Consider the following 230,686-nt stretch of genomic DNA (forward strand, 5'->3'; position numbering starts at 1 on the left):
GAGCGCCGCCGCAGACCTCACAGGCCACGTACACGTCGGGAAGGAAGTTCATCTCGATCTTGATGGTGCCGTCGCCCGCGCAGTTCTCGCAGCGACCGCCCTTGACGTTGAAGCTGAATCGGCCCGGCAGGTAGCCGCGAGCCTTCGCCTCGACCGTCTCGGCGAAGAGATTGCGGATGCGGTCGAAGACGCCGGTGTAGGTGGCCGGGTTCGAGCGCGGTGTCCGCCCGATGGGGGCCTGGTCGACATGAACGACCTTGTCGAGGTTCTCGAGGCCGGTGACGCGGGTGTGCTTGCCGGGGATCTGGCGAGCGCCGTTGAGCTGGTTGGCCATGACCTTGTAGAGGATGTCGTTGACAAGCGACGACTTGCCGGACCCGGAGACTCCGGTGACGGCCACGAAGGTGCCGAGGGGGAAGTCGACCGTCACGTTGTCGAGGTTGTTGGCTCGCGCGCCGACGACCGAGATCATGCGGCTCTTGTCGATCTTGCGGCGCTTCTTCGGCGTCTCGATCGAGCGGCGCCCGGCGAGGTAGTCGCCGGTGAAGGACGAGGTGTTGGCCAGGAGCTCCTCGTAGCCGCCCGAGTGGACTACGCGGCCCCCGTTGACTCCGGCGCCAGGACCGATGTCGACGATCCAGTCGGCCGTGCGGATGGTGTCTTCGTCGTGTTCGACGACGATGAGCGTGTTGCCGAGGTTCTTCAGTTTGACGAGGGTGTCGATCAGGCGGCGGTTGTCGCGCTGGTGGAGCCCGATCGATGGCTCGTCGAGTACGTACAGGACACCCGTCAGACCGGATCCGATCTGCGTGGCGAGCCGGATCCGCTGAGCCTCGCCGCCCGAGAGGGAACCGGCCGATCGCGCCAGCGAGAGGTAGTTGAGGCCGACCTCGAGGAGGAACTCGAGACGCACCCGGATCTCGCGAAGGACCTGCGCGGCGATCCTGGCCTCTCGGACCGAGAGGTCGACGGTGTTCATGAAGGAGAAAGCGTCGGAGAGGCTCAGCTCGGACACGTCGGCGATGCTGTGCCCGGCGACGAGAACGGCGAGGACCTCCGGCTTGAGGCGCTTGCCCTTGCACACGACGCACGGGATCTCGCGCAGATAGGACGCATAGCGTTGACGCTGGGTGTCGGACTCGGCCTCGGCGTACTTGCGCTCGATGTAGGGCATGACGCCTTCGAAGCCCGTGGTGTACTTCATCTCGCGGCCGAAGCGGTTGCGATAGCGCACGGTGACCTCGAAGTCGTTCCCTTCGAGTACCGCTCGTCGCACCTCGGGGCTGAGGTCTTTCCAGGGAGTCTTGAGCGTGAAGTCGAGGTCGCTCGCGAGACCTTCGAGCAGCTTCTGGAAGTAGTTGTAGAGGCCCTTGCCGGAGTTGGTCCAGGGCAGGATGACGCCCTCGGCGAGACTGAGCTCGTCGTCGCCGAGAAGGAGGTCGGAGTCGACGGACATCTTGGTGCCGAGGCCGGAGCACTCGGGGCAGGCGCCGAACGGCGCGTTGAACGAGAAGGTGCGCGGCTCGATCTCGGTGAGCTGGAGCGGGTGGTTGTTCGGGCAGGAGAGCTTCTCGGAGAACGTGCGGAAGGCCCCGGGCCCGGTCTCGTCGACGAAGTTGATCGTCACGAGGCCGTCCGTGAGGCGCAGCGCCGTCTCGAGCGAGTCGGTGAGTCGAGACAGGAGATCGTCGGACGCGACCAGCCGGTCGATGACGACCGAGATGTCGTGCTTGATCTGCTTCTTCAGCACGGGTGGCGAGCTGAGCTGGATCGCCTCGCCATCCACGATCGCCCGCGAGTAGCCGGACGACGCGAGTTCTTTGAAGAGGTCGACGAATTCGCCCTTCTTCTGCGACACCACCGGGCTGAGCACCTGGTAGCGCCGGCCGGTCTCGAGAGTCATCAACTGATCGGCGATCTGCTGGACGGTCTGCTTGCTGATCTTCTCGCCGCAGATGGGGCAGTGCGGCACCCCGATGCGCGCCCAGAGAAGTCGCATGTAGTCGTAGATCTCGGTGATCGTGCCGACGGTCGACCGCGGGTTGCGGTTGGTCGACTTCTGATCGATCGAGACCGCGGGGCTGAGCCCCTCGATGAAGTCGACGTCGGGGCGGTCGACCTGCCCGAGGAACTGGCGGGCGTAGGCCGAGAGCGACTCGACGTAGCGGCGCTGACCCTCGGCGAAGATCGTGTCGAACGCCAGAGAGGACTTGCCCGATCCGCTCAGGCCCGTGAAAACGACGAGGGAATCGCGCGGGATCTCGATGTCGACGTTCTGCAGGTTGTGCACGCGGGCACCGCGGACGCTGAGCTTCGACACGTCACCCGGGTCGGACACGCTGGCGTGCAGCAGCTCGGCCGGATCGGAGGAAGCGGGGTTGGCGGGTGAAATCGACACTCTGTCCATTCTAGGGAGGAGAAATGCGGTGGGTCTGGGCGGCGCTGGCTCGTGGTCGCGAGACACGCGCCGGATTTACTCGAGCACGGGCTGCAGGCGGGTGAGGCGGGCGGAGAGGTTCCAGAGGCGAGCCGCAGCCTTGCGGTTGCTGGCGTGTTTCTTGGCCTTGACGAGCGCCGGCGCACCGGTGAGTTGGAACCAGCCGTCGGGGCCCCAGTATTCCCCGCCCTGGACGTCAGCGCCCACGGCCGCATAGCTCAGAGGTCGGGCCCCCTGGTCTTTGCCCTGGCACACGGTGCGCATGAGCCCGACGATCGGGGCCGGAAGCCACCGCCTGGTGACGATGCCAGGCCGCTTCTCGGTGAGATTCTCGAGAGCGAAGCCGGGGTGCGCCACCACGCTGCGGACGGATGATCCGGCTGCCCGGAGCCGTCGGTCGAGTTCGAAGCCGAAGGTCATCACGGCGAGCTTCGAGCGCGAGTACGCCGTGTAGCTGCGATACCGACTCACCAGCATGGGATCGTCGAGGTCGAGCCTCGCCCAGCGGTGGCTGATGCTGCCGAGGTGGACGATCCTGCCTGCTTCGGCCTGGGTCAGGGCGGGAAGGAGGTGCGCTATCAACGCGAAGTGGCCCAGATGGTTCGTGCCGAACTGCAGCTCGAAGCCGTCGGCGGTCGTCTGCCGCTTCTTCGAGCCGACCACGCCGGCGTTGGCCACAAGGGTGTCGACCGGGCCGCCCGCGATGATGCGAGCTGCTGCGGCTCGGATCGACGACAGGTCGGCAAGGTCGGTGACCACGATCTCGAGGTCGGCGTCGGGGATGCGCCTCCGCATGCTCTCTGCCGCGCGCGAGGCCCGACCCTCGTCTCGGCAGGCGAGCACGACGCGTGCGCCGGTCGCGGCGACCTGTTCGGCGACGAAGTAGCCGAGACCGGCATTCGCGCCGGTGACCACCACTCGCGGCCTGAGCGGTGTGCGCTCAGCGGACATGGCCTGCGGCTTCCATTCCGCGAAGGTCTTTCTTCAGCTCGGCGACCTCGTCTCGCAGCCGACCCGCGAGCTCGAACTTGAGCTCGGCCGCCGCTTGCAGCATCTGGTCGTTGAGGTCGGCGATGATCGACTCGATGCTGCCCGCGGCGCTGGCCGCCTTGCCTTCTCGGCGGAGATCGGGTGTGGGCGCCCGCTTCGAGCCCTGACGACCGGCCAGGAGTTCGGCCGTGTCGGCACCCTCGCGGGCGAGGACCTCGGTGATGTCGGCGATCTTCTTGCGCAGCGGGGTGGGATCGATGCCGTGCTCGAGGTTGTAGGCGACCTGTTTCTCGCGCCGGCGGTCGGTCTCTTCGAGTGCCTGCTTCATCGAGTCGGTCATCTTGTCGGCGTACATGTGCACCTCGCCCGAGACGTTGCGGGCGGCACGCCCGATGGTCTGGATGAGGGACGTCGACGACCTCAGGAAACCTTCTTTGTCGGCGTCGAGGATGGCGACCAGCGACACCTCGGGCAGATCGAGACCCTCGCGAAGCAGGTTGATGCCGACCAGCACGTCGTAGACACCCTGCCTCAGCTCGGTCAGGAGCTCGACGCGCCGCAGCGTGTCGACGTCGGAGTGCAGGTAGCGCACGCGCACGCCGGCTTCGGTGAGGAAGTCGGTCAGCTCTTCGGCCATCTTCTTGGTGAGCGTCGTGACGAGCACACGCTCGTCGCGATCGACACGCAGGTTGATCTCTTCGAGGAGATCGTCGATCTGACCTTCGGACGGCTTGACGACGATCGCCGGGTCGATGAGGCCCGTCGGGCGGATGATCTGCTCGACGACGCTGTCGGTGATGCCGAGTTCGTACTTGCCCGGAGTCGCCGAGAGGTAGATCTTCTGCCCGACGCGGTCGAGGAATTCTTCGAACTTGAGCGGCCGGTTGTCGAGGGCGCTCGGCAGACGGAAACCGTGGTCGACCAAGGTGCGCTTGCGCGAGGCATCGCCCTCGTACATGGCCCCGATCTGCGGCACCGTGACGTGGGACTCGTCGATCACGACCAGGAAGTCGTCGGGGAAGTAGTCGAGCAGACAGTGGGGCGCCTCGCCTGGCGCTCGGCCGTCGATGTGCGCCGAGTAGTTCTCGATGCCGTTGCAGAAGCCGATCTGCTCCATCATCTCGAGGTCGAAGGTGGTGCGCATGCGCAGCCGCTGCGACTCGAGGAGCTTGCCCTGTTTGTCGAGTTCTTCGAGGCGTACGGCCAGCTCTTCTTTGATGGTGCCGATCGCGCGGTGCATGACGTCGGTGCCGGCGACGTAATGCGAGCCGGGGAAGATCGAGACGGCGTCCATGCTGCGCACCACGTCGCCCGTCAGCGGGTGGAGGTAGTAGAGGGCCTCGATCTCGTCGCCGAACATCTCGATTCGGACAGCGAGCTCTTCGTACATCGGGATGATCTCGATGGTGTCGCCGCGAACGCGGAAGTTGCCTCGCGAGAAGTCGATGTCATTGCGCTGATACTGCATGGCGACGAAGCGCCGGACGAGCTGGTCGCGCGGGATCTGCATGCCGACCTGGAGAGCGATCATCGCCTCCATGTAGCCCTCAGGGGTGCCGAGGCCGTAGATGCACGAGACCGTCGAGACAACGACGACGTCGCGGCGGCTCAGCAGAGAGTTGGTCGTCGAGTGCCGCAGGCGCTCGACCTCGGCGTTGATCGAGGAGTCTTTCTCGATGAAGGTGTCTGTCTGAGGCACGTACGCCTCGGGCTGGTAGTAGTCGTAATACGAGACGAAGTACTCGACCGCGTTGTTGGGGAAGAGCTCGCGGAACTCGTTCGCCAGTTGAGCCGCGAGGGTCTTGTTGTGAGCCAGAACCAGAGTGGGACGGTTGACCGCCTCGACGAGCCAGGCGGTGGTCGCCGACTTGCCGGTACCGGTGGCGCCGAGGAGCACCACGTCGGTTTCGCCCGCGTTGACACGGCCGGCGAGTTCAGCGATGGCGGCAGGCTGATCGCCGCTCGGCTGGTACTCGCTGACCACTTCGAAGGGGCGGACGCTGCGAGTCGGTTCCATAGAACAAGTCTACGAGTGACCACTGACACTGGGCCGACCGCGGGGCGGCGCCGGGGCTGCTGGCAGCGAACAGGGCGGGCGGGATCCTGCGCCCTGGAGGTTTTCGGCGTCAGCCGGCCGCCTTGGCGGCTGCCAACGCGACCAGGCGCTTGTAGAGGGCGTCGGTCTGCTTGATGGTCGACTCGAGGCTGGCGGACGAGTCGATGACGTCGTCGGCCACGGCGAGACGTTCGTCGTCGCTGGCCTGGGCGTCGATCCGGCGGACCGCGTCGACTTCGTCCATGCCGCGAAGGGTCACCATCCGGGCCACGCGCATGCCGCGCGGGGCGTGCACCACGACGACGCGGTCGAACTCGCCGGCGCCACGGGACTCGACGAGGAGCGGGACGTCGTACACGACGACACGCGCAGGATCGGAGGCGGTCGCCTCGGTCATGCGCTCGTGGCTCAATTCGCGGACGGCGGGATGCGTGATCGCCTCGAGGTCTTTTCGGGCCGACGGGTCGGAGAAGACGACGGCCCCGAGGGCCGGCCGGTCGAGGCTCCCGTCGGGAAGCAGGATCGCCTCGCCGAAGCGCTCGACGATGGCCGCCAACCCCGGGGTGCCGGGGCCGACCACCTCGCGGGCGAGCTGGTCGGCGTCGATGTGCGCGGCGCCCTTCTCGGCCAGCCGCGAAGCGACGATCGTCTTGCCTGCCGCGATCCCGCCGGTCAACCCCACTACGAACACGGCTCCACCCTAGCGCGCGACCTCTGCGACACGTGTGGTCCGCCGCCCCCTGCGCCTGGCCCCCGTCGCCGCCCGGGTCTTTCGGCCGCCCGAAATCGAAGGGGAATTTCGGTGCGCGGCGAAAATGAGGCGGATCGAAAGGGTGCCGAGGGAAAATCCCCTTCGATTTCGGGAGGACGGGAGGACGGGAGGGAGGGAGGGACGCAAAGGAGGGCGGGGTAACGCCGCAACGGCGGCCACCCCGAAGGGCGACCGCCGTTGCGGATGGAACCGGTGTGACTAGTTGTTGTTCGACAGCTTCTCGCGGAGAGCAGCGAGCGACTCGTCGTCGGCGAGGGTGCCGGCGCCAGAGGCGGCCTCGGTGTTCGAGAACGAGGAGCCCGACGGAACGTCGAACGCCGTGGCCTCTTCGACGAGCGAAGCGGCGACCTGCTTCTTGTGAGCCTCCCAGCGAGCCTGGGCGGCAGCGTAGTCCTGCTCCCACTTCTCGCGCTGGGACTCGAAGCCCTCGCGCCACTCGTTCGTCTCCGGGTCGAAGCCCTCGGGGTACTTGTAGTTGCCCTGGTCGTCGTACTCGGTGAGCATGCCGTAGAGCGCCGGGTCGAACTCGGTGCCCTCGGGGTCGACGCCCTCGTTGGCCTGCTTGAGGCTCAGCGAGATGCGGCGACGCTCGAGGTCGATGTCGATGACCTTGACGAACACCTCGTCGCCGACCGACACGACCTGCTCGGCGAGCTCGACGTGCTTGGCGGACAGCTCGGAGATGTGGACGAGGCCCTCGATGCCGTCGGCGACGCGAACGAACGCACCGAACGGGACCAGCTTCGTGACCTTGCCGGGCGCGACCTGACCGATGGCGTGCGTGCGGGCGAAGACCTGCCACGGGTCTTCCTGGGTTGCCTTGAGCGAAAGCGACACGCGCTCGCGCTCGAGGTCGACCTCGAGGATCTCGACCGTGACTTCCTGGCCCACCTCGACGACCTCGGAGGCGTGCTCGATGTGCTTCCAGGAGAGCTCGGAGACGTGGACGAGGCCGTCGACGCCGCCCAGGTCGACGAACGCACCGAAGTTGACGATCGACGACACGACGCCCTTGCGGACCTGGCCCTTGTGGAGGTTGTTGAGGAACGACGTGCGGCTCTCGGACTGCGTCTGCTCGAGGAGAGCGCGACGCGAGAGGACGACGTTGTTGCGGTTCTTGTCGAGCTCGAGGATCTTGGCCTCGATCTCCTGGCCCAGGTAGGGCGTGAGGTCGCGGACACGACGCAGCTCGATGAGCGAGGCGGGAAGGAAGCCGCGGAGCCCGATGTCGACGATGAGGCCACCCTTGACGACCTCGATGACCGTACCGGTGACGACGCCGTCGGCGTCTTTGATCTTCTCGACGTCGCCCCAGGCACGCTCGTACTGAGCGCGCTTCTTGGACAGGATGAGACGGCCTTCTTTGTCTTCCTTCTGGAGGACGAGGGCCTCGACCGTGTCGCCGACGTTGACGACCTCGGTGGGGTCGACGTCGTGCTTGATCGAAAGTTCGCGCGAGGGGATGACACCCTCGGTCTTGTACCCGACGTCGAGGAGGACCTCGTCGCGGTCGATCTTGACGACGGTGCCCTCGATGAGGTCTCCGTCGTTGAAGAACTTGAGAGTCTTTTCGACCGCGGCAAGGAAGTCTTCAGCAGATCCGATGTCGTTGACGGCGACCTGCTTGGGTGCCTTGGTCGTTACGATTGTCATGTAGTGGTTGCTCCAGCTGGGCATTTCTCGGGCCACAACCCCTGCCGCCCGCGAATGAGATCGTGGGTGGAGTTTCGTGGGGATGCGGCAAAGCGGATAGTTCGACGCAGTTTGCGCCAAGCAATTCTAACGGTACGAAGCTGGTGCGATCAACCCGCGATCATGCCCCGCCCCAGCGCCGCACAAGCATCGTCAGGCGAGGAGAGCCCGGCGGAGAGTGTCGAGGCCGACTCCTCCGAGTGCCAGCGCCTCGGAATGGAACCGGCGGACGTCGAACGACTCGCCATCGCGGCGAGCCCTTTCGGCCCGCAGGTCTTCCCAGATCCGCTGTCCGACCTTGTAGGACGGAGCTTGCCCGGGCCAGCCGAGGTAGCGGTCGACCTCGAACCGGATGAACGATTCGTCCATGTTGACGTTGTCGGTCATATAAGCGAAGGCCTTCTCGTAATCCCAGAGGCCGCCGGCCGGCACCGAGGCGCAGCCGGGGAATTCTTTACCCAGGTGGACGCCGATGTCGATCACCACGCGGGCGGCTCGCATTCGCTGGCCGTCGAGCATCCCGAGGCGGTCGCCCGGGTCTTCGAGGTATCCGAGCTCGTCCATCAGGCGTTCCGCGTACAGCGCCCAGCCTTCGGCGTGGCCGGACGTGCCGGCGAGGGAGCGCCGGTAGGTGTTGAGCGTCGCCCGGTTGTAGACGGCCTGGCCGAGTTGGAGGTGATGCCCCGGTACGCCCTCGTGGTAGACCGTGGTCGTCTCGCGCCAGGTGGTGAAGCGGGTCACGCCGAGCGGAACCGACCACCACATGCGACCCGGCCGGGCGAAATCGTCGCTCGGTGCCGTGTAGTAGATACCGCCGTCGTGAGTCGGGGCGATCATGCACTCGAGAGTGCGGATGGACTCGGGGATGTCGAAGTGGGTGGCGCCGAGCTCGGCCACGGCGCGATCGCTCAGGGCCTGCATCCAGCGCCGGAGAGCCTCAGGACCGTCGAGCTGGCGAGCAGGATCGGCGTCGAGCAACTCGATGGCGCGGGCGACGGTCGCGCCCTCTTCGATCTGCCCGGCGATGGCCTCCTGCTCGGCGGCCATCCGTGCGACCTCGTCGAGGCCCCACGCGTAGGTCTCGTCGGGGTCGACGGTGGCGCCGAGGAAACGGCGCGAGTGGAGCGCGTACGCCTCGCGCCCGACCGCGTCGTCGACGACGGCCGCAGCCAGCAATTCGCCTCGCAGGAAGGCTTCGAGCCCCAGGTAGGCCTCGCGCGACGCCGCGGAGTTCGTGCGGAGCCTGGTCAGGAGGTCGGCCGACAGCTCGTCACCCGAACCGGGTGCCGGATCGGCGACGAGTTCGGCGAAGAACCCCTCCGGCCCGGCGTTTCTGGCGCACTGCTCGGCGACGGCCGACACCTGGCGTTTGGCCGGGACGACGCCGCGTTCGATACCGAGCCGCAGCGTGCTGATGTAGCCGTCGATGGCCGCCGGGAGGTTGCCGAGTCGCGAGGCGATGTCGGCCCAGTCGTCTTCGGTCTCGGTCGGCATCAGGTCGAAGACGTCGCGCAGACCCTGCGCTGGCGACGCGATCACGTTCAGGTCGCGGAGGTGGAGCTGCTGCGCGTCGTACTCGAGGTCGAGGGCGAGTGACGACTCGAGGTCGTCTTTGGTGACCTGGTCGACCGAGTCGACCGCTGCGGTGGCGTGCAGTTCTTCGAGCGTGGAAGTAGCTGCGGCCACGTAGGCCGCTTGGCCGGCGGGCGACGTGTCGCCGTACTCGCCGGTTCGCCCCGTGCGACCGAGCCAGGTCGCCCAGAGCGGATCGAGTTCGACGAGCGTGTCGACCCAGCGCTCGGCGATGGCGTCGACGGGAGTGGTCTGGCGGGTGGCGGGGACATCATCGTGACTCATGGGAACGAGCCTATCCACGGCCACCGACACCGGTTCAGACCTCGATGCTGGTGCCGTTCTGGATCGCCTCGACGACGCGTGCCACGGCAGGATCGCCCATGAAGAGCTGGAACGGGATGACCGGCGTTCCTTCGCCGGCGGCCTCTCGAGCGCGGGCCGCGAGATTGTTCTGCGTGACCACCACGTCGGCGTCGGCGGGGATCTCGTGGACAGCGGAGTGCTCGACCGTGACGCCACTGTTCTTGAGCTGCTTCTTGAGCGTGGTGGCGAGCATGATGCTCGAGCCCATGCCCGCGTCGCAGGCGACGATCAGCTTCTTGACGTTGGCTCCGTCGATGGTGACCATGGGGTTCTCCTTCGGTTGCCGTGGTGTCGTCGTTCTCTCACCTGCCATCATGCTCTGCAGCGCCCCGATTGGTCGGGCAGGCGAGCAGGATCAGTGGGCGGCGGCGTCCCAGCTCTCACCCGTGCCGACCGAGACGTCGAGTGGCACCCGCAGATCGGCCGCCGAGCCCATCCGGTGACGCACGATCTCTTCGACCTGATCGATCTCGCCGCGGGCAACCTCGACGATCAGTTCGTCGTGCACCTGCAGGAGGACCCTCGACTGGAGTTCTCGCTCGTCGAGGTCGTGGCGCACACCGAGCATCGCGATCTTCATGATGTCTGCCGCCGACCCCTGGATCGGTGCGTTCAGCGCCGCGCGCTCGGCGTTCTCGCGCAGGACGCGATTGGACGATTTCAGGTCGGCGAACGGGCGGCGACGGCCGAAGATCGTCTCGGTGTAGCCGTCTTCGCGCGCCTGCTCGACGACGTTCCGGAGGTAGTCGCGGACAGCGCCGAAACGGGCGAAGTAGTCGGTCATCAGCTGCTTGGCCTCGGCCGTCTCGATCCGAAGCTGTTTGGACAGCCCGAAGGCGCTCAACCCGTAGGCCAGGCCGTAGGACATCGCCTTGACCTTCGTGCGCATCGTCGGGGAGACCTCGGACGGTTCGACACCGAAGATGCGGGCCCCGACGAAGCGGTGGAGGTCTTCGCCCTCGGTGAACGCGGTGATGAGGCCCTCGTCGCCCGAGAGATGCGCCATGATGCGCATCTCGATCTGCGAGTAGTCGGCCGTGAGGAGCGTCTCGTAGTCGGGCCCGTGCTGGAAGGCGGCGCGGATCTCATGACCGACCTCGGTCTTGACCGGGATGTTCTGCAGGTTCGGGTCGATCGACGAGATGCGGCCGGTGGTCGTGCCGGTCTGGTCGTAGGTCGTGTGGATACGTCCGCCCTCGTCGACCGCCTTGTCGAGGGTCTCGATGATCTGTCGCAGCTTCGTCGCGTCGCGGTGCTTCAGCAGCAGGCCGAGGAACGGGTGCGGATGCTTGTCTTGCAGGTCGGCCAGTGAACCCGCGTCGGTGGAGTAACCGGTCTTCATCGACCGGGTCTTCGGCATGTCGAGCTGCTCGAACAGCACTTCTTGGAGCTGCTTGGGCGACCCGAGGTTGACCTCGCGACCGATCACTTCGAACGCCTCGGCGGCCAGAGTCGCCGCCGTGTCGGCGAGGCGAGCCGACAGCTCGCGGAGGGCCGGACGGTCGGTGGCGACGCCGGTGAGCTCCATGTCGCCGAGGACGGCGACGAGCGGGAGCTCGATATCGCGCAGCACGCCGCGCGACCCTCGTCGAGGAGTGCGTCGAGCTCGTCGGAGACGCGGAGCGCGTACCAGGCCTCGAGAGCTACTCCCCGGCGTCGTCGGCCGGCACGAGCTGGTTGGGATCGGCCTCCGGCATACGCTCGGCCAGGTGCTCGTAGACGAGGTCGCCGAGCGCGAACGAGGTGCGGCCCGGACGGAGCAGCCACGCGGCGATCCGAGGGTCGCCGCGGAGACCGGTGAGGGTGAGCCCGGCGCGCTTGAGCGCCTTGTAGGCACGCTTGGCGTCGTGGACCACTTTGGGAGAGTCGGCGTCGAGCCATTCTTCGAGAGCGACGTAGTCGCCCCGGCCAGCGGCCCAGGGCACGTGCACGGTGTCGCCGGCGGCGGCGATACCGAGGCCGAGGACCGTGTTGTCGGGCCCGTATTCGACCGACAGACCGACCGGCGGCTTGTCGGCCGAGGCGTGCGTGCGGAGCCAGTGGGCCAGCTCTTCGTCGATGAGGGTTCGGACCACCGGGACGGTCGGCCCCGTCGGCGCGCTGGGCTCAGTGCTCGCAGCCGACGTGCCCGTCGCCGCGCCGCCCTCGGCCAGAGCCGTGACGCGGTCGAGCAAGGTTCGGAACTGCAGCCGGTCGAAGACCTCGCGCACGGCGGGGACGTCGATGGGGCGCCGCTCGAGATCGTCGGGGCCCACGGGCAGGTCGACGTCGGTGACGAGGCGATTGAGCTTGCGGTTGCGGACGGCGCGGTCGTACTGCTCGCGGAGTTTGTCGCCGACGACGCCCTTGATCTCGTCGCGGTGCTCGATCACCTCGTCGAGAGAGCCGAACTGCGTGATCCACTTGACGGCTGTCTTCTCGCCGACCTTGTCGACGCCGATGAGGTTGTCGCTCGTCTCGCCGACCAGTGCGGCGATCTCGGGGTACTGGTGGGGTTCGATGCCGTAGCGCTCGAACACCTTGTCGCGGTCGTAGCGGGTCAGGTCGGTGACGCCGCGCGCCGACGGGTAGAGCAGCGTGACGTCGTCGTTGACCATCTGGATCGCGTCGCGGTCGCCGGAGACGACGTAGACGGTGTACCCGGCGGCGGAGCCGCGGGCGGCGAGCGTCGCCAGGATGTCGTCGGCCTCGAAGTCTTCTTTGGTGATGGTGGTGATGCCCATCGCGTGCAGCGCCTCTTCGAGCAGCGGGATCTGCCCCACGAACTCGGGCGGCGTCTCGGAGCGGGTGCCCTTGTACTCGGGGTATTCGCGAGTGCGGAACGAGTAGCGCGAGATGTCGAAAGCGACGGCTAGGTGAGTCGGCTTCTCGTTCTTGAGCAGGTTGAGCAGCATCGAGATGAACCCGTGGATGGCATTCGTGTGCTGCCCTTCACGATTGACGAAACTATCGATCGGAAGGGCGTAGAAGGCCCGGAATGCGAGGGAATGACCGTCGATTACAAGGAGGGTAGGCTTTGCTTCGTCCGACACCCCGTCAGCCTAGCGGCCACCTCCGACACTCGTCCCGGCTCGCACTGCCGACGGCCGATCTTCTGAGAGAACCCCTGTGACTGAGCCGACCTCCCCCTCGTTCAGTGCCGAAGCCCTCGACTTCCTCGATCGCCGAGGGGCAGGTGAACTGGCCGACAAGATGGGCATTGAGATCGTCGAGCTCAGCGCCGAACGAGCCGTCGCGACAATGCCCGTCGAGGGAAATCGGCAGCCGGTCGGGATCTTGCACGGCGGGGCCCACGTTGTCCTGGCGGAATCGCTCGGATCGATGGCCGCGAGCGTTCACGCCGGACCGGGGCGGATCGCCATGGGCATCGAATTGAACGCTTCGCACAGCCGGGCCGCGACTTCGGGAGTCGTCACCGGTACCTGCACCGCCCTTCACCTGGGGCGCACGCTGACGACGCACGAGATCGTGATGACCGATGAGCAGGGCCGTCGACTCTCGACCGTGCGGATCACCAACATCTTGCGCGACGCGTAGTCGTTCCCCTCAGCGGAGGGGCAGGAGGAACGCGCGGAGGTCGTCGGCGAGGAGCTCGGGCTCTTCGTACGGCGCGAAGTGACCGCCACGATCGAAGACCGTGAAGCGCCGGACGTCGTAGGTACGCTCGGCCCAGCTTCGCGGCGCGTGGCCGATGTCGCCCGGGAAGAGCGCGACCGCCGTGGGCACGTCGACGCGGCCGACCTGTGGCGTGATGCCCGCACCCGACTCGTAGTAGGGCCGGAACGACGTCGAGATCGTATTGGTGAACCAGTAGAGCGATGCCTGGGTCAGCAGGAAATCGTCGCCGAAGCGGGACGACACGTCGCCGTTCGAATCGCTCCACGAGCGGTACTTCTCGAGGATCCAGGCGAGGAGGCCGACGGGTGAGTCGCTGAGACCGTAGGACAGGCTCAGCGGTTTGGTGCGCTGCTGGTGGTTGTACGCTCCTCGGCAGCTGACCAGCCCGTCATCGCGTCGAGATAGGCCTGCTCGTCAGCGGTCACGGTCGCAGGATCGAAGGCAGCCGGCTGAGCGACGGCCATCAGGTGGATCCCGGCCAGGGCTTCGGGATGCGCCGAGCCCAGCCGTGACGTGATGCCGGCGCCCAGATCGCCACCGTGCGCCGCGTATCGCTCGAAGCCGAGATGTTCGTGCATCAGCAGATGCCAGAGCTCGTGGGTGTGCACGGGGTCGATCAGCGACGGCTGCTGCGCCGACAGCGTGTAGCCGGGGATGGACGGCACGATGACGGTGAACGAGTCTTCGGGCCGGCCGCCGAACCGTGACGGTGCGGACAGACGCTCGGCGAGCGGAACGAGCTCGAAGAACGTGCTCGGCCAGCCGTTCGTCAGAACGATCGGCAAGCCGCCGGGCGCTTCGGCGTCGAAGCGGAGGTAGTGGAGCGCGGACCCTCCGACATCGGCGACGAACGATGGAAGCGCATTGAGCGCGGCCTCCTGCGCCCGCCAGTCGAAACCGTCCGCCCAGTAGTCGGCGAGTCGATGCAGGATGCCGGGCTCGGTGCCCGCCTCCCAGCCTTCTGTCGGCCACGGCCTCGGCCAGCGCGTGTGGCGCAGGCGGGCCCGGAGGTCGTCGAGGTCGGCGTCGGAGACATCGCAGAGTGCTGGCGTCGTCATGCCATGACCGTAGCGACCAGCACCGACATCGGCCCAGCGTCGACCCGTGGGAGGAAAGACTATTTCTTGACGCTGAGTTGCTCGATGATGGCCTGAGCCACGTCGTGCATGGTGAGACGGCGATCCATCGACGCCTTCTGGATCCAGCGGAAGGCCTCGGGCTCGGTGAGCCCCATCTTCTCGTTGAGCAGACCCTTCGCTCGGTCGACGAGCTTGCGGGTTTCGAACCGCTCGACGAGGTCGGCGACCTCGGCCTCGAGCGTGATGATCTGCGTGTAGCGCGAAAGAGCGATCTCGATCGCGGGGAGCAGATCGTTCGGCGTGAAGGGCTTGACGACGTAGGCCAGAGCGCCCGCCTCGCTGGCTCGCTCGACGAGCTCCTTCTGGCTGAACGCCGTGAGGAGGACGACAGGGGCGATGTGGTTCTTGGACAGCGTCTCAGCCGCGGAGATGCCGTCGAGCTTGGGCATCTTGACGTCCATGATCACGAGATCGGGGCGCAGCTCGGTTGCAAGAGCCACGGCGGTCTCGCCGTCGCCGGCCTCACCGACGACCTCGAAGCCGTTGTCGCGAAGGATCTCGACGATGTCGAGACGGATGAGGACTCATCCTCTGCGACGACGACGCGACGGGGTGCTGCTGGTGTTGCCTCTTGATCACTCACGTGTTTCAGCCTACCGGTCTTTGCTTAAGAGGGTTTTCGATGGTGTTCCGGTGCGCCTCGAGCCCCGACGAATTCGGTGCGAATGGCGGGACTCGAACCCGCAAGCCGTGAGGCAGAGCATTTTGAGTGCCCCGTGTATGCCAATTCCACCACATTCGCGCGACGAACAGCATACCGGTCCAGCCCCGTGGAGACGGATCGCCCGCGACGATCGAAGATGACCATCGGCGACATCTTTCGGCCCTTTCCGCCATCTCGGGGCCGTCCTGGGATAGGGTGAGCCGCACTGGTTGTTGTGTTACGCATTTGTACTTCGCGATGAGGCATCATTTCGTCTCATCGTTCTTAGAGGGAGCGGACAAAAAAGCACCGCGACGAGAGATCTCGACAGACGAGATCGGACACCTCTGATTGAAGGAAAAGAAAAATGGCAACAGGCACCGTGAAGTGGTTCAACTCCGAAAAGGGCTTCGGCTTCATCACCCCCGACGACGGATCCACTGACGTGTTCGCGCACTTCTCCGCGATCGCCGGCGACGGATACCGCAACCTCGAGGAGAACCAGAAGGTCGAATTCGAGACCGCTCAGGGCAACAAGGGTCTTCAGGCGGAGAACATCCGCGTCATCTGATCCATTGGGGCTGTGGCGCTTTCGGCGCCGCAGCCCCACTGCAGAACGACCCCGACAGTTTCCTGGCGGGGTCGTTCTGATTGTTGGGGGTGCGCGTGACTTCGGCGTTCCAGCCCCCACTGCAGAACGGCCCCGCCAGGGTACTGTCGGGGCCGTTCTGCGTGCGGCGTCCCCGAGGGCCGGCTCGGCGGGGAGCAGCGTTACCGGGGCAGCGACAGGCCGAGCAGCTCGGCGACGGGCTCGAAGTCGTGGCGGGCGGTGACGTAGGTGAGTTCGGCCATCGCCTGGGTGGCGGCGGGCGTCAGCGTCGCGCTGTGCGATCCGCTGGCGACAGTGCCTTGATCGTGCTCGAGAGGGAGCTTCTCGAACGGGAGAGAGTCCACGGCGACCTTGGCCGCCCGGAACCGTCTCGTGATGACGCTCCAGAGCACCAGCTCATCGGCGGTGGCGTCGTCGGGCGCGGCCAGAGCGACGTCGCCGGGGACCTCGATGGCCGGAAGCCGCACCACATTGGGCTCCGGCGGCCTGCCGACAAGCGCCTCGCGGATCCCGATGGCTGTGGCGAAGCCGACGACGCCGCCGAGGGCGAACATCATCGCGAGGGCGACCCAGTCGGTGACTTTCGACGTGTGCCAGGCGGACAGGTCGATGAACCCGCCGCCGACGACACCGCCGACGAAGGCGCTCCAGTGCACGCGAACCCGGCCGCGCCGGCGCACGGCGGCCGCGTCGACGTAGGAGGAGCGCGTCTCGTCGACGGTGAACGTCGAGTCGGACGGCACCGCGTACAGCCGGGAGGCGTGGACGAAGCACCCCTCGTGAGACCCGTCGACCGTCATGGGGTCGATCCTAGATTTCCCGGGTGGGCAGGATCCTGGAATCTCAGCAGGATCACGGCTGGGCTCTCGGCGATCCGCGCCGGGCCGACGACGAAGGCCGGCCCCTCCCGAAGGAGAGACCGGCCCGAATCACTCGACCTGAGGGTGCTACGCCTTGACGTAGGCCGGAGCGGCCTCGTTGTGCGCGTCGCCGACGCGGTGCACGCGCAGGTCGTTCGTCGAGCCGGCGATCCCGGGAGGGGAACCCGAGATGACGATGACCTTCTCGCCGTGCTCGGCCAGGTCGTTGCCGAGCAGGACGTCGTCGACCTCGCCGAACATCTCGTCGGTGTGGGTGACGGGATCGACGAGGTACGACTGGACGCCCCAGCTCATGGCCATCCGACGGCGGATGGCCTCGTCGGTCGTGAAGGCGATGATCGGAATCGCGTGGCGGAGCCGCGACATACGACGGACGGAGTCGCCGCCCTCGGTGAAGACGCAGACGTACTTCGCCTGGACGAACTCTCCGACGTCGGCGGCGGCCAGAGTGATGGCTCCGCCCAGCGTGCGGGGCTTGGTGCCGAGGGCGGGGATGCGCTCGAGACCGTGCTCTTCGGTGGACTGCACGATGCGCGCCATGGTGGCGACCGTGACGACGGGGTACTCGCCGACGCTGGTCTCGCCGCTCAGCATGACGGCGTCTGTTCCGTCGAGGACGGCGTTCGCGACGTCGGACGTCTCGGCACGGGTCGGGATCGGGCTGGAGATCATCGACTCGAGCATCTGCGTGGCGACGATGACCGGCTTGGCCATGCGGCGGGACAACTCGATGGCGTGCTTCTGGACGATCGGGACGGCTTCGAGCGGGAGCTCCACGCCGAGGTCGCCGCGGGCGACCATGATGCCGTCGAAGGCATCGATGATGGCCTCGAGGTTGTCGACGGCCTGCGGCTTCTCGATCTTGGCGTAGACGGGGACCTTCCGGCCCTCCTCCCCCATGATCTCGTGCACGCGGTCGATGTCGTCGGCGTTGCGGACGAAGGAGAGCGCGATGAAGTCGGCGCCCAACTGAAGACCCCAGCGGAGGTCGGCCTCGTCTTTGTCGGACAGGGCCGGCACGTTGACGGCCACGCCGGGCAGGTTGATGCCCTTGTTGTTGGAGACGGTGCCCGCGACGACGACCTCGGTCGTGACCACGGTGCCGTCGGTCTCGAGGACGCGCAGCTTGACGCGGCCGTCGTCGATCAGGAGCGGGTCGCCGGCCTTGACGTCGTCCGGGAGGCCCTTGAACGTGGTGCCGCAGATCTCTTTGGTGCCGAGGATGTCTTCGGTCGTGATCTTGAAGACGTCGCCGACCTCGAGGTCGTGCGGGCCGTCGGAGAACTTGCCGAGACGGATCTTGGGGCCCTGAAGGTCGACCAGGACGGCGACGGCTCGACCGGAGTCTGCGGCGGCCTTCCGCACGTTCTCGTAGACGCCCTGGTGGACGTCGTACGTTCCGTGGCTGAGGTTCATCCGCGCCACGTCGACGCCCGCGTCGATGATTGCGCGGATGTCTTCATAGCTCGACGTCGCGGGCCCGAGGGTCGCGACGATCTTTGCACGTCTCATTTGTTCCTTCATTGGGGGTGATTTCGCGGGTGGACGCGACGGACGCGTCACTCCACCCTATTCCCAGCGACGGGGTGATCTCTCAACGGCACCCGACGCTCGGGTGAACTAGACGGAGATCGAGCGGTCGGTCGGACGCACCGGGAAGGGCAGCGACGTCGAGCCCTCGAGGTACTTGTCGACCGCGGATGCGGTGGCGCGTCCCTCGGCGATGGCCCAGACGATCAGCGACTGGCCACGGCCGGCGTCGCCGGTCACGAACACGCCGGGCTGGCTCGTCTCGTACTGCGCGTCGCGCTCGATCTGGCTGCGCTCGTCGAACGGGACCTTCAACTGGGCCTCGAGCGCCTCGCGCTCGGGGCCGGTGAAGCCGAGGGCGAGCAGGACCAGGTCGGCCGGGATCTCGCGCTCGGTGCCGGACTTGGGCACGCGGCGCCCGTCGACGAACTCGGTCTCGGCCACGCGGATCGCGCGGACCTCCCCGACCTCGTTCGAGAGGAACTCGACCGTCGAAGCCAGGTAGACCCGCTCGCCGCCCTCCTCGTGCGCACTCGACACCTCGAACAGGGTCGGCTGCATGGGCCACGGCTGGTGCTCGGGCCGCTCGGCCGGCGGCTGCTGGCCGATGGCGAGGTTCGTCACACTGAGGGCGCCCTGGCGGTGTGCCGTACCGATGCAGTCGGCGCCGGTGTCGCCGCCGCCCAGGACGACGACGTGCTTGCCCTCGGCCGTGATCTGGTCGGCGATCTTGTCGCCGGCTCCGACGCGGTTCTGCTCGACGAGGTACTCCATGGCGAAGTGGACGCCGGACAGGTCGCGACCGGGGATCGGGAGGTCGCGGGGAACGGTCGCGCCGGTCGCGACGATGACGGCGTCGTATCGCGCGCGCAGGTCGTCCCACGCGATGTCCTTGCCGATCTCGACGCCGGCGCGGAAGCGGGTGCCCTCGGCCTGCATCTGAGCGAGCCGCTGCTCGATCTGCTTCTTCTCCATCTTGAAGTCCGGGATGCCGTAGCGGAGGAGACCGCCGATCCGGTCGTCGCGCTCGTACACCGCGACGGTGTGGCCGGCGCGCGTGAGCTGCTGCGCGGCGGCGAGGCCGGCGGGCCCGGAGCCGACGACGGCGACGGTCTTGCCGGTCAGGCGCTCGGGCGGGTGCGGGGTGACCCAGCCGTTGGCGAAGGCCTGGTCGATGATCGAGACCTCGACCTGCTTGATGGTCACCGGTGGCTGGTTGATGCCGAGCACGCAGGAGGCCTCGCACGGAGCGGGGCACAAGCGACCGGTGAACTCCGGGAAGTTGTTGGTCGCGTGCAGACGCTCGCTGGCCTGGCGGCCCTCACCGCGCCACATGAGGTCGTTCCACTCCGGGATCAGGTTGCCGAGAGGGCAGCCGTGGTGGCAGAACGCGACGCCGCAGTCCATGCAGCGGCCGGCCTGCCGGCGGAGCTCGCCGCTCTCCTGCTGCTCGTAGACCTCTTTCCAGTCCATGAGCCGGACGGAGACAGGGCGGCGCTTGGGCAGCTCGCGCTTCTGTACCTTCAAGAAACCTTTGGGGTCAGCCACCGGTCACCTCCATGATTCGAGTCCACACTTCGTCGCCGTCGGGGTCGAGACCCTCGTCGGCTGCTGTCTTTCGCGTTTCGAGGACGGCCGCGTAGTCGCGCGGCAGAACCTTCACGAACTCCGCGGCGGCGGCTTCGACGTCGGCCAGCAGGCCTTCTGCGACGGTCGACCCCGTTTCGCGGTGGTGCTGTTCGAGCAGGTCGCGCAGGATCTCGACGTCCGCGCTTCCGAGAGGCTGCAGGAGGAGTTCTCCCGTGGCCAGCGAGTCGTCGTTGACGTTCTCGCGCTCGAGGCCGCGAACGTAGGCCGTGCCGCCGCTCATGCCCGCGCCGAGGTTGCGCCCGGTGGGGCCGAGGATGACGGCGAGCCCGCCCGTCATGTACTCGAGCGCGTGGTCGCCCACGCCCTCGACGACCGCGCTGGCACCCGAGTTGCGGACCAGGAAGCGCTCCCCCACGATTCCGCGGATGAACATGCTGCCCTGCGTGGCGCCGTAACCGATGACGTTGCCGGCGATGACGTTGTCCTCGGCCGCGAACGTGGCGTCGGCCGGCGGTCGCACGACGATCGTGCCTCCGGAGAGGCCCTTGCCGACGTAGTCGTTGCTGTCGCCGACCAGGCGCAGCGTGATGCCGGCGGGCATGAACGCGCCGAGCGACTGACCGGCGGAACCCGTGAGGGTGATGTCGATGCTGCCGGCGGGAAGGCCGTGCTCACCTTTGCGGACGGTGACCTCGTGGCCGAGCATCGTTCCGACGGCGCGCTCGGTGTTGCGGATGGGAAGGCTGAGCGCGATCGTGCCGCCATGCTCGACGACGTCGGCGGTGGCTGCGATGAGCTGGTTGTCGAAGTGCTTCTCGAGCTCGTGGTCTTGCGGGACGCGGTTGCGGCGCGGCTCGTCGTCGTCGAACTCGGGGCCGACGAGGACGGGCTCCAGGTCGAGACCGGAGGCCTTCCAGTGCTCGACGGCACGGTCGACGCCGAGGAGCTCGTTGTGGCCGATCGCCTCCTCGAGCGAGTGGAAGCCGAGCTCGGACAGGTACTCGCGAACCTCCTGCGCCAGGAACTCGAAGAAGTTGACGACGTACTCGGCCTTGCCCGAGAAGCGCGCGCGCAACTCGGGGTTCTGAGTGGCGACGCCGACCGGGCAGGTGTCGAGGTGGCAGACGCGCATCAGGATGCAGCCCGACACGACCAGGGGCGCGGTCGCGAAACCGAACTCCTCGCCTCCGAGGAGCGCCGCGACGATCACGTCACGCCCCGTCTTCATCTGTCCGTCGACCTGCACGACGACGCGGTCGCGCATGCCGTTGAGCATGAGCGTCTGCTGGGTCTCGGCCAGGCCGATCTCCCACGGCGTGCCGGCGTGCTTCAGCGAGTTGAGCGGGCTCGCGCCGGTACCGCCGTCGTGGCCCGAGACCAGGACGACGTCGGCCAGGGCCTTCGTGACGCCCGCGGCGACAGCACCGATCCCCGACTGGCTGACCAGCTTGACGTGCACGCGGGCCGTGGGGTTCGCGCGCTTGACGTCGAAGATGAGCTGCTTGAGGTCTTCGATCGAGTAGATGTCGTGGTGCGGCGGTGGCGAGATGAGGCCGACGCCGGGCGTCGAGTGGCGGGTGCGCGCAACCCACGGGTAGACCTTCGAGGCGGCGAGCTGGCCGCCCTCGCCGGGCTTGGCGCCCTGCGCCATCTTGAGCTGAATGTCGGTGGCGTGCGTGAGGTACATGCTCGTCACGCCGAAGCGGCCCGAGGCGACCTGTTTCACGGCGCTCCGGCGTTCGGGGTCGAGGAGACGGTCGACGTCTTCTCCGCCCTCGCCGGTGTTGGACTTGCCGCCGAGCCGGTTCATGGCGATCGCCAGCGTCTCGTGCGCCTCCTTGGAGATGGAGCCGTAGCTCATCGCGCCGGTGGAGAAGCGCTTGACGATGGACTCGACCGACTCGACCTCGTCGATCGGCACGACCGGGCGTGTCCCCGTGCGCAGCGTGAAGAGCCCGCGGAGGGTCATCAGGTTCTCGGCCTGGTCGTCGACCATCTTCGTGTACTCGCGGAAGATGTCGTACCTGCGGGTCCGGGTGGCGTGCTGGAGGCGGAAGACCGTCTCGGGGTTGAAGAGGTGCGGCGGTCCCTCGCGGCGCCACTGGTACTCCCCGCCGGTCTGCAGGCGCTCGTGAGCGCTCGACGCACCGGCGGCGTGGTACGCGCTGAGGTGGCGTTCGGCGTTCTCCGTCGCGACGACGTCGATGCCGACGCCGCCGAGACGCGTCGACGTGCCCGTGAAGTACGTGTCGATGAACTCGTGGCTCAGGCCGACGGCTTCGAATGCCTGCGCGGCGGCGTAGCTGGACACCGTGGAGATGCCCATCTTGGACATGATCTTGAGCACGCCCTTGCCGAGCGCCTTGATGACGTTCTTGACCGCCTGCTCGGGCGAGATGCCGGTGATCATGCCGCTGCGGACGAGGTTCTCGCACGTCTCCATCGCGAGGTACGGGTTGATCGCCGAGGCGCCGTACCCGATCAGCGTGGCCACGTGATGGACCTCGCGGACGTCGCCGGCCTCGACGATCAGGCCGACCTTCATGCGGTTCTCGGTGCGGATGAGGTGGTGGTGCACAGCCGCGATCATCAGCAGCGACGGGATGGGGGCCAGGTCGGCGGTCGAGTCGCGGTCGGAGAGCACGATGAACTGCGAGCCCCCTCGATCGCCTCGTCGACCTCCTTGCAGAGCGCGTTGATGCGCTTCTCCATGGCCCGTGGGCCCTTGTCGACGCGGTACAGGCCCTTGAGGGTCGTGGTGAGGCTCGAGCCGGGACGCGGGTCGATGTGCTGGATCTTGGCCAGCTCGTCGTTGTCGATGACCGGGAAGTCGAGGATGACCTGGCGCGCGTGCTCCGGCGTGGCGGCCAGGAGGTTGCGCTCCGGCCCCAGTCCGAGCTTGAGCGACGTGACCACGGCTTCTCGGATGGAGTCGAGCGGGGGTTGGTCACCTGGGCGAACTGCTGCGTGAAGTAGTCGAACAGCAGCCGCGGCCGCTGGCTGAGGACGGCGATGGGCGTGTCGCTGCCCATCGCACCGAGCGGCTCGGCACCGTTCTTGGCCATCGGCGTGAGCAGGATCCTGACCTCTTCTTCGGTGTAGCCGAAGGTGCGCTGGCGACGGGTCACCGAGGCAGGCGTGTGCACGATGTGCTCGCGCTCGGGAAGGTCTTTGAGGTGGATGCGGCCCATCTCGAGCCACTCGCCGTACTCTTCCGACGACGCGAGCTCGTTCTTGATCTCGTCGTCTTCGATGATCCGGCCCGCCTCGGTGTCGACGAGGAACATCTTGCCGGGGCGCAGACGGCCCTTGCGGACGATCTTCGACTGCGGGATGTCGGGGAGCACGCCGATCTCGCTGGCCAGGACGACCAGCCCGTCGTCGGTGACGAGGTACCGACCGGGGCGCAGACCGTTGCGGTCGAGCGTCGCGCCGACGAGCGAGCCGTCGGTGAAGGTGATGGCGGCGGGGCCGTCCCACGCCTCCATGAGCATCGAGTGGTACTCGTAGAAGTTGCGGAGGACGGGGTCGATGCCGACCTGGTTCTCCCACGCCTCGGGCACCATCATCATGATGGCGTGCGGCAGCGAGCGGCCGGTCAGGCTGAGGAGCTCCACGACCTCGTCGAACGAGGCCGAGTCGCTGTTGCCGGGGCTCACGATCGGGAGCAGTGGCTGGATGTCGCCGATCAGCTCGGATTCGAGTTGCGACTGACGGGCGCGCATCCAGTTTCGGTTGCCGCGCACCGTGTTGATCTCGCCGTTGTGCGCGATCATCCGGAACGGCTGGGCGAGCGGCCAGGACGGGAACGTGTTGGTCGAGTAGCGCGAGTGGACGATCGCGAGCTTCGACGCCACGCGCTCGTCGGAGAGGTCGGGGTAGAACGGCTCGAGCTGCAGCGTCGTGACCATACCCTTGTAGACCATGGTGCGGCTGGACAGCGACGTGAAGTACGAACCCAGTTCACGCTCGGCCCGCTTGCGGAGCCGGAACGCGAGACGGTCGAGGTCGACGCCGGAGGTGTGGTCGTCGCCGTGCGCGGCGGCCACGAACAGCTGCTCGAACGCCGGCATGGCCTTGCGCGCCAGGGCGCCCAGCTCGTCGGGACGCACGGGGACGTCGCGCCACCCGACAACGCGGAGCGACTCCTCCTCGGCGATGGCCTGGAGAGCGGTCTTCATGGTGGAGCGCTCGTCGTCGTCGACCGGCAGGAAGCCGATGCCGACGGCGTAGTGGCCCGCGGCGGGCAACTCGAACTCGACGACCTCGCGGAAGAAGGCGTCGGGCACCTGCATGAGGATGCCCGCGCCGTCTCCGGTGCCGGCGTCGGAGCCGACCGCGCCTCGGTGCTCGAGGTTGCGGAGGGCACCGAGCGCGGCATCGATGATGTCGTGACCGGGGGTGCCGCGGAGAGTGGCGACCATGGCGAGGCCACAGGCGTCTTTCTCCTGGTCGGGGTCGTAGAGACCCTGTGCCGCGGGGATGCTGCTGAAGGTCTGGTGCGCTGGCGTGAGAGCCATGTCGATCCGTCCTCACGAGTGTGGACTATCCAGGATTGTGAACGAGCACCTGGACTAGTACGTGAAAGATAACGCAGGGCGGGGCTTCGCTGGCCCGGTTCGCGACCTCTCGGCAGGAAACCGAGGGGGTGTGGCAGGCGCCGTCAGGCTCGGGGTCGTGGCCGGACGGGCGTCGTTGCTTCTCGAGGGTCTTAGTGCGGACTCGCGAGGTGGTGCTTCTCCGGTGGCCTGATCAGGCCCGGCCGGAGCGGGTGGTGCGGGAACGTGTGATGCGGGTGGTGCTCAGGCGGTGGTCTTTGCTGTGGCACCGACTGCGGAGTGGTCGTCGTCTTCGTCAGCCGACTCTGCGATGGAGTCTACCTCAGGGTGATCGACCTCTCCGGTGATGACGGGAGCGAACCCGGCTTCGTTCGGGCCTTTGCCCGGAACGTACGCGCTGGGCACCAGGCCGGTGTGTCGGCGACTCTGCACGTAGAAGATGAAGACACCGAGGCCGACGGCCAGGAAGGCGACCCACACGTTCACGCGGACGCCGAGGAACAGCTCGCTGTAGTCGGTGCGAATGGACTCGAACCACATGCGGCCCGTGCCGTACCAGAGGAGGTAGAGCGCGAAGGTCTTGCCCCACTCGAGCTTGACGTTGCGATTGATGAGCAGGATCACGGCCATGCCGAAGAGATTCCAGAGGATCTCGTACGCGAACGTCGGGTGGAACAGGGTGCCGGCCGGCAGGCCCACCGGGTAGGCGGCGTTGGTCGACTCGATCTTGAGGCCCCACGGGAGCGTGGTGGGCGTGCCGAAGAGCTCGTGGTTGAAGTAGTTACCGAGCCGGCCGAAGGCCTGGGCGAGCATCAGGCCGGGAGCGAGGGCGTCGACGAAGACCGACAGGCGGATGCCGGTCTGCCAGCAGCCGAGGATGGCACCGATCGCGCCGAACGCCAGGGCGCCGAAGATCGCGAGCCCGCCCTCCCAGACGTAGAAGACCGTGAGGATGTTCTTACCCGCGCCGAAGTAGTCGTCGGGGTGTGAGACGACGTGGAAGAAGCGACCGCCCACGATGCCGAAGGGCACGCACCAGATGGCGAGGTCGATGATGACCCAGCGTTCGGCCCCGCGGCGATTCAGGCGCGCGTTCGTCACGAGCACGGCCGCCACGATGCCCAGCAGGATGCAGACGGCGTAGGCGTGGATCTTCAAGGTGAACGGCAGAGAGATGCCGAACGCGCTGTCGAGCCACCCCGTGAAGTCGAAGAACTGCCAGGAGGCAGAGGGGCTCGGGATGCTCAAGGGCAACAACGTTCAGGTGCCTTTCGTGAAACGTACTTCTGGAAGGAACTGTGTGAAGCGGTGTGTTCGTGTCGAACCGCCGCGGCGTCGGCCGCCTCGGCGGCACGGTTCGCTAGGAGACTCTACTGCCCGAAGCCATGTCGCTCGCGACGGCGGCCAGGTGTTCGAGGCCTCCTTCGGCGAGTGCTCGGACGAAGGCGGACCCGATGATCGCTCCGTCGGCGTAGGCGAGGACCTCGCGCACCTGCTGGGCGGTGCTGATGCCCAGACCCACGCAGGCGTTCTCGACGCCGACCTCGCGGAGGCGGGCGACGAGCGTGGCCGCTGCCGCGTCGACGTCGCTGCGCGCACCGGTGATTCCCATGGTCGAGACGGTGTAGACGAAGCCGCGGCTCGCCTCGACGGCTTGCCGCAGCCGGGCGTCGCTGGACGACGGGGCGGCCAGGAAGACTCGGTCGAGGTCGGCGCGGTCGGCGGCGGCGATCCATTCGGCCGCCTCGTCGGGGATGAGGTCGGGCGTGATCAGCCCTGCCCCGCCCGCGGCCGAGAGGTCGTCGGCGAAACGCTGTGCGCCGTACTGCGACACGGGGTTCCAGTAGGTCATGACGACGATCGGTACGTCGGTCTGGGAGACGATCTCGCGCACGGCCGGGAATAGCTCGCGGACACGGAAGCCCTCGGCGAGGGCGCGCTGCGTGGCGGCCTGGATGACGGGGCCGTCCATGACCGGGTCGGAGTAGGGCAGACCCAGCTCGAGGACGTCGATGCCGTTGGTCGCCAGAGTCACGGCAGCGTCGATGCTGGTCTGGAGCGTCGGGAACCCCACCGGCAGGTAGCCGATGACCGCTCCCGATCCGGCGTCTTTCCGCGCGGTGATGGCGCGGGAGACCTTACTGGTACTGGAGTCGATCACAGCTGCTGCCCCTCCTCGTCGAGGATTCCGAAGTAGCGGCTGGCGCTGGCCACGTCTTTGTCGCCCCGGCCCGACAGAGAGACGAGGATGGTCGTTCCTGGGCCCCGGTCGCGGCCGAGGCGGAGCGCGCCGGCCAGGGCGTGCGACGACTCGATGGCCGGGATGATGCCCTCCGTGCGGCAGAGCAGCCGGAACGCCTCCATGGCGTCTTTGTCGGTGACGGGCTCGTAGTGGACCCTGCCGATCTTGGCGAGCCAGGCGTGCTCCGGCCCGACGGCAGGATAGTCGAGCCCCGCGGAGATCGAGTGGCTCTCGATGGTCTGGCCGTCTTCGTCTTGCATGAGGTAGGACTTGGCGCCCTGCAGGACGCCGGTGCGGCCGAGGGTGATGGACGCGGCGTGTCGACCGGACTCGATGCCATCGCCCCCGCCTCGAAGCCGTACAGCTCGACCGAGGCGTCGTCCAGGAACGCGTCGAAGATGCCGATGGCGTTCGAGCCGCCGCCGATGCACGCCGTCACGATGTCGGGCAGGGCGCCGGTGAGGTCGAGGACCTGCTGCCTGGCCTCTTCGCCGATGATCTTGTGGAAGTCGCGCACCATGGTCGGGAAGGGGTGCGGGCCGGCGACCGTGCCGAGCACGTAGTGGGTGGTCTCGACGCTGGACACCCAGTCGCGGAGAGCGTCGTTGATGGCGTCTTTGAGCGTGCGCGAGCCCGTGGCGACCGGGATCACTTCGGCGCCGAGGAGCCTCATCCGCGCGACGTTGAGGGCCTGGCGCTCGGTGTCGACCTCGCCCATGTACACGACGCACTCCATGCCGAACAGCGCCGCCGCGGTCGCGGTGGCGACGCCGTGCTGGCCGGCGCCCGTCTCGGCGATCAGGCGGGTCTTGCCGAGCTTCCGGGCGAGGAGAGCCTGGCCGAGCACGTTGTTGATCTTGTGCGAGCCGGTGTGATTGAGGTCTTCGCGCTTGAGGATGATGCGCGCGCCACCCGCGTGCTCGGCGAAGCGGGGCACCTCGGTGATGATCGAGGGACGGCCGGTGTAGGTCTTGTGGAGCGCCGCCAGCTCGGCCTGGAACTCGGGGTCGACGGCCGCGGCACGGTACGCCTCGTCGAGTTCGTCGAGGGCGGCGACGAGGGACTCGGGGACGAAACGTCCGCCGAACTCGCCGAAGTACGGACCGACTGCGTCGCGCAGAGTGGTCATCAGACCTCCAGGAAGGTGTTGAGTGCGTCGACCGGGTCGCCGTGGACCACGAGGGCCTCGCCCACCAGGACCACGTCGGCCCCGGCGCGCCGGTAGTGCGCGACGTCGGCGGGGGCCTTGACGGCCGACTCGGCGACGCGGACGACGCCGGAGGGAATGCTGTCGGCGAGTGTTCCGAACAGGTCTTGGTCGAGCTCGAACGTGCTGAGATTTCGGGCGTTGACGCCGAGGACCGTTGCTCCGGCGTCGAGGCCGCGCACGACCTCGTCGGCCGAGTGGGTCTCGACGAGAGCCGTCATGCCGAGCTCGAGCACCAGCTCGTGCAGGTCGACGAGCGTCTTCTGGTCGAGCCCTGCGACGATCAGGAGGGCGAGGTCGGCGCCCGCGGCCCGCGCCTCGAACACCTGGTACGGAGTCGCGATGAAGTCTTTGCGCAGGACCGGCACGGTGACGACCTCGCGAACGGCTTCGAGGTCGGCGAGGCTGCCCTTGAACTTTCGGCCTTCGGTCAGGACGCTGATGGCGCTCGCCCCACCGGTCTCGTAGGAGAGAGCGAGAGAAGCCGGATCGGCGATGTCGGACAGCGGACCGCGCGAGGGGCTCGCCCGCTTGACCTCGGCGATGATCTTGACGCGATCCGCCGGCTGGAGTGCGGCACGCGCGTCGAGCGCGGGCGTGCGGGCCAGGGCGTCGCGTTCGACGTCGCTGAGAGGACGCAGGGCTTGGCGAGCCGAAGCATCGGCCAACGCACCCGCGTAGAGGTCGTCGAGCACTTAGCTATGCGCCTTCGGCACGTAGCGGTGACCGCCCACGCCATAGCCCATGCGCTTGAGGATCTGGCCGACGATGAGGCCGATGACCTCGAACCCCGCGGCGATCCAGACCACGACGGGCAGGTCGAAGCAGAACGCGGCGGTGCCCACGGCGAATGCGACGAGCATGATGATCACAGCGGTCCACGCGGCGATCGAGTTGCCCTCGGCGTCGTGCTCCTCGTGTTGCGTGTCGGCGATCGCCTTGCTCGTGGTGTCGGTGCTCACGGTGCTCCTTGAAATGCTTGGGGATTCGCGCCCCACTCTATCGGTTGTCGTCAGGCTCTCGGGCCTCGGCCGCGCGGGACAGGCCCTGATCCGCCTCGGTGGGAACGTCGTCGGGGCTCGCGCCGCCGCGCTCGGTCGCCCGCGTGGGCTCGGGATCGACCTCGGTCGGGTCGATGCCGGTGGTGAGGGTGTCCCAGGTGGCCACGGGGTCGGCCGGCGCGTTCGGATCGACGACTCGGATGGCCTGGTACCGCCGGGTCGACGCCGGCCAACGCTTCGACGTGACGATGACGAAGACGCCGAGCACGGCCAGGGCGACTCCGGCGACGAGCGAGACCCAGGGCCACGCGGTGAGCGAGTGGGTCAGCACGATGCCTTTGACCGACTCCTTGCCGTCGACGCCGGTCACCTTCGTGATGGCGGTGGCCGAGGAGCCGATCGGGTCGGAGACCGCGAGCACCGCCGAGAGGACGATGGAGCCGCCGAGGACGAACGCCAGGGCCCCCAGGATCACGCGGAACACCGGCCCGGCGATCGTGATCGCCCCGAACAGCGCCAGGCCCGCGAACGACAGAGCCGAGAGGGCCGGGGCAGCCTGGCTGCCCGCTGCGGCAACGGAGACGGTTCCGCCCTGGGGCGACGACGCGTGAATCTGGATCCAGGTCTGCGTGTACGTGAGCAGGCCGATTCCGGCGAGGGCGAGACCACCCAGGATCGAGAGGAGCTTGATCGCTCGAGGTGACATCAGTGCAGCTCTCTCATCGCGTTGGCAACCGCGACGGCTCGAAGCGGGGCGGCGGCCTTGTTGCGGGCCTCCAGGTTTTCGGCAGCGGGGTCGGAGTCGGCGACGAGGCCGGCACCGGCCTGCACCCGGGCGATGCCCGGTTGAAGCAGGACGGTGCGGATCGCGATGGCGACATCGGCCGAGCCTGCGAAGTCGAAGTACCCCACCACTCCCCCGTAGACACCGCGGTTGGCGGGCTCGAGAGCGTCGATGATCTCGAGGGCCCGTGGTTTGGGCGCGCCGGACAGCGTGCCGGCGGGGAAGGTGGCGCGGAACGCGTCGATGGCGTTCTTGCCGGGCGCGAGGTCGCCTTCGACGCTCGAGACGAGGTGCATGATGTGGCTGAAGCGCTCGACGTGCATGAACTCGGTCACCTCGACGCTGCCCGGGAGACAGACCTTGAGGAGGTCGTTTCGCGCGAGGTCGACGAGCATCAGGTGCTCGGCGCGCTCCTTGGCGTCGTGCTCGAGGCTGGTGGCGAGGGCGAGGTCTTCTTCGGGCGTGGCGCCTCGCGGCTTCGATCCTGCGATCGGATGGGAGTAGACGCGGGTGCCGTCGACCTTGACCAGCGCCTCGGGGCTGGAGCCCACGATCTGGTAGGGCGAGCCCGCGGTGTCTTCGAGGCTCACCAGGTACATGTACGGGCTCGGGTTGAGCGTGCGCAGAACCCGGTAGACGTCGATGGCCGGAGCCGTCAGCTCGTGGTCGAAGCGCTGCGAGATGACGACCTGGAAGACGTCGCCGTCGTGGATGTGTTGCTTGGAGCGCAGGATCGCGTCGGCATACTCCTGATCGGTCGTGCGGCGCACCGGCGCGGGCTCGAGCGAGAGGTCGACCTCGGCGAGGAAGGCCTCGCTCGGCTGCGCGAGACGCGACTGCAGCGCGTCGAGTTGAGCCTGCGCGCGCTCCCACAGGGCGTCGGCCTCGTCGGTGCCGTCGTTCAGCGCCGTCGCCACGAGAAGCGCGGAGCCGTTGCGGTGGTCGAGGACCACGAGCTCGGACACGAAGCTGAGGGCCTGACCCGGCACGTCGAACTCGACCGCAGGCGCGGCAGGAAGGTGCTCGAGCTCTCGGACGGCGTCCCAGCCGATGAAGCCGACGAGGCCGCCGGTGAGCGGCGGATAGCCCGGGATGGTCGGGGTCTTCCAGCGGGTGTGGAGAGCGGAGAGGACGTCGAGCGGAGCGCCCTGCGCGTCGCCGAACGCGCGCTCGGCACCGATGCCGTAGTCGATCCAGGCGGTCTCGCGGGAGGATCCTGCGCCCGTCGTCGTGAGCACTCCGAAGGAGGAGACGCCGACGAACGAGTAGCGCGACCAGATGCCGCCCTGCTCGGCGGACTCGAGCAGGAAGGTGCCGGGGCGACCGTCGGCCAGCTTCCGGTAGATGCCGACCGGCGTCTCGCCGTCGGCGTACAGACTGCGGATCACGGGAACGACGCGGTGGCCGTCGAGGAGGGCGTCGAACTCGGCGCGCGTGGTCGTCGAGGGCTCGCCCGACGTCGCGGAGGCCTTCGTGGCCGTGTCAGTCATGGGACGACCCGATCGCGGGCAGCAGCGGGTCGACGTCGAAGCAGGCGTGGGCGCCGGTGTGGCAGGCCGCGCCGATCTGCTCGACGGTGACGAGGAGGGTGTCGGCATCGCAGTCGAAGGCAGCGCCTCGAACGTACTGGCGGTGGCCGGAGGTGTCGCCCTTGCGCCAGTACTCGTGCCGCGACCGCGACCAGAACGTGACGCGGCCCTCGGTGAGGGTGCGGCGGAGCGCCTCGGCGTCCATCCATCCCATCATCAGGACGTCTTTGGTCGACTCCTCCTGGATGATCGCGGGAAGGAGTCCTTTCGCGTCGAACGCCGCGCGCTCGACGACCGACTCGACGTTGTCGCGGGTGAGCTGCTCGGTCATGGGAGTCCTCCTGGTCAGCGGACCGTGGCGCCGGATTCGGCGAGAGCCCGTTTGACGTCGCCGATGGTCAGCTCTCCATTGTGGAACACCGATGCTGCGAGCACAGCATCCGCGCCCGCCGCGATGGCCGGAGCGAAGTGATCGACGGCTCCCGCACCGCCCGAGGCGATCACCGGGACGCTGCTGTTCTCGCGCATGAGCGCCACGAGCTCGAGGTCGAAACCCTGCTTCGTGCCGTCGGCGTCGATCGAGTTGACGAGCAGCTCTCCTGCGCCGCGCTCGATGGCCTCGCGCGCCCAGGCGACGGCGTCGAGGTCGGTCTCGGTGCGGCCGCCGTGAGTGGTGACCACGAAGCCGGACGGGGTCGCGGCAGAACGCTTGACGTCGAGGCTGAGCACCAGGGCCTGCGCGCCGAAGCGATCGGCGATCTCGCCGAGGAGCTCGGGTCGCGCGATGGCCGCCGAATTGACGCCGATCTTGTCGGCACCCGCGGCTTGGAGCCGGGCGACGTCGTCGGTCGAACGGACGCCGCCGCCGACCGTCAGCGGGATGAACACCTGCTCGGCCGTAGCGCGGACGACGTCGTACATCGTCGCGCGGCCTTCGACCGTGGCGGTGACGTCGAGGAACGTGACCTCGTCGGCGCCCTGCTCGTAATAGGTGCGGGCCAGCTCGACCGGGTCGCCGGCGTCGCGGAGATTCAAGAAGTTGACGCCCTTGACGACGCGGCCGGCGGCGACGTCCAGGCACGGGATGACGCGGACGGCGAGGTGGGAGTCGTGTGCCCGCGCACCCGCTCCCTCTGCTGCATCAAGTGCTTTGCTCATGTCTCAGAGCCGCGCGGCGTGGATGGGCGTGACGATGATCGCCCGCGCGCCGAGCTCGTACAGGCTGTCCATGATCTGGTTCGTGTCGTGACGCGACACCATGACCCGGATGGCGGCCCACTCGGGGTCGTGCAGCGGCGAGACGGTGGGCGATTCGAAACCCGGCGCGATCCTGGTCGCCTCGTCGAGGAGCCTGACGGGCAGGTCGTAGTCCATCAGCACGTACTGGCGGGCGACGAGCACCCCTGCAGGCGGCGCTGCAGCACGTCGAGCCCGGCCGGTTCGCCGTTCGACGAGATGAGCACAGCCGTGGAGCGCAGGATCACGGGGCCGAAGATCTCGAGCCCGGCCGCCCTCAGCGTGGTGCCGGTCTCGACCACGTCGGCGATGGCGTCGGCGACGCCGAGTTGCACCGCGCTCTCGACGGCGCCGTCGAGCGACACGAGATCGGCGTGGACACCGTGCTCTTCGAGGAATGCCCCGACCAGACCGGCGTAGCTGGTGGCCACGCGCACGCCCTCGAGGTCACGGAGGTCGGCGTACTTTCCGGCTGGGCCGGCGAAGCGGAAGGTCGACGAACCGAAGTCGAGCGGGGCGACCTCGACGGCGCTGGAGCCCGAGTCGAGCAGGAGGTCACGACCCGTGATGCCGACGTCGAGGGCGCCGGAGCCGACGTACGTGGCGATATCGCGCGGGCGGAGGTAGAAGAACTCGACGTCGTTGCGCTCGTCGGCGAGGTAGAGCGACTTGGGGTCGCGACGGCCGGTGTAGCCGGCCTCGAGGAGCATCTGGCCGGCGGTCTCGCTGAGGGAGCCCTTGTTGGGCACTGCGACGCGGAGCATGAGGGGTTACCGATTCTGTTGGGTCTCGCTCTGACGGGAAACGGAGGGTTTCAGAGTCACAGATGTCGGTAGATGTCAGCCGGGGTCAGACCCTTGGCGATCATCATGACCTGCAGGTGGTAGAGCAGCTGGGAGATCTCTTCGGCGGTGGCGACGTCGCCCTCGTACTCGGCGGCCATCCAGACCTCGGCGGCCTCCTCGACGATCTTCTTGCCGATCTGGTGGACGCCGGCGTCGAGCTCCTTCACCGTGCCGGAGCCCTCGGGGCGCGACGCGGCCTTGGCCGAGAGCTCTACGAACAGGTCGTCGAAGGATTTCACGGTGACTAGGCTACCCGGCTCGCAGCGGCCCGAAGTGCCGCGATCCGGTCGACGGGTTCGGGGTGCCGCCCTTGCCGTACACGGAGGAGCCCGCGACGATCGTGTCTGCGCCGTTCTCGACGGCGGTGACGATGGTCTCGAGGGTGATACCGCCGTCGACCTCGAGCCAGACGTCGCGGCCGGAGGCGTCGATGGCCTCGCGAGCGGCGCGCAGTTTCGGCATGGTGTCTTCGATGAAGGACTGACCGCCGAAGCCCGGTTCGACGGTCATCACCAGGATCATGTCGATCTCGTCGAGCAGGTCGAGCCAGGGTTCGATCGCCGTGTCGGGTTTGACGGCCACGGCAGCACGGGATCCTGCGCCCCTGATCGCGCGCGCGAGGGTCGTCGGGTCGCCCGCCGCCTCACCGGAGAACGTCACAGAGAACGCTCCCGTCTCGGCGTAGAGGGGAGCCCAGCGGTCGGGGTCGTCGATCATCAGGTGGACGTCGAGCGGCAGCGGGCTGACCTCTTGGATGCGCTGCACGATCGGGAGGCCCAGGGTCAGGTTGGGGACGAAGTGGTTGTCCATCACGTCGACGTGTACGAGGTCGGCCGTGTCGATACGGTGGAGGTCGCGCTCGAGGTTGACGAAGTCGGCCGAGAGGATGCTGGGGCTGATGCGAACGGGCACCGTGCAAGCCTAGCGGGGTCGCCGGAAGCGCTGACGATCCTCGGGTTCACCGTCGATCCGCGTGCGCGCCTGGATCGGCGCTGCGTGACCGGATCGTCAGGGGCGCTTGCGGAGGAGCGAGATGAACATCGCGTCGGTGCCGTGCCGATGCGGCCAGAGCTGCGCGAACGGGCCCGGCCCGAGGTCGAGGGGCGCCGTCGAGATGGCTTCGAGCGTGGAGGGAGCGTCGAGGACGTCGATGTCGGCCCCGCCGTCGCGCGCCCAGCGCTTGAGGCCCGACTCGACGATGGCGCGGGTCTCGGCGGTGTGCGGTGAGCAGGTCACGTAGGCCAGGGTCCCGCCGGGGGCGAGGGCTTCGAGGGCCGCTGCGAACAGGGTCGCCTGCAGGCCGGTGAGCTGCGCCACGTCGCGGGGCTGCTTGCGCCAGCGTGCCTCCGGTCGGCGACGCAGTGCGCCGAGGCCGGTGCAGGGGGCGTCGAGGAGGATGCGGTCGTACGCTTCGGGCTCGGACGCGCCGATCAGCGTGGCGTCGCCCTGGCGCACGGTCACGCCGTCGGCCACGGCCGTCAGCGCCTTCTGCACGAGACCGACGCGCGCGGGCACGAGCTCGTTGGCCACCAGCGTCGCGCCGCCCGCAGCCGCCTCGGCGGCGAGCAGCGCAGCCTTTCCGCCCGGTCCGGCGCACATGTCGAGCCAGCGCTCCCCCGCCCGGATCGGCGCGACTCGCGACAGCGCCAGAGCAGCCAGCTGCGAACCTTCATCTTGAACTCGAACCTTAGACTCAGCGACCAGAGGCAGCGAAGCGGGGTCACCGCTCGGGGCGGTGATCGCGACGGGCGAGAAGCGACCAGGATCGGCCGAGGGGAGGTCGGAGGGGTCGGCCAACCCGGGCAGCGCCACGAGGCTCACCCTCGGTGGCTCGTTGTCGGCGGCCAGCAGTGCGTCGAGCTCGTCGGCACGGCCCTCCACGGCGAGGGCACCGCGGAAGGCGCGGATCACCCACTCCGGGTGGGAGTACTCGGCGGCGAGACGATCGTCGGCGCTGGTCGTGCCGTCGAGGACCCGGGCGCGCCACTCGTCGGGCGTCGAGCGCGAGATGGTGCGGAGGACGCCGTTCACGAACCCGGTGCCGGAGCGGCTGCCGACCTCGCGCGCCTGCGAGACCGACTCGTCGACGGCGGCGTGCGCGGCGACCCGTGTGGCGAGGAGCTGGTGACTGGCGAGGCGGAGGACGTCTAGCAGGGCTGGGTCGATCTGGGTGACCGGACGCCGGGCGGCCAGGGCGATGACGCGGTCGTAGTAACCGGACAGGCGGAGGGTGCCGTAGGTGAGCTCGGTGGCGAGGCCGGCGTCTTGCGGGCTGAGACGCGCGCGGACGATGCGCTGTGGGAGCAGCAGGTTGGCGTAGGCGTCGTCGTGCTCGACGGCCCGGAGGACGTCGAGGGCGACGCGCCGCGCCGGCTGGACGCCGCTCACGACGCGGCCCCGGCGACGTCCACGGTCAGCCCCTCTCGGTCGGGGATCCCCCGCAGCCAGTCGCCGGCTGCCATGGGCGTCTTGCCGGCCGGCTGCACCGTCACGACCTCGAGCGGAGTCGTCGCCGTGCCGATCAGCACGCGCTTGCCGTCGAGCACGATGCGCCCGGCCGGCAGAGCATCGGACCCCGTGTCGGGGCGCCGCAGCTCGAGGAGCTTGAGACGGGCGCCGGCGACGCTGGTGAACGCGCCGGGCTCGGGGGTGACGCCGCGGTAGCGGTTGTACGCCGCGGGAGCCGGCCCGCTGAAGTCGAGAAGGCCGTCGTCGAGCGTGAGCTTCGGGGCCAGGGTGACGTCGCCGTCCTGCGGGCGGGCCGTCGCTTCGCCCGCGGCGAGCTGGTCGACGACGCGCGACAGCAGCAGGGCCCCCGAGATCGCGAGCTCGCCGAGCAGGAAGCCCGAGGTCTCGTCGCCCTGCAGCGGCTTGGTGATCTGCCCGAAGACGTCGCCGGCGTCGAGCTCGGGCACGAGCTGGAAGACCGCGGCGCCCGTCTCCTGGTCACCGGCGATGAGCGCGCTCTGAACGGGCGCTGCGCCGCGCCAGCGCGGGAGCAGGGAGAAGTGGAGGTTGATCCATCCGAGGCGCGGCGAGGAGAGGAGAGGCTCGCGCAGGAGGGCTCCGTACGCGACGATGACTCCGAGATCGGCGCCGCTCTCGGCGATGACCCGGGTGACCCGGTCGTCGATCCTGCGCGTCTTGATCACGGGGAGGCCCAGCTCGTCGGCGGCGACCGCGACCGGGGTCGGAGTCAGCACGCGCTTGCGGCCCTGCGGCGTGTCGTCGCGTGTGAGCACGCTGACGATCTCGTGCTCGCTCGCGGCGAGGGCACGGAGGGACGGGACAGCGGCAGCGGGGCTGCCGGCGAAGACGAGACGCACAGGCGGGGGCTTTCGGATCAGTCGGCGAACGGTTCGACGTCGTCGAACCGCACCTTGAGTGTAGGGACGGCGCGTCGCTGATTCGAACCGCGAGGATCGCCCGGGATGCGCCGACGGTCGGTTGCGGCGCGGATGACGCGGCCCCGCAGCGTGGCCGCCACGTCGTGGCCGGCGGCGTAGTCGAAGCGGACGATGGCGCGCACCGTGCCGTCGTCGGTGTCGACCGGCCCCAAGGTCTCTGATCGGATCTCGTCGGGAAGGTCGTCGAGCGCCTTCACGACGGTGTCGGTCTTACCCGTGACAGTGGCCACACGGATCGCCGGCGGGAAGCGCAGGTGGCGGCGGTCGGCGAGCTCGGCCCCGGCGAAGCGGGCGAGATTCCAGGTGGCCAACGCCGAGGCGAGGGCGCCACCCACGCCGACCAGGAACACGGGAGCACGGTGCGCGGCGAGAGCGGTGGCGTTCGCCCACCACCGAAGGCAGTCTTCGGCGACGCGGAGGCTCTCGCGGGCGAGCATGCGCTCGCCGTCGAGCAGCAGGACGGCGCGGTACCCGCCCGGTGCTATCGGCTCGGCACCGCGCGTGGCCACGACGATCGCCGACTCGCCGTCGACGTGCAGGATCGGGCGCGACCCGTCGGACACGACCACCTTCACGCCCGGGAAGGCCCGGCCCAGCTCGTCGGCCGTGCGGCCCGCGCCGGTGCCGACGGTCCGCATCATCGTGTTCTCGCAGGTGGTGCAGTGCCAGCCGACGGCCAACGCTCCGCACCAGGCGCAGGCGGGCGTCGCGGCCGCGTTCTTCTTCTGCAGCGGCCCGGAGCAGCGCAGACAGCGCGCCGTGTCGCCGCACTCGGTGCAGGCGAGCCTCGGCGCGTAGCCCGGATGCGCGACCTGGACCAGCACGGGCCCGAACTCGACGGCGGCCTTCGCCTCGGTCCAGGCGCTCGACGGGATGCGCGCGTTCGCCGCGAAGCCCTCGCGCGACCCCTGCTGAGTCGTCGGGATGACCCGCGGCTGATAGCGAGGGTCGGGCGAGACCTCGGTCAGCCAGCCGATCTCGACGAGGCGCTGCACGTCGGTGCTGCGGGCGTGGCCCGCGAAGACCAGTGCCGGCTTCTGCTGCTCGTAGCGGAGCAGTGCGGTGTCGCGGGCGTGCACGTACGGGCTGAGAGGTTCGGAGAAGAGGGGATCGCCGTCGTCCCAGACCGCGATCAGACCGAGCCTGGTCGAGGGCGCGAGAAGGACCGATCGGTTGCCGACGAGGACGAGCGGCTCGTCTCCCCGCGCCCGCAGCAGTGCGCGGTAGCGGTCGGGGTTCGACTGCCTCGAGTCGAGCCGCAGGATCTGGCGTGCGTCGACGACAGCTTCGAGCGCGGCCACGAGCTGCTCCTGATCGCGGTAGTCGGGGACGGCCAGGATCGCGTTGGTGCCGTCGGCCAGGGCGACGGCGGCGAGTTCGGCGAGGGTGACGGCCCACTGGCCGACCCAGCGCCTCTCGGCCTCGGCAGCGGCGTCGGGGGAATCGGGCAGCTCGACGACGAGCGGCAGCGCATCGAGGGCGAGGCGCGCCCGGGCGCGGACGGCGCCGGCGAGATCGTGCGAGCGGTAACCCGCGACCGGACCGACCGCCGCGTGTCGCGGTGACGGTGCGTCCCCGTGGGCCGTGGCCTCGCCGTCGGAATCGGCTTCTCGCGCCGCCAGCCACGCCTTCTCGACCCGGACCTGGCGCGTGGGGACGGCCAGACGGAGCACGTCGCTCGCCGAACCCCCGGCGCGGTCGGCCAGAGCCCTGGCCAGTCGCCAGACCTCGGGGGCGAGCACAGGGACGGTCGAGAGGAGGTCTTCGATCTCGCTGAGGGAGCCTTCGTGCTCGCTCGCGTCGACGACCTCGATCACGAAGCCGTCGGTCATCCGGCCGGCGGAGCGCAGCGGAACCTTGACGCGCATGCCCGGACCGACGAGCCCGCGCAGCCGCTCGGGCACGGCGTAGTCGAACAGCCGGTCGAGCTGCGGCAGAGGTGTGTCGACCAACACCCTCGCGACGGCAAGGGGCATGGGGCTGCTACAGCCCGGCAGCCGCGCGGAGAGCGTCGACCCGGTCGAGCTTCTCCCAGGTGAAGTCGGGGAGGTCGCGGCCGAAGTGACCGTAGGTCGAGGTCTGACCGTAGATCGGGCGCAGGAGGTCGAGGTCGCGGATGATGGCGGCCGGGCGGAGGTCGAAGACGGCCGTGACCGCATCGATGATGACCTCGTCGGCGACGTGGCCGGTGCCGAAGGTCTCGACGTACAGCCCGACGGGGGCGGAGCGGCCGATCGCGTAGGCGATCTGAAGCTCGAGGCGCTCGGCGAAACCGGCGGCGACGGCGTTCTTGGCGACCCAGCGCATGGCGTAGGCGGCCGAGCGGTCGACCTTCGAGGGGTCCTTGCCCGAGAAGGCGCCGCCGCCATGGCGCGAGGCACCGCCGTAGGTGTCGACGATGATCTTCCGGCCGGTGAGCCCCGCGTCGCCCTGCGGCCCGCCGATCTCGAAGCGGCCGGTGGGGTTGATGATGAACTTCGTCTCGGAGAAGTCGAGGTCGAGCCCCGCCGCCTCTTCGCGGAGCACAGGCGTGATGATGTGTTCGACGACCTCGCGCTCGAGCTGTTCCATCGACACGCTCGGCGAGTGCTGCGTGGACAGGACGACGGTGTCGACGGTCTTCGGGGTGTACCCGTCGTAGCCGACCGTGACCTGGGTCTTGCCGTCAGGCCGCAGGTACGAGAGCACGCCCTCTTTGCGCACGGCGGTGAGGCGCTCGGCGAGGCGGTGCGCTAACCACACCGGGAGCGGCATGAGCTGAGGAGTCTCTGTGGTGGCGAAGCCGAACATGATGCCCTGGTCGCCGGCGCCCTGGCGGTCGAGGACGTCGTCGGCGCTCTGACCGGTGCGCGCCTCGAGCGCCACGTCGACGCCCTGGGCGATATCGGGAGACTGCGAGCCGATGGACACCTCGACACCGCAGGTGCGGCCGTCGAAGCTCACCGAGGAGTCGTTGTAGCCGATGCCGGTGATGAGGTCGCGGACGATGGTGGGGATGTCGACGTAGCCGGTGGTGGTGACTTCTCCGGCGACGTGGACGAGGCCCGTGGTGACCAGGGTCTCGACCGCGACGCGGCTGTGCGGGTCGACGGTCAGGAGGGCGTCGAGGATGCGGTCGGAGATCTGGTCGCAGATCTTGTCGGGGTGCCCCTCGGTCACGGATTCGGACGTGAAGAGGCGGAGGCCGCTGGAAGAAGTCACAGAGTTCCTAGGGGAGAGAGTCATGCAGTGGGGCGCCGCTGACTGGTGCGAAAAGCGGCCTCATCACTCTAGCGCCGGACCACCGACACTCCCCGGACTGCCGTAATACGGGGACAGCCGCCCGCTAGCGTCGACCTGTGGAGACCGTGAACCTCGCGACCGACCGGCTGCTGCTCCGGCCGCCGATCGATGGCGACGTCGATGCCGTCTATCTCGCCTGCCAGGACCTCGAGCTGCAGCGGCGCGTGCCGGTGCCCGTGCCGTACACGCGGGAAGCCGCCGCGTCGTTCGTGCACGACCACGCGCGGCGGGGATGGGAGAGCGGCACGGTCGTGACCTGGGCGCTCGAGCGCGACGGGGTGTTCGCGGGCGTGGTCGCTCTGGACGTGCACGCGGGCCGACGCGGGAGCATCGGCTTCTGGCTCGCGCCGGAGCACCGCGGTGTCGGCCTCGTGCTCGAGGCGTCGAGGGCGGCGATCGACTTCGCATTCGCTCCGCAGCCGAACGGGCTGGGGCTCGTGCGCGTCGAGTGGCGCGCCTTCTCTGGCAACTTCGCCTCGGCGCGCGTCGCGCAGCGCCTGGGATTCCGGTTCGAGGGGATCGCACGGCTCGGAGCCGTGGGGCGCGCCGGTCTCGAAGACGATTGGATCGCCGGTCGACTCGCCACGGACGATCCTGCGCCTCGGCCCTGGCCGGTCCTGCCCGCCTGACCGGGAGAACACCGCCGGACGCGGGAATGCCGGCCACGGAAACGCCGGCGACGGAAACGCCGGACGTGGAAACACGGTCGCACACGAAAACAGCGCTCGACCACGTCGTGACGTGGTCGAGCGCTGAAGAAGCGGTCGGGGACCTACTCGGGGACGACCTCGAGAGGCTTGGCCGTCAGCTTGTCTTCGTTGATCTCGTGCATGGCGACCGAGAGGGGCTTGTCGTCGATCGTCGAGTCGACCAGGGGGCCGACGTTGTCGAACAGCGAACCCTCGTGGAGGTCGGCGTAGTAGTCGTTGATCTGGCGGGCCCGCTTGGACGCGAAGATCACGAGCGCGTACTTGGATTCGACCTTCGAGAGAAGATCGTCGATGGGCGGGTCGATGATGCCCTTGGTTCTGTCGGCCATAGTGCCTCCTAAAGTCGTTGCCGCCGCGCAGCAGGCTGCGAAGCGGGCATTGTCATCAAGTCTACGACCTCTTGGGCCGCTTCGCTGACGTCGTTGTTGACGACCTTGACGTCGAACTCGTCCTGGGCGGCGAGTTCGACCTTCGCGGTCTCGAGCCGACGCTGCTGCTCGGTCTTGTCTTCGGTGCCGCGGCCGATGAGCCGGCGCACGAGTTCTTCCCAGGTGGGGGAAGCAGGAAGACGAGCACGGCCTCCGGCATGACTGCGCGGACCTGCCTGGCGCCCTGGAGATCGATCTCGAGCAGGACGGAGCGCCCCTTGTCGAGCGCGGCGTCGATGGGCGGCCGGGGGTTCCGTAGCGATACGAGTTGTGGACGACGGCCCACTCGAGCAGGTCGTGCTCCCGGATCATCTTGTCGAACTCGTCGTCGTCGACGAAGTAGTAGTGGACCCCGTCGATCTCGCCCGGGCGCGGCTTGCGCGTGGTGGCGGAGATCGAGAGGTGGACGTCGGGGTAGTTCTCGCGGATGTAGCTCGAGACCGTGCCCTTCCCGACTGCGGTCGGGCCGGCCAGCACGACGAGGCGCGACTTCAGACGCCCCTTGGCCTCGCGCTGCGACAGCCAGTCGCCGAGGACGACGCGCTGCCGGACGCCGAGGCCGCCGACCCGTTTGGACTCGGCGATGCCGAGTGTCTCCATGATGCGGGTGACGCGGGTCGGGCCGATGCCCGGGATGCTCGTGAGGAGCTCGCGTACCCGCAGCGTGGCCTCCGGGGCGGCCGCCTCGGTCGCCTCGGCGACCCAGCCGGTCTCGGCCACGTCGAGGGCGGTGCGCTTTCGCTCGGCCACATCGCGCTTGACCTCGGCGCGTGCGCGGCGCGCGGCGACGGCGGCCTTGGCCGCGGCCGCTCGGTCGACGGGGGCGGTGTCATGCGAGGCATGCGGTCACCTCGCCCGAGGCCCGGCGGATCGACTCGGCGACGCCGGACGGTCCGGCCGACAGGATCGATCGCGAGGCCGACACGAGGACGCTGCCGGAGGCGGCGCCGAACAGCCGCCGGATGTCGGAGAACTGCGCTCCCTGAGCGCCGAAACCGGGTGCCAGGATCGGCGTCGACCGGAGGGTTCCGACGTCGATGCCGTGGTCGGCCAGGTCGACCGTCGCCCCCAGGACGAGGCCGACGGAGCCCATCCCCTGGTCGGAAGGGGAATTGTCGGCGAGCACGCCTTCGACGATACCCGCGGCCACGGTCGATCCGGTCTGGAGAATCGCGGTCTGGGTGAGGCGCGCCTCGCGGTTCGACGTCGCAGCGAGCACGAACACGCCTCGACCGGCGGCCCGGGCGGTCGCGATGAAACCCGCGTCGGCCCCGAGCCCCTGGTAGGCGACGGCCGTGGCGGCGTCGACCCGCAGCGGCGAGTCGTCGGAGAACCAGGCGTCGCCGTAGCTGTCCATCGTCGTGCCGATGTCGCCGCGCTTGGCGTCACCGAGAACGAGGAGGTCGGTCTCGCGAGCCGCCGCCAGGACGTCCTCGAGCGCCGCGAAACCGGCGGAGCCGTAGCGCTCGTAGAAGGCGACCTGCGGCTTGACGATCGGTGCATGACCCGTCGCCGCCTCGACGACGCGCAGCCCGAAGTCGCGGGCGCCGGCGGCCGTCGCGGGCAGGCCCCACTCCCCCAGCAGGTAGGGGTGCGGGTCGATACCGACGCACAGCTGGCCGTACCGCGAGAACGCGGCTTCCAGACGGGTTCCGAACGCTGCGGTCACCGCTTCGCTTCTCGCTCGAGCGCATAGTCTTGTAGGCTCGTCACGTCGTAGCCGGTGTGGATGACCTCGATCGACGCCACGGCCGCGGCGAGCTGCGCCATCGTGGTGAACAGCGCCTTGTCGGCGGCGACGGTCGCGGCACGGATCTCGTACCCGTCGGCACGACCCGACGACCCGGACGGAGTGTTGATCACGATGTCGACCTCGTCGCGGTTGATCAGGTCGACGACGGATTCGCCGCCCTCGGAGAACTTGCCGACGATCCTGGTCGTGATGCCGTTGCGGATCAGCACCGTCGCGGTTCCCGAGGTCGCGATGATCTCGAAGCCGAGTTGCTGGAGGCGCAGGACCGGCAGGACGATAGCGCGCTTGTCGCGGTCGGCGACGCTCACGAAGACCACGCCCGAGAGGAAGCCCGCCGTACGCCGCGGTCTGACTCTTGGCGAAGGCCCGCGGGAAGTCGCGGTCGATGCCCATCACCTCGCCGGTCGAGCGCATCTCGGGGCTGAGCACGCTGTCGACGACCTGGCCCTCCTTGGTGCGGAAGCGCTTGAAGGGCAGGACGGCCTCCTTGACGGAGATCGGAGAGTCGAGCGGGACGTCGGAGCCGTCGAGCTCGGGTAGGAGGCCCTCGGCGACGAGGTCGCGCACGGTCGCGCCGACCATGATGCGCGAGGCGGCCTTGGCGAGCGGGATGCCGAGCGCCTTCGACACGAAGGGTACTGTGCGGCTGGCGCGCGGGTTGGCCTCGAGGACGTAGAGGACCCCGGCGGCGATGGCGAACTGCACGTTGAGCAGACCGCGCACGCCGATGCCCTCGGCGATGGCGAGTGTCGCCTCGCGGACCCGGTCGATCTCGCCCTTGCCGAGGCTGACCGGCGGCAGCGTGCAGCTGGAGTCGCCGGAGTGGATTCCGGCCTCTTCGATGTGCTCCATGATGCCGCCGACGTAGAGCTCGGTGCCGTCGTACAGGGCGTCGACGTCGATCTCGACGGCGTCGTCCAGGAACCTGTCGACCAGCAGGGGCTGGCCAGGGCCGATGATGGCCTGGTCGCGGACCCGGTCGAAGTAGTCGGCGAGGAGCTCGGACGAGTAGACGATCTCCATGCCCCGGCCGCCCAGCACGTACGACGGGCGGACCAGCACCGGGTAGCCGATCTCTTCGGCGACCGCGACGGCCGACGCGTAGTCGGTTCCGGTGCCGTTCCGCGGGGCGAGGAGGCCGCCCTGCTCGAGGATCTTCGAGAAGAGACCGCGCTCCTCGGCCGAGTCGATGGCGTCGGGGGTGGTGCCGAGGATCGGCACGCCTGCCGCCTCGAGCCCCTTGGCCAGGCCCAGGGCGGTCTGGCCGCCGAGCTGCACGACGACGCCGACGAGCTCGCCCGAGGCGCTCTCGGCGTGGACCACCTCGAGGACGTCCTCGAGGGTCAGCGGCTCGAAGTAGAGGCGATCGCTGGTGTCGTAGTCGGTCGAGACCGTCTCGGGATTGCAGTTGATCATGATCGTCTCGAAGCCCGCGTCGGAGAGGGCGAACGACGCGTGGACGCAGGAGTAGTCGAACTCGACGCCCTGCCCGATGCGGTTCGGACCGGAGCCCAGGATGATCACCTTCCGGCGATCCGAGGGTGCCACCTCGGTCTCGAAGTCGTACGACGAGTAGTGGTACGGCGTCTGCGCCGGGAACTCGCCCGCGCAGGTGTCGACGGTCTTGTAGACCGGACGGAGGCCGAGGTAATGGCGGTGGTCGCGGATGTCGTGCTCGAGCCGACCGCGGAGCTGAGCGATCTGGGCGTCGCTGAACCCGTGGTCCTTCGCCTCCTGCATGATCTCGAAGGAGAGCTCGTCGGCGTTCTTGACGGTGTCGGCGACCTCGTTGATCAGAACGATCTGGTCGATGTACCAGGGGTCGATCTTGGTGGCCTCGAACACCTGCTCGGCCGTGGCGCCGGCGCGAAGCGCCTGCTGCACCGTCACGATCCTGCCGTCCGTCGGGATCGCCGACAGGGCGAGCAGCTCGTCGACGTCGCCGGGCCGTCCTTCCCAGTGGAAGCTCGAGCCGCGCTTCTCGAGCGACCGGAGCGACTTCTGCAGGGCCTGCGTGAAGTTGCGGCCGATGGCCATCGCCTCGCCGACGCTCTTCATCGTGGTGGTGAGGGTGGTGTCGGCCGCCGGGAACTTCTCGAACGCGAAGCGCGGAACCTTCACGACGACGTAGTCGAGGGTCGGCTCGAACGACGCCGGCGTCACCTTCGTGATGTCGTTCTTGATCTCGTCGAGGCGATAGCCGATGGCCAGCTTCGCGGCGATCTTCGCGATCGGGAAGCCGGTCGCCTTGGAGGCGAGCGCGCTGGATCGGGAGACGCGCGGGTTCATCTCGATGACGATGATCCTGCCGTCTGCCGGGTCGATCGCGAACTGGATGTTGCAGCCGCCCGTGTCGACGCCGACGCGGCGGATGATGTCGATGCCGATGTCGCGGAGCTTCTGGTACTCGCGGTCGGTGAGGGTCAAAGCCGGCGCCACGGTGATCGAGTCGCCCGTGTGGACCCCGACCGGATCGAAGTTCTCGATGGAGCAGATGACGACGGTGTTGTCGGCCGTGTCGCGCATCAGCTCGAGCTCGTACTCTTTCCAGCCGGTGATGCTCTCTTCGAGCAGGACCTCGCTGGTCGGGCTGGAGTGCAGGCCGTCGCCGACCATGCGCAGGAGCTCTTCTGGCGTGTGCGCGAAGCCGGAGCCGAGGCCGCCCATGGTGAACGAGGGGCGGACGACGAGCGGGTAGCCGAGGTCGTCGGCGAATGCCAGCGCTTCGTCGAGGTGGTGGGCGATGTGCGACCGGGCGACGTCGGCGCCCGACTCGATCACCAGCTCTTTGAACATCTGGCGGTCTTCGCCGCGCTGGATGGCCTCGACCTTCGCGCCGATCAGCTCGACGCCGTGCTTCGCGAGGATGCCGGCCTCGTCGAGCGCGATCGCCGCGTTGAGAGCGGTCTGACCGCCGAGCGTCGGCAGGACGGCGTCGGGTCGCTCTTTGACGATGATCGACTCGAGCACCTCGGAGGTGATCGGCTCGATGTAGGTCGCGTCGGCGAAGTCGGGGTCGGTCATGATCGTGGCCGGGTTCGGGTTCACCAGGATCACGCGCACCCTCTTCGCGGAGGACTCGGCAGGCCTGCGTGCCGGAGTAGTCGAACTCGGCCGCCTGGCCGATGACGATCGGCCCGGAGCCGATGACGAGGACGGAGTTGATGTCTTGACGCTTGGGCATTACGCGGAGGCTCCGTTGCGGCTGATGACGAGTTCTCTGAACCGGTCGAAGAGGTGTTTGCTGTCGTGTGGTCCGGCGGCCGCCTCGGGGTGGTACTGCACCGAGAAGGCCGGGATGTCGAGGGCGCGGAGCCCCTCCACGACGTTGTCGTTCAGGGAGAAGTGGCTCACTTCGACGCGTCCGAAGCCGGCCGGGGAGTCGAGCACGCCGTCGACGGGCGCGTCGACCGCGAAGCCGTGGTTCTGGCTCGTGATCTCGACGGTGCCGGTGGTTTTGTCCCACACCGGCTGGTTGATGCCGCGGTGGCCGAACGGCAGCTTGTAGGTGCCGAAGCCGAGCGCCCGCCCGAGGAGCTGGTTGCCGAAGCAGATGCCGAAGAACGGCGTGCCTTCGCGCAGGGCGCCCTGGAGCAGTTCGACCTGGGCGTCGGACGCCGCAGGATCGCCGGGCCCGTTCGAGTAGAAGAGGGCGTCGGCTCCGATCGCGCGCAGCTCGTCCGCCGAGATCGACTGCGGCACGACGATGACGTCGAAGCCCCGCTGGGCCAGGTAGCGCAGGGTCGACGTCTTCACGCCGAGATCGAGGACGACGACGGATCCGATCCGCTCCCCTCGGCCGGGAGGTCGTAGCGCTCGAGGGTCGAGACCTCGCTGGAGAGGTTGCGGCCGCGCATGTCGGGGCCGGCCTTGACGGCGTCGAGCAGCTCGTCGTCGGGGAGCAGCGCGGCGGCGCCGGAGAAGATGCCGGCGCGCATGGAGCCGGTGTCGCGGAGACGCCGGGTGATGGCACGGGTGTCGACGCCACGGATGCCGACGACGCCGTCGCGGGTCAGTTGGTCGTCGAGGCTGCCCTGCGCGCGGAAGTTGGACACGATGCGGCTGGCGTCGCGGACGACGTAGCCGGCGACCCAGATGCGGCTCGACTCGGGGTCTTCGTCGTTGACGCCGGTGTTGCCGATGTGCGGCGCCGTCATGACGACGATCTGGCCGGCGTAGGACGGGTCGGTGAGGGTCTCCTGGTAGCCGGTCATCCCGGTTGCGAAGACGGCCTCGCCGAGGGTGCGGCCGGTTGCGCCGTACGGGCGACCGACGAAACGGCTTCCGTCTTCGAGAACCAGGACGGCTCTGTTCACGGGGGTGCGTCTGTCACGGGGTCTTCTCTCCTGTGGGGGTGATCATGTCGCGGATCGCGGCGACGAGGGCGCGAGGATCGTCGCTGTCGCGGAGGTAGGTGTCGACGTCGAGGTCGCCGAGCCGCCAGCCGAGCTGGACCAGTCCGTCTTGCTCGACGGCTCGGTCGATGGTCCAGGTGGCGCGACCGACCTCTCGGAGGTGCTCGCGGTCGATCAGGATCGGCTTCAGGCCGGCGATGTCGAGGACGACGCCCTCCGGGTGCACGCTGACGGTGGCTCGGGCACGGAAGCCGAGGCCTCCGACGACGATTCGATCGAGGCGGTCGTCGGCCTTCGTCGTCGAGACGTAGAACAGGTCGCGTTCGGCGAGGGCCTCACCGAGATCGGCCGGAGCCGTCGTGGGAAGGGCGATGCCGGCCTGTCGTCGGCCGCGGCTGCGCCATCCGGCGCGCATGACGAAGAACAGGGCCACGGCCACGACGAGGAATCCGGCGAGGATCAGAGGGATGCTCACCGAGAAGCCACCGCCAGGGCGTGCTCGGCGACGAGGCTCTCGTCGACCAGCCGGCCGCCGAGGACCGTCGCGTAGCCGCCGTGGAACGTCGCCTCGACGCGCCCCGGCAGCTCGCGCTCGAGATAGGGCGAGTTGATACTCTTGCCGGCGAGGTCGCCGACGTCGAAACTCCTGGTCACACTTCGATCGTAGAGCGTGATCTCGGCCGGCGATCCCACGCCGATCACCTGACCCTGCCCCTCGACCCGGCCGATCGCCGCGGGCTTCAGCGAGAGGACCCGCTCGACGTCCTGCCAGCCGAGGAGCCCGGTGTCGACCATGGTCTTCTGGACGACGCTCAGCGCCGACTCGAGACCGACCATGCCGTTGGCGGCGTTGTCCCACTCGCACGATTTGGCTTCGGCCGTGTGCGGCGCGTGGTCGGTGGCGACGATGTCGATCGTGCCGTCGGCCAGGGCCGCGCGGAGTGCCTCGACGTCTTCGCTGCGCCGCAGGGGCGGGTTGACCTTGTACCGGGCGTCGTAGGTCGACACGAGGTCTTCGGTGAGCAGCAGGTGGTGCGGAGTGACCTCGGCCGTCACGTCGAAGCCGCGCGACTTGGCCCAGCGGATCACTTCGACGCTGCCGGCGGTCGAGACGTGGCACACGTGCAGTCGCGCGCCGACGTGGTGCGCCAGGAGGACGTCCCGGGCGATGATCGCCTCTTCGGCGACCGCGGGCCATCCTGCGAGCCCGAGGGTCGCGCTCAGCTCGCCCTCGTTCATCTGGGCTCCGATGGTCAGCCGTGGCTCCTGGGCGTGCTGCGCCAGAACGCCGCCGAAGCCTTTGATGTACTCGAGGGCGCGCCGCATGAGCAGCGGGTCGGCGACGCACGAGCCGTCGTCCGAGAAGACCCGCACGCGGGCGCGTGAGGTGGCCATGGCGCCGATCTCCGAGAGGTGGGTCCCTGCGAGCCCTTGCGAGACGGCCCCGATCGGGCGGACCGTGACGTAGCCGGCCCGGTCGCCGAGGGCCTGGACCTGCTCGACGACCCCCGCGGTGTCGGCGACCGGCGACGAGTTCGCCATGGCGTTGACGGCGGTGAACCCGCCCTTGGCCGCGGCGCGCGAACCGGTGAGCACGGTTTCGCTGCCCTCGAAGCCCGGCTCGCGAAGATGCGTGTGCAGGTCGACCAGCCCGGGGAGCGCGAGCAGGCCGGAGGCGTCGATCTCGGTCGCCGCGACCTCCGAGAGATTGCTGCCCAGGGCCTTCACGACTCCCCCGCCGATCAGGATGTCGGTGGTGCGGTCGTCGCTGAGGGTCGCGCCCTTGATGAGGTAGTCGGTCATAGCGCTCCTTGGTTTGCGGCGGCGAGGGTCAGGTACAGGACGGCCATGCGGACGGCCACGCCGTTCGTCACCTGTTCGAGGACGGTCGACTGAGGCGAGTCGGCGGCTTCGTCGCTGATCTCGAGGCCGCGGTTCATCGGACCGGGGTGCATCACCAGCGTCTTCTCGCCGAGCCCGCGGAAGCGCTCCGCGCTGAGACCCCAGGATCTCGCGTACTCGCGGCCGTTCGGGAAGAACGCCGCGTTCATGCGCTCCTGCTGGATGCGCAGCATCATCACGACGTCGGGTCTCACCGCGGCGAGAGCCTCGTCGAGGTCGTAGTGGACGTCGACTCCGAACGCGGCGACGCCGTTGGGGATGAGCGTCGGCGGAGCCACGAAGGCGACCTCGGCGCCGAGCGTCTTCAGCAGCCAGGCGTTCGACCGGGCGACGCGGGAGTGCAGGATGTCGCCGACGATCAGGACTCGGACGCCGTCGAGATCCTGCCCTCGGCTCGCGAGCCCGTGCAGGCGGCGCCGCATCGTGAACGCGTCGAGCAGAGCCTGCGTGGGGTGCTCGTGGGTGCCGTCGCCGGCGTTGACCACCCCGGCGTCGACCCAGCCGCTCTCGGCCAGGACCCGGGGGCGCCTGAGGCGGGGTGCCGGATCACGATGCCGTCGGCCCCCATCGCGGCCAGCGTCTGCGCCGTGTCTTTGAGCGACTCGCCCTTCGAGACGCTCGACCCCTTGGCCGAGAAGTTGATCACGTCGGCGCTCAACCGCTTCGCGGCGGCCTCGAACGAGATGCGCGTGCGGGTCGAGTCCTCGAAGAAGAGGTTGACGACGGTGATCCCCCGGAGCGTCGGCAGCTTCTTGACCTCGCGGGTCGAGACGTCGGCCATGTCTTCGGCGATGTCGAGGATCTGGAGGGCGTCGACGCGAGAGAGATCGGCGGTGCTCAGGAGGTGCTTCACGAGACGCCTCCTCGATGGCGACGGAGTCGTCGTCGTCGGTCTCGACCAGCCGGACGAAGATCCGCTCGGCGAGAGAGGTCGGGAGGTTCTTGCCGACGTAGTCGGCGCGGATCGGCAGCTCGCGGTGGCCGCGGTCGACCAGGACGGCCAAGCGCACGACGCGCGGGCGACCGAGAGCGCTCAGGGCGTCGAGCGCGGCGCGGATGGTGCGGCCGGAGTAGAGCACGTCGTCGACCAGGACGACGGTCTTGCCGTCGATGCCACCGGCCGGAAGCGACGTGGGGCGGGGCGACCTGGTGGGTTGCCGCCGGAGGTCGTCGCGGTAGAGCGTCACGTCGACGGAGCCGACGGGAACGGGTTCGCCACTGATCGACTCGAGTGCGCGACCCAGACGATCGGCGAGATGGACGCCGCGAGTGGGGATGCCCAGGACGACGAGATCGTCTGCCCCGCGATTGCCCTCGAGGATCTCGTGGGCGATGCGTGTCAGAGCACGCGTGATGTCAGCCTGACTCAGCACTTCTCTGGTGCTCAATCGGACCCCCTTCCCCGCCTCTCGGGACGGAACTTAAAGGACGTCGGTGTGGAACGACCTCCACTCTAGCGGCTCCGACTCGGCGTATCGTCCGACCGATGAGCTCTTCGCGCGTCGACGCCCCCTGGTTCGAGTTCGACCGTTCCGCGTGGCGGTCCCTGCTCGCCCGGCAGGGCAGGCTCATCGTGGTCTTCCTCGTGCTCGCCAGCCCGCTGATCGTCTTCGACCCTCGCGCGGGGTTCGATCCGGATGCCTGGAGGCCGATTCCGATCGGGTGGGCGCTGGTGATCTCCGCCCTGCTCATGGGCGGCTTCGGAGTGGGACTCGTCGCGATCCTTCGAGCCGCCGACAGACGGGTGGCCATCGACCTCGCTGGCAGGCGTCTCCGGGTGGGGCGAACCGTCGTGCCGTTCGACGAGGTCGACACGGCGAACGTCGTCTACCCGACGCGGGACGGGAGTCAGGCCCTGTCGATCCGCTTCGGGCACCGGCACAACCCGCATCGCCGAGCGACGGTGATGCTCCTTCGCGGGACCGAGGAAGTCCTGGCCGACGACGCGAAGAAGGTCCTGCTCGAGGCCCTCGCCGAGTGCCCGATCGTCAGGCCGTCGAGCCCGTACGACCCGGCCGGTGAGTTCGCGTCGGCGAACTTCCCGGGCACGCTCGACCAGGCGGGGGCGCTCGCCGTCGTGCGGCATCCGCCGCGTGCGGGAGAGCCGCTCCCCTGACCTGCCTCACTTCTGCGGGTGTTCTCCCTGCCAGAGCGTGTCGACGTCCTGGAACTCCCGCGGGTAGCACCGCGTATCGAACGCGGTGGCCCCGTCGCCGGGGACCGTGTACCCGTAGTGCTCGTCCGCGAACGGCACGACGGCCTCCGGGAAGCCCGCTTCGGCCATGCACGCCTGCAGCCGGTTGAACGCGTTCGTGTACTCCTCGAAGGTGACCTTCCCATCGGCGGTCTCGGCCGCCTGCTGGGCGGAGGGCTCGGCGAGCACCGCCGCTTTCATCCAGGAGACCCACACGGCGTAGCGGGCGTCGCCGGGTGCCTCGACGGTCACCGTCTGCGTACCGCCCGCGGCCGGCTGGTAGATGTTCGTCCACGGGTTCTTCGTCGACGGCGTCACGTTCGACTCGGTACCGCACCGCACCGGAGTGGACACGACGGCGCCATCCAGTCTCTGCGCGTAGGTGGCGGGATCGAGGCACTGGAAGGAGACCACCAGCCGGTTCGCCCCGGGAGGTGCCGCGCTCACCCGGATGTCGCTGGTGCCCTGAAAGGTCTCGAAGCGCGGTTCGCCGAGCAGCCGCCCGTGGTTCATCGCTTCGACGTCGTAGCGAGCGGTCGTGGCCATCAGCGACTCGACCGACGACTGGTCGCCTGAGCCGGCAGCGGCCGCTGCGGTCAGCCCGCCCGTCAGGGCGCCACCGACCACGAAGGCCGCCACCACCGCGATGACGCCTCCGCGAGACGGCCGGCGTCGCCGCCTCGGCGACGTCCCGTCGACCGTGTCGACGAGAGCGTCTCGCATCCTGCTCAGGCGGGGGTGATGTCGTCGTCGTGCGTGTTCACGGGGTGCCTCCGATGGGTTCGGTCGTCGCCTGGTACTGCCGGTGGAGTCGGGCCTTCGCCCGGTGGAGCCTCGATTTGACGGTGCCGGGCGCCACGCCGAGGACCGCTGCGGCCTCGCGTTCGCCGAGACCTTCGATGACGCAGAGGGTCAGGATCCGCTGGTCGTTCAGCGGAAGCCCCTTGAGGGCGGCCACGGCCTGTCCGTCCGAGAAGACCTCCGCAGGATCCGGCGCAGGATCGTCGACCGGGAATCTCCGGAGGAACGCCCGGTACCGCCTCGCCGAACGGCTGAGGGTGTGCGCCGAGTTCGTCGCGGTCACGAGGAGCCACGGCAGCAGTGACCCGTCGACGAAGCGCACCCGGTCGCGGTTGCGCCACGCTTCGAGGAAGACGACGGCGACCACGTCGTCGGCGTCGTCGGCCGTGGGCACCAGCGCCCACGCGTGGCGCCGCAGCCGCGCGGCGTGTCTGTCGAACACGCGCGCGAACGCCCGACCGTCACCTTCGACGGCCAGGGCCCAGTCGGCGTGATCCCCCGTGATCTGGTTCATGCTGTGGAGTGTCCGGCCACGCCCAAAGGTTCCCACCTGCTCGCCCGCCCGCGCCCGCGCCCGCCGGCGCAGCGTCGAAAGGGCCGAAATGCCCGCTCCCGTGCGGGAAAGCGTGCATTCCGGCCCTCTCGAGTCGCGGAGCGAGGGGAATCAGCTCTCGAAGGTCGCGTCGAGGGTGATCTCGACGCCGGTGAGGGCCTTCGACACCGGGCAGGTCGCCTTGGCGTCGGCGGCGGCCTTCTCGAAGGTGGCGGCGTCGATGCCCGAGACCTCGCCCGAGACGGTCAGGTGGATGCCGGTCAGCTTGAAGCCGCCGTCGGAGGAGTCGGCGCCGAGCGAGACGTCGGCCTTGACGTCGAGTGCCTCGATCGTGCCGCCGGCAGCCCCGAGGATCGCCGAGAACTGCATGGCGTAGCAGGCCGAGTGCGCCGCGGCGAGGAGCTCTTCGGGGCTGGTGAAACCGTTCGCCTCTTCGGCGGCGCGCTTCGGGAACGAGACGTCGTAGGTGCCGATCTTCGAGCTGGAGAGCTCGACCTGGCCGGAGCCCTCTTCGAGGCTGCCGTTCCAGGCGGTGCGTGCGGTGCGAGTGGGCATGGTGTCTCTTTTCGTTGGGTGTTCTGCGGACATCGGGTGAGTCAGAGGGTGGCGCGCACGTGCGCCGCGACCGTGGCGATCTGCTGTTGCAGAGCGACGAGGGCCGCAGGATCGAGACCGGTCGCCTCGCACACGCCGGCCGGGATCGAGGCGGTCGCCTCGCGCAGTGCATCGCCGCTCGGGGTCAGCGACACCTCGACGACCCGTTCGTCGTCGGCGGTGCGCGCCCGGGTGAGGTGCCCCGCCGACTCGAGGCGCCGCAGGAGCGGCGACAGCGTGCCCGAGTCGAGATGGAGGCGCTCGCCGAGGTGAGAGACCGTCGACGGCCCCTCCTCCCAGAGCACGAGCAGCACGAGGTACTGCGGGTAGGTGACGCCGAGCGGCTCGAGCAGCTCGCGGTAGCGGGCCGTCAGCGCCCGCGACGCGCTGTAGAGCGCGAAGCAGATCTGCTCGTCGAGCAGGGGCGCGGTCGTCGTCATGCCTGCGACACTAGCACATTGCGCACAACTAGATTGCACGCAACTTACTGGAGCTATAAAGAACGAGTGGGCCGAAATGCACGTTCGGGCGGCTGCCGGCGTGCATTTCGGCCCACTCGGGCGGACCTACGCGGTGGTCGTGGCGATACGGCCGAGGAGGCCGTTGACGAAGCTGCCGGAGTCGTCGGTCGACAGGCTCTGCGCCAGCTCGACGGCCTCCGAGATCGCCACGGCGTCGGGGATGTCGTCGTTGTGCGTCAGCTCCCAGATGCCGATACGCAGGATCGCGCGGTCGATCGTGGGCATGCGGGCCAGCGACCAGCCCTGCGAGTACGTCTCGATGAGCTCGTCGATCTCGGGCCGGTTCTCGATGACGCCCTGCACGATGTCGCGCGCGTAGCCCCAGCTGGAGTTCCGCTCGGGGGTGGCAATCGCGCGCTGCGTCTCCTGAACGAGGGCGTCGTCGATCGAGATCTGACGGATGTCGGCGACGTACAGGACGTCGAGCGCCCGCTTGCGTGCTTTGGTTCGTGCACTCATTGAAAGAAGCGCTGCCTAGTCGTTGACGCGACCGAGGTAGCTGCCGTCGCGCGTGTCGACCTTGACCTTGGTGCCGTTCTCGAGGAACAGCGGAACCTGGATCTCGTAGCCGGTCTCGACGGTCGCGTTCTTGGTGCCGCCGGTCGAGCGGTCGCCCTGGAGGCCGGGCTCGGTGTAGGTCACCAGGAGGACGACGGAGGCGGGAAGCTCGATGTACAGCGGGTCGCCGTCGTGCAGGGCGACCTGGACGTTCTGGTTCTCGAGCATGAAGTTCTTGGCGTCGCCGACGACCGTCGCGGGGATGTTGATCTGGTCGTAGTCGGTGGTGTCCATGAACACATAGCCGTCGGCCTCGGCGTAGAGGTAGGTGTATTCGCGGCGGTCGACGTTGGCGAAGTCGATCTTGGTGCCGGCGTTGAAGGTGCGGTCGACGACCTTGCCGCTCATCACGTTCTTCATCTTCGTGCGGACGAACGCGCCACCCTTGCCCGGCTTGACGTGCTGGAACTCGATCACGTTCCAGAGCTGGCCGTCGATGTTGAGAACGGCGCCGTTCTTGATGTCGTTGGTAGTCGCCATGCGCTGGATGTCCTTTTACGTGTGATGAGTTGTGAAGTGGTCTGGTGCTCTGCGACCCGAAAGCGCGGCACGGTGGCCACGAAGGCCACAGACAAGTGTAGCCGCAACTCTAGGCGGACCTTCGGAGACGGCCGATCTCGCGCCGGGTGAGGCCCGCTGCGATGGCGACGATCGGGCCGTAGACGAAGGCGATCGAGACAACGTAGGTCGTGGCGAACGTGTCGGGTCCGGCGAGGGCGAGGACGACGGCGAGCACGACGACGACAACGGCGGCGAGGAGCACTCGTGTGGCGATGCGCCGGGCCCTCGCAGGATCGCGTTCGGCCAGCCTCAGCACAGACGATCTGAGGCGGGGAGCGAAGGGCCAGAGCGCGAACAGCGTCGTGGACGCGAGGAACGTGTTGTCGGTGAGGATCCCGGTCACGAGTAGGACGACCGCCACGCTCAGGAAGGCGACCCCGGTGGCGCGGCCGTAGCGGCGCGCGGCATCTTCGCTGACGTCGAGGTAGGCGCGCCGGCCGAACGGCGCCATGACGAGTGCGGCCGCCGTGCCGGCGACGGCAGCGACACGCCACCCCAGGTCGAGGCGGTGAGCCGCAACCGTGGACGTGTGGCCGCGGGCGGCCAGGAGGACGACGACCGCGAGAGCGACGACCAGCACCGGCGGGAGCAACCACTCGCGGCGAGTGACGGGCAGCCAGCGCAGCAGAGCCGGATCGATCTCGGCTTCGTCGGGATCCTGCGCCTCGTCATTCACGCGCGCGGCCTCGCCGCCGGCCGTCCCACAGCCGTTGCAGCCGCGGGTACAGCACCTCGAGATCGCGGGGCAGCGCCGCCTTCGTCTCGCGGCTCTCGTCGTCGGCCAGGATCTCCTCGGCGCCGGACTCCACACCGTCGAGCACCTGGGCGACGACGTCGGCCGGGCTGATCTTCGGGGCCTTGACCCGGGTGACCATCTCCGTGTCGATGAACCCCGCGTGCACGGCGACGACGAGCGTGCCCTGCTCGCGGAGCTCGACACGGGCCGCGTTCGTCAGGGCCCAGGCGGCCGACTTCGACGCCCCGTACCCACCGCTGGCCGGAGGCGCGACCCAGCTCGCCACGGACAGGACGTCGACGATGGCTCCTCCGCCGTTGGCCGCCAGCACCGGCGCGAACGCACGGCACATCGCGAGGGTGCCGAAGAAGTTGACCTCCAGCTCGTCTCTCGCCGCGCTGTCGTCGTCGGACCCGATCAAAGGGGTGAGCCGCATGATGCCGGCGTTGTTCACGAGCAGATCGACGTCCCGACAGCGCTCGGCGGCGGATCGAACCTGGACCGGATCGGTCACATCGAGCTCGATCGGGACCACGCGGTCGTCGTCCCAGGAGTTCGGCACGCGCGATCCTGCGTAGACCTTCGCCGCGCCGCGGCCGAGCAGCCCGTCGACGAAGGAGCGTCCGAGACCGCGGCCCGCCCCGGTCACGAGAGCCCTGCTGCCCTCGATCGGGACGGAGAGACTCACGACGCCGCCGGAGCGAGGCGCTCGGTCAGGAAGGCGACGGTCCGCTCGCGGGCACCGAGCGCAGGGTGACCGGGCAGGTCGCGGACCTCGTGCGTCAGCACGGCGTGCGCGCCGCGCGAGAATCCCCACTCGTTGTCGGGCGAGGAGTCGAGTTCGATGATCTCGAACGCGTCGCCGAGCTTCCTCTTGATCGAGTCGAAGCGGGCCCGGGGTGCGGTCGCGTCGTTTGAGAAGCGGAGTCCGAGCGCGCAGACGTCGCCCGCGGACGCGCGCGCGGCGACGCGGTCGAACTCCCTCGGGGACATACCGGGATCCTGCTGTCTCGGCTTTCCGAGCGGGAAGGGCACGGCCGGCTGGCTGAGCACCGAGGCCGCCACGGAGTCGTCGACGGCCACCGCCAGCGCGAAGCCGCCGGTGAAGCACATGCCGATCACGCCGACCCCGGGGCCCGGGGTACGCGAAGCCAGGTCGGCAGCGACCGCACGGAGGAAGTCGGTGATCGGGCGGTGGGCACCCGTGGCGAAGGCGCGGAACTCCGCTGCGACACAGAGCCGCGAGAGGACCCGGAGCGTGTAGCCGATCGTGGCGGGCCTGACCGGCTCTCCGAAGGGTGACGGCACGACGACCGTGAAGCCGCGGTCGACCAGGTGATCGGCGAGACCGAGGACCTCGGGGGTGATGCCCGGCACCTCCGGGATCAGGACGACGCCGGGGCCCGAACCCTTCTCGAAGACGTCGTACGTCAGGCCGCCGCCGGTGAACGGCGAGCGGACCCAACCGGTGAGGTCGGACTCGGGGGCTGACGGCGACATGGGCGTCCTTCATTCGGGAGCTTCATCGTACGATCGCGGTCCGTTCCGCTCGAATGTTTCGGTGGCGTGGCGTTTTCGACTGAGGGTAGACAAGGCCGAATTCCGTGGCCGACAATATGCCCGAGGGCCTCGCCGGGGCCACCCGACTCATTGGCACTGATCATGCAGACTTCCGTTCGCCCTGTCCCCAAGCGATTCCGACCCGACATCCAGGGGCTTCGAATGCTGGCGGTCGTGGCCGTCATCCTCGACCACCTGCTCGCGTGGCCCTCCGGCGGCTTCGTCGGGGTCGACGTCTTCTTCGTCCTGTCGGGATTCCTCATCACCGGCCTGCTCTACCGGGAGCACCAGAAGACCGGCAGGATCTCGTTCGCAGGCTTCTATCGGCGCCGAGCCCGTCGCATCCTGCCGATCTCGGCCCTCGTCCTCGCCGTCACGGTCGCGACCTCGTTCGCGATCTTCCTGCCCGCCCGCGCGAAGACGATCACCGTCGACGCGCTCTGGTCGCTCCTCTTCGCCGGGAACTGGCACTTCGCAGCGGTCGGCACGAACTACTTCGCTTCGGACGGCACCACGTCGCCGCTGCAGCACTACTGGTCGCTCGCCGTCGAGGAGCAGTTCTATCTCGTCTGGCCCTGGATCCTGGTGATCGTCTTCGCGATCGCGGCGCGGCGATCCTGGTCGCGCCAGAAGGGCGTGCGTGCAGTCGTCGTCGTGATGGTCGTCCTCTCGGTGGCCTCGCTCGTCTGGGCGATCCTGCAGTCGGTCACCGACCCGGGGTTCGCGTACTTCTCGACGCTCGCGCGGGCGTGGGAACTCGGCGTCGGTGCGCTGCTCGCGATCGGGGTGCCGATTCTGGGCAGGATCCCCGACCGGCTCCGCCCGATCCTCGCCTGGGTCGGCCTCGCCGGCATCGTGCTGAGCGTGTTCGTCACGTCGGGTGGGTCGGGATTCCCCGCGCCGGGTGCCCTGCTGCCCGTCCTCTCCACGGCCCTCGTCGTGGCCGCGGGCACCGGTGGCGAGCAGCGGTACCTCGCGCCGCTCACCAATCGGGTCTCGAACTACGTGGGCGACATCTCGTACTCGCTCTACCTCTGGCACTTCCCCGTGATCATCCTGCTCGGCGCGATCCTCAAGCCCGGCGTCCTCTACTACGTCATCTGCCTCGTGGGCATGGCGGTGCTGTCGATGCTCTCGTACCACCTGGTCGAGGATCCGATCCGCAATTCCACCTGGCTCGACCGCCGCGCTCGCCAGGAGCGTCGGCAGCACCCCGAGCTCCGGCGTCGGCGTGAGCTTCCGGAGATCCTCTGGAACGTTCGCGCGGGAGACGCCGTGATCTTCGGCACCGCGATCATCGCCGGCCTCGTCTTCGTCACGTATTCGGCCATCTCTGCGCCGCCCCCGCCTCCCGCCGTGGCGGCGATCGCTCCGAACGCGATCCCTTCCTCCGCGAGCGTGACGAAGGCCGACACGGTCACCGGCGCGTCGGGCGGCCCGCAGACGACCGCCGAGAAACAGCTCTCTGCCAAGATCTCGACTGCTCTCACGGCGACCTCGTTCCCCGCCTTCGATCCGCCGATCGACTCGCTCGGAACGACGAAGTGGGTCCACGCCGCCGCCACCAGCGGCTGCGCCGACATCTCGGCGGACAACGCGACCCGGTGCGAGACCGGACCGGCGAACGCCACCAAGCAGGCCGTGGTCCTCGGCGACTCGTTCGCGATCGCCTGGATGCCGGGGCTGCGGACGGCGCTGGCTGATGCCGGCTACCGTGTTCACACGCTGACCTCCGGGCAGTGCCCCGCGGCCGACGTCGTCGTCGACAAGGAGGGCGGTGCTCCGTTCCCCGAGTGCACGGCGCACCGGGCATGGGCGCTCCAGCAGATCGCGGCGATCAAGCCGGACCTGGTCGTGCTCGCCGACTCGGCCGGGACCATCGACCGGCTGGCGACCAAGACCGACCTCACCGGTGGCAGCCAGGCCATCGCGAATGGTCTGCAGAAGACGATCCAAGCGATCAAGCCTCATGCGAAGCGAATCGCCGTGCTGTCGGATCCGCCGGCCGGAGTGGCACTGCAGGAGTGCGTGACCCGTGTGTCGACTCCGAGCGACTGCGTCCGAGAGATCTCCCCGACGTGGTCGGCGATCCAGGCCGACGATCAGGACGTCATCAAGGCGACGGGCGCCACCTACGTCGACACGCACCTGTGGTTCTGCGACGACCAGGGGCGGTGCCCCTCGTTCATCGGAAACACACCCGTGCGAGCGGACGCCGGACACATGACGGTGCAGTATTCGGAGTCGCTCGAGCCGTTGCTCGCGGCGGCGCTGAAGCTCTGACTCCGGCTAGGCGGTGGGGCTCGCCGCGCGGACGGCCGCGCGCACCGCGGCCCGGTCGGCTGCGGCCCGGACCGCGAACCGGTAGGAGTCGAACCCGAGTCCCGTGATCAAGCCCGTCGACACCGCGGAGACCACGCTCGCGCGACGGAAGTCGTCGCGCGATGTGGGGTTGGTGAGGTGAACCTCGATCAGCGGCAGTCCGGCCTCGGTCACGAGAGCGGCGGCATCGCGGAGCGCGTACGAGTAGTGCGTGAAAGCGGCCGGATTCAACACGACTCCCCAGCCGGCCTCGACCGCCTCGAAGAGCCACGAGATGAGCTCGGCCTCGTCGTCGGTCTGGCGGAACAGCACCGTGATCGCCGGATCGAGAGACTCCAGGGCGACACGGAGCTCGCCGGCGGGGTCGCCGGCTCCCGTCGTCGGCCCGCGGCCGCCCGGACGCCCGTGATCGCGCCCGGACGCCACCAGGACGATCGTCACGAACCGATCTCCTGGTAGGCCGCGAAGAGCAGGCTCTGGTCGGGCGCCTCGAGCACGGTCGGACGCGCGAGGTCGTCGAGCACGATGAAGCGCAGCATTCCCGCGCGGCTCTTCTTGTCGCGCTGCATCGTGGCCAGGAGGGTGTTCCAGCGGCCGACCGGGTACTGGATCGGGAGGCCGAGGGAGGTGAGGATGCTGCGGTGCCGGTCGGCGACCTCGTCGGAGAGGCGCCCGGCAAGGCGCGACAGCTCGGCGGCGAAGACCATTCCGACCGAGACGGCCGCGCCGTGCCGCCACTGGTACCGCTCGGCGTGCTCGATGGCGTGCCCGAGCGTGTGACCGTAGTTCAGGATCTCGCGGAGACCGGCCTCCTTGAAGTCGTGGCCGACCACGCGCGCCTTGAGGGCGATCGCGAGCTCGACCACTCGGCGGAACTCGGGTGTAGACGGGTCGACGACTCGGTCGACATCGGCCTCGACGATGTCGAGGATCTCGGGCTCGGCGATGAACCCGGCCTTCACGATCTCGGCGAAACCGGCCAGGATCTCGTTCCGGGCCAGCCCGTCGAGCATGTCGAAGTCGACGAGGACGCCGACCGGCGCGTAGAACGAGCCGACGAGGTTCTTGCCCTCGGCCGTGTTGATTCCCGTCTTGCCGCCGACGCTGGCGTCGACCATGCCCAGGACCGTCGTGGGCACCTGCACCAGCTGGACGCCGCGCAGCCAGGTCGCGGCCACGAAGCCGGCCAGGTCGGTCGTGGCTCCGCCTCCCAGCCCGACGATCGCGTCGGTGCGGGTGAAGTCGGCCTGGCCGAGGATCTGCCAGCAGAACGCTGCGACCTCGACCCGCTTGCCGGCCTCCGCGTCGGGCACCTCGGCGATCATCGCCTCGTAGCCGTCTGCGATCAGCTGCTGGCGCAGCGCCTCGGCCTTCACGCCCAGCGGCGGAGCGTGGACGATGAGGATCTTCTTGGTCTGGGGACCGAGCAGGGTCGCCAGCTCTCGGACGACGCCCCGCCCGACGAGCACGTCGTAGGGCGACGTGCCGTTCACCGGAATGACCGTGGTCGGGACGCCCGCCGTCTTCTCGTCGGTCTCGTCGGCGCCGGTGACCTGCTCGGTCGGTGTGCTGTCGCTCATGGGAGGTCCGTTCCGACCCACTCGACGATGTCGTCGACGACGTGCGAGAGGGGTCTGTGGGAGGTGTCGAGGGTGAGATCGGCCAGCGCCGCGTAGATCGGGGCGCGCTCTTCGGCGATGGCCATCCAGGCGCCGAGGCCGTCGTGGTGGAGCAGCGGGCGGTCGGAGCCGGCGATGCGCGACTCGACCGCCTCGGGGGTGACGGTCAGCAGGATCACGCGCGACGACTCGAGCAGGGACCGTGTCGACGGGTCGAGCACGGCGCCTCCTCCCAGCGAGACGACCACGGGCTGGGCGACCGCCCGGGCCACGGCGTCGCGCTCGAGAGCACGGAAGCCCGGCTCGCCGAGACTCTCGAACAGGGCGGGGATCGGCCCGTGGTCGCGCGCGATGGCCCGGTCGGTGTCGATGAACGGCACACCGAGCGCTTTCGCGACCCGCTTGCCGACGCTCGTCTTGCCGGCGCCCATGGGGCCGATCAGCACGACCGCCTTGGCGAGCGCGGTCATCGGCGGATCACAGCTGGGCTGCGGGGACGCCAGGCTCGGAGGTCGTCGTGAGGAGCTCCGGGATGGCGGCCAGGAACGCGTCGAGGTTGCGGCTGGTCTCGTCGATCGAGTCGCCCCCGAACTTCTCGAGCACGGCGTTCGCGAGCACGAGGGCGACCATCGCTTCGGCGACGACGCCGGCGGCCGGCACGGCGCAGACGTCGGAACGCTGGTGGTGGGCGCTGGCCGTCTCGCCGGTGGCGACGTCGACCGTGGGCAGGGCGTGCGGGACGGTCGCGATCGGCTTCATGCCGGCGCGGACGCGCAGCACGGTGCCCGTGGACATGCCGCCCTCCGTGCCTCCGGCCCGGTCGGTCTCTCGCGCGATGCCCTGATCGGTCTGGAAGAGGGCGTCGTGGGCCTCGGAGCCGCGACGGGTCGTCGTGAGGAAGCCGTCGCCGATCTCGACCCCCTTGATCGCCTGGATGCTCATGAGAGCTTCGGCGAGCTTGGCGTCGAGCTTTCTGTCCCACTGGACGTGGGACCCGAGCCCGGGCGGGACGTTGTAGGCAAGCACCTCGACGACGCCGCCGAGGGTGTCGCCCGCCTTCTTGGCGTCGTCGACCTCGGCCACCATCAGAGCGGAGGTCTCGGCGTCGAAGCACCGCAACGGATCGGCGTCGAGAGCCTCGACGTCTTCGAGGCGAGGCAGCGGACGGCCCTCGGGCACGCGCACGGGCCCGATCGACAGCGTGTGGCTGACCAGCTCGATGCCGAGCTCTGCAAGAAAGGACTTGGCCACGGCGCCGAGGGCGACACGAGCCGCCGTCTCGCGCGCGCTGGCGCGCTCGAGGATGGGGCGGGCCGAGTCGAAGCCGTACTTCTGCATGCCGACGAGGTCGGCGTGCCCGGGCCGCGGGCGGGTGAGCGCGGCGCTGCGGCCCCGGGAGGCCTCGCTGATCTCGACGGGAGAGGCGTTCATGACCTCTTCCCATTTCGGCCACTCGGTGTTGCCGACGCGGATGGCGATCGGGCTGCCGATGGAGCGGCCGTGGATGACCCCGCCGGAGATGTGCAGTTCGTCCTGTTCGAACTTCATCCGCGAGCCGCGGCCGTAGCCGAGCTTGCGGCGGGCCAGGTCGGCCTGGAGGTCATCGAGAAGGACGGGCACGCCCGCGGGCAGGCCCTCCAGAACGGCAATGAGTTCGGGGCCATGAGACTCACCCGCGGTCAACCAACGAAGCATGGGGTCGATTCTTCCACACCCCGTGGTCGGAGCCGCGCGGGGACTGCTTGCAGACCGGCGGTCTACTTGTCGTAGTCGGGGTGGGCGCGCAGCCAGGTCTGGAATTGCGTCACGGCCTTCTGGTGCTCCGCGTACGTGTTCGAGAACGCCGTCTGCCCCGTCTCGAGATTCACCGTGACGAAGTAGAGCCAGTCGCCGGACGCGGGATGCGTCGCCGCGTTCAGGGCCAGGTCACCGGGATTCGAGATGGGACCTACGGGGAGGCCCTTGTGCACGTAGGTGTTGTACTTGTTGCCCGCGTCGGCCCGCTCGGCGTCGGTCGTCGTGACACGACCCGTCGTGCCCGCGCCGTAGGCCACTGTCGCATCCGACTGCAGGAGCATGCCCTGGTCGATGCGATTCTGGAAGACCCGCGCGACCTTCGGGTAGTCGGCGGCGAGGCCCGCCTCCTTCTGGATCAGCGAGGCGAAGATGATCGTGTGCTCGTAGTCGGCCGGCGCCACGCCGGCTGTCGCCAGGTGTTTCTTCATGGTGTCGACCATGGTCTGGAAGTACTGCTTGGCCGTATTGCCCGGCTGCAGGTCGTAGGTCGCCGGGAAGAGGTAGCCCTCGAGACTCGTGGCGTTGGCCGGCAGGCCGTAGGCCTTGTAGTCGGCGGCGGCCGCGCTCACCTGCGCTGCCGGGATCTTCGTCGCGGTCGTCATCAGGGAGACGATGCCCTTGAGGGTCGTGCCCTCGGGGATGACCAGCTTCGTCGTGATCCTGGCCGAGCTGCTCTGCAGCCGGTTGATCGCCGACTCGGCGCTCATGTGCTCGTACATCGTGTACGTGCCCGGCATGAACTGGACCGTCGTGTCGGCGAGCAGCAGTTTGTAGGGCGCGTCGGACGTCTTGGTGATGTCGGCCTTGGCGAGCTTGGTGGCGATCGTCGAACCGATGTCGCCGGAGACGATCGTGAACTCGACCTTCTTGCCGTTGCCGGAGCCGGCGTAGTCGTCGCTCGGCTTCGCCCCGAAGAGAGAGGCCACGCCGGGAGCGTACTGGTTGTAGAGGGACGCGACGACAGCGCTTCCGCCGCCCAGGACGACGACCAGGACCGCGATCAGGACCCAGGTGCCGCGGCGGGGGCCGCGCCCGCGGCCCGAGCGCTTCTCGCGCGGAGGCTTGGGTGGTCGACGGGACGTCTGGGCGCGGGACTCGGGGGCTCCGGAGCCCGCTGAACGCTGCCGGGTGTCGCCGACGCCGGGAGACGGCTGTTGAGCGTTCACCGTCTCGGGATCGGCCTGCGCGACGGCGTTGGCGAGGGCGAAGAGATCGCTGGAGGCGGGTGCCTCGGGTGCCGCTGCGGGTGCCGGTGTCTGCGCGGCGGCAGTCGGGACCGGCGGAGCCGGAGCCGGCGGCTCGGGCTCGGTGGCCGCGGGTGCCGCGGGAGTCGGCGTCGACTCCTCGGCCTCCCTGGCCGCCGCGCGCTCGCGCTCGCGCAGTTCGCGCCGCGAGAGAGGTGCCGCCTGATCGTGCTGCTGCCCGGTGGGGCGAGGTGCCGAGTGACCGGCGAAGATCTCGTCCCAGGAGGGTTCGTCTGCCACGTGTCATCGTCCTTCGTCGGGTGTCGCCTCACTCGGCACGAGGGAACCCGGGGGCGTCCGCTCGATCGCTCGAGGTCGATGGCGTGTTGCAGAATTATAACGGCGGCAACCTGGTCGACGACGGAACGCTGCTTCTTGGCCGACCGACCGGCCGCTCGGAGGGCGCCCTGAGCCGTCACCGTCGAGAGGCGTTCGTCGACCAGGCGCACGGGCACCGAGGCCCCGCGTGCCAGCCGTTCGGCGAAGCCGCGGGCGTCGGCGGTGGACGGCGTGTCGGCTCCGGAGAGCGAGAGCGGCAGCCCGACGATGATCTCGACAGCCGCCAATTCGTCGGCGTGTCCGAGGATCGTCTTCACGTCGGCTCCGGAGTCTCCGGACCGCGCCACGGTCTCGATCGGCGTCGCGAGGAGGACATCGGGATCGGTTCGCGCGACGCCGATCCGGACCTTGCCCACGTCGACGCCGATCCGAACGCCGCGACGGCGTTCCGTCGCGGAATCGTGGCCCTGCGGGAAATCACTCACCGGCACGGAGGCGATCAGCGTCGCAGAGCGTCGGCGATGGCCGAGAGCGCCGTGGGGATCGCGGACACGTCGGAGCCGCCACCCTGGGCGAGGTCGTCTTTTCCGCCGCCGCCGCCGCCGAGGACGCCCGCCGCCGTGCGAGCGAGAACACCGGCCTTGACGCCGCTCTCGCGGGCACCGGCGGTGGTCGCCACGATCACGGCCGGCTTGCCGCCGACATCGGCTGCCAGCGCCACGACGGAACTCGACGACGAGCCGAGGCGTTCGCGGACGGTGGTGGCGAGCGTGCGCAGTTCGTCGGACGACTTGACCTGGCCGACGGACTCGATCACGACGGTGAGCGAACCCAGAGCGGTGGCGGCAGCGACGAGCGACGGGACGCGCGTGGCGAGAGCCGCCGCCTCGAACTCGGCGATGCGCTTCTCCGCCGCCTTCAGGTCGGACGCGAGCGTCGCGATGCGCTCGGGCAACTGCTCGCGCGGTGCCTTGAGCGACGACGTGAGCTGACCGACGATTGCCCGCTCGGCGGCGAAGTCGCGGAACGCATCGACGCCCACGAGCGACTCGACACGGCGGTTGGTCGAGCCGATCGACGACTCGCCGACGAGATTGATGAGGCCGATCTGCGACGAGTTCGACACGTGCGTGCCGGCGCAGAGCTCGCGCGACCAGGGGCCGCCGATGTCGACCATGCGAACCTCGTCGCCGTACTTCTCACCGAACAGAGCCATGGCGCCGGCGGCTCGCGCCTCGTCGAGGGGCAGGATGCGCGTGGTCACCTCGAGATCGTCGCGGATCTTCTGGTTGGCGATGTCTTCGATCTCGGTGCGCGTCGCGGCCGACAGCGGGTTCGACCAGTTGAAGTCGAGACGCATGTAGCCCGCCTTGTTGTAGGAGCCCGCCTGGTGCGCCTCGGGCCCGAGCACCTGGCGGAGGGCGGCGTGGATGAGGTGGGTCGCCGAGTGGGCCTGCGTCGCACCGCGACGATAGACCGGGTCGACGACGGTGGTCGCGGCCGCGCCGACGCCGACCTCGCCGGAGCGGACCTGCACCCGGTGGCTGATGAGCCCCTTCACGGGCTTCTGGACGTCGAGGACCTCGAGGTCGAATCCGTTGCCGACGATGCTGCCGGCATCCGCCTCCTGTCCGCCCGACTCGGCGTAGAGCGACGTCTCGGCGAGGATGACCTCGGCGATGTCGCCCGCGACCGCCTTGTCGACCGAACGGCCGTCGACGATGATGCCGAGGATGGTCGACTCGGTGTCGAGGAACTCGTAGCCGGTGAAGACCGTCTCGCCGGCGGCGCGGAACGCCGAGTACACGCTGAGGTCGGCCAGCGCGGTCTTCCGCGACTTCGCGTCGGCCTTTGCGCGAGAGCGCTGCTCGGCCATGAGCGAGTCGAACGCCGTTCGGTCGACCGACAGCCCCGCCTCCTCGGCGATCTCGAGGGTGAGGTCGATCGGGAAGCCGAAGGTGTCGTGCAGGAGGAACGCGGTGTCGCCCTTGAGCTCGGACTTCTGTGCCTTCTTGGTCTCGTCGACCGCCACGTCGAGGATGCTCGTGCCGGCGGTGAGGGTGCGCAGGAAGGTCTCCTCTTCGGCGAACGCGAGCCGCGAGATGCGGTCGTAGTCGGTCTCGACCTCGGGGTACGCCGCCTTCATCGCGTCACGGGACGCCGCGAACAGCTCGGGGAAGGTGGCCTCCTCGACGCCCAGGAGACGGATCGAGCGCACGCTGCGCCGCATCAGACGGCGCAGGATGTACCCGCGACCCTCGTTGGACGGAGTCACGCCGTCGCTCATCAGCATGAGCGACGAACGGACGTGATCCGCGATGATGCGCATTCGGACGTCGTCTTCGTGGTCGGCGCCGTAGCGGCGACCGGAGAGGTCGGCGGCGCGATCGAGGACGGGACGCACCTGGTCGATCTCGTACATGTTGTCGACGCCCTGCTTGAGGAAGGCGACGCGCTCGAGACCCATGCCGGTGTCGATGTTCTTGTTGGGGAGCTCGCGGACGATGTCGAAGTCGACCTTCGAACGCACGTTCTCGACCTGGTACTGCATGAACACGAGGTTCCAGATCTCGACGTAGCGGTCGTCGTCGGTGGCCGGGCCGCCGTCGATGCCGAACGCCGGGCCGCGGTCGAAGAAGATCTCGGAGCAGGGCCCCGCCGGCCCCGGCTGGCCCGTCGACCAGTAGTTGGTGTCTTTGTCGAGGCGCTGGATCCGCTCGTCGGGCAGACCGGCGATCTGCTTCCAGAGGCGGATCGCCTCGTCGTCGTCTTTGTAGACGGTGACCCAGAGGTCTTTCGGGTCGAACTCGTAGCCGCCGTCGGCTGCGGACGACGTCAGGAGCTCCCACGCGTAGGTGATGGCCTGCTCTTTGAAGTAGTCGCCGAACGAGAAGTTGCCGTTCATCTGGAAGAACGTGCCGTGGCGCGGCGTCTTGCCGACCTCTTCGATGTCGTTCGTGCGGATGCACTTCTGCACGCTGGTGGCTCGCGGGTACGGAGCAGGCACCAGCCCGGACAGGTAGGGGATGAACGGCACCATGCCGGCGACGGTGAAGAGAAGGCTCGGGTCGTCGCTCACGAGCGACGCGGAGGGCACGACGGTGTGCCCGCGGTCGCCGAAGAACTCGAGCCAGCGGTTGCGGATGTCAGCGGTCAGCATGGTGATCTCTCAGATCGAGGAAGGACGTCTGGAAAGGAAGAACGGTCTCAGGCCTGCTCGCGCAGCTCGGCCTCGCGACTGCGGTAGCCGTCGGCCACGGCCGTCTGGAACTGCTTGAGTCGACCGTCGAGGCTGGTGAAGAACTCTTGGCCCCCTGGCGTCTGGTTCACGCGGTGGGCCACGTAGAAACCCAGGGCGGTGCCGACGGCGAGGACGAGGACGTACTTCAACGGACAGCGGCTTTCACGGATGGTTCTCCTTCGAATGGACTGTCGTCAAGCTTAGTTCGTCGCCTGCTGAGCCTGGGGTGAACGACGAAGGGAGCAGCCACCGTGGGTGACTGCTCCCTTCGGAGAGGAACGGGTGAGGCTAGCGGGCGGCGTAGTACTCGACGACCAGCTGGACCTCACAGGTCACGGGAACCTCGGCGCGCTTCGGGCGACGAACGAGCTTCGCCTGCAGCTTGTCGATCTCGACCTCGAGGTACGCCGGCACCTTGGGGAGGACGTCGACGTGGCCACCGGCGGCGGCGACCTGGAAGGGCTCCATGGCCTCGGACTTCGGCTTGACGTGGATCATCTGACCGGGCTTCACGCGGAAGGACGGACGGTCGACGAGCTTGCCGTCGACGAGGATGTGACGGTGCACGACCATCTGGCGAGCCTGAGCCGTGGTGCGAGCGAAGCCGGCGCGCAGCACGAGGGCGTCGAGACGCTCCTCGAGCAGCTCGACCAGGTTCTCACCGGTCAGGCCGCGCGACTTGCGGGCCTCTTCGAAGACGATCTTGAGCTGGGCTTCGCGGATGCCGTACTGGGCGCGCAAGCGCTGCTTCTCGCGGAGACGGACGGCGTAGTCGCTGTCGGTCTTGCGCTTGGTGCGGCCGTGCTCACCCGGAGCGTAAGGACGCTTCTCGAGGTAGCGGGCGGCCTTCGGGGTCAGCGCGATGCCGAGGGCACGCGACAGACGCGTCTTGCTGCGAGTACGTGACTTGGTAGACACAGGGATTCCTATCGATCTTGTCGGTTGACTGATGGTCTGCCAGGCGCGCGAGCGCCGACAGGCGTAACAAGAGGGGTTTCGTCGCCGGCTAAAGGCAACCGTGCAAGCTTACATGAAGACTGCAGGATCGCGGTCACTCGCCCCGGACGATCCGGCGCAGCTTCTCGAGACGCGCGGCGACGTCGCGCTCGTTGCCGTTCGCCGTGGGGTCGTAGTACGTCGATCCGAGCAGCGTGTCGGGAAGGTACTGCTGCTCGACGACGCCGAACTCGGAGTCGTGGGCGTACTTGTAGCCCTTGCCGTGACCGAGGCGCTTGGCGCCCGGATAGTGCGCGTCGCGCAGGTGTTTCGGCACGCGGCCCGCCTTACCCGCCCGGACATCCGCGATGGCCTGGTCGAGAGCGAGGTAGGAGCGGTTGGACTTGGGAGCGGTCGCGAGGTACACGACCGCTTCGGCGAGCGGGATCCGGCCCTCGGGCATGCCGATCATCTGCACGGCGTCGGCTGCGGCCATCGCGATGACGAGCGCCTGCGGGTCGGCCATGCCGATGTCTTCGGAGGCCGAGATGATGACTCGCCGGGCGATGAAACGTGGGTCTTCGCCGGCCTCGATCATGCGGGCCAGGTAGTGGAGCGCCGCGTCGACGTCGGAACCCCGCACGCTCTTGATGAAGGCGCTGATGACGTCGTAGTGCTCGTCACCGTTGCGGTCGTAGCGGAGGAGAGCGCGGTCGACGGATTGCGCGACCAACTCGGCGGTGACGGTGGGGACCCCGGAGCCGCCAGGTGATCCTGCGCCCTCGAGCTCTTCGTCGTCTTCGTCGTCGACCGGGCCCGCTTGGTCGACCAGGGCCCAGGCCGACTGAGCCGACGCCTCGAGAGCGGTGAGCGCGCGCCGGGCGTCGCCCGAGGCGAGGCGGACGATCATCGCGAGTGCCTCGTCGTCGACCTCGACCGCGTCGGCAAGACCGCGGGAGTCGTGGACGGCGCGGACGACGAGCTCGCGGAGATCGTCGTCGCTGAGCTGCTCGAGCGTGAGGAGGAGGGAGCGGGAGAGGAGAGGCGTGATGACCGAGAAGGACGGGTTCTCGGTGGTGGCGGCGATCAGGATGATCCAGCCGTTCTCGACCCCGGGCAGGAGCGCGTCTTGCTGGGCCTTGGTGAACCGGTGGATCTCGTCGAGGAACAGGACGGTCGTGGTGCCGTAGAGGTCGCGATTGGACAGCGCCTTCTCCATCACGGCGCGAACGTCTTTGACGCCGGCGGTGACGGCGGAGAGTTCGACGAACTGACGACCGGACGAGTGGGCGACGGCCTGCGCGAGCGTCGTCTTACCGGTGCCGGGTGGGCCCCAGAGGATGACCGAGACGGCGCCGGTCTCGCCCGTCGTGTCGGAGGCGAGCTGGACGAGTGGCGAACCAGGACGCAGAAGGTGCTTCTGCCCGGCGACCTCGTCGAGGCTCGTCGGTCGCATGCGGACGGCGAGCGGGGTGGAGCTCTGAAGCGAGCGGGGACGGCCTTCGACGGCGCGTGACTCCCCTGTGCTCATAGAACGCCATGGTAGACCTGGCCACCGACAGTCTGCGGCGGCTCAGTGGCCCGCCTCCCCGGCCGATCGCGGCTCTCCGTTACAGTGCAGGCTGGACCATCGCCCATGGAGGATCAGTGACACCGAGCAAGAACCAGGACCGCGAATCGCGCGAGAGGCTCCGCCGGTACACGGCCAGGCAGAAGGTGCACACCCATCAGGTGAAGCGTCGGCTGCGCGACAATGTGGCCGCCATCGTCGCCGTCGTCGTGATCGGAGCCCTGGGAACGGGGTCTCAGATCTTCTACGCGAACGGCGGCTTCAACCCGAAGAAGCCGAGTGCGTCCGCGTCCGCGTCGGCCTCCGGCACCGCCACCCCGTCGGCCACGGCGACGGCAGGCACCACGACCGGCGACGTCCCCGCGAAGTCCGTCGCAGAAGACCGCTCCTGGACGGGCACCCTCGACCTGAACAAGAACGTCACCCTCGGTATCGAGCTCGACGGCAAGAAGGCCCCGCAGGCGACAGCCGCTCTGGTGACACTGATCAAGAAGAACTTCTACGACGGCACGCACTGCTGGCGGATGAGCAATGCCTCGACGGCCAAGTTCTTGCAGTGCGGTGCGACCAAGGCCGACGGCACGGGCGACGACGGCTTCCAGTTCGGCCCCTCGAGAACGTCCCGAGCGACAACGACTACACCACCGGCGTCATCGCCATGGCGCGCGCTTCGTCGCCGAACTCGCAGGCCACGCAATTCTTCATCGTCTACGGCGACACGGTGCTCGACGGCAGCACGGGCGGGTACACCGTGGTCGGCAAGGTCACGTCGGGCCTGCCGAGCCTGGAGAAGAACATCACCGACAAGGGGCTCACCGCCGTCAGCGGCGCGAACGACGGCTCCCCCAAGGTCGCGACGACGATCACCAGCGCCACCATCAAGTAGCCGGGGTCCCCGTCCGGATGACGGGCCTCTGCGGCGAACGCACAGGCTCGGCGCTTGTGCAATAGGCTGAACACCCATCGCGAGGGAGCCGTGTGCCCGAGCGACGAGACGTGCTAACGCAGAAGATCATCCAGCAAGGTGGAATTGTGGCTACGAACGATCAGGCGCCCTGGGGCCGAGTCGCCGACGACGGGACGGTCTACGTCCGCGAAGCCGACGGTGAGCGTGCCGTCGGTCAGTATCCCGACGCGACACCCGAAGAAGCGCTCGCCTACTACGAACGCAAGTACACCGAGCTCGCGGGGCAGGTGACACTGCTCGAGCAGCGCGTCAAGCGCGGCGCCTCCGCAGCCGACGTCTCGAAGGCCGTGGCGCACCTGCGGGAGGCCCTGACCGAGCCGAGCGCCGTCGGCGACGTCGAGGCGCTGCGCACCCGAGTCGCGGCACTCGACACCACGGTCGTCGAGCTGACGCAGCAGCAGAGCGCGGAGGCCCAGGCGGCCCAGGCGGAGGCCATCGAGTACCGCACGACTCTGGTGGTCGAGGCGGAGGAGCTCGCGGCGCAGGATCCCGCGCGGGTCCAGTGGAAGCAGGTCACCGCCGCCATCGACGACATCTTCGCCCGCTGGCAGAAGCACCAGCAGGAGGGGCCGCGGATCCCCAAGGGCGAGGGCAACGAGCTCTGGAAGCGATTCCGCGCCGCCCGCTCGACCATCGACGCCCACCGCAAGGCCTTCTACGCCGAGCTCGACTCCGTCCATCGCGACGCGCGCCAGCGCAAGCAGGCTCTCGTCGAGCAGGCGGAAGGCCTCGCGCCGAAGGCGGCCGACGGCATCCCCGCGTACCGCGGTCTCCTCGAAGACTGGAAACGCGCCGGCCGCGCCGGCAAGAAGTACGACGACGCACTCTGGGCGCGCTTCAAGGCGGCCGGTGACGTGCTCTACTCGGCCAAGAGCGCGATCGTCGCGCACGACGAAGCCGAGTACGAAGGCAACCTCGAGGCCAAGCTCGCCCTGCTCGACGAGGCCGAGTCGATCCTGACCATGACCGACCGCACCCAGGCGCGCGACGCCCTCATCTCGGCTCAGCAGCGTTTCGACGACATCGGGCGGGTCCCGCGCGAGCAGGTCCGACCCGTCGAAGACCGCCTCCGCAAGATCGAGAACCACGTCCGCAAGCTCGACGACGACTTCTGGCAGAAGAACAACCCCGAGCGGAAGGCACGTTCGGAGGGGCTGGCCGGTCAGCTGCAGGACGCCATCGCCAAGCTCGAGCTCGAACTCGACGCTGCGCAGGCTTCCGGCGACAAGCGCGCGATCAAAGACGCCCAGGAGGCGCTCGACGCCCGCCGCGTCTGGCTGGACGCCCTGGGCTCGTAGACGGCTCTTCACAGTCACCCCGCCGGCGGCGAGTTCTCCACACCGAGGAGGATTCGCCGCCGATGTCGTGAGTCGAGCGTCAGGCTTTCCGCATGACCTCCTCACTCCCCCGGCTCCTGACCACCCGCGACCTGCCGCACGCCGAGCTGCAGGCCGCCGCGCTCGACGGTGACGTCTTTCGCGTCGACCGAGCATTCTGTTCGGTCGCCGAGTTCGACGTGCCTTGGCGTCGGGCGTCGGCGCTCGAGATCCCGGAGTCGCTCGTGCTGGCGGGGCGGTCGGCGGCGTGGGTGTGGGGCGCGCAAGAACTGGCGCCGATTCAGCACGAGGCGTTGCGGGTCGGGCCCGGCAGACACGTCGGCGCCACGGCGGGCTACCGCGTGAGCGCCGCCGTGGTCGACCCGGGCGACATCGTCGACTTCGGTCCGGTGCGGGTGACCGGCCCCACACGCACGGTCGTCGATCTCTGCCGAGCCGACGGCTACGACGACGAGGTTGTCGACGTCGTCAGGCGACTCGTCTCAGAGCACCGGGTCGGCAGGGCAGGATGCTCCGCGGTGCTCGAGCGGGCGCGCCCGCTCCCCCACAGCCGCAGAACGCGCGCTCGGCTCGAAGCCCTCCATCTCGGCTGACGGCGCGGACGTGCACGGGATCCGGGGGCCGAGCGAGGGCTCGTCAGACCGCGGCGGCCTGGTTGATGCGGATCGTGTTGCCGGAGGGGTCGCGGAAGGCGCAGTCGCGGGGCCCCCAGGGCTGGTCGATGGGCTCCTGGAGAACCTCGGCGCCGGCGGCCTGGGCACGCTCGAAGGCCGCGTCGACGTCACTCGACGTGAACACGAGGATCGGCAGGGCGCCCTTGGCGAGCAGCGCCTCCATGGCGTCGCCGTCGGCTTTCGAGCGGCCGGCGTGAGGCTCGGAGAGGACGAGCTGCGCGGAGCCCGCGGCGGGGTCGCCGAGCGTGACCCAGCGGAACTCCCCCGAGGCCACGTCGTTGCTCACCTCGAAGCCGAGGGCGTCGCGGTAGAACGCGATCGACTCGTCGGGATCGGAGACGGTCACCTGGCAGTACTGCAGTGCGATTGTCATGACTCCACGGTAGGGCCGTTGCCCAGCCGGGGCTTCTCCGATCCTGCTCGATGGCCGGGGTGCCGTCGGCGAGATCGCCCCGGTCAGCCCGCAGAGACCCCGGGGCGAGCGGCGGCGCCGAGGTAGGGCGGTCGCGTGACGAGTCGCGCGATGCAGCCGGGCATGGCCTCGACCGCGGCGTGATCACGAGCCCGATAGGCCGACGGCGTCTCGCCGGTGAGCTGCGTGAAACGCGAACTGAAGCTGCCGAGCGACGTGCTGCCGACGGCGAAGCAGGCGTCGGTGACCGAGGTGCCGGCGCGCAGGAGAGCCATGGCCCTCTCGATCCTGCGCGTCATGAGATAGCCGTACGGCGTCTCGCCGTACGCGTCGCGGAAGATGCGCGAGAAGTGGGCCGGCGACATGAACGCCTCCGCCGCCATCGTCGGGACGTCGAGCGGCGAGGCGTACTCGCGGTCGATGAGATCGCGAGCACGCCGGACGGCCACCAGGCGGGCGACGTACTCGGGATCGGACACGGCGGCGGAGGCGCGGGCCGGGTCAGCCGCCGCTGACGCGGTAGACGTCGTACACCGCGTCGATGCGGCGAACCGCATTGAGGACGCGGTCGAGGTGGGTGGTGTCGCCCATCTCGAAGACGAACCGGCTCAGGGCGAGCCGCTCGGACGACGTCGAGACCGTGGCCGACAGGATGTTGACGTGGTGCTCGGACAGGACGCGGGTGACGTCGGAGAGCAGCCCCGACCGATCGAGGGCTTCGATCTGGATCTGCACCAGGAACACGCTCTTCGACGACGGAGCCCAGGAGACGTCGATCATCCGCTCGGGTTCGTTCATCAGGCTCTGCACGTTGTGACAGGTCGCCTGGTGGACGCTGACGCCCTGGCCGCGAGTGATGAAGCCGACGATCTGGTCGCCGGGCACCGGAGTGCAGCACTTGGCGAGCTTGACGAGGATGTCGGGTGCGCCGCGGACGAGCACGCCGGAGTCGCTGTTGCGGATCGGGCGCTGTCGACCCTTCGAGGGGAACTCGAGGTCGAGGTCGGTGTCGTCGTCGGTCTGGGTCTGGACGGCCGCGAGGATCTTCTCGATCACCGACTGCGTCGAGATGTGCCCCTCGCCCACCGCGGCGTAGAGGGCCGTGATGTCGTCATAGCGCATTGCTGCAGCCACCTCGGCGATGGAGTCTTGGCTCATCAGCTTCTGCAGCGGGAGGTTCTGCTTGCGCATGGCCCGCGCGATCGCGTCTTTGCCCTGCTCGACGGCCTCGTCGCGGCGCTCTTTCGTGAACCACTGGCGGATCTTGTTGCGCGCCCGCGGACTCTTGACGAACGCCAGCCAGTCTTGGGACGGGCCGGAGTCGGGATTCTTCGACGTGAAGACCTCGACGACGTCGCCGGAGGTGAGCGTCGACTCGAGTGGCACGAGGCGGCCGTTGACCTTGGCGCCCATCGTGCGGTGGCCGACCTCGGTGTGGACGGCGTAGGCGAAATCGACGGGCGTGGCCCCGTTCGGAAGGCCGATGACCTTGCCCTGCGGCGTGAAGACGTAGACCTCTTTGGCGCCGATCTCGAACCGCAGGCTGTCGAGGAACTCGCCCGGGTCGGCGGTTTCGGCCTGCCAGTCGGAGATGTGCGCCAGCCACGCCATGTCGGTCTCGGTCTTGGGGTCGTTCTGGGAGTCGCGGCCCCCGTTCATCCGCTGCTTGTACTTCCAGTGCGCGGCGACACCGAACTCGGCACGCTGATGCATCTCGTGCGTGCGGATCTGGATCTCGACCGGACGACCCTTGGGGCCGATCACGGTGGTGTGCAGCGACTGGTAGAGGTTGAACTTCGGGGTCGCAATATAGTCTTTGAACCGGCCGGGGATGGGGTTCCAGCGGGCGTGGATCGAGCCCAGCACGGCGTAGCAGTCGCGCAGGCTGTTCACGAGCACGCGGATGCCGACGAGGTCGTAGATCTCGTCGAACTCACGACCGCGGACGATCATCTTCTGATAGATCGAGTAGTACTGCTTAGGGCGGCCGACCACGTCGCCCCGGATCTTCGACGACTTGAGGTCGCTCTTGACGACGTTGATGACGTTCTGCACGAACTGCTCGCGCTGCGGCGTGCGCTGCTTGACCAGGCTGTCGATCTCGACGTAGAGCTTCGGGTGGAGCACCGCGAACGAGAGGTCTTCGAGCTCCCACTTGATCGTCTGGATCCCGAGCCGATGCGCCAGCGGAGCGTAGATCTCGAGCGTCTCGGTCGCCTTCCGCGTCGCCGACTCGGACTCGACGAAGCCCCAGGTGCGGGCGTTGTGGAGTCGGTCGGCGAGCTTGATGACGAGCACTCGGATGTCTTTCGACATGGCGACGACCATCTTGCGGACGGTCTCGGCCTGGGCGCTGTTGCCGTACTTCAGCTTGTCGAGCTTGGTGACTCCGTCGACCAGCATCGCGATCTCGTCGCCGAAGTCGGCCCGGAGCATCTCGAGCGTGTAGTCGGTGTCTTCGACCGTGTCGTGCAGCAGCGCCGCGGCGATGGTCTTGGCGCCGATGCCGAGGTCGGCCAGGATCTGCGCGACCGCGACCGGGTGCGTGATGTACGGTTCGCCGCTCTTGCGGAGCTGACCGGCGTGTGCCTTCTCGGCCGTGACGTAAGCGCGGTCGATGATCGAGAGGTCGACCTTGGGATGGTGCATGCGCACCGTCTTGATGAGGCGATCGACGGCACCTGCCGGCTGGCTGCGGGAGAACAGACGCGGGAGGAGGGTGCGAAGGGACGCGGCGTTCTGGACGGGGGCCGGAGAGGAGGCTCCGGGCCCGGAACGGACCGGACCGGCCTCGCCGGGCGCAGAGGTGTCTGTCGTGGTGATGTCAGTCGTCATCCGCGCCCACTCTCGTCTCGAGTCGAAACTCCAGGATAGTCGTCCCGGTCAGCCGACAGACGGTGCGGAGCCGTTCTCGCTGGTCAGTTCGCCGTCAGCGTCGTGCCAGGCGACCATGCCGCCGAGCACGTCGACCGCGTCGAAGCCGTTTCGGCGAAGCGCCGCAGTGACCTGCGCGGAGCGACCGCCGAGGTGGCAGACGACGAGCACCTCGCGGTCGTCGGGCACCTCGGCCACGCGCGCGTTCAGCTCGGACATCGGAAGCAGATGCGCGTCGGGCGCGTGACCCGCATCCCATTCGTGCTGCTCCCGCACGTCGAGCAGGTAGGCCCCCTGCGAGACGGCCGAGATCGCCTCCTGTGCGGTGATCGCCTGACGCTCGTCGCTCACGAGGTGACCTCGAGCTTGGACTTGGAGTCGGTCTTCTTGGCGTCGGCCTTCTTGACGAGGGTCTCGTGACCGCGGATCTGCGCGTAGACCGGGGCAGCGATGAAGATCGTCGAGTAGGTACCCACCAGGATGCCGATGAACAGCGAGAGCGAGATGTCGCGCAGGGTGCCGGCGCCGAGGAGCAGAGACCCGATGAAGAGGATCGCGGCGACTGGCAGCAGGGCGACGACCGAGGTGTTGATCGAGCGCACGAGGGTCTGGTTGACGGCGAGGTTCACGGATTCGCCGAAGGTGCGGGCCGAGCCGTTCTTGTCTTCTGCGTTGTTCTCACGGATCTTGTCGAAGACCACGACGGTGTCGTAGAGCGAGTAGCCGAGGATGGTCAGGAAGCCGATCACCGCCGCCGGCGAGACCTGGAACCCGAGGACGCCGTAGACACCGGCGGTGATCACGAGGTCGTGGATCAGGGACACCATGGCCGCGGCCGCCATCTTCCAGGTCCGGAAGTAGATGGTCATGAAGATGGCCGCCAGGATCAGGAAGATCACGAGACCGCGGATGGCCTGCGTCGTGATGTCACCGCCCCAGGTCGCACCGATGAACGAGGTCGCGACGTCTTTGGCGGGAACGTCGTAGGCCTTAGCCAGCTGGTCGCCCAGCGCATCGGTCTGCTTGGTGGTGAGCTGGTTGGTCTGAACGCGCACCGTGTTGCCGGCCACCGTCGATACGAGCGGCGTGGCCGTCGAGTCGAACTTCGTGACGGTGTCGACCGCGATGGTCTGATCGGGGTTCTTCAGCCCGGAGATCTGGAACTCGCTGCCGCCGGTGAAGTCGATGCTGAACTGGAAGCCGCCGCGCGCGAACGGGATGATGACCGAGGCCAGCACCATGAAGATCGCGATCGCATACCAGATCTTCCGTCGGCCGACGATGTTGTACGAGCGTGCCCCGGTGTAAAGGTCGTTTCCGAATTTGGAGAAGCTGGCCATCAGGAATCCTTCTCGGACGTGGTGCCTTGGGTTTTTTCTGACGCAGCCTCTTTCGCCGCTGCAGCTTCGGCTGCGCGCCGCTCGGCGATCGTCTGCCGCTTCTCGACCTCTTTGCCACCGGCCTTCTTGCGGCCTCCCGCCACCACCGGCTCCCGGAACGAGGCGCGACCGCGGTACACGGCGCCGAGCGCGTTCGGGTCGAGGCCGGAGAAGCGGTGCCCGCCGCCGAAGTAGCGGGTGCGGGCGATGAGTCGCAGCATGGGGTGCGTGAACAGGGTCACCACGACGACGTCGATCAGCGTCGTGATGAGCAGGGTCAGAGCGAAGCCCTTCACGTTGCCGACGGCCAGGATGTAGAGCGTGACCGCGGCGAGGAAGTTGACCGTGTCGGAGGCGAGGATCGTGCGGATGGCGCGCTTCCAGCCCGCCTCGACGGCCGATTCGAGAACCCTGCCGTCGCGCAGTTCGTCACGTATTCGTTCGAAGTAGACGATGAAGGAGTCGGCCGTGATGCCGATGGCCACGATCAGACCCGCTACGCCCGCCAACGACAGGCGGTACCCGTCGTGCCAGGAGAGGAAGTCGATGGTGAGGTAGGTGATCACCCCCGAGATCGCAAGCGACAGCACCGTGACGAAGGCCAGGGCGCGGTACTGGATGATCGAGTAGATGATCACCAGGATCAGCCCGATGAGACCGGCGATGAGGCCGGACAGCAGCTGCGTCTTGCCGAGCGTCGCCGAGATGGCCTCGTTGCTCTGCACCTGGAAGTTGATCGGCAGGGCGCCGAACTTGAGCTGGTCGGCGAGCGTCTTGGCAGTGTCGGACGTGAAGGTACCTGTGATCTGCGCCGAGCCGTCGGTGATGGCCGAGTTGGTCGACGGGGCGGTGATGACGAGGCCGTCGAGGACGATGGCGAACTGGTTCCGCGGAGCGGTGAGCGACACCAGGCGGCTGGTGACGTTCTTGAACTCCGTCGTGCCCTTGCCGTTGAAGTTGATGTTGACGGCCCACTGACCGGTGCTGTTGCCCTGCGAGTTGGTCGCCAGGCCGCTGGTCGCGTCGCTGATCGTCGAGCCCTCGACCTCGACCGGGCCGAGGATGAACTTCGACGTGCTGCCGCTGTCGTCGGTGGAGCAGGTGACCAGCGGCTTGTCGTCGGGAGCGTTGGAGACGTCGTCGGGAGCCGCGCAGTTGTAGTTCGTGTAGAGGTCGGCGAGCCGCGCCGAGATCCAGGAGACGTCGCTCGCGTCGGTGGGCTTGGCCGTGGGTTTGGCGTCGAGAGTCTTGCTCGGGACGTAGGGCGTCGCCGAAGCCGACTTGCCGACCGAGCTGGAGGAGACCTGCTCGGTGTAGAGGACGGGGCGGAACGTCAGCCGGGCGGCCGACTCGATCCGGTTCAGCGTGGCGGCGTCGGGCTTGCCGGGGATCGACACGACGATGTTGTTCTTGCCCTGCGTGTTGATCTCGGCCTCGGTCACGCCGTTGGCGTTGATGCGCTGACGGATGATCGAGACGGCCTGGTTGAGCTGGTCGGACGACACTGTCTTACCGCTCTGGAGCTGCGCCTGCAGCGTGACCTGCGTGCCGCCCTGCAGGTCGAGCGCCAGCTCAGGGACGAAGCTCGCGTTGCTCCACCAGCCCGCGGTCGAGTTGGTCGTCTTGTGCAGGATCGTCGCGGCCCCGTTGAGCGCGGTGATCGCGGCGATGATCACCAGCAGCCAGGTCAGGGAACGGAGGGCCTTCTTCGCGGGCGTCGATCGTGCCACGTAGAAACTCAGCTTTCTCATGCGGAGAGCGCCGCGGAACAGCGGCTCTCACCGGGTGGGATCCGACCGGATGGCCGGATGGGTCACAGGGTCAGGACTTGTCGTTGTCCGACTCACGCGACGTGCTCGTGGTCGAGTTGGAGTCGAGCCGTTCGCCGAACTCGGGCGACGGCGACTGGATGGCGTGGTCTTCGTTGAGTGAGTACGACGGAGTGGACTCGGTCGGGTCGACGACGGTCTCGGTGCTGTCGGCGTCGGCGACCGGCTCGACCACGCGGCCGAGCGTCTGACGGTGGACCTTGATGATCGTGCCGGGGGCGATCTCGACCTCGGCGACGTTGTTCTCGTCGTCGATGGAGACGAGCGTGCCGTAGATGCCGAAGGTCAGCATGATCTCGACGCCGGGGACCATCTTGGTCTGCAGGGCGGCCTGGTCGCGCTGACGCTTGCGGCGGTTACGGAAGATGAAGAAGACCAACACGACCAGGAGGACGAGCATGATCGCTGTAGGTGCATCCATGAGAATTTCTACTTTCGCATCGTAACGGTGGTGAGGCGTGGGGGTGCCGCGGAGATGTCAGCCGCGGCTGCTGGGAACTCGAAGGCACAGAAGCCTCCGGCGATTATAGGCCATCGTCGAACAGCCCTCCTGAGCGTCGCTGGAGGCCGAAGTGCCGCCAGGCCTCCGGCGTCGCGATCCTGCCTCGGGGCGTCCGGGTCAGGAGACCGACTCGGACCAGGAACGGCTCGACCACGGATTCGATCGTGTCGGCCTCCTCTCCGACCGAGACGGCGAGCGTGTTGAGACCGACGGGGCCGCCGTCGAAGCGTTTCAGGATCGTCTCGACGACGGAGCGGTCGAGACGGTCGAGCCCGAGGGAGTCGACGTCGTAGAGATCGAGGGCGGCTCGCACGGTCGCGAGGTCGGCGCGCAGCCCGTGGACGAGCGCGTAGTCGCGGACCCGCCGGAGCAGCCGGTTGGCGATTCGCGGTGTTCCGCGGCACCGGCCGGCGATCTCGGCGAGGGCGTCGCGGTCGATGTCGACCTCGATCAGGGCGGCGGCGCGTCGCAGGACCTCCTCGAGTTCGGGCTCGTCGTAGAACTCGAGGTGCGCCGTGAACCCGAAGCGGTCGCGCAGCGGGTTCGGGAGGAGACCCGATCGCGTGGTCGCGCCGACCAGTGTGAACGGCGAGAGTTCGAGCGGGATGCTGGTGGCGCCCGCCCCCTTGCCGACCATGATGTCGATCCGGAAGTCTTCCATCGCCAGGTAGAGCATCTCTTCGGCCGACCGGGCCATCCGGTGGATCTCGTCGATGAAGAGGACCTCGCCGGGAACGAGCGAGGACAGGACGGCCGCGAGGTCGCCGGCGTGCTGGATGGCGGGCCCGGAGGACATCCGAAGCGGTCGATTGCCCTCGTGGGCGACGATCATGGCGAGGGTCGTCTTGCCGAGGCCGGGCGGGCCGGCGAGGAGGACGTGGTCGGGGGTCCGGCCCTGCATGGCTGCCGCGCGGAGGAGCAGCTCGAGCTGCCCGCGCACCTTGGTCTGTCCGACGAACTCGGTCAGCGACTTGGGCCGGAGCGCTCCTTCGAAGGCGAGTTCGGCCTCGGACTCGAGGTCGGGGCGGGTGAGGTCGTCGCTCATCGGGTGGCACCGGAGCGCTGCGGGCCGAGCCGCGTCAGCGTGGCGCGCAGGAGAGCCGGGACGGCCGTGGTGACGGACGCGTCGGCGTCGTCGAGGACGGCGTCGATGGCGACCTGCGCGTCGCGCTCGGACCAGCCGAGGCCGATCAGGGCGATCAGGACGTCGGCCGCGGTGGTGTTCTTCGCCGTGACGCTGGGCGCCTGGATGCGGATGTCGAGTTTGCCCGTGAGCTGGACGACGATCAGCTTGGCGGTCTTGGGGCCGATGCCGGACACGCGGCGGAAGGCGGCGTCGTCTTCTGCCGCAACGGCCGAGGCCACCTGGGACGGGGTGAGGTGGGCGAGGACGCCGAGAGCCGACTTCGGACCGACGCCCGTGACACCGCGCAGGAGGTCGAAGACCTCGAGTTCGTCGGCCGAGGCGAAGCCGAACAGGGAGAGGTCGTCTTCGCGGACGATGAGCGTGGTGAAGAGGTGGGCGGCCGTGCCGACGGGCATCGACAGGGCCAGTTGCGGAGTGACGGACACTTTGAGGCCCACTCCCCCGACCTCGATGACGACCGTGGACCCTGATGCTGCGGCCACGGAACCACGGAGACTCGAGATCATCCGCCCAGCCTAGGAGTGCGCACCGACTTCTCGGCGTCACGCCACGCTCGCTGAGCCGGCGTAAGGCGCGTGCCGGACGCCGAACCGGCCGACGTGGCTGCTGCCGGCACGCCGTCGCGGCGCCAGGCGTGGCAGATGGCCAGCGCGAGGGCGTCGGCCGCGTCGGCGGGCTTGGGCACCTCGTCGAGGCGGAGCAACCGTGCCACCATCTGGCCGACCTGCGCCTTGTCGGCGGAGCCGTACCCGGTGACGGCGGCCTTCACCTCGGACGGGGTGTGCAGAGCCACGGGGATGTCGCGCTCGGCGGCGGCTCGCAGGGCGAGACCGCTCACCTGGGCCGTGCCCATGACCGTGCGGACGTTGTTCTGAGCGAAGACACGCTCGATCGCGATGGCGTCGGGCCGGAACTCGTCGATGAGAGCCTCGAGTCCGCGTGCGATGGCCAGGAGACGCCGTTCGAGCGGGAGGTCGGCGGCCGTCCGGAGCGTGTGCACGGAGACGAGCGTCGGCACCCGCGTGGTCGAGACCTCGATTACGCCGACGCCGCACCGGGTGAGGCCTGGATCGATGCCCAGCACCCGGAGCGCCACCGGATGCTACTCGTCGTCGTCGAGCTCGGCCTGGACCTCGGCGGAGACGTCGACGTTCGAGTAGACGTTCTGGACGTCGTCGTCGTCGTCGAGGGCGTCGATGAGGCGGAAGACCTTGCGCGCGGTCTCGGCGTCGACCTCGATCTTGAGGCCGGGGACGAACTCGATGTCGGCGGCGTCGTAGTCGATGCCGGCGGCCTGGAGCGCGGTGCGGGCGGGCACGAGGTCGCTGGGGTCGGTCTGGATCTCGAAGCCCGCGCCCTGGTCGACGACGTCTTCGGCCCCTGCGTCGAGGACGGCGCCCATGACGTCGTCTTCGGTGAGGGTGTCGGTCTTCATGACCGTGATGACACCCTTGCGGCTGAAGTTGTAGGCGACGCTGCCCGGGTCGGCCATGGTGCCGCCGTTACGCGACATGACCGTGCGGACGTTGGCGGCGGCGCGGTTCTTGTTGTCGGTGAGGCACTCGATCATGAGCGCGACGCCGTTGGCGGCGTAGCCCTCGTAGATGATGGTCTGGTAGTCGACGCTCTCGCCGCTGAGACCGGCGCCGCGTTTGACCGCGCGGTCGATGTTGTCGTTGGGGACCGAGGTCTTCTTGGCCTTCTGGATAGCGTCGACGAGAGTCGGGTTGCCCGAGAGATCGGCGCCGCCCATCTTGGCGGCGACCTCGATGTTCTTGATGAGCTTCGCGAACGACTTGGCTCGGCGACCGTCGATGACGGCCTTCTTGTGCTTGGTCGTGGCCCACTTGGAATGCCCGGACACGGTGCTCCTGTCGTTGCGGCGGTTCTGAATGACTGAGTGCTGAACCCGATAAGTGTAGCCGCGAGAGGGCTCAGGAGGGTGTCACCCGGCGGCGCGGGCCCGTGCTTTGGCGAGGAAGTACTCGTGGAAACGGTAGTCGTGCGTCATCTCGGGGTGGAACGAGGTTCCGAGGAGGTTGCCCTGCTCGACGGCGACGACCCGGCCGTCTCGGAGGGTGCCGAGCGGCGTGGCGGACGGCCCCACGGACTCGACCACGGGCGCGCGGATGAAGACGGCGTGCACCTGCCCGCCGTCGAGGACGGGGACGTCGAGGTCTTCTTCGAACGAGTCGCGCTGCGACCCGAACGCGTTTCGTCTGACCGACACGTCGAGGCCCCCGATGGTCTGCTGGCCGGCCATACCGTCGAGGATCGTGTCGGCGAGCATGATCAGCCCGGCGCAGGTGCCGTAGACCGGCAGGCCGGACGCGACCGCGGCCTTCAGCGGCTCGGCGAGACCGAAGGTGCGCGACAGCTTGTCCATGACGCTCGACTCGCCGCCGGGGATGATCAGCCCGTCGATCGAGGCCAACTCTGCTTCGCGCCGCACCGTGATCGCTTCGGCCCCGAGAGTCGACATGACGGCCAGGTGCTCGCGGAAATCGCCCTGGAGGCCGAGGACTCCGATTCGCAAGTACGCCCTACCAGCCGCGCTCGGCGAGTCGGTGCGGGGCAGCCAGGTCGGAGACGTTGATGCCGACCATTGCCTCGCCGAGGCCGCGGGAGGCGTCGGCGACGACCTGGGCGTCGTCGTAGAACGTCGTCGCCTTGACGATGGCGGCAGCGCGCTGAGCCGGGTTGCCCGACTTGAAGATGCCGGACCCGACGAAGACCCCGTCGGCGCCGAGCTGCATCATCAGGGCTGCGTCGGCGGGAGTCGCGACGCCACCGGCCGTGAACAGGACGACGGGGAGCTTGCCGGTCTCGGCGACCTCCTTCACGACGTCGTAGGGCGCCTGGAGGTCTTTCGCCGCGACGTAGAGCTCGTCGGGCGACAGGTAGCGGAGGGCCGCGATCTCACGGTTGATGGTGCGGATGTGCTTTGTGGCCTCGGACACGTCGCCGGTGCCTGCCTCGCCCTTGGAGCGGATCATGGCCGCGCCCTCGGTGATCCGGCGGAGCGCTTCGCCGAGGTTGGTGGCGCCACAGACGAACGGAACCGTGAACTTCCATTTGTCGATGTGGTTGACGTAGTCGGCGGGGCTCAGGACCTCGGACTCGTCGATGTAGTCGACGCCCAGGGTCTGCAAAATCTGCGCCTCGACGAAGTGGCCGATGCGCGCCTTGGCCATGACCGGGATGTTCACGGCCTTGATGATCTCGTCGATCATGTCGGGATCGGACATGCGAGCGACGCCGCCCTGCGCGCGGATGTCGGCCGGGACGCGCTCGAGGGCCATGACGGCCGTCGCGCCGGCGTCTTCGGCGATCTTCGCCTGCTCGACGTTGACGACGTCCATGATGACGCCGCCCTTCAGCATGTCGGCGAGGCCGCGCTTGACGAGGGAGGAACCGGTGGTGGGGGTGCTGTCGCTCATGATGACCTAGCTTACGGGTTCGGAGACTCCCCGGCGGGCGACGAGGGCCACGCCTCGGCGACGGCGATTCGGACGTCGCCGAGGAGCTGGGTGACGGCTTTCGTCTCGGCGATGATGGGAAAGAAGTTGGAGTCGCCGCCGTAGCGCGGCACGACGTGCTGATGCAGGTGCGCGGCGATCCCCGCGCCTCCGACGGTGCCCTGGTTCATGCCGATGTTGAAGCCCTGCGCGCGCGAGACGTCGGTCAGCACACGCATGCCCGCCTGCGTGAGCGAACCGATCTCCGCGACCTCCTCGGGAGTGGCCCGGTCGTAGCTGGCGACATGCCGGTACGGGCACACGAGCAGGTGACCCGGATTGTAGGGAAACAGGTTCAGCAGGACGTAGGCGTGAACGCCGCGGGCGACGATCAGCGCCTCTTCGTCGGTCTTGTCGGGCGCGGAGCAGAAGGGGCAGTCGTCGTCGTGAGCGCCCTGGCCCTTCTCGATGTAGACGGCGCGATGCGGCGTCCAGAGACGCTGGAAGGCGTCCGGAGCCGCGGCGAAGTCTCTCGAGGACTCGGCCGCGGGCTCCGACACGGTCAGACCTGAGCCTTGGTCTCGATCGCGGTGACGATCTTCTCGATCGCGTCGGCGATCGGGACGCCGTTCTCCTGCGACCCGTCGCGGTAGCGGAAGCTGACCGAACCGGCAGCGCGGTCTTCTTCGCCGGCGATGAGCTGGAAGGGCACCTTCTGCTTCGTGTGCGTGCGGATCTTCTTCGGCATGCGGTCGTTGCCGTGGTCGATCTGGACGCGCACGCCACGGGCGCGCAGCTGGGCGCCGATCTCGTCGAGATAGTCGCCGTACTCGTCGGCGACGGGGATGCCGACGACCTGGACCGGCGCGAGCCAGACCGGGAACGCACCGGCGTAGTGCTCGGTGAGCACGCCGAAGAAGCGCTCGACCGTGCCGAAGAGCGCGCGGTGGATCATGACGGGACGCTGGTGCGTGCCGTCGGCAGCGGTGTACTCGAGCTCGAAGCGCTCGGGCAGGTTGAAGTCGAGCTGCACCGTCGACATCTGCCAGGTTCGGCCGATCGCGTCGCGGGCCTGGACCGAGATCTTCGGGCCGTAGAAGGCTGCGCCGGCAGGATCGGGGACCAGTTCGAGCCCGGTCTCTCGCGCGACCTGCTCGAGGGTCGCAGTGGCTTCCTCCCACGTCGCGTCGTCGCCGACGTACTTCTCGGGATCTTTCGTGGACAGTTCGAGGTAGAAGTCGTCGAGACCGTAGTCTTTCAAGAGGGACAGGACGAACGACAGGGTGTTCTTGAGCTCGGCGGCCATCTGGTCGCGAGCGGTGAAGATGTGGGCGTCGTCCTGGGTCATGCCGCGCACCCGGGTCAGGCCGTGGATCACGCCGGACTTCTCGTTGCGGTACACGGCGCCGAACTCGAACAGGCGCATCGGCAGGTCACGGTAGGACCGGCCCTGCGACCGATACACGAGGATGTGCATCGGGCAGTTCATCGGTTTGAGATAGTAGTCGGCGCCCTGGCGGACGATGTCGCCCTCCTCGTTGCGCGCCTCGTCGAGGTGCATCGCCGGGAACATGCCGTCTTTGTACCACTGGAGGTGGCCAGAGGTCTCGTAGAGGTTCGACTTGGTGATGTGCGGCGTGTAGACGAAGTCGTAGCCCTCGGCTTCGTGGCGCTTGCGCGAATAGTCTTCCATCTCGCGGCGGATGATGCCGCCCTTGGGGTGGAAGACGGCCAGACCGCTGCCCAGCTCGTCGGGGAACGAGAACAGGTCGAGCTCGGCGCCGAGCTTGCGGTGGTCGCGCTTGGCGGCCTCCTCCAGGCGCTCGAGGTGCTCGCGCAGGGCCTCCTTGGTGGCCCAGGCGGTGCCGTAGATGCGCTGGAGCGACGTGTTCTTCTCCGAGCCGCGCCAGTAGGCGGCTGCCGAGCGCTGCAGCTTCCAGCCGTTCTGGATCAGGCGGGTCGAGGGCAGGTGCGGGCCGCGGCAGAGGTCGCGCCAGACGACCTCTCCGGTCTTGGCGTCGACGTTTTCGTAGACGGTGAGCTCGGCGCCGCCCACTTCGACCGCCGAGTCGTCCGACAGGCTCAGCCCGGCGTCGCCGGCGTTCTCCGCCAGCTCGCTGCCGCCCTTGAGGCCGATCAGTTCGAGCTTGTACGGCTCGTTCGCCATCAGCTCGCGAGCCTCGGCCTCGTCGACGACGCGGCGCACGAAGCGCTGGTTCGCCTTGATGATGCGCTCCATGCCCTTCTCGATCGCCTTGAGGCTGTCGGGGGTGAAGGGCTCCTCGACATCGAAGTCGAAGTAGAAGCCGTCGTTGATCGGCGGGCCGATGCCGAGCTTGGCCTCGGGATTGATGGTCTGGACAGCCTGTGCCATGACGTGTGCGGTCGAGTGGCGCAGGATCTCGAGACCCTGCGGCGAGTCGATCAGGACCGGCTCGGCCCAGGTGCCCGGTTCGAAGGTCGCCGCCATGTCGAACAGCGCACCGTCGACGCGAACCGCCACCACGGCGCGGTCCGGGAAGAGCTCGAAGCCCGTCGTGGCCTCGGTGACCTCTCGCGCTTCTGGCGGAGTGGGCACGGGGTTTACGGCGTCTGACACGAGTCGTCCTTTTCGCTAACGGGGGTTTGGATCGAGTTTAGTGGCGGCCCAGGTCAGCGACGTGTCACCTCACGGCAGGAGGACGACCTTGCCGTGCGCGTGGTGCTGCTCGAGAAGCTCGAAGGCGTTGCGGACGCGATCGAGTGGGAAGGTCTCGGCGATGGGCACGGTCACTCTTCCTTCCGCGACGAGAGCGGCGACGGAGGCGAGTGCGTCGGTCGTCGAGGCGTCCGAGCTCCCCTTGGTCTGCGCGCCGATCTCCGACGCTGCCCCGAACGCGATGATCGTCTCGATCCGCGCCGGGTCGAGACCGAGTTCGACGCCGAGGTGCACGTACTCGTCGCCGAAGGTGTCGATCAGTGCGTCGACGCCGTCCGGTGCGAGCTCCCGGATCCTGCCGGCGAGTCCGTCACCGTACGCGACCGGCCGGGCGCCGACGTCGCGGAGCCAGGAGTGGTTGGCCTCCGAGGCGATGCCGACGACGTCGGCACCGCGGAGGACGAGGAGTTGGGTGACGAGGAGCCCACCCCGCCGGCCGCGGACGACACGACGACCGTCTGGGCGGAGACCGGTTCGACGGCGCCGACGGCTGCCGTGGCGGTGGCGGCGACGACGAACAGGGATCCTGCGACTTCCCACGACACGCCCTTCGGCTTCGGGACCAGCTGCGAGTCGGGTGCCGTGACGTACTCGGCCTGACTCGAGCGCGTCTCGACCCAGCCGATGACCTCGTCGCCCGGAGAGAAGCGCGCCGCCGCTCCGGAGGCCACGACCACGCCCGCGAAGTCGGTTCCTTGGCCGGAGGGGAAGGTGGCCGGGAACACGGAGTCGAGGTACCCCTGACGGATCGCCGCCTCACCGGGGTTGGTGCCGGCGGCCTTCACCTGGACGAGCACCTCGCCGGGGCCGGGAGGCGACACGGCGACGTCGACGACCTGGAGCACGTCGCGGTCGCCGTACCGCTCGAAGCGCACGGCGCGGCCGCTGGTCGGGACGAGGCCGTCGAGTTCGGGTGCATCGGTCATGGCGGGAACACTTTCCGTTGGGTGGACAGGACCGTCCCATCGTGCGCCCGGCAGGACACCGCTCTCCCAGGTCGCCCGAAGCGGGTAGCCTCTGGCTCATGGCACGGATCGCGATCGTCGGCGGAAACGGGCTCACCGCCCGGCACCTCATCTCCCGGTTGTCCGGGCGCGGTGACGAGGTCGTCGCCACCATCCGGGACGCCGCGCAGTCGGCGGCCATCGTCGCCCTCGGCGCGAAGCCGGTCGTGCTCGACCTCGAGCGGTCGAGCGTCGAGGACTACGCCGAGGCGTTCCGCGGCTCCGAGGCCGTGGTCTTCGCGGCCGGCGTCGGCGGGTCGGGTGGCGACGTCGACGTCGTCGACCGGCAGGGGTCCGTCAAGTCGGTCGATGCGGCGAAAGCGGCCGGGGTGACCCGGTTCGTCCAGATCTCGGCCATCGGATCCTCGGGAGGCACCCCGCCCTCGCTGACCGGTCCGTTCTGGGAGGCCTACTACGCGGCGAAGCGCGCCGGAGACGCGTACCTGCGCGACTCGGGCCTCCAATGGACGATCCTGGAGCCGGGTGCCCTCACCGAAGAACTCGCCACCGACGGAATCGAGCTCGGCGTCAACGTGTCCAGCGAGCCGATCAGCCGGGCCGACGTCGCCGCGACGGTGGCAGCCGTGCTCGACGAACCGGCCAGCAGCGGGTTCACCTGGGAACTCGTGGGCGGCGAGGCGTCCGTCGTCGATGCCGTCAGACGAGCAGCGGGCCTCTAGGACACGCCCTCGGCCGACTGGGAGGAATGCCAGGGCACTCCGGCGTAGTTTTGTCGGCACATGTTCACCATCACTCTGCCCCCGCTCCTCGAAGACGCCGCAGCCGGGCGAACCCTGGCGAGCACGCTGCCCGATGACGGGGCGGCACACGTCGAGATCGACGCCAAGCTCCTGGCGCTCGCCGACCACGCCTTCGTCGGCGTGCTCATGGACGAGCTGATCGCCCGCGGTCTGGAAGTGCTCGTCGTCGACGGCGCCCCCTCCGACCTGCGCGGCTCGTTCCTCGACGCCGCCGAGCGGCACCAGTTCGACGAGATCTGGTTCGCCACCGACACGGCGGCCTCGGAGTAACGCCCCTCGCCACGGCCTTCGCTAGGCTGCCAGACGACGCGGGGTGCCGATGACATCGAGCCACCGGCTGAGAACACACCCGTCGAACCTGATCTAGCTCGTACTAGCGAAGGGACGTCACCTGTGCACAACAGCGCTCTGACTCCACCTGTCCCCCTGCCCACCGCCTCGGCGCTCGCCGAGATCCTCGACCGGGTGCGCTCTCGCAGCCCGCTCGTCCAGTGCCTGACGAACATCGTGGTCGCGCCCTGGACGGCGAACGTGCTGCTCGCCGCGGGCGCCGCGCCCGCCATGGTCGACAATCCGCACGAGGCGGCGTCGTTCGCGGCCGTCGCCGACGGGATCCTGGTCAATCTCGGCACGCCGACGGAGGAGACAGCGCGCGCAATGCGCCTGACCGTCGCGGAGGCGGCGGAGAGCTCGACGCCCTGGGTCCTCGACCCGGTCGCCGCGGGTGGTCTGGCGTGGCGCACCGCGCTCGCGTTCGACCTCCTGGAGCGGAACGCGCCGGCGATCGTCCGGGGCAACGCCTCGGAGATCCTTGCGCTCTCGGGCGGGCGCGGCGGGCGCGGAGTCGATTCCTCCGACTCCCCCGAAGCGGCCCTGCCCGCGGCTCTCGATCTCGCCCGGCGGTCGGGGACCGTCGTCGCCGTCAGCGGCCCGGTCGACCACCTCACCGGGGGTGGTTCCGTCGTGCGGATCGCGAACGGTCACCCCGTCATGACCCGCGTGACCGGTGTCGGCTGCGCGCTCGGAGCGCTCATGGCGGCTACCAGCGGCGTGACGGAGGACGCGCTCCTCGCCTCAGCAGCAGCGACCGCGATTCTGACGGTGTCGGCGGATCGCGCCGCTCGAACCAGTGCTCTCCCCGGGTCGTTCGCCGTGGCCCTGCTCGACGAACTCGCGCTTCTCACGCCGGAGGGCCTCGAGGCCGAGGTGGCACTCTCTGCCGCGGCCGGGGCGAGCGCCTGATGGCACGCGCGTTCGACCTGTCCCTGTACCTCGTCACCGACACGCGCCTGTGCGGCGAGTTCGGGGTGGAGGCGACCGTCGAGGCGGCGGTGGCGGCTGGTGTCACCCTCGTGCAGCTCCGGGATCGTGCTGCCACCGACCGCGAGCTGGTCCGGCTCGGGCGCCGGGTGGCGGCCGTGCTCCGCGGCACGGGTGTCCCCCTCCTCGTCAACGACCGCGTCGATCTCGTCCGCGCGATCGGTGCGGCCGGCGCGCATGTCGGGCAGGGCGATCTCGGCGTCGCCGAGGCGCGTCGGCTGCTCGGTCCGGGAGCCCTCCTCGGGCTGTCGGCCCAGACCTCGGAGCACGTCGCCTCGGTGGTGGCCGAGCACGGGGGACGGGCGCCCTCGACTATCTCGGCATCGGCCCCGTCTGGGCGCAGAAGACGAAGCCGGACGCCGCTGACCCGTGCGGGCCGGAGGCGCTCGCGCAGATGGTCGCCGCGAGTCCCTGGCCCTGCGTGGCGATCGGCGGCGTCGATGCCGGGCGTCTGGCGATGGTTCGCGCGACCGGCGCGGCCGGTGCCGCGGTCGTGAGCGCGATCTGCGGCCGGGACGACGTCGAAGCCGCCACGCGACTGCTGGTCCGGTCCTGGCGCGGGACGAGGGCGATCGCGTGAACCCGATCCCCAACCTCCTCACGATCGCCGGCAGCGACCCGTCGGGAGGCGCCGGCCTCCAGGCCGATCTCAAGACGTTCAGCGCCCTCGGCGCCTTCGGCCTGTCCGTCGCGACGTCGCTGACCGCTCAGAACACGCTGGGAGTCGCCGGCGTGCATCCGGTGCCGGACGACTTCGTGCGTCTCCAGCTCGTCACGCTGCTCGACGACATCCGGATCGACGCGGTCAAGATCGGCATGCTCGGAACCGCTCGCGCTGTGCGCGCGGTCGGGGCCCTCCTCCCCCGCATGGGCGAGGTCCCGATCGTGCTCGACCCGGTGATGGTCGCGACGAGCGGACACCGCCTCCTCGACGAGGACGCCGTCCGCGCCCTGCGCGAGATCCTCCCGCTCGTGTCGATGATCACCCCCAACGTCGCCGAGGCCGGCGCGCTGCTCGCTGCTCCGCAGGCGACCACCGTCATCGAGATGGAGGAACAGGCGCACCGTCTCGTGGAGTCGGGCTGTCGCCGCGTGCTCGTGAAGGGGGCCACCTCGACGGCGATCGGAGCGTCGACGTGCTCGTGGGCCCCGAGGGCACCAGGCGATTCGACGGGCCCCGGATCGCCACCGCGAACACGCACGGGACCGGCTGCTCGCTCTCGTCGGCCATCGCGGCGAACCGCGCGGCCGGCTCGACGTGGCCGGACGCCGTCGCAGCGGCGAAGTCGTGGCTCTCCGAGGCGCTGCGCACCTCCGACCGGCTCGACGTCGGTGCGGGACACGGTCCGGTCAACCACTTCCACGCCCTCTGGCAGGAGGCCTCGTCGTGAGCACGACCGTGACGACCGGCGGGATCACAGCCGACCTGTGGGCGGCGACCAGCACGATCCGGGCGGCGATCGACGATCTTCCGTTCCTGCGAGAGCTCGAAGCGGGCACCCTCGATCCTGCGCTGTTCCGAGGCTATCTCGCGCAGGACGCGCTCTATCTCGAGGGCTACGCGCGGGTCCTGACCGCGGCTGCGACCCTCGCTCCGACGGCGGACGACTCGCGGTTCTGGGCCCGTCAGGCTCTCGGCACCCTCGAGGTCGAGCGCCGGCTGCACCAGTGGCACCGCGAATCGCATTCGCAGGATCACGAGGTGGTCGCGCTCCGGGCTCCTGACGCGTCGCCCACCTGCACGGCCTACACGTCGTACCTCCTGTCGCTGGTGGCGGTCGGGTCGTACGCCGAGCTCGTCGCCGGGATCCTGCCCTGCTTCTGGGTCTACGACGACGTCGGCAGCCGCCTTCTGGCCAGAGTCGGCGTCACGTCCGGTCACCCCTTCGGCGATTGGATCGACACGTACGGCGACGCCGCGTTCTCGGCGGCCACCCGCGACGCTCGAGAGGTCGTCGACCGAGCAGGTCGCGCTGCCGGTGCCGACGGCAGGACGAGGATGCTGACGGCGTTCGCGGCTGCCGTGCGCTACGAGTGGATGTTCTGGGACGCCGCCTGGCGGGATGAGCGGTGGCCGATCTGAACGATATATCTGCGTTGTATCGCTGGCTGCTGCCGGGGCGCTAGACTCGGCGGGTGTCCACCCTCGTCGGCCTCCCGGTGCGCGTCGCCGTCCTCGGTCCCGTGCTCGTTCTGGGTGCGGCAGGGAACACCCTCGTCGAACCGCCGAGTGCTCGCGGCAAGGCGCTCGTGGCCACGCTGACGCTGGCCGGCGGCGAGAGCGTGTCCGTTCCGCGGCTCATCGACGACCTCTGGGGAGACACTCCGCCGCGCGCAGGCAAGGCCGCGCTGCAGACGCTGATCTCCCGGCTGCGTCAGACCTGCGCCGACGACGTGATCGTGTCGACTGCGGGCGGGTACGCGCTCGGGAACGCGCGGGCGTCCGACCTCGCCCTGGCATCGAGTGCCCTGTTCGACGCTCGCCGCGCCGCCGGAGACGACGCGGCCACCGCCGAGCGGGTCGCCTCCGACGCTCTTCAGCTCTGGCGAGGTGAACCGGGCGCCGATCTGGCAGGCACGGAGCCTGCGACCGAGCTCGCCGGCTCGGCGGAGCGGCTCCGCGCCGATCTGCTGCGCGTTCGCGCGCTGGCGCGCTTCGACACGGGCGATTTCGCGGGGACCCTGGCCGACCTCGACTCGCTGTCGGGGGTCGCCCTCCGCGACGACGACCTGATCGCCCTCCGCCTGCGCGCGCTCGACGGTTCCGGTCGCCGAACCGAGGCCCTCCGCGTGTTCGCGGAGTTCCGCGAACGGCTGGCCGACGAGCTGGGAGCCGACCCGTCGCCCGAGCTCGTGCGCCTCCACACCGAACTGCTGCAGGATCCGGCACCCCGCGCCACCGCCACGCGGCTCACGATCGGTCTCCGCCAGGCTCCGAACGCGCTCATCGGACGGGACGGCGACATCGCCCGCGTCGAAGCGCTCCTCGGCGAGTCCCGACTGGTCACGATTCTCGGCGCGGGCGGCCTGGGCAAGACCCGACTCGCCCAGGAGGTCGGCCGCCGAGCGGCCGCCACCACGCCGGGCGTCGTCGTCGTCGAGCTGGCCGGCGTCCGCGCCGAGGAGGACGTCGCGCTGGCCCTCGCCACGACGCTGGGGATCCGCGAGGCGAAGGTCGGGCGCCTGCGTCTCACCGACCCGGCCGTGCGCGTGGACGTGCGCGAGCTGATCCTGGGCGCCCTCGCCGAACGTCCGACCCTGCTCGTCGTCGACAACTGCGAACACGTCATCGGGGCGGCCGCCACCTGGGTGGCCGACATCCTCGCGTCGACCACCTCGGTGCGCGTGCTGGCCACCAGTCGTGCGCCGCTCTCCATCGGGGCCGAACGAGTGCACCCGCTCCAGCCGCTGGGCAGCGCGGCGGGCGGCTTCGGCGACGACGACGCGGCCGTTCGGCTGTTCCACGAGCGGGCGCGCGCGGCCCGGCCGGGTGTCGTCCTGCCCGGTGAGGCGGTCGCCCGACTGTGCCGGCGGCTGGACGGTCTCCCGCTCGCGATCGAACTCGCTGCCGCGCGCATCCGCTCCATGTCGGTCGACGAGATCGAACGTCGACTCGGCAATCGATTCGCTCTGCTGACCGGCGGGGACCGATCGGCACCGGAACGCCACCGCACTCTGACCGCGGTCATCGACTGGAGCTGGAACCTCCTCGGCGTCGGCGAGCAGACGCTGCTGCGCCGCCTGTCGAGTTTCCCGGACGGCTTCAGCGCGGCAGCGGCCCAGGCCGTCGGAGGCGACTCGGACGACGACGTGACCGACGCCCTCGACGGCCTGGTCACGCAGTCCCTCGTGGCCGTGACCGAGGACGCGCCCTCCGGTGCCCTCCGCTATCGCATGCTCGAAACGGTCCGCGAGTTCGGCGACCGGGAGCTGGTTCTCGCCGACGAGGTCGAGTTGGTCCGAGACGGGATGTTCCGCTGGGCCGAGACGTTCTGCGGCACGACGATGGAGCGTCTCGACGGGTCCCAGCAGCTCGACGCCTTCGCGGCGATGGCCCTCGAACAGGACAATCTCGCGACCGTTCTCCGCCGCGCCCTCGACGAGCAGCGGGCCGACACCTGCGTCACCGTCTTCGCGACGCTGGGCTACTTCTGGTCCCTCCGCGGCAACCAGTCCGACGTGGCGTCGTTCGGCAGTGTGGTCCTGGCCGTGTCCCGACGCTACGAACCGGATGAGGCGCACACGCCGGCGACCGCGCTCACGTTCGCGCTGGCGGGCAGCATCGGCCTGTTCAGCGATCGCCGGGTCGGCTACGTCGCGATCGCCCGCCTCAGGAAGATCCGGGCCGGCGCGGTGATCCTGCCGGAGCGCCTGCGCGCGATGGTCGACATCCTCCTCGCCGCGATCCGGGGAATGGACGCCATGGGCGAGCTCCTTCCGCGCTTCGCGGGATCCCCGGATCCCGTGATCGCGGAGATCGGACTGATCCTGGGGGCGCAGACGTTCGAGAACCGGGGTCGCGTCGCCCGGGCGATCGCCGACACGGAGTCCGCCTATGCCAGCGCCGTCGAGCACGGGCACGTCTGGGCTGCGGCCACTGCGGCGAGCTTCCTGACCCAGCTGTACGCCCAGTCGGGCGATCCCGAGGCCGCCCTCGTCTGGGCGATTCGAGGCCGAGACGGGCTCGAGGCCATCGGCGCCCGATCCGACCTCCAAGAACTCGGCCGCCGGACGGCGGCCGCCGAGGTCTCGCTCGGCCGTTTCGACAGCGCCCGGGCGATCTTCGACGACATCCTCACCGGCGAGGAGGACATCCAGGGGCCCGACCGGGAGGACATCCGCCTGATCGCGAGCACGGGGCTGGCCGAGATCGCACACCGGGAGGGTCGCGGCGCCGAGTCGCTGGCCGGGTACGACGCGGCCGTCGCCGACCTCTGGCAGTCGCCGGGTGGCTGGGACCGGCGCCGGTGGCCGCAGTTGATCCTCTCGAGCGCGGCGGCGCTGGCCGCGCACGCGACCCGCGAGACGGTCGCCTCGACGCCGGCCGAGGTCGACGCACTGGCCACCTCCTCCGCGTGCGCATCATCGCGATGCAACGACTTCGGACGGGGTTCGACGACACACCCGTCACCGGGGCGGGAGCCTTCGCCCTCGGCACCTGGCTGCTCTGGCCCGCTCGCCCGGCACCCGAAGACATCCGTCTCGTCGGGCTCCGTCTCGTGTCCCTGGCGACCGCGCTCAATCCCCGCCAGGAATTCGGATCGCTCGAGACCGAGCCGCTGCTGGCCACCCTCGACGCGCGGTTCGGCAGCGTCGCCTTTCGGGCCGCCAGGGACGAAGCCGAGAACGCCAGCCCGGAGGAGGCCCTCGAGAGGGTGTGCGCGCTGCTCACCGACCGGCGGCTGAGGCGTCCGTTCGACGTCGACTAGCCGGTCTTTGACGATATCGACAACGCCGCCGACGAATCGGGCGGCGGACGTGGTGGTTGGTCCACGACCGATTTCAGGCGGCGCACGCGCAGTCGTACCGTGAGGAGCTCCACCCCGTTCTCGTTCGCACCACCGGAAAGAATCAGCGCTGATGACCCGTCTCGAGGGCTCCACGTCCACCCGCCCCACGTCGTCCCACGACACCGCGTCGTCCCACGACACCGCGCCGGCCGTCGCCGAGCGCATCGATGTAGCCTGGCTCGGCGAACACCTCCTCGGCCGCTGGGCAGACGCCCGACGCCACTCGCGCGACCTGATGCGCGACGACGCCTTCCACCGGCAGGCCGATCTGAGCCTGCCCGAGCAGCGCGAGCGCGTCTTCGGGCAGCTCGGTCTGCTGCTCGATCGGGGCGCGGTTCTGCGCGCCTTCCCGAGCCACCTCGGCGGTCACGACGACCACGGGGGCAACGTCGCCGCGTTCGAAGAGATCGTCACCGCCGACCCGTCCCTCCAGATCAAGGCCGGCGTGCAGTGGGGGCTGTTCGGATCGGCCGTCCTGCACCTCGGCACCGAGTACCACCACGACACCTTCCTGCCGGGGATCATGAGCCTCGAGGTGCCGGGGGCCTTCGCCATGACCGAGACCGGGCACGGCTCCGACGTGGCCTCCATCGGAACGACCGCGACCTACGATCCGGCCACAGAGGAGTTCGTCATCTCGACACCCTTCCGCGCCGCCTGGAAGGACTACCTGGGCAACGCGGCGGTGCACGGCCGCGCCGCCGTGGTCTTCGCCCAGCTGTTCACCCTCGGCGTCGGCCAGGGGTGCACGCGTTCTACGTGCCGATCCGTGACGACGACGGGTTCCTTCCCGGCGTCGGCGGCGAAGACGACGGCCTCAAGGGCGGGCTGAACGGGATCGACAACGGTCGGCTTCACTTCGACGGGGTCCGGATCCCGCGGACCAACCTGCTCAACCGGTACGGCGACGTCGCGGCCGACGGCACCTACTCGTCGCCGATCGCGAGCAAGGGGCGTCGCTTCTTCACGATGATCGGCACCCTCGTGCAGGGGCGCGTGTCCCTCGACGGCTCCGCGGTCGTCGCGTCCAAGCTGGCTCTGAAGATCGCCATCACCTACGGCTCGCAGCGCCGCCAGTTCACCGCAGCCGACCCGAAGCGCGAAGAAGTGATCCTCGACTATCAGCGTCACCAGCGCCGGCTCCTGCCCCGCCTGGCGACGACCTACGCCATGTCGTTCGCGCACGAGACCCTCCTCGCCGCGTTCGACGGCGTCTTCTCGGGTTCGCACGACACCGACGCGGACCGGCAGGATCTCGAGACCCTCGCGGCCGGCTTCAAGGCCCTGAGCACCTGGGCGGCGCTCGACATCCTGCAGGAGTCCCGTGAGGCGTGCGGCGGCGCCGGCTTCCTGGCCGAGAACCGCCTGACGCAGCTCCGCGCCGACCTCGACGTCTACGCCACCTTCGAGGGCGACAACACCGTTCTGCTGCAACTCGTCGCGAAGCGACTCCTCGGCGACTACTCGAAGAAGTTCAAGGGCGCGGACGCCCGAACCGTCGCGGGTCTGGTCGCCGGACAGGTCGGACAGGCCTCGGTCGATCGATCGGGGCTCCGCCGGCTCGCGCAGACCGTCACCGACCTCGGTTCCACCGGACGAGCCGTCGGGCACGTCCGGGACGAGGAGACCCAGCGCACGCTGCTCACCGGCCGGGTCGAGACCATGGTCGCCGAGATCGCGTCCCGGCTTCGCCCCGCGGCTCACGCCTCGGCCGAGGACGCGGCCGCGCTGTTCGACGCGAACCAGAACGACCTGATCGAGGCCGCGCGCGCTCACGCCGAACTGCTGCAGTGGGAGGCGTTCACCGCAGCCCTGGCCGGTGTCCCGGACGCGCCGACGCGTCGGGTGCTCACCTGGTTGCGAGACCTCTTCGGCCTGACCCTCATCGAGAAGCAGCTCGCCTGGTACCTCATCCACGGGCGGCTCTCGGGGCAGCGCGCCGTCGCCATCACCGACTACATCGACGATCGCCTGCTGCCTCGGCTCCGCCCTCACGCGCTCGACCTCGTCGAGTCGTTCGGATTCGCGCCAGAACACGTGCGCGCGCCGATCGCGTCCGGTGCCGAGCAGCAGCGGCAGGAGGAGGCCGCTGCGGCTCGCACAGCCCGGTAGCGCCCTAGGATTCAGGCATGACGACCGTCCTCTGGATCCTGAACATCGTTCTCGCCGTCGCGTTCCTGGCGTCCGGCATCATGAAGGCCACGCAGCCGACCGATGCCCTGGTCGGACGCGGCCTGACCTGGGCGGCCGGGTTCCAGCCGAAGACCGTCAAGGGCATCGGCGTCGTCGAGATCGTCGGAGCGGTGGGCCTGATCCTGCCTCGCCTGACCGGCGTCGCCACGGCGCTGACTCCGCTCGCCGCGGTCGGCCTCTTCGTGACGATGATCTTCGCGATCGTGCTGCACCAGCGCCGCCGCGAGTCGTACACGCCGGCGCTGGTGCTGGCGATCCTGTCGGCCGTGAGCGCCGTGCTGGGATTCATCCTGCTCTTCTGACAGCGCGAAACCCTCGCGGCGAACGTGGTGCTCTCGTCCGCGGACGAGAGCACCACGTCACTCGCGAGGCTAGGCCTTGCGCATGTAGGCGCGAACCGTCAGCGGCGCGAAGATCGCGACGACGACCGCGGCGCCGAGCAGGGCCAGCCACACGTCCGACGTCCACGCCCCGGTGTTGGCCAGGGCCCGGACCCCCGAGACGATGTGCGAGACCGGGTTGACGTCGGCGAACCAGGCCAGCCACGAGGGCAGGCTCTTCGTCGGGACGAAGGCGTTCGAGAGGAACGTCAGCGGGAACAGGATGATGAACGAGATGCCCTGCACGCTCGAGGCACTGCGCGCGACGACCCCGAAGAAGGCGAAGATCCAGCTGAGCGACCACGCGCAGACGATGACGAGCAGGCCTGACACGACCACGAAGCCGAAACCGCCGCCCGGCCGCCAGCCGAGGATGACGCCCATCACCAGGGTGAGCGTGGTCGCGATGGCGTAGCGGATCGTGTCGGCGAGGAGTGCGCCGGCAAGCGGTGCGATCCGTGCGATCGGCAGCGACTTGAATCGGTCGAACACCCCTTGTCCATGTCCTCCCGGAGCTGCACGCCGGTCGTGACCGACCCCGTGATCACCGTCTGGACCAGGATGCCGGGGATGATGACGGGCAGATAGCTCGAGACGCTCCCGGCGATCGCGCCGCCGAAGAGGTAGGTGAACATCAGGGTGAACAGGATCGGCTGGATCGTCACGTCGATCAGCTGCTCCGGAGTGCGACGCACCTTGAGCAGACCTCGGTAGGCCATGGTGAAGGAGTGACGGATCGTCTGCCCGAGGGTGACGTGATTCTTCAGCCGGCGGGTGCTGCCCGCGGCGATGGTTGCGGTGCTCATGCCGAGACCGTCTCTTTCTGTGCGGTGGACGAGGAGTCGGTGTCGACGCCGTGTCCGGTGAGGGTGAGGAAGACCTCGTCGAGCGTCGGCTTCTGGACGCTCATCTCGGTCAGGCGGATACCCGCCTCGCGGAAGGTGATCAGCAGGTCGGTCACCTTGTCGGGGTTGGTCATCGGCGCCGTGATCCTGCCCGCCTCCGGGGAGAGGGCCGCCTCGACGCCCAGGACGTCCTGGATGGCGCGCCGGGCATCCTGCGCGTCGCTCGCATCGGCGAGTCGCAGTTGGAGGGACGACTCCCCCACCGACGCCTTGAGCTCGTCGGCGGTCCCCTCCGCGACGACCCGGCCGGAATCGATGACGGCGACGCGGTCGGCCAGCTGGTCGGCCTCTTCGAGGTACTGGGTGGTCAACAGGACGGTCGAGCCGGACGAGACGAGGCGCCGGATGGTGTCCCACATCTGCGACCGCGTGCGCGGGTCGAGGCCCGTGGTCGGCTCGTCGAGGAAGATCAGCGGCGGCTGCGCGATGAGGCTCGCGGCCAGGTCGAGCCTGCGCCGCATGCCGCCGGAGAACTTCGACAGCGGACGCTTGGCCGCCTCGGTGAGGCCGAACTCCTCGAGGAGCTCGGTGCTCTTTCGCCGCGCGTCGGACCGGGAGAGCCCGAGGAGGCGGGAGAAGATGACGAGGTTCTCGGTCGCCGACAGCTTCTCGTCGACCGACGCGAACTGCGCGGTGACGCCGATCAGCTGGCGGACGACCTGCGCCTCCTTGACGACGTCGTGGCCGAAGACGCGGGCCTCGCCGCCGTCAGGACGCATCAGCGTGGCCAGCATGCTGATGACGGTCGACTTGCCTGCGCCGTTCGGCCCGAGAACCCCGTAGACGGTGCCGGCCCGGACGTTCAGGTCGACACCGTCCACGGCCCGGTTCTCGCCGAAGACCTTGACAAGCCCGTGGGCCTCGACGGCCCAGTCGCTCGAGGTGCTCATGATTTCCTTTCGAAGGTGAGTGACGCACTTGCGGTGCGTGAGATGATCCTGCGGCCGGGCGCTTACACGGCGCTCACGCGGCGCTTACCGGCGCTGTCGCGAGGCAGCGTCGACGTCCTAGGGTTGGCTCGTGCCCCCGCTGACCAACACTCTCGCCTTCGCGCTCGCCGCCTTCGCGATCATCATCATCCCGGGACCGAGCGTGCTCTTCGTGATCGGGCGTTCGATCTCGCTCGGCCGCCGTGGCGGGCTGCTCAGCGTGCTCGGCAACGAGCTCGGCGGGATCCCGCTCATCACGGCGGTGGCCCTCGGCGTCGGAACGATCGTGTCCGAGTCGATCCTGATCTTCTCGATCGTGAAGATCGCGGGCGCCGCCTACCTGGCCTACCTGGGGATCCAGACGATCCGGCACCGGAACGAGGGAACAGCCGTCGCGGCGCCCGCCCCCGCGACCTCGCGACGGATCGTGCTGCAGGGATTCCTGGTCGGGATCACGAACCCCAAGACCATCGTCTTCTTCGTCGCCGTGCTGCCGCAGTTCGTCAGCTACGACCGGGGCATGATCCCGGTGCAGATGCTCGTCCTCGGGCTCGTCTTCACGGTCGTCGCCTTCGCATCGGACGGCACCTGGGCCCTGATCGCCGGGACCGCGCGCACGTGGTTCGCGACGTCGCCGCGTCGCCTCGGTCGAATGAAGGGCATCGGTGGCGGCATGATGATCGGGCTCAGCGGCGTGCTCCTGCTCACGGGCAACAAGCGCTAGTCCGGCAGGATCACGCTCGGTCGCGAGAGCGAGACCCCGCGGGTCGGACGACGAGGGCCACGGCTGCGACAGCAACGGCGAGGCGGCGCCGCCCGCTCGCCGGCCGGAACGCCGTCGCCGGAGGCCGCCGTCTCGAGGTCCCGCCGTCGCCCGTCGTGCCCCGTGGGTCGAAGCGGAGCGGCGTTTTAGTCGCGCAGATCGAGCCAGCGCACCTGCTCGGGGGTGAGATCGATCGAAAGACCGGCCATCGAGGTCCTGGTCTCTTCGAGGCTGCGGGGCCCGAAGAGCGCGAAGGTCGGGAAGGACTGCGCCAGCACGTAGGCGAGAGCGACCGCCGTCGGCGCGACGCCGAGCGAGGAGGCGAGCGAACGCGCTCGATCGAGACGCTCGAAGTTGTCGTCGCTGTAGTAGCAGCGGACCAGCTCGGCGTCGGACAGGTCGGCGGGATCGGCTCGGACGAAGAAGCCTCGCGCCTGGGACGACCACGGCAGCAGCGCCGTGCCGGTGCGCTCGAGCCACTCGCGGTCGGCCGGTGCGGTGACGTGCTCGCAGCCGGCCCACGGCACGTCGAGCGCCCGGGCGAGCCCGAAGTGGTCGCTCAGCGCCGAGAACGCCTGCTTGCCGTTGGCGGCCGCGTAGTCGAGCGCCTCCTGGTAGCGCGCGATGGTCCAGTTCGACCCGCCGAAAGCGCGGATGCGGCCGGCGCGCGCGTGCTCGTCGAGGACGTCGACGAACTCGCCGACCGGGATGGCCGGGTTGTCGCGGTGCATCAGATACAGGTCGAGGTGGTCGGTCTGCAGGCGGTCGAGGGTCTCGCCGAGCTGCCGCGTGATCGACTCGGGATCGCAGTGCGGGGTGTGCGCTCCTTGCCGATGACGACGACGTCGTCGCGGAGACCGCGGTTCGCGATCCAGCGGCCGAGCAGTCGCTCCATCAGGCCGTTGCCGTAGATGTACCCGGTGTCGAACGTGTTGCCGCCGAGTTCGGTGAAGTGGTCGAACATCGCCGTCGCGTGGCCGATGGTCAGCTGGTTGTCGCAGCCCAGCACGAGTCGAGAGACCCGCTTGTCGATCCCGGTGATCGTGCCGTACTTCATGATCGAGTCGCCGCGCACCTTCAGCGGTCGGCCGTCGGCCGTCGGGACGAAGGCGGTCTCGACCTCGAACGGGTAGCGCAGACCGATCGCCTCGCGCCAGCGGTCGAGCACGGCCGCGTTGCCGAGGCTGTCGGCCCAGGTGATCTGCGGGCTCTGACCGGCTCGGACGTTGTGGGCGACCGCGTCGCCTTCGAGACCCCACTGGCGATCCGGCTCGATGTGGATCGTGCGGCCCGGCTCCCCCACGACGTCGACGTCGATGTCGGATCCGTCGGTCTCGCTCGGCACCCACGGGTCGCGGAGCACGAGTCGGCCCTTCGAACCGATCACGGTGACGGTGTTGTCATCTTGCAGGCGGATGCCGGTCCGCACGTTCGCGGTGACGCCGGAGGCGAAGACGAGCGACGCTGCGGCCCAGTCGTCCACTCCCTGCGCGCTGAGGGTCCCCTCGGCCGTCAGTGACACGGGCTCGGCGAACGCGGTGCCGGAGGCGAAGCTCCGGCCCTCTGCGATCCCGGCGACGAGTCGCGCGATCGACACGGGGTAGCCACCGACGTCGAGGATGCCGCCGCCCGCGAGCTGCGGGTCGGCGAGGCGGTGGTCGGGAGCGGGATCGGACGCGAAGGCGAACGATGCGTCGATGTGCTGGATCCGTCCGATGGTCTCGGACTCGAGAAGCTCGGCGAACCGGGCGATCTGCGGGTGGAAGCGGTACATGTAGCCCTCGGCGAGGTAGACGCCGGCCTCGCGCGCGGCCTCGACGAGCCGCATCACTCCGGCGTGATCGATCGACAGCGGCTTCTCGCAGACGACGTGCTTGCCGGCCTCGATGGCGAGCATGGCGAGCCGGACGTGTTCGGTGTGCACGGTCGCGATGTAGACGGCGTCGATCCCAGGATCGGCGAACAGTTCGTCGTACGAGTCGTAGACGACAGCGGGCGCCCCTTCCGGCGAGAACTCGTTCGCGAAGGCTTCGCCCCGTTCGCGCGAGCGGCTCGCCACCGCCGCCAGGCTGCCGACCTCGCTGGTGAGGAGCTGGCCGCCGAACCGGCGAGCGATGCTGCCCGGCCCCGCGATGCCCCAGCGGAGCGTGTCGACGAGCACCGTGCCGGTGGTCGTGGTGGAAGTGTTGACTGCGTCTTTGCCGTGAACGTTCACGAAGACAACGCTAGCGCCTTGGTACCGGCTCGATCAACCCCTGCGTCAGGCCGATTCGCGCAGGAGCAGCGTGTGGCTGACCACGCGGTGCACGGATGGGCCGCTCGTCGGCAGCGCTCCGGTCTGCATGCCGGTCGCCAGCTCGACCGCGATCCTCCCCACCGCGGCGATGTCGAGGTCGAGGCTCGACAGCTCGGGCGTGCTCACGACGCCCATCGCCAGCCCGTCGATCCCGAGCACGGCGCAGCGCCCCGGCACGTCGAGCCCGGCCTTCTGAGCGGCCTTCATGACCGCGAACGCGCGCAGGTCGTTGAAGGTGATCAGCGCGTCGACGTCGGGTGCGAGCTCGAGGGCTTCGGCGATGGCCTCCGTCGTGCGCTCGCCCTTGGCGCCCTCGAACACCACCAGCGGGTCGAGGCCGCGAAGCCCCATCGCAGCCACGTAGGCGCTCGTCCGGGCGGACGGCGTCAGCGGCTCCGCCGCGTCGATCATGACGATCCGTCGGCGCCCGCTGGCGAGAAGGTGGTCGACGGCGGCGACCAGGCCCGGCCCGAAGTCGATCTCGACCACCCCGCGCTGCCCGGGCTCGGCTGATCCTCGAGCTGGACGACCGGGAGGTCGCCGAAGACGTCGTCGAAGTCGACCGCGGGGATGCGCAGGTAGCCGATGATCGCGTCGACCTGAGCGGCGAGATCGCGCAGGAAGCGAACCGGATTGCTCGAATCGTGCGAGCCGTCCGTGACGAGCACGTTCCAGCCCGCCCTGGACGCCGCCTCGACGACGCCGTCGGCCAGCTCGGGGAAGTACGGGTTGGTCAGCCCCTCGATCACGAGGCCGAGGGTGGGACGGTGCCCGACGACGAGGCCGCGCCCGAATCTGCTCGGCCGGTAGTGGAGTTCTTTCGCGGCCTGGAGCACGCGCTCCCGGGTGGTGGAACTGATGCCCACCATGTCGTTCATGGCCCGCGTCACCGTCTGTCGAGACACCCCGGCGACACGGGCGACATCGATGACCGTAGGTCGTTTCGCTCGGTCGCGCTCAGCCTTCATGTCCGCACTGTAGCAACCGGTCGGCGCGAGAGTCGTCGTTGACACCGACGGAAATCGCATGACAGAGTGCAGCCACCGTGATCGTTCACGCACTTTCCGCACAGGGGCGGAAATTCTCAATGAAGAGAGTGGTGGAAACATGGAACAACTGTCTCGACGTGCCTTCTTGGCGGGTTCTGCGGGCGTCGGCGGAGCGGCGGTGGCTCTCGGCCTCGCCGGCTGCGCACCGTCGGCATCGATCTCGTCCGATCCGAAGGTCTTGACGCTGTGGTCCTGGCCGAGAGCCGTCAGCACGAAGCTGCTGAAGACGGCCGGCAACCACATACCGGGTTCGACGCGCCGAATACGAAGCGACCTCATCGGCGGCAACTTCGACGTGAAGCTGCGCACCAGCATGGCCGGGCGCGCCTTCATCCCGGACGTCACGGCCCTCAACTCGAACGTCTCGTCGTACTTCCCGATCGAGGACCAGTTCCTCGACCTGAACGACCTGGGAGCGCAGGATCACAAGGCGGATTACCTCGGCTGGAAGTGGTCCCTCGGGGTCACGCCCACCGATCGGCTCTGCTTCTGGCCGATGGACACGGCGCCCATGGCCTTCTGGTTCCGGCGCGACGTGTTCGCGAAGGCCGGGCTGGCCAGCGATCCCGACGAGGTCTCTGCCACGATCTCGAGTTGGGACCACTGGCTCGAGGCCGGCGCGCAACTGAAGAAGAACGCGCAGGCGTCCATCATCGCCAATTCCAACGTCGCCTTCACAGCCGTCCTGGCCTGCAGCGTCGAGCGGTACTTCTCCCCCGAGGGCAAGGCGCTCTACCAGCGGGACGGGTCCGCGGTTCGCAAGGCCTGGGACATCGCGGTCAAGGCGTCGACGACGGGGATCACGGCGAAAGCGCTCACGGATTCCGAGAAGAACTCCTCGTACAACAACGGCAAGACGCCGGCGAACCTCGAGGAAGCTGGTGGTCGTCGACCCTCAAGGCCATCGCACCCGACGACCCGGGCAAGTGGGGCGCCGCGAAGGTGCCTGGCGGCTACGGCAACAACGGCGGCTCGTTCCTCGCGCTTCCGAAGTCGACCAAGAACCCCCAGGCGGCCTTCGAGTTCCTGACCTGGCTGACGTCCGCCCAGAACCAGGTCACCTCCTACACGGAGCTGCAGATCTTCCCGTCGACGCCTGCGTCGTTCGATTCCCCGTGCTCGCAGCCCGCGATCCGTACTTCGCCAAGCAGGACACCCTGACCCTCTTCTCCGATGCCGCCGCGAAGGTTCCGAAGTCGTTCTTCAGCCCCTACGAGAGCTACGTCTCGACCGGTCTTCTTTCGGAGCTCTACAACGTCGAGACCCAGGGCAAGCACCCGGACAAGGCGTGGGACGACGCGATGGCCCAGGCCACGCGCCAGCTGAACAAGAAGGGAATCGACGCATGACCGTCGCAACCGAACGAGTCGAGGTGCGCCCGCCGGCCACCGGAGATCCTGCGCCGCGCAAGAAGGGGTCCGCGCTCTCGCGGTTCTGGCCCCAGTACCTGGCCATTTCGCCGTTCTATCTCCTGTTCGCCGTCTTCGGGCTCTTCCCCATCCTGTTCTCGTTGTTCATCTCGTTCCACGACTGGGACGGCGTCGGCAAGATGACCTGGGTCGGACTCAGCCAGTACGTCTACCTGGTGGGCGACCCGCGGTTCTGGAACGCCGTCGGCAACACCTTCATCATCTGGTTCCTCTCGACGGTGCCCATGCTCTTCCTCGCCCTTCTGCTGGCGTTCACGCTGCATCAGAACATCCGGTTCAAGGGCCTCTACCGAGTCGCGTTCTTCCTGCCCAACGTGACGTCGATGGTCGCCATGGCGATCGTGTTCGGCTCGGTCTTCTCCGACAGCTTCGGTCTCGTCAACTCCGCCCTGACGGCGCTCCACCTCGACTCGGTCCCGTGGCTGACGTCGGACTGGGGCATCAAGGTGACCATCTCCGTGATGGTGATCTGGCGCTGGACCGGCTACAACGCGATCATCTTCCTGGCCGGGCTGCAGGCCATCTCCGAAGACGTCTACGACGCCGCGAAGGTCGACGGCGCTCCCGCGTGGCGGATCTTCTCGCAGATCACGATGCCTCTGCTCCGCCCCGTCATCCTCTTCGCCGTCATCACCTCGACCATCGGCGGCCTCGGGCTCTTCACCGAGCCTCAGGTGCTCCTCGGCGACGCCGGTGGTCCCAACGAGGCGGGCATGACGATGGTGCTCTACCAGTACAACCAGGCCTTCACCAACTTCGACTTCGGCTACGGATCGGCGATCGGCTGGGCTCTGTTCATCATCTCGGGGGTGTTCGCCATCATCAACTGGCGACTCATCAGCGAACGCAACGAGAACGGCCGTTTCTCGATGAGGAGGACCCGTGTTCACCACTGAACCCGCAAAGACCGTCTTTCAGCCGCCGCGCCGCTCCGGCGTCGTCAAGTCGTCGGAGCATCCGCGGGCGAAGAAGGTGGTGGGGATCGTGGTGACGCAGGTCGTCGTGATCCTGGGAGTTCTGCTCTCGATCTTTCCCTTCTACTGGCTCGTGGTCATGTCGACCAACACGACCGCGGCGATCTTCGGGTTTCCGCCGACGCTGACCTTCGGCTCGCACCTGTTCGCGAACATCGCCAACGTGTTCGCCAACATCGACCTCCTCCGCGCGCTGCTGAACACTCTGATCGTGTCGCTGGCCTGTGCGGTCCTGGTCATGTTCTTCGACTCGCTGGCGGCGTTCACCTTCGCCAAGTACAAATTTCCGCTGCAGAAGCCGCTGTTCGCTCTCCTGCTCGTCACGTTCATGATCCCGGCCCAGCTCTCGCTGGTTCCGAACTTCGTGATCATGGCGCACCTCGGCTGGGTCGGGTCGCTGCAGGCGCTCATCGTGCCGGGGGCGGCCAACGCGTTCGGGATCTTCCTCCTCCGGCAGCTCGCCACCGGCGCGATCCCCGACGAGCTGATCGAGTCGGCCCGGATGGACGGCGCCGGGTTCTTCCGCACCTACTGGACGGTCGCGATCCCGCTGCTGCGGGGTGGTCTGGCGTTCCTCGGCATCTTCACCTTCATCGGCGCCTGGAACGACTACGTCTGGCCGCTCATCGTGCTGGTCAACCCGCAGCAGCAGACACTCCAGGTCGCCCTGTCACAGCTCAACTCCGTCTACGGCACCGACTACGGCATGGTCATGGCCGGCGCGTTGATGAGTGTGCTGCCGCTGATCGGCGTGTTCCTCATCGGCTCGCGGCACTTCATCGCCAACATCGCGGCCGGTGCGGTGAAGGGGTGAGCAGTGCCGGGAGGCGCGTGCGTAGGGTGGGTGCGTGATCGATTCAGCGCAGACGCTTCCGCTCAGCACGCCGACCGATTCGGGGCTCGACGCCTCGGGCATCGATGCGTTCGTGACCGCCCTCGAGACGACGGCCGATGTCGAGCCCCACAGTCTCATGATCCTGCGCCACGGGCGGATCGCTGCGGAGGGTGGTGGGCGCCCTACGCTCCGGAGCGCGTGCACCTGCTGTACTCGCTCAGCAAGAGCTTCACGTCGACCGCCGTCGGGTTCGCCGTGTCCGAGGGATTGCTCGGGCTCGACGACACGATCATCAGTCACTTCCCGGAACTCGACGACGACATCACCGACGAGAGGAGTCGACGGATCCGCGTGCGGCACCTCCTCGCGATGGCGAGCGGCCACCGCGAGGAGACCGTGGCTCGCGCCTACACGATCGATCCGGTCGATCTCGTGCGCGGCTTCCTGTCGATCCCGCCGGACGAAGAGCCGGGAACCCTGTTCTGTTACAACCAGCCCTGCACCTTCACCCTGGGCGCGATCGTGCAGCGGGCCTCCGGGCAGTCGCTGACCGACTACCTGCGGCCCCGGTTGTTCGACCCGCTCGGCATCGGAGAGGTGGGCTGGCAGCGGGATCGCTCGGGTCGTCAGCTGGGGTTCACCGGATTCCACGCGCCGACCTCGGCGGTGGCGAAGCTCGGCCAGCTCTACCTTCAGAAGGGTGTCTGGGCCGGTGAGCAGCTGCTGCCCTCCGGCTGGGTCGACGAGGCGACGGTGCCGCACATCGACAACTCGTCGTGGGAGAACCCGGACTGGCAGCAGGGCTACGGATTCCAGTTCTGGATCGCCCGGCACGGGTACCGGGGTGACGGCGCGTACGGGCAATTCTGCGTCGTCCTGCCCGAGCACGACATGGTGATCGCCATGACCGGCCAGAGCATCGACATGCAGGCCGTGCTCGACGCCGCGTGGACGCACCTCCTGCCCGCGGTGGACCGCACCGGCGAGACGGGCTCCGACGCCGCGCTCGCCAGCAGGCTCCGGGGTCTCGGGCTTCCGCCCCTGCCTGCGCCGTCCGCCGGCGTGTTCGCGGGGTCGTTCTCGGCGGCCCGAGGAAACGACGTCCCGTCGCTGACCGAAGCGACCCTGTCCGTCGACGGCGAGAGCTGGAGCCTTCGGCTCGTCGAGGGCGATGACACGCTGACGGTGCCCGTCGGGCAGGGCGAGTGGGCTGTGAGCGACGCGTTCGCGGTCTCGGGCGGGGAAGGCCGCGTCGACCTCGTCTTCCTCGAGACCCCACACCGCCTGCACCTGACCTTCGACGCCGACGAGCGGTCCTTCGTCTCGCGCTGGGCGACCGCTCCGCTCGAGGGAGGGCCGCTGGCGGCGCTCCGCATGCCGCGCGACTGATTCGCTGCGGATCGCACGGGATCAGACGGGCGGCGCCGCCAACTCGCGGAGCCGGTTGCCGTCGAGGGCCTCTCGCATGCGGGCGACCGCGTCGGCGCCGACGAGCGCCGTGACGTCAGGGTCGCCGAGGCGCTCCTCGAACAGCGCCACCAGCGGCAGGTACTTCTTCGCCTGTCGCTGGGCGAAGGCCGAGTCGGCGTGGTGCAGCGACAGCGCGTTGTCGGCGAAGTCGACGAACTTGGCGACGAGCACCGGGGCCGACCGGATCGCCTCGCCGACGTGCTCGACGTACGCGCGGTTCTTCGCCGCGCGGGAGAGCTCGTCGTCGAGCAGCGGATTGGAGAGCCCCAGGACGGTCTCGGCGACCGCCGCACCGAACCGCTCGCGGAGGAATCCGAGGGCCGTTTCGCGAGCCTGCTCCTCGGTGGCCGCAGGACGGTCCGCGAGGACGGCGGCCATCTCGAGAGCGCCGTCCTCGACGGTGTCGTGCAGGATCACCGCGAGCAGGGTGCCCGGATCGGCCACCCCGTAGCGGAGGGCGCGCAGGGTGTTCCGCAGCGGATGTTCGATGTAGTGGACGAGCGGCATCCCGCCCCGCTGCTTGCGCGTCTGATCCCGGTGCACGTACGAGGCGACGTCGATGGCTTCGCCGAAGGCCGCGCGGTCGAGCTCGAGGTCGTCGACGGCTCTCAGGATCGCCGATCGCAGCAGCGACGCCTCCATCTCTTTGAGCGGAAGGTCGGCGATCGCTCGTGCTGCGGGGTTCGTCATTCCCCCACTCTGCCCGTTCAGTCGGCCTGGTGCGCGGCGCCGCCGCCGAACATGCCGCTGACGCTCCGGCTCGGGACGGAGTCGAGGCGGGCCAGTGTCTCGGCGTCGAGGACGATTCGTCCGGCTGCGACGTTGGCCTCCAGGTGGGCAGGATCCGCGGTCCCGGGGATGAGCAGGACGTTCGGCGAGTGCGCCAGCAGCCAGGCCAGACCGATCTGCGACGGAGTGGCGTCGAGTTCTGCCGCGACGTCTTGCACGATCGCCTCGTCGGTGACCTTCGGAAGCCCGTCGAAGGCGCTCCCGAGCGGGAAGTAGGGCACCCAGGCGAGACCTTCCGCCTCGCTCAGCCGCAGGAGTTCCTCGTCGTCGCGGAAGGCGAGGTTGTAGGCGTTCTGCACGCCGACGATGCCCGCCGGCAGAGCGCGGCGGAGCGTTTCGAGAGAGGCTGCTGACGCCGATCGCCCCGATCTTGCCTTCGTCGCGGAGAGCGGTCATGACGGCGAGCTGGTCGTCGATGTCGACGATCTGATCGCCGACGGCCTGGACGCCGAGTGGGGTGTCGAGCCGGCGGAGATTGACGATCGGGATGCTTTCCGTCCCCAGGGAGCGCAGATTGTCCTCCACGCTGGCGCGGAGTTGCTCCGGTCGCTGGGCGGACGTGAGCGGAACGGGGCCGTCGGGATCCGGATCGGCGCCCACCTTGCTCACGATCACGGCGTCGGGCACGTCGGCCAGAGCTTCGCGAAGGACGCCGTTGACGAAACCGTTGCCGTAGAACTCGGCTGTGTCGAAGTGGTTCACGCCGAGCTCGACGGCTCGACGGACCAGCGCGAGCGCTGCCGGGCGGTCGTCACGAAGACGTTCGAGCTGCATGGCGCCGAAGCCGACGCGCTCGACGGTGTGGCCGGCGAAGAGCCCGGTCGTCGAAGGTGGGGTCATTGTGACTGCTCCCTGTGTCAGAATGGGAAAGCGGAGGATCCTCCGTTCTGAAGACCGTAGCATTAACGGAGGTACCTCCGGTTTGGAGTCCGCGGAAGTGTCCCCCGACACTGCAGCATCGGCGAAGCCGCTGAGAGCCGACGCGCAGCGTAACCGCGACACCCTCGTGGCAGTCGCCCGGGCTGCTTTCGCCGGGCCCGACCCGACTGTCGCGCTCGAGGCCATCGCCCGCGAGGCCGGGCTAGGAATCGGCACTCTCTATCGCCACTTCCCCACTCGCGAATCGCTCGTCGAAGCCGTCTACGCGGCCGAGCTCGACGACATCACCGAGAGCGTCGCCGTTCTGCTCGGTCAGCATCCCCCGGTCGTGGCCCTTCGCGCCTGGATGGATCGCTACGCGGGGTTCGTCACCGCCAAGCGCGGCATGCTCGACACTCTGCGTGCGGGCTGGGCATCGGGCCGGATTGCCAGCCCGACGACGCGAACGCGGGTCACGGCCAGCATCGGCGCCCTGCTCGACGCCGGCGTCCGCTCCGGAGACTTCCGTGCGGGGGTCGATCCCGACGACGTGACCGCCCTGCTGCTCGGGATCTACTACTCCTCGTCGCGCGGAGTCGATACATCTCAGACCGGGCGGCTCCTCGACTTCGTCGTCGACGGCTTGCGTGCCTGAGTCCGTCCCCGCGCCGTCTTCGCCGGTCGTTTCGCCGCCGGGTCGGTGCGCTCTGCCGCCTGCTCGCGCGACGACGACGTATTTCGTCACGCGGGGCCGGTGCGAAGGTTCGCGGGCCAGGCTGTGCCCACCACAACCCGTGTTACACCCGAACCTGGAGTAAGCGAATGTCAGTCACCGACGATCTGCTGAAGAACAACGAGGCCTACGCGGCCACGTTCGAAGGGCCTCTCCCGCTCCCGCCGTCGAAGCGCGTGGCCGTGGTGGCGTGTATGGACGCACGCCTGGACGTCTACCGCATCCTCGGTCTGAACGAGGGCGAAGCCCACGTCATCCGGAACGCAGGCGGTGTCATCACCGAGGACGAGATCCGCTCCCTCGCCATCAGCCAGCGCCTTCTCGGCACACAGGAGATCATCTTGATCCACCACACCGACTGCGGCATGGTCACCTTCACCGACGACGCGTTCAAGCAATCCATTCAGGACGACACGGGACTCCGCCCCGCCTGGGCGGCCGAAGCGTTCCCGGATGCCGACGCCGATGTCACGCAGTCGATCCACCGGATAAAGTCGAACCCGTTCATCCCCCTGAAAGACAACGTCCGCGGCTTCGTCTTCGACGTCGCGACCGGCAAACTGAACGAGGTGGCCGCATGACCGGCACGATCTACGACGACATCACCGAGGCCTTCGGCAAGACGCCTCTGGTCCGACTCAATCGCGTGGCCGAGGGGCTCGGCGCGACCGTCCTGGCGAAGCTCGAGTTCTACAACCCGTCCGCAAGCGTGAAGGACCGCCTCGGCGTCGCCATCGTCGACGCCGCCGAGGCCGCCGGCGTGCTGAAGCCCGGCGGCACCATCGTGGAGGGCACCAGCGGCAACACCGGCATCGCCCTCGCCGCGGTCGGAGCCGCCCGCGGCTACAAGGTGATCCTGACCATGCCCGAGACGATGAGCAACGAGCGCAAGCTGCTCCTGCGCGCCTACGGCGCCGAACTGGTGCTGACGCCCGGCCCGGCCGGCATGAAGGGGGCGGTCGACGAAGCGGCTCGAATCGTGGAGGCGACGCCCGGTGCCGTTGCGGCTCTGCAGTTCGAGAACGAGGCGAACCCGGCGATCCACTACAAGACCACGGGTCCCGAGGTCTGGAACGACACCGACGGCGCCGTCGACATCTTCGTGTCGGGCATCGGCACCGGCGGCACGATCACCGGCACCGGCCGTTACCTCAAAGAGCAGAAGCCGGAGGTGAAGGTCGTCGGTGTCGAGCCGGCCGAATCGCCGATCCTCAACGGCGGTGCTCCCGGCCCGCACAAGATCGCGGGTATCGGTGCGAACTTCGTGCCGGCGATCCTCGACCGCGAGATCTACGACGAGATCATCGACGTCGACATCGCCACCTCGGTCAGGGTCGCTCGGCGACTCGCCACCGAGGAGGGCATCCTGGCCGGAATCTCGTCGGGTGCGACCGTCCACGCCGCCCTCGAACTCGCGGGCCGCCCCGAGAACGCCGGCAAGACGATCGTCGTCATCGTGGCGAGCTACGGCGAGCGGTACCTCTCGACGGTGCTCTACGAGGACCTCGTCGGCTGACCCCCTTCCTCACCCGGCGGGCCCCGAGTGTCGCTGCCGCGACGCTCGGGGCCCGCTTCGTCGTGCCGAGGGTCGTCCTGCTTCCGCGTCAGGTAACGCGGAGAAATGCTTTTCGACTCAGCGGCCGCGGACTGTCAGGCTCTTCGTTCGTGGCCAACGCGCCGCACACAGCTCCCCCTGCCGATCCACGAAAGAGGCACCATGTCCAGCAGCGCACCGCAGCTCCCCCAGCGAGCGAAACGAGGCCCCGGCCTCCTGATCGGCATCATCGCCGCCATCGTCGTGATCGCGATCGTCGTCGTGATCTTGGTCGTCTCGAACCGGGGCTCCTCGTCCGCCGCAGCCGCCAAGACCGTGTCCATCGGCGTCGCCGACAAGGCCGAGCCGTACTGGAAGACCTACACGAAGCTCGCCAAGGACAAGCTCGGCGTCACCATCAAGCTGGTCAACTTCACCGATTACAGCCTGCCCAACCCGGCTCTGAGTCAGGGCCAGACCGACCTGAACGAGTTCCAGCACATCCAGTACCTGGCCAACTACAACGTCACGAACAGCGATGACCTGCAGCCGATCGGCGCCACCGCGGTCTACCCGCTCCCGCTCTACTCGACGAAGTACGACGACGCGTCGAAGATCCCCAGTGGTGCGAAGGTCGCGATCCCGAACGACGCCGTGAACGAAGCCCGCGGTCTGCTGATCCTGCAGTCGGCGAAGCTCATCACCCTGAAGGGCGGCGGCAACGCCTTCTCGACGGCCGCCGACATCGAGACCCACTCGGTCGACGTGACTCCGATCGACGCCTCCCAGACCGCGGGCGCCCTCAAAGCTGGTTCGGTCGCCGCTGCGATCGTCAACCAGAACTACGCGACCACCGGAGGCCTGTCGAAGTCGGACGCCATCTTCAAGGACGACCCGTCGTCGGCCAGCGCCGCGCCGTACGTGAACGTCTTCGTCGCCAAGAAGAAGGACGACGACAACGCCCTCTACCTGAAGCTCGCGAAGCTCTACCACACCGCCAGCGTCGAGAAGGGCGTCCAGGCCGCCAACGCCGGAACCGCCGTCTTCCGCTCCACCTCGGCCGCCGACCTCCAGAAGGAGCTCGCGCAGGTCGAGAAGGACGCCAAGGCTGCTGCCGCCAAGTGACGAGCAGCATCAGCGCGCCACACGCCGCCGGGCCGCCCCTGGTGAGGCTGGAGCGCGTCTCGAAGTCGTACACGACACCCGCGGGCACGCGAGTCGCCGTCGACGACGTCAGCCTCGAGGTCCGCGAGGGCGAGATCCTCGGCGTCATCGGCTACTCCGGTGCCGGCAAATCGACGCTCGTGCGCCTGATCAACGCCCTCGAGCTGCCGACGTCGGGGAAGGTGTTCGTCGGGGACGACGAGCTGACGGCGCTTCCCGAGAGCCGCCTCCGCCAGGTGCGGCAGGGCATCGGGATGATCTTCCAGCAGTTCAACCTGTTCCGTTCGCGCACCGTGGCCGGCAACGTGGCGTTCCCGCTCCGCGTCGCCGGCCTCGGCCGCGCCGAGCGGGACGCCCGCACGGCGGAGATCCTCGACTTCGTCGGCCTCCTCGATCGCGCCTACAGCTACCCCGAGCAGCTCTCGGGCGGGCAGAAGCAGCGCGTCGGCATCGCGCGGGCCCTCGCGACGAACCCGAGGATCCTGCTCGCCGACGAAGCGACGAGTGCGCTCGACCCCGAGACGACCGCGGACGTGCTCGCGCTCCTGCGCCGCATCAACCGCGACCTCGGCGTGACGGTGGTCGTGATCACCCACGAGATGGACGCGATCCGCGCCATCGCCGATCGCGTCGTCGTCATGGACGAGGGGCGGGTCGTCGAGCAGGGGGACGTGTACGACGTCTTCTCCGCACCGTCCACGGCCGCTGCGGCGAAGTTCGTGCGGTCGGTGCTGCAGGATCGCCCCTCCGCCGAGACGCTGGCTCGCCTTCGGCAGAATCACCCGGGCAGGATCGCGACGATCCAGGTCGCCGAGATCAAGAACTTCATCGGCGTGGTCACGACGATCTTCCTGGAAGCCGGTGTCGACGCGGAGCTCGTGTTCGGCGGGATCAGCGAACTGCAGGAGCGCGCGATCGGCGCGCTGACCTATGAGCTCTCGGGGCCGGACGAGCGGATCGACGCCGCCCTCGCCGCCCTCACCGAGCATTCCCTGACCTGGAACGAGGAGAGCTGATGGACTTCTTCCTCTCCAACACCGACGTCTTCGTGACGGCGATCTGGCAGACGCTCTTCATGGTCTTCGCCTCGTTGATCGTGGCGGGGCTCCTCGGCCTCGCGCTGGGGATCGCGCTCTACGTCTATCGGCCCGGGAATCTGCTGGGCAACCGCGGCGTCTTCACCGTGCTCAACGTGGTCGTGAACATCGTGCGCCCGATCCCGTTCGTCATCTTCAGCACCGCGATCTTCCCGCTCACCCGCGCGGTGATCGGCACGACCATCGGTCCGCAGGCGGCGGCGTTCGCCCTGTCGCTCGCGGCCGCGTTCGCGGTGTCGCGCATCGTCGAGCAGAGCCTCGTCGGGATCGAGCCGGGTGTGATCGAAGCGGCTCGAGCCGTCGGAGCCGGACCGGGCCGCATCATCTTCACGGTGCTGATCCCCGAGGGTCTCGGCCCCTTGATCCTGGGCTACTCGTTCATCTTCGTGGGGATCGTCGACATGTCCGCGCAGGCGGGTTTGAACGGCGGTGGCGGCCTCGGCGACTTCGCGATCACCTACGGCTCGCAGCGCAGCAACTGGGTCGTCGTGTGGATCACGGTCGCAGCCATCGTCGTGCTGGTGCAGCTCGGCCAGTTCGTCGGCAACCACCTCGCGCGGCGCGCGCTCAGGCGGTAGGGGCGCGAAGCGCGGGCATCCGGACGCGTTGGAGGAGCGACGGGTGGGCCACGCCCTAGGGTCGGAGGTATGAACCTCGACGACGATGTGACCTCCGCGACGGTGGGCCTCCTCCGCGAACTGATCACGAACGCCTGCGTCAACGACGGCAGCCCCGACTCGGGCCAGGAACACCGGAGCGTCGCCACGCTCGAGCGGTTCTTCCACGGCTCGGGGCTGTCGTGGGAGATCGTCGAACCCCACCCCGGTCGCACCTCCCTCGTCGCGCGACTCGCGGGCACCGATCCCGATGCGCCGGCGCTCCTCCTGCTCGGACACACGGACGTCGTGCCGGTCGCTCCCGGCTGGCAGCACGACCCCTTCGGCGCCGAGCTGATCGATGGCGTGGTGTGGGGACGAGGCGCCCTCGACATGCTCCACCTCACCGCGTCGTACGCCGCCGTGCTGCGGAACCTCGCGGCGAGTGGCACCCGGCTCCGCGGCGACCTGGTGTTCGCCGCAGTCGCCGACGAAGAGGCGGGCGGTCGTCTGGGTGCCCGCTGGCTCGTGGAGAACCGGCCGGAGCTCGTCGCCGCAGACGCCGTCCTGAGCGAGTCGGGCGGCGTGCCCCTCAGCGTCGACGGTGCCGTGCTCGGAGTGACCGTGACCGTCGGCGAGAAGGGCATCTCGACCAGGCGGCTCGACGTCTCGGGGCATCCCGGCCACGCCTCGACGCCGTGGCGGTCCAGCAACGCGGTGATCACCGCGGCCGAAGCGGTCGGCAGGATCGCGGCGCATCCGATCGCGCCCGTCGTCGACGAGCTCTGGCCGCAGTACGTGGCCGCCCTGGGAGTCGAGCCGGGGCTCGCCGAGGCCCTGGTGGATCCCGCCACGATCGACGGCGCCCTCGATCGACTCGGACCACTCGCCGGTCTGGCCCATGCCGTGACGCACACGACCGTCTCGCCGGACGTCTTCCGCGGCGGCGACGCGATCAATGTGATCCCGGCGCGCGCCGAGGTCGAACTCGACATCCGGACCCTTCCCGGCTTCTCCCCGACGACGTCGACCAGCACGTCGCCGAGGCGCTCGGCCCGCTCGCCGACCGCATCCGGATCAGCAGGATCAGCGACAACCCGGCGGCGCGTTCGTCGCGCGACACGGTCCTGTACCGCGCGCTCGGCGAGGCGGTCGCGGCCGCGTATCCGGGCGCTTCAGCCGTCCCGGTCATCGCCCCCGGGGGTTCCGACAGCCGCTACTTCCGGGAGCGCGGGATCCCCGCGTACGGCTTCGGCCTGCTCTCGCCCGGCTGGAAGCACGCCGACTTCCGTCGCCTGCTGCACAGCACCGACGAACGGGTCGACGTCGAGTCGGTCGGTCTGCTCGTGCACGCGCTCGATCGCGTGGTGCGGAGCACACTCGGCTGACCGGTCTGCTTCGCGCACGCTCGCCCTTCTGTCTCCGGCCTCCGGGGATGCCGCGACGAGGAGGCGTTCCGGGAGACTCAGGAGCGGACGGCGCGCGGCAGGGTGAGAAGACCGTTCATGACTGTGCTGCCACCGCGCGTGGTGAGGAACGCGCCCCCGGCGTCGTGGGCGATGACCACGGGGAGGTGCTCGCCGGCGCGGTCGACGTGGTAGGCGAACGTGCCGCACTCCAAGTCGGGGATGACGTCGGCGGCTCGCTGCGGGGACCAGTCGGCCGCCTCGTTGCAGAGACGGGTGACGTAGCCGTGGGTGTTGACCTCGACGGCGGTGACGCGGCGCGATTCCATGGGGAACTCCTTTGCACGGCCCGCTTCTCACCGCGGGCAGACACTTTTCGATTCGGGCGTCGACTGTGGCGGGTGGCGCCACTGTGCTCTCTTGCCCGGGCACCGGCAACGGCTCCCGGCCGAATCATCGACTGCACTCAGCGTTCCGTGACATTCGCCGACCTCGCGCCGGGCCGCCTCGATCGAGCGTGGCTCGACACGAGACGGCACGGCTCCGGCTGGATCAGCGGGCGGTGAACCCTGCGTCGACCGGAAGGGTGACGCCGGTGACGTACCGGGCCTCGTCGCTGACGAGCCAGGCGATGGCGTTGGAGATGTCGATCGGCTGAACGATCTCGACCGGCAGCAGATTCTTCAGGGCGTCGCTCATCCCGGGGTTGTCCGCCAGGTACTTCTGCATCGCGTCGTTCATCACCATCGGCGTGTTCACACCCGTCGGGTGCACCGTGTTGACCCGGATGTTCTGCGGTGCGAGCCAGTTCGCGAACGTGCGCATGAGACCGACGACACCGTGCTTGGCCGCCGTGTAGCCGCTCGTGGCTCCCGTCCCGTCACCGCCCGCACCGCTCAGGCCCTGCGTCGAGCTGGTCAGGACGATGGCGCCCCCTGACCCTTCTCGATCATCGACGGCACGGCCGCCTTCACGGTGTTGTAGACGCCGAAGAGGTTCGTCTCGACGACGTCGCGGAACGTCTGGCCGTCGTCACCCGTCCCGCCCTGCGGTGCGATGCCGGCGTTGGCCAGGATGATGTCGATCGGTCCCAGTTCGGCGACGCCTTTGGCGGCCGCGTCGACCAGCGCGCCGTAGTCGCGTACGTCCGCCTGGATGGCGACGATGCGTCGATCGAGCGCCTCGATCTGCTTCACCGTCTCGTCCAGATCTTCCGGTGTCGACATCGGATAGGGCACCGTGTCGATCTGGCTCGCGAGGTCGACGCCGATGATGTCGGCGCCTTCCTGAGCGAGCCGGAGCGCGTGGCTCCTGCCCTGTCCGCGTGCCGCGCCGGTGATGAAGGCGACCTTGCCCTCGAGCTTTCCCATTTTTCATCCTCTCGATGGTGAGTACGTCCGCCATCGATGGGGATGAGCGGCCATTGCTCAGTTTCGGCACTCGGTGCCGATAGCCGTCAGACTAGTCGCGGCCGCCGGCAGCCGCAAGGTTCTCGCGGTCGGTCGGGAGGGGCAGGTCGAGGCGGACGGAGTCGCCGGCGCTCAGCGGATGCCGGCGTCGCGGAGGACCAGCGCCACCTGGACCCGGTTGCTCGCGTCGAGCTTGTCGAAGACACGGCCGAGGTGCGTCTTGACCGTCGCGACGCTCACCGAGAGCGTGCGCGCGATCTCGCCGTTGCTGCGGCCTCTGGCCAGTTCGACCGCCACCGCGCGCTCTCGATCCGTCAGCGTGTCGAGACGCGCGCGAGCACCCGATCGCGCTGAGGCGTCCGGGTGCGAGGTGACGACCTCGATCAGTTTCGCGGTGACCGCCGGCGAGAGCATCGGCCGCCCGCCTGCGACGAGACGGACGGCCTCGACCAGTTCGGCGGGCGGAGTGTCTTTGAGGAGGAATCCCGATGCGCCGAGCTGGAGAGCCGTGACCACGGCGTCGTCGGTGTCGAAGGTCGTCAGGACGATGACCTTCTGCGCGGGATCGCGAGCGAGGATGCGTCGGGTCGCCTCGAGACCGTCGAGACGCGGCATCCTGATGTCGACCAGGGCGACGTCGGGATCAGTCCGGGCGACGAGTGCCACTCCGTCGATGCCGTCGGACGCTTCTCCCACGACCTCGATCGAGGTGTCTCCCCCGAGCACCAGTCGGAGCCCGACCCGGACGAGCGGCTCGTCGTCGATGAGGACGACCCGGATCACACCGTCCACGGCAGCCATGCCCTCACTGTGAACCTGCCGTCGTCGATCCTGCTCGTCGAGTCGCCCCCGGCCAGGCGCACTCGCTCGGCGAGACCGACGAGACCGTGCCCCGGTTGCCACGGATCGCCGGGTTCCGTGACGGGATTCTGCACCACGATCTCGAGCCGCTCGCCCGGAGTGCCGCCGAGAACGACGGTCACGACCGCTCTGGGCGCGTGCTTGCGCGCGTTCGTCAGGGCTTCCTGGAGGATGCGGAACGCGTGACGGCTCTGGACCGGAGACAGCGTGTCGAGCGCCTGGGCGACCTCCGGTCGCACCGTGCTGTCGATCACCGCGCCGGCCTCGAGGTTCTCCGAGAAGAGTCCGTCGAGCACGGCCAGCGTCGGTTGCGGCGTCGTCGCCGAGACCAGAGTGTCGGAAGAGCCCGGGTCGCGAAGGACTCCCAGGACGTCGCGCAGCTCGGTCAGGGCGAGGTGGGCGTTGTCTCTCACGACCGCGGCCGTCTCGGCGGTCTGGTCGCGGGAGAGGTCGTCGCGGTAGGCGAGGGCCCCCGAGTGCAGTGCGACGAGCGACAGTCGGTGCGCCAGGACGTCGTGCATCTCGCGCGCGATTCGGATCCGTTCGCCCGACCGGGCCTGTTCGAGGCGAAGGGCCTGCTCTGCGACCAGACGCTCGGAACGTTCCCGCAGCGAGTCGACGAGCTCGCGTCGGCCGCCGATGTTCAAGCCCGCGAGGACGAGGATCACGAGGCCGGCTGCCGAGGCGATCGCCACCTGCCAGAGCGGGGTGTCGTCGGCAGGATCGGCCACGACCAGATCGCCGACCAGCGACGAGACCAGGATGATCAGCCCGGCGGTCGCGATCTCGCCTCGTCTCCGCCTGGTCGACAGGGAGACCACGGCGATCCCGAGCGCGCCGATCGCCATCACGGAGAACGATGCGAGGCAGCCGATGACGATGGTGATCGGCAGCGGTGCTCGGCGCCGCAGCGGGACGAGCCCGATCGCGACGATGCCGAGCAGCAGATCGAGAGCGACGAAGCCGCCCAGGTGATCGGTGGCGGTTCCGGCCTGCTCGAGAGCCGTGAGTTCGTATCCTCTGACCACGGCGAAGGCGATCACCCCTGCGGCGAGGGCGACCGCGACGCGGCGCGTGGAGAGCCAGAAACTCGCCCCCGGGCGTCGGAAACTCGTGGCGACTGCGCTTGTCATGGTCGCGATTCTAGGCAGCGGCCCGACTCGCGGGATCGACCGAAAGGACGAGGAGCGCGAGGAGCGCGCTCGCGCTAGGCATTCTTAGAGGTTTCTTCGCGCCCGGCCGGTGAACTCCTCTCGTGGGTCACGTCCACGCGAGGAGATGCGATGAGTGTTGACGACCTGACTGCCACCGGCAGGACACCCGGGGTCGCCCGCGCGGTCGCCGGCGTCGACGGCGGCGCGCGCCGCACGGCCTGGCTGATCGGTGCGGCCGCGATGGTCCTCGCGCTCCTGGGATCCTGGATCCCGTCGCTCTGGGGCGACGAAGCGGCCAGCGTCCTGTCGGCGCAGCGTTCTCTCCCCTCGCTGTTCCGGATGCTCGGCCACGTCGACGCCGTGCACGGCACCTACTACCTCGGGCTGCACTTCTGGGTGGACGTCTTCGGCACCAGCCCATTCGCCGTCCGCTTCCCGTCGGCGATCGCCGTGGGTCTCGGAGCCGTCGCCGTGGTGCGCCTGGCCGAGCGGCTCGCCGGGCCCCGCACGGCCCTCTTCGCAGGCATCGTGTACTGCTTGCTCCCCCGTGTCACGTACATGGGCGAGGAGACCCGCGCGTACGCGTTCGACGCCGCGATCGCGTCCTGGCTCCTGGTGCTCCTGATCGACCTCGTCGGAGGACGCGGCAGCAGGATCCGCTGGATCGCCTACGGTGCGCTGCTCACGCTCGGGATCTACACCTTCCTCTACCTCGGGCTCTTCGTGGTCGTCCACGCCATCGTCCTGCTCTCGGCTCGTGCGTCCCGTTCCACCTGGCGGCGCTGGGCCGCAAGCACGGGCGCCGCCCTGATCGTCGCCACGCCCGTCCTGGTGCTCTCCGTCCTCGAGCGCTCGCAGGTCGCCTTCCTCGCCACGAGGAACACGACCGGCTTCGAGGCGCTGACCGTCGGTCTGTGGTTCACCTCCTGGTGGATCGCCCTTCCCGCCTGGGCTCTGATCGCGGTCGCTGCGGCGGCCTGGATCCGGAAGGGCCTCCGAACCCCGAGGGCATCCGGGCCGTCTCTCGAACTGACCGTGTTCGCCTGGCTGTTCGTGCCCGGCGTCCTGCTGCTCCTCTCGACGGCGATCGTCGCCGACTTCTCGGGCCGCTATCTCTCGATGTCGGCCCCGGCCGCCGCGCTCGCCCTGGGAATCGGCATCGACCGCCTGGCACGGCGTCGAGTCGGCTTCGGTGTCGCCGCTCTCGCCCTCGTCCTCGCCCTCTGCCTGCCCACGTATCTGGCGCAGCGCACGCCCTACGCGAAGAACCAGAGCGACTGGGCCGAGATCAGCGCGACCGTCGGAGCCCACGCCCGAGCCGGGCAGGCGGTCGTCTTCGACGACTCCACCCGCCCGTCGCGCCGGCCTCGCCTGGCCTACCGGACCTACCCAGACGGATTCCGCGGACTCGCCGACGTCACGCTGAAGGTCCCGTTCGACCGGGCACCGACGTGGCACGACGAAACCCTCACCGTGCCGCAGGCCGTCGCGGCCGGTCGCTTCGCCGGCCACTCGACCGTGTGGCTCATCGAGCTCGCGACCCCGGGGCACGTCGACACCTACGGGCGTTCGTCACTGGAAGCCGACGGTTACTCGGTCGTGACGTCGTATCGAACGCACCGAGCCGTCATCGTCGAGCTCATCCACGGCCGCTCGTCGTCATAGGGACCTCGCCGTTCACTCCGCCCCATCCACCCCGCCGGAGAGCGTCCCGATCGCTCCGCCCCGCACCGTCCGCACGTCCGTGACCCTCTCGATCCTGGAGCACCCGACATGATCTTCGACCCGCACTCCTTCCTCACGGGCCTCGGCCCGTCCGTCCTCATCGGTCTCGGCGTGATGGTCTTCGTCGAATCGGGGCTGCTGTTCCCGTTCCTTCCGGGCGACTCGCTGCTCTTCACCGCCGGGCTGCTGGCTTCGAGCGGGGTGATCCACGTGCCCGTCTGGCTCGTCATCGTGGTCGCCTTCGTCGCGGCTGCACTCGGTGACCAGGTCGGCTACTGGCTCGGTCACCGCTTCGGACGACGGCTGTTCACGCCCGACGCCCGGATCCTGAAGAGCCGCTACCTCGACCAGGCCCAGGGCTTCTTCGCGAAGTACGGCGGGGCGGCGCTCGTGCTGGGGCGTTTCGTGCCCGTGGTCCGCACCTACGTGCCTCTGGCGGCCGGCGCGAGTCTCTCCGGCTACCGCACGTTCCTCCTCTGGAATCTGTCGGGCGCGGCCCTGTGGACAGTTGTCGTCAGTGTCCTCGGGATCGTCCTCGGCCGGATCCCGTTCGTCCGCACGCACATCGACCTCCTGGCGGTCCTCGTGGTGATCGTCTCGGTGCTGCCGATCGTGATCACCGGGCTCGTGCGCTATCGCAGGAGCCGGCACACCGCGGACGTGACGCGATGACGCCGAGCCTGTCGCAGGTCCCTCCGTCGACACGGGAGCACCGACCGAAAAGCAGGGTCACGCTCAGCAAGGTTCCCGAGGTGACGGCTCTGTTCTGGGTGGTGAAGCTCCTCACGACGGGTGCCGGCGAGACGAGCTCCGACTTCCTCGTCAGTCGTCTGAACCCGATCGTCGGCGTGGGCATCGGCTTCGTCCTCTTCGCGGTGGCGATGACCCTGCAGTATCGCGTCACGCGCTACGTTCCGGTGGTCTACTGGTTCGCCGTGGTGATGGTGAGCGTCTTCGGAACGATGTGCGCCGACGTCCTCCACGTCGGGCTCGGGGTGCCGTACCTGATGTCGGCTCCCGCGTTCGCCGTGATCCTGGCGGTCGTCTTCGCCCTCTGGCGCCGCTCGGAGGGCACGCTGTCGATCCACAGCATCACCACTCGCCGCCGCGAGACCTTCTACTGGCTGAGCGTCCTGGCGACGTTCGCGCTGGGAACGGCGACCGGTGATCTCACGGCCACGACCTTCCACCTCGGGTACCTGGCGTCCGGACTCGTGTTCGTCGTCGTCATCCTGGTGCCTGCCGTCGGTCATGCCGCGAAGCTCTTCGGGCCGGTGCTGGCCTTCTGGTTCGCCTATGTCGTCACCCGCCCGATCGGGGCGTCGTTCGCCGACTGGATGGGCGTCTCGCACGCTCGCAGCGGCCTCGGCTGGGGCACGGGGCCGGTCAGCCTCGTTCTCCTCGTCGTGATCGCCGCGCTGGTCGGCGTGCTGTCGATCCGCTCGCGCGGGGGCGCAGGATCACGAGTGCCCCGTCGCGGCTAGGGTGTGTCTCCCCAATTGGCCGGAGGTCGTGTGTGGTCTGGTCTCGTGAGCTGCAAGGCGGGTGACGCAGGAGGCCGCCCGCGGCCTTCAAGGAACCCGCCGCCGCAGATCGCGCGATCCAGGGCACACACGACCCGCGGAGAATTGAGAGACACGGCCTAGGGTGACTGCCATGCAGATGCGACTGGAACTCGTGCCGCTTCCGACGAGCGACGTCGACAGGAGCAAGGCCTTCTACGTCGACCAGGTCGGCTTCGTGCTCGATCACGACGTCGAGCCCGGCAACGGACTCCGAGTCGTGCAGCTCACTCCGCCGGGGTCGTCCTGCTCGATCGTCGTCGGGACCGGCATGGGCGACCCGTCCGCGCCTCGAGTCCACGGGCTTCACCTCGTGGTCGACGACATCGCCGCCGCTCGCGGTGAACTGGCCGGGCGCGGTGTGGACGTCTCGGAGGTGAGCGACGTCGGCGGTGGGATTCGTTACGCCTACTTCGCCGACCCGGACGGCAACTCGTGGGCGCTGCAGCAGCTCTCGCGGTGAGCGCGTGGTCGGTGAGGGAGTGGGCGATACCGGACTCGAACCGATGACCTCTTCCGTGTGAAGGAAGCGCGCTACCAACTGCGCCAATCGCCCGTGGGACTCGGTAATCCTACTGGACGAATCGCGCGGGAATCGAATCGACACCGGACGCAAGACACGACCTTGGCTCAGTTTGTACTCTTCCCGAGACTCGGATAGAGTTCCTGAGGTCGCAGAGATGCGAGAGAAACACGGCAACACAGTAACAAAGCAGCACGGCAACAAAGCAACAAGACATCATGCGGATGTGGCGCAGTGGTAGCGCATCACCTTGCCAAGGTGAGGGTCGCGAGTTCGAATCTCGTCATCCGCTCGAGTGAAAGCTCACCAGGGGGCTCTGCTCCTCAGGGTGGGGTGGCCGAGAGGCGAGGCACCGGCCTGCAAAGCCGTTTACGCGGGTTCAAATCCCGTCCCCACCTCACGCCAGAGGTTTACACTTGGTGTGTTCTAATTCAACAGCTTGAGCGATTGGCGCAGCGGTAGCGCGCTTCCCTGACACGGAAGAGGTCGCTGGTTCGATCCCAGTATCGCTCACAGAGAAAAACCCCGGATTTCCGGGGTTTTTTGCTTTTAGAGCGGCGATTCACCGAGTACACGTGCTTCGTAGGGGTCACCGTGGGTGCGCTGGAACCGTGTACATGAGGGTTCTCTCGCTCGCCGACGCCAGGTCGGCCCCGTCCATGCACAGCGAGTCCGCGACCGCGACCCACCAGCGATTCGAGATCACGAGCAACGATGCCCGCGTCGCTGTGCTGATGAGTGCCGAGGCTACGGCGCGCTTCTCGAGCCCGTCGACGTAAAGTTCCGGCCTCATTCGCGGCCGTGCGAGCGGAGGTGTGTCTCGTCCTTCGTGTCTGTGCGCGGGTGCTTGCTGCCGAGATAATAGCGAGCATGCCAGCGATCGATGCCGCCCAGCCCGCGCCTACAGATGCCCCTCACCTCTTTCTGACACCGGGCCAGACTGCGACGATTCCGGTTCACATCGGTTTCGACAGCCAGCCTTGGCCGTGGCACGCCACGGACCTCATGCTCTCCACTGTCGGCCAAATCATCCCGGTCCTGCTCATTGCTGTCAGTGGCCTGGCGTTCTTCGCGCGGCGGCGGAATCCTTCGACGACAGCTTGGTTCTGGATCATCACCCTCGTGACTCTCGCGTTGATAGCCGCGGAGGCTGTCGTCCTCTACCAAATGGGCCTCATCGAGGACGACCGCGCCTCCATGGCGTCGATATTCATTGCAGTCTTCGCTGTTCCGACGGTGGTCTCCGTGGGACTCCTTCGCGCTGCGCTCTGGCCGAAGAAACGCGACAAGCACAAGGGGGCGCCCCGATTGGCAGTCGACCTGACTCAACGGCTAGGGGCGCTGTCCGACCGGCGCCTGTCGGAAGCCGCCGCGCCCGACAGGTCCTCGCCGCGAGGCGTCAGCGAGACGTCACGGACGCCTAGCTGCCGTGGACTCGAGCGCTCGACGCATGAACCTACGGCAGGGCGTCAGGCAGCGCTGCGCCCCGTGACGGAACGGCGGCGGAGGCCGACCTGTGCGACGGAGGCAGGAACGTAGGCCTGGTCGAGCGTGCCGATGTCGGTGCCGGGGGCGACGATCTCGTCGATCCTGTCCAGGACGTCGTCGGAGAGGACGGTGTCGACGCCCGTGAGGAGGTCGTCGAGCTGCGCCTCGGTGCGGGCACCGAGAAGGGCGCTCGTGACGGCAGGATGTGAGATGGCGAAGGCCATCGCGAGGTGCGGCATCGTGATCCCCGCCTCCCCCGACAGGGTGATCAGCTCTTCGACGGCGTCGATGCGTCGCTCGTCGGTGAATGTCGTGAAGTACTTCGCTCGGTTGAGGTCGGTCGCCTGACCGCGACGGACCCGACCCGTGAGCATGCCCTGTCCCAGAGGGCCCCACACGAGGATCCCCATCCCGAACCGTTCGGCGACCGGGAAGATCTCGCGCTCGACGCTGCGATTCAGGATCGAGTACGGGGGCTGCTCGGTGCGGAGGCGTTCGAGACCGCGGCGCTCGGAGACCCACTGGGCGTTCACGATGTCGGACGCCGGGAGCATCGAGGTGCCGAAGGCGCGGATCTTTCCGGCGTGCACCAGGTCGCTGAGGGCGGACAGGGTCTCTTCGATGTCGGTCTCGGGGTCGGGCCGCTGCAGTTGGTAGACGTCGATGTGATCCGTCTGCAGGCGACGAAGGGAGTTGTCGATCGCCGTCGTGATCCACCGTCGGGAGGCTCCGCGGTGGTGCTCGTCGGCGCCGAGACCGAACTTCGTCGTGAGCACCACGTCCTCGCGACGCCCCTTGAGGGCGCGGCCGACGACCTCCTCCGAGTCGCCGTACGAATCGGAGGTGTCGATGAGATTGACGCCGGCGTCGAGGGCCTTGTGGATGATGCGTGTCGAGTCGCCTTCGCCGTTGCCCATCTGCGTGGCGAAATTGAGCGCGCCGAGCGCATAGGGGCTGACCTTGATACCGGTGTGGCCGAGGGTGCGGTACGGCATGGTGTGTCTCCAGACCTTGTGATGTCGACTCCGCGACGTCTATCCTGATCAAACGGAATCCCTTTCCAGAAATATACGGAAAGGTGTTCCGGAAAACAAGAGTGGAGACACATGACGACCACCGGGCCGAGCCGGAGACAGCGGTCCGACGCGCAGCAGAACGCGATCGCTGTCGTGAAGGCTGCGAAGGAGGTCTTCGCTCGCGGCGGGGTCGACGCACCAGCGAAGGAGATCACCGATCTCGCGGGCGTGGGCGTCGGCACGATGTACCGACACTTTCCCCGCCGATCGGATCTCGTCGCAGCCGTCATGGCGAACGAGATCGACGCGTGCGCCGATGCGGCTCAGGCTCTGGCCACCGCCGCCAAGCCCGGCGAGGCGCTCACACAGTGGGCGGAACTGTACTTCGATCTCGTGGCCACCAAGCGAGGCTTGGCTGCAGCCCTCACCTCGGACGACCCCGGACTCCAGGAGATCGGGCCCTCCGTGCGCGACCGGCTCGAGCCGGCGCTCCAATCCCTCCTCGACGCGGCGCGACGCACGGGTGCCATCCACTCAGAGCTCGAAGCCAAGGGCGTCATCACCGCTCTCGCGCTTCTGTGCCACCCGGTCCCCGACGAAGGAGTCGATTTCAACCGACGACTCATCGCTGTGTTCCTGAATGGACTTCTCGTTCCGTGATCGCGCGAGTATCGACAAACCCGAGTTCTACTACCGAGCTCTTCACCTGGCCGCTCGGATGGCCGACAGGCGACCGCTTGCCGAGCTGATCAGGCAGGCAGGTATCCGGCCGCCTCCAGGACGATACTCGGACCCGTGTAACGTCACGACCTGGGCGCCCGGCGCCCGGCATCCGGCGCCGGCGCCCGGCGCCTGACGCCTGACGCCTGACGCCTGACGCCAGACGCCTGACGAGTGGTGCCTGACGCCGCCGGCTCTGCCGTGAGGAACGAAGCGATGGCTGTAGCCCGGTTGGCGCGAACCCGCTACTCTCTCGGAAAAAGGGGGATCCCGTGGACCAGATCCAAGAGTTCGAAAAGCAAGGAGCGCGGCCGCGAGAGGCTCGGTCCGGCGACGGCAAGGCTGCGGCTCCCGACCTCCGCGCCCTGACGTGGCTCGGCGTCGCGTTCCTGATCGCTGCCGTTTTCGTTCTCACCATCCCGTTCCAGAAGCCGCACGATACGGATGCCGGTTACCAAGCTCTCGGTCACCTGTCTTCGACGGCGATCCTCGCTGCCCTGATCCTCGGTTGTACGGGCGTGATCGTCGTTGCGACCCGTGTCGCAGCCGGTGCTGTCGTTCGCTCCCTGAGGCGATCCGAGTCGAACTGATCGCTCCCTCCTCCGCGCTCCCTGGATCACGCACCCCGGATCCGAACGTGTGTGGGCGAGCTTCGAGGCAGGTGGTAGGCGGCCGACCGTTCGCGGGAAGCGGTGCATCGACGGACGCGTCGTAGCTCGGGGCGTCCCTGCCTTGTAGAGCCTCACATCTTTCGGCCAGGCGTGTGACTGATCGACCAGGTGATCGCGCTCACGGCGATCCAGAGAACGAGGAAGAATCCCCCGATGCTCAGCGCGAAGCTGCCGATGACGATGAGAACGGGCGCGGGAAAGGATCGTGCGCGAGTAGAGTCCCGGCCATGAGCTCTCTCGGATCGGAGAAGAAGGGTCTCGGCCTCGATGTCACCGGGCCCGACGAGCCGAGCTATCTGCCGGGCCCTGTCGTCGCGCGTCCTCGGCACTGGTGGCTGACCGGACGCAGCCTCGCGTCGTCCATCCTGTTCTGCGCGCTCTGGACCGGCTACGCGGTGCTGCGGTTCGTGGAGATCATGTCGAAGTCGCACGTCTCCGGAACGGACTGGCTTCTGTTCGCGCTCCCGACGTTTCTGGCACTGGGGGCTGTGCCGTCCGTCGTCTTCTTCGCTCGGTCGGCGCATCGCCGACCGACGCCGGCGCCGGGCGAGCCGCGGTCGATGTCCGATAAAAACTGACGCCGGGGTTGTCGTGATCGATCGCCGGAGTTCTTAGCCCAGGCGCGACCAGGGCGACAGGGCTTCCCAGGACATCGGATCGAAGGCGAAATAACTGCCCGACCCGGGCTGATCCAGCGCCCTCCTGATCGGAACTCCGGTCACGCTTGCGAGCAGTAAGGCGCCCACCCCACCGTGTGCGACGAACGCGACGCGCGTGTCGTTGCGTTCGTGGAGGGTCCGTCGGACGGCCGTTTCGATCCGCCGCGGTCCGGCGGGAGGTAGCCGGTCGCACTTCGATCCATCTCTCCCAAGGCAGGGACTGGTGCGACTCCTAGGATCAGGGCCGTGGACTACAACGAACTCGTCGACACCATCGAAGTCATGGCCGATGGTTTCACCGCCGCCGTTTCACTGGCCCCCGTGAGACTCCGGTGCCCACCTGTCCAGGGTGGACGATCACCGACCTCACCCGGCATCTCGGACAGGTTCACCGTTGGGCCCACGCTCAACTCACCGGGACGCCCGACGACGGCACGTCGCCGGGTGACGAGGAGCTTCTCGTCACCTGGTTCGACGAGGGTGCATCTCGACTCCTGGAGGCTCTTCGACAGCGAGACGCCACCGATCCCTGCGCGACCATCTATCCCCGCTGTCGCGGCGACCTGGGCGCGGCGACAAGCGTTGGAGACCGTTCTTCATCTCTGGGACGTGAGGAACGCCATCGGGGCGCCGGTCAGGATCCCGGCCCCACTGGCCGCCCTCGGCGTCCGCGAAGTCCTGAACGACCTCTATCCCCGGCAGGTCAGGCTCGGGAGGATGGCTCCCCTCCGCTGCAGTCTCGAGATAGGCCTGCTCGATGATCACGGCGGCAGGGAAGAAACTCTGCTGTTGGGACCCGCGCAGGCACGCGGAGACTCCGCAGCAGCCATCGAGCTGCCAGCGATGGAGGCACTTCTCCTCCTGTGGAAACGTCGCACGATCGACGACGTGGCCACGAGGCGCTCCGGGTCCGAGCGGGCACTGCAGAACGTGCTGTCGTCTGCCCTGGTGCCGTGATCCCGGCACGCACACGCGTCGCGCGTTCACGAGCCCGACGATCGAGTCGACCGGTCAGGCCGTCTTCGGCTGGCGCGCGACGATCCGCCTGGTGGTCAGCGAGACTCCCGCGCAGGTCAGGCAGACGACGGCGACGGCGACGAGCACGACGGTAGAGCCGAAGATCGGCACGAGCGCCGCGAGGATCATCGGCAGGAAGAAGCCCGAGTAGCTGATCGCGTAGAAGACGGCGGTCACTCCGGCGAGATCGTTCGCGTCGGCCATGGATTGGATGGCCGTGAGACCCGCGACCATGCAGATGCCGTAGCCGGCGCCGAAGACGGGCGCGGCGATGAGCACGGCCACGACGTTCGACTCCAGTGCGGCGGGGATGAGGAGCAGGGCGCCGAGCGCGGCGAAGATCACCCCGACCGTGGCCGACCGGCCACGCAGCAGACGATCGATCGGCGTGAACAAGAGCTGGACGGTCGTCCCGACGCCGAGGGTGATGACGGTCGCGAGGGTGGCGAAGGCCACCTCCAGGGAGCCGGTCCGGTGGGTGACGAGGCTGGGGCCGACCGCGAAGGCGAGCGCGCTGGCGCCGAAGATCCACGGGGCGACGGGAAGCACGCCCCGGAAGAAGCGTGAGCGCAGAGCGATCGGGATCCTGATGTCACCCCTCAGCGAGGTGATGGCCGGATCGGGCTCTCGGGTCTCGACCGCGGACAGCAAAGCCACGAAAGCAACGACGCAGGCCAGGATCTGCACGAGGTACGGCGACACTGTCGGGGCCGGACCCCACTGCGCGAGCACCCCGGCGACGCCGGCTCCGCCGCCGAAGCCGAGCGAGAGGGCGATGGAGGATCGCTTGGCGCCGGCTCCCCCGTCGCCGGAGGCCGTCGACAGCTCTTTGATCCAGCTGCTCCCGACGACCATTGCGACGGCGACGCTGACGCCGCTGAGGAACCGGCCGACGCACATGCCGGCGATGCTGTCGCTGAACAACGCGAGCACGATGCTGGCGGCGATACCGATCGGGAGACCGGCCAGCAGGATGCGCTTGCGGCCGAATCGGTCGGACCAGGCGCCGGCCACGAGGAAACCGGGCACGATTCCGATGACGTAGATGGCCAGGAACAGGTCGACCTGGAGCTGGTTATACCCGTCGATGGCCCGGTACATGAGCATGAGCGGGATGAAGTGGTTGCCTCCCCACGCTAGCGCGGTGACCGCCGGCGCCACTCGGAGCCACGCTCTCGGCGACACCGTTTTCTGCATGCCCACTCCTTCGATCGTCGAGCCGTCGTCTAGAGTACATCTTGGATCCAAGAAGGGATGGCACCGTGGAGACCACGTCGAAGACCGAGCCCGCTGTCGAGCGTGTGCACGCGCAGCTCCGCTCGTGGCTGCTCGACGGCACGCTCTCCCCCGGCGCCATGCTGAGCGAGAACGACCTGTCGTCCCGTCTTGCCGTGAGCCGGACGCCGGTGCGCGGCGCGCTCCGTCGACTGGAGGCCGAGGGCTGGCTGACCATCTACCCGAAGCGGGGCGCCCTCGTTCGACGTCTCAGCTTCGAGGAGGCTCTGGCCGTGGCCGACGCCCGCCAGGTGCTCGAGTCGGCCTACGTCGATGCCGTCTCCGACGAGGCTCGCGCCGAGCTCTGCACACGACTCGACCGGATGATCGACGAAGAGCAGGACGAAGCCCGCGACGGTGACTACGTGAAGCTGGTCAACCGCACCATCGACTTCCACCGCGCGTTCGTGGAGGTCGGCGAGAACCCCGTCCTGCTCCAGTTCTACGACCACCTCCGAGAGAGACAACTCGTCATGACCCTGCAGACTCCGGCTCGGGTCACCGGCAGGTGGGAGGAGTTCACCCGCGAGCACCGGAACCTCGTCGACCTGATGCGCACCGGCGACCGGGAGTCGTTCGTCACCGCCCTGCGCGATCACATCGTGGGAACCCACGGACCCGTCCTCGGCATTCGCTGCTGAGGAGGTGTCGCCTGGGGCGGCTCTAGGGTTCGTCACCCAGCGGGACCCGGGTCTGTAGACGGGCCAGACCGCGGAGCCCCTCGGCACTGCGAGAATCCTCCTGTGAAAGAGACTCGCAAGCCACGCCGACCAGACGTCACGACAGTCGAGATCGTAGGAGGCGCGGAGCCCCTCCAGCTCGGGTTGCACGACTACGACGAGGGATGGGCGAGCGTCTTCCTCGAGCATCGAGGGCGCATTCTCGAAGCGCTTGCCGCGGCGGACGTCGAGATCGAGCACATCGGCTCCACCGCGGTTCGCGGTCTGGCCGCGAAACCGATCGTCGACATCGTGGTCACGGTGAGCGACATCACGGCGGAGGAGGACTACCTCGACGGGCTGCTCGCGGTCGGCTACGAGCTTCGAGTTCGCGAACCCGGCCACCGTCTGGTGCGCACGCCCGCGCGCGACGTCCATGTCCACCTGTACGAGCGAGACGATCCTGCCGTCGATGACTACCTGCTCCTGCGCGATCACCTCCGCTCCGATGCGGACGACTGCGCCCTCTACGAGAGCACCAAACGGGATCTGCTCCGCAGGCGGTGGGACGACATGAACGACTACGCCGACGCCAAGACCGATGTCATCCTGTCGATCAAGGCGCGGGCGAGAGCGGCTAACCGACAGTGACGATCACGCCGCCTCTGTGGGCGGCACTTGACCCTGCCGCGGCGTCATGGTTTTTCCTCGTTCTATGAGCATGACCGTGAGTTCCTCGACCGCGCCACGCGGCGGGCATCGCACCCGCCGACGTCGATGGCACCGACTCGTTCGCGCTGGTAGCGGCGCTCGCCTGGGTCTACGACCAGCCCTCGCTCGCGCCCGCGCCGACCACCCCTTCGACGTCATCTCGAGGTCGGTCCTCCCCGGCCTGGTCTAGTCGTCCGCGATCGTCCTACGCTGTCACGGCCAGGTGGCGACGGGAGTTCGCTCCGTGTCGTCACACGGCGAGTCGCCCGCCATCGACCGGCAGGATCACGCCGTGGACATTGGATGCAGCGGCCGAAGCGAGGAAGACGATGCCGGCGGCAACCTCGGTGACCGTGCTCACGCGCCCCGCGGGCGTCGTCGCGGCAAGGGCGTCGAGGCTGTCCCCCATCACGTCGGTGCCCTCGGTGCGGGTCGGGCCGGGGCTCACCGCGTTGACGCGTACGCCGGACGGACCGAACTCGGCTGCCCACGCCTTCGTCAGCAGCTGAAGGGCGGCCTTCGACGACCCGTACAGCGACATGCCGCTCATACCGAAGGAGGCGACCATCGTCGACAGGTTGACGATCGCGCCGTGACCTCGCTCGGCCATGCCGGGGGCGAGCGCCGCGACGAGGGTGAATGGTGCCCGGACGTTCACGGCCATCACAGCGTCGAAGGTCTCCGTGTCGACCTCGGCGGTGGGGCCGAACGGAAAGACGCCCGCGTTGTTGACGAGCACGTCGACGTGGCCTCCACCGACCCGGACCGCCTCCGCTGCGAGATGAGCCACCGCATCTGCGTCGGCGAGGTCGACGGCGATGAAGTCGGCGGCGCCGCCCGAGTGACGGATGGCGTCGACTGTGGCGGCTCCTCGCTCGGTGTTCCGGCCGGTCACGACGACATGCGCTCCCCCTGCCGCCAGTTGCAGGGCGACCTCGCGGCCTATGCCGCTCGTGCCGCCGGTCACGAGTGCGGTCTGTCCTGAGAAGTCGGAGTTGGCCATGGTGTGCCTTTCGTTTGGAGTAATTGCTCCAATAGTCCCGGCCCTAAAATGGAATGTCCACTCTAAAAAAGGTAGTCTTCACGCATGCCCACCACCTCTCTCGAGGGGCTCGTCGCCGTCGGCGGTCGACCTCTCACGCCGAAAGGCCGCGCCACCCGACAGCGGATCGTCGAGACGGCGTCGCGCCTGATGCTCGAGGTCGGCGTAGAGCGGGCCACGATCGACGACATCCAGCGGGTGGCCGGCGTCAACACCTCGCAGCTGTACCACTACTTCGCCGACAAGAACGCCCTGATCCTGGCCGTGATCGATCATCAGACGCAGACGGTCATCGATCTCCATCGCGTGAGCCTCGAGCGGGTCGAGGGGTTCGACGGGCTGGTCGCGTGGCGCGACATGATCGTCGACGTGCTGCGCGCACAGCAGTGCATCGGCGGCTGTCCGATCGGCAGCCTCGCGAGCGATCTGGTCGAGACGAACCTCGACGCGCGGCGGGCGCTCCAAGCGTCGTTCTCGTCCTGGGAGGGTCTGCTCCGAGACGGATTGTCGACCATGCAAGACCGAGGCATCCTGCCCTCCGACCTCGACATCGGTCGCGCCGCCCTCGCGTTGCTCGCAGCCGTCCAGGGTGGTCTCCTGCTCAGCCAGACACGTCGCGACACCGTGGCCCTCGAAGCCGTCCTCGACAACGCGATCGACTACCTGCGGTCGCTTTCGCCCTCGAGGTGACCGGTGCGGTGTGTCGACCGGACGTCGACGCACTGCACCACGCCGCGACGTCCTGCTAGGCGACGGCGAGCTGCCGGATCGCAGAAGCGACGGCTGCGGCGCGGGCCGGGTCTCTCGTGTCGAATGCGTCGACGACGAACGGCTCCTCCCTCTCGGGTGAGTCGAAGCTAGCAGCGTGTTCGGCGAGGACCGCATCCGTCACGTCGGGCCGGTCGTTGCGCGCGCGAGTCCTGGCCACGCGATCCTGCTGGAGTCGACGGTCGATCCGCACCCACACGAGGGCGAAGGGCACGCCGACGGTGTTCGCCGCGGAGCGCCACTGGTCCCGGATGAAGCGCGGAGACCCGGTGTCGTCGATGACGACGTGCTTCCCCTGTCGGAGGAGAGCGTCGACGCGTTCGTGCGCGACTCGATCGCTGGTCGCCCACTCGTCCAGCGGGATCCCTTGCCCGCCGTCGAGACCTCGCTCCGCATTGATGGCGTCGAGGCTGACGACCTGGGCGCCGAGTTCTCGGGCCAGCAGTGTCGCGAAGGTGCTCTTCCCGGCGAACGAGAGTCCGCACATCAGCGTCAGCGCCACGACATCCCCTCCCGAGTCCCGGTCGCCACGAGCAGCTCGCGCGTGTCGGCAGCTGCCCGCTCGAGACTCCCCCGTGCCGACCCCAGACGCATGATGACGTCGTCCAGGCCCCGGAGTCCTGCCGTGTCGAGCAACCGCTTCTCATTGGTGACCCACACGCCACGATGGGCCAGGATCGCGTGCGCGGCGTGGCAGGCGGCCTCGCTCAGGAGTCCTGCGCACTGGGCCACGCGGCCGTGGCGGGCGTGGCTATCGGCGTAGTCGAGGGTGTGGCGGGAATGATCCCACCAAATGAGAGGTGCGGTTTTCTGGAGAACAGCCGGGTAGTCCCAGCACGGCAGCGCGCCCCGGAGCGTCTGATTGATTCCGAGCTCCGCGAGCAGGATGTAGCTCGGGAGTCCCGCCTGGTGGAACAGGAGCGGCTCGATGGTGAACTCGCCCCGGACGGCGGTGTCGTGGATCTCATCGACGAGTCCGAGGTCGCGATAGTGAATGTCGATCAACTGGTCGCCCACGGTCACCTTGCCGCCGCCATTGAACACCCGTCCCCACCCGCCGAGGTCGCTCAGGTGTCCGGGCCAGCCGATGCCCCTGACAGACTCCGGGTCGAATCCTGACCGGTAGTAGATGGCGATGTCCCAGTCGCTGTCCGGCCGGTTGACACCCTCCGCCCGGGATCCGCCGAGCGCAACGGCTTCGACGCCGGGTAAGCCAAACAGAGTATCCGCGACGACATCGACGGAAAAGGGGTCGAAAGTGTGGTCTGAAGAGGGCACTGTCATTCCTCGGTGTGCAGGATCGATCGACTCGCCCACGGGTGTGGGGAGGACTGGTATCGCTGCTACGAGATCACGGGCTCAAGGCTGCCACGGCGACCGGCGATGAGCAAGACCCTGTCGCGACCTGGCGTGCTCATGCCTCCGTCAGCAGGGACCGAAGTCGGCTCCGCAGACCTTCATCGACGCCGATGGCCGCGAAGGCGGCGTCGGGGTCGGCGGCGACCTCTAAAACACGGAGCCGCCGCCCTCGGTGCCTCCACGACTGCATACGAGCGCCCCGGCCAGAGCGGCGAGTTCGCCGCGGATAGCCCGAGACGTCTTCGAGACCCAGCGGCTGCGAGTCGACGCCGTCGTAGTCGCCGCCCAGGCCGACGTGGTCGATTCCGGCGACGTCGCGGCGTGCTCCACGTGGTCTGCGACGGGGCAGTCGCTCGGGAGAGCAGCGGGCCCCTCGACTCGTCTACGGTCGACGTATGGACGACAGCTGGGCTTTGATCACGCGCGGAGACCCTCGGCGGACACGGTTCGAGTACACGGCCGTGACGATGGCGCGCAGCGTCGTTCAGCGTTCCTGGCCGAGGGTCTGGTCGACGACGACGTCGCCGACGAGCTCCCGGCCGCCATCTCCCGTCTCGAGGTTCAAGAGATCGTGAACGCCGACGCGAAGGGCGGAGGTTTCGACTCAGACGGAGCAGAGACGGTGTTCGCCCGACTCGTCGACCTCGGCGTGCTCCGCCCGGTCACCGCCGAGCAGTTCCGCACCATCGGGATCGTCCACGCGCGCACCCGCTCGGCCATCAAGGTCCGACAGCAGAGCGACTGGTACGAAGTCGTTCCCGACGTGCTTGCTCGGCTCTACCCTCGAGGCCCTCGCTGACGCCGAGTCGCCCGCAGCGCCGACCACGGGAGCGCCGGGCGATCCCTGTCACTCTCGCCATTCTCGTCGCAAGGACTCCGTCACGTCGAGCTTCGACGCCCAGCGCGCAGGCCATCCCTCGGCGACCCACGTGGCTTGCGGCTCGTGTCCCGCCTTTCCGAGCCAGACCACCTCGTCGATGGCTCGCTGCTGGCGGCGGAGCACTTCGTCGACGACGTCGAGGGGTTCGGTCCAGCCGTATCCGTCGAGGAAGGCGTGGATCCGAGAAGGACGATCCACGTCCTCGGGCAGCCCGCGTCGCCGAAGACTGTCCGGGTCGACGTCGAACGGGGTGAACCATTCGAGCGCGTAGGCGACGTCACTCATCCTCTCCGCCGGACGTGCATCGTCCCAGTCGAAGAGGCCGACCGCGATCCCGTCGTGCCACGCCATGTTGCCCGGCTGCGGGTCGCCGTGGCAGATCACGTCCTGCCCTTCTGCGGGCACGGCCCAGACAGCGTCCTCCGGTCGGCGCCAGGACCGTGTCGCGTCATGGTTCCGGCGGAGCAGCTCGCCGGCTGACGCGACGGCGTCGAGGGACACCTGATGAGGCCAAGCCGCCTCACCGCCGTCCCCCGGCACGAGCCGGACGCATTCGGTGTCCGCATCGATGCCGAGCGGCTCCGGAACGGGAAGACCCTGATCGTAGAGATGTCGAAGGAGGGAGTGCACTGTCGAGGTCCACGGTTTCCGCGGACGAAACACGACATCGCCTTCCACGCGAACGGTACGACTCTCGGACACCGTCCCACCTTAGGCACGCGTTCCGAATCGGTCGCGAGGCGTAGCGCTCCCCCGCGACCCGTGGTCCGTCGCCACCCGGTCACGAACGGGCTGTTCGTCTCGTCCGGCTGCGCGCCCCGACCCCACCCGCGGAGGTGCACAGACGCCGCACAGACCCCGTCGGTAGAGTCTTCGACGGCCATCCGTTCCCGGGGGCCTCTGGACGAGCGGCAGCGTACCCAGTCTGACGACGGTGCCTCTGGAGGTTGTCGTGGGCATCGCCATTCAAATCGTCGGTTCTCTCTTGGTCCTCGCCGGGTTCGCGCTCGCCCAGTGGGGCGTCCTGAATCTGAAGTCGCTGAGGTATCTCGTCCTGAACACGGCCGGCTCCGGCGTCCTGGCGGTCGACGCCGTCGTCGAGCAGCAGTGGGGGTTCCTCCTTCTCGAAGGAGTGTGGGCGATCGTGTCGGCGTTCAGCCTCGTCGGTGTCCTCCGGTCGAAGCGGCGGTCGAACCGAGGGGCAGCGTCCTAGCGGTCCAGGAGCCCTCACGCGTCCACGCGACTCTCGTCGTTATGTGGCTGCACTCAGCCAAACCGATCAGATCACCGTCAGACTGGTAGTGGCCGAGCTGGTTACTCGGCCGCGTCGCAAGCCCGAGGGGCCTCCTGATCCTGGCCTCTCGGTCGCTTCGGCCGCGCGCCCTCGAGCTTCGGCCCGAGGGCGCGTCTCGGTCGGCGCGCCTGTGGGCCGCCGTGTGTCTCCGGATGACGAGGCCCGGGACACCAGCCCGTGCGCCCCGCAGGATGGTCCCATGACCCGTCAGATCCGCTTCAACGCGTTCGACATGAACTGCGTAGCCCACCAGTCGTCCGGACTCTGGCGACACCCCCAGGACCGATCTCGCCACTACAACGACATCGACTACTGGACGAGCCTGGCCCGGTTGCTCGAGTCGGGCACGTTCGACGGCATCTTCATCGCTGATGTTCTCGGCACCTACGACGTCTACGGCGGCAACAACGTCGCCGCGATTCGCAACGGTGCGCAGATCCCGGTGAACGACCCGGTTCTCCTCGTGTCGGCCATGGCCGCCGTGACAGAGCACCTCGGCTTCGGCGTGACGGCGGGCACGGCGTACGAACACCCGTATCCGTTCGCGCGCAGGATGTCGTCGCTCGACCACCTCACGAAAGGTCGCGTCGGGTGGAACGTGGTGACCGGCTACCTGCCGAGCGCCGCCCGCAACATGGGGCACGACGACCAGTCGGAACACGACGCGCGGTACGACGTCGCCAGCGAATACCTCGACGTCCTCTACAAGCTCTGGGAGGGGTCGTGGGAGGACGACGCCGTGATCGAGGATCGCGAGAAAGGCGTCTTCACCGACCCGGAGAAAGTGCACGAGATCGGTCACCGAGGCGAGAATTACACGGTGCCCGGCATCCACCTGTCCGAGCCGTCCGTCCAGCGCTCGCCCGTCATCTACCAGGCCGGTGCCTCCCCGCGCGGCGTCGCCTTCGCAGCGGACAACGCCGAGGCCATCTTCGTGTCCGCGCCCTCGAAGGCCGTCCTGAAATCGACGGTGAGCAGGATCAGGGACGCCCTCGAGAAGGCAGGGCGCGACCGGCACTCGGCCACGATCTACACGCTGCTGACGGTCATCACCGATGAGACCCACGAACAGGCGGTCGCGAAGCACGAGGACTACCTCCGCTATGCCAGCGAGGAGGGGGCGCTCGTCTTCATGTCCGGCTGGACCGGAATCGATCTGTCCCAGTACGACCTCGACCAGCCGATCGGCGAGGTGCAGGGCAACGCGATCCAGTCGGTGATGCAGAACTTCGCCGAGTCGGCGAAACTCGACGGCCGGGAATGGACCGTTCGAGACATCGCCAGGTTCGGGGCGATCGGCGGACTCGGACCGATCTTCGTCGGGTCGGGCGTCGAGGTCGCCGACCACCTCCAAGAACTCGTCGACGAGACGGACGTCGACGGATTCAACCTCGCGTACGCGGTCTCCCCCGGCACCTGGGAGGACGTCATCAAGCACGTCGTCCCCGAACTCCGGGCGCGCGGCGCCTATCCGACCGAGTACGTCCAGGGATCTCTGCGCGAGAAGCTGCACGGTCGCGGCGACCGCCTTCCGGAGGAGCACCGCGGCGCGAGCTTCCGTATCGGTGGGTCGCGCTCGACGTCGACCGGTTCCGTCGCCGATGCGGGTCGCGTCACGACCTGAGCCCGGGAGGCGGCGTCCGCGCCACGAGAAAGGGCCCCGACACCGGAGAGTGTCGGGGCCCTTCGTGGTTCGAGGGACGCTAGGCGCGCTCGTCGAGGAGGACGTAGCCCTCTTCGCCGTGGACGGCCGTGTCGATGCCGGCGATCTCGTCCTCGCTCGTGATCCTGAAGCCCATCGTCTTCTGGATGATCCAGCCGATGACGAACGCGAGCACGAAGGAGTAGATCATCACGGACACCGCTGCCAGCGCCTGGATTCCGAGTTGCTTGAAGCCGCCGCCGTAGATGAGGCCGACGCCGCCCTGGTAGGCGAAGAAGCCGATGAACAGCGTTCCGACCAGACCACCGACGAGGTGCACGCCGACGACGTCGAGCGAGTCGTCGAAGCCGAGGCGGAACTTCCAGTCGATCGCGAGGCAGCAGATGGCGCCGGTGATGATGCCCAGGACCATGCCCCAGAACGGCGTCAGAGCGGCACACGCGGGTGTGATGGCGACCAGACCGGCCACCGCACCGGATGCTGCACCCACCGAGGTCGACTTGCCGTCCTTGAGTTTCTCGACGATCAGCCAGCCGAGGATGGACGCGGCGGGAGCGGCGAGCGTGTTGATGAACGCGACCGAGGCCGTGCCGTCGGCACCCAGCTCCGAGCCGGCGTTGAATCCGAACCAGCCGAACCAGAGCAGGCCAGCACCCAGCATGACGAAGGGAGGGTTGTGCGGCTTGTAGGCGCCCTTGGCGAAGCCGACGCGCTTGCCGAGGACGAGGGCGAGGGCCAGACCTGCGGATCCTGCGTTGATATGGACCGCGGTACCGCCCGCGAAGTCGATCAAGCCCATCTTGGCGAGCCACCCGCCGTCGACGACCGAGCCGTCCTTGCCGAGGGTGAAGTTGAAGACCCAGCTGGCGACCGGGAAGTAGACGACCGTCGCCCAGACGCCGGCGAAGACCATCCACGCACCGAACTTTGCGCGGTCGGCGATGGCGCCCGAGATGAGGGCGACGGTGATGATGGCGAACGTCGCCTGGAAGGCTGCGAAAGCCAGCTGCGGGTAGGCGGCGGAGGCGGTGGAGTGCGCGTTGTCGACCAGCGAGTTCAGGCTGAACATGGTCGGGTCGAAGCCGAAGACGCCGTCCCAGCCGATGTAGGTGCTGTCGCCGGCGGGGCCGCCGGGGCCGTTGGAGAAGGCCATCGAGTAGCCGTACAGGACCCAGAGGACCGCGATGAGGCCGATGGCCCCGAAGCTGAGCATCATCATGCTGATGACGCTCTTGGCCTTGACGAGTCCACCGTAGAAGAAGGCGAGGCCCGGGGTCATGAGCAGGACCATGGCGGCCGTGATCAGGACGTAGGCGGTATTGCCTTGGTCGAACATCTGGTGTCACCTCTCAGTTGTGCAGTGCAGGGTTCCCGGCGCGCTCGATGAAAGGAGATGCAGGTGAAGTCGAGTTTGCCGCCTCGGGATAACGCTCATCCTGGCGGCCGCACGTTTCGTTTCGTGTGCCCCGATGTTTCGCCGATGTAACACGAAACGAGCGCATGTAAACAACACGTTTCGTGAGTCTGACCGCGCGGCAGGAATTGGATGCGAAAAGCGGCCTGCGTCAGAGAAGGGTGAGTGCGACCAGCCGGGATATGGCGCGGAGGTACTTCTTCCGGTAGCCGCCCGCGAGCATGTCGGGGCCGAAGACCTCGTCGAGCGGGATGCCGGAGGCGACGACCCTGACCTGGGCGTCGTAGAGCCGGTCGACGAAGGCGACGAAGCGCAGCGCCTGCGTCTGGTCGTGCAGCGGTGCGACGTCGCGGAGGGCCACCGCGTCGACCCCGTCGATGAGCTTGACGTACTTCGAGGGGTGCACGGAGGCGAGGTGCTCGATGACGGCCTCGAAGTCGTCGACCGAGACGACCCCCTCGAGCGAGGCGATCGCAGGATCGAGGTCTCCCGTCACGACGGCGTGCGCCTCGAGTTCGCGGCGACGGTAGTCGGTGCCGTCGATCCGGAGCGTGCGGAACCGGCCGGAGAGGGCCTGGATCTCGCGCAGGAAGTCGCTGGCGGCGAAGCGACCCTCGCCGAGCGCGTTCGGCGGCGTATTGGAGGTCGCGGCCATGCGGGATCCTGCATCCGCCAACTCGCCGAGAAGGCGAGTCATGATCATCGTGTCGCCCGGATCGTCGAGCTCGAACTCGTCGATGCAGATCAGGCTCGCGCCGGTGAGCTGCGCGATCGCCCCCTGGTAGCCGACGGCGCCGACGAGTGCGGTGTACTCGATGAACGTGCCGAAGTACTTCACCCCGGGCGTGCGGTGCCAGAGCGCGGCGAGCAGGTGCGTCTTGCCGACGCCGAAACCGCCGTCGAGGTAGAGGCCGGGAGCCGCGGTCGTCGGCGCCTTGCGGCGGAAGAAGCCCCGGGTCGGGGCCGCGGCCTCGCCGAAGGTTCGGACCGCCTCGACGGCCTCCGCCTGTGACGGGTAGGCGGGATCCGGCCGGTAGTTCTCGAGGGACGCCCCGTCGAACTGGCGCGGCGGAACGAGGTGGGCGACGATCTCGGCGGCGCTGATGCTCGGCGACCGATCGGTGAGTGAGACGACCGTTCGCGTGCTCTCGTGGGCCATCGAGCGATGCCTGCCAATCTGTGGGTGTCGTTAGGGTGTGACAGAGTCTTACGGGCCGCGCCCGGCATAACCGGCGCGTGCCTAACGTTGCAGTGCAGACCGGTGAGCAAAAGTTTACCGCCGGCACCGATACGTACGAGCCGTCCGACCGGGCGGCAGCAGGAGGTAGAAATGACCGTCGACCGCGATCCGTCCCCGAAGTTCAGCGAGTACGCCCACCCGGAGCGTCTCGTCTCCACCGGCTGGCTGGCCGAACACCTGAACGACCAGGGTCTCGTCGTCGTCGAGTCCGACGAAGACGTCCTCCTGTACGAGACCGGGCACATCCCCGGCGCCGTCAAGCTCGACTGGCACACCGATCTCAACGACCCGGTCCAGCGCGACTACGTCTCGGCCGAGAGGTTCGCCGAGCTGCTGCGCGAGCGCGGCATCTCCCCCGACACGACCGTCGTGATCTACGGCGACAAGAACAACTGGTGGGCCGCCTACGCCCTCTGGGTGTTCACGCTCTTCGGGCACGACGACGTGCGCCTGCTCGACGGCGGCCGCGCCACGTGGGAGGCCGAGGGGCGTGAGTACACGCTCGACCAGCCCGCTGTCGCCGCTGCCGACTACCCGGTCCCCGTTCGCGACGACTCGGTCGTGCGGGCCTTCAAAGACGACGTCCTCGCCCACCTCGGCAGCCCCTTGATCGACGTCCGCTCCCCCGAGGAGTACGACGGGTCGCGCACGACCGCTCCCGCCTACCCCGAGGAGGGCGCCCTCCGCGCGGGTCACATCCCCAGCGCGCAGAACGTGCCGTGGGGCAAGGCCGCGGCCGAAGACGGCACCTTCCGCTCCGTCCCCGAGCTCGACGCCATCTACCGCGACGGCGCGGGCCTGAAAGACGGCGACGACATCATCGCCTACTGCCGCATCGGTGAGCGCTCCAGCCACACCTGGTTCGTCCTGCACCACCTGCTCGGCTTCGAGAACGTCCGCAACTACGACGGCTCGTGGACCGAGTGGGGTTCCGCCGTCCGCGTGCCGATCGTGACGGGCGCGGAGCCCGGCGAGGTGCCGCTGGTCGCCAGCCGATGAGTGACACCCCCGCCCTCCCCGAAGCCCTGGCCGAGATCCAGCAGGATTTCCTCGACCTGGGCGTCAAAGACCGGCTGCAGCTGCTCCTCGAGTTCTCCAACGAGCTTCCCGCTCTGCCGGAGCGCTACGCGGAGCACCCCGACCTGCTCGAGCAGGTCGTGGAGTGCCAGTCGCCGGTCTTCATCTTCGTGGAGGTGACGGAAGGGCGGGTGCACCTGCACGCGACGGCGCCTCGTGAGTCTCCGACGACGCGCGGCTTCGCGTCGATCATCGCGCAGGGCCTCGAGGGTCTGACCGTCGAGGACGCCCTGGCCGTCCCCGACGACTACCCGCAGACCATCGGTCTGGTCGAAGCGGTCAGCCCGCTGCGCATCCGGGGCATGACCGCTCTGCTCGGTCGCGCGAAGAGGCAGATCCGCGAAAAAGTCGGCGCGTGATCCTGCGCCTCCTGCACCGGTCGTCCGCGGCCGGCCCCGACGTCGAGACGACGCTCGAGGTCGGCTCGGACGCCACGCACGAGACGCTCAAGAGCTGGTACGCCCCGCCGGTCACGCCGTGGTTGCGCATCAACCTCATCGCGGCCGTCAGCGGTGACGCCGCCGGATCGGACGGCACCTCCGAGTCCCTCAGCAACCCGGCCGACCGCGCGATCCTGCGGGCCATTCGCGATGTCGCCGACGCCGTCGTCGTGGGCGCGGCGAGTGTGCGAGCCGAGGGCTACCGGGTGCCGCTGACGGCGAAGCTCGTCGTCGTGACGTCCTCGGGCGACCTCAGCGGCCACCGCATCCTGCCCGACCGGGCCGACCGGGTCATCGTGGTCTGTCCCGCAGCGGCGGTCGCACGCGTCGAGGAGTCGCTCGGCGACTCCCTCTGCGGCCTGGCCACCGTCGTCGTCGTTCCCGATGTCGAGGGCAGGATCGCGCCCCGCTCGATCGTCGAAGCCCTTCGCGACCGCGGGCTCGACTCCCTCATCTGCGAGGGTGGCCCCTCGCTCGCCGGGCAGTTCCTGCACGACCGCCTCGTCGACGAGCTCTGCCTGTCGACCTCGCCCGTCGTGATCGGCAGCGGCCTGCCGGTCTTCGGCACCGAGCGGTTCGACGCCTCCCGGCTCAGCCTCAGTCAGCTGCTGATCGACGACGGGAGCGCTCTGTACGCCCGGTGGAAGGTCGAAGCCGGCCCAGCCACCCCCTGATCGCCCCTTCGAACCTCTCGGAGTCGATGTTCCAGAGCTTCGTGTGACGTGCGACGGAGAAGGTCTCGAGCTGGACCAGGTCGGGCCTCGCCTCGGCCAGCGCCCGGGACGCGGTGGACGGCACGAAGCCGTCGTCGTCGCTGTGCAGGATCAGCACGGGCACCGTGATCTTGGCGGCGCCCGTGACGAGGTCGAGCGCATCGAAGTCGATCGGTGCCGCCTGCCCGGTGATGGCCGACATGCGCGGCGCGCCGAGGATCGCCAGCACGACGTCCTGCATCGGAAGCGGAAGGTGCAGCGCATCGCCCTGGTAGCGCAGCGTCGTCCGCCAGTCGACCACCGGGGACTCGAGGACGACGCCGTCGATGACGTCCTGGTGGGCGGAGCGCAGGAGCGTCTGCAGCACCAGGGCGCCACCCATCGACCAGCCCATCAGGACCACGCTCTCGGCCCCGTGCAGCACGGCGTAGTCGACGGCGGCCTCGACATCCGCCCACTCCGTGAGCCCGAGGCCGTAGCGGTGGTCGTCGGAGGCCGGCGCCTCGCCGTCGTTGCGGTAGGAGACGACGAGTGTCGCGTATCCTCCTCGCGGAAGGCCGGGACCGCGCGGAGCGTTTCGCCGCGTACGACGCCGCGGCCGTGCACCACGACCGCCCACCGCTTCGAAGGCGTGTCCGCTCCGGGCTCGACGTCGGCGGGCGGGACGAGCCACGCCGGGGCAGGACCGACCTCGGTGTCGATGGTCACGTCGCTGAACGGCAGGCCGAGATCGGCAGGACGCCGGTAGTACCAGCCGAGCAGGCGACCCCGCTTCGCCGACGAGAGCACGCCTTCGTCGACGGCGTCGACGTTGCGGACCACCACGCGCCCGTTGTCGTGGACCACGTCGCCGAGACGGGCGTAGCCGCGACCGTCGTCGAAGAGGAAGCCGTAGCGTCCTGGCAGGCGCGTGTCGGCCGTCGACGTGAGCGCGACGGTGCCGGCCGTGCGATCGACCGAGATGATGCGAATGCGCTCGTGGCGACCGGCCGCGGGGGTGACGATGAATCGGGCGACGGCGTAGCTCAGGCCTGCGAACCCGGCGAGACCCGCCACGACGGCGCCTCCGGCCGACACGGCTGCGATGGTCGTGATCAGCCTGCCGGTGCGCTTCGGTTCGGCAACACGCGTCATGAAGACCCTCCGGCCGGTCGCCCTGGCGACGCCCCTACGGCGTGCCGCTGGCCACCGGTTCGCCATCGAGCCTAGTCTTCCTACGTGTCCGAAACTCCCTCAGGTCCCCAGGCGACGCCCGCTGTGCCGGCCGCCTTCGCGGCAGCCGTCGCGGCCATCCGCGGACTCGAGGCGCGCGACGACCTCGTCGTGGTGGAGATTCCCGCGCCCGGGGCTGGCGCCGCATGCCTTCGCTCTCGCCGCCGACGTGATCGGCGCACGGGGTACGGCTGACGCCGATCTCGGCACCGGTCGCTTCATCGTGCTGTACGACCCGGAAGAGCCCGAGCCGTGGGGTGGTCCTTGGCGCGTGGTGAGCTACGCCCAGGCGCCGCTCGAGACCGAGATCGGCCTCGATCCCTTCGTCGCCGACGTGGCCTGGAGTTGGCTCATCGACTCGCTCGAGGCCAACGGTGCCGAGTACACGGCCGCGTCGGGCACCGCGACGAAGATCCTGTCCAGCGGCTACGGCGAGCTGGCGGCCCAGGGCGACGGCGCACAGCTCGAGCTGCGCGCGTCGTGGTCGCCGAGCGACGGATCCCTGGCCGACCACGTGCACGCCTGGTCGGAGTTGATCTGCACCCTCGCCGGGCTTCCCCCGACCGCCGAGGGCGTGACCCTCCTCGCATCCCGAAGGGTGGGGCGTGAGCAGTAGTTCGAAAGCCGATCCCGCGGCCACGGCCGCCCCGCGCATCTCCACAGCAGACGACGAACACGGTTTCGTCGACGTCATCGACACCCGAGAGGCGTACCTCCAGGCGGTCGACGCCATCGCCGCGGGCGACGGTCCCATCTCGATCGACGCCGAGCGCGCTTCGGGGTACCGCTACTCGCAGCGGGCGTACCTCATCCAGATCTTCCGTCGCGGCTCGGGAGTGTTCCTCTTCGATCCGCCCGCCATCGGCTCGTTCTCCGAACTCGACCAGGTCATCCGCGACGAGGAGTGGGTGCTGCACGCGGCATCGCAAGATCTCGCGTGTCTCCGCGAGGTCGGGCTCGACCCCACGCGAATCTTCGACACCGAGCTCGGGGCTCGCCTCGCCGGCATGCCGCGGGTCGGCCTCGGCGCCGTCGTCGAAGAACTGCTCGGGATCCACCTCGCCAAGGAGCACTCCGCAGCCGACTGGTCGACGAGGCCGCTCCCCCAGAGCTGGCTGGTCTACGCCGCTCTTGATGTCGAACTGCTCGTCGACCTGCGCGATGCGATGTACGAGCTCCTCGCGAGCCAGGAGAAGGTCGAGATCGCCGAGGAGGAGTTCGAGGCGACCCTGCATCGCGAGCCGAAACCACCCAGGCAGGATCCCTGGCGTCGTACTTCGGGTCTCTCCACCCTTCGTGGTCAGCGCGCCCTCGGCCTCGTCCGCGAGCTCTGGGAGGCCCGCGACGACTACGCCCGCGAGGTCGACACGGCAGCCGGACGCCTGCTCCCCGACTCGTCCATCATCGCGGCGGTCAAGAACAACCCCGCCTCCAAGCGCGAACTCGGCGCGATGAAAGAGTTCGTCGGGCGCGCCAGCCGCACCGAGCTCGGTCGCTGGTGGGCCGCCCTCGAACGCGGCCGCGCGACCAGCGACCTCCCGTCGCTGCGCGGGCCCTCGAGCGACACGCTGCCTCCTCCCCGCTCGTGGATCGACCGCGCGCCAGAAGCGGACGCCCGGTACAAGGCGGCCCGGCCCCGGATGCAGCACATGTCCGAAGCCATGTCGATCCCGGTCGAGAATCTGCTCACGCCGGATCACCTCCGCCGCGTCGCGTGGGACGTTCCCGACGTCCTCGACGTGCAGCACATCGAGGACGCTCTTCGCGCGGCCGGAGCGCGCGAGTGGCAGATCTCGGCGACGGCCTCGAGCATCCTGCAGGCCTTTGTCGAGGCCCACCAATCGCTTGCCGACGGGGCCGACTCGCCTTCGTAGGAACAGTCAAAGGATTCTTGACCCACAGGTGTCGCTCGTAGGATTCAGGCAGTCGAAATCAGACTGCGAATTCAGGAGGCAAAGTGGCCGAGAGAACAGAAGTCGTCTTCGTCGACGGGGTTCGCACCCCGTTCGGCCGAGCCGGCGAAAAGGGCATGTACTGGCAGACGAGGGCCGACGACCTCGTCGTGAAGGCCATGAAGGGGTTGCTCGACCGCAACCCCGGGCTCGATCCGGCCGAGATCGACGACGTGGCCATCGCGGCCACCACGCAGACCGGCGACCAGGGGCTCACCCTGGGCCGGACGACCGCGCTGTTGGCGGGTCTTCCCCGGTCGGTCCCCGGTTATGCCATCGACCGCATGTGTGCCGGTGCCATGACCAGCGTGACCACGGTGGCCGGAGCGATCGCGTTCGGCGCCTACGACTTCGCCCTGGCCGGCGGTGTCGAGCACATGGGCCGGCACCCGATGGGCTTCGACGCCGATCCGAATCCGAGGTTCCTCACCGAACGCCTCGTCAGCGCCGAAGCGCTGAACATGGGCAACACGGCCGAGCGCATCCACGACCGCTTCCCCCAGCTCACCAAGGAGCGCTCCGACCGCTACGCCCTGCGGTCACAGCAGAAACTCGCTGCGGCGTACGACGGTGAGCACATCCAACCCGATCTCGTGTCGGTCGCCGTGAAGACCGACGCCGGCTGGGGGCTCGCCGACCGCGACGAGGCGCCGCGCCCCGAGACCACCCTGGAGGGGCTTTCGACCCTCCGCACGCCGTTCCGACCCCACGGCCGCGTGACGGCCGGCAACTCGTCCGGCCTGAACGACGGCGCAACGGTCAGCCTGATCGCGTCGGAACAGGCCGCAGTCCGCGCCGGTCTCACCCCGAAGATGCGCCTGGTGAGCTTCGCGTTCATGGGCGTCGAACCCGAGATCATGGGTATCGGTCCCGTCCCTTCGACGGAGAAGGCCCTCCGGAAGGCCGGTCTGACGATCGACGACATCGGGCTCTTCGAGCTGAACGAGGCGTTCGCGGTGCAGGTGCTCTCGTTGCTCGATCACTTCGGCATCGACGACGACGATCCCCGGGTCAACCCGTGGGGCGGCGCCATCGCCGTGGGTCATCCCCTCGCCTCCTCGGGGGTCCGCCTCATGATCCAGCTCGCCCGCCAGTTCGAACTGCACCCCGAGGTGCGCTACGGACTCACGGCCATGTGCGTCGGCCTCGGCCAGGGCGGCAGCGTCATCTGGGAGAACCCGCACTTCGACGGAAAGGCCACGCGATGAGCGTCGACACCAGCCAACTCGTAGAACTCTCCGCCGACGAGGTCGTCACGCACTCGTACGTGCGCGACGTGAACCTCGCCTCCGGAGGCGTCCTCGCTCTCGTCACCCTCGACAACGATCGCGATCACCGCCGCCCGTCCACCCTCGGTCCGGCCACGCTGATCGAGTTCTCGTCGACGATGGACGTCCTGCGGGGCCGTGCCGCCGCCGGCGAGATCCAGGCCATCGGCGTCACGGGCAAGCCGTACTTCCTGGCGGCTGGCGCGGATCTCTCGAAGGTCGGTCAGATCCCGTCCCGCGACGCCGGCAAGCAGATGGCGATGCTCGGTCACGACGCGCTCGGCAAGCTCCACGACGCCGGCGTGCCCACGTTCGTCTTCATCAACGGGCTGGCGCTCGGCGGCGGCATGGAGATCGCCCTCAACGCCGACTACCGCACCGTCGACGCCACGGCCCCGGCGTTGGCGTTCCCCGAGGTCTTCCTGGGCATCATCCCGGGTTGGGGTGGCGCTTGGCTGCTGCCCAACCTGATCGGCATCGAGAACGCTCTCAAGGTCATCGTCGAGAACCCGCTCAAGAACAACCGGACGCTCAAGGCGAAAGAGGCTTTCGACCTCGGGATCGCCGACGCGATCTTCGGATCCGCATCGTTCCTCGAGGAGTCGCTGGCCTGGGCCGACAAGGTGGTCCACGGTGCCGTCAGGGTGACTCGTCCGAACGTCCCGGGCAAGATCGAGCGCGCCGTCAAATGGGACGCAGCCATCGGGATCGCGCGCAAGACCCTCCAGTCCCGGATCGGCACCGTCGCGAAGTCGCCCTACGCTGCCCTCGACCTGCTGGCCGGCGCCAAGCGGGCTTCCCGAGAAGAGGGCTTCGCCGCCGAAGACGAGGCGCTGGCCGACCTCGTGTCCGGCGATCAGTTCCGGGCGAGCATCTACGCCTTCGACCTGGTCCAAAAGCGCGCGAAGCACCCCGCCGGGGCTCCCTCCCCGACCTCGCGCGGAAGGTCACGAAAGTCGGCGTCATCGGCGCAGGACTCATGGCGTCGCAGTTCGCGCTGCTGTTCGTCCGCAAGCTCAAGGTGCCGGTCGTCATCACCGACATCGATCAGGCGCGCGTCGACAAGGGCGTCGCCGGCATCCGCTCGTCCATCGACGAGTTGCAGGCCAAGAGTCGCATCAGCGGCGACGAGTCGAACAGACTGAAAGCGCTCGTCTCGGGCACCACCGACCTCGCCGACTTCGCCGACGCCGACTGGGTCATCGAGGCGGTGTTCGAAGAACTGAGTGTCAAGCAGGAGGTCTTCGCGGGCGTCGAGAAGGTCGTCTCCGAAACCTGCATCCTCGCGACCAACACCTCGTCGCTCTCGGTGACCGCGATCGGCTCCGGCCTGGCGAACCCCCAGAGGCTCGTCGGGTTCCACTTCTTCAACCCGGTGGCCGTGATGCCGCTCGTCGAAGTCGTGAACACCGGCACCACCGACGACGAGACGCTGTCGACGGCCATGGTCGTGGCCAAAACCCTCGGCAAGAGCGCCGTCATCACGGCGGACGCTCCCGGATTCGTCGTCAACCGCGTGCTCGCCAAGCTGCTCGGCGAGGCGATGCACGCCGTCGAGACAGGTACCCCGTTCGAGGTCGTCGACCGCGCAACGGCTCCGTTCGGCCTCCCGATGACCCCGTTCGAGCTCCTCGAGCTCGTGGGGCTCACCGTCGGGGCGCACGTGCTCGACACGCATCACGCCGCGTTCCCCGACCGCTTCTTCGAGAGCGAGGCCCTGCACCGGCTCGCCGAGTACGGCCACATCTTCGAGCGCGACGCGAAGGGCAAGCGCAAGGGCTTCGACAAGCGCGCCGTCGAGCTCGTCGCCGGGCACGGCGCCGCGACGACAGAGTCTCCCCTCACGGAATCCCAGATCCTGACCAGGATCGAAGACGGCCTGGCCGACGAGATCGGGCGCATGCTCGACGACGGCGTGGTCGCTGCTGCCGAAGACATCGACCTCTGCCTCATCCTCGGCGCCGGTTGGCCGTTCCAGATGGGCGGGGCGACGCCGTACCTCGACCGCGTGGGGGCGTCGGAGCGCGTTCGCGGCCACCGGTTCCACGATCCTGCGATCGTCGGGGTGGCCTAAGCGCCAGACGCGGCTCACCTTCCCGGTGAGCCGCGTCTTTCGCTGTCGGGGCGTCGGGAGGGCGCGCCGGAGTCAGTCGCGCGAGGCGTGCGGCGCCGCCGGCTCGGCCTCGCGGCGCGCGAACGGGATCTTGCTTCCCAGGACCATCGCCGTCACATCTCGCGCGATGGCCTGCGGGGTGAGACCGGCGGCCTCGAAGATCTCGGACCTCGACGCGTGGTCGATGAACTCGTCGGGCAGGCCGAGCTCGGTGACCGCCGTGTCGACCTCGGCAGCGCGGAGATCTTGTCGCACGCGCGTGCCGATGCCGCCGACGCGCACGCCGTCTTCGATGGTCACGACGAGCCGGTGGTCGGCGGCCAGACCGATGATGCTCTTCGGCACCGGCACCACCCAGCGGGGATCGACGACGGTCGCGCCGATGCCCTGGTCGGCGAGCCGCTCGGCCACCTGGAGTCCGAGCGAAGCCATGGGCCCGACGGCGAGCAGCAGGACGTCGCGACGATCACCGCAATGCAGGATCTCGACGCCGTCGTCGAGCCGTTCGATCGCGGGGATGTCTGCCCCGACGGGCCCCTTGGGGAAGCGCACGACGGTCGGCGCGTCGTCGACGGCTACGGCCTCGCGGAGCTCTTCGCGGAGCCTCGTGCCGTCGCGCGGCGCTGCGATGCGGATTCCGGGGACGACCTGGAGGATCGAGAGGTCCCAGATCCCGTGGTGACTCGGACCATCGGGACCGGTGACCCCCGAGCGGTCGAGCACGAACGTGACACCGGCCCGGTGGAGCGCGACGTCCATCAGAACCTGGTCGAAAGCCCGGTTGATGAACGTGGCGTAGAGGGCCACGACGGGGTGCATGCCGCCGAAGGCCAGGCCGGCTGCGGATGCCACGGCGTGCTGCTCGGCGATTCCCACGTCGAGCACGCGCTTGGGGTACTTCTCGGCCATGCGGTGCAGGCCCACGGGGCGCAGCATGGCGGCGGTGATGCCGACGACTCGGCGGTCGCGGTCGGCGATGGCGACGACCTCGTCGGCGAACACGCTGGTCCAGTCGGGGGCACTCGAGGTCTCGAGCGCCTCTCCCGTCTCGGGATCGATGTGGCCGACGGCGTGGAACTGATCGGCGACGTCCTGGAGGGCCGGCTGGTAGCCGCGACCCTTCTGCGTGATGGCGTGGACGATCACGGGCGCGCCGTAGTTCTTGGCCTGGAGCAGCGCCTCTTCCATCGCAGCCTGGTCGTGCCCGTCGATCGGCCCGATGTACTTGATGTCGAGGTTGGAGTAGAGGGCCTCGTTGTTCGTGAAGCGGCTGAGGAAGCCGTGGAGCCCGCCGCGGACGCCGCGGTAGAACGCCCGTGCCGGCGAACCGAGGTGGTCGAACGCCGCCCGCGACGACAGGTGCATGTCGCGGTACGTCTGCGCCGTCCGCACGGAGTTGAGGAACCGGGCCATTCCGCCGATCGTCGGCGCGTAGGAGCGGCCGTTGTCGTTGACGACGATGATGAGGCGGCGCGTGTTGTCGTCGCTGATGTTGTTGAGTGCCTCCCACGTCATTCCGCCGGTGAGGGCGCCGTCGCCGACGACGGCGACGACGTGCCGGTCGCCGTGACCGGTCAGCGTGAAAGCTCGGGAGATGCCGTCGGCCCACGAGAGCGACGACGATGCGTGGGACGACTCGACGATGTCGTGCTCGGACTCGGAGCGCTGCGGATAGCCCGCGAGACCGCCCCGAAGGCGCAGCTGGCTGAAGTCTTGCCGGCCGGTCAGGAGCTTGTGCACGTACGACTGGTGGCCGGTATCGAAGACGATCGCGTCGTGCGGGGAGTCGAAGGTGCGGTGGAGCGCCAGCGTGAGCTCGACGACACCGAGGTTCGGGCCGAGGTGACCGCCCGTCTTCGACACCTCGGTGACGAGGAATCGCCGGATCTCGGCCGCCAGGATCAGCATCTGCTCATCACTCAGTGAGTCGAGGTCTCGCGGACCGTGAATGGTCTCGAGGAGGCTCATGTCACTCCTTTCCCGTGCGTCGGGACGCACCGGTTCAGCTTACGTGGACCGGCTCCAGGACGGCCGAAAGCCCTGCATCCCCACGCCTGGAGATGCAGAGCTTTCATCCGAGCGAGTTACACCAGCGAACGAAGGACGTACTGCAGGATCCCGCCGTTGCGGTAATAGTCGGCCTCACCCGGTGTGTCGATCCTGACCACGGCGTCGAATTCGACCGGCTGCTTGCCCTCGGGCGAGTGCTCGGTCGGAGCGGCCGTGACGTGCACCGTCTTGGGTGTGGTGCCCTCGTTCAGCTCGGTGAGCCCCGAGATGCTGATGCTCTCGGTGCCGTCGAGGCCGAGGGACTCCCACGTCTCGCCCTGAGGGAACTGGAGCGGGACGACGCCCATGCCGATCAGGTTCGAACGGTGGATCCGCTCGAAGCTCTCGGTGATGACGGCCTTGACGCCCAGCAGCGACGTGCCCTTGGCAGCCCAGTCACGCGAGGATCCGGAGCCGTACTCCTTGCCCGCCAGGACGACGAGCGGTGTGCCCTCCGCCTGGTAGTTGGCGCTCGCGTCGAAGATGAACGACTGCGGGGCGTCGGGCTTGGTGAAGTCGCGCGTGTAACCGCCCTCGACGTCGTCCAGCAGCTGGTTGCGCAGGCGGATGTTCGCGAACGTGCCGCGGATCATGACCTCGTGATTGCCGCGGCGCGAGCCGTAGCTGTTGAAGTCTTTCCGCTCGACGCCGTGCTCGGCGAGGTAGCGACCCGCCGGGCTGTCGACCTTGATGGTCGAGGCGGGGCTGATGTGGTCGGTCGTGACCGAGTCGCCCAGCTTCGCGAGCACCCGGGCGCCCTCGATGTCGACGACCGGTGTGGTCTCGATGGTCATGCCGTCGAAGTACGGGGGCTTGCGCACGTAGGTCGACTCGGCGCTCCACTCGAAGGTGTTGCCCTCGGGGTGGGCAGCGACCGCCAGCGGTCGTCGCCGTCGAAGACGCCGGCGTACTCGTGCGTGAACATGCCGGTGTCGATCGACTCGTCGATGGTCTTCTGCACCTCGGACGCCTCGGGCCAGATGTCGCGCAGGAAGACGTCGGTGCCGTCGGAGCCGGTGCCGAGCGCGTCGTTCTCGAAGTCGAAGTTCATCGAGCCGGCGAGGGCGTACGCGATGACCAGCGGCGGCGAAGCCAGATAGTTCATCTTGACGTCGGGGTTGATGCGACCCTCGAAGTTGCGATTGCCCGAGAGGACGGCGGTGACGGCGAGGTCGTTGTCTTGCACGGCGGTCGAGATCTCGTCGAGCAGGGGGCCCGAGTTGCCGATGCAGGTCGTGCAGCCGTAGCCGACGGTGTAGAAGCCGAGGTCTTCGAGGTAGCTGGTGAGACCGGCCTTCTCGTAGTAATCGGTGACCACTTTCGATCCGGGTGCCAGCGTGGTCTTGACCCACGGTTTGGCCTTGAGGCCCTTCTTGCTGGCGTTGCGGGCCAGGAGGCCGGCCGCCAGCATGACGGACGGGTTCGACGTGTTCGTGCAGCTCGTGATCGCAGCGATCGCGACGGCGCCGTGGTCGAGGGTGAACGCGGATCCGTCGTCGAGGGTGACGTCGGTCGGCTTGGAGGCGTGTGACGGGGCGGCGACCGCGGGGTGCGTGTGCGAGTGCTGGTGCGCCGTGGTCTCGTCTTGTGCCGTGAACCCGACCGGGTCGGACGCGGGGAACGTCGCCTCGACGGCCTCGTCGACGCCGGAGTGCTCCGACGCGTCGGCGTAGTTGCCCAGGTCGACCTCGAACTGGCTCTTGGCGGCCGACAGCTCGATGCGGTCTTGCGGGCGCTTCGGACCGGCGATCGACGGGACGACGGTGGCGAGGTCCAGTTCGAGGTACTCGCTGAACACGGGCTCGACCGCAGGGTCGTGCCAGAGCGTCTGAGCCTTGGAGTACGCCTCGACGAGGGCGACCTGCTCGTCGCTGCGGCCGGTGAGGCGCAGGTAGTCGAGCGTGACGTCGTCGATCGGGAAGATGGCCGCCGTCGAGCCGAACTCGGGGCTCATGTTGCCGATGGTGGCGCGGTTGGCCAGCGGCACCTCGGCGACGCCCTCACCGTAGAACTCGACGAACTTGCCGACGACGCCGTGCTTGCGCAGCATCTGCGTGATCGTGAGCACGACGTCGGTCGCGGTGACGCCGGTCGGGATCGCGCCGGACAGCTTGAAGCCGACGACCTTGGGGATGAGCATCGACACGGGCTGCCCGAGCATGGCCGCCTCGGCCTCGATGCCGCCGACGCCCCAGCCCAGCACGCCGAGGCCGTTGACCATCGTCGTGTGCGAGTCGGTGCCGACGAGGGTGTCGGGGTAGGCCCGGAGTGCTCCGTCGACCGTGCGCGTGTACGTGACCTGGGCCAGGTACTCGATGTTGACCTGGTGGACGATGCCCGTCCCGGGCGGGACGACCTTGAAGTCTTCGAAGGCCGTCTGGCCCCAGCGCAGGAACTGATAGCGCTCACCGTTGCGCTCGTACTCGAGCTCGACGTTGCGCTCCAGAGCGTTCTCGGTGCCGAACAGATCGGCGATGACCGAGTGGTCGATGACGAGCTCGGCCGGTGAGAGCGGGTTGATCTTGGTCGGGTCGCCGCCCAGGTCGGCCATCGCCTCGCGCATGGTGGCGAGGTCGACGATGCAGGGCACGCCGGTGAAGTCCTGCATGACCACGCGGGCCGGGCTGAACTGGATCTCGGTGTCGGGCTCTGCCGTGGGAACCCACGATCCGAGGGCCTTGATCTGCGACTCGGTCACGTTCGCGCCGTCTTCGGTGCGAAGGAGGTTCTCGAGCAGGACCTTGAGGCTGAAGGGCAGCTTGTCGTACCCCGGAACCGCGTCGATGCGGTAGACCTCGTACGTCTTCTCACCGACGGTGAGGGTGCTCTTCGAGCCGAAACTGTTTACGTCTGACACGTGCCGTCTCCCTTGCGCTGACTACGCCCCATCATTCTGGTGAAGCGCGACGCTGCACCAGCAAGGCCAGCCTAAGTCCGCGGTGCTCCCGCGGACCGGCCGAAGTCATTTATCTTGATGTCAAGATAAACCTAGCACCCGCCGCTCCCTTCCCCTCCAGAAATCGAAGGGGATTTTCGCGTCGCACCCTCCCTGGGCGCCAGACTCCGTCTCCGCAGCAGGAATCCCCTTCGATTTTCGGCCCGGCTTCGCTCGCGTCCGAGCGATCTGGCCGCACAGAGGGTTCGTGTGGCGCACCGTCGACCCTGCCTGGGCGGGCGGCAGGATCAGCCCCGCTCGGCCTCGTCTTCGGCGTGACGGGCGGTGTAGACGGTGCGGACGAGAAGCCAGGTCACCCAGAGCATCGCCGCGTACAGCGGCACTCCCGTGATCAGCTTGATCCCTCCGAGGAGCGTGGCCTGCGAGGCCAGGTACAGCGGAACCTCGATGGCCAGCCGGACGGCGAACAGCAGCACCCAGAGCCAGGTCGACAGGGTGAGCACGCGGCGCTTGGCCCGATCGTCGCGCCAAGCGCTGCCCTCGCTGGTCAGGAGGCCGACGACGATGCCGATCAGAGGCCAGCGTGCCGCCAGGGTGATCAGCAGCACGACCATCGACACGGCGTTGATGACGATGCCGGGCAGGAAGTTGTCGACGGCACGACCCGACAGCAGCGCGAGCACAGCAGAGATCGCGATACCGAGAAGACCGGCCAGGGCCTGGGGTACGGGCCCCCGCTGGACGGCGCGGACCACGACGAAGAACACGCCCAGGACGACGGGGATGAGGACCGACGGCAGCAGCTGCTGGCTGAACGTGTAGATGACGAGGAACGCGAGGCCGGGCAGGATCGACTCGATCAGGCCGCGAACTCCGCCGATGGCCGCCAGCAGCGCGTGGCCCGTCGGGACCTCCCCCGGTGCGACCTGGCTGATCCCGGCTCGCTGAGCGGCCGCCCGCAGCTGGGCGGACAGGGAGATGGCCGGTGCGTCGGGTTCGTCGGGCGGGGGCGTCGTCACGGAGTCCTCAGACAGCGGTGGTGCCGGGGTCGGTGGGGCCGGCCTTCGGCATGTGGAGCGGGATGAGGTCGCGCGGCGGCATCGGCTCGGTGCCGCGCACCACGACGACGCTGCGGAACAGCTCTTCGATCTTCTCGGCGGCCTCGGGGTCGATGGTCGCGTCGCCGGCGATCACGCCGCGGAGGAACCAGCGCGGCCCGTCGACACCGACGAAACGGGCGAGCCGCGTCGTCTGACCGGCCACGGCACCTTCGGAGCCCGCGGCGATCGGGATCTCGGCGCGGATCTCGGGACCGAAGGGGCCGTCGACCTCGGTCGTCGTGCCTCCCTGCTTTCGGATCTGGTCGGCGATCTGCTCGCGGATCTCGTGCCAGAGACCGGTCGAGCGAGGCGCGGCGAACGGTTGCACCTGCAGCGTCGACTTGGCGAAGTCGAGACCGACGGCGACGACGCGCTTCGATCCCTCTTCGACCTCGAGGCGGAGATGGAGGCCCTCGCGCGGGACGATCTTCACACCGCCGAGGTCGACGTAGGGGCGGACCGGGTTCGCCTCGGCCTCGTCGAGAGGCCCTTCCTCTGCGCGATCGTCGGGGGCCGACTTGTCGTCGAAGACGATCTCGGCCTCGGCTTCCTCGATCAGGTCGAGTTCGGATTGGGTCTCGTCGTCGACGGCCTCGATCTCGGTGCCTTCGACTTCGGCTGCGGCCAGCTCTTCGGCTGCCTCGCGTCGGCTTTTCCTGCTCACTTGCTGCCTTCCGTGGTTGCTTCGCCGCTCTCGGGGTGGGAGTAGCCGGTCGATCCGAAGCCGCCGTGGCCGCGCTGGCTCTCCGGAAGCCGGTCGACCTCGACGAACCGCGCCCGGACGACCGGCATCACGATCAGCTGAGCGATCTTGTCGCCCTTCTCGATCGCGTAGTCGCTCGAAGCGTCGGTGTTGAGGAGCGTGACCTTGATCTCGCCACGGTAGCCCGCGTCGACGGTGCCCGGCGAGTTGAGCACGGTGATGCCGTGCTTGGCCGCGAGACCCGATCGGGGCACCACGAACGCGGCGTACCCGTCGGGCAACGCGATCGAGACGCCGGTGGACACGAGGGCCCGTGTGCCTGCCGCCAGGGTGAGGCTCTCGGCCGAGAGGAGGTCGGCACCCGCGTCGCCCGGGTGCGCATAGCCGGGGGCGGGAACCGCCCCCTGCCCCGCGACGGGCGCGAGAAGAACGTCGAGGGTCTGAGTCACGTGTCGAGGGTAGTGCAGAAGTCTGGTCGAATAGACCCATGAACACCTACCGCGAACGCCTCGTCCCGCCGCCCCTCGTCTTCGTCGCCCTTCTCATGGTCGTGCCCGCGAGCGTCCTGGTGTTCCTTCCGATCAACGTGCCGGTCGGCTGGATCGTCGGAATCGGCCTCTTCGTGGCATTCGGGCTGGCCCTCTGGTTCGGTTCCCCCGTGATGGCCGTGGACGACACGGGATTCCACGCCGGTCGCGCTGTGCTCTACCCCTCCGAAATAGGAACGACCGCCGCTTTCTCCGCAGAGGAAGCGACGGCCGAGAGGGGCGTTCGTCTGGACGCGCGGGCCTGGACGCTCTTTCGGGGCTGGGTCAAGCCGGTGCTCAAGATCGAGCTGACCGACCTGAGTGATCCGGCCCCCTACTGGCTGGTGTCGACGAGGCACCCGCGCAAGCTGTCACAGGCGATCGATGGGATCAGGCCGCGCACTCCAGGCAGATAGGCCCGAGCTTCGACTCGTGATCGAGCTGCGACCGGTGCTTCACGAGGAAGCACTCGACGCAGGTGAACTCGTCGGCCTGCGGGGGCAGAACGACGACGTCGAGATCGAGGTCGGACAGATCTTGCCCGGCGAGTTCGAACGAGCCGGGGTTGTCGGCGTCGTCGACGTCGACCACACCCGACATCTTGTCGGGAACCCGCTCTTTCAGCGCCTCGATCGACTCGGAATCGTCGTCGTTCTTTCGAGGTGCGTCGTAGTCGGTGGCCATGCCCATCCAGTTCTGTACTAGGTCTTCTACCAAAATCGGCGGGCACAGTTTGCACCAATCGTTGATCAATAGCAAACCGGCTCGTCCGGCCCGGAAAACCGCCCGAAGCCGCAGGGGAAGAACTTGCGGCACGCCCGCGTTATTCCCCGGATTCCGGGGCCTTCCGTGGCATCCTGACTGCGAATCGCGACGGCGAAAGGCGTGACCTCATGCAAGATCTCAAAGTCATCGGAGTCGAGAGCGGCGCGCTGCTCGTCGCCACCGACGCCGGAAGTGAATACCGCCTGCCCGTGACGCTCTCGCTGCAGTCGCAGCTGCGCGCCGCCGGTCCCGAGCACGCCGTCATCACGGCGCCGAAGGTGTCTCCACGCGAGATCCAGGCGAGCATCCGCGCCGGACGATCGGCCGAGCAGGTCGCTTCGTCGACGGGGGCCGACCTCGACTACGTCCGCCGCTTCGAGGGGCCGGTGCTCGACGAGCGCGCCTTCGTCCTCGAGTCGGCGCGCGCGGTCCCGGTCAGCATCGTCAGCGGGTCCGACGCTCCGGGCGAGACGGCCCGCTTCGGTGAGGTGATCGACGGGCGACTCGACGACGCCGAGGCCACCGAGCGCGACTGGACCAGTTACAAGGACCCGGCGAGCGGCTGGATCGTCCACGTCACCTATACGACGCAGGAGGTCGAGCGCGAGGCGATGTGGCGATTCGACCCGAAGCGGCAGGGCCTCGCCCCGCAGGGCGGCGACGCCCACACCCTGTCTCGGCAAGACAGCAGCCACACGTCGCTCGTGCCTCGGCTGCGTGCCGTGGGCGGCGACAGCCAGCCCAGCGAGTCCGGTCGCTTCGACAGCGGCGCCTTCGAGCCGACGCCGGTCCTCGACGACACCACGCTGCCGGTGAGCGACTCCCCGAACAGCCGGCCGTGTCGCCGCGCGCCCGCGAGGGTCGTTCGGCGGCCTCCGTGGCCGCGATCAACCGCGCACCCGAGGCGGCGCCTTCGCACAACCAGACGGCGGATCTCCTCGAGGCGCTGCGCCGACGTCGCGGCGAACGCGAGTCGGCTCGCTTCGACGACGAGGGGTCGCAGTCCGACTCCCGTGCCGCGCACCCCTCGACCGGTTCACTGCGGGTGATCGACGTGCCGCTCGACGACTTCGACGAGCCCGAGAAGCCCGCCGACGACACCCCCGCCGAGCCCGCGCGCACGACGAAGCCGCTCGCCACGCACCCGACGGCCTCCAGGCGACCGATCGAGAGCCGTCCCGAGAGCGAGTCCCGCCAGCCCGAACGGCAGAAGACCGCGTCGGGCCGAGGGCGGAAGGGGCGTGCGTCGATGCCGAGCTGGGACGAGATCGTCTTCGGGGCTCGCAGCGACGACGATCCTGCCTAGGCTCTGAACGCTCCGAACATCGCCAGGGGCACCTGGGTCTCTTCCGGAGACCACGAGCCGTGCTGGCCGACCATGGAGCGCCCGCGCTGGTCGGCGTCGCGGTAGTAGGCGATCCCCTTACGCGCAGCCACGAGCAGGTCTCCTATTCGCGGTTCGACCTCGGGAGCGACCGGTCCGAACCATCCGGCCTCGATGGCCTCCGCCCGGGTGACGACCCACGAGCGGTGGCCCTCGGCGGCGCGCCAGGCCTCGACGAGGTGCTCCCGCGGATCCGTCTCGAGGTCGGGCTCGAAGTAGAGCTGGAGGCAGCGCGGCTCTCCGCCGATGTGGCGCACCCCCGCGAGCAACTCCGGCTTGCCTCCGAACAGGACGTGCTTCTGGGGCTGGACGTCGACGACGCCGTGATCGGCCGTGACGAGCATGGCCTGGTCGGAGCGAAGGGCTCCGGCGAGTCGCGCGACTTCGGAGTCGACCTGTTCGAGCGCCCTCGACCAGGCGTCGGACTCCCAGCCGTACTTGTGGCCGGCCATGTCGAGTTCGGGCACGTAGACGTAGACCAGAGAGCGCTCGGAGGAACGCAGGATGCTCGTGGCAGTCTCGAATCGCGCCTCGATGCTTTCGGCGGAGCGGTAGGTGGCCCCGCGGAGGATCGCCTTCGTGAGGCCCGAAGTGGCGTACCGCCCGGGGCCCACCGAGTACGCCGCGATACCGCTCCCGGCGAGGCCTTCGAAGAGCGTGGGCTCGCGCTGCCAGGTGAGCGGGTCGAGGAGCCCGGCGTCCCATCCCGAGAGCTGCTTGACGACGCGGTCGTTGTCAGGATCGAGGACGCTGTAGCCGACCAGGCCGTGGCTGCCGGGGAGAGTGCCCGTGGTGATCGTGGTCAGTGCCGCCGCGGTCGTCGTCGGAAAGCCCGACCAGAGAGAGCCCCCGGCCGAGTTCAGCGTTCGGGCGTAGGCCGCCCGCTGCTTGAGGGCGGCGCTTCCGAGCCCATCGACGACCACCACCACGACGGCTGTCGCGGGCGGGAGTGCGAGAGGGTTGCCCTCGCCGCGGAGCGCGGCCACGCAACTCGGCAGCACGTCGGCCAGGCTCCGGGTGTCTGGCTCCCTCGCCGGTACCATGGTCGTCATCGGCCCCAGTCTGGCACAGCACCGATGGGCCGCGTCCGCTCCCACCGCCGCTCCCGGCGGCCCCTCGACCATGAAGAGCTGAGCCTCCTACCGATATGACTACGACCGACAGCTCCTCCGGATCCTTCGACGGCGAACGCATCGAAGAGATCGACGTCTCGACAGAGATGCAGGGCTCGTTCCTCGAATACGCCTACTCGGTCATCTACTCGCGTGCCCTGCCCGACGCGCGTGACGGTCTCAAACCCGTGCAGCGTCGCATCCTGTACCAGATGTCCGAGATGGGGCTCCGTCCTGACCGCGGCCACGTCAAGAGCGCTCGCGTCACCGGGGAGGTCATGGGCAAGCTCCACCCGCACGGCGACGTGGCGATCTACGACGCCCTCGTGCGGCTGGCGCAAGACTTCACGATGCGGCTGCCGCTCATCGACGGGCACGGCAACTTCGGCTCGCTCGACGACGGCCCGGCGGCGGCCAGGTACACGGAGGCCCGGCTCGACGCGACGGCACTCGCGATGGTCGAAGGGCTCGGCGAAGACGTCGTCGACTTCGTTCCCAACTACGACAACCAGCTGATGCAGCCCGAGGTGCTCCCGGCGGCGTTCCCGAACCTGCTCGTGAACGGCGGCAGCGGCATCGCCGTCGGCATGGCCACGAACATGGCGCCGCACAACCTCATCGAGGTGATCGGAGCCGCGCGCCACCTCATCGATCACCCCGACGCCTCGCTCGACGACCTCATGGCCTTCGTTCCCGGCCCCGACCTTCCCACCGGCGGAACGATCGCAGGCCTCTCCGGGGTGCGCGACGCCTACGCGACCGGCCGCGGCAGCTTCAAGACCCGGGCGAAGGTCTCGATCGAGAGCCTCACACCGCGCAAGAAGGGCCTCGTCGTCACCGAGCTGCCGTATCTCGTCGGCCCGGAGAAGATCAAGGAGAAGATCAAGGAGGGAGTGCAGTCGAAGAAGCTCACGGGCATCTCCGACTACAACGATTTCAGCGATCGCCATCACGGCCTCCGTCTCGTCATCGAGATCAAGACGGGCTTCGACCCCGAGGCGGTCCTCGAACAGCTGTATCGCTACACGAACCTCGAAGACAGCTTCAGCATCAACAACGTCGCGCTCGTCGAGGGCCAACCGCGCACCCTCGGGTTGAAAGAACTCCTCGAGGTCTACGTCGGGCACCGGCTGGAGGTCGTCACGCGCCGCAGCCGCTACCGCCTGCAGAAGCGGGAAGACCGGCTGCATCTCGTCGAGGGACTCCTGATCGCGATCCTCGACATCGACGAGGTCATCCAGGTGATCCGCACGAGCGACGACTCCGACGCGGCCAAGTCACGACTCCGCGAGGTCTTCGACCTCTCCGAGTTGCAGGCCGAGTACATCCTCGAGTTGCGACTCCGCCGCCTGACGAAGTTCTCGCGGATCGAGCTCGAGAGCGAGCGCGACGAGTTGATCGCCGCGATCGCGGAACTCCGCGAACTGCTCGGGGATCCCGCTCTGCTTCGTGCCCTGGTCTCGACCGAGCTGGCCGAGATCGCCGACACGTTCGGGACCCCGCGGCGCACGCTGCTGACCGAGGCGGCACCGTCCGTGGCGTCGACCTCGCGCCGGGCCGCGCCGGTGCTCGAGGTGGCCGACGTCGCCACCCGCGTGTACCTGTCGACGACCGGGCGGATCCTGCGCGTCGACCTGCAGGAGGGCGCCGCCGACGGCCCGGTGGCGCCGTCTCGACGCACCAAGCACGACGCCATCCGCTCCAGCCTCACGACGACGACGCGCGCCGAGATCGGCGCCGTGACGACGACGGGGAGGCTGATCCGCTTCAGCCCGGTCGACGTACCCGCCGCTCCCCCGTCGTCGGTGCAGCTCGGAGCCGGCGTGCCGATCGCCGACTATCTCGGGCTCACCGACAAACGCGAGAAAGTGCTGGCACTCGTCTCGCTGACCAGCGACGCGCCGCTCGCACTCGGAACGGCTCAGGGCATTGTGAAGCGCGTGACGCCGGGCGCGTGGCCGTCGAAGCCCGAGTTCCCGGTGATCTCGCTGAAGCCGGGAGACGCGGTCGTGGGCGTCGTCCAGGGCGGCGACGACGACGAACTCGTCTTCGTGACCTCGAACACCCAGCTGCTGCGCTATTCGGCGTCGCTGGTGCGGCCGCAGGGGCCGGCAGGCGGCGGCGTCGCGGGCATCTCGCTCTCGGGCGGAGCCACCGTGCTCTTCTTCGGAGCTGTGCCGGCAGGATCCGACGCGGTGGTCGCCACGATCTCGACCTCCACGGCGACGATCGCGGGCGCCGATCCCGGTCGCGCCAAGCTCAGCGACTTCGCCGACTATCCCGCCAAGGGTCGCGCCACGGGCGGTGTTCGAGCTCACGCTCTCCTGAAAGGAGAGGACTCCCTGTCGGTCGCCTGGGTCGGCGTCGCGCCGGCGTTGGCGGTTGCGGCTGACGGCGGCGTCCGAAAGCTGCCCGAGACGCTGTCGCGTCGAGACGCGTCGGGCATGCCTCTCGACACCGTCGTGGGGTCGATCGGCGGGGCGGTCAGCTGACTGCCGCCGCCCTCTCCTCCTCCCCGTTCGTCGTGCGCACATAACCGGTTCCGGAGAACGTGAGTGGCATGTCGCGCCCGACGAAGGTGGAGACGGCGAGAGGAGGCGGTGTCAGAGGCCGAGGCTCCGGGCGATGATCTCGCGCTGGATCTCGTTCGTGCCCCCGTAGATCGTCGGGGCGATGGCCATGCGGAGCTGCTGCTCCATCCCCACTCCGACCCGTACCCGTAGCCGCCCATCAGCTGGACGGCTTCCAGGGCCGTGTGCTTCAGCATCTCCGACGCCTTGAGCTTCACCATCGACGCCTCGGCGTTCAGGTGGTCCTCTTCCCCGTGGTCGATCCGGTCGGCGACGTCGTAGACGAACGAGCGGCACACCGCGACGTCGGCGGCCAGATCGGCGATCCGGTGGGCCACCGCCTGGTTGGAGCTGATCGGACGTCCGAACTGGACCCGCCCCGTCACGTGCGCGATCAGCTGGTCGATCGCCCGCTGGGCGGCGCCGACGGCCATGCCGCCGATGATCACGCGCTCGACGGCGAGGCCTCGCCCCAGGTGCCGCCACGCTTCGCCGACTTGACCGACGACCGCGTCGGCCGGAACCTGCACGTCGGTGAGGACGACGTCGTTGGCGATGTGGGCCCCCATGGTCTCGATGGGACGGACGTCGAGACCGGGCGCGTCGGCGGGCACCATGAGCAGGGTCAAGCCGTCGTGGCGTCTCCCGGAGACATCCGTTCGGGCCAGCACCAGGATGTGGGACGCCACGTGGGCGAAGGAGATCCAGGTCTTGCGGCCGGTGATGCTCCAGCCTCTCGACGTTCTCACGGCGCGGGTCTGCGCCGACGCCAGGTCGGATCCCGCCTCGGGTTCGGTGAAGGCGATCGACTCGGCCTTCCCCGCGCGAAGGGAGGACACGATCGTCGCCCGCTGGGTCGCGTCACCGAAACGCAAGTAGGACTGCGCGGCCGTGAGAGCAGTCGAGTAGGCCATGATCGGCACACCCGTCCGGGAAGTCTCCTCCAGGAGCAGGCACTCCTCGACGAAGGTGCGGCCGAGACCACCGTCCGCCGTCGGCAGCGACACCCCGAGCAGGTCGCGGGCGGCCAGAAGGTCGAAGGCGGCAGGAGCGTTGAGGGCGGTGTCGTCGGCGCTCAAGGTTCGACGGGCGGCGTGATCGGGGACGAGCTCCTGCAGGCCGACCTCACCCGCTCGAGATAGTCGGACTGGTGGTCGGTCAGGCGCATCGTCGCTCCAAAGTGTTCCGTTCATTGACCGCGTCACCGGTCGCTCGGCGCGGAGAGCGTCTCCCAACCGGCTAGCGGACGGGCAGAGACGCCATGACCAGGCTAGGTCGCCGAGCCGCCCCAGGTCACGTGTCGATGCGCTCGCGAGCCAAACCGGCACCGTCGATGATGAACTCCTTGCGCGGGGCGACGTCGTTGCCCATCAGGAGCTCGAAGACGCGGCCGGCGTTCTCGGCGTCCTCCAGCTTGACTCGGCGGAGCAGACGGCCCTTGCGGTCCATCGTCGTCGTCGCCAGCTGGTCGGCGTCCATCTCGCCGAGGCCCTTGTAGCGCTGGATGGGGTCCTGGTAGCGCTTGTTGGTGCGCTTGAGCCCCGCGATGACCCCCTGGAGCTCCTGTTCGGAGTAGGTGTAGATCGTCTCGTTCGGCTTCGACCCCGGGTTGATCACGACGACGCGGTGAAGAGGCGGCACGGCGGCGAACACGCGCCCCGCTTCGATCATCGGGCGCATGTACCGGAAGAAGAGTGTGAGCAGCAGCGTACGGATGTGTGCGCCGTCGACGTCGGCGTCGCTCATGATGATGACCTTGCCGTAGCGGGCCGAGTCGATGTCGAACGAGCGACCCGATCCTGCTCCGATCACCTGGATGATCGACGCGCACTCGAGGTTCGACAGCATGTCGCTCACGGAGGCCTTCTGCACGTTGAGGATCTTGCCGCGGATCGGCAGCAGCGCCTGGTACTCGCTGCTCCGGGCCGCGCGCGCGGTGCCGAGCGCCGAGTCGCCCTCGACGATGAAGAGCTCCGTCTGAGCGACGTCGTTCGACCGGCAGTCGAGGAGCTTGTTCGGCAGGGACGAGCTCTCGAGGGCGTTCTTGCGACGCTGGGTCTCTTTGTGGGCTCGAGCTGCGATCCGAGCCTTCATCTCGGAGACGATCTTCTGCAGCACCGCCTCGACCTGGACCTTGTCGTCGCGCTTGCTCGATCCGAAACGCTCGGCGAGCGTCTTGGCCACGACATTCGCGACGATCCCGCGAACGGCGGGAGTGCCGAGCACTTCCTTCGTCTGACCCTCGAACTGCGGCTCGGGCAGCCGAACGGTGAGGACGAGGGTGAGCCCCGCCATGACGTCGTCTTTCTCGAGCTTGTCGTTGCCGACCTTCAGACGTCGAGCGTTGGCGTCGATCTGCTGCTTCACGAACTTGAGGAGCCCCTGGTCGAAGCCCGCCTGGTGCGATCCGCCCTTGGGGGTCGCGATGATGTTCACGAAGCTCCGGCTGACCGTCTCGTAGCCATCGCCCCAGCGCAGAGCGATGTCGACCTCGCACTCGCGGTCGACGTCCGTGGAGACCATGTGGCCCGACTCGTTGAGGACGGGAACCGTCTCGGTGTACTTGCCGGTGCCCTGGAGCCGCCAGGTATCGGTCACCGCCTTGTCGGTCGCCAGGAAGTCGACGAATTCGCTGATGCCACCCTCGTACGAGAACACGCGCTCGACCGGCTTTCCGTCTTCGGCGGCGGACAGAGTGGCCGGGCGCTCATCGCGGATCCGGATCGAGAGGCCGGGCACCAGGAAAGCCGTCTGCTGGGCGCGGCTCAGGAGTTCTTCGGTCTGGAAGGCTGCGCCCTTGGTGAAGATCTGCCGATCGGCCCAGTAGCGCACCCGCGTGCCCGTGACGCCCTTGGGCGCTTTCCCGATGACGGCGAGCTGACTTCCCTTCTCGAAGGGAGAGAACGGGGCATCGGGCGTCTTCTCGCCCTTGTCGACGAAGTTGCCGGGCTCGCCCCGGTGGAACGACATCGCGTGGACCTTGCCGCCGCGGTCGACCTCGACGTCGAGCCGCTCCGACAGGGCGTTCACGACGGAGGCGCCGACCCCGTGGAGACCACCGGACGCCGCGTAGGAGCCGCCGCCGAACTTGCCCCCGGCGTGCAGCTTCGTGAAGACGACCTCGACGCCGGAGAGCCCGGTCTTCGGCTCGATGTCGACCGGGATGCCTCTCGCGGTGTCGCGGACCTCGACGCTGTCGTCGGCGTGCAGGACCACGTCGATCGACGTGCCGAATCCGCCGAGGGCCTCGTCGACGGCGTTGTCGATGATCTCCCAGAGGCAGTGCATGAGCCCGCGGGAGTCGGTCGAGCCGATGTACATGCCCGGGCGCTTGCGGACCGCCTCGAGTCCCTCGAGGACGGACAGGTGGCGCGCGGAGTACGACGACGACGTGTCGGCGGAAGAGACGGACGCTGTCTTGGAAGACGCTGGCAAGGGACTCCTTCGAGATGCTGCTGCGGCCGTCGGACGGAATGCGACCGGGCACGCGTACGTTCCAGGATACGTGGGGCGGATCGTCGATCCGCCCCCGACACCCCAGAACGCGTTCGCCCTGAACTGGGGCCGTGAAAACAGGTACGCGAGCAGCGAAATCCAGCGAAATGTCGCACGATCGAAACGTTCCCGTGTTTTGATGAGTGACACGAACCCGCGCACCACCACTTGGAGGAGCATCACATGACTCAGATGGCCACCGACCACTCCGCAGTCGAAGAGCTCGGCTCCCGTTACCAGTTGTCGGCAGCAGACCGCTGCGACAGCTGCGGAGCCCAGGCTTACGTTCGCGCCACCATGGCCAGCGGCGAGCTCCTTTTCTGCGCCCACCACGGCGCGCAGTTCAAAGAGAAGCTGCAGCCGAACGCCATCGAATGGCTCGACGAGACGGCCAAGCTCAGCGCTCACTAGGCGCCTACAGACCACACAAGAAGGCCCGCTCCCTCACAAGGGAGCGGGCCTTCTGCTTGTCAGGCGGCTAGCTTTTCGGAATGGAACTGCATTTCACCGGAGAGGTCTGGTATTGGCGCGGACCGTCACCCTTCCACTTCGTGACCGTGCCGGACGACGCGTCGGACGCCATCGCCGATGTCGCGTCCCTCGTGACCTACGGCTGGGGCATGATCCCGGTGACAGGGCGGATCGGGTCGACCGAGTTCACGACGTCGCTGTGGCCGAAGGACGGCGGCTACATCGTTCCGATCAAGAAGGCCGTGCAGATCGCGCAGTCGATCGACGTCGGGGACGACGTCGACGTCGAGCTGGTGATCGAGGTGCAGGCGCCGTAGCGGCGCTTCCGCGCCTACATGGCCTTGAAGGCGCGCTCCAGGTTGGTCGTGATGACCTCTCGAGACTTGGCGGCGAACGCGTCGAGCTTCGCGTGCGCGTCGTTCGTGGCATAGGTCGAGCCGGTTCGACGAACGGCGGCCCGCAGCACGCGGTCGGCCAGCTCGGGGTTCAGCGGGAGCACTGGTCCCTTGAGCTGCGTTCCGAACGAGACCTGGCGCAGGATTCCTTCGGTGCCGTCTCCATTACCGCCACCGTGCGTGACGCGACCGAAGGCCGTCGATCCTGCGCCCAGCGCGATGCGGGTGGCGTGGTCTTCGAATCCGAGGACGGTCAGCCCAGGCCCTCGTACTCGGTCTCGACCTGGAAGTAGTTCGCGCGACGCCCGGCACCGCGGTGGGCGGTCGCGTCGAAGAATCCGAGTCCCTCCAGATCGCCGCCTTCGCCTCCCATGATGCCGTGCGACAGGATCTCCATTCCGCCGCCGATGGCCACGACGGGCACACCCTGGTCGGCCCAGTCGCTCAGGAGATCGCCGAAGCGCAGGATGTCGGCGTGCAGGGCCCGGAGCGTCGAGAGCGGGCCGCTGCCGATCAGGACGACATCCCCTCGGGCCGGCAGGGCATCGCCCGGGCGGTGCGAGGCGACCGTCACGTCGAGGTCGGCGCGACGCGCGCGCTCGGCGAGCGTGACGACGTTGCCGCCGTCACCCGAGACGCCGAGCTGCTCCGGGTAGAGCTGGACGATGGTGAGAGTGCTGGTGCTCACGCGCGCTTCTCCAGGTCGGGGTAGCCGAGCATCTTGCGGGCGATCATCATCTGCTCGTAGTTGACGATGAAGTTCTTCGTCTTGGTCGATGGAGCGGGCAGCGCCCTCATCAGGTCGATGGCCTTCTCGATGTCGGGCTCCACCGTGCCGATCGGGATGCCCGCGTGCTCGAGCCGAAGGGCGATCTGCCAGGCCTTGGCGCCCGAGACGACGTCGACGTGGTCGAGCGACGCGAAGTCGACGTCGTAGATCCAGGAGATGTCGGGAGTGCCCTCGTCGATGGCGAGGAGCACCTGTTCCGGGGCGGTGCCGAGCGCGTCGAGGTTGAGCTGCAAGCTCGCGGCGTTCTTGAACATGATGAACTCGGCCTCGTCGGAGCCGATCTTGAGACGCTCACCGCGGCCGTAGGCGGGCTTCATCGCGGCGAAGGCGGCGACTGCTCGATCGGAGCGGAACTCGGCGCCGAGGGCGACGCGCGCCGCCTGGATGGCGGCAGCCGCATCGACGGCGTAGTGGAGTCCGCGCGCGGGAAGACGCACCTCGAGCGTCTCGGAGCCCAGCAGGATCGTGGCGCCGGAGGCGGTGAGACCGGTCACCTCGGCCTCGGCGCCGAGAGCGGCCCGCTCACCGGCGGACGCGAAGTCGTTCGCGTTCTGCAGCCCGTGCGGGGCCGCGGCGACGAGATCGCTGGAAGCGCCGAAGCGCGTGACGTCGAGTGCGGGGTTCGTGAACGGACCGAGGTACTCGTCATCGCGATTCGTGACGACGTGGGCGCTGGAGGTCTCGGCGGTGTCGGTCATCATGTCGGCGACGCGCGACGTCTCGTAGAACCGGTAGAGCTGGTCGACCTGGACGTTGAGCATCAGCACCGTCGACGGGTGGAGGAGGCCGCTGAGCTCGACGGCGAAGGCCTCGTCGACCTCGATCACGCCGACGTCGGCCTTCAGCTTGCCGAAGACGCTCACCTCTGAGAGCAGCGCCGAGGCGATGCCCTGCGGCAGATTTGCGCCCGTCGGGTTCGTGAAGACGCGGAGCCCGTGGGCGCGCATGACCTCCGACAGCATGTGCGTCGTCGTCGATTTGCCGTTGGAGCCGAGCACGAACAGGACCCCGCGGTCGAACTGCTTCGTGACGTCCGTCAGGAAGGAGGGTGCGAGTTTGAGGACGAGATACCCCGGGTACGCCGACCCGCCCCCTCGGGCCCTGGCAAGAACACGTGCGAGGCGCCCGAGGAGGATCGGGAAAACGTACTTCATGGAGTCCTTAGCGACGACGAGACGGGGTCGGGAGGGAGAGCCTCTGGCTCGTCTCCTTACTCGAGGTAGTCGCGGAGCGACTGCGACCGCGACGGGTGGCGGAGCTTGGCCATCGTCTTCGACTCGATCTGACGGATGCGTTCGCGCGTGACGCCGAACGTGTCGCCGATCTGGTCGAGTGTCTTGGGCATGCCGTCGCCGAGCCCGAAGCGCATCCGGATCACGCCGGCCTCACGCTCGGAGAGCGAGTCGAGGAGCGACTCGAGCTGCTTCTGCAGCATCGTGAAGCCGACCGCATCGGCCGGGACCACGGCCTCGGTGTCTTCGATCAGGTCGCCGAACTCACTGTCGCCGTCTTCACCCAGCGGGGTGTGCAGAGAGATCGGCTCGCGACCGTACTTCTGGACCTCGACGACCTTCTCGGGCGTCATGTCGAGCTCGCGCGACAGCTCTTCCGGCGTGGGCTCGCGACCGAGGTCTTGAAGCATCTGACGCTGAACGCGAGCGAGCTTGTTGATGACCTCGACCATGTGCACCGGGATTCGGATGGTGCGAGCCTGGTCGGCCATGGCGCGGGTGATCGCCTGGCGGATCCACCAGGTGGCGTACGTGGAGAACTTGAAGCCCTTGGTGTAGTCGAACTTCTCGACCGCACGGATCAGGCCCAGGTTTCCCTCCTGGATGAGGTCGAGGAACTGCATGCCGCGGCCGGTGTAGCGCTTGGCGAGGCTGACCACGAGGCGGAGGTTCGCGCCCAGCAGGTGACTCTTGGCACGCTGGCCGTCGCGGGAGACCCAGCGCAGTTCGCGCTCGAGCTCTTTCGACAGACCGGTCGAGTTGGCCAGCTTGTCGTCGGCGAACAGGCCCGCTTCGATGCGCATGGCGAGCTCGACCTCTTCGGCCGCGTTGAGGAGCGCGACCTTTCCGATCTGCTTGAGGTAGTCCTTCACCGGGTCCGCTGTGGCACCCGTGATGGTGGTCGAGTAGACGGGGATCTCGTCTTCGTCGTCCTGTGAGATGACGAGGGCGCCGGTGGGCAGCACCTCGTCTTTCGCCTTGGCGGCGTCGGAGTCGTCACCGTCGGTGGTCTCGTCCGCGGTGTCGGTGTCGGTGCCGTCGACGGCGACGGCCTCGAGATCGACTGCCTCGCCCTCGCCCTCGTCGTCTTCGTCATCGGACGCCTTGGCCGACTTCTTCGTCGCCTTGGCGGTGGATGCTTTGGCGCCGGTCTTGGCGGCCGTTCCCTTGGCGGCGGCCTTCTTGGCCGGAGCCTTCTTGGCCGGCGTCGTCTTGGTTTCGTCGATCGCGGTCTCGTCGACGGTTTCGTCGATCACTGCCGCTTTGGTGCGAGTAGCCATTGGTGCACCTTTCACTCGGGCTCATCAGTCCATTCGGTGTGCTGGTACACGGCCACTGATCCAACTGATCCGTGTTCTGGTGAGCGTCTGGGACGCCGCCAGGGCAGCACTAGGACCCATGTCAAGCCCCCAGCGTTTCACCGGGGACAGGAAAGGGTCCGTAAGTAATTATTGCACGGCCGGACGCCACCCGTTTACAGATTCACGAGATCCTGGTATTGGCGGTTCGGCGGCTGCGCAATTTCCTGCCCGATGCAACCCGGAGAGGCCCCCTCTATTCCTTCTTCGAGGTCCAGGCTGAGGACGGTGCCGGACGACTGGGCGACGTCGTGCGACCAGAAGCCGAGTCGGATGCCAGGTCGACAGGGCTCTGTTCACCCGACCGTTCTTTCGGTCGGTCAGACCAGGCCCGGCCCGCTGTCGTCGTCGGCGGGCCGAGAGGAGAGGAACTTCTCGAGCTCGGCGGCGATCGCATCGGCGCTGGGGACCTGACCGTCGAGACCGATCAGGGGCGACGGGAGCGGGTTGCCCTCCATGTAGGTGTCGTGGCGCTCCTCGAGGGTCTGAACGAGGCGCGACAACTCGTGGTTGCCGTGGACCTGCTCGTCGACCTTGCCGAGGAAGTCGCGCCCCTCGTCTTTCAACTTGTCGGTCGGGAAGATGAGGCTCGTCGCGGCGCTGATGCTCGACAGAGCCGTGACGGCGGCGTCGGGGAACTCGGTGTCGGCCAGGTAGTGCGGCACGAGAAGGACGAAGCCGGTGGTCGGGTGCCCGGTCTCGGCGAGGCGGTATTCGACGAGGTGAAGGGCGTTGGCCGGGGCCTGCGTGGTCGGCTTCCAGACCGAGAGACTCTCGATCAGGTCGACTCGGTTGCCCGAGACGGTGACACCCAGGGGACGCGTGTGCGGAACCGGCATCGGGATCGCGTGGATCCAGGTGGTCGTCGCGACCTGGAACCTCTCCACGAGCCCGAGGATCGCGCTCGAGAAATCGTCCCAGCGGAAGTCGGGCTCGAACCCGGACAAGAGAAGGAACGGCTGGCCGATCTCGTCTCGCATCAGGCTCAGCGTGAGAGTCTGCGCCCGGTAATCGGCGATGTGATCCTGATCGAACGTGATGATCGGACGCCGAGCCCGGTAATCGAGAAGGGTGTCGGCGTCGAACGTCGCGATGACGTCACCGTCGAGCGTGTCGGTCATGTACTGGGAGAGCTGGCTGACGGCGGAACCGGCGTCGGCGAAGCCGGTGAGACCGGCTACGAGCGGCAACCCTGCGGGAACGCTGGCGGCGTCGGGCGAGAGCTCGTAGAGGTCGGCGGGATCGGACATGCTCTCAATGCTAGGCACGGCAGCCCTCCGGCACGCCCGCGCGCGACGTGCTGACAGCGAACACGCCGCCGCACCGCCGATACGATCGACGGCATGACAGTGCCCCAGCTCTCCGTGTCCGCCGACCGTCCCGATGCCTCCGTTCTCGTCCTGGGCGTCGTTCCAGGCACCGGTGAGGCCGGGCCCACCCTTCTCTGGGACGCCCCCGACCTCGCGGCCTCGCTCGAGGGCATCGGCGTCTCGGGCGGTCGCGACGAGCTGACGCGCCTGCCCCTGTCCTCGCTCGGCGCGGGTGTCGCCGGGGCGGCCCCCGCCACCTCGATCGCCTTGATCGGCCTCGGTGGAGAGCCCGGAGTCGAGACGCTGCGCTACGCGGCAGGATCAGCGACGCGCCAGTTGGCCGGTCAAGCCCGCGTCGCGCTCGCACTCCCGGTGTCCGACGACGCCGAGGCGCTTGCGGTTCTCGAAGGCGCCGCCATCGGCGCGTACGCCTTCGACGCCTACCGGAAGTCTTCCGCGAAGGACTCGCGGAAGGCCGTCTCGGAGGTCGTCCTCGTGACCACGGCGGACATCTCCGACTCGGTCGTCTCCCGGGCGGTTGCCACGGCCGCCGCGGTCCACACGGTGCGCGACCTCGTCACCACTCCCCCGATCGACCTGTCGCCGGAGGTCCTGGCGGATGAGGCCGTCCGTCTCTCCTCGACGCGCGACGTGACCGTCACCGTCCTCGCCGGCGAGGAACTCCGCGCCGGCGGCTTCGGCGGAATCGTGGGCGTCGGTCAGGGATCGGCCCGCCCGCCACGCCTCGTCAAGGTCGTCTACTCGCCCGAGGGGGCGACCAAGCACCTCGCCCTGGTCGGGAAGGGAATCACGTACGACACGGGCGGGCTGTCGCTCAAGCCCGCCGGGAGCATGGTCGGGATGAAGTACGACATGACCGGCGCGGCCACGGTCCTGGCCGTCACGCTCGCCGCAGCCGACCTCGCGCTTCCCGTCAAGGTGACCGCCTGGCTCTGCATCTCGGAGAACATGCTCGGAGCCGACCCGATCCGACCGGACGACGTCCTGACCATCAAGAACGGTACGACCGTCGAGGTGACGAACACCGACGCGGAAGGTCGCCTCGTCCTGGCCGACGGGCTGTCGGCCGCGAGCGAGGAGCAACCGGACGCCATCGTCGACGTCGCGACCCTCACGGGCGCGCAGGTCGTCGCGCTCGGCACCCGTTACGTCGGGGTGATGGGAACCGACGACTTCGCGCCGCGCGTGGTCGAGGTCGCCGACGCCGCCTCGGAGCCGTTCTGGCGCGTGCCGCTGGCGACCGAGCTCCGCACGCGTCTCACCTCCGACGTCGCGGACCTTGTCAACGCCACACCCGGCAACACGGCCGGCGGCATGCTGCTCGCCGGGGTCTTTCTGAAGGAGTTCGTCGGCAAGAAGGCCGGTACCGACGACCTCATCCCCTGGGCGCACCTCGACATCGCCGGGCCGAGCGAGAACAAGGCCGGTGGCTACGGCTTCACGACCAAAGGCGCGACCGGGGTCACCGTGCGTACGCTGATCGACCTCGCTGCGGGGTTCTGACCTGACCGTGACCGCCTAGGCGGCGTACTAGGGTAGTGGGGGCGGGAAAAACCCGCTGAAGCAGGGCTGTCAGGCCCACCCACGTCCGGTGCGAATCGGCTGCGACCCAGCCGCCGCGAGGGTGTGACGGTGCTGTCGGCAGCCACGTCCGAACGCACGAAGGAGTTGCTGGGTGTCGGAACAGAATTTTGACGTGGTGGTGCTCGGAGGAGGCAGCGGCGGTTACGCCGCGGCGCTCCGGGCCAGCGAACTGGGCTTCTCGGTCGCTCTGATCGAGAAAGACAAGGTCGGTGGCACCTGCCTCCACCGCGGCTGCATCCCCACCAAGGCGCTCCTGCACGCGGCCGAGGTCGCCGACGTCTCTCGCGAGTCGTCGAAGTACGGCGTGAACACCGAGTTCCAGGGCATCGACATCGCGGGCGTGACCACGTACCGGCGCGACATCGTCGAGCACAAGTACAAGGGTCTCCAGAGCCTCGTGAAGGCGCGCGGGATCACGACGATCACCGGGGCCGGCCGACTCACCTCGCCCTCGACCATCCAGGTCGGCGACGACACGATCACGGGCAAGAACATCGTCCTGGCCACGGGCTCGTACTCTCGCAGCCTTCCCGGCCTCGAGGTCGGCGGCCGCGTCATCACCAGTGAGCACGCGCTCGAGCTCGACTACATCCCCAACAAGGTGATCATCCTCGGCGGCGGCGTCATCGGCGTGGAGTTCGCCAGCGTCTGGAAGTCCTTCGGCGTCGACGTCACCATCGTCGAGGCCCTGCCCCACCTCGTCCCGAACGAAGAGGAGTCCGTCTCCAAGTCGTTCGAGCGGGCGTTCCGCAAGCGCGGCATCGCCTTCAACCTCGGCACGCGTTTCCAGGGCGTCGAGCAGAACGACCAGGGCGTCGTCGTCACTCTCGAAGACGGCAAGACCTTCGACGGCGACCTGCTGCTCGTCGCTGTGGGACGCGGCCCCGTGACCGCGAACCTCGGTTACGAGGAGGTCGGCATCACGATGGACCGCGGCTTCGTGATCACGAACGACCGCCTGGTCACCAGCGTTCCCGGCGTCTACGCAATCGGCGACATCGTTCCCGGCCTCCAGCTCGCGCACCGGTCCTTCCAGCAGGGCATCTTCGTCGCAGAAGAGATCGCCGGCCTCTCGCCGATCGTGATCGAAGACGCGAACATTCCCAAGGTGACCTACTCCGACCCCGAGGTCGCCTCCGTCGGACTCACCTCCGCGAAAGCGACCGAGAAGTACGGCGCCGACAAGATCGCGGCCTACGACTACAACCTCGCAGGCAACGGCAAGTCGTCGATCCTCGGCACTGCCGGCTCGATCAAGGTCGTGCGCGTCGTCGACGGCCCGGTCGTCGGTATCCACATGATCGGCGCTCGCGTCGGCGAGCTCATCGGTGAAGCGCAGCTCACGGTCAACTGGGAGGCCTACCCCGAAGACGTCGCCTCGCTCATCCACGCGCACCCGACCCAGAACGAAGCCCTCGGCGAGGCCATGCTCGCTCTGGCGGGCAAGCCGCTCCACGCCATGTGATCGCGTTCCGATCCCCTGGCGTGCCTCGGCACACAAGACGCTGTAGAAAATTCATAGATCAGAACTGCAAGAAGGAGTTCCACTGATGAGCGAATCCGTCAACCTCCCGGCACTCGGTGAGAGTGTCACCGAGGGTACGGTCACCCGCTGGTTGAAGAATGTCGGCGACCGGGTCGAGGTCGACGAGCCGCTGCTCGAAGTCTCGACCGACAAGGTCGACACCGAGATTCCTTCACCCGTCGCCGGTGTCGTCGAGGAGATCCTCGTCGCCGAGGACGAAACGGTCGAGGTCGGCACGCCGCTGGTCAAGATCGGCGACGGCAGTGGCGCTGGTGCCCCCGCCGACGAGGCCCCCGCGGCCGAGGCTCCCGGCACCGGCGAAGCCTCGCCCGAGGCGGACACGCCCGCGGCCGAGGCCGAAGACGAGCCCTCCGAGGGGTACGAGTCGCCGGCCCCGTCCGACGAATCCGCCGCCGAGGTCCCCTCCGACGCAGCGCCGGCTCCCGGCGAGGCCGAGCAGCAGACGCGTCCGGCGCCGGCCCCGGCCGTCGACCCGGCTCCCGCCGCGCCTGCTGCCGCTGCGCCCGCCCCGGCTGCACCGGCTCCCGCTGCGCCTGCTGCTCCGGCGCCTGCTGCTCCGGCCCCTGCTGCTCCGGCAGCTCCCGCCGCGTCGGCTCCGGCGCCCGCGTCCACCGGTGCTCCCGTGGGCTACGTGACACCGCTGGTGCGCAAGCTCGCGAACGAGAAGGGCATCGACCTGTCGACGCTCTCCGGCAGCGGTGTCGGGGGCCGCATCCGCAAGGAGGACGTCCTGGCCGCCGCTGAGGCCGCTGCACAGGCTGCGCCCGCAGCTCCGGCCGCCGCCGCGCCTGCCGCGTCGTCGACGTACGAGCCGCTGCCCGTCTCCGAGCTCCGCGGCACGACCGTTCCGATGACCCGCCTCCGCAAGGTCGTGGCTCAGCGGGCTGTCGAGTCGATGCAGTCGACGGCCCAGCTCACGAGCGTCGTCGAGGTCGACGTGACGAAGGTCGCGACGTTCCGCGACGCCGTCAAGGGCGACTTCCTCGCCAAGACCGGCAACAAGCTCTCGTTCCTGCCGTTCTTCACCCTGGCCGCCGCCGAGGCGCTCCAGGCCTACCCCAAGCTGAACGCCACCGTCGACGGCGACTCGATCGTCTACCCCGACACCGAGAACATCAGCATGGCGGTCGACACCGAGCGCGGGCTGCTCACCCCCGTCATCAAGAACGCCGCGTCGCTCGACCTCGCCGGTCTCGCCGCGTCGATCGCCGACCTGGCCGGTCGCACCCGCGACAACAAGCTGACGCCCGACGAACTCTCGGGCGGTACCTTCACCGTCACCAACACCGGTTCGCGCGGCGCGCTGTTCGACACCCCCGTCGTGTTCCTGCCCCAGGTCGCGATCCTCGGCACCGGCATCGTCGTCAAGAAGCCGGTGGTCATCACGGCCGACGGCTCGGAGTCGATCGCTATCCGCTCGATGGTGTACCTCGCCCTGTCGTACGACCACCGCATCGTCGATGGCGCCGACGCCGCCCGCTTCCTCGTCGCGGTGAATAACCGCCTCGAAGGCGGCGACTTCCAGGGCAAGCTCGGCATCTAGAGCGACCACCGGGCTGCCTGCCCGTCACGGAATGGTCCGCAGTCGCCAACCGGCCTCGGTTCTCGTCACGAGAACCGAGGCCGGTTCGTCGTCCGGCCCCCGTGCGCGATAGAGAACTGCTCCGCCGAGGCGGTTGACGACGGCGTCGATCCGGAGGTCGACAGGGCGTTCGTCGAGTCGGGCAGGATCGTCGATGGCGGCGAGATCCAGCGCGAGCACGGGTGATCCGGGCTGTTCGACCGCCTCGAGACAGCTGCGGTCGAGCGCGGCCAGACATGCCGCCCTCAGTTGCAGCAGCTCCGCCGCGGCAGCGTCGGCGTCGTCTCCGGTGAGCAGGGACGCCGTGTCGTGCGTCGGGAGTGCTGACGGAACGCTTTCCCCGCGCACGTCACCCGTCGGCGACGACTTCGGAGGGGACCCTGGACTCGGGGAGGGCGTCGGCTGCGGGAGCGATGCCGCTTCGCTCGTCTGACCGGGTGAGGGAGCGACGGCGGGTGCGGCGTCGCCCTCCCCCGACGCTTCTGGGCCGGTGAGCACGGTGAGCCCGACGATGCCTGAAACCGTCAGGATTCCGGCGGTCGCCCAGACCCGGGCCCGCACCTCGCGCAGAGAGCGAACGGCTGCGGCAGCGCGGGGCGACGAGGAGACCAGCCGGCCTGCGGCCGCGCGAGCGGGAGCGAGCCAGGGCACGAGACCGTCGAGGAGGTCGGGCGAGGGACCGGGTCGAAGGTGTGCCGCAGCTGCCTCCGGGACGGGACGATGCGGTTGGTCGTCGACGTCGCCGAGCGGCGCTTCCAGGGGAGCCTCCAGCGGTGCGGGCTCGTCGAGCTCGAACAGGACCTCCAGGAGTTCGTCGATCTCGGCGTCCCGGCCGCAGAGTGCCGTGAGGTGCGCACGCGCGGCGGAGCCGCCGCCGACGGTCTTGGCAAGCACTTCGCCGACCACGCGGCGCGCAACGGCCGTTGCCGTCGGGGTCGATCCGTGCCCTTCTGCAGGCACCAGGCGGACACCGGTCACGACGGCCGCTCCGCGTTCATCGAAGAGAATGTCGTCGAGCCCGATGGCGCAGGTCAGCGCCAGACGCGGATCGAGCCGCCGCCGCTCGACATGGAGCAGCGCCAGCAGGATCGGAACGAGCAGCGTCACGCTCTCTCCCGCGGTGATCACCCGTCGCATCTCCAGCCACTGGCGGGCCGTCGACGTCGTCAGCCGGGGAAGCAGCACTCCCACCGCACCCGGCTCGACGCCGTTGGAACCGAGGTCGACGAGCCCGCCCAGTCGGAGCAGATGAGGATGCTCGACCGCGGCAAGAGCGGCCGCGAGGAGAGGGCCTCTCGCCGAGCGGTGTCACCGCGGTACCTCTTGACGACGCGACGTGCGTCGCCGTCGTCGTCGTCCCATTCATGGACGTCGGCGCGCGAACCTCGGGCGAGCAGGCGGCCGACGCGTACAGGATCACTGGACATGCGACGATCCTGCGTCTCCCGGGCCGCTGCCGCCGCCCGAGCGGCGACGCCTGTGGACGAATGCGCTCACGGCGAACCTGGGGAGGGCTCGCGTCACGGTGCGGAGCCCGTATCCTAGTCACCATGGCACGCAGCAAGTCCTCGGAGAACGCATCTCCCTCCACAGCAGCTAAAGAGCCCGGGCGCATCAAGCAGATGTACCAGGTCTTCAATATGACCCGTCGGCAAGACTCGACGGCGATCTGGTGGATGGTGGCAGCGTTCGTCGTGCCCGTCCTCGCCGGCGTCGCTCTCGCGTTCGCGCTCGGCGGCGAGAGCATCCTCAGCTTCATCCTCTACATCGTGGTCGGGGTGATGGCCGGCATCCTGGTCTTCATGATCGTGCTGGGCCGACTCGCCGAGCGCGCCGCCTACTCGCAGATCGCCGGGCAGCCCGGCGCCGTCGGCGCCGTGTTCAAGAGCGGTCTCCGCCGGCAGTGGCGAGCCAGTGAAATGCCCGTGGCGGTCAACGGCCGCAGCCAGGCGGCGGTCTACCGCGCGGTCGGGCGCCCCGGCGTCGTCCTCGTGACCGAGGGCACCCGCGGCCAGACGCAGAAGATCGTCGACGAGGAGAAGCGCAAGGTCGCGCGCATCACTCCCGGCGTGCCGATCACGGTGCTGAGCGTCGGCCCCGACGGCGGATCCATCCCCTCCACAAGCTCGCCCGCAACATGAACAAGGGCAAGAAGGCCATCGGCCGGAACGAGATCCTCGCGGTGAGCAATCGCCTCGAATCGCTCGGCCAGAACAAGCTGCCGATCCCCAAGGGTGTCGACCCGATGCGTGTCCGCCCGGGCCGCCCGCGCTGATCCCGGGTTCGACCTCGAAGAAAGCCCTCGACCACGAGATCCTGTGGTCGAGGGCTGTTTCGTCGCGGTACAGCTAGATGCGCACCAGGATCGACCCGATCGCGCGGTCGTGCAGCCCCCGCTGATCCTGGTCGTAGATGACCGCCGGGATGACCAGGCACAGCAGGACGGTCCGGACGATCGGGCGCCAGACGCCGATGTATCCTCCGCTGAGCGGCGTCAGCCTCAGCCGAACGACGATGTGGCCGATGCTGCCGCCGATCGTGATGAGGAACACGATCTGCATGACGGCGAAGACCCCGAGGGTGGCGAACGAGTTGTAGTGGAAGAAGGTGATCGAGATGATCACCGCGAGCAGCCAGTCGATGACGAGTGCGATGATCCTGCGTCCGAAGCGGCCCATCGAGCGCGGCCCCTCCTGCGGCAATCCCAGATCGTGGCCCGGCCACGGAGACTTCGACGGTTGTGCGGGGAGTGGCGGCGGGGCGCTGCTGGACATGGGGAAGAGCCTAGCGAGACCGTGTGTGAGCCCCGTGCGCGGGGCACCCGTAACATCCCCGAAACATAGGCGACACTGGGTGGAAACGGCTTCTCAATAGCCTCGTGACTGGAGGCGTCCTGCTTTCGCTCATGTTCCACGCCCATTGGAGAGACCTCGCGTATGTTCAAAGATTCTTCCGAGGTGCTGAAGTTCATCAAGGACACTGACGTCAAGTTCCTTGACATTCGATTCACCGATCTGCCCGGTGTCCAGCAGCACTTCAACATCCCCGCATCCACGGTCGACGAGGAGTTCTTCTCCGTCGGTCAGCTGTTCGACGGCTCTTCGATCCGCGGCTTCGCGTCGATCCACGAGTCCGACATGCAGCTCATCCCCGACGTCACGACCGGCTACGTCGACCCCTTCCGTACCGAGCGCACCCTCATCCTCGTCTTCGACATCTTCAACCCGCGTAACGGCGAGCTCTACTCGCGCGACCCGCGCCAGGTCGCCAAGAAGGCCGAGCGCTACGTCGCCTCGACGGGCATCGCCGACACGGCGTTCTTCGCACCCGAGGCCGAGTTCTACATCTTCGACGACGTCCGCTACGAGGTGAAGCAGAACGGCTCGTTCTACTCGGTCGACTCCGAAGAGGGCGCCTGGAACACCGGCCGCGCCGAAGAGGGCGGGAACCTCGCCAACAAGACGGCCTACAAGGGTGGCTACTTCCCCGTCTCCCCCGTCGACAAGACGGCCGACCTCCGCGACGACATCAGCCTGAAGCTGATCGAGTCAGGACTCGAGCTCGAGCGCGCACACCACGAGGTCGGCACCGGTGGTCAGCAGGAGATCAACTACAAGTTCGACACGATGGTGCACGCCGCCGACGACATCCTGAAGTTCAAGTACATCGTCAAGAACACCGCCGAGCAGTGGGGCAAGGTCGCGACCTTCATGCCGAAGCCGCTGTTCGGCGACAACGGCTCGGGCATGCACACGCACCAGTCCCTCTGGAGCGACGGCAAGCCGCTGTTCTACGACGAGAACGGCTACGGCGGTCTCTCCGACCTCGCCCGCTGGTACATCGGTGGCCTGCTCAAGCACGCTCCGGCCGTCCTGGCGTTCACCAACCCGTCGATCAACTCGTACCACCGCCTGATCCCGGGCTTCGAAGCTCCCGTCAACCTGGTCTACTCGGCCGGCAACCGCTCGGCGGCGATCCGCATCCCGATCACGGGAACGAACCCGAAGGCCAAGCGCATCGAGTTCCGCGTTCCCGACGCGGCATCGAACCCGTACCTGGCGTTCGCGGCCCAGCTGATGGCGGGCCTCGACGGCATCCAGAACCGCATCGAGCCGCACGAGCCGGTCGACAAAGACCTCTACGAGCTTCCGCCCGAAGAGGCAAAGAACATCCCGCAGGTTCCGGGTTCGCTCGAGGAGGCCCTTGCGGCTCTCGAGGCCGACCACGAGTTCCTCACCAAGGGCAACGTGTTCACCGAAGACCTCATCGAGACGTGGATCGCGTACAAGCGCGACAAAGAGATCCTGCCCATGGCGCAGCGTCCTCACCCGTTCGAGTTCGAGATGTACTTCGGGGTGTAGCCGCCTTCCGAACCTCGAGACCCCGTCGCGCTCTTCTCGCAGAAGCAGCCGGCGGGGTTTCGTCGTCCCGTCCCGCCGCCAGAAATCGAAGGGGATTTTCGCGCAGGTGCGTCGGGCAGTGCGATCGGGGCCGTCTCGTGAAAATCCCCTTCGATTTCGGGAGGGAGAGGCGGCTGGAGGGAGGGGCAGGATGCCGGGTCAGGCGAGGAGGGTGAGCGCCTGGAGCGCCGCGCCGAGTTCCGCGCGCAGGCCGGGCCGCCCGGGCCCGGCGAGCCAGCGCGTCGCGGCGACGTTCAAGGCCGCGACCGACGCGGAGGCGACCACCGCTGCCGACGGGGCGTCCGCGCCACGCCCGATCAGGGCGGCCTCGAGCGCCGATGACCAGGCTGCGAGCTTCGCCAGCTCACGCTCCCGCAGCTCGAGGGTCGTCGACACGATGGCCTCGCGGGTCACGAGCTCCGGTCGGCGCGGTTCGAGGTCGGCGCAGACGGCCAGCAGCCCCTCGACGACGGCTTCGCGCACGGTGGACGCGCCCGAGGCTGTGACCCTTTCCGCCAGCAGGATCGCCAGCTCGTCCGCTCCCCCGAACAGGACCTCGCGCTTGTCGGCGTAGTACCGGAAGAACGTCCGTTCCGTGAGCCCCGCGTCGGCGGCGATCGCCTCGACGGTGGTCGCCCCGAATCCGTCGCGCGTGTAGAGATCGATGGCGCTGGCTCGGAGCCGCGCGGCAGCGTCGGTCGGTCGTCGTCCCATTCCTGGAGACTACAAGACTGTGACAGCCGCTGACACAATTGCGTCTAGAATAGTGACAGCGGCTGACACAAATCGAGCTGCTGATGGGATGGGACGGCATGGACGGAATCACAGGCAAGGTCATCGCGATCACGGGCGCGAGCAGCGGTATCGGCGAGGCGACGGCGATCCTGCTCGCATCCTGGGGGCGAAAGTCGTCCTCGGAGCGCGGCGGCACGATCGGCTCGACGACCTGGTGAGCAGGATCCGGGAGGCGGGCGGCGAGGCGCTGTCGATTCCGACCGACGTGACACGCCGAGCCGACGTGCAGGCCCTCGTGGATCTCGCCGTCGCGAGCCACGGACGGCTCGACGTCCTGATCAGCAACGCGGGCATCGGTCCGATCGGCCCCCTCGACGATCTCCGGGTCGACGACTGGGAGGCCATGGTCGACATCAACGTCAAGGGGCTGCTCTACGGGATCGCCGCGGCGCTGCCGCTCTTCCGGGCCCAGAAGGTCGGTCACTTCGTCAACATCCTGTCGACGTCGGGCATCAAGATCGTTCCCGACCAGGCGGTCTACGCGGCGACGAAGAACGCCGGGCGCACGATCACCGAAGGTCTTCGGCAGGAGTCCGGCCCGGATCTGCGGGTCACCGGCATCTCGCCGGGCATGGTCAAGACCGAGTTCACCGACGGGATCAGCGACCCCGACACCCGCGCGGCGATGGAAGAGCGGATGGCCATCGCGATCTCTCCCGACGCCGTCGCCCGTGCGGCCGCCTACGCGATCGAGCAGCCGGCGAACGTCGACGTCGGCGATATCGTGATCCGGCCGACGGCCCAGGGGTGAGTTCGCGCGTTACGAGCTGATCGATCAGGAAAAACCCGTGATTCCGACGGCTCGAGGCGCGGAATCACGGGTTTCTCCTGAAATGCGGGCGTTACGCCGGCAGGGCCACGCCCTGGTACGCGCGAGCCTGGCGCTGCACGACCTTGCCGCCGAGCGGCCTGACCTCCCAGCCGGCGCTCGACCAGACTTCGGAGTCGAGGGCGTTGCGCGAGTCGAGGACGATCGGGTTCGTCGCCAGCTCCGCCAGGTGGACCGGGTCGGCGTTGACGAAGACCGGCCACTCGGTGAGGAGCAGGACCACGTCGGCATCCGTCACAGCCTCATCGAGGCTGTCCGCGAACGAGAGCGTCGGGAAGCTCCGCGCTGCCGTGTTCGAGGCTTCTGGGTCGACCACGAGCACCCGAGCCCCGCGAAGGTGGAGCGCTGCGGCGACGTTCAGGGCGGGCGAGTCGCGCACGTCGTCGGTATCCGGCTTGAATGCGGCGCCCAGGACGGCGATCTTGCGGTTCAGCACGGACCCGCCGCAGGCGTCGATCGCCTGGTCGATGACTCGCTGGCGCTGCAGCATGTTGATCTCGTCGACCTCTTGCATGAGGCCGACGACGCGCGTCGCCCCGAGCTCGTTGGCGCGGTACATGAGCGCCCGGATGTCCTTCGGAAGGCAGCCGCCCCCGAAGCCGAGACCCGCGTTGAGGAACTTGCGGCCGATCCGGTCGTCGTGCCCCAACGCATCCGCGAGCACCGAGACGTCGGCGCCGGCGACCTCGCAGAGCTCGGAGATGGCGTTGATGAACGAGATCTTCGTCGCGAGGAACGCGTTGGCGCTGACCTTGACGAGTTCGGCCGTGGCCAGGTCGCAGGAGATGACGGGCGTGCCGGTCGCGATCGGCGCCGCGTAGATCTCGCGCAGCACGGCCTCGCTCTTCGCGTCGGTGCCGCCGAAGACGAGGCGGTCAGGGCGCAGGGTGTCCTCCACGGCGTGGGCTTCGCGCAAGAACTCGGGGTTCCAGACGAGCGGCGCGTCGATCCCGGTGGGCTTCGACTCGGTGATGATTCCGCGCAGGCGCGCCGCCGTGCCGACCGGAACCGTCGACTTGCCCACGATGAGCCCGTCGTGGCTCATCGCTTCGGCGACGGCCTTGGTGGCCGACTCGACGTAGCTGAGGTTCGCGGCGTGGCTCCCCCGACGCTGAGGCGTTCCGACGCAGATGAAGTGGACGTCGCTGGTGGCGACGGCATCGGCCAGATCGGCCGTGAAACGGAGTCGGCCGGACCCGACGTGCTCGAGGATCAGCTCGGGCAGACCCGGCTCGTGGAACGGCACGCGACCGGCGCTGAGGGCGTCGACCTTGGCCGGGTCGGTGTCGACGCCGATGACGTCGAAGCCGAGTTCTGCCATTGCGGCGGCGTGCGTGGCGCCCAGATACCCGGTGCCGATGACGCTGATGCGGGGTTTGAGTCCGGCGGCGGAGTCCTGAGGGTCGACGGCCGGCTTCTTGGGAGTGCTCATGGTGATCTCCTCGGTGCTGGTGAGAAACGGGTGCCCTGGTGAGGGGCGGTGGGAGGAAGGGAAGGCGGGGCGCAGGATCTCGCGGGTCCGGGGATCCTGCGCCCTCGCCTCAAGAGGCCGGTGTGACCGGTCTCAGCTTGTAGTTGACGTCCGTGCGGTCGATCCCGGCCGTGAAGGCCGCCAGGGCTTTGGCCGTGGAGTTCAACCGCCAGTCGTTCGTCACGAGTTGACCGTTGAGGGTCGTGGTCACCGTGAGGCTGAACCAGGAGAATCCGATGATGTCCTTGTTCTCAGGATCGGCGAGAGCGTTGAACAGGTTGTTGATCCAGCCGGCCTTGAGGCCGCCGCCCTCGGTCGCCCCGATCTCCGCGAGGAAGATCGGCTTGGCCGAGACCTGGCGCAGGATCGAGAGGGTGTCGCCGAACGTGTCGGCGAACGATCCGTCCTGGGGGCCGTCGCCCGAGGGACGCTCGTAGCCCGACATCCCGATCCAGTCGACGTAGGCGTCGCCCGGGTAGAGGCTCTTGTTGTACTCGAGCGTCTTGTGGCTGGCCGTCAGGTTGTTGATCCGGTTCGGCGCCCAGATCCAGTTGACGTAGTCGTTGGCTCCCTCACCGGCGAAGACGTCGTGGACGTGTCGCCACATCGTGGCGTACTGGCCGGCGCTGTTGCCGTTGACCGCCTTGCCGTGGCCGTCGTCTTCCGACCACGGGTACCAGGTCGCATTCATCTCCTGATCGAGGCGGATGCCGACGGGCTGGCCGTTGGCGACGATGGCGTCGGCGTACTTCTTCAGGTAGGTGTCGAAGTCGCCGTCGATGATCTTGCCCAGGGAGTAGTCGGGCTGGTCGGGCTCGTTGTTGCCGGCCGTGGACGACTGCGACTCCCAGGTGATGATGGGCAGGTCGCCCTTCGCCCAGGAGCGCTGGACGGCGTCGGCTCGGAAGTCCTGATCCCAGCCCTGGAAGTAACCGGCGGAGTTCGGCTGCGCGCCGACCTTGTTGGTGACGTCGTCGAACTCGGACCAACTGAACGGCGACTGCGCGGTGTAGAGGCCGAAGTAGCGCGTCGACGGGTTCTTGATCGAGGCGAGACTCGGCGTGCTCGGCTGGACGGGCCCGACGGTGCCGCCGCCCGTTCCGCCCGTTCCGCCCGAGCCCGCGCCGCTGCCCGAGCCGGTACCGGAGCCCGAACCGCTGCCGCTCGCGACGGTGCCCCCGTCGCCGTTGGTGCTGCCGCCGCCGAGAGTCGATCCTCCGCCGTCGGTGGCGGTGAAGGCCGCCTTCGTCGCACCGGCGTCGGCCTGAGCCTTGAGCGACGTCGCCTTGCCGGAGGCCGTCGCCGCCTCCGCTTTCGCGGTCGCCAGCTGGGTCTCGAGAGCCTTGGCCCTGCCGAGCGCGGTTTGCAGCTGCTTCTGCTGCGCGGCGAGCTTGGCCGACTGGTCGGTGACCTGCGACTTGCTCGAGACGAGCTGCGTGAGCAGGCTCGCGCGATCGTTCTTCAGAGCCATCGAGCCGGCGATCGGCTTGACGACGTCGGTGACGGCGTGGCGCACCACGTTGTCGGTGGGCGACATCCAGACGAGCCACGAGATGAGGGCCAGCAGGACGACGATCGAGGTGGCCCCGAGAGCGGTGCGGCGGGAGTTCTTCTTACCGGTCGTCCACCAGGCCTTGCCGTGAGCGAGAGGGGTGATCATGGACGAGCCATGTCCGGAATTCGAGGTGAGGTCAGACAATGAAGAGGGCCTCCAGGACGAGGATCACGGCACCGATGAGGTACGGCCATCCGGCTTTCGGGTTCAAGCGGCGCCTGGCAGGCGCCTGCGTTTTCGGGGTGGCCAGAGCGGTCTTCGCCTGTCGGCGGCTCTTGACCAGGACCGTGCCGGACTCGGGGGCTTCTTGCGTCCCGAAGTCGAACAGGGTGTCGATCGACGGCTGGCCCGGGGTGTCCGTGAACTGGGCCTCGAGAGCGTCGAGGGGGTCTCCATCGCGTCTTCCCGACGCTCGACCTCGTCCGCGACCTCCTCGGTGACCACACCGCCGGTGTAGGCACCGGCTCTCGTTCCCCAACCGGCGGAGTGGCCCATGCGGAAGAAGCCGATGATGCGGATGGGCATCAGGAAGAACGTCGACACGATGATGAAGACGGGGAGTCGGATGAAGTCGCCGGGCTTCTCGGAGAGGTGGCGCATCTGTCGGATGGCCATGCTCAGGACGGACGAAGCCACCATGAGAGCGACGATCGCCACGACGCCGGAGCGGAGGCCGTACTCGTGCAGGATGCCCGTGTACAGGTTCGTGCCCTGGTGGGTGAGGCCGTTGTAGATCCAGCCTCCGACGACCCCGAGGAGGACGAACGGCAGGACGATGTCCATGGCGAAGAAGAACGCCAGCATCGGCGCGTGGCCGAGCATCCACGGCATCATGCGCAGGGTGTTGTACTGGCTGCCACGAGCCCACCGGAGCTGCTGTTTGAAGAGTTTCTTGATCTGCAGCGGAGCATCGGTGTACACGAGGCTCGTGTATTGGTAGACCGTGCGGTAGCCCTCTTTGAGCGTGAGGTTCGTCAGCGTGCGGTCGTCACTGACCTCGAGGAACACGCCCATGAACTTCTCGGTCATGAACTTGTCCATGACCCTGACCAGGATGTCGCGGCGGAAGGCGATCGTGCGGCCCGGGAGGCAGCCGATCTGGCCCAGGACGCTCTGCGCCGGCATCGAGTACAGCGCCCGGCTGTTCTCGAGCCAGTCGGCCCAGCGCGTGATCCAGCTGCGCTCGGGCTCGAGGATGCGCTGGCGGGTGGTGACTCCGCCGACGTTGGCCTGGGCGAACGGCTTGACCAACTCGGACAGGGTGCCCGGCGTCCACACCGTGTCGGAGTCGACCAGCACCGTGATGTCGCCCTTGGAGAGCTCGGTGCCGATCATGACGGCGTTGCGCTTCCCGGGGATCGGCGTGTGGGTCCACTGCACGAGCGGCGCGAACTCCTCGCAGATGCCCTGGAGGACGGGATTCGGCTTGCCGTTGATGACGACGATGATCTCGCCCGGCTGCTGCTCGACCATGCGGCCGATGACGTCTCGGAAGAGATCTTCCGGTTCGTCGACCACGGGGACCACGACGCTGGTCGTGCCGGTGTACGTGCCTGTGAACGGTCGGTAGTTGCGAGAGATGACGACTTTGATGATCCAGAGGACCCAGATCATGATCGAGTACACGCTGAACAGGTACACCTCGGGGTGTCCGTTGATTTCGTGCCGGATTTGGAGAATGAACGTTAACACGATGTGCCGCCTGCGGGGATGGTTGGAGTGGTGGCTTCCGCGTCGTTGGGGAATCGGGCGTTCGGGTAGTCAAAGTTGTAGTCGAATCGAATAGGGCTCACAAGGCGTCCCTCGGACTGGGGTGCCCCCGTCCCCATTGGGGGACATTGGTGTCCTCCAAACGGTGTCGTGCGAAATGCCGACCGTCGGCCCGATGGAGCCGGGCACATCGGACACACTGTCCACGTCGCTGTTGCGGCCTGTCTCCGAGAAATTGTCGAGAACAGAGAAATGCCTGGTGAACGCGGGGTAATTAGGTGACACGCGTGGCGTGTCGATCCTGCTTCCCATCACGTTTCACGGATCATCCGGACGAGAGAGCGCACGTGTGCGCGACACGAGCACGTAACCTCGGCGTCACATCGACCGGGGTACACGGATTCAAAACGGGGGACGAAACAAATTCTTCGCGCGACTTCCCGAACCGAAGCGTTCTTGGGCGTGTCGGGCGCGTCTCACCCCGCCGACGCGACGTTCAGACGGACGGTTCCGGAGATTCCTCGAGGCCGTAGAACCCCGCCTCGAAGACGTGACGAGCGCGCCGCGTGGTGGCGAGGTAGTCCTCTTCGAGCTGCGTCGCCGAGCCCGGCGGGTACTCGAGGAGCCGCGCGACGGCCTCCAGCTGACGGCGGTCCGTCGGCAGGACGTCGCTCGTGCGCGAGGTCCAGAGCATGACCGCGGAGCGTGCGCGGGAGGCGATGACCCAGGCGTCGCGCAGACGATCGGCGTCGGGGGCCGAGACCAGCCCCGCCTCGACCGCCGCGGCGAGGGCGGTCAGGGTCGACGGGGTCCGGAGCCCGGGTACGGCTGCTGCGTGCTGAAGCTGCAGGAGCTGCACGAACCACTCGACGTCGCTCAGCGAGCCGCGGCCCAGCTTGAGGTGCCTGGACGGATCGGCCCCCTTCGGAAGGCGCTCGGACTCGACCCGCGCCTTGATGCGCTTGACCTCTCGGACGTCCTGGTCGGACAAACGAGTCGGATACCGCACCGTGTCGGCGAGGGACTCGAAATCGTTCAGCAGCGACTCGTCTCCGGCAGCGCCTCGAGCGCGCAGGAGTGCCTGCGCCTCCCACGTCAGCGCCCAGCGGGCGTAGTAGGCCGCGTACGCGTCGAGCGACCGCACGACCGGGCCGTTCTTGCCCTCCGGGCGTAGATCGGCGTCGAGGTCGAGGGCACCAGCGGGTCGTCGGTGAAGCGGTGAAGGTCGGCGACGATCTGGCTCGCTCGGGACTGCGCCGTCGCGTCGTCGGGATCGACCGCCCGGTAGACGAAGAGGACGTCGGCGTCGGATCCGAAGCCGAGCTCCTCGCCGCCGTAGCGCCCGAGGGCGATGACGGCGAACTCGAGCCCGTCGGCCTTCCCGTCGCGGCGGGCGAGCGCGAGCGCTCCCGCGATGGTCGCCGTCATGATCGCCGAGAGCCCGCGGCCGAGGTCGTCGATCGTGACCACTCCGACGATGGCGCCGAGGGCGATCCGCAGGATCTCGCGCCGACGGGAACCGCGCAGCACCTGCGCCGCGGCCGTCGTGTCGTCGTGCCGGGCGAGCGTGGCGCGCGTCTCGTCGGCGAGCGTCTCGAGGCTCCGGGGTCGGAGATCGTCGTCGTCCTCGAGCCACGACGCCGCTTCGGGGATGCGCTCGAGCAGGTCGGCGACGAACCGCGAACTCGACAGGACCGTCGTCAGACGCTGGGCGGCGCCGGACGAGTCGCGCAGCATCCGGAGGAACCAGTACGACTCCCCCAGTCCGTCGCTGAGCCGACGGAACGCCAGGAGCCCCAGATCTGGATCGGTGCCGTCGGCGAACCACTGGAGCATGGCCGGCAAGAGGTGCCGCTGAATGCTGGCGCGCCTCGACACCCCGCTCGTCATGGCGGCGAGGTGCGCGAGCGCGCCGCGCGGGTCGCGGAAGCCGATCGCGGCGAGTCGTGCGACGGCTGAGTCGGTGGAGAGGGCCAGCTCTTCTTCGGGGCGGCGCGCGACCGCGGTCAGCAGCGGACGGTAGAACAGGCGCTCGTGCAGGTTGCGCACGCGGCGTTTGATCGCGTGCCAGTGCTCGACCAGCTCTTCTGCGGACGGGGCCAGCCCCGTCGCCCTGGCCAGGATGCGGAGCTCTTCCTCGCCGGTGGGCATCAGGTGCGTGCGGCGGAGCCGCGACAGTTGGATCCGGTGCTCCAGGAGGCGGAGCTCGCGGTAGTCGCGATCGAACTCCGTCGCCTCCGCTCGGCCCACGTAGCCCTCGCGGACGAGGGCCCCGAGAGCGCCGAGCGTCGACCGCTGCCGGATGTCGGCGTCGCCCTGCCCGTGGACGAGCTGCAGGAGCTGGATGGTGAACTCGATGTCGCGAAGACCCCCGGACCGAGCTTGAGCTGACGGTCGACCTGATCGGCGGGGATGTGCGCCGTCACGCGCTCCCGCATCTTCTGCACGGACTCCACGAAGTTCTCGGTGGAGGCGACCGACCAGACGAGCGGGGAGAGCTTCTCGACGTACTCCTGACCGAGCTCGTGGTCACCCGCGATCGGCCGGGCCTTGAGGAGCGCCTGGAACTCCCACGGCTTGGCCCAGCGCTCGTAGTAGGCCAGGTGCGACGACAGCGTGCGGACGAGAGCGCCGTTCTTGCCCTCGGGGCGCAGATTGGCGTCGACCTCCCAGAGCGGCTCCTCGGGCCCGAGGTCGGACAGGGTGCGCGTCATGTGGACGGCGAGGCGGGTGGCGATCTCGACGGCGCGCGCAGGATCGAGACCCTCCCGCGCGTCGGCGACGAAGATCACGTCGACATCGCTGAGGTAGTTGAGTTCCCGAGCCCCCGTCTTGCCCATGGCGATGATGGAGAGCCGGGTGGCAGCGATCTCGTCGGCGTCGAAGGCGACCTCGCGCCTGGCCACGTCGAGCGCTGCCTCGAGCGCCGCCCCGGCGAGATCGGCCAGCGCGGCGGCGACGACGTCGAGGCCCGCTACAGGATCGTAGAGGCCGAGGTCGAATGCCGCCAGGGCTACGAGGCACTCGCGGTAGGTCACCCGCAGGGCCATCCGGGCGTCGTCGCCCGTCAATCCCTGGACGGCAGCCAGCAGGTCCCGTTCGTAGTCGTCCTGGTGCGGGACCGTCCAGACCTTCCTGCGCAGGACGTCGAGAGCCTCCGGACGCCGCAACAGGAACTCGGCGAGCCCCTCGGAGGCGCCGAGGACCAGCATCAGCCGGTCGCCGGGACGCTCGTCGGTGTGGGTCGGGCTGGGCGCTGTCGCTGCAGCGAGCAACCGGCCGACCGCTTCGGGCGATCGCTCGACGAGGCGCGACAGCCGAATCAGGGCCCGGTCGGGGTCCGCGCTCTGCGACAGGGCGGGCAGGAAGCCCGCGACCGACGGCTGTCGTTCGATCAGCTGGTCGAGCAGGTCGCGGCTGGCACGGAGGTCGGCGAACCCGTAACGCGCCAGGTCGGTGAGGGCTGTGGCGGCGCGAGGCATCGGGTGATCGGTCTGAGAGGTCTACAGCATCTCGAGATTGGACCGGAGTTCGAATGGCGTCACCTGGGCGCGGTACTCCTTCCATTCTTGACGCTTGTTCTTCAGCACGTAGTTGAAGACGTGCTCGCCGAGCGTTTCGGCGACGAGTTCGGAGCCTTCCATCAGCGACAGGGCGTGGTCCAGGCTCGCCGGCAACTGGCTGTACCCGAGCGCGCGGCGCTCCGCGTCGCTGAGGCTCCAGACATTGTCTTCGGCCTCGGCGGGAAGCTCGTACCCCTCTTCGATGCCCTTGAGGCCCGCGGCCAGCAGCAGGGAGAAAGCCAGGTACGGGTTGGCCGCGGAGTCGATGGCGCGGTACTCGACGCGGCTCGACTGGCCCTTGTTGGGCTTGTAGAGCGGGACCCGGACGAGAGCGGAGCGGTTGTTGTGGCCCCACGTGACGAAGCTCGGAGCCTCGTCACCGCCCCAGAGGCGCTTGTAGCTGTTGACGAACTGATTCGTGACGGCTGTGATCTCCGGCGCGTGCTTCAGGAGCCCGGCGATGAACTGCCGACCGATCTTCGAGAGCTGGTACTCGGCGCCGGCCTCGTAGAACGCGTTGGCGTCGCCCTCGAAGAGCGAGAAGTGGGTGTGCATGCCCGAGCCCGGCTGACCCTGCAGAGGCTTCGGCATGAAGGTGGCGTAGACGCCCTGCTCGATCGCGACCTCTTTGACCACCGTACGGAAGGTCATGATGTTGTCGGCCATCGTCAACGCGTCGGCGTAGCGGAGGTCGATCTCGTTCTGACCCGGGCCGGCCTCGTGGTGGCTGAACTCGACCGAGATGCCGAGGTCTTCGAGCATGCGGACCGAGCGGCGGCGGAAGTCGTGGGCGGTGCCGCCTGGAACGTTGTCGAAGTAGCCGGCCTGGTCGACCGGCTCCGGGCCGTCCGGACCGATCTTCGACGACTTGAGCAGGTAGAACTCGACCTCGGGGTGCGTGTAGAAGGTGAAGCCGCGGTCGCCGGCGCGAGCCAGCGTGCGCTTGAGTACGTTGCGAGGATCGGCCACACCCGGCGTGCCGTCGGGGGTCGTGATGTCGCAGAACATGCGCGCGGTCGGGTCTTCGGTGCTGCGCCAGGGCAGGATCTGGAAGGTGGTGGGGTCGGGATGGAGAAGCACGTCCGCTTCGAACGACCGGGTCAGGCCCTCGATGGCCGAACCGTCGATGCCGACGCCTTCGGCGAACGCTCCTCGACCTCGGCCGGCGCGATGGCCACCGATTTGAGGGTACCGATCACGTCGGTGAACCAGAGTCGGATGAACTTGATGCCCCGCTCTTCGATGGTACGAAGAACGAAGTCGGTTTGCTTGTCCATTCAGGCCCTTTCTGCTCCCCCGATAGGCTAGTGGCTATGCCCCGACTCCGCTTGGCGCTCGCGCAGACGAATCCTCTGGTTGGAGATCTCGCGGGTAACGCAGACCAGATCGTCCGAGCGGCGCGGGCCGCGCGAGACGCCGGCGCCGACCTCGTGGCGTCGGGCGAGATGAGCCTGACCGGCTACCCGATCGAAGACCTCGCGTCGCGTCCGAGCTTCCTCGAGGCCAGCCACCGCGCCGTCGTCGCGCTGGCCGAACGACTCGAGGCCGAGGGGCTCGGAGACCTCGCCGTCGTCGTCGGACACCCCGACGGGCCGTTCGAACCTCGCCTGCTCGACACCTCGAACGCACCGACGGCGATCGCCAAGAACTGCGCGAGCGTCCTGCAGGGCGGGCGTGTCGTGACCACGACCGCGAAGTACCACCTGCCCAACTACTCGGTCTTCGACGAGTACCGCGTCTTCATCCCGGGTGACGAGCTCCTGGTGATCCGGATCAAGGGCATCGACGTCGCCCTCATCATCTGCGAAGACCTCTGGCGCGACGGCGGGCCGGTCGGGCGTGTCCTCGACGCCGGAGCGGGTCTGCTGCTCGTGATCAATGCGAGCCCGTTCGTCGCCGACAAAGACGAGGTGAGGCTTCCCCTCGTGACGCGTCGAGCCACGGAGAACGACACGCTCGTCGCCTACGTGAACCTCGTCGGCGGTCAAGACGACCTCCTTTTCGACGGTGACAGCGTCGTGGTCGACGGGAGCGGCGCGATCCTGGCCCGTGCTCCTCAGTGGCGCGAGCACGTGCTGACCGTCGATCTCGACCCGCAGGCATCGGAGAACCGCGAGTTGCCCGCCGGCATCCGCCGGGTCGACGTGTCGGCGAGGGCGTTCGGTCTCTACAACGCCCTCGCGCCCGACATCGCCGAGCTGCCCGACGACCGGGAGCAGCTCTGGAACGCCCTCGTGGTCGGCACTCGCGACTACGTCGAGAAGAACGGCTTCGGATCGGTCGTCCTGGGCCTCTCGGGCGGTATCGACTCCGCCGTGTGCGCGGCCATCGCGGCGGACGCCATCGGAGGCGACCGGGTGTACGGCGTCTCGATGCCGTCGCAGTGGTCGTCCGACCACTCGCGCAGCGACGCCGACGACGTCGCGGAGCGCATCGGCGTCAGGTACTCGGTGGAGCCCATCGCCGACCTCGTCGAGCCGTTCGAACGCCAACTCCACCTGACCGGACTGGCGGCCGAGAACGTCCAGGCCCGAGCGCGAGCGCTGATCCTGATGGGGCTGTCGAACCTCGACGGCCACCTCGTCCTCACGACCGGCAACAAGACCGAGTTGTCGGTCGGCTACTCGACGATCTACGGCGACTCGGTCGGCGGCTTCGCCCCGATCAAAGACGTCCCGAAGACGATGGTCTGGGAACTCGCACGGTGGCGCAACGAGTTCGCTGAATCGCGAGGCGAGCGCGGCCCGATCCCGGAGAACTCGATCACGAAACCTCCGTCGGCGGAACTCCGCCCCGGCCAGGTCGACCAGGACACCCTCCCGCCGTACGAGATCCTCGACGGCATTCTCGACGCCTACATCACGAAAGCCCTCGGTGCCGCCGACGTCGTCGCGCTCGGCTACGACGCCGACGTGGTGGCAGAGGTGACGAAGCTCGTCGATCGCTCCGAGTGGAAGCGCCGCCAGGGCGCCATCGGGCCGAAGATCTCCGGAATGGCTTTCGGCCGCGACCGCCGGCTGCCCATCACGTACCGTCCGACCGGCCTCTGACTCGGCAAGCCCTAGCTGTTCTCGGCCTCTTCGGCGGCCCACTTCTCGCTGTTGGCCTTGATCTGCTCGAGGGCGTGCTCGGCCTCGGCCCGCGTGGCGTACGGGCCGGCGCGGTCGACGGCGGGCGAGACCATGCCCTCCTCGACCTGGTGCGTCTTCGTGTTGAACCAGAACTGGTTGTCGTTGTCAGCCATGTCCGCAGACTAGCGTGAAGGCATGGTCGCGGCACGGGGCGGCTCCCCCGCCGAGACGCTCGACGCGCGGCCGGGCAGCCCCTCCGCTGGGGATACCCCCGCGAACGCGACGCCCGCACCTCCCTGATGGACGCCGGGCACCTCGCCTTGGCATCTCGCTCGGCACGACCTCGCCGTTCGGCGGACGGCCGGTCCGTCGCCCTCGACCATCGAGGGGAGGTGGTCCGAGACCGCGATCGCAGGACCAGGGAGCGACTCGAAGAGGAGTGGTCGCTTCGGGTCGGCGCCGAGGCTCTCGATGCCCTCGATCGGGCACTGCGGGATGTGCTGGAGTCGCCCGGTCTCCCGGCCACCCTCGATCCTGCGCCCGTGGACTGGCGCGCTCAGGGGCGGTATCGGCGCCTCACCGAGCTGTTCGTCGCGGATCCTGCCGGCCACCTGCCGCGGTTTCCGGTAATGCTGCACCGTGGCGGATACCCCGACGGCAGCTGACGCCCCGCCGTGCGAACCGAGCCCGGCCCGAGACCCTAAGCTTGAGAACATGCCCCGGGATCAACACGGTCATCTGACGCCCGGCCGGATCTCAGCGCAGCGTCCGGTCTCCGCGTCCATCGCCCGTCCCGAGTATGTCGGCAAGGCCGCACCCGCACCGTACGACGGCGGCGACCTCTACGACGCCGACGAGATCGAGGCGATCCGGCGAAGCAGCAGGATCGCGTCCGACGCCATCACCGCGGTCGGCGAAGCCATCCGTCCCGGCATCACGACCGATCAGCTCGACGTCGTCGCGCACGAGTACGTCACCTCGCACGGCGCGTACCCGTCGACTCTGGGGTATCGCGGCTTCCCGAAATCGGTCTGCACCTCGGTCAACGAGGTCATCTGCCACGGAATCCCCGACGACACCGTCCTGGTCGACGGCGACATCGTCAACATCGACATCACGGCGTTCCAGGAGGGTGTCCACGGCGACACCAATCGCACCTTCGTCGTCGGCGAGGGGTCTGCAGCGGCGGTCGACCTCGTCGAGCGCACGCGCGAGGCGCTGAACCGCGGCATCAAGGCGGTCGCGCCCGGGCGGCAGGTCAACGTGATCGGTCGCGCGATCGAGGTGTACGCCAAGCGATTCGGCTACGGCGTCGTGCACGACTACACCGGACACGGTGTCGGGCGCGCCTTCCACTCCGGCCTGATCATCCCGCACTACGACGCGCCGCAGTACGACGACGTGATGGAGGTCGGCATGGTCTTCACCATCGAGCCGATGCTGACCCTCGGCGGTACCGAGGCCGACATCTGGCCGGACGACTGGACCGTCACCACCCGCGACAAGTCGCTGACCGCCCAGTTCGAACACACCCTCGTCGTCACCGAGCGCGGCGCCGAGGTCTTGACGACCTATTGATCCTGCGGTCGCGACGTCGTCGCGCACCGTGACCCAACCAGAGAGGCTCACCCATGGCAACCAAGGCAGTGGGAATCGACATCGGCGGTACCGGAATCAAGGGCGCGATCGTCGACGTCGACAGCGGCGAACTGCTGACCGACCGGCTCAAGAAGTCGACGCCCGAGGGCGGGGAGCCCGATGCGATCGTCGCGGTCGTCAAGCAGATCATCGACGAGCTGGGCGACGAAGCGGACGACCTCCACGTGGGCGTGTGCTTCCCCGCGGCCATCATGGACGGCAAGACCTTGTCAGCGGCGAACGTCTCGAAGAAGTGGATCGGCTTCGAGGCCGAGAAGCTGTTCGAGAAGACGCTGGGCAAGCCGATCCACTTCGTCAACGACGCGGATGCCGCCGGCTACGCCGAGGCCCGCTACGGCGCCGCGAAGGGGGTGAGCGGGCTCGTCATCATGACGACCCTCGGCACGGGGATCGGAACGGCCCTGCTCAACGACGGGGTGCTCATCGTCAACGCCGAGCTCGGCCACCTCGAGATCGAGGGCAAGGACTACGAGACGAAGGCATCGTTCGCGGCCAAGGAGCGCGACGACCTGTCGTGGAAGCACTGGGCCAAGCGCCTGCAGAAGTACTACTCCCGGCTCGAGGCTCTGCTCTACCCGCGGCTTATCATCGTCGGAGGCGGCGTGTCGAAGCAGTACCAGGAATTTCTGCCGCTTCTCGACCTCCGAGCCGAGATCGTGCCGGCGAAGCTCCGGAACAACGCCGGGATCCTCGGTGCCGCGGCCCTCGCATCCGAGTCGAAACCCGCGTTCTGAGCTCGAGCCCCGTGCCGCAAGACGTTTTACGGACATTTCGACCTGCCGCGGCGGGTCTAAATGTCCGTAAAACGTGTTGCGGCCGCGCGCCTCGCGGCGCGCCTCGCTGCGGGCCTCGCTGCGCGCCGCGCAGGACACAGGTGGGAAGGGCGAATGGGCCGGCTATTACGCCGGGTTCTGTCCGGGCGTCGTGCACGCACGACGCCGTGGACGGCCATCTATCTCGGCGCTACGTTGCCGCAGCGCTCCAGCGGTCTACCCGAGAACTCGGCGAGCCACCTCGAACGTTCTCTGTCTGACCTTGCTCCGGGCGAGGTTTACCTAGCCGGCCGGTCACCCGAACCGCTGGTGGTCTCTTACACCACCGTTTCACCCTTACCCCGGGCCCTTTCGGGCCCGTGGCGGTCTGCTTTCTGTTGCACTGTCTCGCGGGTTGCCCCGGGTGGGTGTTACCCACCGCCCTGCTCTGTGGAGCCCGGACGTTCCTCGGCACATGCCCTTTCGGGAATGCGACGCGACCGTCTTGCCGACCCATTCGCCTAGAGAAGTGTAGCGGGCTCGGGGCGTCGGCCCGAGGCGCCTAGATACCGGATTCGTCGGTGCGAACCAGGATCGCGTCGCTCGTCGGGCAGAGCAGGACGTCGTCGGGTGCTGCGGCCCGCACAGTGGCGAGATCGTTGCCGGTCAACTCCACGCCGCTGGCGCTCGAGACGCGGGCTCGCAGGTGCGAGGCGCCGATCCCGTAGCGCTCGCGCTGACGCTCGTAGAGGGCGAGGAGGTCGGCCGGCACCTTCTGCGCGATGGTCGTGCGGTTCGCCGTGGCGTGCGTGCGCTCGGACTCGACGGTGGCGAGCGAGGCTTCGCGTTCGGCGTCGAGTTCGCCCCGCTTGGCGGCGAGCTCGTCGAGCTCGCCCTGGGTGGCTTCGACGACGGCGCCGGACTGCTCGACTCGATCCATCACCTCGAGTTCGACGTCTTCGAGGTCGCTCTGCCGGTTCGCCAGGGCGGTCAACTCTTGTTCGAGGGCCTGGATGTCTTTCTGGGAAGAGCTGCTCTGCAGTCGTTCGTGGTCGCGCTTCACGCGGGCTTCGACGACCGCGACGTCGGACTCGATGCGGCCGAGCTCGCGGCGGGCGTCCTCCGCGGTTCCTTCCTCGGTCGTGAGGCGCGCGCGCAGGGTGGCCGTCTGCTTGTCGAGCTCGGCCAGGGCAGCGTTCTCCGGGAGCTGACGAGCCCGGTGGGCGAGCTGCTGCAGCGTCGTGTCGAGCTGCTGGAGGTCGAGCAGGAGAGCCTGATCGGAGGGGCTGGCTTTGAGGGGCATGTTCGTCTCACTCGGTTGTGGTGCGTTGCTGGGCAGGGGTGGGCGCCGGGTTCACCGGACGACCGCGAAATCCCACGGGTCGGTGCGGAGGTCGGACAGGGTGACCTCGACGTCGGGAAGGGCGAGGCGGAGCTGCGCGGCCGCCGTGTCGAGCCACAGCCACTCGCTGGCCCAGTGCGAGACGTCGACGAGGGCGGGGCCGCGGCCGAGCAGCATGAGCTCGCGCGCGTCGGACGCGGGGTGGTGACGCAGGTCGCTGGTGATGTAGACGTCGGCTGCGCGCACGGCGTCGTGCCCGAGCATCGAATCGCCTGCTCCGGCGCAGAGGGCGGCCGTCTCGACCACGCGCTCGTGATCGCCGGAGACCCGGACGCCACCGGCGGTGGGCGGCAGGATGTCGGTCAGGAGCCGCGCCAGCGCCATCAGCGTGAGCGGCTGCTCGAAGCGGCCGGTGATGCCGAGCCCCGTCGGGCTCCCGGTGCTCGACGGCTCGATGGGCGACTGCTCGACGAGCCCGAGCTGGTGGGCCAGGACGCGTGAGGTGCCCGTCTCGACGACATCGGCGTTGGTGTGCGCGGCGAGCAGGCCCGCCCCGCCGCGAATGAGCTTCGCGATGAGCGCGCCTTTGGTGGTCGATTCCGCCACCGATGTCGCGCCCCTCAGCAGAAGAGGGTGGTGGACGAAGAGGAGGTCGGCCCCCATCTCGAGCGCTTCGTCTGCGGTCTCGAGGACGGCGTCCACAGCGAGGTGGATGTGCTTCACCCGAGCCGTCGGCTCGCCCACGACGAGCCCCGGAGCATCCCACGACTCGGCCCCGTGAAGAGGCCAGAGCTGTTCGACGGCGAGACCGACCGCTTCGAGAGTGGACACGGCCCCCAGCTTAGTCGGCGGGGCGATCCTGCTCTGCGGGGTGGCCGGCGACGGCCGCGCTGCGCCCTCGGTCGACGAGCACGACGACGACGAAAGCCAGGACGAGTGCCGCGAGCAGACCGGCGACGATGGAGAGCTCGACGTGGAAGCCGTGTACCTCGACCAGCGACAGCAGATAGCCCTGCCACGAGAATGCCCGCGACGACGTCCGCACGAGGCCTTCGCCGACCCCGGTGCCGACGACCAGCCCGGCGATGAGCGCCCAGGTGGTGCGAGTCGTGACGGGGGCCGAGACACGGGCGCGACCTCGCAGGGCGAGGCGGCCCGCGACGATGCCGATCCAGGAAGCGGCAAGCACGCCGACCGCCGAGAGGGCGGCCGTGGGGCCGGCGGAGGCGCCGAGGGGCGTCAGGATCAGGGCGGCCACGACGACGAGGACCGCCAGGATCGACACGGCGGTCACCACGACTCTGCTGGTCGAAGGCGCGACAGGTGACGCGGCGTCGGCTGGCGCGTCTTCGGCGCGCTCGAGCAGCTCGTCGTCGGCACTGCGAGCTCGCTCGATGTGCGGGTTGACCGTCGCGCCGACGGTGGGCTCCGTCGTCGGAGCGGTGCCGGCGGGAATGACGGGGGCGTCGAAGGTGGGTGCGACCGGGACGAGGCGCTCCGGCACCAGGGCGGAGCCGGGAGGCGCTTGGGCCGCGGTGACGATGGTGGGAGCGGTCTGGATCGGGATCACGCCGGTGAAGTGAAGACGCGTGCGCTCGAGTTCGTCGAGAGCCTCTTCGGTGCCGATCCGGCGGATCTCGGCTTCCCAGTCGGCGAAGCGGACCGCCTCGGTGGCTCGGAGTTGCATCTGAGCCTGGAGGATCCCGATCAGGTCGACTGTCGCGGTGTCGTCCGTGTGGCGGCCGACGAGCGGTACGAGATCCTCGTCGTCGAGGGAGCCGCGCTCCGGAGGTCGGGGGAATCCGCGGTCGGGCTCGTCGTCACGAGAGTCGGCAGGAACGGTCTGGCTGTCCGCGGGAGCGTCGTCCACGGGAGCACCGTCCGCGGGAGCGTCGTCCGCGGGAGGGACCTCGGCGTCCGGGCCCGCGTCGGCCTCGCTCGCGACCTCGGCCGAATCGTCGACCTCGACTGAATCGTCGACCTCGACTGAATCGTCGACCTCGGCCGAATCGCCGACCTCGGCGGAATCGCCGGATTCGTCGGCTTCCGACGCGAGTGTCACACCTTCGGCCGGAGTGAAAGTCGAGCGGCGAAGCGGGTGTTCCGTCTCGTCCATGAAGGCCGTCACCGTCCCCGTCGTCCTCGAATCCAGCTGATCGGTCATGGCGGAATGATATGCGCTCATATCTGTGTATTCGTCAGGCGCGCCGGGTCCGGAGTCGGCGTGTCGTCGCGTGGTTCGCCGGGCATCGGCCTTCCGCTCGAGCCGATCGGGGCGTACGGTCGACGCGGCGCGATTACTCCACCGTTCTGAGTAACTCGCCGAGCCGGGTTCACAGGGGAATCCGGTCGTTCCGTCGAAGGAGACACATGAACGAGAAACGATCACACAAGAAGCGGGGCGCAGCACTTCTCGTCGCTGCGGTCGCACTGACGGCGGGGGCGCTCCTGGCTCCGACCGCGGCGCAGGCGGCGATCCCGTCGCATCACGGCGGTCCGTCGCCGAGCGCCACGGCCACGCAGCGGGCGAAGACCGCCACCGACGTCCTGATGGCGTCGTACGACCCCGTCAAGGCCTGGTGGCCGTCGAGCTGGTGGAACTCCGCCGTGGCCTTGCAGACCGTGGAGGACTACACGGTCCGTACGGGCGACCGACGCTACGTGTCCGAGATCGACAACACCTTCGAGAAGGACAAGGGCGCTTTCCCGGCCGGGGTGCTCTCGGGCGATCCGCTGCTGGGCGACTTCACGAGCCGCGCGATCGACGACTCCGAGTGGTGGGGCCTGACCTGGCTCGGAGCGTACGACGTGACCCACGAGCAGAAGTACCTCGACATGGCCGTGAAGATCGGCGACTACGTGCAGGGCTACTGGGACACCTCGACGTGCGGTGGCGGCGTCTGGTGGAACGCGGAGAAGACGTACAAGAACTCCATCACCAATGGCCTCTACATCCGTCTGACGGCCGAGCTCCACAATCGGGTCAAGGGCGACACGACCTGGCTGGCGCGCTCCGAAGCCGGCTGGAACTGGTTCACCACGAGCGGGCTCATCAACTCGCAGGGCCTCGTGAACGACGGACTGACCGACGGCTGCCAGAACAACGGGCAGACCGTGTGGTCGTACAACCAGGGCCTCGCCATCGGCGCCGGGACCGAGCTGTATCGCGCGACTCACGACAAGACCGTCCTGGCGACCACGAAGCGACTCGCCGACGCGGCCATCACCTCGCCGCTCCTGACGTCGAAGGGAATCCTCACCGAATCCTGCGATGCGCTGAGCACGACGTGCGATGACAACGGCAAGCAGTTCAAGGGCGTCTTCGAGAGGTACCTGAGCGACCTGACCGACCTGACGCACGATCAGCGCTATCTCGCGTTCTCGCAGAGGCAGGCGTCGTCGATCTGGGCGAACGATCGCACGAACGCGAACCAACTCGGTGAGCGCTGGTCGGGCGAGGACTCGACGGCCTTCCCGACCGCCTACGACTGGCGGACGCAGGCCAGCGCTCTCAGCGCGCTCCTGGCCGTCGTCCCCCAGCGTCGGTAGGCCGGGAAGAGAAGAGGGGCGGCCGATCACGGGCCGCCCCTCTGAGGAAGTGAGTTAGGGACTCACAGCAGGGGTTCGGTGCCCGCCCCGTGAGGGGTGGGCACCGGGTCTCCCCAGTGCGGGTGCCGCCCGATCGGGGCGCAGCTCAGCGTGAGCGGACCACACGGCCTTCGTCCCACACCGGCTCGGGTGCCTCGTAGACCTCTCCGTCGCTCCCGAACACCAGGTAGCGGTCGAAAGACCGGGCGAACCAGCGGTCGTGGGTCACGGCGATCACGGTTCCCTCGAACCGGTCGAGAGCCTGCTCCAGCGCCTCGGCCGACACGATGTCGAGGTTGTCGGTCGGTTCGTCGAGAAGGAGGAGCGTGGCCCCGCTGAGCTCGAGGAGCAGGATCTGCAGGCGCGCCTGCTGACCCCCGCTCAGCGACTCGAAGACCTGCTCGGCGCTCGACACGAGTCCGTAGCGGTCGAGTGCACGGCTCGCCGCCTCCCGGCCCAACCCACGTCGCTCGTCGTCTCCGGCGTGCAGGATCTCGAGGAGCGTGCGGCCCAGCATCCCGGGGTGCTCGTGCGCCTGAGCGAACCAGCCGGGCACCACGCGTGCCCCGAGCACGGCTCGACCGGTGTGCGGCACCGGCGTGAGCTCCGCACCGACGGCGGTCAGGTGCCCCTCGCGGGGCTCCGGATCGGTTCCACCCCGTGCGAGCAGCCGGAGGAAGTGGGACTTCCCGGAGCCGTTGGACCCCAGCACGGCGATCCGTTCGCCGAACCAGAGTTCGGCGTCGAAAGGTGCCATCAGGCCGGTGAGTTCGAGGCGCGTGCAGACGACGGCGCGCTTACCGGTGCGGGATCCTGCCAGTCGCATCGTGAGCTCTTGCTCCGGCGGTCGCTCTTCGGGCGGGCCGGCCAGCTCGAATTTCGCCAGCCGGGTCAGAGCGGCCTGGTACCGGGAAGCCATCGAATCCATGGCCGTGGCCTTGACCTTGAGGTTCCGCACCAGCGTCTTGAGCTTCTCGTGCTGCTCGTCCCAGCGCCTCCGGAGCTCGTCGAGCCTCTCCATGCGGTCGGCCCTCGCCTGGTGGTACGTGAGGAAGGAACCACCGTGCGTCCACGACGAGTTGCCGGCCGCGCCCGGTTCGACCGTGATCACCCGGTCCGCCACGTGGCCGAGCAGCTCGCGATCGTGGCTGACCAGCAGGACCGTCTTCGGCGACTCGGCGAGGGCGGCCTCGAGCCAGCGCTTGCCCGGCACGTCGAGGTAGTTGTCGGGTTCGTCGAGGAGGAGGACCTGTTCGGGTCCGCGCAGGAGGGCCTCGAGCACGAGCCGCTTCTGCTCCCCGCCCGAGAGCGTCGTGACCTCGCGCCAGCGCGCTCGCTCGTACGGCACGCCGAGGGCCTTGATCGTGCAGGTGTCCCAGAGGGTCTCGTGGTCGTACCCGCCGGCGTCGGCATAGTCGGCGAGGGCCGTCGCGTACGCCATCTGCGTATCGGTCTCGTCGCGCTCGATCAGGGCGTCCTCCGTCGCGACGAGGGCGCGCGCGGCCTTGCGCACCGCCGCGGGGGCGACGGACACCAGCAGGTCGTGGACGGTGGTGTCGTCTCGCACGTGACCTACGAACTGGTCCATGACGGCGAGACCGCCGTCGATGGCGATGACGCCCTCGTCGGGCTTGAGCTCGCCGCGGATGAGCCGGAGCAGCGTCGATTTGCCGACGCCGTTGGCGCCGATCAGCACGGCTTTGGAGCCCTCCCCGACGCGGAACGAGACCTCGTCGAGCAGAGGGCGGCCGTCGGCGAGGGTGTACGACACCTTCGCGACGTCGATGTAGCCCATGGGAAATCTCTCTGTGGGGCACGGGCCGATGCCGGAAGCACTGGCGCCGCCTGCGATGGGCAGCCGACCAGACTAGCGGCTCAGTCCCCGCTGTCAACCCGTCGTGATCCTGCCCCGATGGTCGCCCGCGGCTCTCGCTCGGGCCGCCGGCATCGGGATCACGGCCCTCGGCGTCGGTGGGGAGGACGCCGAGCGACTACCGTTCAGGTATGACCACCGACACGAATGCCCCGATCGAGGCAGACACTGCCGACGCTGTGACTGCTTTCTCCGACCTGGGGCTCAGTGACGCGGTCCTCAAAGCCGTTCGCGAGATCGGCTACGAGACGCCCTCCGCAATCCAGGCGGCCACCATTCCTCCGCTGCTCGCCGGCCGCGACGTCGTCGGCCTCGCCCAGACGGGCACCGGGAAGACCGCGGCGTTCGCTCTGCCCATCTTGTCTCGGCTCGACGTCTCGCAGAAGAAGCCGCAGGCCCTCGTCCTCTCCCCCACGCGCGAGCTCGCGCTGCAGGTCTGCGAGGCGTTCGAGCAGTACGCCTCTCAGATGCGCGGCGTGCACGTGCTGCCGGTCTACGGCGGCCAGGCGTACGGCGTCCAGCTGTCGGCGCTCCGCCGCGGCGTCCACGTGGTCGTCGGAACGCCCGGTCGCATCATGGACCACCTCGCCAAAGGCACCCTCGACCTCTCCGAGCTGAAGTACCTCGTGCTCGACGAGGCCGACGAGATGCTCAAGATGGGCTTTGCGGAAGACGTCGAGACGATTCTCGCCGACACCCCGGACGACAAGCAGGTCGCGTTGTTCTCGGCCACGATGCCCGCGCAGATCCGGCGCATCTCCAAGCAGTACCTGAACGACGCCGAAGAGATCACGGTCAAGAACAAGACCACGACGTCCGCCAACACCACGCAGCGCTACCTGATGGTGTCGTATCCGCAGAAGGTCGACGCCCTGACCCGGATCCTCGAGGTGGAGAACTTCGAAGGCATGATCGTCTTCGTCCGCACCAAGAGCGAGACCGAGACCCTGGCCGAGAAACTCCGTGCCCGCGGGTACTCGGCCGCGGCCATCTCCGGCGATGTCGCGCAGGCTCAGCGCGAGCGCACCGTCAATCAGCTCAAGTCGGGCAAGCTCGACATCCTGGTCGCCACGGACGTCGCTGCACGCGGGCTCGACGTCGACCGCATCTCGCACGTCGTCAACTACGACATCCCGATCGACACCGAGTCGTACGTGCATCGCATCGGGCGCACCGGCCGAGCCGGCCGTTCGGGCGCCGCGATCAGCTTCGTCACGCCGCGCGAGCGCCGTCTCCTCGGCGCGATCGAGAAAGCCACGCGTCAGCCTCTCACCGAGATGCAGCTGCCGAGCGTCGAGGACGTCAACGTGACTCGCCTGGCGCGCTTCGACGACGCCATCACGGCGGCCCTCGGGCAGCAGGACCGCATCTCGGCCTTCCGCGACATCGTCGGGCACTACGTCGAGCACCACGATGTGCCGGAGGCCGACGTCGCGGCCGCCCTTGCCGTCGTCGCGCAGGGAGACACTCCCCTGCTTCTCGACCCGGCTGCCGAGCGGCCTGCGCGTCGGGAGCGGCCCGAGAGGTCGTCCGACCGCTCGTTCGACCGCGACGACCGGGCTCCGCGCTCGTTCGATCGCGACGACCGCGGCGAGCGACCCGAGCGTCGGCCTCGGACGACGAAGCCCATGTCGCCCTACCGCATCGAGGTGGGCCGTCGTCAGCGGGTCGAACCGCGACAGATCGTCGGTGCTCTCGCCAACGAGGGCGGCCTCAGCCGGGAAGATTTCGGCGCCATCCAGATCCGGCCCGACTTCTCCATCGTCGAGCTTCCCGCCGATCTGTCGAAGGACGTCCTCGACCGGCTCGTCGACACCAGGATCAGCGGCAAGCTGATCGAGATCCGCCCTGATCGCCGCAGCGCACCCCGCCGTGACGACCGCGACGAGCGTCCGGCCCGCAAGCCCCGACACCAGTAAGTCCACGACACCGGTCGGTCTGGAGCGCCCGCTCAGCCCGTCGATTCGGCTCTGCGGTCTGGCCCCGTGGCTCTGGGGCCTGGCTCTGCGGCCTGCCTTCAGGCGGTGGCCTGGGCGCGCGCCACGACGGCCGCCTTCTCGACGGCCTCGGCTCGGAGCGCCTCGGCGTACTCAGGCCCGACCAGCCCAGACGCCGTCGCCACGGCCCGGCGGGCAGCGGTTGCTGCCCGGAGGTCGGCGACGACGGAGGCGATGACCGAGGCCGACGGGGTCGGGGAGCCCTCGGCTGCCGCCCATCCGTAGGCGCCGCCGACGGACAGAGGCCCGGGGACCGCGTCGAGGGCGTCGGAGCGGAAGGCGAACGTGGTCTCTTCGTACACCGACCGGGCCTCGGCCTTGTTCCGACTCATCAGGCGCGTGGTGCGGAACTCTTCGGTGAGCGTCGCGTCGGCCGTGATGACGGCGTCGGCACCGTCGATGGTGATGGCGTAGGTGCCGGCCTTGATCGTGTAGGTGTCGTACCAGGCGGCATCGTCGAGCGTGTCGTCGACGTACTCGAAGTCGTCGAGGACGGTGAGCTGCAGTGATTCTGCCTGGGTCATGGGTGTCTCCTCCGGGCGTGGTGCCCTCGAGGCCGAGGTTCGGCCGCAGGCCCCACTAGAGCACATCCTGCCTCGAACCACCGACACCGGCGGTGCCGCCGTCAGCTCCGATCGAGCCGAGCGGCGGCGGCCGGTGCGTCGGCGCGCATCCCTGCCGCGAAGAGGGCCTCCTGGGCGTCGGCCAGGTCTTTGCCCTCGATGGTGAATGCGTTGAAGACCGCCTTGTGGAACGCCAACCAGCCGACGACGACACCGATGGCCACGAGTCCGGCCAGGATTCCGTACATGACCAAGGGCGCGCCCAGCAGGAGCGGCGTCACCAGGGCGAGGATGGCGGCGGCGACGCGGGCGACGGCGATGATCGTGCCCTGGACGGATCCTCGCAGCAGGGTCGGGAACGACTCCTGCGACCACACCTTCATGATCGCCTCGAAGGCGAAGGCCGCTCCGACGATGTTGAAGGCCTGCATGGCGATGAGCGTGCCGAGCGAGAAGCCGAAGAAGACCGGGAGCGCATAGCTGATCACGTACGCGACAGCGCCGATGACGAAGAAGAGTATCCTGTGACGACCGTCGACGATGCGACCGAACCACAGGGCGAGGAGCATGCCGATCGGCAGGCTGATGAGGTTCAGCACGGAGAAGGTCTGCACGGAGAGCCCGACGACGTTGACCGCGACGTACGAACCGAACTGCCCGCCGGTGTTGGCGCCGAGGTTGGTCAGCGTGTAGAAGACGAGGAGCGCGAGGAACGGGATCAGGAAGATCTTCTGCGTGAAGACGTCGCGGATTCCGTGGCGGGCTGCGCGAACGGTGTTGAGGCCCTCCTTCTTCTCGACGTTCGCGGTCGACCAGCTCGTCGACTCCGGGATGGTGAACCGCAGGACGAGCACGATCAGCGCGACGACACCGACGTGCGCGAACATGATCTGACCACCGAGGTGGCCCAACCCGCCGACGACGCTCGAGATCGCGTAGGTGGCGAGGATCCCGGCGAACCAGAGCACCTGCGAGAAGACGACCAGCTTGCCGCGATTCTCGTCCGTCGCGGCCTCGGAGATCGTCGCGAGGGAGACGGGGAGGTCGGCGCCCGTCCCGAGACCGAGCAGGATCGTCCCGATGAGGAGACCCATGAATGCGGGACTGAAGACGAGGGTGGTGGAACCGATCACCGTCATGGCCATCGTCGCGATGAACACCGTGCGGCGACCGAAGAGGTCGCCCAGACGGCCGCCGGAGAGCGCGCCGATCGCGATGCAGAAGGTCAGAACCGCGGACAGGACTCCGATCTCGGCGGCCGTGACGCCGATCGAGTGCTGATAGAGCACCAGGGCGGTGCCGGAGCTGACGATGGCGGCGGCGTCGATGTACGACGCCATCCCCGAGATCACTGCGACCCACCACGGGTTGGGCGCTTTGCGTGCGAGGGAGGCGGCGCTGGTCATGGAGTTCTCCTTTGAACGTCGTGAAGCAAGCTGTCCGAGGAACCGGATGAAACGGTTCAAACGCTTCGTCACGATATCCGGGCCCGATGAGAACCGCAAGACGTTCTCGGCAAAATCAGATTTCTGTCAGAAACGAAGCAGTGTCCTGAGGACATTGACAGGGGCAGGCGATCTTCCTAGTCTCGGTCGAGACAGTTCGAAGGAGAACACCATGTCGATCGACGACATCGCAAGGCACCTCATCAAGCCCGCCATCGAGTTCCGCCCGGAGCTCCGGTGGTGGCTGGCCGAGGGCCTGCACACCGACGAGACCATCCGCCACGAGATCGACACGGCCCACCGCCTCGGCTTCGGCGGCATGGAGTTCCTGGCGATGGACGAAGACGAGATCGATCACTCGCGCTATGGATGGGGCTCGGAGGAGTGGGTGCACGACTCGCAGCTCGTCGTCGAGGAGACGACGGCGCGGAAGATGTCGGTCAGCTTCACGTCGGGAACGAACTGGTCGAACGCGAACCTCCCCACGATCGACGCCGACCACCCCGCCGCAGCTCGCGAACTGGACGTCGTCACCGAGGACCTCGAGGCCGGCAGCTCTCGCACGGGCCCCCTGCCGAAGATCGATCTCGGTGCGTCTACCGCCGAAACAGCCCTCCCCGGGCACCGCGGCGTGATCCGGAACCAGGACCTCGTGGCGGTCGTGGCCGTCCGGCGATCAGGCGTCACAGGCGACGCCGCTTCGGTCCTCGACGTCGACTCCGTGCTCGATCTGACCGACCTCGTGCGCGACGAGGCGCTGGACTGGACGGCGCCGGGCGCAGGATCCTGGTCTCTCTTCTCGTTCTGGTCGCACGGAACCGGGCAGACCGCCTCACCGTCGGCAACGACCAACTGGACCGTCAACTACGTGGAGCGCGCCGGCGTCGACGCCGTCATCGACTACTGGAAGACCGTCGTCCTGACGCCGGAGCTGCGCGAACAGATCGCCAAGAACCCGCGAGCTCAGATGTACATGGACTCGCTCGAGCTGTCGACCTACGGTGCCGGCGGCCTGTTTTGGGGGCCGAACGTCGCCCGGGAGTTCCGCGAGCGTCGCGGGTACGAGATCGCACCCTGGCTGCCGTTCCTGATCCGCAGCGCGCCCTTCATGGCCTCCAGCACCGTTTACCACCACGAGCCGCTCGATTCCCAGCGCGACACGGTCGAGAAGGTCCGCTTCGACTACGTCCGCACTCTGACCGATCTGTACATCGAGAACATGATCCGGCCGTTCGCCGCCTTCCTGCACGAGAACGGCATGACGCTCCGGTCGGAGATCAGCTACGGCCTCCCGTTCGAGCTGACCCGGCCCGGTCCCGAGGTCGACGGGATCGAGACGGAGTCGCTCGAGTTCGCGTCGCAGATCGACGCGTACCGACTGCTCGCCGGCCCGGCACACCTCTTCGGGAAGCAGTACTCGTCCGAGACGGGCGCCACCACGCGCAACCACATGCTCGACCACCGGTTCTACGACCAGATCATCGCCACGCAGCTGGCCGCCGGCATCACCAAGACCGTGCTCCACGGCTGGGCCAGCACCGCCGGAGCCGAAGGCGTGACGGAGTGGCCGGGACACGAGGGCATGTGGAACATGTTCTCGGAGCGGTTCGACACCCGGCAACCGGCCTCCGAGTTCTACCCCTCTGGAACGATGCGCTGGGTCGCTACCAGTACGTGCTGCGCCAGGGGAAACCGCGCATCGACGTGGGAATCCTGCACACCGACCACTTCACCGACAACGCCTCCGGGATGGTGTTCCTCGACGCGGACGGCAACCGGACGGCTGACGAGGAGTTCTACGGGAAGGCGTGGATGCGCGACCGGCAGAACCACTGGTGGCAGGATCTCGGGATGCAGGACGCGGGCTGGACCTACGAGTTCTTCGACGGCTCGCTCCTCCTGCGCGACGACGTCGTGCTCGGCCGCGACGCCGAGGGCGACACCACGGTGCAGCCGGAGGGCCCCGGTTACCAGGCGCTCCTCGTGTTCCAGAGCGCTCTCGATCCTGATGTCGCCGCTCGCCTCGTCGAGCTGGCATCGGCAGGCGCCCGGATCGTCCTCGTGCACGGCACGAAGGAGCTCAAGCAGCTCCTGACGAACAGCTATACCGAACACGAGCGTGCGGCGGCGCGCACGCCCGGGCTCGACGGACGCGACGCCGAGCTGGCGGCCACCGTCACCGAGCTGCTCGCCCTGCCGACGGTGACCGAGGTCGACGACGCGGCGGACACCGTCGAAGCCCTTCGCGCGCTCGGCGTGACCGGTCGAGCGGAATTCGTCGCCGAGAACCGCAGTGTCCTCTCGCACCTTCGCGAGGACGGCGACCTCCTGCACCTGTACGTGTACCAGTTCCTCTACGAGACCGAAGCCGCGACGCGACTCGAGGTCGCGCTCCCGGGCGAGGGGACGGTGTACCGGATCGACGCCTGGTCGGGGTCCCTGCAGCCGTACGGCGAGACCCGCGTCGACGGTGGCCGAACCATCGTGAGCATCGAGCTCGCTCCGGGCGAGACGGCGCTGTTCACCCTCGACCGATCCGCAGCGCCCGCCGTCGCCGCGCCCACCTCCGCCACACGCACCGTGACCGTGCCGGTGCCGGTGCCCGTGGCGACGTTGTCCGAGTGGCACATCGCCGTGGAGAGCTGGGACGCCGGTGAACTCCAGACCATCACCGAAGACCGCGGACTGGGTTACACGTCGCGGGAGGTGCGGCCGCTGACGGCGGTCACGCGCCTCGATGCGGGCTCCGGGGCCCTGCGTCCGTGGAAGGACATCCCCGAGGTCGGCCCGTCCGTGTCGGGTGTCGGCGAGTACTCGACGGAGTTCACCGTCGAGACCCTCGCCGAGGGCGCACGGTACGTCCTCGACCTCGGTTCGACGTCGGGCGGCCTCGGCTCGGTCCGGATCAACGGCGCCGACCCGCGTGGATTCGACACCTCGCACCCGGTCGTCGACGTCACGGACGACCTCCGGACAGGCAGCAACACCGTCGTCGTGCGCGTCGCGAGCTCGCTGAACAATCGTCTCCTCGCTCGCGGCTACTACGACAGCGTTCCCGACGTCTTCGCCGAGATCACGGGCAGCCCGGAAGCCATGCAGCGGACCGTGGTCCGAGACCACGGCCTGGTGGGACCGGTCACGCTGCAGCGTCGCTAGAGTTCGAGCGAGAGAAGTGGGGACGACGGTGGCACGACCGAAGCAGGATCGACCCGTGGCGGGGGGCGAGATCGACCTCGGTCCGGTGATCGATCCGGATCCGTTCGACCTGCGCGTGTCGCTGTCCTCGCTCGTCCACTGGGCCGACAGCCAGGAGGTGCGCCGAGCCGTCATGGCCGCCATCGAGTTCCCGGTCGACGACATGCCGATGTTCCTGGTGGTCAACCAGCTCAGCTACCGCGGTGCCACCTCACCGAGCCGTCTCGCCTCGATCCTCGGCACCGGCCGGGCGAACCTCACGAAGATCGCCCACCGGCTCGAGGCCGCCGGGTTGATCGTCCGGGTCCCGTCGCAGGGAGACGAACGCAGCATCCTGCTCGCCCTCACCCCGACCGGACGCGAGCTGGGCGAGCGCATCATGGCGAACTCGAAGAAGAACTTCGAAGCGCTGTTGGCGCACTGGTCCGCGAAAGACGTCGAGGTCCTCCGGCGCACCCTGGCCAGGCTCTCCAAAGACGCTCAAAGCACGACCGGGGTCGGCTGAGGCCTCCGCCGGTCGCGTGCATCGCTCGCTGTCAGATACCGGTGGCGAGCCGCACCTGATCGACGATGTCGAGCCTCGCTGCGCGCCCCTCCGGTGTCGGAAGGAGTGGGTACACGTGCACCTGCTGCTGACCTTCGAAGTAGTCGACGTCGACATGGGCTTCGCGGAGCCGGTGGACGAGCAGTCGGGCGTCCGGGTTCAGGATGTCGTGCGTCCCGCTGAACAGCGCGACGGGGCCGAGCCCCGTGACGTCGCCGAAGAGCGGGCTGACCCGCGGATCGGTCACCGCGAGCTCGCCGCGCCAGAGATCCGCGTAGACCAGACCGCCCGGCTTGGCCAGCCACGGGTCGAACGGCTGCACGACCGGGATGTCGGGATTCTCGAAGGAGAGATCGACGGCAGGAGAGATCAGAATCGTTCGGGCCGCCTCGACACCGTGCTCGTCGCGCAGGATCATCGCGGCCGACAGGGAGATCTGCCCGCCGGCCGAGTCTCCCGCGAGCAGCGTCGCCCCGAACTCGTCCCGCGTCGTGAGAAAGAGGTCGACGACTCCCTCGACCACGTCCGCCGAGGTTCCGAACGGTGCGAGCGGATAGATCGGCACGATCACGGTGACGTCCGCCTCCGTAGCCAGCTGGGCGATCAGGGTCCAGTGCTGGCTGACGATCTCGTTCACCCAGGCGCCGCCGTGCACGTACACGAGTGCGCCGACGGGGGCGCCGGTGGTCGGCGTCACGGTGTAGATCGGCCAGCCACCGGTTCGGTCGAGACGGATGTCGACCCCGCCGAGGTTCTTGGGCGGCGCGAAGCTCGGCGGCCGGACGCTGCGGTCTTCGATGTGCTCACGCGCCCGTGCGGCGCTGACGAACGTCGCGTTGGCTCGACTTGCTCGGAGGAAGGCCGTGACGGCACGTGCAGCGATGCTGGGCATGGCCCGAGCCTACGGCGGCAGCGTTTCGCGGTGGGCCCTACCGGGCTCGAACCGATGACATCCACGGTGTAAACGTGGCGCTCTACCAACTGAGCTAAAGGCCCGCAGCCTGCCGCGGTGGCAGGAGCGTCCGCCAATCGTACCGAAGGTCAGGCGGCCGCTGCGACGCCCACCTGCCAGGACACGCCGAACCGGTCGGTGATCCAGGCGTAGCGGGCGCTGAAGGGGTAGCTGCCCAGCTCCATCAGGACCTCGCCGCCGTCGACCAGAGCCTCGACCACCTGATCGACGTCGGCGGCCGTCGCGCAGTCGACCGCGAGGGAGAGGGACGGCGTGAAGGTGAATTCGTGGACGGGGGCGAATCGATGCAGCGGAGGCGAGTGCCGGCGAGGCTGAAGGTCGCGAAGACGACACCGCCGTCGTCGCCACGCGTGACCGATTCGACGGCCGAGTCACCGAAAACGCTCGTGTAGAGCTCCATCGCGGCGGCGGCGTCGCCGGTGAACATGAGCTGCGGCTCGACGGCGAGAGGGGTGACGGGCTCGGACATGCGGCCCAGGATAGCGCCGGTGGCATTCTCGACGGGTGACTCCTGCTGCCGGATGGGGATGCCCGACGAAGCCGTCCAATCGTTCGGCACACCCTCGAGCGTCAGACGGCGACGGGCATTCGCGAGTCAGACGGCGACGGGGACGAGCGCGTCGAGAGCGGTGCGGTAGTCGCCGAGATCGCGAGCTTGGCCGGGAGCGGTGACGAAGTGCTGGCGGATGATGCCGGCCTGGTCGATCACGAAGGTGGCGCGGTTGGCGAAGCCCTTGTGGTCGAGGAACACGCCGTACTCTTTGGCGACCTCGCCGTGGGGCCAGAAGTCGGCGAGAAGGTTGAAGTCGTAGCCCTCGGTCTCGGCGAAGGACCGCAGAGTGGCTTTCGAGTCGACCGAGATGCCCAGCAGTTCGACGCGGTGATCGCGGAACATGCCGATGTTGTCGCGCAGGGCGCACAACTCGGTCGTGCAGGTGCTGGAGAACGCGAGCGGGAAGAACACGAGGGCGACGGGCTTGACTCCGCGGTAGTCGGCGAGACGGACGTGCTCGCCGAACTGGTTGGGGAGTTCGAAGTCGGGTGCCTGGATGTCGTTCTCCAGAGCCATGGTCAGCGATCCTTTCGCGTCTCCCGGTCTGGGCGACGGACGTCGTGCTCGACACCCCGGTCCGGGCGACGGCACGATCGGCAATGTTACGCCTGGACACGCCGAAAGCAAGCGGCTGGCCGAGTGACATCTGAGAGGCGACGTCAGCGGTTGTCACTAGAGTGGTTGGGGTCGGGCTCGACCCGTCCCCACCCCGGACGATGACGTGCTCGACATGACTCTGTCCACGACAAATCATGTCTATCTACAAAACGAACGAGGTCAAGGGTGTCGGTAAACGATCAGGATCCGTATTCGGTCGACGATTTCGATCGGGATCCCGAAGAGACCGCTGAGTGGAAAGAGTCGCTCGATGCCCTCGTAGCGGCTCACGGCCACGAGCGGGCTCGCGAGATCATGCTCAGTCTCCTTTCGCGATCGCGCGAACTGCACGTGAACGTGCCGATGGTTCCGACGACGGACTACATCAACACGATCGCTCCCGAGAACGAACCGCAATTCCCGGGCGACGAAGACCTGGAACGCCGCTACCGCAAGTGGATCCGCTGGAACGCCGCGATCACCGTCCACCGTGCGCAGCGCCCCGGCATCTCCGTGGGCGGTCACATCTCCACGTATGCGTCGTCGGCCGCTCTCTACGAGGTCGGCTACAACCACTTCTTCCGCGGCCAGAACGCCCCCGGGGGCGGCGATCAGATCTTCTTCCAGGGTCACGCCTCGCCCGGAATGTACGCCCGCTCGTTCCTCGAGGGTCGTCTCGACGAGCACGCGCTCGACGGGTTCCGTCAAGAGAAGTCGCACGGCGTCGACGGTCTCTCGTCGTACCCGCACCCGCGCCTCATGCCCGAGTACTGGCAGTTCCCCACGGTCTCGATGGGCCTCGGCCCGATCAACGCCATCTACCAGGCCCAGGTCGCGAAGTACCTGACCAACCGCGGTATCAAAGACGCCTCCGACCAGCAGGTCTGGGCCTTCCTGGGCGACGGCGAGCTCGACGAGGTCGAGAGCCGCGGTCAACTGCAGGTCGCGGCCAACGACGGCCTCGACAACCTCAACTTCGTGATCAACTGCAACCTGCAGCGACTCGACGGCCCGGTCCGCGGCAACGGCAAGATCATCCAAGAGCTCGAGAGCTTCTTCCGCGGCGCCGGCTGGAACGTCATCAAGGTCGTCTGGGGCCGTGAATGGGACGCCCTCCTGTCCCGCGACGACGAGGGTGCCCTGCTCAACCTCATGAACCGCACGCCGGACGGCGACTACCAGACCTACAAGGCCGAATCGGGCGCCTACGTCCGCGAGAACTTCTTCGGCCGCGACCCGCGCACCCTCGAGCTGGTCAAGAACTACAGCGACGAAGACATCTGGAACCTCAAACGAGGCGGCCACGACTACCGCAAGGTCTACGCGGCCTACAAGGCGGCCAGCGAGCACAAGGGCCAGCCCACGGTGATCCTGGCGAAGACGGTCAAGGGCTACGGTCTCGGCCCGTCGTTCGAGGGCCGCAACGCGACCCACCAGATGAAGAAGCTGACGCTCGACAACCTCAAGAAGTTCCGCGACGAGATGAGCATCCCGATCACGGATGCGACTCTCGAAGAGAACCCCTACCTGCCGCCGTACTACCACCCCGGTCAGAACGACGAGGCGATCGAGTACCTGCAGGCCCGCCGTCGCGACCTCGGCGGCTACATCCCCGAGCGGCGCACGAAGCACACGGCCATCACGCTGCCCGACGACTCGGCCTATGCGATCGCCAAGAAGGGCTCGGGCAAACAGGAGGCCGCCACCACCATGGCGTTCGCCCGTCTGCTGAAAGACCTGCTGCGGTCCCCCGACTTCGGTCACCGGATCGTTCCGATCATCCCCGACGAGGCTCGCACCTTCGGTATGGACGCCTACTTCCCGACGTCCAAGATCTACAACCCCAACGGGCAGCACTACACCTCGGTCGACCGCGAGCAGCTCCTGGCCTACAAGGAGAGCCCGCAGGGGCAGATCATCCACGTCGGCATCAACGAGGCGGGCGCGTTCGCGGCCTTCACAGCGACGGGCACGAGCTATTCGACGCAGGGCGAGCCGCTCATCCCGGTGTACGTCTTCTACTCGATGTTCGGTTTCCAGCGCACGGGAGACGCCATGTGGGCGGCCGGCGACCAGATGGCGCGCGGCTTCATCATCGGCGCCACGGCAGGCCGCACCACCCTCACCGGTGAAGGCCTGCAGCACGCCGACGGTCACTCGCACCTCCTCGCCTCGACGAACCCCGCCGTGGTCAGTTACGACCCCGCGTACGGGTACGAGATCGGTCACATCGTCCGGGCAGGCCTCGACCGCATGTACGGCGTCGACGAGGCGGGCAACCCCAAGCACAGCGACCCGAACGTCATGTACTACGTGACCGTCTACAACGAGCCGATGCACCAGCCGGCCGAGCCGGAAGGCCTCGACGTCGAGGGCGTCGAACGCGGCATCTACAAGCTGAAGGCGGCGGAGAACCTCGGGCCGCGCGCTCAGTTGCTCGCCTCGGGTGTCGGCGTGCCGTGGGCCCTCGAGGCGCAGCAGCTGCTGGCCGAAGACTGGAACGTCGCGGCCGACGTCTGGAGCGTCACCAGCTGGACCGAGTTGCGCCGCGACGGTCTCGCCGCCGACGAGCACAACTTCCTCTACCCGGGTGAAGAAGCCAAGGTGCCGTTCGTCACCCAGCGGCTCGAAGGGGCCGAGGGGCCGGTCATCGCGGTGTCCGACTTCATGCACGCCGTGCAAGACCAGATCCGCGCCTTCGTGCCGAACGACTACTACACGCTCGGCGCCGACGGCTTCGGATTCTCCGACACGCGTCCGGCGGCCCGTCGCTTCTTCAAGATCGACGGTCCGTCGATGGTGGTCCGCACGCTGCAGGCCCTGGCGAAGCGCGGCGAGGTCGACCCGAGCGTCGTCCAGCAGGCGATCGACCGGTACCAGCTCCACGAAGTGACCGCCGGCACCTCCGGTTCGGCCGGCGGCGAGAGCTGATCCGCGCGTGAGCGCTGCGCGCGCGCAAGACCCTGCGGCGAAGCAGAAGACGCTCGCGTGGCTGCGCACCGTGTCGGGTGAGTTCGCCACGGCGACCATCAAGAAGCTCGACGAGACGCTGCCCTGGTACGGCTCCATGCCGCCGGGGCGGCGTTCCGCCGTCGGGCTCGTCGCCCAGGCCGGAATCACCTCGTTCATCAGCTGGTTCGACGACCCCAAGTCGACTCCCTGGATCGCGGCCGACGTCTTCGGAGCGGCTCCCCGCGAGCTCCTCCGGAGCGTCAGCCTCCAGCAGACGCTCCAGCTGATCCGGGTCACCTGCGAGGTCGTCGAAGATCGGGTCAAAGACGGCGACAGCTACCTCCGCGAGGCGATCCTCCTCTACTCGCGTGAGATCGCCTTCGCAGCCGCCGACGTCTACGCCCGCGCCGCCGAGGCGCGCGGCCTGTGGGACGCCCGCCTCGAAGCCCTCGTGGTCGACTCGATCCTCAGCGGCGAGTACGACGACGAACTTCCGTCCAGGATCGCGGCGCTCGGCTGGCACGGGCACGGCGAGGTCTCGGTCCTCGTCGGCACGGCTCCCCGCATGCTCGACGTCGACGTCCTTCGCCGCACGGCGCGTCACCTCGACGCCGACGTCCTGATCGGCGTCCAGGGCTCGCGACTCGTGCTCGTCATCGGCCGGGCCGACGACGAGCACGACGAGCCCGAGACGAGCACCCACCCGCGGCCGAGCTTCACCGACATCGCAGTGGCACTCGAGCCGGGCTTCGGCGACGGCCCTCTCGTGCTCGGTCACGAGGTTCCCGGTCTCGTCGACGCCTCGGGCAGCGCCAAGGCCGCCCTCGCGGGCTTCGCGGTGGCACGCGCCTGGCGGAACGCCCCGAGACCGGCCCTGGCCGACGACCTTCTGCCCGAGCGGGCACTCGCCGGCGATCCCGTCGCCCGCTCGACACTCGTCAACCGCATCTACCGGCCACTGAAAGCGCACTCCTCCGAGCTCCTGACCACGCTCTGGTGCTACCTCGACAACGGCCGGTCGCTCGAGGCCACGGCGCGCGAGCTGTTCGTGCACCCGAACACGGTGCGCTACCGCCTGAAACGAGTCACCGACGTCATCGGCTGGGATGCGACCGGGGCGCGCGAGGCGCTGATCCTGCAGTCCGCTCTGATCCTGGGCTCCATCGCCGACCCGGACGCTCCCAGCGGGCGACCGAAGTCCATCGGGCACCCCGAGGCGAAGGGCAAGCCCGTGAGCAGTGGCCGCCCGAAGACGCACGGCCCGACGAAGTGAGTGCGACCTACAACGGTTTCGTCGATTCTTGGTCGAGTCGCCACACCGCGGAGCCGCTGATGATTGGCAGGATAGACCGGTGATCGTTCTCGTAGCTCCGGGCCAAGGTTCTCAGACCCCCGGCTTTCTGACCCCTGGATCGCTGATCCCGACTCGCGCGCACTCGTCGAGCAGCTCTCGGACGCTTCCGGTGTCGACCTCGTCACGCACGGCACGGAGTCCGACGCCGACACGATCCGCGACACGGCGATCGCCCAGCCCCTCATCGTCGCCGCGGGGCTGCTCACCGCCCGCGCCCTGTTCGAGCGGGTCGACCCGAGCCTGATCGCGGGCGTGGCGGGCCACTCCGTCGGCGAGCTCACGGCCGCTGCGCTGGCCGGCGTCGTCTCCGAAGCCGACGCCGTCAAGCTGGTCACCGTCCGCGCCACCGGCATGGCCGCGGCCGCCGCGGTGACCCCGACCGGTATGAGCGCCGTGCTCGGCGGCGACGAAGACGAACTCCTCGCGAAACTCGAGGCCCTCGGCCTCGAGCCCGCCAACTTCAACGGCGGCGGGCAGATCGTCGTCGCGGGCGCCCTCGACGCGCTGGCCGCTCTCGCCGACGAGCCGCCCGCGAAGGCGCGGGTCGTCCCGCTGCAGGTCGCCGGCGCCTTCCACACGCGCTACATGCAGCCGGCCGTGGCAGGGCTCGAGGACGCCGCCGCCGCGGTCGACGTCGCCGATCCGTCGACCCCTCTCTGGACCAACCGCGACGGTAGTCTCGTGACCTCGGGGCGGCGGTACCTCGATCTCCTCGTGCAGCAGGTCGCGTCCCCCGTGCGGTGGGACAAGACCATGGAATCCTTCCAGGCCGCCGGCATCACCGGCCAGATCGAACTCGCCCCGGCCGGAGCCCTCACCGGGCTCGCCAAGCGCGGGCTGCGCGGCGTTCCTTCGGTCGCCATCAAGACCCCCGACGACCTCCAGGCCGCCGTCGACCTCCTGCAGGAAGCACGAGCATGAGCAACCCCAATCCCGTCCTTCGCCAGAACCCGACGCGGGAGTTCACGCGCATCCTGAGCCTGGGCGCGGCCCGGGGCGACCTCACCGTGCCGAACTCGGAGATCATCGAGCCGATCAACTCCTCCGACGAGTGGATCCGCCAGCGCACGGGCGTCATCACGCGAATGCGCGCCAGCCGCGACGTGGGGGCCGTCGACCTCGCCGAGGCCGCCTCGAAAGAGGCGATCGAGAAGGCCGGCATCACGCCCGACCAGATCGGCGCCGTGCTGGTCTCGACCGTCAGCAACGTTGTCCTGACCCCCTCGATGGCCACGCTGCTCGCGGAGCGCGTCGGTGCCAACCCGGCCGCCGCCTACGACATCGGTGCCGCCTGCGCCGGCTACACGTACGGCATCGCTCAGGCGGACGCCCTGATCAAGTCGGGCATCGCCGACTACGTGCTCGTCGTGGGCGCCGAGAAGCTGAGCGACATCATCGACCCCACCGACCGCTCGATCTCGTTCCTTCTCGGAGACGGTGCCGGCGCGGCGATCGTCGGTCCGAGCGAGACCCCCGGCATCTCCCCCACCGTCTGGGGATCGGACGGCTCCAAGTGGGACACCATCGGCATGACCTCCACCTTCCGCGAGTACCGCGAGAGCGGTGACACCGCCGCCTGGCCGACGATCCGCCAGGAAGGTCCCACCGTCTTCCGCTGGGCCGTCTGGGAGATGGCGAAAGTCGCGAAGCAGGCTCTCGAGAGGGCGGGCATCGAAGCGTCCGACCTCGCGGCGTTCGTGCCTCATCAGGCCAACATGCGGATCATCGACGAGTTCGCCAAGCAGCTCGGCCTCCCCGACACCGTGGTCATCGGTCGCGACATCGAGACCACGGGCAACACGTCGGCCGCGAGCATCCCGCTCGCGACCCACCGCCTCCTCGCCGAGAATCCAGAGCTGTCGGGCGGTCTCGCCCTGCAGATCGGATTCGGAGCAGGACTCGTCTTCGGCGCGCAGGTGGTCGTCCTTCCGTAATCGGAAGGGCCCACAGCGCCGGATTCTGCGCGTCGCGCGGCCGACCGGAGCGCGTGCTCTAGGATTTATCCCGGTCACAACGACACCTCAAGGAGAGAACACAATGGCACAGTCCACCGAAGAAGTCCTGGCCGGCCTGGCCGAGCTCATCAACGACGAGACCGGTATCGCCACCGACACCGTCGAGCTTGACAAGTCGTTCACCGACGACCTCGACATCGACTCCATCTCGATGATGACCATCGTGGTCAACGCCGAAGAGAAGTTCGACGTCAAGATCCCCGACGACGAGGTCAAGAACCTCAAGACCGTCGGCGACGCTGTGACCTTCATCACCAAGGCGCAGGGCTAAGTCGTTTTCCACTCGGCCCGCGTCGTCTCGACGCGGGCCGAGTGGTGTTTTCCCCGCCCGCTCCGCTCGGAGAGGTGCGCTGAACCAGAGAGATTTCATCGTGACCAAGAAGATCGTCGTCACCGGTATCGGTGCCACCACCCCGCTCGGCGGAACGTTTCCCGACAGTTGGAAGGCCCTTCTCGACAAAGAGAGCGGCATCTCGAACATCGAAGCCGACTGGGCGGAGCGCTACGAGCTCCCCATCCGGTTCGCCGGCCAGGTCAAGGTCGACCCGTCCGAGGTCCTGACCCGTCAAGAGACCAAGCGACTCGATCCGTCCAGCCAATACGCCCTGATCGCGGCACGCGAGGCCTGGGCCGACGCGGGTTCGCCCGATGTCGTCCCGGAGCGTCTCCTGGTCGACTGGGCCACCGGCATCGGCGGCATCTGGACCCTGACCGACGGAATGGACACTCTCCGCGAGAAGGGCCCACGACGGGTCCTGCCGATGACCGTCCCGATGCTGATGGCCAACGGCCCGGCCGCCGCCGTGTCGATGGATCTCGGCGCTCGCGCCGGCGCCCGCACGGTCCTCTCGGCCTGCGCCTCCAGCACGGAGTCGATCGTCAACGCGTACGAGCACCTGCAGCTCGGGCACGCCGACATCGTCGTCACGGGTGGCTCGGAGGCGGCGATCCACCCGCTGCCCCTGGCCGCGTTCGCATCGATGCACGCCCTGTCGACGCGCACCGACGATCCTGCGACCGCCTCGCGCCCCTACGACGTCACCCGCGACGGGTTCGTTCTCGGCGAAGGCGCCGGGGCGCTCGTGCTCGAGACCGAGGAGCACGCGCTCGCCCGGGGCGCCCGCATCTACGCCGAGGTGCTGGGCGGCGGCGTGACGAGCGACGCCTTCCATATCACGGCTCCCGATCCCGAAGGCACGGGCGCCGCTCGCGCGGTCGTCATGGCGCTCGAGGCCTCCGGCGTGTCGCGCGAGTCCGTCGCGCACATCAACGCTCACGCGACCTCGACCCCCGTCGGCGACATCGCCGAGTACCACGCGCTCCTGCGGGTCTTCGGCGACCACCTGCCCAAGGTCGCCCTGTCGGCGACCAAGGCCTCGACAGGTCACCTCCTGGGCGGTGCCGGCGCCATCGAAGCGGCGTTCACGGTCCAGGCGCTGCACACCCGCACCGCCCCGCCGACGATCAACACCACGCAGACCGACGACGAGATCGACATCGACCTCGTCACCTCACCGCGGGCTCTTCCGGAGGGCGACCTCGTCGCGATCTCGACGTCGTTCGGCTTCGGCGGGCACAACGCCGTCATCGCGTTCAAGACGGTCTAGTCGCCACCGCACACAAAACCCCCGGTTTCGGCCACCGCTTCCGTCCGCGGACGAGAGCACTGCGCCGTAACCGGGGGTCGTGTCGCGGGCGGCGTCAGCCGACCTTGTGCAGCCAGACGACGGGGTTGCCCTCACCGGCGTGGCGGAAGGCCTCCAACTCGTCGTCCCAGGCCTGGCCGAGTGCGAGACGCAACTCGCGGTGCAGCTCGAGCGCGTTGGATCCGGCGATCTCCATGGCGTAGCGAACCCGGTCTTCGGGGATGACCGTGTTACCGACGGAGTCGGTCTGCGCGTAAAAGACGCCCAGGTCGGGCGTGTGCATCCAGCGACCCCCGTCGGAGCCTGCGGACGGATCTTCGGTCACCTCGTAGCGGAGGTGCTCCCAGCCGCGCAGGGCAGAAGCGATCTGGGCGCCGGTACCTGCCGGGCCCTCCCAGTAGAACTCGGTGCGGAGCGAGCCCTTCAGCGCCGGCTGATCGCCCCAGGTGAAGTTCACGGCGCGCCCGAGGGCGCGACCAGCAGCCCACTCGACATGTGGGCTCAAAGCACGAGGGGACGAGTGAACGAACAGCACGCCCCGCGCGCTCGACGCAGTTTTCGTTTGTGCAGCCACGTGAAGCTCCATTCGGTTAGGTGCGACTTCCCCATCGACCTGTGAATGGAATTCAACGGTGCTCTATCGAGAATTATGACCGACCCTGCCTGGTAATCACAAGGGTGTACTTACGCGCGTGTCGTGCGGCTCCGCGGCCGAGGTGCTATTCGATCGACGCTGCGAGCTGGTCGGTGACGAAATTCCAGCCCTCGACGAAGCCGAGCTCGTCGTGCCGGGCGCGATCTGCTTCGACTTTGTGCGGGGCGGAAGCCGTGTCGAGGGTGCCGTCGGGGTGGTCCGTGACCGCGAAGACGCCGGTGCTGAACGGCCGAGCAGACGGACGCCAGCCACTGACGAGGGCGGTCGACCAGACGAGGCGTTCCCATTCGTCGACGACGAGGAAGCACGCGCCGGGTGATCGAAAGATCGAGGGCAGGATCGGCCGTGGTCGCCGTGGCCACGTGCGTGACGTCGCCCTTTGACGCGTTCACTTCGCTTCGGAGTACGCCGTGACCGTGGCGACGGTCACCGGGAAGCGAACGGGGGCGCCCCCGAAGAGCAGGCGTCCTGCTTCGGCGGCCGCCTCCTCCACCAGCGTGGCGACCTCCGCGGCCTCGGACGACGGCGAGTGGACGACGACCTCGTCGTGGAGGAAGAAGATCAGGTGAGGCGCGTCGTCGCCTCGGCCGAACCGCCCCGCAAGGGAGCGTCGGAGAGCGCCCATCCAGCACAGGGCCCACTCGGCCGCCGTTCCTTGGACGACGAAATTGCGAGTGAAGCGCCCCCACGCGCGCATGCCCCGGTCGACGTCGGGCCGGCCCATCTCGGGCGGCAGCTCCTCGCTGGCGACGCCGGGAGGCGGTGAGGTGCGCCCCAGGAGGGTCGAGACGACTCCCCCGGCCTCACCGGTCCGGGCCGCTTCCTCGACCAGGGCGATCGCGCGCGGGAAGGCGCGCGTCAGCCGCGGCATCAACCGGCCTCCGTCGCCCTGAGTCGCCCCGTACATGGCACCGAGCATGGCCACCTTCGCCTCCGCGCGGGTCGAGACGGCGCCCGACGCCACGATGCCCTCGTAGAGGTCTCCTGCCCCCGCCTCGGCCATCGCGGTGTCGCCGGAGAGCGCCGTGAGGATGCGTGGCTCGAGCTGGGACGCGTCGGCGACGACGAGGGACCAGCCGGGGTCGGCGATGACCGCTCCGCGCACCGCTCGCGGTAGCTGCAGCGCGCCTCCGCCGGAGGTGCCCCAGCGCCCGGTCGCGGCGGCTGCCGGCACGTACTCCGGCCGGAAACGACCGCCGGCAACCCAGCTGTCGAGCCACGACCAGCCGTTCGCCACGAGAAGTCGTTGGAGCTTCTTGTAGCGGAGCAGCGGCTCGATGACGGGGTGCTCGAGGTTCTTGAGTTCCCACTGCCGCGTCGACGACACCTGGAGGCCGGCGGTGCGAAGCGCACGGATGAGTTCGGCCGGTGAGTCGGGGTTCAGGTCGGGCGCACCGAGGGCGGCGCGGACCTCGGCGAGAGCCTCGAGCATTTTCGCGGGGCGTTCGCCGGCCGCGGGGCGCGGGCCGAGAGCGGCGGTGAGGAGTTGGTCGTGCCGGGCAGCCGACCAGGGGATGCCGGCGTGCCGCATCTCGGCGGCGATCAGGGCACCCGTGGACTCCGCGGTGGCGAGCAGTTCGAGTCGCGCCCGCTGGGGGCTGCCTTCGATGGCGTCGCGCTGACGAAGGAACTCGCCCAGCGGATCGGGCAGCGACTCGGGTTCGACGACGAAGAGTGCGGACGTGTCGACGGCGGCCGCCTGGGCGGTGTCCCAGGCACCGCGCGGGGACGCGTGGATCGTCGACCCTGTGGTGAAGGCCGATGCTCGCAGGATCGCGTGGACGAGGCGCAGGTCGACGCAGCGCACCACGGGCAGCCCCGCGGCCAGGAGCCGGGGGTACCACCGTGCGGTGTCGTCCCAGACCCAGCGCGTGGCATCCTGCTCGCCCTCGCGGATGATCGCCGGAAGGTCGCGGGTGTCGATACGCAGGGTCTCGCCGGGGTTCAACCGGCCGTCGTCGGTACGAGTGATCGTCGTGACGTCGACGGATTCGTCGGCGCGTCGGACGAGCAGGGTGAACACGTGTTCGAGTGTAGGGGCCTCGTGTCCGAGTCGGGCGGTGCCGCTCGCTGCGCGAGGGACGCGGGGCTCTGCGAGTCGCGTCAGTCGTGCAGGAGGGATCCGTCTTTCGCGAGGACGTTCCGCTCGCCCGCTTCGATCGGCACGCCGAAGCGGTTCTGCTTGGGCGGGATCGGGCAGTTGAAGTTGTACGAGAACGCGCAGGGCGGCAGGATCGCGCGGTTGAAGTCGAGCGTGATCGTCCCGTCTCCGTTGGGCACCGGGAACAGGAAGCGACCGACGGAGTAGGTCGTGTCGCCGTTCGTCGCGTCGCCGAACACGAGCTGCAGACGGTCGCCGTCGCCGGACGGGAAGGCGGCGAGTTCGTAGTCGACCCCGTCGCGGCTGAAGCGGATCAGTCCGGGGAGCGGCTTCGGCCGGCTGAGGTCGAGGTCTTTCTGATGGCGGATGTCGACCTCCGTGCCGGCTTCGGTGGGGACGAACTCGGCTGTCACGACCCACGAGGGGTCGTAGTGGAAGCGGGAGATGTCGCCGAACTGCTGGTTGCCGTCGGACGAGGAATCCCAGACGCGCAGCGCATAGGACGTGCGGTCGTCGTTGGCGATGACCGTCCCTGTGACTCCTTGACCGAAGCGGATGGTCGACGGGGTCATTGCGTCGTCGCCTGCCACGTACACCGTGCCGTCGACCGGGGAGTCGTCGACTTCGATGCCGTCGGCCGCCGTCGCGGTGAGCGTCAGCCCACCCAACCCCTGCGGCCCGGGCGCCCAGACCCCTGGAACTCCCCAGATCGGCTGCTCGGAGTCGACCCACTGCGTGTTCGTCAGGGCCAGCGACCCCTGCGGCCCCGTGGCCCGCTCGATGCGACGCTCATGGAAGCGTTCGAGCTGTGCGATCTCGTTCATGTCTCTGCCAACGCTCCGAGCCGCTCGTTCAATTCCCGTCTGCGATTGCTTGGAGGCAGGGGCCTCCATAACCGATCTCGATATTCGGAGGGATGGGCCATTTGCCATTGCCCACCATGATGGTGATATTCCCATGGGTCATCTCCTCGTCGGATGTGGGAACCAGCGTGAAATTGACCGTGGTCTCTTCCTGCCCACGGTCCTGGACGCGCCAGCCGGATCCTTCGAGGTCCGAAATAGCCTTCAAGGCGTGGGCTTTTACGTCCATGTCACGCTCGTACTCGACCGCAACGTCGTAAATCCACTGGTGAAAGTTTCCGGAATCGTCGCACTGGGACTTCAGATCAGCCGTGACCACCTTTGCGCTTTGTCCATGGAGCGGGAGGGACGCAGCGATGGTGTCGACAATACGATGAGCGTCTTCCTGCGTTTGTTGTAAAGAGGGCATGGCCTGGTCCCTTTCGTTCCGAGGGCTGCATCCGGTGAAAAAGAGGGTGCCGACGAGAAGCAGCCCCCAACTTCTAGGTGCCCTATTCATGCGTGCCGTGCAAGGCGACGGGTTCCCCGTTAAGGACCCTGGCGACCTGCATGACGCTCGTTGAACCCCGTTGCCAAACGCCGCTGTGGCCCATGACCGGCCCGGAGGTTTGCCCGATTGCGTCATCATTCCATCCCGTATCAAGTCGTATGAAACCCGATGCCGGATTGATGGGACTTGCGCCGTGGCCGAGGATTCCTGCCTGCAATCCCTGACTCGGCCCGACCAACATGTCGCCGGGCGCCATCAACGAATAGTGCGGGATCCGTGATGAGGAGGGGTAATCGACAACGGATGAGACTCCGTTCCCAAGACCGGCCCCGGCCACGGACACCGAACGATCGAGTTGCACACCGTGTTTCTCCGCCATTCCGAGGACAGCTCCACCGTAGCTGTAACCAATTCCTGTCAGTGCAGCGGTCGTCGTCGGACGCACAGAGTTCACGAAGTCCGCCAGCCTCGGTCCGAGGACTTTGGAGTCACGTGACGACGCGGCATCGAGGCCCTGGGGGAAGTGTCCGCCAACCCATGTGAACATTCCGGCGTCGCCGGTGTCAGGAAGCGCCTTGAGGACGTTGCTCGCCCGAAAGAGATCCGCCCTCCAATTGCTGGCATTTGACATCGTTCCTGGCACGAGGACCCCAATATTTGTGGTGGTCACGGGTAGCTCCTTTGTCGTGGCATCGAGGTGCCCCATGTAGTGAATAAAGGACTCTCCGACGGGATCGAAAGCGATAACGACAGCTGGATTCAAGGGACGCGCGGTTCCGGAACTGTCGCGCCGCACAATCGCCTTCGGATCGTGGAGGAGGAGGCCGTAGCTCGCGATGAGGGCGGTGTTCGCGGCGATGGTGGGGGCGAAGGCGACGGTGCCGGGGATCCGGCGGTAGTGGTCGTCGTAGCCGTACCGGGTGGTCAGATCGGCGTTGAGGCGATGGAGGCGTGCGATCTCGGCTTCGATGTTCAGATTGTTGGCTTTGGCGCGGTCGCCGAGAGGAATGCCGTTGAGGTTGCCGACGAGCAAGGGAACACCGGCAGTGAGAGCTTCGTGCGCGTCGTCGTCGAGTGTCGACCACCACTCTCGGACGAGGTCGGCGGACGGCGCGGCATCGAGCAGCGCGCGAAGTCGCTCGGGGTGGGCGGCCGCCCACTCGCTGAGGTTCGACTTGCGCAGCAGCGACTCGAGGAAGCCGATGCCTGTCGACTCGATTCCCTCGTCGAAGGACGCGAGGACGGTGGCCCACGCGGCGCTTCCCGTCAGTGCCGCCGGGAAGAGGCTCGAGCCCGCCGAGATGCGATAGGTCTCACGGGCGAGAGCGTTGATCTGGGACACGGCCCTGTCTTCGGCCTCGCTCAGACCCGCGGCGATGGCATCGTAAGCCTTCCGCAACGCGTGCTCTCGATCCACGAGGTCGGCGTTCTCACGCCAGTCGGCCTCCGGCGGTGTGATCGCGAGCTTGTCGACCGCGAACTGCGTGCGTTCTCGCAGGAGAGCGTCTTGTCTCGCTTCGAGCAGCCGAACCTCGGCCGCGAACGAATCGATCACGCCGCCCAGAGCTGTCAGCACGTCGGCGTGCTCGGTCGTCACGCGCTCGACGGGGTTCATCGCAACGAAGAGCTCCATCGCCTCGGGCGACTCGTAGTGCGCCGAGATCGGCCGCCACGCCTCGAGGATGCCCGCGCCCGCCTCGTGCACGGACCGACCAGTGCCTCTCAGGCGCTCTGCGAGGTCGGCGACGGCAGCCGCCCTGGGGAGGACCGGGGTGGAGGTGCCCGACTGCATCAGCGGCCACCGAAGACGGAGGCGGCCGACGCCTGGGCGTCGGCCGCCATGCTCTCGTCAGCGGCGACGTAGCCCTGTGTCGCCACGGAGGCAGCGTCGAGCACTCGTCGCGAGCGTTCTCCGGCCACGGCCACGTCGTCGACGTGCACCGACAGAAGACCCGACACGGCACCGCTGACCCGGGTCGAGGGTGCTAGCGCCGGTGGCGCGTCATCGAGAAGGCCCTCCACATCGCGTTCGTGCCGTGACAGGCTCTCGCCCGCCCTCACAACGGACGCCAAGACGCCTCGCACCCCGTCGACGTCGATCTTCCAGCCGCGCATGTTCCCCCGATCTCTGGTTCGGGTTAGATCCTCTCAGAATCCAACATGCGAAACAAACATTCGGGGGACAAGACACCGATGTTCAGTCGTCCGCGGAGAGCCTCCGCAGTTGCTCCTCGAACGGCACGACAGCGGCGAACGGGTCGTCTCGGCGAGTCGTGTGACCCGAGACGAGATCGGCCAGTTGCGCTGCTGCCCGGGCCACGCGATCCGGCAGCGTCGTCGATGTGGCGTCACCGCTCCCCCAGTCTTCGGAAGCGGCGAACACGCCCAGCGGGACGACGACGGCGCGGAGGTAGGCGAAGAGCGGCCGGATCGCGAAGTCGAGGACCATCGAGTGCCGGGCTGTTCCCGCGGTCGCCGCGATGAGGACAGGTGTGCCGGCGAGCGAGTCCTTGTCGATCACGTCGAAGAACGACTTGAACAGGCCGCTGTACGACGCCGTGAAGACCGGTGTGACCGCGATGACGCCATCGGCGGACGTGACCGAATCGATCGCCGCCTGGAGAGCCGGCCCGGCGAAGCCGGTGAGGAGGTTGTCGGTGATGTCGTGAGCGAGGTCGCGCAGCTCGATGACCTCGACCTCGACCTGGTCGCCGAGCTCGGCGAGCGAGCGGGTGGTGGCTTCGGCGAGGCGGTCGGCCAGCAGGCGCGTGGAGGACGGCTGGCTCAGCCCCGCGGCGACCACGGCGATGCGTTTGGTACTCATGATGCGATGATCCTGCGATTCTTTGCTGGGAACGACTAGAAGGAGGGAATCGCCAGAGGGTCGGACGATGCTGTGGCCGGCATGGCGGCGTCGCGCGCCGCGACCAGAGACGCGTGGGTCGGAGCGTCGGGGACGTCCGCGGGGCGGTTTATTGCGAACTCCTTTCGGAGCACCGGCACGACCTCTTCACCGAGCAGGTCGAGCTGCTCGAGGACGGTCTTGAGCGGAAGCCCAGCGTGGTCCATCAGGAACAACTGGCGCTGGTAGTCGCCGACGTAGTCGCGGAAGCCCAGGGTGCGGTCGATGACCTGCTGCGGGCTGCCGACGGTGAGGGGCGTCTGAGCCGTGAAGTCCTCGAGGGAGGGGCCGTGACCGTAGACCGGCGCATTGTCGAAGTACGGACGGAACTGCTTGATGGCATCCTGCGAGTTCTTCGCCATGAAGGCCTGCCCGCCGAGTCCGACGATCGCCTGCGCGGCGGTGCCGTGTCCGTAGTGCTCGAAGCGCTCCCGGTAGAGGCGGACCATCTGCGCCGTGTGCGACGCGGGCCAGAAGATGTGGTTGGCGAAGAAGCCGTCGCCGTAGAAGGCGGCCTGCTCGGCGATCTCGGTCGAGCGGATCGATCCGTGCCAGACGAAGGGGCGACGTCGTCGAGGGGACGCGGGGTGGCGGTGAAGCCCTGGAGCGGCGTGCGGAAGTGGCCCTTCCAGTCGACGACCTCCTCGGTCCAGAGGCGGTGCAGCAGGGCGTAGTTCTCGATGGCGAGATTGATGCCCTGGCGGATGTCCTTGCCGAACCAGGGGTAGACCGGGCCCGTGTTGCCGCGGCCGAGCGTCAGGTCGACTCGACCGCCCGTGATGTGCTGCAGGAGCGAGAAGTCTTCGGCGATCTTCACGGGGTCGTTGGTCGTGATCAGCGTGGTCGCCGTGGACAGGATGATGTGGTCCGTCTGCGCGGCGATGTAGGCGAGAAGCGTCGTCGGACTGGAGTTCGCGAAGGGCGGGTTGTGGTGCTCGCCCGGCGCGTACACGTCGAGTCCGA

The 230,686-nt window shown here is 68.4% G+C and carries 198 protein-coding genes, 6 tRNA genes, 1 other RNA gene, 27 pseudogenes and 1 riboswitch (2 of these 233 cut by a window edge); of the genes and pseudogenes, 83 read left to right on the forward strand and 149 right to left on the reverse strand.

Translation table 11 applies throughout. The annotated features are described in order from the left end of the window. The 8 genes and pseudogenes from uvrA to polA all read right to left on the reverse strand — a co-directional run. A pseudogene (uvrA, locus tag QUE79_RS13720) lies at nt 1-2,407 on the reverse strand (excinuclease ABC subunit UvrA) (it extends 582 nt beyond the left edge of the window). A gap of 66 nt (nt 2,408-2,473) precedes the next feature. Then, a complete protein-coding gene (locus QUE79_RS13725; RefSeq protein ID WP_286343594.1) occupies nt 2,474-3,388 on the reverse strand; it encodes an SDR family NAD(P)-dependent oxidoreductase in 915 nt (304 codons plus the stop codon). Then, nucleotides 3,378-5,444, reverse strand: coding sequence for an excinuclease ABC subunit UvrB (uvrB, locus tag QUE79_RS13730; RefSeq protein ID WP_286343595.1), 2,067 nt, complete (start codon nt 5,442-5,444; stop codon nt 3,378-3,380). Before uvrB ends, QUE79_RS13725 begins: the two co-directional genes overlap by 11 nt. 109 nt (nt 5,445-5,553) lie before the next feature. Further along, on the reverse strand, nt 5,554-6,174 hold the full coding sequence (gene coaE, locus QUE79_RS13735; protein ID WP_286343596.1) for a dephospho-CoA kinase: 621 nt from the start codon (nt 6,172-6,174) through the stop codon (nt 5,554-5,556). A gap of 279 nt (nt 6,175-6,453) precedes the next feature. Further along, nucleotides 6,454-7,908: a 30S ribosomal protein S1 gene (gene rpsA / locus QUE79_RS13740; protein WP_286343597.1), complete on the reverse strand. Its 1,455-nt coding sequence runs from the start codon at nt 7,906-7,908 to the stop codon at nt 6,454-6,456. A 192-nt stretch (nt 7,909-8,100) separates the two neighbouring features. Then, complete coding sequence (locus QUE79_RS13745) at nt 8,101-9,804, reverse strand: DUF885 domain-containing protein (protein ID WP_286343598.1); 1,704 nt, start codon at nt 9,802-9,804, stop codon at nt 8,101-8,103. A gap of 34 nt (nt 9,805-9,838) precedes the next feature. Continuing rightward, nucleotides 9,839-10,150: a PTS sugar transporter subunit IIBC family protein gene (locus QUE79_RS13750; protein ID WP_286343599.1), complete on the reverse strand. Its 312-nt coding sequence runs from the start codon at nt 10,148-10,150 to the stop codon at nt 9,839-9,841. Nucleotides 10,151-10,240: 90 nt separating this feature from the next. Beyond that, nucleotides 10,241-12,917: pseudogene (gene polA / locus QUE79_RS13755) on the reverse strand (DNA polymerase I). Nucleotides 12,918-13,077: 160 nt separating this feature from the next. On the opposite strand from polA, the gene QUE79_RS13760 reads away from it, so the two are divergent. After that, a complete protein-coding gene (locus QUE79_RS13760; RefSeq protein WP_286346724.1) occupies nt 13,078-13,422 on the forward strand; it encodes a PaaI family thioesterase in 345 nt (114 codons plus the stop codon). Between the two features lie 9 nt (nt 13,423-13,431). Here the strand turns inward: QUE79_RS13760 and QUE79_RS13765 are convergent, their stop codons facing one another. The 4 genes and pseudogenes from QUE79_RS13765 to QUE79_RS13780 form a co-directional block, all read right to left on the reverse strand. Continuing rightward, nucleotides 13,432-13,746 carry an alpha/beta fold hydrolase gene (locus tag QUE79_RS13765; protein ID WP_286343600.1) on the reverse strand — a complete coding sequence of 105 codons (315 nt, stop codon included), beginning with the start codon at nt 13,744-13,746 and terminating at the stop codon, nt 13,432-13,434. Between the two features lie 89 nt (nt 13,747-13,835). Further along, entirely contained in the window at nt 13,836-14,561 is a 726-nt protein-coding gene (locus QUE79_RS13770; RefSeq protein WP_286343601.1) for an epoxide hydrolase family protein, read from the reverse strand. Between the two features lie 59 nt (nt 14,562-14,620). Beyond that, a pseudogene (locus QUE79_RS13775) lies at nt 14,621-15,225 on the reverse strand (ANTAR domain-containing response regulator). A gap of 77 nt (nt 15,226-15,302) precedes the next feature. Then, nucleotides 15,303-15,384, reverse strand: a tRNA-Leu gene (locus QUE79_RS13780). Between the two features lie 268 nt (nt 15,385-15,652). On the opposite strand from QUE79_RS13780, the gene QUE79_RS13785 reads away from it, so the two are divergent. Then, nucleotides 15,653-15,856, forward strand: coding sequence for a cold-shock protein (locus tag QUE79_RS13785; RefSeq protein WP_056054766.1), 204 nt, complete (start codon nt 15,653-15,655; stop codon nt 15,854-15,856). A 200-nt stretch (nt 15,857-16,056) separates the two neighbouring features. Here QUE79_RS13785 and QUE79_RS13790 read toward each other — a convergent pair whose 3' ends face one another. The 20 genes and pseudogenes from QUE79_RS13790 to metK form a co-directional block, all read right to left on the reverse strand. Then, complete coding sequence (locus tag QUE79_RS13790) at nt 16,057-16,695, reverse strand: hypothetical protein (RefSeq protein ID WP_286343602.1); 639 nt, start codon at nt 16,693-16,695, stop codon at nt 16,057-16,059. Between the two features lie 147 nt (nt 16,696-16,842). Further along, complete coding sequence (pyk, locus tag QUE79_RS13795; RefSeq protein WP_286343603.1) at nt 16,843-18,288, reverse strand: pyruvate kinase; 1,446 nt, start codon at nt 18,286-18,288, stop codon at nt 16,843-16,845. Between the two features lie 108 nt (nt 18,289-18,396). Continuing rightward, complete coding sequence (locus QUE79_RS13800; protein ID WP_286343604.1) at nt 18,397-19,854, reverse strand: glutamate synthase subunit beta; 1,458 nt, start codon at nt 19,852-19,854, stop codon at nt 18,397-18,399. Further along, nucleotides 19,847-24,416, reverse strand: a pseudogene (gene gltB / locus QUE79_RS13805) (glutamate synthase large subunit). Before gltB ends, QUE79_RS13800 begins: the two are co-directional and overlap by 8 nt. A 282-nt stretch (nt 24,417-24,698) precedes the next feature. Then, nucleotides 24,699-25,703 carry a prolipoprotein diacylglyceryl transferase gene (gene lgt / locus QUE79_RS13810; RefSeq protein WP_286343605.1) on the reverse strand — a complete coding sequence of 335 codons (1,005 nt, stop codon included), beginning with the start codon at nt 25,701-25,703 and terminating at the stop codon, nt 24,699-24,701. A 112-nt stretch (nt 25,704-25,815) separates the two neighbouring features. Then, entirely contained in the window at nt 25,816-26,616 is an 801-nt protein-coding gene (gene trpA / locus QUE79_RS13815; protein ID WP_286343606.1) for a tryptophan synthase subunit alpha, read from the reverse strand. After that, a pseudogene (gene trpB, locus QUE79_RS13820) lies at nt 26,613-27,826 on the reverse strand (tryptophan synthase subunit beta). Before trpB ends, trpA begins: the two are co-directional and overlap by 4 nt. Then, a complete protein-coding gene (gene trpC, locus QUE79_RS13825; RefSeq protein WP_286343607.1) occupies nt 27,826-28,599 on the reverse strand; it encodes an indole-3-glycerol phosphate synthase TrpC in 774 nt (257 codons plus the stop codon). Before trpC ends, trpB begins: the two are co-directional and overlap by 1 nt. Continuing rightward, on the reverse strand, nt 28,600-28,839 hold the full coding sequence (locus QUE79_RS13830) for a DUF6704 family protein (RefSeq protein ID WP_286346725.1): 240 nt from the start codon (nt 28,837-28,839) through the stop codon (nt 28,600-28,602). A 64-nt stretch (nt 28,840-28,903) separates the two neighbouring features. Then, on the reverse strand, nt 28,904-29,611 hold the full coding sequence (locus QUE79_RS13835; protein WP_286343608.1) for a Trp biosynthesis-associated membrane protein: 708 nt from the start codon (nt 29,609-29,611) through the stop codon (nt 28,904-28,906). After that, nucleotides 29,611-31,179: an anthranilate synthase component I gene (locus QUE79_RS13840; protein ID WP_286343609.1), complete on the reverse strand. Its 1,569-nt coding sequence runs from the start codon at nt 31,177-31,179 to the stop codon at nt 29,611-29,613. Before QUE79_RS13840 ends, QUE79_RS13835 begins: the two co-directional genes overlap by 1 nt. Beyond that, nucleotides 31,172-31,549: a phosphoribosyl-AMP cyclohydrolase gene (gene hisI, locus QUE79_RS13845; RefSeq protein ID WP_286343610.1), complete on the reverse strand. Its 378-nt coding sequence runs from the start codon at nt 31,547-31,549 to the stop codon at nt 31,172-31,174. Before hisI ends, QUE79_RS13840 begins: the two co-directional genes overlap by 8 nt. 14 nt (nt 31,550-31,563) lie before the next feature. After that, nucleotides 31,564-32,376, reverse strand: a complete 813-nt coding sequence (hisF, locus tag QUE79_RS13850; RefSeq protein ID WP_286343611.1) for an imidazole glycerol phosphate synthase subunit HisF — start codon at nt 32,374-32,376, stop codon at nt 31,564-31,566. Nucleotides 32,377-32,379: 3 nt separating this feature from the next. Then, nucleotides 32,380-33,218 (reverse strand): annotated as a pseudogene (hisG, locus tag QUE79_RS13855) (ATP phosphoribosyltransferase). 56 nt (nt 33,219-33,274) lie between these two features. Continuing rightward, entirely contained in the window at nt 33,275-33,538 is a 264-nt protein-coding gene (locus QUE79_RS13860) for a phosphoribosyl-ATP diphosphatase (RefSeq protein ID WP_286343612.1), read from the reverse strand. Between the two features lie 10 nt (nt 33,539-33,548). Further along, complete coding sequence (gene rpe, locus QUE79_RS13865) at nt 33,549-34,211, reverse strand: ribulose-phosphate 3-epimerase (protein WP_286343613.1); 663 nt, start codon at nt 34,209-34,211, stop codon at nt 33,549-33,551. A gap of 96 nt (nt 34,212-34,307) precedes the next feature. Next, on the reverse strand, nt 34,308-35,687 hold the full coding sequence (locus tag QUE79_RS13870; RefSeq protein WP_286343614.1) for an RsmB/NOP family class I SAM-dependent RNA methyltransferase: 1,380 nt from the start codon (nt 35,685-35,687) through the stop codon (nt 34,308-34,310). Next, nucleotides 35,684-36,625 (reverse strand): methionyl-tRNA formyltransferase, encoded by a 942-nt coding sequence (gene fmt / locus QUE79_RS13875; protein ID WP_286343615.1) that lies wholly within the window; start codon nt 36,623-36,625, stop codon nt 35,684-35,686. Before fmt ends, QUE79_RS13870 begins: the two co-directional genes overlap by 4 nt. Nucleotides 36,626-36,642: 17 nt before the next feature. Then, nucleotides 36,643-38,682 (reverse strand): primosomal protein N' family DNA-binding protein, encoded by a 2,040-nt coding sequence (locus tag QUE79_RS13880; protein WP_286343616.1) that lies wholly within the window; start codon nt 38,680-38,682, stop codon nt 36,643-36,645. A 7-nt stretch (nt 38,683-38,689) separates the two neighbouring features. After that, nucleotides 38,690-39,907, reverse strand: a complete 1,218-nt coding sequence (gene metK / locus QUE79_RS13885) for a methionine adenosyltransferase (RefSeq protein WP_286343617.1) — start codon at nt 39,905-39,907, stop codon at nt 38,690-38,692. A gap of 137 nt (nt 39,908-40,044) precedes the next feature. On the opposite strand from metK, the gene QUE79_RS13890 reads away from it, so the two are divergent. Then, complete coding sequence (locus QUE79_RS13890; RefSeq protein WP_286343618.1) at nt 40,045-40,617, forward strand: GNAT family N-acetyltransferase; 573 nt, start codon at nt 40,045-40,047, stop codon at nt 40,615-40,617. Nucleotides 40,618-40,760: 143 nt separating this feature from the next. Here QUE79_RS13890 and rpoZ read toward each other — a convergent pair whose 3' ends face one another. The 9 genes and pseudogenes from rpoZ to pyrR form a co-directional block, all read right to left on the reverse strand. Next, the gene (gene rpoZ / locus QUE79_RS13895; RefSeq protein WP_286343619.1) at nt 40,761-41,027 is read right to left on the reverse strand and encodes a DNA-directed RNA polymerase subunit omega; all 267 of its coding nucleotides are present in this window, start codon (nt 41,025-41,027) and stop codon (nt 40,761-40,763) included. A gap of 8 nt (nt 41,028-41,035) precedes the next feature. Further along, nucleotides 41,036-41,945, reverse strand: a pseudogene (gene gmk / locus QUE79_RS13900) (guanylate kinase); the annotation flags it as partial. 10 nt (nt 41,946-41,955) lie between these two features. Continuing rightward, a complete protein-coding gene (pyrF, locus tag QUE79_RS13905) occupies nt 41,956-42,795 on the reverse strand; it encodes an orotidine-5'-phosphate decarboxylase (protein WP_286343620.1) in 840 nt (279 codons plus the stop codon). After that, nucleotides 42,792-46,063 (reverse strand): annotated as a pseudogene (gene carB / locus QUE79_RS13910) (carbamoyl-phosphate synthase large subunit). The gene pyrF and the pseudogene carB overlap by 4 nt, the downstream one beginning before the upstream one ends. Then, nucleotides 46,063-47,195: pseudogene (carA, locus tag QUE79_RS13915) on the reverse strand (glutamine-hydrolyzing carbamoyl-phosphate synthase small subunit). The pseudogenes carB and carA overlap by 1 nt, the downstream one beginning before the upstream one ends. A gap of 13 nt (nt 47,196-47,208) precedes the next feature. Then, nucleotides 47,209-47,709, reverse strand: coding sequence for a PH-like domain-containing protein (locus tag QUE79_RS13920; RefSeq protein ID WP_286343621.1), 501 nt, complete (start codon nt 47,707-47,709; stop codon nt 47,209-47,211). After that, complete coding sequence (locus QUE79_RS13925; RefSeq protein WP_286346726.1) at nt 47,706-49,037, reverse strand: dihydroorotase; 1,332 nt, start codon at nt 49,035-49,037, stop codon at nt 47,706-47,708. The genes QUE79_RS13920 and QUE79_RS13925 overlap by 4 nt, the downstream gene beginning before the upstream one ends. Next, nucleotides 49,034-49,989 (reverse strand): annotated as a pseudogene (locus QUE79_RS13930) (aspartate carbamoyltransferase catalytic subunit). Before QUE79_RS13930 ends, QUE79_RS13925 begins: the two are co-directional and overlap by 4 nt. Before the next feature lie 64 nt (nt 49,990-50,053). Further along, nucleotides 50,054-50,509, reverse strand: a pseudogene (gene pyrR, locus QUE79_RS13935) (bifunctional pyr operon transcriptional regulator/uracil phosphoribosyltransferase PyrR); the annotation flags it as partial. A gap of 113 nt (nt 50,510-50,622) precedes the next feature. On the opposite strand from pyrR, the gene QUE79_RS13940 reads away from it, so the two are divergent. Further along, complete coding sequence (locus QUE79_RS13940) at nt 50,623-51,252, forward strand: hypothetical protein (protein WP_286343622.1); 630 nt, start codon at nt 50,623-50,625, stop codon at nt 51,250-51,252. A 6-nt stretch (nt 51,253-51,258) separates the two neighbouring features. On the opposite strand, the gene QUE79_RS13945 is transcribed toward QUE79_RS13940, so the two are convergent. From QUE79_RS13945 to QUE79_RS13985, 9 genes are all read right to left on the reverse strand, one after another. After that, on the reverse strand, nt 51,259-52,053 hold the full coding sequence (locus tag QUE79_RS13945) for a hypothetical protein (RefSeq protein ID WP_286343623.1): 795 nt from the start codon (nt 52,051-52,053) through the stop codon (nt 51,259-51,261). Nucleotides 52,054-52,090: 37 nt separating this feature from the next. Further along, nucleotides 52,091-52,645, reverse strand: a complete 555-nt coding sequence (locus QUE79_RS13950; protein ID WP_286343624.1) for an RNA polymerase sigma factor — start codon at nt 52,643-52,645, stop codon at nt 52,091-52,093. Between the two features lie 150 nt (nt 52,646-52,795). Continuing rightward, on the reverse strand, nt 52,796-53,239 hold the full coding sequence (locus tag QUE79_RS13955) for an OsmC family peroxiredoxin (RefSeq protein WP_286343625.1): 444 nt from the start codon (nt 53,237-53,239) through the stop codon (nt 52,796-52,798). Nucleotides 53,240-53,280: 41 nt separating this feature from the next. Beyond that, the gene (locus QUE79_RS13960; RefSeq protein WP_286343626.1) at nt 53,281-53,718 is read right to left on the reverse strand and encodes a MarR family winged helix-turn-helix transcriptional regulator; all 438 of its coding nucleotides are present in this window, start codon (nt 53,716-53,718) and stop codon (nt 53,281-53,283) included. Between the two features lie 126 nt (nt 53,719-53,844). Further along, on the reverse strand, nt 53,845-54,258 hold the full coding sequence (gene nusB, locus QUE79_RS13965; RefSeq protein ID WP_286343627.1) for a transcription antitermination factor NusB: 414 nt from the start codon (nt 54,256-54,258) through the stop codon (nt 53,845-53,847). 15 nt (nt 54,259-54,273) lie between these two features. Beyond that, nucleotides 54,274-54,837, reverse strand: coding sequence for an elongation factor P (gene efp / locus QUE79_RS13970; protein WP_286343628.1), 564 nt, complete (start codon nt 54,835-54,837; stop codon nt 54,274-54,276). 109 nt (nt 54,838-54,946) lie between these two features. Continuing rightward, complete coding sequence (locus tag QUE79_RS13975) at nt 54,947-55,594, reverse strand: hypothetical protein (protein WP_286343629.1); 648 nt, start codon at nt 55,592-55,594, stop codon at nt 54,947-54,949. After that, a complete protein-coding gene (locus tag QUE79_RS13980; protein ID WP_286343630.1) occupies nt 55,587-56,342 on the reverse strand; it encodes an SDR family oxidoreductase in 756 nt (251 codons plus the stop codon). The genes QUE79_RS13975 and QUE79_RS13980 overlap by 8 nt, the downstream gene beginning before the upstream one ends. Next, nucleotides 56,339-57,154 carry a dienelactone hydrolase family protein gene (locus tag QUE79_RS13985; RefSeq protein WP_286343631.1) on the reverse strand — a complete coding sequence of 272 codons (816 nt, stop codon included), beginning with the start codon at nt 57,152-57,154 and terminating at the stop codon, nt 56,339-56,341. Before QUE79_RS13985 ends, QUE79_RS13980 begins: the two co-directional genes overlap by 4 nt. A 162-nt stretch (nt 57,155-57,316) precedes the next feature. Between QUE79_RS13985 and QUE79_RS13990 the strand changes: the two genes are divergently transcribed. Continuing rightward, nucleotides 57,317-59,497 carry an acyltransferase family protein gene (locus QUE79_RS13990; protein WP_286343632.1) on the forward strand — a complete coding sequence of 727 codons (2,181 nt, stop codon included), beginning with the start codon at nt 57,317-57,319 and terminating at the stop codon, nt 59,495-59,497. 6 nt (nt 59,498-59,503) lie between these two features. Here the strand turns inward: QUE79_RS13990 and QUE79_RS13995 are convergent, their stop codons facing one another. From QUE79_RS13995 to QUE79_RS14045, 11 genes and pseudogenes are all read right to left on the reverse strand, one after another. Next, nucleotides 59,504-59,977, reverse strand: coding sequence for a type II 3-dehydroquinate dehydratase (locus QUE79_RS13995; protein ID WP_286343633.1), 474 nt, complete (start codon nt 59,975-59,977; stop codon nt 59,504-59,506). Continuing rightward, a complete protein-coding gene (gene aroB / locus QUE79_RS14000; RefSeq protein ID WP_286343634.1) occupies nt 59,974-61,116 on the reverse strand; it encodes a 3-dehydroquinate synthase in 1,143 nt (380 codons plus the stop codon). The genes QUE79_RS13995 and aroB overlap by 4 nt, the downstream gene beginning before the upstream one ends. Next, nucleotides 61,113-61,625 carry a shikimate kinase gene (locus tag QUE79_RS14005; protein WP_286343635.1) on the reverse strand — a complete coding sequence of 171 codons (513 nt, stop codon included), beginning with the start codon at nt 61,623-61,625 and terminating at the stop codon, nt 61,113-61,115. Before QUE79_RS14005 ends, aroB begins: the two co-directional genes overlap by 4 nt. A 7-nt stretch (nt 61,626-61,632) precedes the next feature. Beyond that, nucleotides 61,633-62,850 (reverse strand): chorismate synthase, encoded by a 1,218-nt coding sequence (aroC, locus tag QUE79_RS14010; protein WP_286343636.1) that lies wholly within the window; start codon nt 62,848-62,850, stop codon nt 61,633-61,635. A gap of 62 nt (nt 62,851-62,912) precedes the next feature. Further along, nucleotides 62,913-64,436 (reverse strand): endolytic transglycosylase MltG, encoded by a 1,524-nt coding sequence (mltG, locus tag QUE79_RS14015; RefSeq protein WP_286343637.1) that lies wholly within the window; start codon nt 64,434-64,436, stop codon nt 62,913-62,915. 134 nt (nt 64,437-64,570) lie between these two features. Continuing rightward, nucleotides 64,571-64,966 (reverse strand): annotated as a pseudogene (gene ruvX, locus QUE79_RS14020) (Holliday junction resolvase RuvX); the annotation flags it as partial. Between the two features lie 8 nt (nt 64,967-64,974). Next, entirely contained in the window at nt 64,975-67,635 is a 2,661-nt protein-coding gene (gene alaS, locus QUE79_RS14025; RefSeq protein WP_286343638.1) for an alanine--tRNA ligase, read from the reverse strand. A 47-nt stretch (nt 67,636-67,682) separates the two neighbouring features. Next, nucleotides 67,683-67,865 (reverse strand): hypothetical protein, encoded by a 183-nt coding sequence (locus tag QUE79_RS14030; protein ID WP_286343639.1) that lies wholly within the window; start codon nt 67,863-67,865, stop codon nt 67,683-67,685. A gap of 139 nt (nt 67,866-68,004) precedes the next feature. Beyond that, nucleotides 68,005-68,634 (reverse strand): 30S ribosomal protein S4, encoded by a 630-nt coding sequence (gene rpsD, locus QUE79_RS14035; protein WP_286343640.1) that lies wholly within the window; start codon nt 68,632-68,634, stop codon nt 68,005-68,007. A 133-nt stretch (nt 68,635-68,767) separates the two neighbouring features. Continuing rightward, on the reverse strand, nt 68,768-70,183 hold the full coding sequence (locus QUE79_RS14040) for a replication-associated recombination protein A (protein WP_286343641.1): 1,416 nt from the start codon (nt 70,181-70,183) through the stop codon (nt 68,768-68,770). Between the two features lie 283 nt (nt 70,184-70,466). Further along, nucleotides 70,467-70,646 (reverse strand): hypothetical protein, encoded by a 180-nt coding sequence (locus QUE79_RS14045; protein ID WP_286343642.1) that lies wholly within the window; start codon nt 70,644-70,646, stop codon nt 70,467-70,469. A 132-nt stretch (nt 70,647-70,778) separates the two neighbouring features. Here QUE79_RS14045 and QUE79_RS14055 point away from each other — a divergent pair, with 132 nt between their 5' ends. From QUE79_RS14055 to QUE79_RS14065, 3 genes are all read left to right on the forward strand, one after another. Then, nucleotides 70,779-71,108, forward strand: coding sequence for a peptidylprolyl isomerase (locus QUE79_RS14055; RefSeq protein ID WP_286343643.1), 330 nt, complete (start codon nt 70,779-70,781; stop codon nt 71,106-71,108). Between the two features lie 146 nt (nt 71,109-71,254). Continuing rightward, on the forward strand, nt 71,255-72,487 hold the full coding sequence (locus QUE79_RS14060) for a DUF349 domain-containing protein (RefSeq protein WP_286343644.1): 1,233 nt from the start codon (nt 71,255-71,257) through the stop codon (nt 72,485-72,487). A gap of 92 nt (nt 72,488-72,579) precedes the next feature. Continuing rightward, nucleotides 72,580-73,119, forward strand: coding sequence for a hypothetical protein (locus tag QUE79_RS14065; protein WP_286343645.1), 540 nt, complete (start codon nt 72,580-72,582; stop codon nt 73,117-73,119). Between the two features lie 43 nt (nt 73,120-73,162). On the opposite strand, the gene QUE79_RS14070 is transcribed toward QUE79_RS14065, so the two are convergent. From QUE79_RS14070 to QUE79_RS14150, 17 genes are all read right to left on the reverse strand, one after another. Next, on the reverse strand, nt 73,163-73,573 hold the full coding sequence (locus QUE79_RS14070) for a VOC family protein (protein ID WP_286343646.1): 411 nt from the start codon (nt 73,571-73,573) through the stop codon (nt 73,163-73,165). A gap of 83 nt (nt 73,574-73,656) precedes the next feature. Next, entirely contained in the window at nt 73,657-74,091 is a 435-nt protein-coding gene (locus tag QUE79_RS14075) for a helix-turn-helix transcriptional regulator (RefSeq protein WP_286343647.1), read from the reverse strand. Between the two features lie 22 nt (nt 74,092-74,113). Next, entirely contained in the window at nt 74,114-76,447 is a 2,334-nt protein-coding gene (locus QUE79_RS14080) for a RelA/SpoT family protein (RefSeq protein ID WP_286343648.1), read from the reverse strand. 48 nt (nt 76,448-76,495) lie between these two features. Next, on the reverse strand, nt 76,496-76,837 hold the full coding sequence (locus QUE79_RS14085) for a rhodanese-like domain-containing protein (protein ID WP_286343649.1): 342 nt from the start codon (nt 76,835-76,837) through the stop codon (nt 76,496-76,498). Further along, complete coding sequence (gene secF / locus QUE79_RS14090; RefSeq protein ID WP_286343650.1) at nt 76,834-77,826, reverse strand: protein translocase subunit SecF; 993 nt, start codon at nt 77,824-77,826, stop codon at nt 76,834-76,836. Before secF ends, QUE79_RS14085 begins: the two co-directional genes overlap by 4 nt. Then, the gene (gene secD / locus QUE79_RS14095; RefSeq protein WP_434011003.1) at nt 77,826-79,616 is read right to left on the reverse strand and encodes a protein translocase subunit SecD; all 1,791 of its coding nucleotides are present in this window, start codon (nt 79,614-79,616) and stop codon (nt 77,826-77,828) included. The genes secF and secD overlap by 1 nt, the downstream gene beginning before the upstream one ends. 70 nt (nt 79,617-79,686) lie before the next feature. Next, entirely contained in the window at nt 79,687-80,115 is a 429-nt protein-coding gene (locus QUE79_RS14100; protein ID WP_286343651.1) for a preprotein translocase subunit YajC, read from the reverse strand. 103 nt (nt 80,116-80,218) lie between these two features. Next, complete coding sequence (gene ruvB / locus QUE79_RS14105) at nt 80,219-81,241, reverse strand: Holliday junction branch migration DNA helicase RuvB (protein WP_286343652.1); 1,023 nt, start codon at nt 81,239-81,241, stop codon at nt 80,219-80,221. After that, nucleotides 81,238-81,849: a Holliday junction branch migration protein RuvA gene (gene ruvA / locus QUE79_RS14110; RefSeq protein ID WP_286343653.1), complete on the reverse strand. Its 612-nt coding sequence runs from the start codon at nt 81,847-81,849 to the stop codon at nt 81,238-81,240. The genes ruvB and ruvA overlap by 4 nt, the downstream gene beginning before the upstream one ends. Beyond that, entirely contained in the window at nt 81,846-82,439 is a 594-nt protein-coding gene (gene ruvC / locus QUE79_RS14115) for a crossover junction endodeoxyribonuclease RuvC (RefSeq protein WP_286343654.1), read from the reverse strand. The genes ruvA and ruvC overlap by 4 nt, the downstream gene beginning before the upstream one ends. A 6-nt stretch (nt 82,440-82,445) precedes the next feature. Then, nucleotides 82,446-83,207, reverse strand: coding sequence for a YebC/PmpR family DNA-binding transcriptional regulator (locus QUE79_RS14120; protein ID WP_286343655.1), 762 nt, complete (start codon nt 83,205-83,207; stop codon nt 82,446-82,448). An 81-nt stretch (nt 83,208-83,288) separates the two neighbouring features. Further along, the gene (gene pdxT, locus QUE79_RS14125; protein ID WP_286343656.1) at nt 83,289-83,879 is read right to left on the reverse strand and encodes a pyridoxal 5'-phosphate synthase glutaminase subunit PdxT; all 591 of its coding nucleotides are present in this window, start codon (nt 83,877-83,879) and stop codon (nt 83,289-83,291) included. 7 nt (nt 83,880-83,886) lie between these two features. Then, nucleotides 83,887-84,783 (reverse strand): pyridoxal 5'-phosphate synthase lyase subunit PdxS, encoded by an 897-nt coding sequence (pdxS, locus tag QUE79_RS14130; protein WP_286343657.1) that lies wholly within the window; start codon nt 84,781-84,783, stop codon nt 83,887-83,889. 11 nt (nt 84,784-84,794) lie between these two features. Continuing rightward, nucleotides 84,795-85,361, reverse strand: coding sequence for an HIT family protein (locus QUE79_RS14135; protein WP_286343658.1), 567 nt, complete (start codon nt 85,359-85,361; stop codon nt 84,795-84,797). 2 nt (nt 85,362-85,363) lie between these two features. Continuing rightward, nucleotides 85,364-87,379: a threonine--tRNA ligase gene (gene thrS, locus QUE79_RS14140; RefSeq protein ID WP_434011058.1), complete on the reverse strand. Its 2,016-nt coding sequence runs from the start codon at nt 87,377-87,379 to the stop codon at nt 85,364-85,366. A 90-nt stretch (nt 87,380-87,469) separates the two neighbouring features. Then, nucleotides 87,470-87,733: a zinc-binding dehydrogenase gene (locus QUE79_RS14145; RefSeq protein ID WP_286343660.1), complete on the reverse strand. Its 264-nt coding sequence runs from the start codon at nt 87,731-87,733 to the stop codon at nt 87,470-87,472. 23 nt (nt 87,734-87,756) lie between these two features. Beyond that, the gene (locus tag QUE79_RS14150) at nt 87,757-88,425 is read right to left on the reverse strand and encodes an alcohol dehydrogenase catalytic domain-containing protein (protein ID WP_286343661.1); all 669 of its coding nucleotides are present in this window, start codon (nt 88,423-88,425) and stop codon (nt 87,757-87,759) included. A 98-nt stretch (nt 88,426-88,523) separates the two neighbouring features. Here QUE79_RS14150 and QUE79_RS14155 point away from each other — a divergent pair, with 98 nt between their 5' ends. The 10 genes and pseudogenes from QUE79_RS14155 to QUE79_RS14200 all read left to right on the forward strand — a co-directional run bounded on the left by QUE79_RS14155 (nt 88,524) and on the right by QUE79_RS14200 (nt 98,589). Next, on the forward strand, nt 88,524-89,183 hold the full coding sequence (locus tag QUE79_RS14155; protein WP_286343662.1) for an NAD(P)H-binding protein: 660 nt from the start codon (nt 88,524-88,526) through the stop codon (nt 89,181-89,183). A gap of 60 nt (nt 89,184-89,243) precedes the next feature. Continuing rightward, nucleotides 89,244-89,534: a hypothetical protein gene (locus tag QUE79_RS14160; protein WP_286343663.1), complete on the forward strand. Its 291-nt coding sequence runs from the start codon at nt 89,244-89,246 to the stop codon at nt 89,532-89,534. Between the two features lie 29 nt (nt 89,535-89,563). Further along, nucleotides 89,564-89,666: riboswitch (TPP riboswitch) on the forward strand. Then, a complete protein-coding gene (gene thiM, locus QUE79_RS14165; RefSeq protein WP_286343664.1) occupies nt 89,658-90,506 on the forward strand; it encodes a hydroxyethylthiazole kinase in 849 nt (282 codons plus the stop codon). It overlaps the preceding riboswitch by 9 nt. Then, nucleotides 90,506-90,805: pseudogene (locus tag QUE79_RS14170) on the forward strand (thiamine phosphate synthase); the annotation flags it as partial. The gene thiM and the pseudogene QUE79_RS14170, both read left to right, overlap by 1 nt. Before the next feature lie 101 nt (nt 90,806-90,906). Beyond that, on the forward strand, nt 90,907-91,164 hold the full coding sequence (locus tag QUE79_RS14175) for a thiamine phosphate synthase (RefSeq protein ID WP_286346728.1): 258 nt from the start codon (nt 90,907-90,909) through the stop codon (nt 91,162-91,164). Then, a pseudogene (thiD, locus tag QUE79_RS14180) lies at nt 91,161-91,975 on the forward strand (bifunctional hydroxymethylpyrimidine kinase/phosphomethylpyrimidine kinase). Before QUE79_RS14175 ends, thiD begins: the two are co-directional and overlap by 4 nt. Next, complete coding sequence (locus QUE79_RS14185; RefSeq protein WP_286343665.1) at nt 91,972-92,667, forward strand: TenA family protein; 696 nt, start codon at nt 91,972-91,974, stop codon at nt 92,665-92,667. Before thiD ends, QUE79_RS14185 begins: the two are co-directional and overlap by 4 nt. A gap of 53 nt (nt 92,668-92,720) precedes the next feature. Continuing rightward, entirely contained in the window at nt 92,721-95,990 is a 3,270-nt protein-coding gene (locus QUE79_RS14190; protein WP_286343666.1) for an ATP-binding protein, read from the forward strand. 174 nt (nt 95,991-96,164) lie between these two features. Then, nucleotides 96,165-98,206 (forward strand): annotated as a pseudogene (locus QUE79_RS14195) (acyl-CoA dehydrogenase family protein). Between the two features lie 17 nt (nt 98,207-98,223). Further along, nucleotides 98,224-98,589 carry a DoxX family protein gene (locus tag QUE79_RS14200; protein WP_286343667.1) on the forward strand — a complete coding sequence of 122 codons (366 nt, stop codon included), beginning with the start codon at nt 98,224-98,226 and terminating at the stop codon, nt 98,587-98,589. A 69-nt stretch (nt 98,590-98,658) separates the two neighbouring features. Here the strand turns inward: QUE79_RS14200 and QUE79_RS14205 are convergent. Both QUE79_RS14205 and QUE79_RS14210 read right to left on the reverse strand, forming a co-directional pair. Next, nucleotides 98,659-99,473 (reverse strand): annotated as a pseudogene (locus QUE79_RS14205) (ABC transporter permease). Continuing rightward, the gene (locus QUE79_RS14210; protein WP_286343668.1) at nt 99,470-100,462 is read right to left on the reverse strand and encodes an ATP-binding cassette domain-containing protein; all 993 of its coding nucleotides are present in this window, start codon (nt 100,460-100,462) and stop codon (nt 99,470-99,472) included. Before QUE79_RS14210 ends, QUE79_RS14205 begins: the two are co-directional and overlap by 4 nt. A gap of 130 nt (nt 100,463-100,592) precedes the next feature. On the opposite strand from QUE79_RS14210, the gene QUE79_RS14215 reads away from it, so the two are divergent. Next, nucleotides 100,593-101,225 carry a LysE family translocator gene (locus QUE79_RS14215; RefSeq protein ID WP_286343669.1) on the forward strand — a complete coding sequence of 211 codons (633 nt, stop codon included), beginning with the start codon at nt 100,593-100,595 and terminating at the stop codon, nt 101,223-101,225. A gap of 185 nt (nt 101,226-101,410) precedes the next feature. Here the strand turns inward: QUE79_RS14215 and QUE79_RS26340 are convergent, their stop codons facing one another. From QUE79_RS26340 to QUE79_RS14230, 4 genes are read right to left on the reverse strand one after another with little or no spacing between them, the layout of a single operon-like run. Then, nucleotides 101,411-102,058, reverse strand: coding sequence for an aldo/keto reductase (locus tag QUE79_RS26340; protein WP_491018491.1), 648 nt, complete (start codon nt 102,056-102,058; stop codon nt 101,411-101,413). Beyond that, the gene (locus tag QUE79_RS14220) at nt 101,995-103,479 is read right to left on the reverse strand and encodes a Gfo/Idh/MocA family protein (protein WP_491018481.1); all 1,485 of its coding nucleotides are present in this window, start codon (nt 103,477-103,479) and stop codon (nt 101,995-101,997) included. The genes QUE79_RS26340 and QUE79_RS14220 overlap by 64 nt, the downstream gene beginning before the upstream one ends. Nucleotides 103,480-103,524: 45 nt before the next feature. Beyond that, nucleotides 103,525-103,971 carry a substrate-binding domain-containing protein gene (locus QUE79_RS14225; RefSeq protein ID WP_286343670.1) on the reverse strand — a complete coding sequence of 149 codons (447 nt, stop codon included), beginning with the start codon at nt 103,969-103,971 and terminating at the stop codon, nt 103,525-103,527. Beyond that, nucleotides 103,968-104,528 (reverse strand): LacI family DNA-binding transcriptional regulator, encoded by a 561-nt coding sequence (locus tag QUE79_RS14230; protein WP_286343671.1) that lies wholly within the window; start codon nt 104,526-104,528, stop codon nt 103,968-103,970. Before QUE79_RS14230 ends, QUE79_RS14225 begins: the two co-directional genes overlap by 4 nt. A 531-nt stretch (nt 104,529-105,059) precedes the next feature. On the opposite strand from QUE79_RS14230, the gene QUE79_RS25625 reads away from it, so the two are divergent. From QUE79_RS25625 to QUE79_RS14255, 5 genes are all read left to right on the forward strand, one after another. Then, the gene (locus QUE79_RS25625) at nt 105,060-105,770 is read left to right on the forward strand and encodes an extracellular solute-binding protein (RefSeq protein ID WP_350271549.1); all 711 of its coding nucleotides are present in this window, start codon (nt 105,060-105,062) and stop codon (nt 105,768-105,770) included. Continuing rightward, on the forward strand, nt 105,725-105,958 hold the full coding sequence (locus QUE79_RS14240; protein ID WP_286343673.1) for a hypothetical protein: 234 nt from the start codon (nt 105,725-105,727) through the stop codon (nt 105,956-105,958). Before QUE79_RS25625 ends, QUE79_RS14240 begins: the two co-directional genes overlap by 46 nt. Beyond that, nucleotides 105,955-106,935, forward strand: a complete 981-nt coding sequence (locus QUE79_RS14245) for a carbohydrate ABC transporter permease (RefSeq protein ID WP_286343674.1) — start codon at nt 105,955-105,957, stop codon at nt 106,933-106,935. The genes QUE79_RS14240 and QUE79_RS14245 overlap by 4 nt, the downstream gene beginning before the upstream one ends. Beyond that, on the forward strand, nt 106,922-107,827 hold the full coding sequence (locus tag QUE79_RS14250; RefSeq protein ID WP_286343675.1) for a carbohydrate ABC transporter permease: 906 nt from the start codon (nt 106,922-106,924) through the stop codon (nt 107,825-107,827). Before QUE79_RS14245 ends, QUE79_RS14250 begins: the two co-directional genes overlap by 14 nt. A 219-nt stretch (nt 107,828-108,046) precedes the next feature. Beyond that, nucleotides 108,047-109,237 (forward strand): serine hydrolase domain-containing protein, encoded by a 1,191-nt coding sequence (locus tag QUE79_RS14255; RefSeq protein WP_286343676.1) that lies wholly within the window; start codon nt 108,047-108,049, stop codon nt 109,235-109,237. A gap of 21 nt (nt 109,238-109,258) precedes the next feature. Here QUE79_RS14255 and QUE79_RS14260 read toward each other — a convergent pair whose 3' ends face one another. From QUE79_RS14260 to QUE79_RS14270, 3 genes and pseudogenes are all read right to left on the reverse strand, one after another. Further along, nucleotides 109,259-110,008 (reverse strand): hypothetical protein, encoded by a 750-nt coding sequence (locus tag QUE79_RS14260; protein WP_286346868.1) that lies wholly within the window; start codon nt 110,006-110,008, stop codon nt 109,259-109,261. A 17-nt stretch (nt 110,009-110,025) separates the two neighbouring features. Further along, on the reverse strand, nt 110,026-110,406 hold the full coding sequence (locus QUE79_RS14265; RefSeq protein ID WP_286346729.1) for an aldo/keto reductase: 381 nt from the start codon (nt 110,404-110,406) through the stop codon (nt 110,026-110,028). 106 nt (nt 110,407-110,512) lie between these two features. Further along, nucleotides 110,513-111,010, reverse strand: a pseudogene (locus QUE79_RS14270) (aldo/keto reductase); the annotation flags it as partial. 34 nt (nt 111,011-111,044) lie between these two features. Between QUE79_RS14270 and QUE79_RS14275 the strand changes: the two are divergent. The 7 genes from QUE79_RS14275 to QUE79_RS14305 all read left to right on the forward strand — a co-directional run bounded on the left by QUE79_RS14275 (nt 111,045) and on the right by QUE79_RS14305 (nt 117,583). Further along, nucleotides 111,045-111,620: a TetR/AcrR family transcriptional regulator gene (locus tag QUE79_RS14275; RefSeq protein WP_286343677.1), complete on the forward strand. Its 576-nt coding sequence runs from the start codon at nt 111,045-111,047 to the stop codon at nt 111,618-111,620. A gap of 167 nt (nt 111,621-111,787) precedes the next feature. Further along, nucleotides 111,788-112,279, forward strand: a complete 492-nt coding sequence (locus QUE79_RS14280) for a beta-class carbonic anhydrase (protein ID WP_286343678.1) — start codon at nt 111,788-111,790, stop codon at nt 112,277-112,279. Beyond that, nucleotides 112,276-113,214: a cysteine synthase A gene (gene cysK, locus QUE79_RS14285; RefSeq protein ID WP_286343679.1), complete on the forward strand. Its 939-nt coding sequence runs from the start codon at nt 112,276-112,278 to the stop codon at nt 113,212-113,214. Before QUE79_RS14280 ends, cysK begins: the two co-directional genes overlap by 4 nt. 201 nt (nt 113,215-113,415) lie before the next feature. After that, nucleotides 113,416-114,357, forward strand: coding sequence for a MetQ/NlpA family ABC transporter substrate-binding protein (locus QUE79_RS14290; protein ID WP_286343680.1), 942 nt, complete (start codon nt 113,416-113,418; stop codon nt 114,355-114,357). Next, the gene (locus tag QUE79_RS14295) at nt 114,354-115,412 is read left to right on the forward strand and encodes a methionine ABC transporter ATP-binding protein (RefSeq protein WP_434011004.1); all 1,059 of its coding nucleotides are present in this window, start codon (nt 114,354-114,356) and stop codon (nt 115,410-115,412) included. The genes QUE79_RS14290 and QUE79_RS14295 overlap by 4 nt, the downstream gene beginning before the upstream one ends. Continuing rightward, nucleotides 115,412-116,071, forward strand: a complete 660-nt coding sequence (locus QUE79_RS14300) for a methionine ABC transporter permease (RefSeq protein ID WP_286343681.1) — start codon at nt 115,412-115,414, stop codon at nt 116,069-116,071. Before QUE79_RS14295 ends, QUE79_RS14300 begins: the two co-directional genes overlap by 1 nt. Before the next feature lie 69 nt (nt 116,072-116,140). Beyond that, nucleotides 116,141-117,583 (forward strand): M20/M25/M40 family metallo-hydrolase, encoded by a 1,443-nt coding sequence (locus QUE79_RS14305; protein ID WP_286343682.1) that lies wholly within the window; start codon nt 116,141-116,143, stop codon nt 117,581-117,583. Here the strand turns inward: QUE79_RS14305 and QUE79_RS14310 are convergent. The 5 genes from QUE79_RS14310 to QUE79_RS14330 all read right to left on the reverse strand — a co-directional run bounded on the left by QUE79_RS14310 (nt 117,555) and on the right by QUE79_RS14330 (nt 120,898). Continuing rightward, nucleotides 117,555-117,824, reverse strand: a complete 270-nt coding sequence (locus tag QUE79_RS14310) for a hypothetical protein (protein WP_286343683.1) — start codon at nt 117,822-117,824, stop codon at nt 117,555-117,557. The two genes, QUE79_RS14305 and QUE79_RS14310, sit on opposite strands and share 29 nt — an antisense overlap. 223 nt (nt 117,825-118,047) lie before the next feature. Continuing rightward, a complete protein-coding gene (locus QUE79_RS14315) occupies nt 118,048-118,422 on the reverse strand; it encodes an SDR family oxidoreductase (protein WP_350271708.1) in 375 nt (124 codons plus the stop codon). Beyond that, complete coding sequence (locus QUE79_RS14320; RefSeq protein WP_286343684.1) at nt 118,413-118,865, reverse strand: SDR family NAD(P)-dependent oxidoreductase; 453 nt, start codon at nt 118,863-118,865, stop codon at nt 118,413-118,415. Before QUE79_RS14320 ends, QUE79_RS14315 begins: the two co-directional genes overlap by 10 nt. Nucleotides 118,866-119,036: 171 nt before the next feature. Next, the gene (locus tag QUE79_RS14325; protein WP_286343685.1) at nt 119,037-119,705 is read right to left on the reverse strand and encodes a response regulator; all 669 of its coding nucleotides are present in this window, start codon (nt 119,703-119,705) and stop codon (nt 119,037-119,039) included. Then, nucleotides 119,684-120,898, reverse strand: coding sequence for a sensor histidine kinase (locus QUE79_RS14330; protein WP_286343686.1), 1,215 nt, complete (start codon nt 120,896-120,898; stop codon nt 119,684-119,686). The genes QUE79_RS14325 and QUE79_RS14330 overlap by 22 nt, the downstream gene beginning before the upstream one ends. A gap of 150 nt (nt 120,899-121,048) precedes the next feature. Here QUE79_RS14330 and QUE79_RS14335 point away from each other — a divergent pair, with 150 nt between their 5' ends. The 4 genes from QUE79_RS14335 to QUE79_RS14350 all read left to right on the forward strand — a co-directional run bounded on the left by QUE79_RS14335 (nt 121,049) and on the right by QUE79_RS14350 (nt 124,669). Further along, nucleotides 121,049-122,584 carry a glycosyltransferase family 39 protein gene (locus QUE79_RS14335; protein ID WP_286343687.1) on the forward strand — a complete coding sequence of 512 codons (1,536 nt, stop codon included), beginning with the start codon at nt 121,049-121,051 and terminating at the stop codon, nt 122,582-122,584. A 108-nt stretch (nt 122,585-122,692) separates the two neighbouring features. Further along, complete coding sequence (locus QUE79_RS14340; protein ID WP_286343688.1) at nt 122,693-123,316, forward strand: VTT domain-containing protein; 624 nt, start codon at nt 122,693-122,695, stop codon at nt 123,314-123,316. Nucleotides 123,317-123,396: 80 nt separating this feature from the next. Then, nucleotides 123,397-124,128, forward strand: coding sequence for a COG4705 family protein (locus QUE79_RS14345; RefSeq protein WP_286343689.1), 732 nt, complete (start codon nt 123,397-123,399; stop codon nt 124,126-124,128). Between the two features lie 172 nt (nt 124,129-124,300). Then, nucleotides 124,301-124,669, forward strand: coding sequence for a VOC family protein (locus tag QUE79_RS14350; RefSeq protein WP_286343690.1), 369 nt, complete (start codon nt 124,301-124,303; stop codon nt 124,667-124,669). Between the two features lie 20 nt (nt 124,670-124,689). On the opposite strand, the gene QUE79_RS14355 is transcribed toward QUE79_RS14350, so the two are convergent. Next, nucleotides 124,690-124,762, reverse strand: a tRNA-Val gene (locus QUE79_RS14355). Between the two features lie 187 nt (nt 124,763-124,949). Here QUE79_RS14355 and QUE79_RS14360 point away from each other — a divergent pair. The 4 genes from QUE79_RS14360 (at nt 124,950) to QUE79_RS14375 (ending at nt 125,508) form a co-directional block, all read left to right on the forward strand. After that, nucleotides 124,950-125,021: transfer RNA gene (locus QUE79_RS14360), tRNA-Gly, on the forward strand. Nucleotides 125,022-125,056: 35 nt separating this feature from the next. Further along, nucleotides 125,057-125,127: transfer RNA gene (locus QUE79_RS14365), tRNA-Cys, on the forward strand. 43 nt (nt 125,128-125,170) lie between these two features. Next, a tRNA-Val gene (locus QUE79_RS14370) sits at nt 125,171-125,242 on the forward strand. A 104-nt stretch (nt 125,243-125,346) separates the two neighbouring features. Next, the gene (locus tag QUE79_RS14375) at nt 125,347-125,508 is read left to right on the forward strand and encodes a type II toxin-antitoxin system Phd/YefM family antitoxin (protein WP_286343691.1); all 162 of its coding nucleotides are present in this window, start codon (nt 125,347-125,349) and stop codon (nt 125,506-125,508) included. 690 nt (nt 125,509-126,198) lie between these two features. On the opposite strand, the gene QUE79_RS14380 is transcribed toward QUE79_RS14375, so the two are convergent. Next, on the reverse strand, nt 126,199-127,212 hold the full coding sequence (locus QUE79_RS14380; RefSeq protein ID WP_286343692.1) for an aldo/keto reductase: 1,014 nt from the start codon (nt 127,210-127,212) through the stop codon (nt 126,199-126,201). Nucleotides 127,213-127,323: 111 nt separating this feature from the next. On the opposite strand from QUE79_RS14380, the gene QUE79_RS14385 reads away from it, so the two are divergent. From QUE79_RS14385 to QUE79_RS25630, 4 genes are all read left to right on the forward strand, one after another. Then, nucleotides 127,324-127,893 carry a TetR/AcrR family transcriptional regulator gene (locus tag QUE79_RS14385; RefSeq protein WP_286343693.1) on the forward strand — a complete coding sequence of 190 codons (570 nt, stop codon included), beginning with the start codon at nt 127,324-127,326 and terminating at the stop codon, nt 127,891-127,893. Between the two features lie 332 nt (nt 127,894-128,225). Then, the gene (locus QUE79_RS14390; RefSeq protein WP_286343694.1) at nt 128,226-128,543 is read left to right on the forward strand and encodes a hypothetical protein; all 318 of its coding nucleotides are present in this window, start codon (nt 128,226-128,228) and stop codon (nt 128,541-128,543) included. A gap of 308 nt (nt 128,544-128,851) precedes the next feature. Further along, on the forward strand, nt 128,852-129,202 hold the full coding sequence (locus QUE79_RS14395) for a hypothetical protein (protein ID WP_286343695.1): 351 nt from the start codon (nt 128,852-128,854) through the stop codon (nt 129,200-129,202). Nucleotides 129,203-129,615: 413 nt separating this feature from the next. Then, a complete protein-coding gene (locus QUE79_RS25630; RefSeq protein ID WP_350271550.1) occupies nt 129,616-130,044 on the forward strand; it encodes a maleylpyruvate isomerase N-terminal domain-containing protein in 429 nt (142 codons plus the stop codon). Nucleotides 130,045-130,294: 250 nt separating this feature from the next. Here QUE79_RS25630 and QUE79_RS14405 read toward each other — a convergent pair whose 3' ends face one another. Then, nucleotides 130,295-131,497 (reverse strand): MFS transporter, encoded by a 1,203-nt coding sequence (locus QUE79_RS14405; protein WP_286343697.1) that lies wholly within the window; start codon nt 131,495-131,497, stop codon nt 130,295-130,297. 65 nt (nt 131,498-131,562) lie between these two features. On the opposite strand from QUE79_RS14405, the gene QUE79_RS14410 reads away from it, so the two are divergent. Then, nucleotides 131,563-132,216 carry a GntR family transcriptional regulator gene (locus tag QUE79_RS14410; RefSeq protein WP_286343698.1) on the forward strand — a complete coding sequence of 218 codons (654 nt, stop codon included), beginning with the start codon at nt 131,563-131,565 and terminating at the stop codon, nt 132,214-132,216. 102 nt (nt 132,217-132,318) lie between these two features. Beyond that, nucleotides 132,319-132,885 (forward strand): GrpB family protein, encoded by a 567-nt coding sequence (locus QUE79_RS14415; RefSeq protein WP_286343699.1) that lies wholly within the window; start codon nt 132,319-132,321, stop codon nt 132,883-132,885. A 310-nt stretch (nt 132,886-133,195) separates the two neighbouring features. On the opposite strand, the gene QUE79_RS14420 is transcribed toward QUE79_RS14415, so the two are convergent. Further along, on the reverse strand, nt 133,196-133,948 hold the full coding sequence (locus QUE79_RS14420; RefSeq protein ID WP_286343700.1) for an SDR family NAD(P)-dependent oxidoreductase: 753 nt from the start codon (nt 133,946-133,948) through the stop codon (nt 133,196-133,198). A gap of 84 nt (nt 133,949-134,032) precedes the next feature. Between QUE79_RS14420 and QUE79_RS14425 the strand changes: the two genes are divergently transcribed. Continuing rightward, on the forward strand, nt 134,033-134,677 hold the full coding sequence (locus tag QUE79_RS14425; protein ID WP_286343701.1) for a TetR/AcrR family transcriptional regulator: 645 nt from the start codon (nt 134,033-134,035) through the stop codon (nt 134,675-134,677). A 55-nt stretch (nt 134,678-134,732) separates the two neighbouring features. On the opposite strand, the gene QUE79_RS14430 is transcribed toward QUE79_RS14425, so the two are convergent. The 4 genes from QUE79_RS14430 to QUE79_RS14450 all read right to left on the reverse strand — a co-directional run bounded on the left by QUE79_RS14430 (nt 134,733) and on the right by QUE79_RS14450 (nt 137,696). Further along, nucleotides 134,733-135,257, reverse strand: coding sequence for a P-loop nucleotide/nucleoside kinase family protein (locus QUE79_RS14430; RefSeq protein WP_286343702.1), 525 nt, complete (start codon nt 135,255-135,257; stop codon nt 134,733-134,735). Continuing rightward, the gene (locus tag QUE79_RS14435) at nt 135,248-136,072 is read right to left on the reverse strand and encodes a nucleotidyltransferase domain-containing protein (protein WP_286343703.1); all 825 of its coding nucleotides are present in this window, start codon (nt 136,070-136,072) and stop codon (nt 135,248-135,250) included. Before QUE79_RS14435 ends, QUE79_RS14430 begins: the two co-directional genes overlap by 10 nt. A gap of 97 nt (nt 136,073-136,169) precedes the next feature. Continuing rightward, complete coding sequence (locus QUE79_RS26190) at nt 136,170-136,463, reverse strand: membrane dipeptidase (RefSeq protein WP_434011059.1); 294 nt, start codon at nt 136,461-136,463, stop codon at nt 136,170-136,172. Between the two features lie 498 nt (nt 136,464-136,961). Next, nucleotides 136,962-137,696: a phosphotransferase enzyme family protein gene (locus tag QUE79_RS14450; protein WP_350271551.1), complete on the reverse strand. Its 735-nt coding sequence runs from the start codon at nt 137,694-137,696 to the stop codon at nt 136,962-136,964. Between the two features lie 232 nt (nt 137,697-137,928). On the opposite strand from QUE79_RS14450, the gene QUE79_RS14455 reads away from it, so the two are divergent. Then, nucleotides 137,929-138,207, forward strand: coding sequence for a CBU_0592 family membrane protein (locus tag QUE79_RS14455; RefSeq protein WP_286343706.1), 279 nt, complete (start codon nt 137,929-137,931; stop codon nt 138,205-138,207). 280 nt (nt 138,208-138,487) lie between these two features. Continuing rightward, a complete protein-coding gene (locus QUE79_RS14460; RefSeq protein WP_286343707.1) occupies nt 138,488-139,912 on the forward strand; it encodes an LLM class flavin-dependent oxidoreductase in 1,425 nt (474 codons plus the stop codon). A 79-nt stretch (nt 139,913-139,991) separates the two neighbouring features. Here the strand turns inward: QUE79_RS14460 and QUE79_RS14465 are convergent, their stop codons facing one another. Both QUE79_RS14465 and zapE read right to left on the reverse strand, forming a co-directional pair. Further along, nucleotides 139,992-141,287, reverse strand: a complete 1,296-nt coding sequence (locus QUE79_RS14465; protein ID WP_286343708.1) for an ammonium transporter — start codon at nt 141,285-141,287, stop codon at nt 139,992-139,994. A gap of 229 nt (nt 141,288-141,516) precedes the next feature. Next, nucleotides 141,517-142,524: a cell division protein ZapE gene (gene zapE, locus QUE79_RS14470; protein WP_286343709.1), complete on the reverse strand. Its 1,008-nt coding sequence runs from the start codon at nt 142,522-142,524 to the stop codon at nt 141,517-141,519. A gap of 171 nt (nt 142,525-142,695) precedes the next feature. Between zapE and QUE79_RS14475 the strand changes: the two genes are divergently transcribed. Genes QUE79_RS14475 through QUE79_RS14485 form a run of 3 tightly spaced genes read left to right on the forward strand, consistent with a single transcriptional unit; the run spans nt 142,696 to nt 144,796 of the window. After that, on the forward strand, nt 142,696-143,604 hold the full coding sequence (locus tag QUE79_RS14475) for a sulfurtransferase (RefSeq protein ID WP_286343710.1): 909 nt from the start codon (nt 142,696-142,698) through the stop codon (nt 143,602-143,604). Continuing rightward, on the forward strand, nt 143,601-144,041 hold the full coding sequence (locus QUE79_RS14480; protein ID WP_286343711.1) for a SufE family protein: 441 nt from the start codon (nt 143,601-143,603) through the stop codon (nt 144,039-144,041). The genes QUE79_RS14475 and QUE79_RS14480 overlap by 4 nt, the downstream gene beginning before the upstream one ends. Beyond that, entirely contained in the window at nt 144,038-144,796 is a 759-nt protein-coding gene (locus QUE79_RS14485; RefSeq protein ID WP_286343712.1) for a dihydrofolate reductase family protein, read from the forward strand. The genes QUE79_RS14480 and QUE79_RS14485 overlap by 4 nt, the downstream gene beginning before the upstream one ends. On the opposite strand, the gene QUE79_RS14490 is transcribed toward QUE79_RS14485, so the two are convergent. Together QUE79_RS14490 and QUE79_RS26345 are read right to left on the reverse strand one after the other, a co-directional pair. Then, nucleotides 144,720-145,508, reverse strand: a complete 789-nt coding sequence (locus QUE79_RS14490; protein ID WP_350271552.1) for an alpha/beta hydrolase family protein — start codon at nt 145,506-145,508, stop codon at nt 144,720-144,722. The two genes, QUE79_RS14485 and QUE79_RS14490, sit on opposite strands and share 77 nt — an antisense overlap. 146 nt (nt 145,509-145,654) lie before the next feature. Then, nucleotides 145,655-146,035: pseudogene (locus QUE79_RS26345) on the reverse strand (DUF8805 domain-containing protein); the annotation flags it as partial. 18 nt (nt 146,036-146,053) lie between these two features. On the opposite strand from QUE79_RS26345, the pseudogene QUE79_RS14495 reads away from it, so the two are divergent. The 4 genes and pseudogenes from QUE79_RS14495 (at nt 146,054) to QUE79_RS14510 (ending at nt 151,341) form a co-directional block, all read left to right on the forward strand. Beyond that, nucleotides 146,054-146,663, forward strand: a pseudogene (locus QUE79_RS14495) (DUF3000 domain-containing protein). A 37-nt stretch (nt 146,664-146,700) separates the two neighbouring features. Beyond that, nucleotides 146,701-147,921, forward strand: a complete 1,221-nt coding sequence (locus tag QUE79_RS14500; RefSeq protein ID WP_434011060.1) for an HRDC domain-containing protein — start codon at nt 146,701-146,703, stop codon at nt 147,919-147,921. 83 nt (nt 147,922-148,004) lie between these two features. Then, the gene (locus tag QUE79_RS14505; RefSeq protein WP_286343714.1) at nt 148,005-149,207 is read left to right on the forward strand and encodes a thiolase family protein; all 1,203 of its coding nucleotides are present in this window, start codon (nt 148,005-148,007) and stop codon (nt 149,205-149,207) included. After that, nucleotides 149,204-151,341, forward strand: a pseudogene (locus QUE79_RS14510) (3-hydroxyacyl-CoA dehydrogenase NAD-binding domain-containing protein). The gene QUE79_RS14505 and the pseudogene QUE79_RS14510 overlap by 4 nt, the downstream one beginning before the upstream one ends. A gap of 72 nt (nt 151,342-151,413) precedes the next feature. Here the strand turns inward: QUE79_RS14510 and dxs are convergent. From dxs to dut, 6 genes are all read right to left on the reverse strand, one after another. Further along, nucleotides 151,414-153,348 carry a 1-deoxy-D-xylulose-5-phosphate synthase gene (dxs, locus tag QUE79_RS14515; RefSeq protein ID WP_286343715.1) on the reverse strand — a complete coding sequence of 645 codons (1,935 nt, stop codon included), beginning with the start codon at nt 153,346-153,348 and terminating at the stop codon, nt 151,414-151,416. 116 nt (nt 153,349-153,464) lie between these two features. Continuing rightward, nucleotides 153,465-154,250, reverse strand: a complete 786-nt coding sequence (locus tag QUE79_RS26195) for a hypothetical protein (protein WP_434011005.1) — start codon at nt 154,248-154,250, stop codon at nt 153,465-153,467. Beyond that, on the reverse strand, nt 154,220-156,286 hold the full coding sequence (gene acnA, locus QUE79_RS14520; protein WP_434011006.1) for an aconitate hydratase AcnA: 2,067 nt from the start codon (nt 156,284-156,286) through the stop codon (nt 154,220-154,222). Before acnA ends, QUE79_RS26195 begins: the two co-directional genes overlap by 31 nt. 326 nt (nt 156,287-156,612) lie before the next feature. Continuing rightward, nucleotides 156,613-157,344, reverse strand: a complete 732-nt coding sequence (locus tag QUE79_RS14525; RefSeq protein WP_286343716.1) for a DUF3159 domain-containing protein — start codon at nt 157,342-157,344, stop codon at nt 156,613-156,615. Nucleotides 157,345-157,351: 7 nt separating this feature from the next. Next, nucleotides 157,352-157,981: a DUF3710 domain-containing protein gene (locus tag QUE79_RS14530; protein WP_434011061.1), complete on the reverse strand. Its 630-nt coding sequence runs from the start codon at nt 157,979-157,981 to the stop codon at nt 157,352-157,354. A 104-nt stretch (nt 157,982-158,085) separates the two neighbouring features. After that, entirely contained in the window at nt 158,086-158,577 is a 492-nt protein-coding gene (dut, locus tag QUE79_RS14535) for a dUTP diphosphatase (protein WP_286343717.1), read from the reverse strand. A 38-nt stretch (nt 158,578-158,615) separates the two neighbouring features. On the opposite strand from dut, the gene QUE79_RS14540 reads away from it, so the two are divergent. Next, nucleotides 158,616-159,071, forward strand: a complete 456-nt coding sequence (locus QUE79_RS14540; RefSeq protein ID WP_286343718.1) for a DUF3093 domain-containing protein — start codon at nt 158,616-158,618, stop codon at nt 159,069-159,071. Here the strand turns inward: QUE79_RS14540 and QUE79_RS14545 are convergent. Further along, nucleotides 159,046-159,339: a DUF4193 domain-containing protein gene (locus QUE79_RS14545; protein WP_286346734.1), complete on the reverse strand. Its 294-nt coding sequence runs from the start codon at nt 159,337-159,339 to the stop codon at nt 159,046-159,048. The genes QUE79_RS14540 and QUE79_RS14545 overlap by 26 nt on opposite strands. A 209-nt stretch (nt 159,340-159,548) precedes the next feature. On the opposite strand from QUE79_RS14545, the gene sepH reads away from it, so the two are divergent. Together sepH and QUE79_RS14555 are read left to right on the forward strand one after the other, a co-directional pair. Continuing rightward, nucleotides 159,549-160,469, forward strand: coding sequence for a septation protein SepH (sepH, locus tag QUE79_RS14550; protein ID WP_286343719.1), 921 nt, complete (start codon nt 159,549-159,551; stop codon nt 160,467-160,469). Further along, nucleotides 160,466-160,726 (forward strand): hypothetical protein, encoded by a 261-nt coding sequence (locus QUE79_RS14555; RefSeq protein WP_286343720.1) that lies wholly within the window; start codon nt 160,466-160,468, stop codon nt 160,724-160,726. The genes sepH and QUE79_RS14555 overlap by 4 nt, the downstream gene beginning before the upstream one ends. Here QUE79_RS14555 and QUE79_RS14560 read toward each other — a convergent pair. Next, on the reverse strand, nt 160,723-161,856 hold the full coding sequence (locus QUE79_RS14560) for an alkaline phosphatase family protein (RefSeq protein WP_286343721.1): 1,134 nt from the start codon (nt 161,854-161,856) through the stop codon (nt 160,723-160,725). The genes QUE79_RS14555 and QUE79_RS14560 overlap by 4 nt on opposite strands. A gap of 95 nt (nt 161,857-161,951) precedes the next feature. On the opposite strand from QUE79_RS14560, the gene QUE79_RS14565 reads away from it, so the two are divergent. Continuing rightward, on the forward strand, nt 161,952-164,408 hold the full coding sequence (locus QUE79_RS14565; protein WP_286343722.1) for a DNA gyrase/topoisomerase IV subunit A: 2,457 nt from the start codon (nt 161,952-161,954) through the stop codon (nt 164,406-164,408). Between the two features lie 215 nt (nt 164,409-164,623). Here the strand turns inward: QUE79_RS14565 and QUE79_RS14570 are convergent. Further along, a pseudogene (locus tag QUE79_RS14570) lies at nt 164,624-165,679 on the reverse strand (acyl-CoA dehydrogenase family protein); the annotation flags it as partial. Between the two features lie 100 nt (nt 165,680-165,779). After that, a complete protein-coding gene (locus tag QUE79_RS14575) occupies nt 165,780-167,921 on the reverse strand; it encodes a DNA gyrase/topoisomerase IV subunit B (RefSeq protein ID WP_286343723.1) in 2,142 nt (713 codons plus the stop codon). A gap of 243 nt (nt 167,922-168,164) precedes the next feature. Between QUE79_RS14575 and QUE79_RS14580 the strand changes: the two genes are divergently transcribed. Further along, nucleotides 168,165-168,392, forward strand: a complete 228-nt coding sequence (locus QUE79_RS14580) for a DUF7455 domain-containing protein (protein WP_286343724.1) — start codon at nt 168,165-168,167, stop codon at nt 168,390-168,392. A gap of 80 nt (nt 168,393-168,472) precedes the next feature. Beyond that, nucleotides 168,473-168,769 (forward strand): DUF1905 domain-containing protein, encoded by a 297-nt coding sequence (locus QUE79_RS14585; protein WP_286343725.1) that lies wholly within the window; start codon nt 168,473-168,475, stop codon nt 168,767-168,769. Between the two features lie 14 nt (nt 168,770-168,783). Here QUE79_RS14585 and QUE79_RS14590 read toward each other — a convergent pair whose 3' ends face one another. From QUE79_RS14590 to QUE79_RS14610, 5 genes are all read right to left on the reverse strand, one after another. Beyond that, a complete protein-coding gene (locus QUE79_RS14590) occupies nt 168,784-168,951 on the reverse strand; it encodes a hypothetical protein (RefSeq protein WP_286343726.1) in 168 nt (55 codons plus the stop codon). A gap of 149 nt (nt 168,952-169,100) precedes the next feature. Continuing rightward, nucleotides 169,101-169,535, reverse strand: coding sequence for a hypothetical protein (locus tag QUE79_RS14595; RefSeq protein ID WP_286343727.1), 435 nt, complete (start codon nt 169,533-169,535; stop codon nt 169,101-169,103). Beyond that, the gene (locus tag QUE79_RS14600; RefSeq protein ID WP_286343728.1) at nt 169,532-170,791 is read right to left on the reverse strand and encodes a Mur ligase family protein; all 1,260 of its coding nucleotides are present in this window, start codon (nt 170,789-170,791) and stop codon (nt 169,532-169,534) included. Before QUE79_RS14600 ends, QUE79_RS14595 begins: the two co-directional genes overlap by 4 nt. 56 nt (nt 170,792-170,847) lie before the next feature. Next, a complete protein-coding gene (locus QUE79_RS14605) occupies nt 170,848-172,149 on the reverse strand; it encodes an RNA polymerase sigma factor (protein WP_286343729.1) in 1,302 nt (433 codons plus the stop codon). A 398-nt stretch (nt 172,150-172,547) separates the two neighbouring features. Continuing rightward, nucleotides 172,548-173,477: a proteasome assembly chaperone family protein gene (locus QUE79_RS14610; RefSeq protein WP_286343730.1), complete on the reverse strand. Its 930-nt coding sequence runs from the start codon at nt 173,475-173,477 to the stop codon at nt 172,548-172,550. A 93-nt stretch (nt 173,478-173,570) separates the two neighbouring features. On the opposite strand from QUE79_RS14610, the gene QUE79_RS14615 reads away from it, so the two are divergent. The 3 genes from QUE79_RS14615 (at nt 173,571) to sucB (ending at nt 178,231) form a co-directional block, all read left to right on the forward strand. Next, a complete protein-coding gene (locus QUE79_RS14615; protein ID WP_286343731.1) occupies nt 173,571-175,061 on the forward strand; it encodes a leucyl aminopeptidase in 1,491 nt (496 codons plus the stop codon). Between the two features lie 172 nt (nt 175,062-175,233). Continuing rightward, the gene (gene lpdA, locus QUE79_RS14620; RefSeq protein WP_286343732.1) at nt 175,234-176,607 is read left to right on the forward strand and encodes a dihydrolipoyl dehydrogenase; all 1,374 of its coding nucleotides are present in this window, start codon (nt 175,234-175,236) and stop codon (nt 176,605-176,607) included. A gap of 85 nt (nt 176,608-176,692) precedes the next feature. Continuing rightward, nucleotides 176,693-178,231 carry a 2-oxoglutarate dehydrogenase, E2 component, dihydrolipoamide succinyltransferase gene (gene sucB / locus QUE79_RS14625; RefSeq protein WP_286343733.1) on the forward strand — a complete coding sequence of 513 codons (1,539 nt, stop codon included), beginning with the start codon at nt 176,693-176,695 and terminating at the stop codon, nt 178,229-178,231. A 24-nt stretch (nt 178,232-178,255) separates the two neighbouring features. On the opposite strand, the gene QUE79_RS14630 is transcribed toward sucB, so the two are convergent. Next, the gene (locus tag QUE79_RS14630) at nt 178,256-179,398 is read right to left on the reverse strand and encodes a hypothetical protein (RefSeq protein WP_286343734.1); all 1,143 of its coding nucleotides are present in this window, start codon (nt 179,396-179,398) and stop codon (nt 178,256-178,258) included. Nucleotides 179,399-179,436: 38 nt separating this feature from the next. Beyond that, nucleotides 179,437-179,697, reverse strand: coding sequence for a hypothetical protein (locus QUE79_RS14635; RefSeq protein ID WP_286343735.1), 261 nt, complete (start codon nt 179,695-179,697; stop codon nt 179,437-179,439). Between the two features lie 213 nt (nt 179,698-179,910). Here QUE79_RS14635 and QUE79_RS14640 point away from each other — a divergent pair. Beyond that, nucleotides 179,911-180,545 (forward strand): annotated as a pseudogene (locus tag QUE79_RS14640) (DUF4191 domain-containing protein). A gap of 73 nt (nt 180,546-180,618) precedes the next feature. Here the strand turns inward: QUE79_RS14640 and QUE79_RS14645 are convergent. Then, entirely contained in the window at nt 180,619-181,044 is a 426-nt protein-coding gene (locus QUE79_RS14645) for an RDD family protein (protein WP_286343736.1), read from the reverse strand. Nucleotides 181,045-181,206: 162 nt separating this feature from the next. Here QUE79_RS14645 and glnA point away from each other — a divergent pair, with 162 nt between their 5' ends. Continuing rightward, nucleotides 181,207-182,631 (forward strand): type I glutamate--ammonia ligase, encoded by a 1,425-nt coding sequence (gene glnA, locus QUE79_RS14650; protein WP_286343737.1) that lies wholly within the window; start codon nt 181,207-181,209, stop codon nt 182,629-182,631. 198 nt (nt 182,632-182,829) lie between these two features. Here glnA and QUE79_RS14655 read toward each other — a convergent pair whose 3' ends face one another. After that, on the reverse strand, nt 182,830-183,384 hold the full coding sequence (locus QUE79_RS14655) for a TetR family transcriptional regulator (RefSeq protein WP_286343738.1): 555 nt from the start codon (nt 183,382-183,384) through the stop codon (nt 182,830-182,832). Nucleotides 183,385-183,482: 98 nt separating this feature from the next. Here QUE79_RS14655 and QUE79_RS26200 point away from each other — a divergent pair, with 98 nt between their 5' ends. Next, the gene (locus QUE79_RS26200; protein WP_286343739.1) at nt 183,483-183,623 is read left to right on the forward strand and encodes a hypothetical protein; all 141 of its coding nucleotides are present in this window, start codon (nt 183,483-183,485) and stop codon (nt 183,621-183,623) included. Beyond that, on the forward strand, nt 183,620-184,216 hold the full coding sequence (locus QUE79_RS14665) for an SDR family oxidoreductase (protein ID WP_286343740.1): 597 nt from the start codon (nt 183,620-183,622) through the stop codon (nt 184,214-184,216). Before QUE79_RS26200 ends, QUE79_RS14665 begins: the two co-directional genes overlap by 4 nt. A 91-nt stretch (nt 184,217-184,307) precedes the next feature. On the opposite strand, the gene QUE79_RS14670 is transcribed toward QUE79_RS14665, so the two are convergent. The 5 genes and pseudogenes from QUE79_RS14670 to QUE79_RS14690 all read right to left on the reverse strand — a co-directional run bounded on the left by QUE79_RS14670 (nt 184,308) and on the right by QUE79_RS14690 (nt 193,870). Continuing rightward, nucleotides 184,308-185,726 carry a UDP-glucose dehydrogenase family protein gene (locus tag QUE79_RS14670; protein WP_286343741.1) on the reverse strand — a complete coding sequence of 473 codons (1,419 nt, stop codon included), beginning with the start codon at nt 185,724-185,726 and terminating at the stop codon, nt 184,308-184,310. A 109-nt stretch (nt 185,727-185,835) separates the two neighbouring features. Further along, nucleotides 185,836-187,425: a glycoside hydrolase family 26 protein gene (locus tag QUE79_RS14675; RefSeq protein ID WP_286343742.1), complete on the reverse strand. Its 1,590-nt coding sequence runs from the start codon at nt 187,423-187,425 to the stop codon at nt 185,836-185,838. A gap of 102 nt (nt 187,426-187,527) precedes the next feature. Continuing rightward, nucleotides 187,528-189,012: a glycosyltransferase gene (locus QUE79_RS14680; protein ID WP_286343743.1), complete on the reverse strand. Its 1,485-nt coding sequence runs from the start codon at nt 189,010-189,012 to the stop codon at nt 187,528-187,530. Nucleotides 189,013-189,526: 514 nt separating this feature from the next. Next, nucleotides 189,527-192,512: pseudogene (locus QUE79_RS14685) on the reverse strand (bifunctional [glutamine synthetase] adenylyltransferase/[glutamine synthetase]-adenylyl-L-tyrosine phosphorylase). Nucleotides 192,513-192,533: 21 nt separating this feature from the next. Further along, a pseudogene (locus QUE79_RS14690) lies at nt 192,534-193,870 on the reverse strand (glutamine synthetase family protein). 36 nt (nt 193,871-193,906) lie between these two features. On the opposite strand from QUE79_RS14690, the gene QUE79_RS14695 reads away from it, so the two are divergent. Further along, a complete protein-coding gene (locus tag QUE79_RS14695; protein WP_286343744.1) occupies nt 193,907-195,643 on the forward strand; it encodes an NAD+ synthase in 1,737 nt (578 codons plus the stop codon). Between the two features lie 11 nt (nt 195,644-195,654). Here QUE79_RS14695 and QUE79_RS14700 read toward each other — a convergent pair whose 3' ends face one another. Next, nucleotides 195,655-195,837 carry an SPOR domain-containing protein gene (locus QUE79_RS14700; protein ID WP_286343745.1) on the reverse strand — a complete coding sequence of 61 codons (183 nt, stop codon included), beginning with the start codon at nt 195,835-195,837 and terminating at the stop codon, nt 195,655-195,657. 219 nt (nt 195,838-196,056) lie between these two features. Here QUE79_RS14700 and QUE79_RS14705 point away from each other — a divergent pair, with 219 nt between their 5' ends. From QUE79_RS14705 to ppgK, 3 genes are read left to right on the forward strand one after another with little or no spacing between them, the layout of a single operon-like run. Further along, on the forward strand, nt 196,057-196,329 hold the full coding sequence (locus tag QUE79_RS14705) for a hypothetical protein (protein ID WP_286343746.1): 273 nt from the start codon (nt 196,057-196,059) through the stop codon (nt 196,327-196,329). Nucleotides 196,330-196,378: 49 nt separating this feature from the next. Then, a complete protein-coding gene (gene map, locus QUE79_RS14710) occupies nt 196,379-197,242 on the forward strand; it encodes a type I methionyl aminopeptidase (protein ID WP_286343747.1) in 864 nt (287 codons plus the stop codon). A gap of 53 nt (nt 197,243-197,295) precedes the next feature. After that, nucleotides 197,296-198,057 carry a polyphosphate--glucose phosphotransferase gene (gene ppgK / locus QUE79_RS14715; protein ID WP_286343748.1) on the forward strand — a complete coding sequence of 254 codons (762 nt, stop codon included), beginning with the start codon at nt 197,296-197,298 and terminating at the stop codon, nt 198,055-198,057. Between the two features lie 150 nt (nt 198,058-198,207). On the opposite strand, the gene rnpB is transcribed toward ppgK, so the two are convergent. The 4 genes from rnpB to QUE79_RS14735 form a co-directional block, all read right to left on the reverse strand. Then, nucleotides 198,208-198,591: RNase P RNA component class A (rnpB, locus tag QUE79_RS14720), an RNA gene on the reverse strand. Between the two features lie 46 nt (nt 198,592-198,637). Then, nucleotides 198,638-199,378 (reverse strand): zinc ribbon domain-containing protein, encoded by a 741-nt coding sequence (locus QUE79_RS14725; protein ID WP_286343749.1) that lies wholly within the window; start codon nt 199,376-199,378, stop codon nt 198,638-198,640. Nucleotides 199,379-199,429: 51 nt separating this feature from the next. Then, nucleotides 199,430-200,248: a Nif3-like dinuclear metal center hexameric protein gene (locus tag QUE79_RS14730; RefSeq protein ID WP_286343750.1), complete on the reverse strand. Its 819-nt coding sequence runs from the start codon at nt 200,246-200,248 to the stop codon at nt 199,430-199,432. Between the two features lie 10 nt (nt 200,249-200,258). After that, nucleotides 200,259-201,581, reverse strand: a complete 1,323-nt coding sequence (locus QUE79_RS14735; protein ID WP_286343751.1) for a hypothetical protein — start codon at nt 201,579-201,581, stop codon at nt 200,259-200,261. Nucleotides 201,582-201,787: 206 nt separating this feature from the next. Between QUE79_RS14735 and QUE79_RS14740 the strand changes: the two genes are divergently transcribed. Then, nucleotides 201,788-202,966, forward strand: a complete 1,179-nt coding sequence (locus QUE79_RS14740; protein ID WP_286343752.1) for a glycoside hydrolase family 76 protein — start codon at nt 201,788-201,790, stop codon at nt 202,964-202,966. A gap of 145 nt (nt 202,967-203,111) precedes the next feature. Here the strand turns inward: QUE79_RS14740 and QUE79_RS14745 are convergent, their stop codons facing one another. Then, a complete protein-coding gene (locus QUE79_RS14745; protein ID WP_286343753.1) occupies nt 203,112-204,800 on the reverse strand; it encodes an ABC-F family ATP-binding cassette domain-containing protein in 1,689 nt (562 codons plus the stop codon). 209 nt (nt 204,801-205,009) lie between these two features. Between QUE79_RS14745 and QUE79_RS14750 the strand changes: the two genes are divergently transcribed. Beyond that, nucleotides 205,010-206,797 carry a DEAD/DEAH box helicase gene (locus tag QUE79_RS14750; RefSeq protein WP_286343754.1) on the forward strand — a complete coding sequence of 596 codons (1,788 nt, stop codon included), beginning with the start codon at nt 205,010-205,012 and terminating at the stop codon, nt 206,795-206,797. Nucleotides 206,798-206,895: 98 nt separating this feature from the next. Here QUE79_RS14750 and QUE79_RS14755 read toward each other — a convergent pair whose 3' ends face one another. Next, nucleotides 206,896-207,399: a hypothetical protein gene (locus QUE79_RS14755; RefSeq protein WP_286343755.1), complete on the reverse strand. Its 504-nt coding sequence runs from the start codon at nt 207,397-207,399 to the stop codon at nt 206,896-206,898. A 101-nt stretch (nt 207,400-207,500) separates the two neighbouring features. Continuing rightward, nucleotides 207,501-208,844 (reverse strand): MFS transporter, encoded by a 1,344-nt coding sequence (locus tag QUE79_RS14760; protein WP_286343756.1) that lies wholly within the window; start codon nt 208,842-208,844, stop codon nt 207,501-207,503. 211 nt (nt 208,845-209,055) lie between these two features. Here QUE79_RS14760 and QUE79_RS14765 point away from each other — a divergent pair, with 211 nt between their 5' ends. From QUE79_RS14765 to QUE79_RS14775, 3 genes are read left to right on the forward strand one after another with little or no spacing between them, the layout of a single operon-like run. Further along, nucleotides 209,056-210,978: a glycosyl hydrolase gene (locus QUE79_RS14765; protein ID WP_286343757.1), complete on the forward strand. Its 1,923-nt coding sequence runs from the start codon at nt 209,056-209,058 to the stop codon at nt 210,976-210,978. Next, complete coding sequence (locus tag QUE79_RS14770) at nt 210,867-212,039, forward strand: hypothetical protein (protein ID WP_286343758.1); 1,173 nt, start codon at nt 210,867-210,869, stop codon at nt 212,037-212,039. Before QUE79_RS14765 ends, QUE79_RS14770 begins: the two co-directional genes overlap by 112 nt. A gap of 55 nt (nt 212,040-212,094) precedes the next feature. Beyond that, on the forward strand, nt 212,095-212,583 hold the full coding sequence (locus QUE79_RS14775; RefSeq protein ID WP_286343759.1) for a MarR family winged helix-turn-helix transcriptional regulator: 489 nt from the start codon (nt 212,095-212,097) through the stop codon (nt 212,581-212,583). Between the two features lie 31 nt (nt 212,584-212,614). Here QUE79_RS14775 and QUE79_RS14780 read toward each other — a convergent pair whose 3' ends face one another. From QUE79_RS14780 to QUE79_RS14800, 5 genes and pseudogenes are all read right to left on the reverse strand, one after another. Then, nucleotides 212,615-213,514 carry an alpha/beta hydrolase fold domain-containing protein gene (locus QUE79_RS14780; protein WP_286343760.1) on the reverse strand — a complete coding sequence of 300 codons (900 nt, stop codon included), beginning with the start codon at nt 213,512-213,514 and terminating at the stop codon, nt 212,615-212,617. Nucleotides 213,515-213,545: 31 nt separating this feature from the next. Continuing rightward, nucleotides 213,546-213,618 (reverse strand) — tRNA-Val (locus QUE79_RS14785). 45 nt (nt 213,619-213,663) lie between these two features. Then, nucleotides 213,664-213,954: a VOC family protein gene (locus QUE79_RS14790; RefSeq protein WP_350271709.1), complete on the reverse strand. Its 291-nt coding sequence runs from the start codon at nt 213,952-213,954 to the stop codon at nt 213,664-213,666. Continuing rightward, nucleotides 213,876-214,064: pseudogene (locus QUE79_RS14795) on the reverse strand (VOC family protein); the annotation flags it as partial. The gene QUE79_RS14790 and the pseudogene QUE79_RS14795, both read right to left, overlap by 79 nt. A 126-nt stretch (nt 214,065-214,190) precedes the next feature. Further along, complete coding sequence (locus QUE79_RS14800) at nt 214,191-214,664, reverse strand: peroxiredoxin (RefSeq protein WP_286343761.1); 474 nt, start codon at nt 214,662-214,664, stop codon at nt 214,191-214,193. 267 nt (nt 214,665-214,931) lie between these two features. Here QUE79_RS14800 and aceE point away from each other — a divergent pair, with 267 nt between their 5' ends. The 6 genes and pseudogenes from aceE (at nt 214,932) to QUE79_RS14830 (ending at nt 222,673) form a co-directional block, all read left to right on the forward strand. Then, nucleotides 214,932-217,676, forward strand: a complete 2,745-nt coding sequence (aceE, locus tag QUE79_RS14805) for a pyruvate dehydrogenase (acetyl-transferring), homodimeric type (protein WP_286343762.1) — start codon at nt 214,932-214,934, stop codon at nt 217,674-217,676. 7 nt (nt 217,677-217,683) lie between these two features. After that, on the forward strand, nt 217,684-218,970 hold the full coding sequence (locus QUE79_RS14810; protein ID WP_286343763.1) for a PucR family transcriptional regulator: 1,287 nt from the start codon (nt 217,684-217,686) through the stop codon (nt 218,968-218,970). A 79-nt stretch (nt 218,971-219,049) separates the two neighbouring features. Continuing rightward, nucleotides 219,050-219,972 (forward strand): annotated as a pseudogene (locus tag QUE79_RS14815) (ACP S-malonyltransferase). Then, nucleotides 219,969-220,985 carry a beta-ketoacyl-ACP synthase III gene (locus tag QUE79_RS14820; protein WP_286343764.1) on the forward strand — a complete coding sequence of 339 codons (1,017 nt, stop codon included), beginning with the start codon at nt 219,969-219,971 and terminating at the stop codon, nt 220,983-220,985. Before QUE79_RS14815 ends, QUE79_RS14820 begins: the two are co-directional and overlap by 4 nt. Before the next feature lie 103 nt (nt 220,986-221,088). After that, nucleotides 221,089-221,337, forward strand: a complete 249-nt coding sequence (locus QUE79_RS14825; protein WP_066280333.1) for an acyl carrier protein — start codon at nt 221,089-221,091, stop codon at nt 221,335-221,337. A gap of 100 nt (nt 221,338-221,437) precedes the next feature. Continuing rightward, nucleotides 221,438-222,673, forward strand: a complete 1,236-nt coding sequence (locus QUE79_RS14830) for a beta-ketoacyl-[acyl-carrier-protein] synthase family protein (protein WP_286343765.1) — start codon at nt 221,438-221,440, stop codon at nt 222,671-222,673. Between the two features lie 94 nt (nt 222,674-222,767). On the opposite strand, the gene QUE79_RS14835 is transcribed toward QUE79_RS14830, so the two are convergent. From QUE79_RS14835 to QUE79_RS14870, 8 genes and pseudogenes are all read right to left on the reverse strand, one after another. Beyond that, nucleotides 222,768-223,298, reverse strand: a complete 531-nt coding sequence (locus QUE79_RS14835) for a DUF3145 domain-containing protein (protein WP_286343766.1) — start codon at nt 223,296-223,298, stop codon at nt 222,768-222,770. Between the two features lie 457 nt (nt 223,299-223,755). After that, nucleotides 223,756-225,390, reverse strand: coding sequence for a bifunctional 3'-5' exonuclease/DNA polymerase (locus QUE79_RS14840; protein ID WP_286343767.1), 1,635 nt, complete (start codon nt 225,388-225,390; stop codon nt 223,756-223,758). An 80-nt stretch (nt 225,391-225,470) separates the two neighbouring features. Then, nucleotides 225,471-226,292: a DUF1684 domain-containing protein gene (locus tag QUE79_RS14845; protein WP_286343768.1), complete on the reverse strand. Its 822-nt coding sequence runs from the start codon at nt 226,290-226,292 to the stop codon at nt 225,471-225,473. Nucleotides 226,293-226,320: 28 nt separating this feature from the next. Beyond that, nucleotides 226,321-226,740 (reverse strand): hypothetical protein, encoded by a 420-nt coding sequence (locus QUE79_RS14850; RefSeq protein ID WP_286343769.1) that lies wholly within the window; start codon nt 226,738-226,740, stop codon nt 226,321-226,323. Nucleotides 226,741-226,822: 82 nt separating this feature from the next. Continuing rightward, a complete protein-coding gene (locus QUE79_RS14855) occupies nt 226,823-228,454 on the reverse strand; it encodes a hypothetical protein (protein WP_286343770.1) in 1,632 nt (543 codons plus the stop codon). A 158-nt stretch (nt 228,455-228,612) separates the two neighbouring features. Next, on the reverse strand, nt 228,613-228,936 hold the full coding sequence (locus tag QUE79_RS14860; RefSeq protein ID WP_286343771.1) for a DUF6507 family protein: 324 nt from the start codon (nt 228,934-228,936) through the stop codon (nt 228,613-228,615). A gap of 82 nt (nt 228,937-229,018) precedes the next feature. After that, on the reverse strand, nt 229,019-229,645 hold the full coding sequence (locus QUE79_RS14865) for an FMN reductase (RefSeq protein WP_286343772.1): 627 nt from the start codon (nt 229,643-229,645) through the stop codon (nt 229,019-229,021). Nucleotides 229,646-229,680: 35 nt separating this feature from the next. Beyond that, nucleotides 229,681-230,686 (reverse strand): annotated as a pseudogene (locus QUE79_RS14870) (LLM class flavin-dependent oxidoreductase); it runs 118 nt beyond the window's last position.

Source organism: Frondihabitans sucicola (assembly GCF_030296615.1).
Taxonomy (GTDB): Bacteria; Actinomycetota; Actinomycetes; order Actinomycetales; family Microbacteriaceae; genus Frondihabitans; species Frondihabitans sucicola.

Coding starts and splice junctions, on each gene's coding strand:
- QUE79_RS14385 (WP_286343693.1), top strand. CDS start 127,324: ATGACGACCACCGGGCCGAGCCGGAGACAGCGGTCCGACGCGCAGCAG.
- QUE79_RS14765 (WP_286343757.1), top strand. CDS start 209,056: ATGTCGATCGACGACATCGCAAGGCACCTCATCAAGCCCGCCATCGAG.
- QUE79_RS13840 (WP_286343609.1), bottom strand. CDS start 31,179: ATGACTGACACGGCCACGAAGGCCTCCGCGACGTCGGGCGAGCCCTCG.
- QUE79_RS14160 (WP_286343663.1), top strand. CDS start 89,244: ATGTTCACCATCACTCTGCCCCCGCTCCTCGAAGACGCCGCAGCCGGG.
- QUE79_RS13770 (WP_286343601.1), bottom strand. CDS start 14,561: ATGACGACGCCAGCACTCTGCGATGTCTCCGACGCCGACCTCGACGAC.
- QUE79_RS14740 (WP_286343752.1), top strand. CDS start 201,788: ATGAACGAGAAACGATCACACAAGAAGCGGGGCGCAGCACTTCTCGTC.
- QUE79_RS14475 (WP_286343710.1), top strand. CDS start 142,696: ATGACCGTCGACCGCGATCCGTCCCCGAAGTTCAGCGAGTACGCCCAC.
- QUE79_RS14480 (WP_286343711.1), top strand. CDS start 143,601: ATGAGTGACACCCCCGCCCTCCCCGAAGCCCTGGCCGAGATCCAGCAG.
- QUE79_RS14600 (WP_286343728.1), bottom strand. CDS start 170,791: ATGAAGTACGTTTTCCCGATCCTCCTCGGGCGCCTCGCACGTGTTCTT.
- efp (WP_286343628.1), bottom strand. CDS start 54,837: ATGGCGACTACCAACGACATCAAGAACGGCGCCGTTCTCAACATCGAC.
- QUE79_RS14100 (WP_286343651.1), bottom strand. CDS start 80,115: ATGGATGCACCTACAGCGATCATGCTCGTCCTCCTGGTCGTGTTGGTC.
- QUE79_RS14230 (WP_286343671.1), bottom strand. CDS start 104,528: ATGAAGGCTGAGCGCGACCGAGCGAAACGACCTACGGTCATCGATGTC.
- zapE (WP_286343709.1), bottom strand. CDS start 142,524: ATGGCCCACGAGAGCACGCGAACGGTCGTCTCACTCACCGATCGGTCG.
- QUE79_RS14675 (WP_286343742.1), bottom strand. CDS start 187,425: ATGATCACCCCTCTCGCTCACGGCAAGGCCTGGTGGACGACCGGTAAG.
- QUE79_RS13750 (WP_286343599.1), bottom strand. CDS start 10,150: ATGGTCACCATCGACGGAGCCAACGTCAAGAAGCTGATCGTCGCCTGC.
- QUE79_RS14670 (WP_286343741.1), bottom strand. CDS start 185,726: ATGAGCACTCCCAAGAAGCCGGCCGTCGACCCTCAGGACTCCGCCGCC.
- QUE79_RS14080 (WP_286343648.1), bottom strand. CDS start 76,447: ATGACGACTGACATCACCACGACAGACACCTCTGCGCCCGGCGAGGCC.
- QUE79_RS14610 (WP_286343730.1), bottom strand. CDS start 173,477: ATGTCCGATCCCGCCGACCTCTACGAGCTCTCGCCCGACGCCGCCAGC.
- QUE79_RS14745 (WP_286343753.1), bottom strand. CDS start 204,800: ATGGGCTACATCGACGTCGCGAAGGTGTCGTACACCCTCGCCGACGGC.
- dxs (WP_286343715.1), bottom strand. CDS start 153,348: ATGAGCCTCCTCGAGACCATTCACGGTCCGCGAGACCTCGACTCACTG.
- QUE79_RS14305 (WP_286343682.1), top strand. CDS start 116,141: ATGAACCTCGACGACGATGTGACCTCCGCGACGGTGGGCCTCCTCCGC.
- nusB (WP_286343627.1), bottom strand. CDS start 54,258: ATGAGTGCACGAACCAAAGCACGCAAGCGGGCGCTCGACGTCCTGTAC.
- QUE79_RS13880 (WP_286343616.1), bottom strand. CDS start 38,682: ATGCCCCTTGCCGTCGCGAGGGTGTTGGTCGACACACCTCTGCCGCAG.
- QUE79_RS14635 (WP_286343735.1), bottom strand. CDS start 179,697: ATGTCCAGTGATCCTGTACGCGTCGGCCGCCTGCTCGCCCGAGGTTCG.
- QUE79_RS14290 (WP_286343680.1), top strand. CDS start 113,416: ATGTCCAGCAGCGCACCGCAGCTCCCCCAGCGAGCGAAACGAGGCCCC.
- QUE79_RS13955 (WP_286343625.1), bottom strand. CDS start 53,239: ATGCCCACTCGCACCGCACGCACCGCCTGGAACGGCAGCCTCGAAGAG.
- QUE79_RS14580 (WP_286343724.1), top strand. CDS start 168,165: ATGACTCAGATGGCCACCGACCACTCCGCAGTCGAAGAGCTCGGCTCC.
- QUE79_RS14545 (WP_286346734.1), bottom strand. CDS start 159,339: ATGGCCACCGACTACGACGCACCTCGAAAGAACGACGACGATTCCGAG.
- aroB (WP_286343634.1), bottom strand. CDS start 61,116: ATGAGCGACAGCACACCGACCGAGCAGGTCACCGGCGCCGACGAGACC.
- QUE79_RS14615 (WP_286343731.1), top strand. CDS start 173,571: ATGACAGTGCCCCAGCTCTCCGTGTCCGCCGACCGTCCCGATGCCTCC.
- QUE79_RS14405 (WP_286343697.1), bottom strand. CDS start 131,497: ATGCAGAAAACGGTGTCGCCGAGAGCGTGGCTCCGAGTGGCGCCGGCG.
- QUE79_RS14700 (WP_286343745.1), bottom strand. CDS start 195,837: ATGGCTGACAACGACAACCAGTTCTGGTTCAACACGAAGACGCACCAG.
- QUE79_RS14260 (WP_286346868.1), bottom strand. CDS start 110,008: ATGACGAACCCCGCAGCACGAGCGATCGCCGACCTTCCGCTCAAAGAG.
- QUE79_RS14395 (WP_286343695.1), top strand. CDS start 128,852: ATGAGCTCTCTCGGATCGGAGAAGAAGGGTCTCGGCCTCGATGTCACC.
- QUE79_RS14325 (WP_286343685.1), bottom strand. CDS start 119,705: ATGGCTGCCGTGGACGGTGTGATCCGGGTCGTCCTCATCGACGACGAG.
- QUE79_RS14855 (WP_286343770.1), bottom strand. CDS start 228,454: ATGGAGCTCTTCGTTGCGATGAACCCCGTCGAGCGCGTGACGACCGAG.
- QUE79_RS14245 (WP_286343674.1), top strand. CDS start 105,955: ATGACCGTCGCAACCGAACGAGTCGAGGTGCGCCCGCCGGCCACCGGA.
- QUE79_RS14420 (WP_286343700.1), bottom strand. CDS start 133,948: ATGGCCAACTCCGACTTCTCAGGACAGACCGCACTCGTGACCGGCGGC.
- pdxS (WP_286343657.1), bottom strand. CDS start 84,783: ATGAGCGACAGCACCCCCACCACCGGTTCCTCCCTCGTCAAGCGCGGC.
- uvrB (WP_286343595.1), bottom strand. CDS start 5,444: ATGGAACCGACTCGCAGCGTCCGCCCCTTCGAAGTGGTCAGCGAGTAC.
- QUE79_RS14225 (WP_286343670.1), bottom strand. CDS start 103,971: ATGATCGACGCGGCGGAGCCGCTGACGCCGTCCGCCCGGACGAGCGCC.
- cysK (WP_286343679.1), top strand. CDS start 112,276: ATGACCGGCACGATCTACGACGACATCACCGAGGCCTTCGGCAAGACG.
- QUE79_RS14585 (WP_286343725.1), top strand. CDS start 168,473: ATGGAACTGCATTTCACCGGAGAGGTCTGGTATTGGCGCGGACCGTCA.
- rpoZ (WP_286343619.1), bottom strand. CDS start 41,027: ATGGCCGACAGAACCAAGGGCATCATCGACCCGCCCATCGACGATCTT.
- rpsA (WP_286343597.1), bottom strand. CDS start 7,908: ATGACAATCGTAACGACCAAGGCACCCAAGCAGGTCGCCGTCAACGAC.
- QUE79_RS14565 (WP_286343722.1), top strand. CDS start 161,952: ATGACTACGACCGACAGCTCCTCCGGATCCTTCGACGGCGAACGCATC.
- QUE79_RS14695 (WP_286343744.1), top strand. CDS start 193,907: ATGCCCCGACTCCGCTTGGCGCTCGCGCAGACGAATCCTCTGGTTGGA.
- QUE79_RS13790 (WP_286343602.1), bottom strand. CDS start 16,695: ATGACGGTCGACGGGTCTCACGAGGGGTGCTTCGTCCACGCCTCCCGG.
- QUE79_RS14845 (WP_286343768.1), bottom strand. CDS start 226,292: ATGAACGAGATCGCACAGCTCGAACGCTTCCATGAGCGTCGCATCGAG.
- QUE79_RS14210 (WP_286343668.1), bottom strand. CDS start 100,462: ATGAGCACCTCGAGCGACTGGGCCGTCGAGGCCCACGGGCTTGTCAAG.
- QUE79_RS14070 (WP_286343646.1), bottom strand. CDS start 73,573: ATGACAATCGCACTGCAGTACTGCCAGGTGACCGTCTCCGATCCCGAC.
- QUE79_RS13725 (WP_286343594.1), bottom strand. CDS start 3,388: ATGTCCGCTGAGCGCACACCGCTCAGGCCGCGAGTGGTGGTCACCGGC.
- QUE79_RS13785 (WP_056054766.1), top strand. CDS start 15,653: ATGGCAACAGGCACCGTGAAGTGGTTCAACTCCGAAAAGGGCTTCGGC.
- QUE79_RS13990 (WP_286343632.1), top strand. CDS start 57,317: ATGCAGACTTCCGTTCGCCCTGTCCCCAAGCGATTCCGACCCGACATC.
- alaS (WP_286343638.1), bottom strand. CDS start 67,635: ATGCTGACCGCTGACATCCGCAACCGCTGGCTCGAGTTCTTCGGCGAC.
- QUE79_RS14200 (WP_286343667.1), top strand. CDS start 98,224: ATGACGACCGTCCTCTGGATCCTGAACATCGTTCTCGCCGTCGCGTTC.
- QUE79_RS13960 (WP_286343626.1), bottom strand. CDS start 53,718: ATGACGACGACCGCGCCCCTGCTCGACGAGCAGATCTGCTTCGCGCTC.
- QUE79_RS13985 (WP_286343631.1), bottom strand. CDS start 57,154: ATGTCGCCGTCAGCCCCCGAGTCCGACCTCACCGGTTGGGTCCGCTCG.
- ruvA (WP_286343653.1), bottom strand. CDS start 81,849: ATGATCTCGAGTCTCCGTGGTTCCGTGGCCGCAGCATCAGGGTCCACG.
- QUE79_RS14460 (WP_286343707.1), top strand. CDS start 138,488: ATGACCCGTCAGATCCGCTTCAACGCGTTCGACATGAACTGCGTAGCC.
- QUE79_RS14560 (WP_286343721.1), bottom strand. CDS start 161,856: ATGACGACCATGGTACCGGCGAGGGAGCCAGACACCCGGAGCCTGGCC.
- sucB (WP_286343733.1), top strand. CDS start 176,693: ATGAGCGAATCCGTCAACCTCCCGGCACTCGGTGAGAGTGTCACCGAG.
- QUE79_RS14350 (WP_286343690.1), top strand. CDS start 124,301: ATGCAGATGCGACTGGAACTCGTGCCGCTTCCGACGAGCGACGTCGAC.
- QUE79_RS14750 (WP_286343754.1), top strand. CDS start 205,010: ATGACCACCGACACGAATGCCCCGATCGAGGCAGACACTGCCGACGCT.
- QUE79_RS14755 (WP_286343755.1), bottom strand. CDS start 207,399: ATGACCCAGGCAGAATCACTGCAGCTCACCGTCCTCGACGACTTCGAG.
- QUE79_RS14425 (WP_286343701.1), top strand. CDS start 134,033: ATGCCCACCACCTCTCTCGAGGGGCTCGTCGCCGTCGGCGGTCGACCT.
- QUE79_RS14820 (WP_286343764.1), top strand. CDS start 219,969: ATGAGCAACCCCAATCCCGTCCTTCGCCAGAACCCGACGCGGGAGTTC.
- QUE79_RS13745 (WP_286343598.1), bottom strand. CDS start 9,804: ATGAGTCACGATGATGTCCCCGCCACCCGCCAGACCACTCCCGTCGAC.
- QUE79_RS14005 (WP_286343635.1), bottom strand. CDS start 61,625: ATGACCGCGCTCGCCAAGGCGGTCGTGCTGATCGGCCCCATGGGCGCC.
- QUE79_RS14850 (WP_286343769.1), bottom strand. CDS start 226,740: ATGCCCTCTTTACAACAAACGCAGGAAGACGCTCATCGTATTGTCGAC.
- QUE79_RS14725 (WP_286343749.1), bottom strand. CDS start 199,378: ATGCCCCTCAAAGCCAGCCCCTCCGATCAGGCTCTCCTGCTCGACCTC.
- QUE79_RS14155 (WP_286343662.1), top strand. CDS start 88,524: ATGGCACGGATCGCGATCGTCGGCGGAAACGGGCTCACCGCCCGGCAC.
- QUE79_RS14340 (WP_286343688.1), top strand. CDS start 122,693: ATGATCTTCGACCCGCACTCCTTCCTCACGGGCCTCGGCCCGTCCGTC.
- map (WP_286343747.1), top strand. CDS start 196,379: ATGCCCCGGGATCAACACGGTCATCTGACGCCCGGCCGGATCTCAGCG.
- ruvB (WP_286343652.1), bottom strand. CDS start 81,241: ATGAGCGACGACCTCACCCGCCCCGACCTCGAGTCCGAGGCCGAACTC.
- QUE79_RS14835 (WP_286343766.1), bottom strand. CDS start 223,298: ATGGAGCTTCACGTGGCTGCACAAACGAAAACTGCGTCGAGCGCGCGG.
- QUE79_RS13940 (WP_286343622.1), top strand. CDS start 50,623: ATGAGCTCTTCGCGCGTCGACGCCCCCTGGTTCGAGTTCGACCGTTCC.
- QUE79_RS14780 (WP_286343760.1), bottom strand. CDS start 213,514: ATGCCCAGCATCGCTGCACGTGCCGTCACGGCCTTCCTCCGAGCAAGT.
- QUE79_RS14040 (WP_286343641.1), bottom strand. CDS start 70,183: ATGAGCACAGGGGAGTCACGCGCCGTCGAAGGCCGTCCCCGCTCGCTT.
- QUE79_RS14380 (WP_286343692.1), bottom strand. CDS start 127,212: ATGCCGTACCGCACCCTCGGCCACACCGGTATCAAGGTCAGCCCCTAT.
- QUE79_RS13945 (WP_286343623.1), bottom strand. CDS start 52,053: ATGCGAGACGCTCTCGTCGACACGGTCGACGGGACGTCGCCGAGGCGG.
- secF (WP_286343650.1), bottom strand. CDS start 77,826: ATGGCCAGCTTCTCCAAATTCGGAAACGACCTTTACACCGGGGCACGC.
- QUE79_RS26200 (WP_286343739.1), top strand. CDS start 183,483: ATGGACGGAATCACAGGCAAGGTCATCGCGATCACGGGCGCGAGCAGC.
- ppgK (WP_286343748.1), top strand. CDS start 197,296: ATGGCAACCAAGGCAGTGGGAATCGACATCGGCGGTACCGGAATCAAG.
- hisF (WP_286343611.1), bottom strand. CDS start 32,376: ATGAGCAAAGCACTTGATGCAGCAGAGGGAGCGGGTGCGCGGGCACAC.
- QUE79_RS13925 (WP_286346726.1), bottom strand. CDS start 49,037: ATGACCGACTACCTCATCAAGGGCGCGACCCTCAGCGACGACCGCACC.
- QUE79_RS14860 (WP_286343771.1), bottom strand. CDS start 228,936: ATGCGCGGCTGGAAGATCGACGTCGACGGGGTGCGAGGCGTCTTGGCG.
- QUE79_RS14735 (WP_286343751.1), bottom strand. CDS start 201,581: ATGACCGATCAGCTGGATTCGAGGACGACGGGGACGGTGACGGCCTTC.
- glnA (WP_286343737.1), top strand. CDS start 181,207: ATGTTCAAAGATTCTTCCGAGGTGCTGAAGTTCATCAAGGACACTGAC.
- QUE79_RS14375 (WP_286343691.1), top strand. CDS start 125,347: ATGAGGGTTCTCTCGCTCGCCGACGCCAGGTCGGCCCCGTCCATGCAC.
- QUE79_RS14825 (WP_066280333.1), top strand. CDS start 221,089: ATGGCACAGTCCACCGAAGAAGTCCTGGCCGGCCTGGCCGAGCTCATC.
- QUE79_RS14310 (WP_286343683.1), bottom strand. CDS start 117,824: ATGGAATCGCGCCGCGTCACCGCCGTCGAGGTCAACACCCACGGCTAC.
- QUE79_RS14330 (WP_286343686.1), bottom strand. CDS start 120,898: ATGACAAGCGCAGTCGCCACGAGTTTCCGACGCCCGGGGGCGAGTTTC.
- QUE79_RS14800 (WP_286343761.1), bottom strand. CDS start 214,664: ATGGCTCTGGAGAACGACATCCAGGCACCCGACTTCGAACTCCCCAAC.
- aroC (WP_286343636.1), bottom strand. CDS start 62,850: ATGCTTCGTTGGTTGACCGCGGGTGAGTCTCATGGCCCCGAACTCATT.
- QUE79_RS14150 (WP_286343661.1), bottom strand. CDS start 88,425: ATGACCGATGCACCCGAACTCGACGGCCTCGTCCCGACCAGCGGCCGC.
- secD (WP_434011003.1), bottom strand. CDS start 79,616: ATGAGAAAGCTGAGTTTCTACGTGGCACGATCGACGCCCGCGAAGAAG.
- QUE79_RS13950 (WP_286343624.1), bottom strand. CDS start 52,645: ATGAACCAGATCACGGGGGATCACGCCGACTGGGCCCTGGCCGTCGAA.
- QUE79_RS14540 (WP_286343718.1), top strand. CDS start 158,616: ATGAACACCTACCGCGAACGCCTCGTCCCGCCGCCCCTCGTCTTCGTC.
- QUE79_RS13835 (WP_286343608.1), bottom strand. CDS start 29,611: ATGTCACCTCGAGCGATCAAGCTCCTCTCGATCCTGGGTGGTCTCGCC.
- QUE79_RS14280 (WP_286343678.1), top strand. CDS start 111,788: ATGTCAGTCACCGACGATCTGCTGAAGAACAACGAGGCCTACGCGGCC.
- QUE79_RS14320 (WP_286343684.1), bottom strand. CDS start 118,865: ATGGGAAAGCTCGAGGGCAAGGTCGCCTTCATCACCGGCGCGGCACGC.
- QUE79_RS14865 (WP_286343772.1), bottom strand. CDS start 229,645: ATGAGTACCAAACGCATCGCCGTGGTCGCCGCGGGGCTGAGCCAGCCG.
- QUE79_RS14645 (WP_286343736.1), bottom strand. CDS start 181,044: ATGTCCAGCAGCGCCCCGCCGCCACTCCCCGCACAACCGTCGAAGTCT.
- QUE79_RS14655 (WP_286343738.1), bottom strand. CDS start 183,384: ATGGGACGACGACCGACCGACGCTGCCGCGCGGCTCCGAGCCAGCGCC.
- hisI (WP_286343610.1), bottom strand. CDS start 31,549: ATGACCGAGCAGCTCACCCGCGACAACGTCGAGTCGGTCGTCGAGCGC.
- QUE79_RS14605 (WP_286343729.1), bottom strand. CDS start 172,149: ATGGCTACTCGCACCAAAGCGGCAGTGATCGACGAAACCGTCGACGAG.
- pyk (WP_286343603.1), bottom strand. CDS start 18,288: ATGAGACGTGCAAAGATCGTCGCGACCCTCGGGCCCGCGACGTCGAGC.
- QUE79_RS14065 (WP_286343645.1), top strand. CDS start 72,580: ATGACCTCCTCACTCCCCCGGCTCCTGACCACCCGCGACCTGCCGCAC.
- QUE79_RS14335 (WP_286343687.1), top strand. CDS start 121,049: ATGAGTGTTGACGACCTGACTGCCACCGGCAGGACACCCGGGGTCGCC.
- sepH (WP_286343719.1), top strand. CDS start 159,549: ATGCAAGATCTCAAAGTCATCGGAGTCGAGAGCGGCGCGCTGCTCGTC.
- QUE79_RS14465 (WP_286343708.1), bottom strand. CDS start 141,287: ATGTTCGACCAAGGCAATACCGCCTACGTCCTGATCACGGCCGCCATG.
- QUE79_RS14760 (WP_286343756.1), bottom strand. CDS start 208,844: ATGACCAGCGCCGCCTCCCTCGCACGCAAAGCGCCCAACCCGTGGTGG.
- QUE79_RS14300 (WP_286343681.1), top strand. CDS start 115,412: ATGGACTTCTTCCTCTCCAACACCGACGTCTTCGTGACGGCGATCTGG.
- QUE79_RS13760 (WP_286346724.1), top strand. CDS start 13,078: ATGGGCATTGAGATCGTCGAGCTCAGCGCCGAACGAGCCGTCGCGACA.